This is a genomic window from Pseudonocardia kongjuensis (assembly GCF_039526905.1).
GTDB lineage: Bacteria > Actinomycetota > Actinomycetes > Mycobacteriales > Pseudonocardiaceae > Pseudonocardia > Pseudonocardia kongjuensis.
Genome location: NZ_BAAAJK010000006.1, coordinates 371,176 through 577,547, shown reverse-complemented (window position 1 = coordinate 577,547; position 206,372 = coordinate 371,176). Strand labels below are relative to the sequence as shown.

Here is a 206,372-nt window from a genome sequence, read left to right as displayed (position 1 = left end):
ACCCCGCGGGTGCTGCTCGCCGCGGCGGCCGCCACCGCCGCGGCGATCGGCGGGGACGGCGGGCCGGACCGGTCCGCGATCGCCGCGGTGGCCGCCGCGGACACCCTCCGGACCGGGGTCGATCTCGGGACGGCCGGATGCGTGCTGGTCGTCCTCGCGGTGGCCCCGGACGGCCGGGAGCACCCGGTCTGGGTGCAGAGCCATCCGTCCGGCGCGCTGGCCGACGGCGTCGTCGTGGACTTCGCCCGGGCCACCGCCACCGTGCGGCGGCTCCGCGAGCGGGCGGAGGCCGCACTCGGCGTCGAGCTGCGCAGCGCGGCCACCGCCTACCCGCCGTGCATCCCGGTCGCGGACGCCCGCGCCTGCACCTACGTCTGCGAGTCCGCCGGGTTCGACGAGGTCGTCCTGGTCGACGAGGTCGGTGCGGCACAGCGCACGCTGGAGGTGCGCGACGGCGTCGTCGTCGACGTCGGGGGCGGCTCGACCGGGGTCGGCGTCTACCGCGACGGCGAGCTGGTCCGGCTCGACGACCGCCCCGGCGGCGGCCACCACCTCGACCTGGTGCTGGCCGGTGCGCTCGGGATCGGCGTCGAGGAGGCCGAGGCCCGCAAGCGGTCGCAGCCCCGCGAGGCGCTCCCGATCCTGGTCCCCGGGCTGCAACGGATCGCGGAGAACGTCCGCGCACTGACCGCGGGCGCCGAGGACCTGCCGCTGCACCTGGCGGGCGGCGCCCTGATGATCCCCGGCGCGGACGACGTGCTGGCCGGCTACCTGGAGCGAACCGTCGTGACCTATCCGCACGCCCTGCTCATCACCCCGGTCGGGATCGCCAGGGCGGGGGCGCGGGCATGAGCGCGACCCCCACCCTGCGCACCTACGCCTTCGTCGACCGGATGCAGCCGCAGTGCGCGGCGCACATCGCCGCGACCAGCCCGGGCGACGTCCCGCTCGCCGGGATGGCGGAGCTCTACATCGAGATGGCGCCCGGCAACGAGGTGTTCCGGGCCGCCGACATCGCGCTCAAGGCCGCCGGGGTGCGGCCCGCGCTGCAGATCATCGAGCGCGAGTTCGGCCTGCTGGAGATCCACTCCGAGCAGCAGGCCGAGGTGCTGGCGTCCGGGCAGGCCATCCTCGACGAACTCGGGATGACCGAGGCCGACCGGATCCGCCCGACGATCGCCTCCACCCAGTTCATCACCAACGTGCACCCCTACCAGGCGCAGCTGCTCAACAAGTGGCGCAAGGGCTCGATGCTGATGCCCGGGCAGAGCCTGTTCGTGATGGAGGTGGCCCCGGCCGCCTACATCGCGGTCGCCGCCAACGAGGCGGAGAAGGCCGCCGACATCACCGTCATCGAGCTGCGCGCCGTGGGCCGGTTCGGCCGGATGTTCCTGTCCGGGACCGAGAGCGCGGTGCAGGCCGCCCGGGACGCCGCGGTCGCCGCGCTGGAGGGCATCCACGGGCGGGAGGACCGGCGATGACCGTGCACGGAGCCGCGTCGGTGGACGCCGCCGCGGGCGGGACGCTGTACGTGCGGCCCGGCGACATCGTCACCCCGCTGGCCCGGGAGCGGGCCCGGGAGCTGGCCGTGCAGATCGTGACCGGCCCGCCGCCCGCCGCGGCAGCGGTGGCCGGGGCACCCCCGGCCACCGTGGCCGGTCCCGCCCCGGGCACCGGGTCCGGTTCCGCTCCGGCGACCGGGTCCGGCGCCGCTCGGGCGACGAGGGCCGGCGCCGCCGGGACAACTCGGTCCGGCGCCGCCGGGGTGGTGCCGGCACCGACCGGCCCGGCATCCGGCGCCGCGCCCGCCGCCCCGCTGCCCGGCGGCCCGCCGCCACCGGTCCGGCCGCCGTCGGGTGCGCTGTTCCGGCGCGGCGCCCCGCTGCCGCGCAGCGTGCTGCCCGGCGCGGCCACCGCCCCCTCGGCCGGGCCGGGGAGCGGCGCGACAGGCCGGGTGGTCGTCGTCGGGGCCGGGAACGTCGGCATGATCGCCGCGATGCGGCTCGCCGACGCGGACGTGTTCGCCGAGGTCGTGCTGGTCGACATCGACGCGGGGCGGGCCGCGGGCATCGCGCTGGACCTGACCCACACCGCGGCGCTGTCCGGGTTCGGCACCCGGGTGCGCGGTGCGGCGACGGTGGCCGAGGCGGGCCCGGCCGACTACGTGATCATCACCGCCGGGAAGCCGCGCACACCGGGGATGAGCCGCTCCGACCTGATCAGCACGAACGCGGCGATCGTCGGGGACGTCGCCCGGCAGGTCGCGGCGACGTCCCCGCGGGCGGTGATCGTCGTCGTCACCAACCCGCTGGACGAGATGACCCAGCACGCCTGGGCCGCGTCCGGGCTGCCGTCCGGCCGGGTGCTCGGGATGGCCGGGGTGCTCGACACCGCCCGCTTCCAGGCGCTGGCCGCGCTGAGCGGCGTCGCCCGCGCCGACCGGATCGAGGCGTGGGCGCTGGGCAGCCACGGCGAGGAGATGGTCATCCCGCTCTCCCGGGCCACCGTCGACGGGAAACCGCTGGCCTCGGCGGTCCCGGCCGCCGAGCTCGACGCCGTGGTGTCCCGGGCCCGCGGGTCCGGCGGCGAGGTCGTCGGGCTGCTCCGGTCCGGCAGCGCGTTCATGGCGCCCGGGATGTCCGCGGCCCGGATGGTGCTGGCGATGGCCGCCGACACCGGCGAGGTGATGCCCGCCGCGGTGCTCGCCGACGGCAGCTACGGCATCTCCGACGTCTACGTCGGGCTGCCGGCCCGGCTCGGCCGGGACGGGCTGCGCGAGATCGTCACCCTGGACCTGCGGCCCGACGAGCTGACCGCGCTGCGGGCGGCGGCCGACCGCATCCGGGAACGGGTGGCCGAGCTCGCCGCGGCGGCGTGATGCGCGCGGTCACCTTCGCCGGCGACGGCACGGTCCGGGTGTCGGACGTGCCCGACCCGCGGCTGGAGCAGCCCGCGGACGCGATCGTGCGGGTCCGCCGGGCCGCCGTCTGCGGGACCGACCTGCACACCGTCGCGCACGGCGACGGGCTCGACGTCGGCGCCGTGCTCGGCCACGAGTTCGTCGGGGAGGTCGTGGAGACCGGCGCCGCCGTGGCGGCGCACCGGCCCGGCGACACCGTCGTCGGCGCCGACTTCACCGCCTGCGGTTCCTGCTGGTGGTGCCGGCGCGGCGACCACTGGGAGTGCCCGCAGCGCCGCTTCTTCGGCACCGGCACCGCGTTCGGGCCGCCGCTGCCGGGCGCCCAGGCCGAGCTGGTCCGGGTCCCGTTCGCCGACACCGTCCTGCGGGCGGTGCCCGACGGGATCTCCCCGGACGCCGCCGTCTTCCTCGGCGACACCCTGGCCACCGGCTACGCCGCCGTCCGGCGCGCCGATCCGCTGCCCGGCGACACCGTCGCCGTGCTCGGCGGCGGACCGGTCGGGCAGCTCGCCGCGCTGGCCGCGCAGGCCTGCGGCGCGGGCACCGTGCTGCTCGTCGAACCGGTCGCCGCCCGGCGCGATCTCGCCGGCCGGGAGGGCTCGGTCGCGGTGGACCCGGCCGACGCGCCGCGCACCGCGCGGCTGCTCACCGACGGCCGCGGCGCCGACGTGGTGATCGACGCGGTCGGCGGGCCGCACGGGCTGGACGCGGCGTTCGAGCTGGTCCGCCGGCGCGGCACGGTCGTGTCGGTCGGGGTGCACACCGGTGACTGGTCGCTGCCCGCCGGCCGGGCCTTCGCCGACGAGCTGTCGCTGCGGTTCGCCATCGGCGACCTGATGCGCGACGGCGACCAGCTGCTCGCGCTGGTCCGGTCCGGCGCCGTCGATCCGGCCGTGGTGGCCGAGGAGACGGTGCCGCTCGACGGCGCCCCGGACGCGTACCGGCGGATGGCGCAGCGACGTACCCTCAAGTCACTGATCGCGCTCTGACGGCGGGGGTGGGATGACGACACTCGACCCGGCCCGCGTCGGATCCCGGCCCGACGGGCTGTCCCGGCTGCTGGCCTCGGTGCCGGCGGACACCGAGCGCGCCGCCGACGACCTCGCGACCCAGGCGGCGATGCTCGCCGGCACCCCGGTGACCGTCGCGGCCTGGTGCGACGAGCGCTGGCAGGTGCTGGCCGGATCCGGTGTCGGGTCGGCCGGGCTGCCGCCGGGCGGACCGGCGTCGGTCCCCGCCCGGTCCGGCCTGATCGTCGGGGCGGACGGCCCGGCCGCGCTCTGCTGGGACCCGGACGCCGCGCTCGGCCCGGACGTCGTCGAACGGTTGCGGCAGGGCCGGGCCTGGCTGTCGCTGCAACTGATCCGCACCCGGTCCCGCAGCGACGTCGACGCGGCGGCCGCCGAGACCGACGCGGTGCGGGAGGTGTCCCGGCGGCTGCTCACCGTCCGCGACCTCGACGAGGTGCTGCTGACCGTCGCCGAGCAGACCCTGCGGCTGCTCGAGTCCGACATCTGCGGGGTGATGCTCCGCGACGGCGACGTCGTGCAGATGCGCGCCTGCGTCGGCAACCGCTCCACCGAGACGGCCCGGCTGCAGATGCGCCGCGGCCAGGGCGTCGCCGGGCTGGTGTTCCTCACCGGCGAACCGGCCAAGGTCGACTCCTACCTCGAGGACCGCACGATCAGCGACGACTTCATGTCGCTGGCCGAACGCGAGGAGACCCGGTCGGCGCTGGCCGTCCCGCTCCGGCTGCGCGGCGAGTTCCTCGGCGTGCTGGAGGTGTGGCGGCGGCGCCGCTCGGTGTTCACCGACCGGGACATGCGCCGGATGGTCACCCTCGCCGACTTCGCGACGATCGCGATCGACAACGCCCGGCTCTACGACGAGCAGGCCGCCGCCGCCGACCGGCTCGGCCGCGCCCGGGACGCGCTCCAGCAGCAGGTCTCGGTGCTCGACCGGACCTCCCGGCTGCAGCAGGACCTGCTGCAGATCGTGATCGGCGGCGGCGGGCTGCCGGCCATCGCCCGCACCGTCGCCACCGAGCTGAGCTGCGAGATCGGCGTGTACGGGCCGGACGGGGTGCGGATCGCCGGGCACCGCGCCCGCGATCTGGTGTCCCAGCTGCCGGACGCCCTGCCGGTCGGCACCGCCGGGCCGGCGCTCACCGACCGGCGGGCGCTGGCCCGGCCGGTCTACGCCGACGGCGACCAGGTCGGCCAGGTGCTGCTGGTGCGCACCGACCGGACCGGGGACCTGCTCGACGCGGTCGCGGTGCAGGTGGCGATGGCCTGCTCGCTGGCGCTGCTGCGCGAGCGGGCGGCGAGCCGGGCCCGCGCCGAGGCGTCCGAGCAGGTGCTCTGGGACCTGCTGCAGGGACCGGTCGAGCACCGGCTCGCCGCCCGGACGCGGGCGCAGCAGCTCAACGTGCACCTGGCCGGCGGGCTGCGGGTGCTGCACGGCCGGATCGAGGACATCGACGGCCTCGCCAGCCGGCTCGGCTGGGACACCTCGCAGACCGACCGGGTCCGCAGGCGGGTGCTGCGGACCGTGCGGACCCTGCAGGGCCGCGGGCTGGCGCTGGCCAGCCTGCGCGGCGACCTGCTCGTCGCGATCGCCGCCGATCTCGACCGCAGCGGCGCCAAGGACCTGGTCAACGCGTTCGCGGCGGCCATCCACGAGGAGGTGCCGGAGCTGCAGCTGACCTGGGGGATCAGCCGGGAGCACGCCGAGGTCGTGGACCTCCCCAGCGCGCTGAACGAGGCGCGGACCGCGCTCTCGGCGGCGAAGCGGTTCGGCGGGCGGAACGTGTTCCTCTACGAGGAGCTCGGCATCGTCCGGCTGCTGCTGGGCTCGGGCGACGACCCGGACCTGCAGACCTTCGTCGACGAGGTGACCGGCCCGCTGCTCGACTACGACCGGGACAACGACGGTTCGCTGGTGCGCACGCTGCGCGCGTTCTTCGACGCCGACTGCTCGCAGAAGCTGGCCGCCGACCGGTTGTTCGTGCACCACAAGACGCTGCGCTACCGGCTGGAGCGGATCCGCCAGCTCACCGGGCTGGACCTGGGCCGGCACGAGGACCGGATGCGGGCCGACTTCGCGCTCCGGCTGCTGCAGGTGACCCGGGCCGACGGTGAGGCCGACGGCGCCGGGTCCGAGCCGGAACGCTGACGCCGCGGCCCCGTCAGCGGGTCGGCTGGATCGCGTCGGTGACGATCTGCTCGGTGTCGCCGTGCGGGCGCGGGATGACGTGGCTGCTGTAGAGCTCGCCGACCCGGACCGCGGCGGCCCGACCGGCGGCGATCGCCGCGTTCACCGCGCCGACGTCGCCGCGCACCAGCACCGAGACCTGCCCGTTGCGCAGGGTCCGGTAGCCCTCGATCTCGACGTTGGCCGCCTTCACCATCGCGTCCGCGGCCTCGACCGCCCCGACCAGGCCCTTGGTCTCGATCATCCCGAGGGCGCCCCCGGTCCGTCGTGCCTCCGCCATGGAGCCGTCTCCTTCCCGACGCCGGCGTCGTCGCCGGACCGACCCCGACCCTAGGTCCGCCGGGCGGGCCGCACGCTGTCCCGGCCGGACAACCGCGGGCCCCCCGGTTGTCCGCCGCGGAGCGGGCCGAGGCGGGTTCGGGCGGTGCCGCTCAGGCGGACGCCCCCACCGGCACGCCGCCGAGCACCGCGTCGCGGCTGTCCTCGGCGAGCGCGCGTAGCCGGGCCAGGTCCATCCCGACCAGCCGGCCGTGCCGCTTGCGGACGGTCCCGCCGACCAGCACCGTGTCGACGTTCGCGGTGCCGGCCGAGGTGACGACGGTGGCGACCGGGTCGAGCAGCGGCACCGTGTTGACGGCGTCGGCGCGCACCAGCACCACGTCGGCCGCCTTGCCGGGGGTCAGCGTGCCGGTCCGGTCGCCGAGCCCGCTCGCGACGGCGCCGTGGCGGGTGGCCATCTCCAGCACCCCGGTGTGGGTCAGGTCCGGCGCGAACGGCACGTCGACGTCGTCGCCCAGCTGGGCGATCCGGCCGGCCGCCAGCGCGGTCCGCATCTGGGTGAACATGTCGCCGGGCACCGAGGTCGCCACGTCGACCGACAGCGACGGCGCGAGACCGCGGTCCCGGGCCCGGCCGATCGGCGGATGCCCGTGGCCCATCAGCATCTCCACGTAGGGGGCGATCGAGAGGGTGCCGCCGGTGGCGGCGATCCGGTCCAGCTCGGCGTCGGTGGTGGTGTTCGCGTGGATGTAGGTGGTGTCCGGGCCGAGCAGGCCGGCGGCGTCCAGCTCGGCGACGGCCGCGGTCCGCATGCCGGTGACCCGCATGCCGACGTGCACCGAGATCCGGGCGGCCAGGTCGCGGGCGAGCCGCCAGTCGGCGGCGACCACCTCGGGGGTGGTGAACCCGGGGCCGCGGACGGCGAGCGCGAAGGTGAGCAGCCCGTCGTCGGAGGCGAAGTAGCGCTCCCGGACGCGGCGGGCGTCCGCCGGATGCGGGTGCACGGAGCCGAGCCACCAGTCGCCGCGGGCCGGGGTGCCGTGTGCGTACACCGCGCGGATGCCCGCCTCGGTCAGCGCCCGCACGCCGGCGTCGGCGTGCTCGGGGGTGTTGTTGGCGTGCGCCCAGTCCAGCAGCGTCGTGATGCCGGCGTCGAGCGCCTCCAGCGCGCCGAGCAGGGTGCCCGCGTACACGTCCTGCGGGCGGAAGACCGGGCCGACCACCCCGGCGAGGTGGCCGAGATAGCCGTCCAGGGTGGTCGCGGGCAGGGCGCCGCGCAGCACGGTCTCCCAGGTGTGCCGGTGGGTGTCGACGAAGCCGGGGATCACGACGGTGCCGGTGGCGTCGATCCGTTCGGCGTCGACGTGGCCGAGATCGCGGCCGACGGCGGCGATCCGGCCGCCGTCGATCAGGACGTCGACGCCGGGGCCGCTCTCGACCTGCGGGTCGACGGGGACGACGACGCCCCCGGTGATCAGGGTTCGGGTACTCATGGGATCTCTCCTCGCTCGGGTCGTTGCCACCGCAAGCGTCCGCCGGACGGCGGCCCGTGCCGATCCCGCGCGACCGGGTCCGTTCCCGGGGCACCCCCCGCCGATGGGGGAGGGGACCGGCGTGCTTCCCGCCGGGCACGGGATGGGCCGGCCGGGGGACCGGCGCGACCCTGGGAGGACCACCGACCAGGGAGAACCACGCCATGTCACGGCTCGCCCCGGGGACCCGCCCCGCCCCGGCCGCACCGGCCGGCCCGCCCGATCCAGCCGTACTGCCGGTCCCGCCCGATCCAGCTGTGCTGTCCGTCCCGCCCGTGCTGCCGGTCCCGCCCGATCCACCCGGAGCCGTCGCCGGTGGCGCGTTGAGCGGGCCGGAGCGTGCCGCCTGGACCTCGCTGCGCGGCCTGGGCCGGCTGCTCGTCGAGCACGTCGAGCGGGACCTGCTCGACCACGCCGGGATCCCGCTGACCTACTTCGAGATCCTCGCGGTGCTCGCCGCGCGACCGGGGACCCCGCTGCGGATGGGCGCGCTGGCCGACGAGGCGGGCTGGTCGCGCAGCCGGCTCGCGCACGCCGTGGCCCGGCTCGAGGAGCGCGGCTGGGTCCGCCGCAGCCGCTCCCGCGGCGACCGGCGCGGCGTCGCCGTCGCGGTGACCCGCAGCGGCTGCGCGTTCGTCGAGCAGGTGCGCGGGCGGCACGACCGGGCGGTGCGCGCGGTGCTGGTCGACGCCCTCACCCCGGAGCAGCTGGACGCGCTCGGCGCGCTCGCCGGGGCCGTCGCCGCGCACGCCGGGGCACTGCAGCCGCGCGACCGGTGACGGCCGCCGACCACAGCTGAGCGACCCGCCGCCGCACCGGCTGCGGGCCGCCGCACGAACTCGGACCGGTGCGGCGGGGACCGGCCGGTCCTCAGCCCGCGGCGAGCACGCCGGCCGTGGTGTGCGCGGCCGGATCGACCAGCGCGGGCAGCGCCCGGTCGGCGAACAGCCGGGCGACGAGCTCGCCGCGCGAGCTCACGCCGAGCTTGCCGAAGATCGCCTTGAGGTGGTCGCGGACGGTGTGCGGCGACATGTGCAGCTCCCGGGCGGCGTCGGCGGTGGACAGTCCGCGGGCCACCGCCGCGGTGACCTCCTGCTCGCGCGGGCTCAGCCCGTAGGCACCGGCGAGCAGCGGCGCGACCTGGGTCGGCGCGGCCGGCCCGACGACGATCACCGCGGGGGCCGCGTCGTCCGGGGTGCGGGGGTCGCTGAGCGGCTGCTGGCGGGAGGCGTGCAGCGCGAGCCACCGCCCGGTCCGGGTGCGGACCCGGATCGTGGCCGGCCCGCCGTCCCGGCCGGCCGCCACCGCGTCGGCGCGCGAGATCAGTGCGGTCGCCGTCGTGCGGAACGTCCGGTCGTGCACCCAGTCGGTCCCGGCCAGCTCGGTGAGCCACCGGCGGGCCTGCGCGTCGACGGTCGGCGGCGCGTCCCAGCCGGTGTAGACGGCGACGCCCGGGCAGTCCGGGCCGCCGGCCGCGTCGTCCGGGTGCTGTGCGGTGTTCAGCGCCGCGAGCGCGGCCGCGACCGCCGGGCCCGCGGCGACCGCACGGTCGACGTCGCGCCGGGAGAACGCCGGCCGGTCGGCGGTCCGCATCAGCACGGCCACCCCCCAGGTGCGGTCGCCGACCCGCAGCGCGATCCGCAGCTCGTCGGCGAACCCGTTGGGCTCCAGGTAGTCGCGGTAGCGGGCGCTGCGCCGCGGATTGCCCCCGGTCGCCGACAGCAGGGTGGCCGCCGGTGTCGGATGGCGGGCCAGGTCGCGGAACAGCGTCACGTCCTCGACGGTGCCCTCGCGCAGCCAGTAGTCCTCGCACCGGCCGGGCTCGACGTTCTCGATCAGCACCGGGCAGGTCGGCAGCAACGTGCCGGGGTCCACCGCGAACCAGCCCGCGGCGTCGAACGGCACGGCCCGGCGCAGCCGCGACGATGCGGTGACGAGGATCCGGCGGCCGGGATCACCCGCCTCGGTCGGCTGTGGCCGGACGGCGGGAACGGGCTGGGGCACGGTGGCTCTCCCGGGGCGGTGGGGACGGGGACACGCGGATGCGTCCCGCCCAGGGTCACCCGGGCGGGACGCGTGCACATCCCGGTCGTCCGTAGTCCCTTCGGTACCCGACAGCCCGTTCAGGACCCGGCGGGACCGAACGGGGCGACCGGATGGTTCGCCCGGATCCGGTCGGCCGGGTCGTAGGTCGTCTTCACCGAGCGCAGCCTGCGCAGGGTCGCCGCCGGGAACGTCCGGGTCCCCGCCCGCTCGACGAAGTTGAGGTACGTCGACTCGGCGGCCCACGGGGCGAGCGCGGACGCGAGCGCGTCCAGTGTGGTGGTCGCCGCGGCGGCCGCGCCGTCGTCGGGCGCGATCGTCACCGCGAACACGACCACCGCCGCGTCCAGCCCGGAGACGGCGCCGACCGGGCGGGCCAGCGCCCCGCCCAGCTGCCGGATCTCCACCGACAGCAGCGGCGGCAGCGTCGAACCCGGGCCGACCGTGGCGAGCAGCGCGTCCAGCGACTCGACCGGGAACGCGGCCAGACCGGTGCCGTCACCGATCCCGGGGACCGGTGTCGGCGGGTCCATGTGCAGGTCGGCCAGGTCGACCGGGGACTGCGAGTGGACGGTGTCCATCTCCGGCCCGAGTGCGCGCAGCCTGCGCAGCAGCAGCTCGGTCGCGACCGGGCCCTCCAGCGAGGCCAGCTCGATCGCGACCAGCGACCGGCCGCGCACCGGCTCGGGGATCTCGGGCAGCGGCGGGAAGCGCAGCAGCCGCCCGACCGAGGTCACCGTGTCCGGGACCTCGTCCGCCCACTCGCGCCAGGCGTGCAGCACCTCGGCGGCGCGTTCGATCGGCCAGAACAGCGCGCCGGCCTGCACCTCGGTGATCGGGAACAGCCGGAACTCCAGCGCGGTGACGACGCCGAACGAGCCGCCGCCGCCGCGGATCGCCCAGAACAGGTCGGGATGGTGCTCGTCGTCGACCCGGAGCAGCTCGCCGTCCGCGGTGACGATCTCCGCGGCGGTGACCTGGCCGGCGGCCGGGCCGTGCGCCCGGCCCAGCCAGGACACGCCGCCGCCGAGGGTGTACCCGACGACGCCGACGTCGCGGGAGCTGCCGGCGAGCGCGGCGAGGCCGTGCTCGGCCGCGGCGACGGTCACGTCGCCCCACAGCGCGCCCGCCCCGACCCGGGCGATCCGCCGCTGCGGGTCGATGGTGACGTCGCGCAGGTCGCCGGTGCGCAGCAGGGCGGTGCCGTCGAGCGGGCCGAGCGGGCCCGCGTTGTGCCCGGTCGCCTGCGGGGCGACCCGCAGGCCGAGCTCGGCGGCCCGGCGGACGGTGGTGATCACGTCGCGGACCGAGCCGGCCCGGACGATCGCGGCGGGGTGCTGGTCGGCGCGCAGCTGCCAGGCGCGGCGGGCGTCGTCCCATCCGGGGTCGCCGGGGTGCAGCAGGGTGCCGTCGAACGACAGCGGTTCGGTGGTGGTGAGCTGGTCGGTCATCGCAGGTGTCCTCTGTGTCGTATCTCGTGGAGTCGCATGTCGCGGATACGACGAGCGTCCGCCGCGGGGCGGGCCGCTCCCATCCCGTGGACGGCGGGAGGTACGGGGTCGCCATCCCCCATCCGAGGGGGCAGGGTCCCGGGGATGGACGACAAGGAGACGCTGCGCGGATACCTGCAGACCGGACGCGAGGTGATGCTCTGGAAGCTGGACGGGCTCGGCGAGTACGACGTCCGCCGCCCGCTGGTCCCGTCTGGGACCAACCTGCTCGGCCTGGTCAAGCATCTCGCGCTGGTCGAGGCCGGGTACCTGGGCAGCACGTTCGGTCGCCCGTTCCCGGACGCCCCGGCCTGGATGGAGCAGGTGTGGACCGATCCGGTCGTCGACCTGTTCGCGGCGCCCGGCGAGTCCCGCGCCGACGTCGTCGACCTCTACCGGCGGGTGTGGGCGCACTCCGACGCGACCGTCGCCGCGCTCGCGCCGGACGCGGAGGGGACCGTCCCGCACTGGCCCGCCGAGCGCGCCACGGTCACCCTGCACCGGGTGCTGGTGCACCTGGTCGCGGAGACGCACCGGCACGCCGGGCACGCCGACATCCTGCGCGAGACGGTCGACGGCGCGATCGGGCACCGGGCGGAGGTCGGCAATCTCGCCGACGAGGCGACGTCGCCGGCGCTGTACGACCGGATCGACGCGGCCGCCCGGGCGCACCGGGGGTGAGCCCTGCGGTCACGTCGGGTCGGGGAACATCCGGGTCATCGTCTCGTCGTCACCGGCGGGCACCCGGTCGGTCCCGACCATCCGGTCGATGATCATGTTCTGGAAGCGGTGCAGCGGCTCCTCGAAGCGGAAGCACATCCGGCCGCCCCGGTAGGCGGGGTTCGCGATGCCGTCCTGGACCCGCTCGACGATCTCCAGGTCCTGGGTGTTGACCAGGTCCCAGAACCGTTCGAGCTGGTCGAGCCCGTCCTGGGCGTCCGGCGCGGCGGCCGCCTCGGGATGGGTGAGCAGCACCGCGGTCTCCACCGTCCGGTCGGCCGCGACCGGCCGGTTGAGCAGCACGAACGCGTGGTTCGGGAGCACGACGAGCGCGGTGTTCGGGAACAGCCAGACGAAGCGGCCGGCGTCGGCGTCGCGCGCGCCGAGCGTGCTCAGCGCCGGGAGGCCGTCCCAGCCGCCGGCTTCGGTGTTGCGCGACACCGGCGTCGTGCACATGCCGGTGTACATCCCGGGCCCCTGCCAGCGGTAGTGGTCGGAGAACCGGGACACCTTGTTGAGCTCGGGATGCACCCACGGCAGGTGGTAGTACTCCATGAAGTTCTCGGCGACGAGCTTGTAGTTCGCGGCGACGTCGTAGCTGCGGCGCCGCAGCGGTACCCAGCCGTCGAGGTGGTGGTCGGCGAACCGCCACGACAGGTCCCCGAGCTGCGCGGCGAGCGTCCCCGGCGCCGGATCGAGATTGACGAACAGCAGGAAACCCCAGGTGTCGACGGCGACCGGGAGCAGGCCCATGTCGGCCCGGTCGAACGCGGCCGCCGCCGACGTGTCGAACACCGCCTCCTCGCCCCGGGGCACGTCGGAGCCCTCGAACAGCGGGGTGCCCAGGCACGCACCGTCGGTGTCGTAGGTCCAGCTGTGGTACGGGCAGCGGATCCGGCCGCGCCGCCCGACCTCGCGGGCGTCGGCGTCGAGCAGCCGGGTGGCGCGGTGCCGGCAGACGTTGTGGAAGCCGCGCAGCTCGCCGTGCCGGTTGCGGGTGACGATCACCGACCGGCCCGCGACGTCGACGACGACGCAGGCGCCCGGCCGGTCGACGTCGGCGACGAACCCCACGGCGACCCAGCCGGAGGCGAACACCCGCTCCCGCTCCAGGGCGAAGAACGCGGGGGAGGTGTAGGCGTCCGGGAGCAGGGTGGACGCCCGGTCCACCGGCAGCCGGGTGTGCCGGTAGGTGAGCTCGTCGGTGAACAGCTCCGGGTTCATCGGCCGGGCGGGCAGCGCGTCGTGCGGGCTGCCGCCGGACGCGGTGGTGACGGCGTCGGTGGACATCGGTTCCCCCTCCCGGGGTGGTTCAGGTGTGGAAGCTGCGCGGGAAGGCCGGATCGGTGAGGGCCGGCCGGGTGATCGAGAAGGCGTCGAGCGGGTGCGCGGGTGCGCGACCGGCCGCCAGGTCGGCGAGCAGCCCGCCGATCAGCGCGGCGAACTTGAACGCGTGCCCGGCCCCGACGGCGACCACGATCTGCGGGTGCCCCGGCACGGTGTCGAGCACGAAGTCCTGGTCCGGCGGGACGGTGTAGAGGCAGGTCTTCGAGTACAGCTCCGGCCCGCCGAACCGGGGGATGTGCCGGTCGAGGAACCGCGCGTAGCGGTCGCGGCGCACCGGATCGGGCTCGAAGGTGCGGTCGTCGGCGGTGGTCTCGTGCCCGCCCATGTGCTGGCCGAGCTTGGTGGCCATCTCGCCGTGGACGCCGAAGCCGTAGAAGTTGTGCCGGCCGTGCCACATGAACACCGGGAACCGGGACGTCGCGAACTCCGCGAGGTGCGGGGTGGCGTAGTAGGTGACCTGCTCCTGCAGGACGGTCAGCGGCAGGGTCACGCCGGTGCCGGCGAGCACCTGGTTGGTCCAGGCGTCACTGGTGACGACGACGCGATCGGCGAGCAGCGTCCCGTCGTCGGTGACGACGGCGACGCCGTCGCCGTCCGGGCGGATCGCGCGGACCGGGGTGTGGGTGCGGACGGCGGCGCCGTGCGCCCGGGCGAGCGCGATGTGCACCGCGTTCGCCCGGGCGGCGTCGACGATGCCGGACTCGGACTGGTAGAGCGCCTGCTCACCGCCCGCGGGCCGGAACTGCGGCCAGCGGTGGGCGAGCTCGTCGGCGTCGAGCAGCTCGTAGCCGACACCGAAGCGGTCGAACATCGCGGTGTAGCCCTCGATGTTGCGGGTGCCGGTCGCGGTGCCGGCGCGGGCGATCCGGTCCTCGATCACCAGCCCGCCGGTGCGGGTGACGAGCTGCTGCCCGGACTCGGCCTCCACCTCGGCCCACGCCTTGTACGCCGGCGCGGCGAGCGCGGCGTAGTGCTCCTGGTGCTGGGCGAGCCGGATGATCCGGGAGTGGTCCTGGGAGGCGCCGCGGTGGTGTCCCAGCTCGAACTGCTCGACGCCCAGCACGCCCGGGCCGTGTTCGAGGGAGAGCCGGTGCAGCGCCGCCGACCCCAGTCCGCCGAGCCCGACGACGATCGCGTGGTAGGTGCTCACGGGGGCCAGTGTCGGAACGCGGAGCGTTCACGTCCATCGCAGAGTTGAACTAGGGATCTTGTACAGTTTCGAGATGATCGACCGGCGACTGCGGGTGCTCCAGGCGATCGCCCGGCACGGCACCGTGACCGCCGCCGCCGAGGTCTGCCGGATGACGACGTCGGCGGCGTCGCACCAGATGCAGGCGCTCGCCCGGGAGCTCGGCGTCACCCTGCTGGAGCCGGACGGGCGCGGGGTGCGGCTCACCCCGGCGGCGCGCACCCTGCTGGTGCACGGCGAGACCCTGGCCGCGCAGTGGGAGCGGGCCCGGGCCGAGCTGGACGCGCACCGGCACGGCGAGATGGGCGGCGCGCTGCGGTTCTGCGGGTTCTCCACGGCCGCCGCCGCGGTCGTCCCGCAGACGCTCGACCGGCTGCGCCGCAGCCACCCGGCGGTGCGGCTGCAGCTGCGCGAGACCGAGCCGGCCCGGGCGTTCGAGCTGCTCGCCGCCGACGAGACGGACGTCGTCGTGGTGGTGGCGACGGCGGGCATCCCGCCGGTGACCGATCCGGCGTTCGAGCAGTGGACGCTCTACGACGAGCCGCTGGACCTGCTGGTCGGGCCGGACCATCCGCTGGTCGGGCGGGACGACGTCGCGCTGAACGACGTCGCTGCCGACCGCTGGATCTGCAGCAACCCCGGCCGGGCCTACCACCGGCTCGTCACCCTGGCCTGCGCCGGCGCCGGGTTCGCGCCGGACATCGCGCACTTCGCCGACGAGTGGGACACCGGCGCCGCGCTGGTGTCGTACGGGTTCGGCGTGGCGCTGGTCCCGCGGCTGGCCGACCTGCCGGCCCGGCACGACACCCGGCGGCTGCGGATCGGGGCCCCGCCGGTGCCGATCCGCCGGGTGATCGCCGCGGTCCGCGCCGGGTCACAGCACCGGCCGGTGGTGAGCGCCGGCCTGGACGCGCTGCGCGAGTCCTGCGCGGCGCTGTCGGACCTGCTGCGACCGTCCGACGAGTGAACAGGGTCCGGTGAGGATCTTTCCGGGATGGTCGGAAGATCAGGTGTCGAAGACCTCGCAGGACAGCGGATCGCCGTCCAGGCCGACCGCCTCCAGCGCGCCGACGACGAGATGCACCAGCCCGTCCTGGCCGAGCTCGCCGGCCCGCAGCTCCCGCTCGTGGCCGTGCTCGCCCGGGACGAAGCCGAGCGCCTCCAGGCCGCGGACCTGGCGCTCGTCCAGGCCGGGCGGATCGGCGTCGGCCCGGCCGAGCAGCCGCCCGACCGAGCGCTGCACCCACCCCGGGCGGTGCTTGGCCGGATCGGGCACCTCGAACACGTAGCCCCGCGGCCCGAAGCAGATCCACTGCACGACGGCGCGGGCCCCGCTGTCGGAGCCGAGTACCGCCGTCCCGCCGTTGCGGGTCTCGTACAGCGCCCGGGCCGCGACCGTCCCGACGTCACTCATCCCGTGACGCTACCGCCCCGCGCACGGAAGATCGCCGTCGTGGTGCGCGGGGCCGCGGATTCCGCGGTGTCACGCACCGGGACGGTGATCATGCAGCTCGTCGGCCACCCGCAGGCCGGCCGCGACCGCACCCTCCAGGTAGCCGGGATGCTCGGCGGAGGTCTCGCTGCCCGCCCAGTGCACGTTCCCCACCGGTGCGGACGGGACCGGCGGGAACCCGTCGGTGGTGCCGGGCAGCGGGAGCGCGAGATAGCCGCCGCCCGCGTGCTCGTCGAGGTGCCAGGACCTCTCGTGCCAGCCGACCGGCTCGCGCACCTGCCCGCCGAGGTGCGCGGCGAGCGGCCCGAGCAGCCGCTCGCGGCGCTCGGCCGGGTCCAGGCCGTCGATCTCCCGTGCCGCCGGACCGGCGACGAGCACGCACAGGTGCCCCGGCCCGTCCGGCGGTCCGCTGTCGAACACCGCCCGGCCCGGGGGATCGAGAACCAGCAGCTCCGCGCTGGTGCGGTCCCGCCAGAACGGGCGCTCGTAGACCGCGATCGCCTTGTGCACCGAACCCATGTACAGGTCCGTCCCGAGCGCGGCGCGCTCCGGCGGGAGCGGCGGGTCGAACCGGATCCGGGCGGCCGTCGGCGGGGGTGCGGTGACCACCACCCGCCCGGCCCGCACGGTGCCGCTGCCCGGGCCGGTGGCGGTGTGCACGGTGACGCCCGTCCCGTCGTCGGTGACCGCGACGACCCGCTCCCCGAGCCGCAGCCGCTCCCCGAGTCCGGCGGCCAGACCGTCGACCAGCGCACCCATCCCCTCGACGAGCAGGGTGTCCTGGGCGCCGCCGCGGGTGCCCAGCGCGGCGCGCAGCCCACCCTGGCTGCGCACCATCCGGGTCATCGCCCGGAGCGAGAACCGGTCCGGATCGGCGGTCCAGGCTGCGGACAGCGCGACCTCCAGCAGCCGGCGCGCGGTGCGCCCGGGCACCCGGTCCAGCAGCGACCGCAGCGTGTGGTCGCCGGCCCGTCGCGGGACGCCGGTGCGGGAGAGCAGCTCGATCCCGGCGAGCGCGAGCCCGGCGACGAGCACCGGCGGCGCGGCCGCCGGGAGCGCCCGGCCGCCGTCGAGCACCGTGGGCAGTGTCCCGGTGTGCATCCGGAACGGGGTCGCGCCGAGCTCGGCCGCCAGCGCGGTGATCCGGTGGTGGCCGTGGCCGATCCACTGGCCGCCCAGATCGACCCGGGAGCCGAGCGCGGTGGTCTCGGTCAGCGCGCGCCCGCCCGGCCGGTCGGCCGACTCCAGGACCAGCACGTCGACGCCCCGCCGGTGCAGCTCCCGCGCGGCGACCAGGCCGGACAGCCCGGCGCCGATCACCACGACGTCCACCTGCTCCATCGCCACCCCCGACGTCGACTCGGTCAACCGACCGAGTCGACGGTAGTCCAGTGGATCGCGGCCCGGCAACCGGCGGTCAGGAGGGGATCGGCGCGCCGATCGGGCGCGGATCGGCGTAGCCGACCAGCATGGCCGTCGCACGGTCGAGATCGCGCCGGGCCCGCCCGGCGTCGGGATCGGCGACGTACTGGACCACCAGGCCGTCCAGCACGGCGAGCAGCAGCCGGCCCAGGGTGTCGGCGTCGACCGCGCAGCGCTCACCGGCCGCCCGCGCGGCCTGCTCGCACAGCTCGCCGACCAGGCCGGTGTAGCGCCGGACCTGGGACCGGCCGAGCGACCCGGAGTCCCCGGCGCCGGTCCGGCGGGCCGAGTACATCGCCAGCTCGTACTGCATGATCTGCAGCCCGACCCGGTCCTCGACCAGGGTCTCCCAGAACGTGCTGACGCCGTGCCGCAGGGCGTGCGCCACCCCGCGGCCGGGATCCATGCCACGGCGCACGGTGTCCAGCACCTCGTCCGCGACCGCATCGACCACGGCCATGAGCATCCGGTCCTTGGACGGGAACACGTAGTGCAGCGTGCCCAGCGGGATGCCGGCCTCGGCCGCGACCGCCCGGGTGGTGGCCCCGGCGACCCCGGCCCGGCTCAGCACCCGGATCGCGGCCGCGACGATCTCCTTCTCGCGGTCCACCGCGGGGACGTGTGCCATCCGGATCCCTCCAAACGACTCGGACGAGCGACCAGGTCCGAGAGTACGCCCGACCCGCGAGTGTCCTGCGTCACATCACCTTGAGTGTGCCGCGGCGGCCGGGTGTCCCGTCGAGCGTGACGACATGACGCGTGAACACCGTGACGCGTGACCACAGCGAGGGGGACACCCGACATGACCCGGCTCACCGAGTCCGACTACGCCCGCGCCGAGCAGATGCTGCTGCCCTACCGGTCGCGGAAGGTACCGGCGGTGCGGCCGCAGTGGCAGCGCGGCGGCGCCCGCTTCCGCTACCGGATCGCCGACCGCCACCTGCTGGTCGATCCGGCCGAGGGCGTCCGCCGGCCCGCGTTCGACCACGACCGGCTCGCCGCCGCGCTGTCCACCGCCTCCGGGCACCCGGTGCAGGCCGACGCGCTGCCGCTGCAGCAGGTCGAGTTCGATCTCCCCGGCCGCGCCGACGACGTCGTCCGGTTCACCGCGTTCGAGCAGCGCTGGGAGTGGTCCGACGGCGGCGGCGAGTGCGTCCGGGTCGACGACGACGCCGTCGCACCCGGCGAGATCGTCTCCCCGGACGGCAGGTGGGTCGCGTTCACCCGGGACGGCAACGTGCACGTCCGCAACCGCGACGACGGCGAGGAGATCGCGCTCACCGACGACGCCGAGCCCGGCCACGAGTACGGCAGCCTGCCCGACCCGATGAGCGGGCGGGCGCTGATGCGGGCGTTCGGGCTGGCCCCGTTCGGGCTGCTGACCTGGTCGCCGGACTCCACCCGGATCCTCGTGCACCGGCTCGACCAGCGCGGCCTGCCCGAGCAGGTGCTCGTCGAGTCGTCCCCGCCCGGCGGCGGGCGCCCGGTCGAGCACCGCTACCGCTACCCGATGCCCGGTGACGAGGCCCAGGCGACGATGACCTGGAACGTCATCGACGTCGCGGAGCGCACGATCGTCCGCCAGCAGGACGAGCCGGCGACCATCGTGCACCCGACCGCGCTGGTCTACGCCTGGTGGACCGGCGAGAAGGGCGAGGCCGTGCACTTCCTGCGCGCGCCGCGCGACGCCCGCGCGCTGGAGCTGCACCGGTTCGATCCCGGCACCGGCGAGACCACCGTCCTGGTCCGGGAGACCGGCGAGACCCGGGTCGACCCGACCCCGCAGCTCGGCGACCCGCCGATGGCGCGGGTGCTGGACTCGGGGGAGATCCTCTGGTGGTCCCAGCGCGACGGCTGGGGACACCTCTACCTGTACTCCGCCGACGGCTCGGAGGTCACCCGGGTGACCCGCGGCCAGTGGCCGGTCCGGTCGGTGCTGTGGGTCGACGAGGAGCGCAGGCAGCTGTGGTTCGTCGCCGCCGGGCTCGTCGGCGACGACCCCTACCTGCGGCAGATCTGCCGGATCGGGCTGGACGGCAGCGGGTTCACCCGGCTCACCGACGACGACCTCGATCACGACGCGACCAGCCCGCCGGAGGGCGGCTACCTGGTGGACCGGGCGTCGTCGGTGTCGGTGGCCCCGCGCTCGCGGGTGCTCGGCGGCGACGGGCAGGTGCTGGTCGAGCTGGAGGCGCCGGGCACCGAGGCACTGGCCGCGCTCGGCTGGTCGCCGCCGGAGCGGTTCACCGCGACCGCCGCCGACGGGCGCACCCCGGTGTACGGCCTGCTGTGGCGCCCGCACGGCTTCGACCCGGAGCGGCGCTACCCGATCGTCGAGCACATCTACGGTGCGCCGCAGGTGTACCGGGCCGGGCCGGGGTTCGACTCGCCGCACTCCGGTGAGCCGGAGGCGTTCGCCGCGCTCGGGTTCGCCGTCGTCGCCATCGACGGGCGCGGCACCGCCGGGCGCAGCAAGGCGTTCCACGACCACTCCTACGGCAACCTCGCCGACGGCGCGCTGGACGACCACATCGCCGCGATCCGCGAGCTCGGGCACCGGTACCCGTGGCTGGACACCGGCCGGGTCGGGATCACCGGGCACTCCGGCGGCGGGTACGCCACCGCGCGGGCGCTGCTGGCGCACCCGGAGTTCTTCTCGGTCGGGGTGTCCGTGGCCGGTAACCACGATCCGGGCTTCTACCTGCCGATGTGGGCCGAGCAGTACCACGGCGACGTCAGCGAGGAGGGCAGGCAGGCGATCTCCACGCCGGCCATCGCGGCCGGCCTGACCGGCAAGCTCCTGCTGATCCACGGCGAGCTCGACGACAACGTGCACCCGTACCACACGCTGCGCCTGGTGAACGCGCTGATCGACGCCGATCGCGACGTCGACCTGCTGATCGTCCCCGGTGGGGAGCACTCGCTGCTGCTCAAGATGCACCACGTGCAGCGCCGGACCTGGGACTACCTGGTGCGGCACCTGCACGGCACCGAGCCGCCCGTCTACCGGCTGGCGCCGATGCCGCTGCCGCCCGGCAGCGCGCTGGGGCCGGCGGCGCCGTGAGCGGCGAGCGGCTGCGCCCGCTGCGGCGCCACGAGATCCTGCACCGGTTCCTCTACGAGATCGGCCATCCCGGCCCGGACGGCCGCCCGGCGACCTGGACGGTCGAGATCGACATCGGCGCCGGCTGGGACGCCCGGCTGCACCTCGACGGACGCCGGGTGGCGACGGCCGAGATGCCGGCCCGGCTCCCGGTCCCGGGCGGCCGGATCGAGGTCGACGCCGGGCTCTACGGGATCACCCGGATCCACCTGGTCCCCGACTCCGGGCCCGAGCGCCGGCTGAGCCCGGTGCCCGGCACCCTGGAGCACCGGCGCGCCCGGCTGGCCCGGCGCCGGCCCGGGGTGAGCCGGGCGATCGCGGTGACCGCGGTGCTGATCCTGGCCGTCAACCTGGTGCTGGCGGTGCCGCAGGGGCTCGAGCTGATCACCGCGCAGCCCCGGGTCGCCGAGCTCGTCGGCACGTTCACCTCACCGGTGTCGCTGCCGGCCTGGCTGAACGCGACCCTGCTCGTCGCGGGGGCGCTGGCCGCGACCGAACGGCTGCTGACCCTGCGCCGCAACCGGGTGCTCGACGCCGAGACGCTGTGGACCGGGCTCTGACCCGATCGGTGCGCGCGGCTTGACCGTGCCGCAGCGGCATGGTGTCGACTGGGTCCAGGGCGCGAGGGACAGGCCCCACAGGAGGCGGAGGACATGCGGGACGACACGCTGATCGTCGAGGACACCCTGCTGCTGATGCTCGACGACAGGTCGGGCACCCCGGCCGGGGCGGGCACGCTGATCTACGTGCTCGGCGGCGGCATGCTGGTCGAGCTCGCGCTGCTGGGCCGGGTCGAGGCCGACGAGAGCCGGGCCGGGCTGGGCGGCCCGATGATCGTCGCCGTCGGTGACGGCCCGCTGCCCGATCCGCTGCTGCAGGACGCCTTCGACGTCGTCGCCCGGCGGCCGCGCCGCGTGCAGAGCCTGCTCGCCGAGCTCGGCGACCTGTGGACTCCGCTGTCCGAGCGGCTGCTGCAGCGGGGGTTCATCCGCCGCGAGCGCAAGCGCCTGCTCGGGCTGATCCCGACGACCCGGCTGCCCTCGACCGGCTCCGCGCACGAGACCGAGCTGCGGCAGCGCGTCGTCGACGTGCTGGAGGCGGGCGCCGAGCCCGACCCGCACACCGCCGCGGTCATCGCGCTGGTCTCGGCGAGCGGGACGCTGCCGTCGCTGCACCCCCGGCCGACGTGGTCGAGTGCGGTGATCCAGCGCGCCAAGGAGCTGGAGGACGGGAACTGGGGCGCCGGCGCGGTGGGTGACGCGGTGACCCGCACGGCCGTCGCGATCGCCGCCGCGAGCGCCGCCGTGGTGGTCACCACGGTGACCCGCTAGGCCGGCCCGGCCCGCAGCCCGCCGATGCCGAGCGACCCGGCACCGGCGTCCGGCCCGGCACCGGCGGCGGCCGCCGGCCCGGGCTCCGGGAGCGGCGGGGGATCGTCGAGCAGCTCGGCCGGCGGGACGAAGAACAGCCCGCCGGTGACGGCCGTCGACACCTCCAGCAGCCGGTCCGTCGTCCCGGCCGGCTCGCCGACGAACATCCGGGTCAGCATCCGCTCGGTGACCGACGGATCGGCGGCGTACCCGGCGAAGAAGGTGCCGTACTCGGCGCGCCCGATCGACCCGAACGGCATGTTGTCCCGGACGATGTCGCGCTCGGTGCCGTCCGGGTCGGTGATCGTGGTGAGCGCGACGTGCGAGTCGGGGGCCTTCTCGTCGTCCGGGATCTCGATGTTCTCCAGCATCTGCCTGCCGACCGACGCCTCCCGGTCCTGGACCGGCTTCGCGGTCCAGGCGGCGAGATCGTGCAGGTACTTCTGGACGGCCAGGTAGGAGCCCCCGGCGAACTCCGGGTCGTCGTCGCCGACCAGGGCGGAGCGGGCCGCGTCGTCGCCGGTCGGGTTCGCCGTGCCGTCGACGAAGCCGAGCAGGTCGCGCCGGTCGAAGTAGCGGAACCCGTGCACCGCGTCGACCACCTCCACCGCGGGCCCCAGCGCGGCGACGACCCGCCTGCCCAGCTCGAAGCACGGGTAGGGCCGGGTCGAGCGCAGGTGCAGGAACAGGTCGCCGGCGGTCGCCGGGGCGGTGTGCCGGTCCCCGGCGATCTCCCGGAACGGGTGCAGGTGGGCCGGGCGCGGTCCGGACAGCAGCCGGTCCCACGCGTCGGAGGAGATCCCGAGCACGCAGGTCAGGTCCTCCCGCGGGTGCGGGAACGCGACCGACCGCACCAGCCCGTCGAGATCGGGCAGGAAGTCGTGCACGGTCGCCTCGTGCCCGGGCCGGACGGTGAGGGTGAGGAACAGGGCGCTGTCGGTGAGCGGGGCGAGGACGTCCTGCGGGGTGCGCACGGTGCCTCCGGGCGGGTCGTGGTGGTGGGGCGCGCCAACCTACTCCCGCGCGGTCCCGCTCAGGGCGCCTCCGGGAGCAGCTCCATCGTGACCGACCGGTCGTCGTGCACCTGCGCCTGCAGCCCGGACACCCACGCCGGCTCCCCGGGATCGGTCCCGGTGAGCGCCAGCGCGCAGGCCCGCAGCACCGGCGAGTGGGTGACGGCCACGACCAGGCCCGCTCGGTCGGGCCGGTCGGCGAAGCTGCCGGCGAACGCCCGGATCCGGGTGGCGACGGCGGCGGCGGTGTCGCCGGGCGGGTCCTGGTGCGCCACCCACCAGCCGACCCGGTCGGGCACGGTCAGCCAGTCGTCGAAGAACCGGACCTTGCGCACGTCGGCCTCGTCGAACCCGGGGACCTGCACGGCGAACCGCTCCGCACTGCTCACCATGTCGACCCGGACGCCCGCCAGGTAGAGGTCGGGGTTGCGCAGCGCGAAGGCCACCCCGTCCTCGACGACGGCGGCACCGCAGCCGCGGGCACCCGCGGCGATCGCGGCCGCCGTCTCCCGCGCCCGGCGGGTCTCCCCGCTGACGATCCGGATCGGCCCGGCCTCCCGGGCGCCCAGCCGCGCCCCGGCCTCGGTGGCGATCCGGACGCCGTCGTCGGTGATCGGGACGTCGCCCCGGTGCGAGGCGACCTCGCTGTGGCGCAACAGGAGCAGACGGGTCATGGGCGGCGGCCTTCCTCGTTGACCGGCGGGAGGGGATCAGCCCGCGGCGGCGGCGGTGAGCTCGCTGCGGCGGGCCCACTGCTTCATGAACAGCTCGTGGACGGCGTCCGCGAACTCCGGGTCGTTGATGTTGGTGTGCCGCTCGACGACCTCGACCGACGGGTCCAGGCCGGCCCGCAGCGCGTCGAGCAGCGGGGTGACGTCGACGCCGTGCCACTGGCTGCCGGACCTGAAGTAGTTGTCCAGGCCGTCGGTCGGGATGCCGACGGCGACCGGCCCGGTCGCCCGGTTGACGTGATCGGCCACGTACTCGCCGAGCCGGCGCATCTCGTCGGCGGTCGCCAGCAGCGAGGTGACGTTCGGGTTGTGGATGATGATGTTGCGCTCGTCGGTGTCGAACTCGGCGGGCACCGTGTCGCGGGCGCCGAAGTTGAAGCACTCGGCGGCGCCGGGCACCACGACCTGCGGGATCCCGGCCCGGATCGCGGCGTCCATCCGCTCGCAGCCCGGGTCGAAGATCCCCCGGTTCCAGTGGTTGAGGATCTCGGGCAGCGTGTAGTCGATCAGCCCGTCGATGGCGCCGGAGTCGATCAGGTGCTCCATCCCGGCGCCCTCGCCGACGGCGTGGAAGGTGACCACCTCGAAGCCGCCGGCCTCCAGCTTCTCCCGGATCCGCATCACGCCGGGCGTGGTCACGCCGAACATCGACACCGCGATCAGCGGCTTGCTGGCCCGGGCGTGCGAGCGGGTCGTCTCGTAGCCCCGCGCCATCCCGGCGGCGGCGTGCGCGGCGTTGATCAGGACCTGCTTGGAGATCCGGTTCAGCCCGGCGATGTCGGTGACCGCGTTCATCATCATCATGTCCGAGTGGCCGACGTAGGGCCGGGTGTTGTTCGACGCCATGGTGGACACGATGAGCTTCGGTACGCCGATCTCGAGGTTCTTGAACGCGCCGCTGAGCAGGTCGGTGCCGCCGGTGCCGCCGAGCCCGAGCACGGTGTCGATCCGGCCCTCGGCGGCGAGCTCGGAGAGCAGCGAGCGGAGGCCCTCGCTCATCTTGCTGACCGCCAGGGTCCGGCCACCGGCGCCCTCGACGCTCTGCGCGAAGTCGGCCAGATCGATTCCGGCCCGCGAGGCGATCTCCGAGGCCGGGACGTCCGGCGTGATGTAGGGCTCGCCGAGGACACCACAGTCGACGACGAGCACGTCCACCCCGGCGGCGACGAGCGCGTCGCGGACGTAGGCGTACTCCGTTCCCTTGGTGTCCAGGGTTCCGGCGAGACAGACGACGGGGGTGCGGGACATCGTGAACTCCTTCGTTGACGACGTGCTGGGCTGGCCGTGGGACCGGGTCCGGTCAGTCGGCCGGTTCGGCGTGCAGGGCCGTCCACACCCGTTCCGGGGTGAGCGGCAGATCGCGGATGACGACCCCGGTCGCGTCGGCGACCGCGGCCCCGAGCGCGCCGGCGGTGCAGAGCAGGGCGCCCTCGCTGATGCCCTTGGAGCCGTACGGCCCGGGTCCGTCGTGGTTCTCGATCGCCGCCGAGACGAGATCGAGCGGCACGTCCTGGAAGGTGGGGATCCGGTAGTCGAGCGCGCCCAGGTTCCGGATCCGGCCGTGCTCGTCGAGCAGCAGCTGCTCCATCTGGCTGTGCCCGAGGCCCATGATCGCGGCGCCCTCGTCCTGCGCGACGACCTGCAGCGGGTTCAGCTCGGCGCCGACGTCGCCGACGGTGACGTGCCGGGTCAGCAGCAGCTCGCCGGTCTCCCGGTCCACCTCGACCTCGATCGCGGTGGCGTTGAACTCGTAGAACGCGGCGTCGCCGCCGAGCGGGTGCCCGGCCCGGCCGCGCAACCGCCGGGTGCCCTGGCCGATGAACTCGCCGTGCAGCGAGCCGAGCGCGGTGCGGGCGGCGTCGGCCAGCGGCAGCTCCCCGTCCGGGGTGAGCAGCACCCCGGGTGCGTGGTCGAGCAGCTCCTCCGGGGTGCCGGTGGTCTCGGCGAACAGCTCCAGCACCTGCCGGCGCACGTCCCGGCAGGCGCGCAGCACCGCCGTCCCCATGAACACCGTCGACCGGCTCGCCGAGGTCTGCAGGTCGAACGGGACGGTCGCGGTGTCGCCGCTGACCACGGTGACCCGGTCCAGCCCGACGCCCAGCTCGTCGGCGAGGATCTGCTGCCAGAGCGTGCGGGCGCCCTGGCCCATGTCGGAGGTGCCGGCGTAGGCGATGGCGCTGCCGTCGGACAGCAGCCGGACCAGGCTCTGCGACAGCCCGGACGTCGCACCCGGCTTGATGCCGACGGCGATGCCGCGGCCCCGGTTCGGCGCGGGCGGCTCGTGCCAGCCGACCAGCTCGGCGGCCTTGTCCAGGGCCTGGCGCCAGTCTCCGTCGGCGGCGGCGGGCGACCCGCCCCGGATGAACTCCTCGCCGCGGGCGGCCAGGTTGCGGCGCCGGATCTCCAGGCCGTCGATGCCGAGCCTGCGGGCGGCGGCGTCGAGCTGGTTCTCGGTGGCCCAGCAGACCTGCGGGCTGCCGAACCCGCGGAACGCGGTGCTCGGCGTGGTGTTGGTCAGCACCGCGCGGCCCTCGATGCGCACCGACGGGATCCGGTACGGGCCGGCCGCGACGTAGCTGCCCTTGGTCATCACCCGCGGCGCGACGTCGGCGTAGGCGCCGATCTGGTAGTCGGCCCGGACGTCGTGGAAGGTGATCGCGCCGTCGGCGGTGAAGCCGGTGCGGGCGTGCACCCGGCAGCCGGCCCGGCGCATCGACTGGAAGGTGTCCTCCAGCGACAGCACCAGCCGGCAGGTGCGTCCGGTGCGCAGTGCGAGATGGGCCAGCAGTGGCTCGAACCGCGGGTTCTGCTTGCCGCCGAAGCCGCCGCCGGGATCCGGCGCGACCACCCGGACCCGGCTCAGCGGGAGGTCGACGAGCGCGGCGATCGTGCGTTGCAGCAGGTAGGGGTGCTGGACGGGGGAGTAGACGTCGAGCCCGCCCTGGTCGGTCGGGACGACGACGGTGCCGCCCGGCTCGATCGGGAAGTGGGTGACCATCGGGAAGGTGTAGACGTCCTCGACGACCAGCGCTGTATCTGTATCTGTGTCCGGGTCGGCTGTCGTGCCGGGCCCGCCCCAGCCGTAGTGGACGTGTTCGAGGACGTTGCCCCCGGCGAGCGGGTCGCCGTCCGGGCGCACCGACGGGTCCTGGACCAGCGGTGCGTCCGGGGCCAGCGCGTCGTCCAGGGTGTAGACGCCGGGCAACTCGGTGTAGTCGATCCGGACCGCCCGGGCCGCCTCGCGGGCGGCGTCCAGGGTCTCGGCGGCGACCGCCGCGACCGGCTCGCCGTGGTAGGTGACCCGGCCGGTCGCCAGCACCGGGCGGTCCCGGTGCGAGATCCCGAACCGGGGCATCGGATCGGGCAGGTCGGCGGCGGTGAGCACGGCGACCACGCCGGGCACGGCGAGCGCCGCGGACGTGTCGACGGCGTCGATCCGGGCCGAGCCGACCGGCACCGACACCAGCGCGACCTGGGCGGCGCCGGGGAACGGCAGGTCGGCGAGGAAGCGCTGGGCGCCGGTGGTGCGGTCGGCGCCGCCGTAGCGCAGCACCGGTGCGCCGACCTCCCGGTGCGGGTCGGTGGCCGGGTGCCCGGTGGCGTGCTCGCGGACGTCAGTCATCGGCGGCCGCCCGCCGGTCGGCGGTCGCCCGGACCGCGCAGACGATCCGCTGGTAGCCGGCGCACCGGCAGAGGTTCCCGGCGAGCGCGTCGCGGATCTGCGGCTCGGTCGGGTCCGGGGTGGTGCGCAGCAGGTACTCGGCGGAGACGACCTGGCCGGGGATGCAGAAGCCGCACTGCACGGCGCCCGCGGCGAGGAACTCCTGCTGCAGGTCGGTCAGGCCGTCCCGGGACAGGCCCTCGATGGTGGTCACCTCGTGGCCCTCGACCTCCAGGCACAGCACCAGGCAGGCGTTGACGGCGCGGCCGTCGAGCAGCACGGTGCACGCGCCGCACTCGCCCTCGGCGCAGCAGCTCTTGGAACCGGGCAGGTCCAGCTCGTCGCGCAGCGCCTCCAGCAGGGTGCGGTGCGCCGGGACGGCGAGGGTGTGCTGCGTCCCGTTCACCGTGACGGTGACGCGCCGGCTGCCTGCCGGCCCTGCCGGCCCTGCTGTCGGTGAGGTCGGTGCGGTCACGGGGTCACCTCCTGGAGGTGGCGGCGGTCGGTGGCGGTGTCGATCGCGCGGCGGGCGAGGACCCGCAGCATCGCGGTGCGGTAGACCTGCCCGCCCCGGACGTCGGAGATCGGGGTGGCGGCGCCGAGTGCCGCGTCGACGGTCGCGGTGACGGGGACCCGCAGCGGGGTGGGCGCGACGGCGCTGAGCCCGAGGGTCACCGAACCGGACCGGTCGACCGCGGCGGCGACGCCGACGGTCGCGAGATCCACGCCGCGGCGCCGGGTGAGCCGCTGGAACGCCGAGCCGGAGCCGGGCGCGGGACGCCCGATCGTCAGCCCGGTGACCAGCTCGCCGGGGCCGCAGGCGGTGCGCCGCGGCCCGTGGAAGAACTCGGCCAGTGCGACGGTGCGGGAGCCGCCGGGCGAGGTGATGGTGACCGAGACGTCGTGCACCAGCAGGGCGGGTGCGGTGTCCGCGGCGGGGGAGGCGTTGCACAGGTTGCCGACCAGGCTGGCCCGGTTCCGGATGGCGACCGAGCCGACGGTGCGGGCGGCCTCGACGAGCGCCGGGAACCACTCCTGCACGGCCGGATCGGCGACCAGCTCGCCGAGGGTGAGGGTCGGCCCGACGGCGATCCCGTCGTCGGTGACCCGCAGTGGATCGGGCAGGTCGTCGAGCGCCTTCAGGTCGACGATCACGCTCGGCACGACGGTGCCGTGCCGCAGCCCGACCAGCAGGTCGGTGCCGCCGACCAGCGCCCGGGCACCCGGTTCGGCGAGCGCCGCGAGCGCGTCCGGCAGGCTTCGCGGGCGGTGGTACACGGACATCGGCGTCGATCCCGTCCCTTCGCGTGGTCGGCCCGGATCAGGGATTGACGATGATCTTGATCGCGCCGCTGGCCCGGTCGTTGAACGTGGCCAGTGCCTGTTCGTACTCGGCGAGCGGGAACCGGTGGGTGATCAGCTCGGCGGCCTGCATCCGGCCGTCGGCGACGAACGGGATGACCCGCCGCATCTCGCCGGCCGAGGCGCGCGAGCCGACCAGCTCCAGCTCGTCGAGGACGAGCGGCTTGCAGGCGAGCAGCACGTCCTCGGTGGGGATGCCGACCATCGCGCACCGGCCGCCGCGGCGCAGCATCGCCATCGCCCAGCCGAGGGTCTGCGGGACCCCGGCGCACTCCAGCACGACGTCCGCGCCGAGACCACCGGTGAGCTCGCGGACCGCGGCGACCGGATCGCCCGCCTCGGAGTCCACCGTCTCGGAGCCGAGCGCGGCGGCCTTGTCCAGCCGGTAGCCGCGGCCGACCACGATCACCCGGGCGGCCCCGCAGATCCGCGCGCCGTCCGCGGCGAGCATTCCGATCGCGCCCGCTCCGGTGACGACGACGGTGTCGCCCGGCTCGATGTTGCCGCGCCGGGCGACGTGCAGCGCGATACTGGCCGGGTCGATGACGGCGCCGAGATCGTAGGAGACGGTCTCGGGGAGCCGGAAGATGCACTTGACGTTGTGCACCGCGTAGGTGGCGTCGACGCCCTGGTGGTTGTGCCCGTACTGGGCGTGCAGGCCGGGCCTGCCGTAGTTCTCGCAGAGGTTGTAGCGGCCCTCCACGCACTTCTGGCAGACGCCGCAGGCGTTGTGGCTGGTGCCGGCGACCCGGTCGCCGACCGCCCAGCCCAGCTCGGCGACCCCCGGGCCCAGTGCGACGATGTCGCCCGCCCACTCGTGGCCGGGGGTGAACGGGAACGCCGGCGGCCAGAAGCCCGGGTAGTCACCGTTGATCAGGTGCGCGTCGGTGCCGCAGATCGAGGTCGAGCGCACCCGGGCGAGCACCTCGTTCGGGCCGGGCTCGGGAACCGGCTGCTCCTGGATCTCCAGAACGCCGGGTTCCAGGACCACCAGGGCCTGCATGGTGTCGGTCATCGTGGCTCCACGTCGTCGGGTGTGCCGCAGGCCGCGCTCCGCGAAGCGGGGCGGCGCCGGCCGACCGGGTGATGCGGTCATGGCGACCACCGCATCTATCGATAATCGAAAGCTACCAAGGTGTGCGACGGAGCGTCAACGTTCTATCGATAATCGATTGATCGTCGTGGGCCCCGTCGGCGGGACGACCGCCGGGCGGCCGGCCGCGACCCGTTCGGTCAGGAGGTGCGGGCGGCGGCGAGCTGGTCGCCGTCCTCGGTCGCCGCACGGCTCAGCATCAGGGACCGGACGTGCAGCTGGTGCCTGCGGGCGGCGTCGGCCGCGCCGTCCGGGTCCGGTGCGGTCAGCGCGGTGAGGATCTCCCGGTGCTCCAGGAGGATCTCGTGCACGTCGACGTCGGGCAGGGTCAGCGTGAGGAACGTCCTGGCGAACGGCGCGAGCTGCTCGAAGGTCTGCTCCAGGGCCCGGTTCCCGGACGCCTGCACGATCAGCTGGTGGAACCGCACGTCGGCCTCGGTGACGGCCGGGAAGTCGCCGTCGGCGAGCCGGTCGAGCATCCGGTCGACCAGCTCCTCCAGGGTGGCGACGGTCGCCGCGGACAGCCGGTCGGCGGCCAGCCGTGCGGCGAGCGCGTCGATCTCGGCGCGCACCTGGCTGACGTCGGCGAGCTCCTTGGCGCTCGGCATCCGCACCCGGGCGCCGCGGCGGGGGTGCATGGTGATGACGCCGATCGCGGCGAGCTCGCGCAGCGCGTCGCGCACCGGCGACTGGCTGAACCCGAGCTCCTTCGCGAGCTGGAACTCCACGACCCGTTCCCCCGGCTTGTAGTGCCCGTGGATGATGCGGTCGAGGACGAGGCGTTTGACCTTGTCCGACAGCAACTCTCCACCGAGGTCGGGGGACGGGCCGCTCGCGGTCATCGGATGGTCTCCTTCGTCGGTCAGCTGCCCGCCGAGTCTCGCAGGTCCAGCCGGGCCCGTGCCTGGGCCGGGGTCGCGACCTCGCGGTGCAGCAGCCGGGCGATCGCGGTGATCCGCTCGACCTGCGCGGCGTTGGACTCCGCGAGCGTGCCGGGGCCGTCCCACAGCGAGTCCTCGAGGCCGACCCGGGCGTTGCCGCCGAGGGTCAGCGCGATGGTGCCGAGCCGCATCTGGGCCGAGCCCGCCCCGAGCACCGACCACTCGACGTCGTCACCGAAGAGCCGGTGCGCGGTCCGGCGCATGTGCGCCAGGTCCTCCAGGTCCGCGCCGGTCCCGCCGAGCAGCCCGAACACCGTCTGCACGAACAGCGGCGGCCGGACCAGCCCGCGGTCCAGCATCGACGCCAGGTTGTACAGGTGCGCGGTGTCGTAGCACTCGAACTCGAAGCGGGTGCCCTGGTCGCCGCAGAGCTTGAGGATCCGCTCGATGTCGGCGTAGGTGTTCTTGAAGACGATGTCCTTGTTGCTCAGGTGCGCGTGCTCCCAGTCGTGCTTCAGCTCGGGGAACCGGTTGAGCATCGGGAACAGCCCGAAGTTCATCGAGCCCATGTTGAGCGAGGCGAGCTCCGGGGCGAGCTGCACGGCGGGCGCGATCCGCTCGTCGACGGTCATCTGCGGGCTGCCGCCGGTGGTCAGGTTGACGACCACGTCGGAGCGGTCCTTGATGATCGCCAGGACCTCCTTGAACAGGCCGGGATCCTGGACCGGGCGGCCGTCGTGCGGGTCGCGGACGTGCAGGTGCGCGATCGCCGCACCCGCCCCGGCCGCGGCCAGGCTCGCCTCGGCGATCTCCTCCGGGGTGACCGGGAGCGCCGGCGACATGGTCGGGGTGTGGATCGCGCCGGTCGGTGCACAGGTGATGATCGCGGGCTTCGTCGCCGTGCTGGCCATCGGTCCCTCCAGGAAGGGTCGTTGAACTATCGATAATCGATGGTAGCCTCCGATCATGCCGTTGCCAACGACCGGCGACCGCGAACGCGGGCCCGCCGCCTTCCGGACCCCGGAGGAGACCCTCGCCGCGCTGGCACTGCCCCGGCGCGGGATCACCTACTCGCTGTCGGTGCCGCGGTTCACCGGGATGCCGCTGTTCGGTGCGCACCCGCCGTTCCAGGTGAGCATGTCCCGCACCCCCGGCGGCCTGCGGGCCGAGGGGCGGCAGCCGTGGGGCCCGCGCAACGAGGTCAACCTCGGCTACATGGCCGAGCTCGTGAGCGCCACGTCGCACTGCGGGGCGCACGTCGATGCGCTGGCGCACATGACGATCGGCGAGGACGACCACTGGTACGGCGGGGGCAACGCGCGCGAGCACCTGGGCGACGGCGGGCCCCGGCTCGGCGACGCCTCGAAGCTGCCGCCGTTCATCACCCGCGGCGTCCTGCTGGACGTGGCCGCCCATCGCGGCGTCGACGCGCTCCCGAAGTCCGACCCGGTGACGGCCGACGAGCTCGCCGCCGTCGCCGACGCGCAGGGCGTCGAGGTGCGCTCCGGCGACGTCGTGCTGATCCGGACCGGCTACCTCGGCAAGTGGCCGGACACCGAGGCGCTCGCCCGGCACGCGACGGCGGGCCCGGACATCAGCGCCGCCCGCTGGCTGCTCGACCGCGGCGTCGTCGCGGCCGGCAGCGACACCGAGACCTTCGAGGTCCAGCCCGCGCCGGACCCCGGCGAGCCCGCCAACCCGCAGCCGGTGCACACGCTGCTGCTCATCGAGAGCGCGATCTACCTGTTCGAGTCCATCTACCTGGAGGAGCTCTCCCGGGACCGGGCGTACGAGTTCCTGTTCGTCGCGCTGCCGATCAAGATCGAGGGGGCGACCGGGTCGATGCTCGATCCGGTGGCGATCATCTGACCGCGTCCCGGGGCGCGCCGCCCCAGCCGAGCACCCGGGACAGGCCGAGCGCCGCGGTGCGGACGGCCGGGACGACCCGGGCCGGCGCGAACCGGGTCGACCAGCCGGTGATCGAGAGCGCGGCGACCGCGATCCCGTCCGGGCCGAGCACCGGCGCCGCGACGCAGGCGACGCCGGGTGCGGACTCCTCGTACTCCTCGGCGTGCCCGCGCGCCCGGATCTCGGCGAGCCGCTCGGCCAGCAGGCCGGGGGCGGTGACCGAGCGCGGGGTGCAGCGCACCAGGCCGCGCTCCAGGGCGGCGTCGAGCAGCTGCGGCGGGCCGAACGCCAGCAGCACCTTCCCGACGCCGGTGCAGTGCGCCGGCATCCGCCCGCCGAGCCGCGACGGCAGCCGCGGCCCGCCGGCGACCGACAGTTTCTGCAGGTAGATCACGTCCGCGCCGTCCGGCACGGCCAGGTGCACGGTCTCCCGGGTGGCCTCGTGCAGGTCGGTCAGGATCGGCATCGCCGACTCCTGCAGGTCGCGCTGGCGGGGCACCACCTGGCCCAGCTCGAACGCCCGCAGCCCCAGCCGGTAGCCGCCCGGCGTGCGCTCGACCATCGACCAGGTCTCCAGCTCGCCGAGCAGCCGGTGCGCCGTCGGCTTCGCCACGCCGCTGCGCCGGGCCAGCTCGGCCAGCGACACCTCGGGTTCCCCGGCCCGGAACCCGGCGAGCAGCCGCATCGCGCGGCCGAGCATCGACGGCCGGTCCGCCCCGGCTGCGTTTCGCACAGTGGAACGCACGGTGCCATCGTTGCGCACCGCGTACGGCACCGTCGAGCCATGACCACCTCGACACCCACCGACGCGGTGCGGACGGCGGCGGACCGGCTGCTCGACGCGGCCCGCAGCGGCACGCCGTGCGACCCGGTCCGCGCCCTGCTGCCCGACACCACCGTCGCCACCGGCTACGCCGTGCAGTCCGTGCTCACCGCCGCCCACCTGGAGGCCGGCCGCACCGTCGCCGGCCGCAAGATCGGCCTCACCTCGCCCGCCGTGCAGGCCCAGCTCGGGGTGGACCAGCCGGACTTCGGCGTGCTCTACGCCGACATGGCCTGCACGCAGGACGTCCCGATCGACATCGGCCGGCTGCTGCAGCCGCGGATCGAGGCCGAGATCGCGTTCGTGCTGGGCGCCGACCTCGACCACGACGACATCGACACCGCCACCGCCCGGGCCGCGGTCGCCCAGGTGGTGCCCGCCCTGGAGATCGTCGACAGCCGGGTCGCCGGCTGGGACATCACGATCGTCGACACGGTCGCCGACAACGCCTCCAGCGGCCTCTACGTGCTCGGCGACGACCGGCACGAGCTCGGCGACCGCGACCTGCGCGAGGTCGCGATGACGCTGACCGGCACCGACGGCGAGGTGCTGAGCTCCGGCACCGGCGCCGCCTGCCTCGGCGACCCGGTCGCCGCGCTGGTCTGGCTGGCCCGGGTGTCGCGCGAGTACGGCTCCCCGCTGCGCGCCGGCGAGGTCGTGCTCTCCGGCGCGCTCGGCCCGATGACGCCGGTCGCGCCCGGCAGCTCCTTCACCGCCACCCTGACCGGCCTCGGCGAGGTCCGGGCGAGCTTCACCGGAGGTGCCTCGTGACCGGCCGCGCGAAGGTGGCGATCGTCGGGTCCGGCAACATCGGCTCCGACCTGATGATGAAGATCGTCCGGCTCTCGGAGACCCTGGAGATGGCCGCGATGGTCGGCATCGACCCGGACTCCGACGGCCTCGCCCGGGCCCGGCGGCTCGGCTTCGCCACCACCGCCGAGGGCGTCGACGGGCTGCTGGAGATGTCGGTGTTCGACGACATCGACGTCGTGTTCGACGCGACGTCGGCCGGCTCGCACATCGCGAACGCCCGCGCGCTGGAACCGCACGACAAGATCCTGGTGGACCTGACCCCGGCCGCGATCGGGCCGTTCGTGGTGCCGCCGGTGAACCTGGCCGAGCACGCCGACGCCCGCAACGTCAACATGGTCACCTGCGGCGGCCAGGCCACCATCCCGATGGTCGCCGCCGTCGGCCGGGTCACCCCGGTCCGCTACGCCGAGATCGTCGCCTCCATCGCGTCGAAGTCGGCGGGCCCCGGCACCCGCGCCAACATCGACGAGTTCACCGAGACGACGTCGGCGGCCATCGAGCGGGTCGGTGGGGCGGAGCGCGGCAAGGCGATCATCGTGCTGAACCCCGCCGAGCCGCCGATGATCATGCGCGACACCGTGCTCTGCCTGGTCGACGACGCCGATCCGGCGGCGATCCGGGACAGCGTCGCCACGATGGTCGCCGAGGTCGCCCGGTACGTGCCCGGCTACCGGCTCAAGCAGGAGGTGCAGATCGAGCCGGTCGCCGACGACGAGCCGCTCGGCACCCTGCTCGCCCCCGGCAGCCCGCGCCCGGCGCTGCGCGTGTCGGTGTTCCTCGAGGTCGAGGGCGCCGCGCACTACCTGCCCGCCTACGCCGGGAACCTCGACATCATGACCTCGGCCGCGCTGCGGACCGCGGAGCAGCTCGTCGCCGCCCGGTCCGGCGCGACCCGGCCCACGGAGGCACTGGCATGACCGACCTGTACGTCCAGGACGTCACCCTGCGCGACGGCATGCACGCCATCCGGCACCGGCTCGACCCGGCCGACCTGCGCCGGATCGCCGCCGCGCTGGACGCCGCCGGGGTGGACGCCATCGAGGTCTCGCACGGCGACGGCCTGGCCGGCGCGAGCATCACCTACGGACCGGGCAGCAACACCGACTGGGACTGGATCGCGGCGGCCGCCGAGGTCGTCGAGAACGCGGTGCTCACCACCCTGCTGCTGCCCGGCATCGGCACCCTGGAGGACCTGCAGAAGGCCTACGACCTGGGGGTCCGGTCGGTGCGGGTGGCCACCCACGCCACCGAGGCCGACATCGCGGTGCAGCACATCGGCCGCGCCCGCGAGCTGGGCATGGACGTGTCCGGCTTCCTGATGATGTCGCACATGGCGTCGGCCGCGGACCTCGCGACGCAGGCCAAGATCATGGAGCGCGCCGGGGCGCACTGCGTGTACGTCACCGACTCCGGCGGCCGGCTCACCCCGGCCGGCGTCCGCGACCGGATGCGCGCCTACCGCGACGTGCTCGACCCGGCCACCCAGATCGGGATCCACGCGCACGAGAACCTGTCGCTGTCGGTGGCGAACTCGGTGGTCGCGGTGGAGGAGGGCGTCACCCGGGTCGACGCGTCGCTGGCCGGGCACGGTGCGGGGGCGGGCAACACCCCGATCGAGGCGTTCGTCGCGGTCGCCGACATCTACGGCTGGAAGCACGGCTGCGACCTGTTCGCGCTGCAGGACGCCGCCGACGATCTCGTCCGGCCGCTGCAGGACCGGCCGGTCCGGGTCGACCGGGAGACCCTCACGCTGGGCTTCGCCGGCGTCTACTCCAGCTTCCTGCGGCACGCCGAGCGCGCCGCCCGGGCGCACGGCCTGGACACCCGGGAGATCCTCGTCGAGGTCGGCCGCCGCGGGCTCGTCGGCGGGCAGGAGGACATGATCGTCGACATCGCGCTGGACCTGGCCGCGGCCCGCGGCTGAACGTCCGCTGGGGCGCTGGGGCGCTGGGGCGCTGGGGCGCTGGGGCGCGGTGGCGCTTGGGGCACGGGGGCACGGGGCACGGGGCGCGGGGCACGGGAGCGCTGGGGCACGGAGGCGCTGGGGCCCGGGGCGCTGGGGCACGGAGGCGCTGGGGCCTGGGGCGCTGGGCGCGGTGGCGCGGGGGCGCTGGGCGTCCGCAGCGCCGGTCGCCGTGCCCGCCCCGGGCCTCGCACCCCGTGCACGGCGTCGCACCCCTTGGATCGGGATTTCGCACCCCCAGCGCGGCGTCGCACCTGCTCCAGTCGGTGCGGGGTCGCGCTGGGGGTGCGGCAACCGCTCCGGCGGGGTGCGTGGTTGCGTCGCGGGCGCGGGCGTCGCACTTTTCAGCGGCGGCGCGGGCGTCACGCTTTCAGGGCAGGCGTCGCGTCGCGCCCCTGGCACGGCGTCGCACCCCTTGGATCGGGACCTCGCACCCCCAGCGCGGCGTCGCACCTGCTCCAGTCGGTGCAGGGTCGCGCTGGGGGTGCGGCAACCGCTCCGGCGGGGTGCGTCGTCGCGTCGACGGCGCGGGCGTCGCACTTTCAGTGCCGGCGCGGGTGTCGCACTGTCAGCGCAGGCGTCGCAGTCCCGTTCGGCGTCGCGCCGCGGCCGGCCGTCGCGACGCGTCGCGCCGTCGCACCGCCGGCCCGCCGTCGCACCCCTGGCGGCTCGTCGCACCTGCTCCAAGGGGTGCGAGGTCGCGCTGGGGGTGCGAGGTCCCGATCCAAGGGGTGCGAGGTCGCGCTGGGGGTGCGGCGTCCCGATCCAAGGGGTGCGATGGCGTGCTCTGGGTGCGCCGCCGCCGACCGTGCGGCCGGTCAACCGGGACGGACACCGGTCACGCTGGATCGGCCTCCACCGAGCCCGGGGCCGAGCCCGAGCTTGAGGCCGAGCCCGAGCTTGGGGCCGAGCCCGAGCCCGAGCCCGAGGCCGTGCCCGTGCCCGTGCCCGTGCCCGTGCCCGAGGCCGTGCCCGAGCCCGAGCCCGAGACACAGGCGGCACAGACCGGCCCCGGCGGCGTGCACAGCGCGACCGGGACGATCCGCGCGCCGCACCGGACGCGGAACCGGCCCGATGCCCCGGCGAGGTCCGCGACGTAGGTGTCGGCGTCCACCCGGTGGTCGAGACCGTCGTCCAGGGCGGTGATCCGGATCGAGAACCGCGCGCCCCGCTCCGGTCGCGGCCGGTCGGACCTCCACACACCCATAGCGCCCCCAATCTGTTTAAACAGGTTGCATGGTCCCGTCCTTCTCCGCCGGTGTCCAGCCACCCGGTGCCGGTGCGGCCACCGGACCGGCACCCGGATGGGCAGGTACGGTGCGCGACATGGCTGTACGACGGCGGCCGACGCACGAGATCGCGGCGGATCTGCGCGCTGCGATCGAGGCGGGGGAGCTGCCGCCCGGCTCCCGGCTTCCCAGCCGCGCCGCGCTCGCCGAGCGCTACGGCGTCGCCGAGCTGACGGTGACGCACGCGATGACCCAGCTGCGTCACGAAGGGCTGATCACCAGCCGCGCGGGCGCCGGCTCGTACGTCCGCGGCCCGCAGCAGCTGCTGCGGGCCAGCCGGTTGCGGCTCTCCCGCGCCGAACGCGTCGCCGGGCGCGGAACGTTCGCGACCGACGCGCACAGCGGTGGCTGGACCGCGCGCTCCGACGTCGAGGTGCGCACCGAACGGGCCGACGCGACGGTCGCCGGGTACCTCGGGATCGGTGAGGGCGACGAGGTGCTCGTCCGGGACCGGGTGATGTATGCCGACGACGAGCCGGTGCAGCTCGCCACCAGCTACCTCCCGGCGGAGCTCGCGACCGGCGCGATGGCCGAGCCGGACTCCGGCCCCGGCGGGATCTACGCCCGGCTCGAGGACGCCGGGCACGTCCTCACCCACTACGAGGAGACGGTGCGGGTCGGCCGGGCGACCGAGAGCGAGGCCGCGGCGCTGCGGACGACGCCCGGGACGCCGCTGCTGCGGCTCGTCCGGCGTGCGCACACCGCGACCCGGGTCGTCGAGGTCAACCTGATCACGATGCTCGGCGAGCGGTTCGAGCTCCACTACGAGGCGCCCGCGGAGTGACCGGCGCGGCCCGGCCACGGTGGGATGAACCCCCCGGCTTGCCAGCGTCTCCGCCGCGGCGCCATGCTGGTGGGGTGAGCGAGAAGTCTGTCGCACTGGACCTCGACGACGCCGGACTGGCCCGGGCCCTGCCCCGCCCGCCACACGGCCACGACGAGATCCAGGACGTACCGTTCCGCCCGGTGGGATTCCGGGACGACGACCTGCCCACGGCACTGGAGCGTTCCGCGCTCTGGCTGCGGGAGGTCCAGGAGTGGTTGGGGGAGCCGGTCGACGTGATCGGCGTCCATCTCGACTACGACGACAGTCCGGACGGCATCTACTACGAGGTCAAACTGCTCTGCAACGACGAGGACCTGGCCGGGGTCCCGATCGCGCTGCGCAGCCGTAACGGTGCAACCGGAGAGTCCGCCGGGACCACCACCTCCTGATACCCGACCGTCACTCCCGCCCGCCGGGTCGCGCTCAGCCGAGCGCGATCCGGCGGGCGGCCGCGTTCGCGGCGGCGGCCCAGCGGGTCACCGCCTCCGCGGTCGCCCGGCCGGCCGGTGCGGCGACGGCCAGCCCGGCGAGCGCCCCGGGGACCGCGACGCCGACGGCGGCGATCTCGATGTCGCTCTCGTTGTGCACCACGGCGTAGCCGCGCTCGCGCGCCTCGGCCACCGATCTCTCCAGCCCGGCCCGGCCGGCGACCCGTTCCGCGCGCTGCGCGTCGTCCATCGCGGCGATCACCGCCACCCCGGCCGAGGTGCGGTGCGCCGGTAGCTCCAGCCCGACCCGCCCGGCGACCCGCAGCGGCCGCCCGCTCTCCGCCGCGTCGACGAAGCGCGCCGTCGCCCCGTCGACGAGCACCAGCGAGACGGTCTCGTCCAGCTCGTCGCGCAGCGCCTCCAGGTGCGGACGGGCCCGGTCGCGGATCCCGAGCACGCCGACCGCCGCCATGCCCAGCCCGATCAGCGCCGGACCGGACCGGTAGCCGCGGCCGGACGGGTTGCGGGACAGGAACTCGTAGTGCTCCAGCATGGTCAGCAGCCGGTGTGCGGTGGAGCGCGCCACCCCGATCTCCCGCGCGCACTCCGAGATCCGCAGCTCGTCGCGGCTGCGCAGCATCAGCAGCAGGCGCAGCGCGTTGCCGACCGACTCGATCGGATAGGCCGGCCGGGCCGGCGGTGCGGAGTGTGTCACCGCGACATCCTCCCCCTCCTTGACGAGCGCTCGCCGTCTCGGGCACTGTCACGTAAAGCAGGACAGTGCAGGAAATCGTCCTGCTCCACAGAACAACCGTGACACATCTCGACGACGAGAGGGAGACCGTGGCAACGGAGGCGTTCCTCGCCCGCCGGGCGATCGACGTGCACGTCCACGTCACCGAGGGCGGTGGTGCGGCCGGTCGCGACGCCGCCAGCCGCGAGTTCCAGCAGGCGTCGGCGGCCGTGTTCGGCAGCGGCACCCAGACCACCGTCGACTCGGTGGCCGACCACTACCGCGAGCGCGACATCGGCGCCGTCGTGTTCGCCGTCGACAGCGAGACCGCGACCGGCCGCACCCCCGTCCCCAGCGAGGAGGTCGCCGATCTCGCCGCCGCACACGGCGACGTGCTGATCCCGTTCGGCAGCGTCGACCCCTGGCGCGGCCAGGTGTCGCTGCGCCGGATCCGCAGCCTGGTCGCCGAGCACGGGGTGCGGGGCTTCAAGTTCCACCCGTCCACCCAGGCGTTCTACCCGGACGACCACCGGTTCTTCCCGCTGTACGCGGCGATCGAGGAGGCCGGCGTCCCGGTCGTGTTCCACACCGGGCAGACCGGGATGGGGACCGGCCTGCGCGGCGGCGGCGGGATCCTGCTCAAGTACTCGAACCCGATGCACCTCGACGAGGTCGCCGCGACCTTCCCGGACCTGACGATCATCATGGCGCACCCGTCCGTCCCCTGGCAGGACGAGGGACTGGCGGTCGCCATGCACAAGCCGAACGTCTACATCGACCTGTCCGGCTGGTCGCCGAAGTACTTCGAGCCCAAGCTCGTGCGCTACATGAACCGGCTGCTCACCGACAAGGTCCTGTTCGGCAGCGACTACCCGCTGATCAGCCCGGACCGCTGGCTGCGCGACTTCGCCGGTCTCGACATCGACGACGACGTGCGGCCCCGGATCCTCAAGGACAACGCCGTCACCGCGCTGGGCCTGGTCCCCGCGGCACCGCAGACCACGACGGGAGCGACCACCCGATGAGCCGACTGCAGAACGTGTCCGTGCTGGTGAGCGGCGGTGGCCGGGGGATCGGCCGGGCCGGCGCGATCGCCATGGCCGCCGAGGGCGCCACCGTCGGCGTGCTCGATCTCGACGGCAGTGCCGCGGCCGCGGTCGCCGAGGAGATCGTGCAGGCCGGCGGGAACGCGCGCGCCTGGAAGGTCGACGTCGTCGATCCGGACCAGGTCGCGGCCGTCGTCGAGGAGACCGTGCAGTGGGCCGGCGGGGTCGACGTCTTCGTGCACTCGGCGGGGATCGTCGGCCCGGCGATGCTCAAGGACATGACGCTCGAGTCGTTCGAGAACGTCGTGCGGGTCAACCTGACCGGCACCTTCGTCTGCCTCACCGCACTGATCCCGCACTGGACCGGGCGCGGCCACGGGAAGTTCGTCGCGCTGGCGTCCCCGGCGGCGGTGCGCGGCCAGGTCGGCGGCGGCAACTACGCGGCCGCGAAGGCCGGCGTCGTCGCACTGGTCAAGACGGCGGCGGCCGAGCTGGCCCGGCACAACGTCACCGCGAACGCGCTGCTGCCGATCGCGGCGACCGAGATGTCGGCGACCGTCCGGGAGAACCCGAAGCTGGAGGAGAAGTTCCTCGGGATGATCCCGCTGCGCCGCTGGGCCACGCCGGAGGACATCGCGCCGAGCCTGGTCTACCTGGCCTCGTCCGACTCCGACTACATGACCGGCGCGGTGCTGTCCGTCGACGGCGGCCGGACGATCTGAGGAGGACCCCGGTGCATCCCTGGACGGTCGCCGAGCAGCTCCGCTGGGTCGCGGCCCGGCGGCCCACCGACGTCGCGCTGGTCGACGACCACGGGGAGTCGAGCTTCGCCGAGCTGCACCGGCGGGCGTCCGCGCTCGCCGGGCACCTCGCCCGGTACGCGGGCGGGCGGATCGGGCTCTACCTCGCGAACCGGCGGGAGTGGGCCGAGGCGTTCTTCGCCTGCCAGCTGGCCGGGGTGGCGGCCGTCCCGGTGAACGACCGCTACCAGGAGCGCGAGGTGCGCCATCTGGTCGCCGACGCCGACGTCCGGCTGGTCGTCACCGACGGTGCGGCGCACCGGGCCGAGGTGCTCGCCGGCCTGTCCGGCGACGTCGACGTGCTCACCACCGGCCCGGACTACGAGCGCGCCCTCGCCGACGCCGGACCGGTCGCCCCCACCGGGTCCGACGAGTCGGCCGTGCTCTACACCTCCGGCACGACCGCGCTGCCCAAGGGCGTCGCGCTGAGCCGCGCCAACCAGGCGTTCGGCACCTGGCTCGGGCCGGCGACCCTGCTCGGGCTCACCGCCGCCGACACCGTGCTGATCTCCACCCCGCTCGGGCACCGGGTCGGGCAGGTCCGGCTGCTCGGCGGGGTGCTGTCCGGCGGGCGCACCGTGCTCAGCGCCGACGCCCGGCCGGCCACCCTGGTCGACGCCGTGGCGCGGCACCGGGTGACCGTCACCGGGATGGTCCCGACGATCGCCCGCGACCTGGTCGGCTCCGGCGCGATCGGCGACCGGATGAACAGCCTGCGGGTGCTGAGCGTGACCGGCGAGGCGACCACGCCGGAGCTGCGCGAGGCGGTCGCGGCCGCGCTGCCGGGCACCGAGCTGTGGACGTTCTTCGCCTCCACCGAGACCGGGCTCGCCGCGGCGCTGCCACCGGCCGCGTTCACCACCCGGCCCGGCTCGTCCGGGCGGGCGCTGCCCGGGGTGGAGCTCGCCGTGCGCGATCCCGAGGGCGGCCCGCGGTCCGGCTCCGGGACGGGGGAGGTGCTGGTCCGGTCCGGGGCGCCGGGGAGCTACGCGGTCGGCGCCGGCTACGTCGGCGCCGCCGCCGGGAGACCGTTCACCGACCCGGACGGCTGGTTCGCCACCGGCGACCTGGGTGAGCTCGACGCCGACGGCTGGCTGTCGATCACCGGCCGGTCCAAGGACATGATCCTCTCCGGCGGCTTCAACATCGCCGCCGCCGAGGTCGAGGAGATCCTGCGCCGCCATCCCGGGGTGCGCGACGTCGCCGTCACCGGGGAGCCCGACGAGCGGTTCGGCGAGCAGGTGGTGGCCTGGGTGGTGCCCGGCGACGGCGATCGGGTCACCGTCGAGGAGCTGCGCGCCTTCACCGCCGAGCAGGCCGCCGCGTTCAAGCGGCCGCGGACGGTGCGCTTCGTCGACGCGCTCCCGCGGACCGCGACCGGCAAGGTCGCGAAGTGGCAGCTGGCCCGGTGAGCACCGCGGGCCCGCGCAGGCCGGTCGACGTACCGGACGCCTACCACCGGTTCGCCGACGACGCCGCGGCCTGGCTCGCCGATCACGTCGGGGAGCTGCCCGACGTCGACACCGACGAAGGCTTCGCCGCGCACCGGGACTGGGAAGCCACCCTGCACGACGCCGGCTGGACCGGTCTGTCCTGGCCGCGCGAGTACGGCGGCGCCGGCGGGGACGTGCTGCACGAGGCGATCTTCGCCGAGGCGTACGAGCGGGCCGGTGGCCCGGTCCGGATCACCCGTCCCGCGCTGCGCTTCCTCGGGCCCGCGCTGATGCACGCCGCCGACCCGGCGCAGCGGGCACGCTGGCTGCCGCCGATGCTGCGGGCCGAGGAGATCTGGTGCCAGGGCTTCTCCGAGCCCGGCGCGGGCAGCGATCTCGCCGCCGTCGGCACCCGGGCGGTCCGCCGCGGCGACGATTACGTCGTCGACGGGCAGAAGACCTGGACCACCTACGGCCGGCACGCCGACCGGATGTTCGCGCTGGTCCGCACCGGCCCGTCCGGCGGGCGGCACCGCGGGCTCAGCTGCCTCGCGATCGACCTCGCCGCACCCGGGGTCGACGTGCGCCCGATCCGCCAGGTGCACGGACGGGCCGGCTTCGCCGAGGTGTTCCTGACCGGCGTCCGGGTGCCGGTCGCCGACCGGATCGGCGACGAGGACGAGGGCTGGGCGGTCGCGATGCGGCTGCTGTCGTTCGAGCGCGGGCCGGACGCGGGCGGCCCGGCCCGCAGCCGCCGCCGGCTCGCGGCACTGGCCGCGGACGTCGCCGCCACCGGACCGCAGGACCGGGCCGGCGTCGAACGGGAGCTGGGCGCGCTGGTCGCCCGCACGCACGGCTACCGCTGCCACACCGACCGCCGGGTCACCGCCGCCTGGCGGGGCGAGCAGCCCGGCGCCGGATCGAGCGTGGTGAAGCTGTACTCCTCGGAGCTGGATCTCGACGTCGTCGAACTGGGGCTGGACCTGTTCGGTGACGAGCGCACCGCCGAGGGGACCCCCGAGTTCCTGGACCTGTGGCACAGCCGCGCCGGCCGGGTCTACGGCGGTGCCGCCGAGATCCAGCGGACCGTCGTCGCGGACCGGCTGCTCGGGCTGCCCCGGTGAGGTCGCAGGCGGCACGGCTGTTCGACCTCTCCGCGGAGCAGCTCGCGCTCGCCGAGGCGGCGCGGCCGGTGTTCGCCGCGGCGTCCCGGGCCGGGTCCGGCGCGGCCGCACCGGACGGCCCCGGCACGGGCCCGCCCGGTCCCGGCTGGCGGGTCCTCGGCGGATCGGGCCTGTTCGGCGCGCTGCTCCCGGAGGACCGCGGCGGCCTCGGGCTCGCCCCGTCCGAGCTGGTGCCGATCACCGAGGAGGCCGGCCGGGTGCCGGTGCCCGGCCCACTGGTCGAGACGCTCTGGATCGCCGTCCCCGCGCTGGCCGCCGGCGACCATCCGCTGCTGGACCGGGTGCTCGACGGCCGCGCCGTCGCCACCGCGGCCGATCCGGCCGGGCGGGCGCCGGACCTGGACGTCGCCGCCGCGGTGGTCGTGCCGGGCGCGCGCGGCGACCTGCTGGTCGACCGGCCCGCCGGGGCGACCGCCGAGCGGGTGTCCACATCGGATCGGCTGGAGCGCTCGTTCCGGCTGCCGTCGGCGCCGGGCCGGAGACCCGGCCCCGGCCGCGGCGTCCCGGCGTCCGGCGGCGATCCCGCGGGCCGTCCGGGCGGGCACCTGCTGCCGCCGCTGCTCGGGACCGGCGCGGTCACCCTCGGCCGGCTCGGCGGCGCCGCGCACCTGGTCGGCATCGCCGCGCGGCTGCTGGAGATCGCCGTCGGGCACGCGCGGAACCGGGTCCAGTTCGGCGTGCCGGTCGGCAGCTTCCAGGCCGTCCGGCACCGGCTCGCCGACACCCACGTCGAGATCGAGATCGCCCGCAGCGCGGTCGGCGGCGCGGCCACCGACGTCGACCGCGGCGACCCGGTCGCTGCGGATACGGTCGCCTGCGCCGCCGTGCTCGCCCGCCGCGCGTTCGCCGCCGCCGAGCGGCACTGCCTGCAGGCGCTCGGCGGCATCGGCTTCACCTGGGAGCACGAGCTGCACGTGCTGGTGAAACGCGGGCACACCTTCGCGCACCGGTTCGGCTCCCGGCGGGACCTGGAGCGGCTGCTCGGCGCCGGGCTGCTCGACGCCGCCGCGGCCGCCCCGCGGCCGGACCCGCCGCGCCCGCACATCTGACGACGACCGAAGGAGGAACTGGGATGGCCCCAGGCAGGATCGACAAGGGACGCATCGGCCACCGCTATCCGGTGTACCGCTACGAGGTGAGCCGCGCCAAGATCGAGGAGTACGCCGCGTCCGTCGGGTTCGCCGTGCCGGACGCACCGGTCGGCACCCCGGTGGAGGCGCCCGGGATGTTCGCCGCCTGCTTCACCGTGATGCGCGGTGCCGCCCTGCTCCGGGAGGACGACGGCCTCGGCGGCAGCGGCGCGATCGTGCACGCCGGCCAGGAGTACGAGTTCCACGGCCGGGTCCGCAGCGGCGACGTGCTGCGCTGCACCCCGACGATCACCGACATCCGCGACCGGGGCGCGCACACCTACCTGACGCTGGAGATCGAGTGCGTCGACGAGTCGTCCGAGCAGCCGGTGGCGACCAGCCGGCAGACGATCGCCTACCTGGGGGCCGCGGCATGACCATCGCGACGACACTGCAGGCCGGCACCGTGATGCCCGAGGTCCGGCACACCGTGGAGCAGGCCGACCTGATCCGCTACGCCGGTGCGTCCGGCGACTTCAACCGGCTGCACTGGGACGAGCCCTACGCCGCGCAGGCCGGCCCGACCGGTGGGGTGATCGTGCACGGCATGCTCACCCTCGGACTGCTGGTCCGGGCGGTCGGCGAGTGGATCGGCGGCGACGACCGGGTGCTGTCCACCTCGGTCAGCTTCCGGGCGCCCTGTCCGGTGGGGGCGACCGTCACCCTGCGGGCCGAGGTGCTGGAGAGCGACGACGCGGCCGGCACCGCCGTGCTCGCGGTGGGCGCCGAGCTCCCCGACGGCTCCCCGGTGCTCGACGCCAGGCGCTCCCGGATCGTGGTGCGCACCGGCTGAACGTCGGGACCGGCCGAGCGGGTGGCTCTCCGCCCGGCGGTGGCCGGTCCGCGCGGCGAGCCGTGATCGTGCGGTCGGGTGTTGCGGCCCGATCGACCGTCGATCAGAATTCGAACCACCGGTGGGTCATTTCGGCCTGTCGTCGTGTCCGATCGGAGTGCCCACGATGTCCGTGTCGATCGAGCCCAACTTCATCGACGGTGAGCGGGTCCCGAGCGGTGGTGAGCAGAGCATCGCCGTGGCCGACCCCACGACCGAGCAGGTCATCGGCGCGGTCGGCCGGAGTCCCGCCACGGACGTCGACGCGGCGGTCCGGGCCGCCGGTGCCGCCTTCCCCGGCTGGGCGGAGACCTCGCGCAGGCAACGGGCCGCGGTGCTGAAGCGACTGCTCGACGCGCTCACGGATCGCACCGACGACATCGCCCGGACCATCACCAGCGACGTCGGCACCCCGATCCGGGTGGCGACCCGGATCCAGGCCGCGCTCCCGCTGACCGACATCTCGGGTTACCTCGAGCTCCTGGAGGCCGGTTGGGACGACGAGCTGGTCGGCAACTCGCTGGTGGTGCGGGAGCCGGTCGGCGTGGTCGCGGCGGTGACGCCGTGGAACTACCCGCTGCACCAGATCACCGCGAAGCTGGCGCCGGCGTTGGCCGCCGGGGCGACCGTGGTCCTCAAGCCATCCGAGGTCGCGCCGCTGGTGGTCGGGCACCTGGTCGCGGCCCTCGAGGAGGCCGGCGTGCCGCCGGGTGTGGTGAACGTCGTCCACGGCACGGGTGACGGTGCCGGCGAGGCGCTGGTGGCCCATCCGGGGGTGGACATGGTCTCGTTCACCGGGTCGGTCCCGGCGGGTCGCCGGGTCGCCGGACTCGCCGCGCAGACGATCAAGAAGGTCACCCTGGAGCTCGGTGGGAAGTCGGCGAACGTGCTGCTCGACGACGCCGACCTGGAAACGGCGGTCAAGGTCGGTGTCGCCAACGCCTTTCTCAACGCCGGACAGACCTGCACGGCCTGGACCAGGATGCTGGTCCCGGTCGACCGTCAGGACGAGGTGGTCGACCTGGCCCGGAACGCGGCGGAGCGGTTCGTCCCCGGTGACCCGAGCGATCCGGGCACCCGCCTCGGCCCGCTCGTCTCCGCCGCGCAGCGGGACCGGGTGCGCGCCCACATCCGGACGGGCATCGCCGACGGGGCACGGCTGGTCACCGGTGGCGCCGAACCACCGCCCGGCTGTCCGACCGGCTACTTCGTGGCCCCCACGGTGTTCGCCGGGGTCGACCCGCGGTCGACGATCGCCCAGGAGGAGATCTTCGGACCAGTGCTCTCGATCATCCCGTGCCGGGACGAGGACGAGGCGCTGACCGTCGCCAACGACTCCGACTACGGGCTGCACGGGGCGGTGTGGTCGGCGGACCGGGACCGGGCGGTCGCCTTCGCCAGGCGGATCCGGACCGGGCAGGTCGACGTCAACGGCGCCGCCTACAACCCGCGGGCACCGTTCGGTGGCTACAAGCGCTCCGGGATCGGTCGTGAGCTGGGCCGGCAGGGACTCGAGGAGTTCCAGGAGACCAAGTCGATCCAGCTCTGAGCGGGTCCGTCCCGGCCCGCACGCCCACCTGGCGAGCGTCGTCCGGGGAATGTGCCAGGATGTCCACCCAGCGGTGGCTGGTGCGAGGAGGTGGGCCGTGGTTGCGCGAGGCGAGGTGGACGGCGCGCCGGACGCGCGGGGGCGGAAGCCCTCCCGCAAACGGCAGACCCGCCGGGCGCAGGTGCTCGAGGTCGCGGCGCGGATGTTCCACGAGCGCGGCTACCAGACGACCACCACGCAGGAGATCGGTGCCGAGCTGGGCCTGCTCAAGGGCAGCATCTACTACTACATCTCCAGCAAGGAAGATCTGCTGTTCGAGCTCATCGAGCAGTACCACGAGGAGACGCGCGGCTACTTCGAGGCGATCGTCGGGTCGGACCGGCCGCCGGTCGCGAAGATCCGCGAGCTGATCATCACCTCGACCGCGCACACGGCTCGCCACCTCAGCAGGTCGAGCCTGTTCTACACCGAGTGGCGGGCCCTGTCCGAGGAGCGCCAGCAGGTGATACTAGCGGAGCGGGAGCGCCACGAGAAGGCCCTGATCTCCTGGATCGCACAGGCTCAGGCGGACGGTGACGTCCGGGCGGACGTCGACCCGAAGCTGACCGCCCTGGCGATCTTCGGGATGGTCAACTCGGTCTACCGGTGGTTCCGCCCGGACGGGCGTCGTTCCGCCGAGGAGGTCGGCGAGGCGTTCTGCGCGCTCGCCGTGGACGGGCTGCTCGTCCACTGATCCGGCCGGACCTCCCGGCGCGCCCGAGCGCTCGGAGGTCCGGTCCTGCGGGTGTCCCGTCCTCGTCGGCGGCACTCTTCCTCGCCCGCCGGCCGCGCTGTCCCGGCCCGGCCGTCGTGTGCGGTCCGTCCTGAACCGGTCCGGCCGGAGGATCGTGGGCCGATCCCTTTCCACCTCGGTCCGGTTCTGCTAGAACTAGCCGCATTCCATCAAACACTGGGTGGAAAAAGTGGCGGGCGTCTCCCGCCCCGGGCCATCGCGTGGCCCACGCCTGCGGCTTCCGGACGAAGCCGCCCCGCTCAACGAGGAGGGCGCATGTCCTACGTCATCGGTGTCGACACCGGCGGCACGTTCACCGACGCGCTCGTGATGTCCGACGACGGGCGGCTGGTCACCGGCAAGTCCTCGACCACCCCGTCCGACCTGGTGCAGGGCCTGCTCGCCTCGGTCGAGGACGGCGCCCGCAACGCAGGACTGGAGCTGACCGAGCTGCTCGGGCGGACCTCGCTGTTCCGCTACAGCGGGACCACCGCGATCAACGCGCTGATCACCCGCTCGGGGGTGCCGACCGCGATGATCACCACCCGCGGGTTCGAGGACACCCTGCACATCGCCAGGGCCATGTCGGTGTGGGCGGGGAAGACCGAGGAGCAGGCCCGCAACGCCTACGCGCACCGCAAGCCGAGCCCGCTGATCCCCAAGCGCCGGGTCCGCGGGGTGTCCGGCCGGATCGACCGGAGCGGGCAGGAGGTCGTCGCCCTCGACCTGGCCGAGGTGCGACGCGCCGCCGACGAGCTGGTCGCGGACGGCGCGGAGTCGCTGGCGATCTGCTTCCTCTGGTCGGTCGCCGATCCTGCGCACGAGACGGCCGCCCGGGACGCGGTACTCGCCGACCATCCCGATCTCTTCGTGACGACGTCGCACGAGGTCGCACCGACCGTCGGGGAGTACGAGCGGTTCGTCACCGCCGCGATCAACGCCTACGTCGGGCCACGCCTGTCGCGCTTCCTCGCCGGGTTCGAGGCCGAGCTGCGCGCGCACGGCTTCAGCGGCCGGCTGCTGGTCTCGCAGAGCGACGGCGGTTCGGTGGCCTTCGACCGGACCCAGCCGGTCTACACGCTGCAGTCCGGCCCGGCGGCCGGGGTGCTGGCGAGCAAGTCCGAGGGTGCGTTGCTCGGCGAGCCGAACGTGGTCACCACCGACGTCGGCGGCACGAGCTTCGACGTCGGCCTGGTCGCCGACGGGGACTGGGTGAACGCCCGCGAGCCGGTGGTGGACTCCTTTCACGTCGGGTTCCCGATGGTGGAGGTCGAGTCGATCGGCGCGGGTGGCGGCTCGATCGCCTGGGTCGACGAGGGGGGAGCACTGAACGTCGGGCCGCGGAGCGCGGGCGCGCACCCGGGGCCGGCCTGCTACGGCAACGGCGGGACCGAGCCGACCGTCACCGACGCCGCGCTGCTGCTCGGGTACCTCAACCCGGACAACTTCCTCGGCGGCCGGATGCGGTTGGACCTCGCCCGTGCCGAGGCCGCGGTGGCATCGGTCGCCGACCGGATCGGTCTCGACCCGGTCCGCACCGCGGACGGGATCTTCACGATCGCGAACACCCACATGTCCTCGCTGGTGGGACGCCGGGTGCTGGCCCGTGGCTACGACCCGCGCGAGTTCGTGCTGTTCTCCTACGGCGGAGCGGGCCCGGTGCACAGCGGCTTCTACGCCGCCGAGCTCGGTGTGAAGAAGGTGGTGGTCCCGGCCCGGGCCGGGACGTTCTCCTCCAGCGGGGTCGCGACGTCGGCCCTGCACCGGTCGGCGCGGCTGACCGACTTCGCCCCGATGCCGATGCCGGCGGCCGAGGTCAACCGCCGGTTCGCCGAGCTCCGCGCCGAGGTCGAGTCCGCGCTGGCAAGCGACGGGATCCCGCCGGAGGCCCGCCGGATCGTGTTCGCGCTGGACATGCGCTACGGGGTCCAGGTCCACACGGTCACGCTGAAGCTGCCCGCGGCCACGTTCGACGACGCCGAGGTGGAGAAGGCATGCGTCGCGTTCGACGAGCTCTACGAGCGGCTCTACGGGCGCGGTTCCGGCTTCGTGCAGGCCGGTCGGGTGGTCACCGCGTTCATCGTCGAGGGGTACGGGGACCTGCCGATCCCCGAGCGTGCGCCGAGTCCCGCACGGACCGGGGGCTCCCCGGACGACGCCTGCACCGGTGAGCGGCCGGCGTGGTTCGACGGCGGGTTCGTCGACACCGCCGTCCACGACTTCGGACGGCTCTGCGCCGGCGACGTCCTGCGCGGGCCCACCATCGTCGAGGCCCCGACCACCACGGTCGTCGTCCCGCCCGCCATGACGGCGCGGGTGGACGAGCACCGCAACATCCACCTGGAGAGCGGCGCCGGTGCGCCGGAGGAGAGCTGATCAATGACGATCACCAGCGCATCGACCCCCGGACCGCAGAGCCCCGCGGCCGAGCTCGACCCGATCGAGTTCACCGTCCTGCGGCACAAGCTGGACGAGATCATCGCGGAGGCCTACCACACGATCGGACGGGTCTCCGGAAGCCCGGTGGTCTACGAGGCCGGTGACCACCAGGAGGCCATCTGCACGCCCACCGGCGAGCTGGCCACCTTCGGCGCCGGGGTGCTGCACTGGACCCAGGCCCTGGGCGCCGGGATCCGGCACGTGGTCTCCGCGTTCGCCGAGTCGCCCGGGTTCGAGCCGGACGACCAGTTCATGCTCAGCGACCACTACATCGGGCCGATCCACGGCCCGGACGTGCAGCTGCTGGCACCCGTCTTCCACCAGGGCGAGATCATCGCCTGGGTCGGCAGTGCCTCGCACCAGACCGACATCGGCGGGATCGACCCCGGGTCGCTGTGCGTCTCGGCCGACAACGTCTTCCAGGAGGGCTTCCTGACACCCGGCCTGAAACTGGTCGAGCGGGGTGTGGTGCGCAAGGACATCGAGGACACCTTCCGCAACATGGTGCGGACCCCCGATCTCGCGGTGCTCGACCTGCGCTCCAAGATCGCCGCGAACAACGTCATGAAGCAGCGGCTGCTGGAGATGGTCGAGCGGTACGGCCTGACCACCGTCCGCACGCTGTTCACCCAGCTCATGGACTACTCCGAGCAGCGGGTCCGGGCCCGGCTGCAGGAGCTCCCGGACGGCACGTGGACCTCGACGAACTACATCGAGGGCGTGCGCGACCCGGTGCTGCGCGGCGTCGCGACGATCACCAAGACCGGTGACCGGATGACCATCGACCTCAGCGGGAGCTCACCGCAGACCGGCGGGGCCGAGAACATCAGCCCGGTCGGCGCCCGCAGCTCGGCGGTGAACCCCTACATCGCCGCGCTCTGCCACGACCTGCCCTGGAACGAGGGCCTGATGCGGCCGCTGGACATCGTGCTGCCCGAGGCGTCGGTGGTGAACGCGACGCGGCCGGCCGCGGTGTCGCTGAACACCCCCGCCGGGGCGAACCTCCTGATCATGACCAGCACCCAGACCGCGCTCTCCGAGATGCTGATGGCCGCGGGCGAGACGTACCGGTCGCAGGCCGGCGGCAACAACGGCGGAGCGTTCAACAGCTTCGTGCTGGCCGGCGCGGACGGCTCCGGTGGGATGTTCACCACGCTGATCATGGACCTGCTGGCGGGCGGGCAGGGGGCGCACCCCGACCGGGACGGCGCCGACAGCTGCTCGAATCTGTGGACCGTGAAGAGCATGGTGGCCAACGTCGAGACCACCGAGCTGCTCTACCCGTTGCTGTTCCTGGCGCACGCCGAGCAGATCGACTCCGCAGGGCCCGGCCGGTTCCGCGGCGGAGCGGGCCTGGTGGACGCGCTGATCCCGTGGGGGACCGACGAGCTGATCAACGTCAATCTCGGGGTCGGGGCCGACCCGCGGTCGAGCCGGGGCATCGCGGGCGGCTATCCGGGCGGGAACACCCCGGCCTGGGTGATGCGCGGCGCCGACGTGGCCGACCGGTTGTTCGGTCGTGGCCTGCTGCCCGGCGGGCCCGGTGACCTCCCCGGCGAGACGGAGCGGGTACCGCCGAAGGGGATCGTCACGGTCGGCCCCGGTGACGTGCTCGTCGGCGTCATGTCCGGCGGGGGAGGTGGGTACGGCGACCCGATCGACCGGGACCCGGAGTCCGTGCTGCGGGACGTCGCCGAACGCTACGTCAGCCGCTCCGCCGCGCAGGAGGTCTACGGCGTCGTGCTGGACGAGGCGGGCGGCGCGGTGTGCGGCGAGCGGACCCGGACCCGGCGGGCGGAGATCCGGGCCGACCGGATCGCCGCCGGACGACCGGGCACCGGCGTGCCGGGCGGATCGGACAACCTCCTCGTCGAGCCGGACGGGACGCTGCGCTGCCGGAACTGCGCCGGAGCGCTCGGGCCGGGTGGGATCGGCACCTTCGATCTCCCGCTGAGCGTCGGGCAACCGGCGGGCATCGCGACGACCGGTTCGACCTACGTGCTCCGGCACCGGGCCTGCCCGGGATGCGGGTCGCTGTTCGACGTCGGGATGGTGGCCGCCGACGACACGGCCGGCGGCCCGCGGACGGCGTGAGGTCACCGTGCTGAACTACGTCGAGTTCTTCGACAAGGGCGTCGCGCTCTGCCCGGACCGGACCTTCCTGGTCGACGGCGACGTCCGGATGACCTTCGCCGAGACCGCCCGCCTGACCCACCGCATCGCGGCCGGCCTGCTGGCGGCGGGCGTCGGGCCGGACGACCCGGTCGCCACGATGGCGCCGAACACGGCGGCCGGCTACACGTGCCAGTGGGGGATCATCCGGTCCGGCGCGCCGTGGCTGCCGGTGAACGTTCGCAACGGGATCGAGGAGAACCTCGAGGTCCTGCAGCGGATGCGGGCCCGCTTCCTGTTCTTCGACTCGTCACTGACGGACGAGGCGTGCCGGATCCTGGCCGAGGTGCCGACGCTGCGGGCGGCGGTCTGCATCGACGCGGCCGCCGCCGGCTGCCCGGCGCTGGAGTCCTGGCTGCCGCCCGACGACGGCTCGACCGGCACCTACCACGAGCGCGGCCCCCGCGACGTGGTGTCGATCCCGACCACCAGCGGGACCTCCGGCCGTGTGAAGGGGGTGCAGCTCAGCAACGCCAGCTTCGCCGCGGGGATCGCCAACTACCTGGCCCTGATGCCCTACGACGTCGCGCCGGTCACGCTCGCCGTGGCGCCGCTGACCCACGGGGCCGGGTACTTCGCGGGTACCACCATCCCGCTCGGCGGCGCGATCGTCATGCACCGCGACACCGATCCCGGCTCCGTGCTGGCCGCCATCGGCGAGCACCGGATCACCACTCTGTTCGTCCCGCCGACGCTGCTCTACGGGATGCTCGCGCATCCTCGCGTCCGCGAGCACGACTACTCGTCCCTGCGGTACGTCATCAGCGGGGCGGCGCCGCTGTCCGAGACCAGGCTCCGCGAGGCGATCGAGGTCTTCGGCCCGGTGTTCTGCCAGAACTACTCGCAGACCGAGGCCCCGGTCACGGTCGCGTTCATGACCCCGCGCCAGCACGTCGAGGCGCTCGCCGACCCGGCGTCCGAGGGCCGCCTGCGCAGTGTCGGCACCGAGGCCCCGTTCGCCCGGTTCGCGATCATGGACGACGACGGCGCACTGCTCGGTCCGGGGGAGCGGGGCGAGATCGTGGTCCGCGGCGAGCTGGTGATGAACGGCTACTTCGAGGATCCGGAGCAGACCGCCGCGGTCTCGGCACACGGCTGGCACCACACCGGTGACGTCGGCGTCGTCGACGACGACGGCTACCTCTACGTGGTCGACCGCAAGAAGGACATGATCATCAGCGGCGGTTTCAACGTGTACCCCGGTGAGGTCGAGCAGGTCATCTGGAGCCATCCGGGCGTCCTGGACTGTGCGGTGGTGGGTGCCCCCGACGAGAAGTGGGGCGAGCGGGTGGTGGCGGTGGTCGAGGCCGAGGAGGGCGTCGAGATCGACGCCGCCGCACTGCGCCGCTCGTTGCGCGAGCGGCTCGGCGGGGTGAAGGCGCCGAAGGAGGTGCTGCTGTGGGAGCGGTTGCCCCGCAGCGGCAACGGCAAGGTCCTCAAGCGCGAGATCCGGCGCAGGTTCTGGCAGGGCCTGGACCGCTCGATCTGAGCAACCCGGGGACTTCCCTGACACCTATCCGATATCCGACGAAGGGCGAGGCGTGGACGAGACCGAGACCTCCCGCGGGGGCGAGACCGCGGTGCTGGAGACCGAACGGCGCGGTGCGGCCCAGTGGCTGTGGCTCAACCGGCCCGAGGTGCTGAACGCGCTGTCACCGGCGCTGCTCGACGAGCTGGACCGCGGTCTGGAGGCCGCGGCCGGCGACGACGGAGTGCGCTGCGTGGTGATCGCCGCTCGTGGGCGCGCCTTCTGCGCCGGTGCCGACCTGCAGCACGTGAGCGGGCTGCTCGCCGGGCGGAACGGCAGCGAGCCGGCTCCGGGACTGCGGGGCGACCAGCAGGAGCTCCTGCACCGGGTCGCGAGGACCTTCAACGCGATCGAGCAGTTCCCGAAACCCGTGCTCGGCGCGGTGCAGGGGATCGCGGTCGCCGGCGGGCTGGAGCTCGCCCTGTGCTGCGACATCGTCGTCGCCACCGAGTCCGCGTCGTTCGGCGACGGGCACGGCAACTTCGGGCTCGTCCCCGGGGGCGGCGGGTCGATCCGGCTGCCCCGCCGGGTCGGACACTCCATGGCCAAGCGGTTGCTGTTCACCGGCGACCGGCTGCCCGCCCGGGACTTCCTCGGCACCGACCTGGTCAGCGAGGTCACGGCCGACGACGCGCTCGTGGAGTCGGTGGATGCGCTGGCGCAGCGGATCGCGGACCGGTCGCCGCTGGTCCAGCGGCTGACGAAACGCCTGGTCAACGATGGTGTCCAGGTCCCGCTGGACGTGGCGCTGCGGATGGAGATGCACGAGTGCGAGCTGCACGAGCAGTCCGCCGACATCCAGGAGGGTGTGTCCGCCTTCGTCGAGAAACGCACGCCCCGGTTCGTCGGTCGCTGACCGGCTCCGGAGCCGGCCGCACCGTCCAGTACGCGGCCGGCTCCCCGGCCGCCGCTGCCGGTCCCCCCCCGTGACCGATCCGGATCCGTTCCGGACGCCGGTCCGGCCCCTTCCCCGTGCCGTCGGGCCCGTCCCGACCGACCATCCGGAGCGCCCCCATGTCCAGTTCCGACACCACGCTCGCCCCGCCCGGACCCGCCGACACCCGGCGGCGCCGGGCGATCACCGCCGCCTGTATCGGCAACTTCATCGAGTACTACGACTTCGTCATCTACGGCTACTTCGCCGCGGTGATCGCGAAGCTGTTCTTCCCGGCCGAGAACGAGACGGTGAGCCTGATGCTCACCTTCGCGGCGTTCGCCGTCAGTTACGTGGCCCGCCCGCTCGGCGCCGTGGTGTTCGGCTACCTGGGTGACCGGTTCGGACGCCGCCTCCCGCTGACGATCGCGATCCTGATGATCGCGACCTGCACCACCGTGATCGGGCTGACGCCGACCTATGCCGCCATCGGCATCGCCGCACCGATCATCATCACCGTGGCCCGGCTGTTGCAGGGGATCTCGGTGGGCGGCGAGTACGGCGGAGCCCTCGCGTTCGTCTCCGAGTACGCGCCCGACCGCCGGCGCAGCTTCTACACCGGCTGGATCACCTTCTCGATCGGCCTGGCCACGCTGGTCGGCGCCGGGGTGGCCAGCCTGCTCACCGCGGGTCTCTCGCAGGCGGACCTGGAGTCGTGGGGCTGGCGGCTGCCGTTCCTGGTGGGCATGCCGCTCGGCCTGGTCGGGCTGTACCTGCGGCTGCGGCTGGAGGAGACCCCGCACTTCGCGAAGGTGCAGCAGCATCTCGCGGTCGAGAAGGCACCGCTGCGCACCGGCATGCGGCGCGAGTGGCGTTCCCTGCTTCTGGGCATGGGGCTGTTCGCCGCACCGGTCTACACGATCTACATCTACTTCATCTACTCGCCGACCTATCTGACCCGCGAGCTGGGCTACACGGCCGCCGAGGGGCAGGTCGCGAATCTCATCGCGCTCGCGTTCTACTGCGTCCTGCTCCCGTTCGGTGCCCGGGCCGGTGACCGCTTCGGCCGGAGACCGATGCTGCTGATCGGGGCCGCTGCCGTCACGCTGGTGACATTCCCGGCCTTCACCGCGCTCGGTTCCGGGAACATCGTGTCGGCGACGCTGCTGCTCGTCCTGACCGCGATCTGCTTCGTGCCGCTCTCTTCGGTCAACCTGGCCGCGATCGCCGAGATCTTCCCCACGACGTTCCGCTACACCGGAGCGTCGCTCAGCCTCAACATCCCGGCCACCCTGCTCGGCGGGACCGCGCCGCTGCTGGCCACCCTGTTGATCGCGCAGACCGGGGTGCTCGCCGCGCCGGCCTGGCTGGTGCTGGCCGGCGGCGTGGTCACGTTCGCGGCCGCGGTCGTCTACCGGGAGACCGGGGGGCGGGCACTGCGCCAGTCGGCCGACGACCGGTCGTCGGCGCCCTGACCGATCCGCTCCGCAGCACCGGGCCCGCCCGGAGGAAGGAACAGCGAAGGTGAAGACCACGGCTGCCGTGATCCACGAGATCGGCCGACCGATCGAGCTGGTCGAGCTCGACGTCGCCGCCCCCGGCCCGGGGGAGGTCCTGATGCGCTACACCCATGCCGGGCTGTGCCACTCCGACCTGCACGTCGTGCAGGGTGACATGAGCGGCTGGCTGCCGATGGTCCTCGGGCACGAGGGCGCCGGAGTGGTGGAGGACGTCGGGCCCGGCGTGACCCGGGTGGCGCCCGGCGACCACGTCGTGTGCTCGTTCATCCCCAGCTGCGGGCACTGCCACTGGTGCGCCACCGGGCAGCAGGCGATCTGCGACATGGGCGCGCACATCATGCGCGGCTGCCTGCCGGGTGGCAGCTGGCCGCTGTCCGGTCCGGCGGGCCGGTACGGCGCGATGTGCATGCTCGGCACGTTCAGCCGGTACGGGGTGATCCACGAGACCTCCGCCGTCCGGATCGACCCGGACCTGCCGCTCGACAGGGCGGCGCTGGTCGGCTGCGGGGTGCCGACCGGCTGGGGCGCCGCGGTGAACGCCGCCGACGTCCGGCCGGGTGAGACCGTGCTCGTCTACGGAGCCGGCGGGATCGGGATGAACGCCGTGCAGGGCGCCCGGCACGCGGGTGCCACACGGGTGATCGCCGTCGACCCGATGGCGGGCAAGCGCGAGGCCGCACTGCAGTTCGGTGCCACCCACACCGCCGCGACCGGCGACGAGGCCCGGGAGCTGGCGCACACGCTGACCGCCGGGGTGGGGGCCGCGAAGGCGATCGTGACGGTCGGGACGGCGACCTCCGAGGTGGTGTCGGAGGCCTTCGACGCCGTCGGCAAGGGCGGGGTGGTCGTGCTCGTCGCGCTGGCCGGATTCGACGAGCGGACCGTCCAGGTGTCGGGGACCGTCGCGACGCTGTGGAAGAAGACGTTGCGGGGCAGCCTGTTCGGCGACTGCAACCCGACCACCGACATCCCCATGCTGCTCGGCCTCTACCGCACCGGCGATCTCCGGCTGGACGGGCTCGTCACCCGGACCTACTCGCTGGAACAGATCAACGAGGGGTACGACGACCTGGTCGCGGGGACCAACATCCGCGGCCTGATCGTGCACGGGACCGGGTAGCGCGGACGGGCACGGCGGTTGCCCGGAAGCGCCGCATGCTGCACACTATTCAAACCACCGGTGGCTAAATCATCGGCCGGTGGGGCACACCGAGTCGATGGGGACTGCGATGCGATACATCGATCTGTTCGACCGGGGAGCCGAGTTCCATCCGGACCGGGACGTCGTGCGCTTCCAGGGCAGGAGCTGGAGCTTCGCGCAGATGCAGGAGCTCACCCACCGCGTCGCGGGCGGGCTGGTCCGGGAGGGGCTGCAGGCCGCCGAGGCCGTCGCGGTACTATCCCCGAACCATCCGTACGGCGTCGCCTGCCAGTACGGCATCGTCCGCGCCGGCCTGCCCTACGTTCCGGTGAACGCGCGCAACAGCCGCTTCGACAACGCCGCGGTGCTCGAGCAGCTGCGGGTGCGCTTCCTGTTCTTCCACAGCTCGCTCGCCGAGCACGCCGAGCACCTGATCGCGACGGTGCCGACCCTGCGCGGGGGCGTCTGCCTGGACGCCCCGGCCGGCGAGCGCCCCGGCCTTGACGGGTGGATGCCGGAGGCGGGATCGCCGGACGACTCCGGCTACTTCCCGACCGGCCGCGACGACGTCGTCGCGCTGGCCTCCACCAGTGGCACGTCCGGCCGTCCCAAGGGGGTCATGCTCACCAACGGCAACTTCGAGTGCATGGCTGCGAGCTACCAGAGCCTGATGCATTACGACGTCCCGCCGGTCACCGTGATGGCGGCCCCGGCGACGCACGCGGCCGGTTACATGGCGGGCACCCTGCTGCCGCAGGGCGGGACGATGGTGCTGCTCGAGACGCCGGACCCGGTCGCGATCATGGAGGCGATCCAGGAGCACCGGGCGACCACGATCTTCATGCCGCCGACGCTGATCTACACCCTGCTGGCGCACCCGAAGGTGCGCGATTACGACTACTCGTCGCTGCGCTACCTGATCTACGGCGGCGCCCCGATCGCCACGGCGAAGCTGGTCGAGGCCCTCGACGTCTTCGGCCCGGTACTGGCCCACCACTACGCGCAGACCGAGGCCGCCGTCGTGATCGCGTTCATGTCCCCGGCCGAGCACGTCGAGGCGCGGGACGATCCCCGGCTCACCGATCGGCTGCGCAGTTCCGGGCGGCCGGGTCCGTTCACCCGGGTCGCCGTCATGGACGACGACGGCCGGCTGCTCGGCCCCGGCGAGTCCGGCGAGATCGTGTGCCGCAGCAGCATGGTGATGAAGGGTTACGTCGACGACCCGGAGGAGACCGCCCGGGTCGGCGAGTTCGGCTGGCACCACACCGGCGACATCGGAGTGCGCGACGAGCACGGCTACGTCCATGTGGTGGACCGCAAGAAGGACATGATCATTTCCGGCGGGTTCAACATCTACCCGGCCGAGGTCGAGCAGGTGGTGCTGCAGACCGCCACCGTCCAGGACTGCGCGGTGGTCGGGGTGCCCGACGACAAGTGGGGCGAGGCCGTCTGCGCGGTCCTGCAGCTGAAGCCGGGGATGATCCTCGACGAGCCCGCCGAGCTGCGGCGGTGGCGGGAGCTGCTCGGCGGTGTCAAGTGCCCCAAACGGATCGAGATCTGGCCGGAGCTGCCGCGCAACGGTGCGGGCAAGGTGCTGAAGCGATCGATCCGGGACCAGTTCTGGGAGGGGCGTGCGCGTGCCATCTGATCCGCGGTCCGGCGGGCCCGGAATCGGCGCGGACCCGGGACCGGTCCCGGCCGGCCACCTCGTCACCGAGCGCGAGATCGTCGGGTTCGCCCGGCAGTGGGACCCGCGGCCGTTCCACCTCGACCGTGCGGAGGCCGCGACCAGCGTGTTCGGCGAGCTGGTCGCCAGCGGTCTGCACATCCTCGCCGCGTCGTACCGGCAGTGGCTCGACGCCGAGGGTCTGCCCGGCGCCATGGCCGGTCTCGGCCTCGACCGGGTCCGCTGGCTGCGACCGGTGCGGCCGGGGGACACGCTGCGGGTGACCGGTTCCGCACCGACGACCCGGCCCACCGCGACCCCGGGGCGCGACGTCGCACGGGTCGACCTCACCACGTCCGACCAGCACGGGCGCCCGGTCATGACCGCCACCCTGGTCGTGCTGGTCGGGGCCGCCGCACCGGACGGCACAGCCGGGCCGCCCACCGACCAGCACACCGACCGATGACCGGACCGAGAGACCGAACCGAGCAGGGAGAGCTGATGGACGACATCTTCATCGTGGGGATCGGGATGACGCCGTTCCGCCGGCAGGCCGACCGGTCCGTCAAGGACCTGGTCGCCAGTGTGGTCGAGGAGGCGCTCAAGGACGCCGACACCGACGCCACGGCCGTCGACACGGTCGCCTTCGCGAACACCATGCAGGGTGCGCTCGAGGGACAGCACGCCGTCGCCGGCCAGATGGCGCTGCGCGGACTGGGCTTCGGCGGGAAGCCGGTCCTCAACGTGGAGAACGCCTGCGCGAGCGGCTCCTCGGCGCTGCACGTCGCGGTGAACCAGCTGCGGGCCGGCGTCGGCGACGTGGCGCTGGCCGTCGGCGTCGAGCGGATGAGCCACGACAAGGCGGGCGCCACCGAGTGGTTCAAGGGCGCGTGGGACGTCTACGAGTCCGACCGCAACGTCGAGTCGCTGCTGCGCATCGGGAGCGGAGTGCCGACACCGTCCGATGTGGAGGAGCCCGACCCGGGCCGCAAGAGCCAGTTCATGGACGTCTACGCGGCCCTGATGAAGCACCACATGGCGACCTACGGGGTGACCGAGCGGCAGCTCGCCGCCGTCGCGTCGAAGGACCACTGGCACAGCACCATGAACCCCTTGGCCCAGTACCAGCGGGCGTTCACCGTCGAGGAGGTGCTCGCCGCGCCGATGATCTCGTGGCCGATCACGCTGCCGATGTGCTCACCGCACACCGACGGTGCCGCTGCGGCGATCGTGTGCACCCGGGCCGGGCTGGCCCGGCTCGGCCGCTCGCGAGCCGTGCGGGTGGCGGCCTCGGTGGTCGGCACCGGGGTCCCCCGGGACAGCGCCGATCTCGACCAGCACGTCGCGCGGCTGGCGGCCCTGCGGGCCTACGAGATCGCCGGGGTCGGTCCGGAGGCGATGGACCTCGCCGAGGTGCACGACGCGACCAGCTTCGGCGAGATCCTGCAGGTCGAGAACCTCGGCCTGGTCGAGCGCGGTGACGGCGGCCCGGCCTCGGAGCGCGGCGAGACCACGCTCGGCGGCCGGCTGCCGGTGAACACGTCGGGCGGGCTGGTCTCCAAGGGACACCCGATCGCCGCGACCGGACTGGGACAGATCCACGAGATGGTCACCCAGCTGCGCGGCGAGGCCGGTGCGCGCCAGGTCCCCGGCGACCCGACGTGGGCCGTCAGCCAGAACGGCGGCGGTTTCACCGACATCGAGGACGCGGTCGAGGTCGTCACCGTCCTCACCCGCGACCGGTAGCCGGAGGCCGCCATGACCGCACTGGTCGGCGCCGCAGTGCAGCGGCGCGAGGACCCGGCCCTGATCACGGGCCGCGGCTCCTACACCGACGACGTCACGCTGCCGCGCACCGGTCATCTCGCCTGGGTGCGCAGCCGCACGCGCACGCCGAGATCCTGGGTGTCGACAGCACCGCCGCCCGGGAGCTGCCCGGGGTGCTCGGGATCTGGACGGCCGACGACCTCGACATCGCAGGCATGCGGTCGCTGCCCGGCGTCGACCGGCCGTGCCTCGCCGCCGGGCGGGTCCGGTTCGTTGGTGAGGGCGTGGCCGTCGTCGTGGCGGCCGACCGGCAGATCGCGGCGGACGCCGCCGCACTGGTCGAGGTCGGGTACCGGGAGCTCCCGGCCGCGGTCACGGTGCAGCAGGCGCTGCGGGACAGCGCGCCGGCCGTGCTGCCGGGCTTCGCGTCCAACGTGGTCGCGGAGCAGGAGCTGGCCGCCGATCCGGTCGTCGAGCAGCTTGCGGCCGCACCCCACCGGAGGCGTCTGGAGCTGCGCAACCAGCGGGTCGCCCCGCTGCCGATGGAGACGATCAGCTGCCTCGCGGACTGGACGGATTCGGGGCTGACGGTCTGGGCGACCACCCAGGCCGCGCATCGGCTGCGCAACGACCTCTGCGACATGCTCGGCCTGCGGCAGGACTTCGTGCGGGTGATCTCCCCGGACGTCGGGGGCGGGTTCGGGGCCAAGGCCTGCTTCTACCCCGAGTACCTGCTCTGCTGCGAGCTCTCCCGGCAGCTGGGGCGACCGGTCAAGGCGGTCGAGACCCGCAGCGAGAGCCTGCTGGCCATGGCCCACGGCCGGGCCCAGCACAGCGAGATCGAGATCGGGTTCGACGACGACGGCCTGCTGCTGGCGATGGACATCACGCTCACCCAGGACAGCGGCGCCTGGCCCGAGCCGGTCGGTGTCGGGCTGCCCACGCTGACCGCCTTCATGTCCGGTGGCTGCTACCGGATCGGCCGGATCGCCGCTCGGTACCGCTGCGTCACCACCCACACCACCCCGGTCTCGGCCTACCGGGGCGCCGGCCGGCCCGAGGCCACCTACCTGATCGAACGCGTCGTCGACGAGGTGGCCGTCGCGCTCGGCCGGCTGCCGGAGGACATCCGCCGGGTCAATCTGGTCCGGCCGGACCAGATGCCCTACGCCACGCAGTTCGCCGGGATCGTCTACGACGAGAGCGACTACCCGCGCCTGCTCGACGAACTGCTCGGCCACCTGAAGCCGGACGCCGTGCGCCGCCGGGCCCGCGAGCTGCGCGAGCAGCGGGCGGAGGTCGCCGTCGGGGTCGGCCTGTCCACCTGGGTGGAGATGGGCGGGTTCGGCCCGTCGGCGAGCCTGCAGGTGTTCGGCTACCTCGGGGGCTGGGAGAGCGCGCAGGTCCGGATGAACCCGGACGGCTCGGTCGTCGTGCTGGTCGGCACCACCCCGCACGGGCAGGGCCACGAGACCACCTTCGCCCAGATCGCGGCCGACGCCCTGGGCATCGGCATGGACGCGGTCACGGTCCTGCACAGCGACTCCCGGGTCGTGCAGGAGGGGATCGGCACCCTCGGGAGCCGGGGCATGGCGGTCTGCGGGCCGGCCGTGCACCGGGCCGCCGGTGAGGTGCGGGCGAAGCTGATGGACGTCGCCGCGGAGCTGCTGGAGTCCTCGGTCGAGGACGTCGAGCAGGACGGCGAGACCTTCGCCGTCCGCGGGGCGCCGGGATCGCGCGTCGACCTGCGGGCCGTCGCGACCGCCGCGTACGACCCGGCGACGGTCCCGGAGGGGCACGGGATCGGGCTGCAGGCGACGAACGTCTTCGAGCCCGCCAACCTCTCCTACCCCAGCGGGGCCCACGGGTGTGAGGTCGAGGTCGATCTCCGGACCGGGCTCGTCTCGGTGCTCCGCTACGTCGCGGTCGACGACTGCGGAGTGATCATCAATCCGCTGCTGGTCCGTGGCCAGATCGAGGGCGGGCTCGCCCAGGGGGTGGGCCAGGCGCTGATGGAGATCGTCGACCACGACAGCCGGGGCCACCCGCTGGCGCGCACCCTCGCGGACTACGCCGTGCCGAACGCTCCGGACCTGCCCGCCTGGGAGTGCCACCACATCGAGGTCCCCACGAGTTTCAACCCGCTCGGCGCGAAGGGGGTCGGGGAGGCCGGGACCACGGCCGCGCCGCCGGCCGTCGTGAACGCCGTGCTCGACGCGCTCCGCCCGCACGGGGTCACCGCCATCGACATGCCCCTCACCCCCGAGCGGGTCTGGGCGGCACTCGACGGCGCCCGGGGCCCGGCCGAGGCCATCACCGACACGGAGGTCGGCACGTGAACCACGAGATCAGCATCGTCGTCAACGGCGAACACCGGACCACACTCGTCGACTCGCGTCGCCTGCTGGTCCACCACCTGCGCGAGGATCTCGAGCTCACCGGGACCCACGTCGGCTGCGACTCGAGTACCTGCGGAGCGTGCACCGTGCTCGTCGACGACCGGCCGACCAAGTCCTGCACGGTGCTCGCCGCCTCGGTCGACGGATCCCGGGTGCTGACCGTCGAGGGCCTCGCCGATCCCGGCGGGCACTCGCCGGTCCAGCGCGGCTTCCGGGCCCGGCACGGCCTCCAGTGCGGGTTCTGCACATCGGGGATGCTCGTCGCCGCCACCGCGCTGCTGGCCGATCAGCCGGATCCGGACGATCGGGCGATCCGCGAGGGGCTCGAGGGCAACATCTGCCGCTGCACGGGCTACCAGACGATCGTGGAGTCGGTGCGCTGGGCGGCCGAGCACGGCGGCGCCGGGAACGCGGCGACCGCGCACATCGCGGCCGCCCGGGAGCCGTCGTGATCCCGGCGCAGGTCGACTACCTGCGGCCGACCTCGATCGCGGAGGCGCTGGCCCGCCGGGCCGACTCCGGCGGACGGTTCCTGGCCGGGGGCCACTCGCTGCTGCCGCTGCTCAAGCTCCGCCAGGTGACGACGCCGGCGCTCGTCGACGTCTCCCGGCTGGCGGAGCTGCGGCAGATCGTCGAGGACGACGACGGTGTGGTGATCGGGGCATCGGTCACCTACGCCGAGCTCGTGCGTTCCGCCGCCGTCGGCCGGGTGGCGCCGGTGCTGGCACACGCCGCGGGCACCGTCGGCGATCCGCAGGTCCGGGCGTACGGAACGATCGGTGGCAGCGCAGCCCAGGCGGAGCCCGGTGCCGACATGCCCGTCGTGCTGCTGTGCCTCGACGCCCGGTTCGTCATGGTCGGGCCCGACGGTGAGCGACGCGTTCACGCCGACGGGTTCTTCCGCGGCGCCGGTCGGACCGCGATCCGGGACGGGGAGCTGCTGGCCCGGATCGAGGTCCCGGACGCGGGTTCCGCCCGGTGGGCCTACCGGAAGTTCCGCCAGCGCAGCCACGAGTGGGCACTGGTCGGCGTGGCGGTGACGGAGACGGGGGACCGGACGTCGATCGCGGTGAACGCCGGGCCGGTCCCGGTGCGGGCAACGGCCGCCGAGCAGCTGCTGCGCGTGGGCGGCTCGATCGACGCGGCGGCCGCGGCGGCCGGCCGGCAGCTCGCCGATCCCGCCCTCGCCGACCACCGGGCGAGCGCGGCGTACCGGACACACCTGACGTCGGTGCTCACCGAGCGGGCCCTGCGGGACGTCCGAGCCGGTGTGCCGGAGCGGAGCGGCTGAACCGGGCGACCGGTGGATCTCCGGCCTCCTGCACGGTGCGTGCAGGAGGCCGGTCGCTCATGCGCCGCTGACCCGGCTGTCCTGCCCGGACCAGTACGGATCGCGCAGGGTGCGCCGCTGGAGCTTGCCCACCACCGACTTCGGCAGCGGTTCCCGGGTGAGCCGTACCGCGGTGGGCTTCTGGTAGCTGCCGAGCCGCTCGGCGACGTGCGTGCTGACCTGCTCCTCGGTGACCGTCGCCGACGGCGCGACACGGCACACCGCCATCGGCGTCTCGCCCCACTTCTCGTGCGGGATGCCGAACACGGCGACCTCCTCCACCCCGGGCAGGTCGGCGATCACGGTCTCGAGCTCGGCCGGCCAGATGTTGAAGCCACCCGAGACGATCATGTCGTCGACCCGGTCGAGCACGTAGAGATAGCCGTTGGCGTCGATCCTGCCGATGTCGCCGGTCCTCACCCAGCCGTCGACCAGCCGCTCCGCGGTGCGTTCCGGGTCGCCCCAGTAGCCGCGCATCTGCGCCTCGACCCGGGTCCAGATCTCCCCGATGCCGTCCGGGCCCAGGACGTCGCCCTCCGGGCCGCGGACCTCCAGCCGGCAGAACGGCAGGACCCGTCCGGCCGACCGCATCGGGGTCGAGCCCGCGAGCTCGGCCGACCACTCGTCCGGCGTCATGATCGTCAGCGGGGTGGCCTCGGTCTGCCCGAACACCTGGTGGAGCACGTCCCCGAAGACCCGCCGCCCGGCGAGGATCGTCGCGTCGGTGATCGGTGCCCCGCCGACCAGGATGCAGCGCAGCGCCGTGAGGTCCCGGTCTGCCGTGGAGGGATCGGCGGCCAGCGCGGCCAGCATCGACGGGGCGGCGAAGGTGTGCGTGACCCGGTGCCGCTCGGTCAGGTCGAGCACGGCGGGCACGTCGAAACGCCCGTAGAGCAGGTTCGCCGCCCCGGCAAGCCAGGCCGGGAGGAACAGGTACCCGGCGGCGTGCGAGATCGGGGCGGCGTGCCCGACCACGGAGTCCCAGTCCAGCCGGGGGAGCCGGTGGTACCAGTTGCGGCAGTTCACCAACCAATCGTGCTGGGTGTAACCGACCCCCTTCGGTCGGCCGGTGGTGCCCGAGGAGTGCCGCACGATGTACCAGGCGTCCGGCGCGACCTCGACCAGCGGGTCGACGTCGGACTGGCCGGCCAGCCAGTCCTCGTAGGTCCCGTCGCGGACCACGACGTGCTCGAGGCAGGGGATCTCCGCGTCGAGACCGAGCACCCCGTCGGCGTGCGCCGCCTCGGCGACCACCACCCGGACCCCGGTCTGGCGGATCATGACCTCGTGCGAGCGCCGCGCGTTGCCCGGGTACAGCGGGACCCGCACCGCCCCGGCGATCGCCGCACCGAGGAACAGGTCGGCGGCGCCGAGGGTGTTGTCCTCCACCGCCGCGACCCGGTCACCGGGCCGGACGCCCAGTGCCCGTAGCCCGTTTGCGACCCGGACGCCGCGATCCCACGCCTGCGCGAACGTGAGTGTCACGTCCCGCGTGATCAGTGCGGTGCGGTCGGTATGGAACCGCACCGACTGGCGCATCAGTCCTGGAACATCCATCGGTATCGCCCACTCACCTTTGACATGGACCCGGTGGGAACGGGCGGTCGTGTCCGCCGGCCCGATCCCGCCGGTGCCGCTTCCGGATTCCGTTCGACGGGCAGTTCTCGAGCTCCTGCGCCGCGTGGGTGCCCGGCATCCACGCGGGACCGGTGGACCGGTGGCCGGGGCGCGGCGTCGTCCGGCCCCGCGGTCCGCAGAGATCCGAGGCAGCACGCGCGTCTCCCATGACTTCGCCCACCGGTGGTTTGAAGTTTTACTGGAGCGGACCGGTCGACGCAAGGGAGGTTTGCGACGCCGGCCGGCCCGCCGGACTGGCAAATTCAACCCAGTGTTTGGTAGAACTAGGCACTGACGAGTGCCGACGGCGGCCTCGGAGGAGGGCATCATGACCGCGGAGCAGGTGCTGCTCGTCGCACACGACGGCCCCGTCACGACCGTGACGCTGAACCGGCCGGAGCGGCTGAACGCGATCGGGCCGGAGACGGTGGCGGCGCTCGACGCGGCGCTCGACGACCTGCCGCCGCAGAACCGGGTACTCGTGATCGCCGCCCGCGGCCGGGCGTTCTCGGCGGGCGGCGACCTCACGGCGATCTCGACGCTGGCCGGCGACGACGCGCTGGAGAGGTTCCACGCGTCGATCTCGGCCGTGCTGCGCCGGATCGAGCTGCTCCCGGTCCCGGTGGTCGCCGCGGTCAACGGGATCACGGTCGCCGGCGGTCTCGAGCTCGTGGCCGCATGCGACATCGCGGTCGCCGCGGAGTCGGCGACCTTCGGCGACGGGCATCCCCGGTTCGGGCTCCTCCCCGGCGGCGGTGGCTCGGTGCGGCTGCCCCGCCGGATCGGGGTGACCAGGGCGAAGTACCTGATGTTCACCGGGGAGTCCGTCCCCGCCGCGACGATGCAGGCGTGGGGCCTGGTCTCCCGGGTCGTTCCGGACGACGCACTCCGGCCGGCGGTCGAGGAGCTCAGCGGGCTGCTGGCTGCACGGAGCAGGGACGGGCTGGCCCGGATGAAGGACCTGATCGACACCGGGCTGGAGAGCACGCCGGACGACGCGCTGGCGCGCGAGCAGGTCGTCGTCGGCGAGCACACCGGGTCGGCGGACTACCACGAGGGGCTCGCCGCGTTCCGGGAGCGCAGGGCCCCGCGATGGTGAGCGGTGCCCTGCGCTCCCCGGGTGTCAGGACGGGCTGAACTCCGTCGGCTCGGTGATCACCTCGACCAGCGTCGGACGCTCGGCCCCGGCACAGTCGGCGAGCGCCTCGCGCAGCTCCGCCAGGGTGGTGACCCGGCGCCCGGGCACCCCGAACCCGGTGGCGATGTCGGCGATCCGCGGCCCGGAGATGTCGACGCCGGGATAGATCCCGGCGGCGAGCGCGTCCCCGCCGAAGCGTTGCAGCGCGGAGCCGACGGCCGCGTAACCGCCGTTGTTGAGCACGACGTAGGTGACCGGCAGGCCGCTGCGCGCGGCCGACCACAGCGCGGGCAGCCCGAACTGGAACACGCCGTCGCCGAGGACGGCGGCGACCCGGCGGCCGGGCATCCCCATCGCGATGCCGAGCGCCGCGCCCATGCCCCAGCCGAGCGAGCCGGACGTCGACACGAAGTAGTCGTCGCCGCCCGCCTGGTGCGCGCGCTGCTGCAGGATGCCGCCCGCGGTCGTGGCGTCACCGACCAGCGCGCTGCCGCGCAGCGCACCGGTGAGCACGTCGACGACCTCGCCGGGCCGCAGCACCGCGCCGCCGGACGGGGTGCGCGCCGGGACCGGCGGCGGAGCCGGGAGCGTCCGCGGCCGCTGGTCGGCGAGCGCGGCCGCCAGCGCGTCGACGACCAGGCCCTGGTCGCCGACCAGCCCGACGTCCACGCCGTGGATCATCGCGATGTGCCGGGCGTCGGCGTGGCCGTGCACCACCGGAACCCCGTCGGGCAGCGGCGGCACCCGGGCCGGCTCGAACTCGTTGAACAGCCGGGCACCGAGGAACACCAGCAGGTCGGCGTCGCGCACCAGCGGATGGTCCGGCGAGTACTGGCCGCGGAAGTGCGGGTGGTCGGTGGGGAAGCCGGGGCGTTCGAAGCCGCGCCGGTCCTCGTGCAGCACCGGCAGCCCGAGCTGCTCGCTGAGCGCGACCAGCTGCCCGACCGCGCGCACCCGGGCGATCTCGTTGCCCGCCACCAGCACCGGCCGGTCCGCGGTGACGAGCAGATCGGCCGCCGCGCGGACCGGGCCGGCCGCGGGCGCGGTGCGCGAGTCGAAGCGGAACCGGGCGGCCTCGGGGACCGGCACCGGCTCGTCGTCCTCCAGGAGGTCCTGCCCGATCCCGACCCAGACCGGCCCGGCCGGCTCGGTGAGGGCGGTCCGCACGGCCCGGTTGACGTCCTCGGGCACGGCCGCACTGCTCAGCGACTGCCAGTCCGACTTCACGTACTGGTGCACCAGGTCGCGCATCCGGCGCCCGGTGGTGAACCCCTCGCGGGCCTGGATCGAGGACGGCTTGAGCCCGTTGAGCAGCACGACCGGGGAGTAGCCGAGCTGGGCCGCGTAGAGGTGGCTCAGGCCGTTGGTGAGCCCGACGTTGGCGTGCAGGTAGGCGACGGCCGGTTCCCGGGTGACCCGGGCCAGGCCGTCGGCCATCGAGACGGCGACGCCCTCGTGGGTGGTGAGCACGGGCTCGACGTCCTTGCGGTGCACGAGCGCGTCCAGCACGGCCGCCTCGGTGCTCCCGGGGCAGGTGAACAGCCGATCGACACCCCAGTCGCGGAGCACGTCGAGCAGCGCCTGTGCGGCAGGCCGGGACATGGGTCCTCCGGAGGTCAGGGGTGGGTGACGAGTTCCATCAGGTGCCGGCGCAGGGTTCCGAACGCCTCGCCGGACCGGGTCGCGAGCTGCGAGCGCGGCTGCTCCAGCGGCACGTCGACGATCTCGGCGACCCGGCTCGGCGCCCCGCTGAGGACGACGACGCGATCGGCCAGGTACACGGCCTCGTCGATGTCGTGGGTGACCAGCACGACGGTGATGCCGAGCTCGGCGCGCACCCGCAGGATGAGGTCCTCCAGGTCGAACCGGGTCTGCGCGTCGACCGAGGCGAACGGCTCGTCCATCAGCAGCATGTCCGGCCGGTGCGCGAGCGCGCGGGCGATCGCGACCCGCTGCTGCATCCCGCCGGAGAGCTGCCACGGGTAGCTGCGGCCGACGTCGCCGAGTCCGACGGCGTGCAGCACCTCGGCGATCCGCTCGTCGCGCTGCTCGCGGCCGACCCCCGCCACCTTCAGCGGGACGGCGACGTTGCGGTTCACCGACAGCCACGGGAACAGCGAGCGGCTGTAGTCCTGGAACACCACGCTGAGTCGCTCCGGCACCGAGTCCAGCGGGGTGCCCTCGAACCGGACCTCGCCGGTGGTCGGCGGCAGCAGCCCGCTCAGGCAGCGCAGCAGGGTGGTCTTGCCCGCCCCGCTGGGACCGACGACGCAGACGAACTCGCCGAGGCCGACGTCGAACGTGACGTCGTCGATGGCGAGCCGCTCGGTGGGCCGGCCGGTGTTGTAGCTCTTGCGCAGCGACCGCACGGACAGCACCGGCTCGACCGCCGGGGTGTGGCCGGTCCCGGCCGGCGTCGTCAGGGGTTCGGTCATGGGGGTCAGCCCTTCTGCTCGACGGCGCGGGCGCCGATGTACCAGCCGAGAACGACACGTTCGACGGCGATGAACGCCACGGTCAGCACGCTCCCGACGACGGCCAGGACGACGATCCCGGTCCACATCTCGGTCATCGCGAACCGCTGCTGGGCGTCGAGGATGAAGAAGCCGATCCCGGCCCGGGAGGCGATGAGCTCGCTCACCACCATCATGATCACGGCGATCTGCAGGCTGTGCCGCAGCCCGGCCATGATCTGCGGCATCGCGCCCGGCAGCACGACGGTGGCGACCGTGCGGGCCGGCGACATGTGCAGCACCCGGGCGGTGTCGAGCTTGACCGGGTCGACGCCGCGCATGCCGTCCAGGGTGTTCAGCAGGGTCGGCCAGATCGCGGCGAGCACGATGATCGTGACCTTCATCGACGAGCCGATGCCCATCAGCGCGACGATCGCGGGCAGCAGCGCCGCGGTCGGCACCACGTAGACGAAGTACAGCACCGGGGAGACGGCGTGCCCGAGCCGGTGGAAGCGCCACAGCAGCGCCCCGATGCCGACGCCGAGCAGCCCGGCGAGCGGGTAGCCGATCGCGAAGTGGCCCAGGCTGGACCACAGCTCGCTGCGGGCGTCGCCGACGATCCACAGCTGGTACAGGCTGGTGACGATGTCGCGCAGCGGCGGGAAGAAGGTGGAGGTGCTGGTGTCGGACAGCACCCACCACAGCACCAGCAGGAGCGCGAAGAACCAGAGCCGCCAGATCTGGGTGAGCGGCCGCCGCCACGCGGGCGGCCGGGCCGGCCGGCCGGGGGCGGGGGCGGGTCGGGTCCCGGGTCGGGTGGTGGTCACGCTCGGGCCCCCTTCGCGGCGGCGTTGCGCTGGCTCTCGTGCCAGTGCAGGACGCGGCGTTCCAGCCAGCTGAACGCGCTGGTCACCAGCACCCCGAGCACCCCGGTGACGAGGATGAAGGCGTAGGTGGCGGGCAGCCGCTCGGGCCCGGCGTTGACCGAGCTGAGGATGCTCAGGCCGAGGCCCTCCGCGCCGCCGATCAGCTCGGCGATGATGGTGAGGATCAGGCCGACGGCGGCCGCGACCCGGATGCCGGTGGCGACGAACGGCGCGGCGCTCGGCAGGGTCACGGTGCTGAACCGGCGCAGCCCGCGCAGCCGCAGCACGGTCGCGGTGTCCCGGACCACCGGGTCGACCGCGCGCACCCCGTAGATGACCTGGATGACCAGCGGCCAGAACACGCCGAAGGCGACCAGGAAGACCTTCATCTCGGTGGTCGCGCCCCACACGACGATCGCCAGCGGCAGGATCGCGATGACCGGCACCGTCTTCACGAACTCGACGACCGGGATGACGCTGAGGTAGGCGAAGCGGTTCAGCCCGAGCAGGGTGCCGACCGAGACGGCCAGCGTGACCCCGATCAGCACGCCGGCCGACCAGCCCCGCAGGGTGTCGCCGATCGCCGTCCACAGCTCCGCCGAGACGAGCTGGCGGCCCAGCTCGGCCATCGTCGCCGTCATGCTCGGGAAGGCGCCGGCGTCGACCAGCCCGGACCGGCTGACCGCCTCCCACGCCCCGAGCAGGACGGCCACCACCAGCACCCGGGCACCGGCCCGGAAGACCGGTCCGTCGACGAACGGTTCGCGCCGTGGTGGTGCGGCACGGTCCGCGTCCGGCCCGCCGGCACCGGCGGAACCGGTGCCGTGCGGGGAGTCGAGCCAGAGGGTTGACATCCGCAAGTCCCTGTCGTCGGAGCTGTGGTGGGCGGGGTCGGGCCTATCCGGTCGCGCCCGGCTGCCAGACCAGGTCGCCGGGCTCGACGGTGCTGTCGATCGCGCCCTGCTCGGCCATGAGGTCCTGGATGGTGCCGATCGACTCGACGTTGATCTCGGGCACCCAGTTGCTCGGGATCACCTGGGCCCTGGCCTCCTCGGGGGACAGGTCCAGGTGCTCGACGAGGGTGTCCAGGGTCTCCGGCTCGTTGTCGCGGGCGTACTCGATCGCCTCGGTCATCGCGGCCTGGAAGTCGCGGGCCAGCTCGGGATCGCGCTCCAGTGCCTGCGCGGTCGCGGCGTAGCAGTAGATGGTGCTGTTGGGCAGCAGGTCCGAGCTGGGGTTGGCCAGGGTGACCGCGCCGGCGTCGACGGCCTGCTCGACGTACGGCGAGGTGATCACCGCGGCGTCCACCCGGCCGTCGGCGAGTGCCTGGGGCATCTGCGGGAACGGCATCGCGACGAACTCGGTGCCGGTCGCGCCGGCGTCCTCGATCATCTTCTTGGCGCCGATCAGGTTGATGCTGGCGAGCTGCACGACGGCGACCGTCCGGCCGGCCAGGTCGGCGAGGTCCTGCACGCCGCTGTCGGCGGAGGCGACCAGCGCGCTGGCGTCGCGGTCCGGGCTCACCTGGCCGTCGATCGGGCTGACGCACTGCACCGGGGTGCCCTCGCGGTTGGCGTTGATCAGGACCGGGGTGGTGACGAAGCCGAAGTCGGCCTGCCCGGCGACGAGCGAGGCCACGACCGGCACCGGCGACGCCGCGCGCTGGATGTTCACCTCGATCCCGCGTTCGGCGAACATCCCCTTCTCCATGCCGAGGAACAGCACGGCGTTCGGCGAGAACGGGACGATGTTGACGGTCACCTCGCGCAGGTCGCCGTCGGCACCGCCTGCCCCGCCGGTGCCGCAGGCGGTCGCCACGAACATCGTGGCCGCCAGGGCACCGGCCATCAGTCGCTTGCGCACAGTTCCTCCAGAACGCGTCGTTGCGGCCACTGCGGCAGGGGAGCGGACCGGCGCCGCAGTGCCGGAGGTCAGCTCGTCGGAGGGCGGTTCGCGCCTCCTGGATCGCCGGTCGAGATGCGAGTCACAGTAAGTCGGTACCGTGCAACTGTCTACGTATGTGGACTTATATTCGGTGTTATTCCGCAGTGTCGAATTGCACCGATTCAAGCGAGAGGCTAGTGCGGGCGCCGCAATCTCTCCCGCACCAGATCGGCGGCGCGCAGCACGACCGGCGCGAAGTCGGTGATGGCCTCCCGGGAGCCGGTCCGGCTGATCGGGGCGGCGACGCCGAGCCCGGCCAGCGGGTGCCCGAGGGTGTCGCGCAGCGCGACCGCGACCGCGCAGACGCCGTCCGAGCTCTCCTCCCAGTTGACCGCGAACCCGCGGGCGCGGATCTCGGTGAGCTCGGCGCGCAGGTCGGCCGCGGACGTCATCGCGGCCGGCGTGGTCGCCGCCGGGAGCTCGTCGCCGGGATAGCGCCGGTCGATCTCCTCGTCCGGCAGGCCGGCCAGGATGGCCTTGCCGACCGCGGAGGCGTGCGCCGGCCGCACCACCCCGGTCCGGTTGCCGACCCGCACCGAGCGCGGGCTCTCCACACAGTCGACGAACCGGATCGTCGCGCCCTCCAGCACGGCGAGGCTGGCCGTCTCCTGGGTCTCCTGCTGGATCTGCTCCAGGACCGGGCGGGCCACCCGCCGGATGTCGATCCGGCTGACCGCCGCGAGCCCGACCTCGTAGAGCGCGGGGCCCGGCCGGTAGGCGCCGTTGGGCCGGTCCTGGCTGACGAACCCGCGCCGCCGCAGCGTGGTGAGCAGCCGGTGCGCGGTGGACCGGGCGACGCCGAGCAGCTCGGCCGCCTCGGCGACGCGCAGCGCCTGGCGCTCGCCGATCAGCTGGAGCAGCAGCAGGACGTTGTCCGCGGACGTGGTCGGTGATCCGATGCCCGGTTCCGTCGGTTGCGGCAGTTCGTTCGACATAGCGGAACTGTAGCCGAGAGTGTGCTCAATACCGGAAAACTCTGGTTAACCTCGCCGCATGACCCGTGACCCAGCCCTCCCTCCGGTCCCGCCCGGCGAGCGGCCCGTCGCCGTCGTCGGGGGTGGCCCGGTCGGGATGACGGCCGCCGCGGCGCTGGTGTGCGCCGGTGTCCCCGTCGTGCTTCTCGAGCTCAACGACGAGCCGCGGCCGGACTGGCGGGCGAGCACCTTCCACGCGGCCACCCTGGAGCTGCTCGACACCATCGGCATCACCGCGCAGATGCACGACGAGGGTCTCGTCGTGCCGACCTACCAGTTCCGGGACCGGCGCGACGGGCTGGTCGCCGAGTTCGACTTCCGGCTGCTCTCCGACGCGACCCGCTACCCCTACCGGCTGCAGCTCAACCAGCAGCACCTGGTGCGGATGCTGCACGACCGGCTGCGCACCGAGCCCACCGCGCAGCTGCTGTTCGGCACCCGGCTGACCGGCCTGCGGCTCGACGACGGCGGCGCACTGCTCACCGTGCTGGGCCCGGACGGCGAGCGCGAGATCGCCGCGTCCTACGTGATCGGCGCCGACGGGCCGCGCAGCACCGTGCGCGGCGCGCTCGGCGTGGAGTTCGACGGCTTCACCTACCCCGAGCGGTTCGCCATCACCTCGACGTCGGTCGACCTGCAGGAGCTGCTGCCCGATCTCGGGCACGTCAACTACGTGGCGGACCCGGAGCAGTGGCTGTTCATCCTGCGCACCCCCGAGTCGTGGCGGGTGGTGTGGCCGGTCCCGCCCGGCCTGACCGACGACGAGGCCCGCGACCCGGAGCTGCTGCAGGGCCAGCTGCAGGCCGTCGCGCACCGCCCCGGCGGCTACCCGGTGATCGACCACCAGGTCTACGGCGTGCACCAGCGGGTCGCGTCGTCGTTCCGGTCCGGCCCGGTGCTGCTGGCCGGCGACGCCGCGCACATCAACTCGCCGATCGGCGGCGTCGGGCTCAACTCCGGCATCCACGACGCGATGGACGCCACCCGCCGGATCGCCCGGATCCTGCGCGAGGGCGCCGATCCGGAGTCCGAACTGGACACCTACGACCGGATCCGGCGCACCGTCGCCGTCGAGTACGTGCAGGCCGACACCCAGCGCAACACCGACCGGCTGCGCGAGCGCGACGAGTCGGTGCGCCGCCGCCACCAGGACGACATGCGGGCCATCGCCGCCGACCCGGAGCGCGCCCGCGCCTACATCCGCCGGGTCTCGCTGCTGGAGAGCGTGCAGCGCTTCGGCATCGGGACGCCGCCCGCCGAGCTGGAGCTGGAGGGACTGCGATGACCGCATCGGCCGACACCGAGCTGGACGAGCTCTACCGCGATCTCGACGCGGTCGACCTCCGTCCGCTGTGGACGATCACCGAGCAGCTGCTCACCCCGGCGCCGCGGCCGCGCGCGGTGCCCTGGCTGTGGTCCGCGGAGACGATGAAGCCGCTGGCCCGGCGCGCGATCCGGCTGGTGCCGGTCGAGCGCGGCGGCGAGCGGCGGGTGCTCAGCCTGCAGAATCCCGGCCTCGGCGGGCTGCCCTACGCCGCCGGGACGCTGTGGGGCGCGCTGCAGTGCCTGGGCCCGCGCGAGTCGGCGCCCGCGCACCGGCACTCGCCGGGCGCGATCCGGTTCGTGCTGGAGGGCTCCGGCGTCTGGACGACCGTCGACGGTGACGCCTGCGACATGCACCCCGGCGATCTCGTGCTGACCCCCGCCTACGCCTGGCACGACCACGTCAACGGCGGGGACTCCGAGATGTTCTGGTTCGACGGCCTGGACCTGCCGGTCGTCGAGGCGCTCGACGCGATCTTCTTCGAGGGCTATCCCGGGCCGGGGGAGCAGCAGCCCGAACCGGCCGAGCACAACCGCTCCGAGCGGGCGCACACCGGCGGCGGACTGCACGCCGGTCACGTCGACGGGCCGCTCGATCCGGCGCACTCGCCGCTGCTGGTCTACCGGTGGACCGACACCGACGCCCGGCTCACCGAGCTGGCCGCGCTCGACGACGATCCGCTGACCGTCGTCGAGTTCACCAACCCGGTCACCGGCGCGAGCGTGCTGCCGACGCTGTCCTGCGCGGTGCACCGGGTCCGCGGCGGTGCCCGCAGCGCGCCGGTGCGGCGGGCCGGGAACGCCGTCGTCGTCGTGTACCGGGGGCGCGGGTCCAGCGTGATCGACCAGAAGCGGTTCGACTGGGGCCCGGGGGACATGTTCGTCGTCCCGTCCTGGTCCGCCGTCGAGCACGCCGCCGACGAGCAGGCCGACCTGTTCGTGCTCAGCGACGCCCCGATCCTGCGTGCACTCGGGATCTACCGGGAGCAGACGCTCGCCGGACCGCAGGCCGTCACCGACCGCTTCACCCCCCGCTGAGGAGACCACCGTGAAGATCGCACTGTTCGACAGCGCCGACGGGGCGGCCCGGCTCGGCGTGGTCGACGACGCCGCCGGGACCCTCGTCGACGTCACCGCCGCCCTGCCCTGGCCGCACGATCCCGATCCGGTCACCGCGGGCTGGTGGCGCGGTCTGTGCCGGGACTTCCACACACTCGGCCCGGCGCTCGCCGACGCCGCCGCGGCCGGCACCCCGGTCCCGCTGTCCGGGACCGCAGTGCGGGCGCCGGTGCTCGGCCCGTCCAAGATCGTCGCCGCGGCGTCCAACTACGCCGACCACGTCGCCGAGATGCACGACGTCCAGGAGCGCACGCTGGGCCGGGTCGAGTCCTGGATGATGAACTTCGACATCTTCCTCAAGGCCCCGTCGTCGGTGGTCGGGCCGGGCGCGTCGATCGTGCTGCCGCCCGACGTCGTCGCCGCCGGGCACGAGGTGCACCACGAGTCCGAGCTGGTCGTGGTGATCGGCCGCGGCGGCCGGGACATCCCGGCGGAGTCCGCACTCGACGCCGTGCTCGGCTTCACCGCCGGGCTGGACATCACCGTGCGCAGCGCCGCCGACCGGTCGCGGCGCAAGAGCTACGACACCTTCACCCCGCTCGGGCCGTGGATCGCCACCGCCGACGAGATCGGCGACGGCTCCGACCTGGACATCGAGCTGGTGTGCGGCGGCGAGACCCGGCAGTCGGTGAACACCCGCGATCTCGTCGTCCCGGTCGCGCAGATCGTCGCCTACGCCTCGTCGATCATGACCCTGAACCCCGGTGACCTGCTGTTCACCGGCGCGCCGCCGGGCGTCGGGCCGATCTCGTCCGGCGAGAAGCTCGAGATGAGCATCAGCCGGATCGGCGCCATGGACGTCACCGTCACCTGATCCGCCCCGCCGACCCCCAGGAGAACCGTGAATTCCGGAGCCGTGACCGCCCTGCCCCTGCTGCCCACCTCGCTGGTCGGGAGCTACGCCCAGCCGGAGTGGCTGATCGACCGCGCCCGGCTCGCCGACCGGTTCCCACCGCGGGTCCGCGCCAAGGAGCTGTGGCGGGTCGCGCCGGACCTGCTGCCCGAGGCGCTCGACGACGCGACCCTGGTCGCGATCCGGGCCCAGGAGGAGGCCGGGCTGGACATCGTCACCGACGGCGAGGTCCGCCGGGAGAGCTACTCCAACCATCTCGCCACCGCGCTGGACGGCGTCGACGTCGATAATCCGGGCACCGCCCTGGACCGCAGCGGGCACCCGAACCCGGTCCCGCGGATCACCGGCCCGATCCGCCGCCGCGGCCCGGTCCAGGTCGACGATCTGCGCTTCCTGCGGGAGCACACCCGGGCGACCACGAAGATCACCATCCCGGGCCCGTTCACGATGAGCCAGCAGGCGCAGAACGACCACTACCCGGACGCCGAGGCGGCCGCGATGGACTATGCGGCGGCGGTGAACGCGGAGATCCGGGACCTGCACGCGGCGGGTGCGGACGTGGTGCAGATCGACGAGCCGTACATGCAGGCGCGGCCGGATGCGGCGCGGGCGTACGGGCTGGCGGCGTTGAACGCGGCGCTCGAGGGTGTGTCGGGGACGACGGCGGTGCACATCTGTTTCGGGTACGCGGCGATCATCCACGAGCGGCCGGAGGGGTACTCGTTCCTGCCGGAGCTGGCGGACTGTCCGGTGGATCAGGTGTCGATCGAGACGGCGCAGTCCGGGCTGGACCTGGGCGTGCTGGCCGACCTGTCCGGGAAGACGATCATCCTGGGGGTGATCGACCTGTCGGATCCGGAGGTGGAGACGGCCGACGTCGTCGCCGGACGGGTGCGCCGGGCGTTCGGCCACACCACCCCGGAGCGGATCGTCATCGCCACCGACTGCGGCATGAAGTACCTCCCGCGCGCCGTCGCCGACGGGAAGATGCGCGCGATGTCCGGTGCCGCGCGGATCCTGCGCGCCGAACTCGCCGCCTGACGCCCGGCGCGCCCGGCCCGGGACCGTGACACCCGGGCCGGACGCGCCCCGGCTCAGCGGCGGATGCCGTCGATCAGCGCGTCCAGGAACAGATCGGCCAGCTCCTCCGGGCTCAGGTCGCCGTCCGGGGTGAACCACAGGTAGGTGTAGTTCAGCATCCCGAGCAGCCCCTTCACCAGCAGCCGCGGCGTCGGCCGCAGGAGCCCGCTGCGCACGCCCTGGTCGAGGGCCTGGCGCCAGTAGCCCTCGTAGCGTTCCCGGGCGGCGACGACCGCGTCCCGCCGCTCCCCGGTCAGCGCCCGGTACTCGCGGAAGAACACCGCCCACTCGGACCGGTGGTCGGAGATGTTGCGCACCAGCACCCGGGCCATCTCGCGGAGCAGCTCGTCGGCGGGCAGCCCGCGGTCGAGGACCTCCTCGGCGGCCGCGTTCATCGAGTCGACCTGGTCCTTGCTGATCGCGTAGAGGACGGCCTCCTTGCTGCCGATGTAGTGGTAGAGCGCGCCCCGGCCGAGCCCGGCCGCGCGGCCGAGCTCGGCGATCCCGGTGCCGTGGTAGCCGTTGCGGGCGAACAGTTCCGCCGCGACCGCGATCACCCGTCGCCGGTTGACGTCGTACGACATCACCGTCATCGCCCGCCCCCGCTCCTGTCCCCGTCTCGCCGTACCCGGCCCGGCGACGAGGCTAGTGCCCCGCCCGGTGGCCTCACACCGGCAGCGGATCGAAGGCGTCGTCGAAGGTGTAGCCGTCGAGCAGCGCGCGGGCCGCGACCAGGTACTGCACGGTGGGCGGGCCCTCCTCCAGCCAGTTCAGCCGGGCGTCCCGGTAGAGGCGTTCGATCGGGTGCGCCCGGGTGTAGCCGATGCCGCCGTGCACCAGCAGCGCCCGGTCGGTGACCCGGCCGACGGCCTCCAGCCCGAACTGCTTGAGCAGGCTGGCCTCGGCCGGGATGCGGCGGCCGCGGTCCCACTTGGCGGCGACGTCGGCGAGCATCCCGCGCAGCGCGTAGATGTCGACGGCCATCTCGGCGAGGTAGCGCTGCACCGCCTGGCGCTCGGCGATCGGCCGGCCGAAGGTGACCCGCTGCTCAGCGTAGGACCGGGACAGGTCGAACGCCCGGGTCGCGGTCCCCAGCGACGACGCCGCGATGAACACCCGGCTGATCTCCAGCGCGCGTTCCAGGTGCGCGATCCCGTCGCCCTCGGTGCCGACCAGGCCGGTGGCCGGGACCCGGACGCCGGTGAAGGTCAGCTCGCCGTGCTCGGCGCCCTTGCAGCCCATCGTCTCGGGCAGCGCGGCGATGGTCAGGCCGGGGGTGTCCCGGCCGACGATGATCGCTGACACGTCCCGGGGCCCGGTCCTGGCGAGCACCAGGAAGTGCGACGCGATGTCGGAGTTGGTGATCAGCCACTTGCGGCCGTCGATCACGTAGTCCTCGCCGTCCCGCCGGGCGGTGGTGGACAGGTCCATCCCGGTGCCGTTGCCCGGCTCGGTGAGCGCGAAGGCGAGCGAGTGTTCACCGGTGGCGGCGCCGGGCAGGATCTCCGCGCGCTGCTGCTCGTCGCCGATCTCGGACAGCGCGTGCGCGAACGAGTTGTGCACGTGCACCAGGGTCCGGATGCCGCCCTGGATCTTCGCGAACTCGGCGAGGATCGGCAGGTACTGGGCGATCGAGAGGCCGGAGCCGCCGTAGCGGCGGGGGACGATCAGCCCGAGCGCGCCGCACGAGCGCAGCGCGGGCATGACGACGTCGAGCGGGATCCGCTCGGTGTCCTCGATCTCGCGCTCCAGCGGATCGAGCACGGACCAGATCGTGTCGAACACCCGCTCACGCAGCGCGGTGTACTCGTCGTCGGGCAGGCCGGTGGCCATGATCGGGGTACCTCCTGAAGGGTTCACAGGGACCAGCCGCCGTCGGCCGTGAGCACCGAGCCGGTGCAGAAGGTGGCGTCGTCGGCGAGGAAGACGGCGGCGCGGGCGATCTCGTCGACGGTGCCGAACCGGCCGAGCAGGGTCGCCGAGGCGATCCGCTGCCGCGACCGGTCGGGGACGGCCGAGGTCATGTCGGTCTCGACGAAGCCGGGGGCGAGCACGTTGACCCGCACCCCGTCCGGGGCGAGCTCCTTGGCCAGCGAGCGGGCGAACCCGACCAGCGCGGCCTTGCCGGCGGCGTAGGCGGTGTCCCCGGCGAAGCCGACCTCGCCGACCACCGACCCGACCAGCACGATGCTCGGCTCCGTCCCCCGGGTGAGCAGCCCGGTCGCGGCGCGGACCAGCGCCGCGGTCCCGCCGAGGTTGGTCCGCACGACCTCCCACCACAGGTCCGGGTCCATCGTGGACAACCGGCCGCCGTGCCAGACGCCGGCGTTGAGCACCAGCGAGTCGAGCCGGCCCCAGTGCTCCCGGACCCGTTCGACGGCGTGCTCCGGGCCGGCCGGATCGGTCAGGTCCAGCGCGATCGGGAGGGTCCGCCCGCCGGCCTGCTCGCTGACGGCGCTGTGCCCGGATCGCGAGGTGCAGGCGACCCGGCCGCCGCGGTCGAGCAGCAGCCGGGCGATCCCGGCGCCGATCCCGCGGGACGCCCCGGTGACCAGGGTGGTGCGCGGCTCACCCACGGCTGCCGTCCTGCATCCGCAACCGGGCCCGTTGCAGCTTGCCGACCTCGTTGCGCGGCAACGCCTCGACATAGCTGAACAGTCGCGGCCGGGCGTGCGCCCCGATCCGCTGCCGGACGGCGTCGCGCAGCTCGCCCTCCAGCACCTCGGCCGGCGGGTGATCGGCGTCGCGGACCAGGACGGCGCGGACGACGGTGGCCCCGCCCGGCCCCGTCCCGGCGACGGCGGCCGCCTCCCGGACCGCCGGGTGGTCGGCCAGCACCCGTTCCACCTCGACCGGGCCGATGTTGTAGCCGGAGGCGACGATCATGTCGTCGGCCCGGCCGAGGAAGCGCCACCGCCCGCCGGGTGCGGGCGCGGCCCGGTCGCCGGTGACGAACAGGTCGCCGCGCAGGCGCTCGGCCCACGCCTGCGGCCGGTTCTCGTAGCCGTCGCAGAGCTGGTGGCGGGGCCGCCGCACGGCGATCAGGCCGTCCGCGCCGGGCTCGACCGGGTCGCCGGCCGGATCGACCAGCAGCACGTCGAACCCCGGTACCGGGCCGCCGAGGGTGCCGGGTTCCGGCGGCGTCCCGTCCGCGAGGTCGGCGAGCACCATGCCGACCTCGGTCAGCCCGTAGCCGTCCCGCACGGCGGGCCCGCCGGCGCTCCGCCAGCCGGTCGCGGTCCCGGCGTCCAGCGGCTCGCCCGCCGCCGCGGCCACCTGCAGCGTCGCCGGGGCGCCGTGCTCGCGCAGCGGACCGAGCAGCCTGCGGTACGCGCTGGGGGCAGCGGCCAGGCAGGTCACCGACTCCTCGCGGACCACCCGCCACCACGCCTGCGGATCGAAGTCGCCGCTGTAGAGCACCCGGGGCGAGCCGAGCGCCATCGGCGCCGCGCCGGTCGAGTAGAGCCCGTAGGCCCAGCCCGGGTCGGCGGCGGTGAACACGGTGCTGCGCGGCCCGGCCCCGAGCGAGTACCGGGCGAACGGCAGCACCGACAGCAGCGCCGAGTGCGGCATCGTGCACGCCTTCGGTTCGCCGGTGGTCCCGCTGGTGAACAGCAGGGTCGCCAGGTCGGCGGCCGAGGTGTGCCGGTCCGGGCCGTCGTCGGCGGCGGCCAGCGCGGCCCGGAAGTCGGTGTCGCCCGGTGCGACCGGCGATCCGTCCCGGGCCGCGACGGTGAGGACGACGGCGTCGCTGTCGGCGGCGGCGAGTGCCGCCGCCGCGGCCGCCCGCCGGGCGTGGTCGACGACCAGCAACCGGGTGCCGGAGGTGCGCAGCCGGTAGGCCAGCGCGTCGGTGCCGAGCCCGCCGAACAGCGGGACGAGGACCAGCCCGCTGCGCCAGGCCGCCAGCGCCACGATCCAGCTCTCCACCTGGCGGCCGAGCAGCGCGGCGACCCGGTCCCCGCGGCGCAGCCCGGCCCCGGCGAACACCCCGGCCGCGCGGGCGGCGGCGCGGTACAGCTCGGCGTGCGTCCACCGCTCCCGCGACCCGTCCGGGTGCCGGACGACGAGTGCGAGCCGGCCCGGGTCGGCGGTCCACCGGCCGCACGCCTCCTGGGCGGTGTTCAGCCCGGTCGCCGGGTCCCGGGACAGGCCCCGCTCGACGTCGTCCCAGACGGTCACAGGTCCGCGTACCGGATCAGCCCGCGCACGTTGCGGCCGTCGAGCATGTCCCGGTAGCCCTGGTTGACCTCGTCGAGGGTGTAGGTGGCGGTGACCAGCTCGTCGAGCTTCAGCTCGCCCTCGGCGTAGAGGTCGAGCAGCCGCGGGATGTCGATCCGCGGGTTCGCCGACCCGAACAGCCCGCCCCGGATCTGCTTCTCGTAGCAGGTGAGGGTGAACAGGTCGAGATCCACCTTCAGCTGGTCGCCGGGTGCGATCGCGGTGATCACCAGCACCCCGCGCTTGCCGGCCAGCTGCAGGCACGGCTCGATCAGCGCGCCGTCGGCGGTGCTGGTGGTGAGCACGACCCGCTGCGCCATCGTGCCCCGGGTCAGCTCCCGGACCAGCTCGAACGCCTCGGCCACCGACGCGGCGGTGTGCGTCGCACCGAACACCTTGGCCCGGTCACGCTTGAACTCCACGGTGTCGACGGCGACGATGTCGCGGGCCCCGGCGTAGCGGGCGCCCTGCACGGCGTTCATCCCGATGCCGCCGGCGCCGACGACGACCACCGTGTCGCCCGGCTCGGTGCCCGCGGTGTGGAACGCCGAGCCCCAGCCGGTGGTGACGCCGCAGCCGACCAGCGCCGCCTTCTCCAGTGGCACGTCCTCGCGGATCTTGACGACGTTGGCCTCGTTCACCACGGCGTACGGCGCGAACGTCCCGAGCAGGCACATCGTGCCGACGCCGCGGCCGCGCGCGGTGACCCGGTGCGTCCGGTCGGACAGCGCGACCCCGCCGAACAGGTGCGCGCCCAGGTCGCAGAGGTGGGTGCGGCCGGAGACGCAGGAGAAGCACCGCCCGCAGGACGGGATGAAGGCGAGCACGACGTGGTCGCCAGGGGCGAGCCCGGTCACCGCGGAACCGACCTCCTCGACGACGCCCGCGCCCTCGTGGCCGCCGAGCATCGGATCGAGGCCGACGTAGACACCGGAGTCGATGTGGTCGTCGGAGTGACACAGCCCGGAGGCGGCCAGCTTCACCACCACCTCGTCCGGACGCGGGTCGCCGAGCTCGATGTCCTCCACGGCCCAGCCCTTGCCGGCTCCGGGCTCCCAGCAGATCGCGCCTCGTGTCGTCCTCATCGGATCCTCCTCCGGTGGCGGCACCGCTCCGTCGCGGTGGCCTGCCGGCTCAGGAGAACATCCGGGCCGTCCTGATCGCAATAGTCTTGGACCGATCGGTACGCAGATATTCCGACGGCCCGACGGATGGTTTCACCAGGCAGTACGGGTCACAGATGCATTGTCAGTTCGGATCGTGTACCGGTCGTGCCGGAAACGGACTCAGCCGGGCGCGGGAGATGGCAGACTGCCCCGGTGAGCGAAGCAGCCCCGACCGTCATCACCAGTCACCGCGTCGTCGCCGCACCCGCGGCGCAGCTGTTCGAGCTGATCGCCGACCCGGCCCGCCAGCCGGAGTGGGACGGCAACGACAACCTCGCCGAGGCCGCCCCCGGGCAACGGGTCCGCGGCGTGGGGGAGGTGTTCTCGACCCTGCTCACCCAGGGCAGCGTCCGGGAGAACCACGTCGTCGAGTTCACCGAGGGCCGGCTGATCGCCTGGCGGCCCTCGGAGCCGGGCCGCCGGCAGCCCGGCCACCTGTGGCGCTGGGAGCTGGAGCCGCTCGACGACGGCAGCACCCGGGTCGTGCACACCTACGACTGGACCGACCTGACCGACTCGAACCGTCTGGTCCGGGCCCGGGCCACCACGGCGGACATGCTCAGCGCCTCGCTGGACCGGCTGGCGGCCCTCGCCGAGTCCTGACCGGGGGCGCGCTCAGACGGCGTGCGCGCGGAAGCGGCGCAGCCGCAGGCTGTTCGCGACCACGCAGACCGAGCTGAACGCCATCGCCGCACCGGCGATCAGCGGGTTCAGCAGGCCCATCGCGGCCAGCGGGATCGCGGCGGTGTTGTAGGCGAACGCCCAGAACAGGTTGCCCTTGATCGTGCCCAGGGTCCGCCGGGACAGCCGCACCGCGTCCGCGGCGGCCCGCAGGTCGCCGCGGACCAGGGTGATGTCGGACGCCTCGATCGCCACGTCGGTGCCGGTGCCCATGGCCAGGCCCAGGTCGGCCCGGGCGAGCGCGGCGGCGTCGTTGACGCCGTCGCCGACCATCGCGACGACCTTGCCGCCGGCCTGCAGCCGCTCGATGACGGCCAGCTTCTCCTCCGGCAGCACGTCGGCGACCACCACCTGCGGGTCGATCCCCACCTCGGCCGCGACGGATGCGGCGACGGCGTGGTTGTCCCCGGTCAGCAGCACCGGGACCAGGCCCAGCCTGCGGAACTCGGCGATCGCCTCGGCGGAGGTCGGCTTGATCGTGTCGGCGACGACGAGGACCGCGCGGGCCTGCCCGTCCCAGGCGACCGCGACCGCGGTCCGGCCCTGCGCGGTCTCGGTCTCGACGGCGTCGGCGAGCGCGCCGGTCAGCGGCATCGACCACTGCTCCAGCAGCCGGGGCCTGCCCACGAGCACCGCGTGCCCGTCGACGACGCCCTGCACGCCGAGCCCCTCGTGGTTGGTGAAGGCGGTGACCTCGGGCAGCTCGCCGACGCGGTCCCGGGCGGCCGCGACGATCGCGGCGGCGATCGGGTGCTCGGAGGCCCGCTCCAGCGCCCCGGCGAGGCGCAGCGCCGTCGCCTCGGCCGCCTCCGCGGCGCCATCGGCACTGTCGGCACTGTCGGCACCGGCCGCCCTGTCGGCGCCGGCCGCGCTGTCGGCACGGGCCGCGCTGTCACCGGCCGCGCTGTCGGCACCGGCCGCGCTGTCACCGGCCGCGCTGTCGGTACCGGCGGCACCATCGGCACCGGCCGCAGTGGCTGCACTGCCGGCACCCGCCGCACCGTCGGCGCCGGACGCAGTGGCCGCACCGTCGGCGCCGGCCGCACCCTCGGCACCTGCGGCACCGTTCACCCCGGCCGCACCGGCTGCGCCGTCGGCGGTGTGCACCCCGACCAGCGACATCGCGCCGGTGGTGACGGTGCCGGTCTTGTCCAGCACCACGGTGTCCACCCGGCGGGTCGACTCCAGCACCTCCGGCCCCTTGATCAGGATGCCCAGCTGGGCGCCGCGGCCGGTGCCGACCAGCAGCGCGGTCGGCGTGGCGAGGCCGAGCGCGCAGGGGCAGGCGATGATCAGGACGGCGACGGCGGCGGTGAAGGCCGCCGCGGTGCCCGCCCCGGCACCGAGCCAGAACCCGAGGGTGACCGCGGCGACCACGATCACCACCGGGACGAACACCCCGGAGATCCGGTCGGCCAGCCGCTGCACCGCGGCCTTGCCGTTCTGCGCGTCCTCCACCAGCCGCGCCATCTGGGCGAGCTGGGTGTCCGACCCGACCCGGGTGGCCTCGACGACGAGCCGGCCGCCCGCGTTCACGGTCGCGCCGACCACGGCGTCGCCGACGGTCGCCTCGACCGGCACCGACTCGCCGGTGAGCATCGAGGCGTCCACCGCGGAGCGGCCCTCGACGACCCGGCCGTCGGTGGCGATCTTCTCGCCCGGCTTGACCACGAACCGGTCGCCGACCGCGAGCCGGGAGATCGGGATCTGCACCTCGGCGCCGTCCCGGAGCACCAGCACGTCCTTCGCGCCGAGATGCAGCAGCGCCCGCAGCGCGGCACCGGCCCGGCGCTTGGACCGCATCTCGAACCAGCGCCCGGCCAGCAGGAACGTGGTGACCCCGGCGACGACCTCCAGGTAGATGTTCCCGGCGCCGTCGGAGGGCGAGATCGACAGCTCGAACGGGTGCACCATCCCGGGGATCCCGGCGGTGCCGAGGAACAGCGCGTAGACCGACCAGGCCATCGCGGCCGTCGTGCCCAGCGACACCAGGGTGTCCATCGTGGCCGCGCCGTGCCGCAGGTTCGTCCAGGCGGCCCGGTGGAACGGCGCCCCGGCCCACGCCCACACCGGCGCGGCCAGCACCAGCGACAGCCACTGCCAGTTCACGAACTGCAGCGGCGGCGCCATCGCCAGCACCACGACCGGCAGCGAGAGCAGCGCGGACACCACCAGCCGGTGCCGCAGCTCGCGCAGCGCCGCGGTGTCCTCGCCCTCGCCCTCGCCCTCGCCCTCGCCCTCGCCGTCCCCGGCCCCGTCGCTCGCGGGATCGTCCTGCGGCGCGCGGACCGGGGTCGCGCTGTACCCGGCGGCCTGCACGGTCGAGACGAGCCGCTCGGTGGCGATCCCGTCCGGCGCGGTGACCTTGGCCTTCTCGGTGGCGTAGTTGACCGTGGCGGTCACGCCGTCGAGCTTGTTGAGCTTGCGCTCGATCCGGTTCGCGCAGGAGGCGCAGGTCATGCCGCCGATGGACAGCTCGATCTCGTGGACCGGGGTGTCGGTCTGCGGCAGAGCCATGGTCGTCGCCGTGGTCATCGGTGGCCTCCCTCGTCGTGTGCGTGCCCGTCGCCGTCGGGGGCGGGCGCCCCGCCGGCCGGGACGGTGAACTCGGCGGTGTGCACCGCGTCGTCGTGCCGGAAGTCGAGGAACAGCCGGTAGGTGCCCGCCGACGGGACCTCGGCGTGGAAGGTGATCTCCGGGCCGGTGCCGGGCGCGTCCTCGGGATGGACGTGCAGGTAGCCGAGGTCCCCGCCGCGCAGCACGACCAGGTGCCCGGCGGCGCCCAGGTGCGGCTGCAGGTCGGTGACCGGCCGCCCGTCCCGGGTGACGGTCAGAGTGAGGGGCGCGGTGGCGCCCGGCGCGAGCTCGCCGTCGAGCCGGACCTGGTAGCCGCCGGGCAGCTCGGCGACCCGGCTCGGCTGCGGGGTGACCGGCTCGAACGGGCCCGGCGCGGACAGGTCGACGCCGAGCGTCGTCGGTGCGCCGCCGGCCGGGACGAAGTCGGCGAAGGCCCGGTAGGTGCCGCCGCCGTCGAGCATCGCGGGCACCCGCCAGGTGCCGTCGCCGGACATCGTGGGGTGCAGGTGCTGGAAGCCCGCGGTGTCGCGGCGCAGCAGCACCAGGTGCATCCGCTTCTCGTGCGTGACGTCGAAGTCGGTGACGGCGGCGCCGTCGGCCCCGGTGATCCGGAACGCGATCTCGGCCCCGGTGCCGGCCGGCAGCACCGGCGTCAGCGGCTCCAGGGTGTAGCCGCCCGCGGTGCTCGCCAGCCCGCCGGGCTGCTGCGGGTCCGCCGCGGCGTCCGGAGCGGGGGCGTGCGCGGCGGGCGCCCGCAGGTGGTCGGTGGACGCACCGGCGGAGGTGCCCGCGGCGTAGGCGCCGACGGCGAGCAGGACGACTGCCGCCCCGTAGACGGTCAGCCGAACGGCTGTGTGCATCGTTCGGTCCCTCGGTAGGACCCGATGCGGGTGGACGGCGCCGTGCCGTGACCCGCACCGGGTGGTGGACGGGGCCCGGCTCAGGCCCCGGCGGTGACCTCGTAGCCCGCCTCGCGGACGGCCTCGCGGACCGCCTCGGCCGGGATCTCGCCCTCGCCGGTGACGGTGACGGCGCCGGTGGGCAGGTCGACGGCCACGCCGGTCACGCCGGAGATCTCCTCGATCTCCTCGGTGACCGAGCTGACGCAGTGCTGGCAGGTCATGCCGGTGACGGTGTAGGTGGCGGTGCTCATGGGCGTTTCCTCCTCGTGCGTGCCCGCGGGGAGCGGGGTGTTCAGGAGCGGACCAGGCGCGCGATGGCGGCGCTGGCCTCCTCGATCTTCTCGTCGGCGAGCTCGCCGCCCTCGGCGACGGCGTCGGCGACGCAGTGCTTGAGGTGCTCGTCGAGCAGGCCGAGCGCGACGGCCTCCAGGGCCTTGTTGACGGCCGAGACCTGGGTCAGGACGTCGATGCAGTACTTGTCCGACTCGATCATCTTGCTGATCCCCCGGACCTGGCCCTCGATCCGGCGCATGCGCTTGATGTGCGCGTCCTTGTTGTCGGTGTAACCGTGCATCGCGTACCTCCTCCGTCCGCACCACGACCATACCCCTGGGGGGTATCGGTGTCGAACCGGGGAGGCGCGTTGTGTGTGGGAACCGTCGAGGCGGGTAACCACCCGTCATACTGGTCGACGGGCCCGGGCGCGCCGACCGGTGCAGGCCCTACCGGTTCAGACGCCGCAGCCGGTGGGGCCGTCTACATCCGGGTGTCCTCGGCGAGCCAGTCGAGGACGGCCCGGGTGTGCTCACCCACCGCGGGGACGGGGCCCATCCTGGGCGTCCGCCCGGCGATGCCGATCGGAGGGAGCGTGGCACGCAGCGGCCCCACCGGGCTGCCGATCTCGGTCCACCGGTCCCGCGCGGTGAGCTGCGGGTGCTCCAGCACCTCGGGCAGCTCCCGCTGACGCGCGTGCGCGATCCGGGCCGCGGCCAGCCGCCGGAGCAGCTCCTCGCCGGTCAGCCCGCCGAACACGGCGGCGATCTCGGCGTGCAGCTCCTCGCGGTGCGCCACCCGGCGCCCGCCGCCGGCGAACCGCGGATCGGTCGCCACCTCGGGGCGGCCCAGCACGATCTCGCAGAACGTCGCCCACTCCCGCTCGTTCTGGATCGACAGCACGACGTCGGTCCCGTCGCCCGCGCTGAACGTGCCGTACGGGGCGATCGCGGCGTGGCTGGTCCCGGTGCGCTGCGGCGGGGTGCCGCCGTAGCCGGCGTAGTACAGCGGATAGCCCATCCACTCGACGAGCGAGTCGAACAGGCTCACCTCCAGGTCGGATCCCTCGCCGGTGCGTTCCCGCTCGTAGAGCGCGGCGAGGATCCCGGAGAACGCGTACATCCCGGCGCCGATGTCGGCCGCCGGGATCCCGCTCTTGGCCGGCGCGTCCGGTGACCCGGTGATCGACACCAGCCCGGCCTCGGACTGGATGAGCAGGTCGTAGGCCTTCGCGTCGCGGTACGGCCCGGACGAGCCGTAACCGGAGATCGAGCAGGTCACCAGCCTGGTGAAGCGCTCGCGCAGCGCGGGCGCGCCGAGCCCGAGCCGCTCCGCGGCGCCCGGCGCGAAGTTCTGCACGAACACGTCCGCCCGCTCCAGCAGGCGCAGCATCGTCGCCCGGTCGCCCGGGTCCTTCAGGTCCAGCGCGACCGACTCCTTGGAACGGTTCAGCCACACGAAGTGGCTGGACATGCCCTGCACCGTCTCGTCGTAGCCGCGGGCGAAGTCACCGCTCCCCGGGCGCTCGATCTTGATCACCCGGGCGCCCAGGTCGGCGAGCTGCCGGGTCGCCAGCGGCGCCGCCACGGCCTGCTCGCACGACACCACCACGATCCCGTCCAGCGGAAGACTCACGCGCCCCACCGCACACCCCTTCGCAGTCCTGCGCACCCGCTGCAGCAGGTGTGTCGCGCGGTCATCGGGTGTGCACCGAGCGGGCCGCCGCGACGAACTCGGCGATCCTGCTGTGGTCCTTGACGCCGCGGGTGCGCTCCACGCCGCTGGAGACGTCCACCCCCCAGGGGCGGATGCGGCGGATCGCGCCGGCGACGTTGTCCGGGTCCAGGCCCCCGGCCAGCAGCCAGTGCCCGGCCGGCGGCGGATCGAGCGCCTCGACGTCCCAGGTCTCGCCGGACCCGGCGCGCGGCGAGTCGAGCAGCAGCGCCTCCTCGCCGAACCGGCCCACCCGCGGCTGCGGGTCGTCGGCGAGCGAGGTGGCCCGCCACGAGCGGACGCCCCGGCCGGCCACCCGCGCGAAGTCCTCGGCGGTGTAGCCGCCGTGCAGCTGCAGCACGTCGGCGCCGATCTCCCGGGTGATCCGCGCGGCGTCGTCGGCGGCGTGCTCGGCGACGACGACCACCGACAGCACCGGCTCCGGGACGTGCGCCACCAGCTCGCGGGCGAGCTCCGGATCGACGTACCGCGGGCTGGCCGGGTGCAGCACGAACCCGACCGCGTCGGCACCGGCCGCCCCGGCCGCCCGGACGTCGTCGACGCTGCGCAGGCCGCACACCTTCACGAACACACGGCCGACCCTACGTGCGCCCCGTGTACCGGATCGGAACACCTCGGACGCTGCGATGCCGGTCACAGTCTGGATGTCGTGCCGATCGGAGAACGCCGACCCAGACGAAGGAGTGCCGCATGAGCGACGCGCCGTCCCCCGGGGCCGAGGCCCTGCGGAACCTCTACGCCGACTGGTCCGCCGTGATGGCGGGCCGGCCGGATCTCGACATCCGGTTGCTGCGCAGCCTGTTCGACGAGTGGCACCAGGCCACCGCCGAGCCCACCGACGTGACCTACGCCGACGACGTCGTCGGCGGGGTGCCCGGGATCTGGGCGCTGCCGGTGGGCGCCGACCTCGGCCGGGTCGTGCTGTTCACCCACGGCGGCGGGTTCGCCGTCGGGTCCGCCGCGAGCCACCGCAAGCTCGCCGGGCACCTCGCGAAGGCGCTCGGCACGACCGCGTTCGTGCTCGACTACCGCCGCGCGCCGGAGCACCCGCACCCGGCGCAGGTCGACGACGGGGTCGCCGCCTTCGACGGGCTGCTGGAGCGGGGGATCGCCGCCGCCGACGTCGTCACCGCGGGCGACTCCGCGGGCGGCAACCTGGCCATCGCGATCCCGCTCGCGCTGCGCGAGCGCGGCCGGCCGCTGCCCGGGGCGGTGGTGGCGTTCTCGCCGTGGCTGGACATGGCGAACACCGGCAAGACGCTGGAGTCGAACGCGGACACCGACGCGCTGGTCACGGTGCCGCTGCTGGCCGGGATGATCGCCGGGGTGCTGGGCGACACCGGCGACGGCCCGGCCGTGCACCCGGCCACCCCGCTGGCGAACCCGCTGCACGCCGACCTGACCGGGTTCCCGCCGGTGTTCGTGGACGCCGGCGGCGCCGAGGTGCTGCTGGACGACGCGGTCCGCTTCACCGAGCGGGCCCGGCTCGCCGGGGTGGACGCCACGCTGTCGGTCGTCGACGGCCTGCAGCACGTCTTCCCGTTCGCGGCCGGCCGCGGCGGGGAGGCCGACGCCGAGATCGCGGCGATCGCCGAGTGGTACCGGTCGCGGCGCGCCGGGGTGGCGGCATGAGCGCCGAGCTCGACGCGGTGGTGATCGGCGCCGGGTTCGGCGGCCTGTACATGCTCAAGAAGCTCCGCGACGATCTCGGGCTATCCGTGCTCTGCGTGGACCGGGCCGGCGGCGTCGGCGGGACCTGGTACTGGAACCGCTATCCCGGCGCGATGTCGGACACCGAGAGCTACGTCTACCGCTACTCGTTCGACGAGCAGCTGCTGCAGGAGTGGGACTTCACCAGCCGCTACCTCGACCAGCCCGACATCCTGCGCTACCTGCAGGCCGTCGTCGACCGGCACGACCTGGCCCGGGACATCCGGCTGGAGACCGGGATCGAGTCGATGCGGTTCGACGAGGCGAGCGGGCGGTGGACGCTGCTCACCGACGGCGGCGAGCGGATCGTGGCCCGCTACGTGGTCACCGCGCTCGGCCTGCTGTCCCGGATCAACGTCCCGGACCTGCCCGGGCTCGACTCGTTCGAGGGCGTGGTGGCGCACACCGGGGCCTGGCCGGCGGACCTGCGGATCGACGACCGCCGGGTCGGCGTGCTCGGCACCGGCTCCACCGGGACCCAGTTCATCTGCGCCGCCGCACCGCGCACCCGGCACCTCACCGTGTTCCAGCGCACCCCGCAGTACAGCGTGCCCTCCGGCAACGGCCCGGTCGACGAGCGCTACCTGGCCGACGTCCGGTCCCGCTACGACGAGATCTGGGAGCAGGTCCGCAACTCGGTCGTCGCGTTCGGGTTCGAGGAGAGCACCGTCCCGGCGATGAGCGTCTCCGGCGCCGAGCGGGAGCGGGTGTTCCAGGAGAACTGGGACATCGGCAACGGGTTCCGCTTCATGTTCGGCACCTTCTGCGACATCGCCACCGACGCGCAGGCGAACGAGGAGGCGGCCCGGTTCATCCGGCGCAAGATCGCCGAGATCGTCCGGGACCCGGAGACGGCCCGGCTGCTGACCCCGACCGACCTCTACGCGCGGCGGCCGCTGTGCAACAACGGCTACTACGAGACGTTCAACCGGGACGACGTGACGCTGGTCAGCGTCGCCGAGAACCCGGTCGCGGCGGTCGAGCCGACCGGCGTGCGGCTGGCCGACGGCACCTTCCACGAGCTGGACGTGCTCGTGCTGGCGACCGGGTTCGACGCCGTCGACGGCAACTACGTCCGGATGGACATCCGGGGCCGCGGCGGGCGCACCATCGCCGAGCACTGGGCCGAGGCACCGGGCAGCTACCTCGGCGTGACCACCGCCGGGTTCCCGAACATGTTCATGATCCTCGGCCCGAACGGGCCCTTCACCAACCTGCCGCCGAGCATCGAGTCCCAGGTGGAGTGGATCGCCGCGCTGATCGAGGAGGCCCGCGGGCGCGGCACGCCGATCATCGAGGCGACCGCCGAGGCCGAGCAGCGCTGGAACCGGACCTGCCGGGAGATCGCCGACGCGACGCTGTTCCCGAAGGCCGACTCGTGGATCTTCGGCGCGAACATCCCGGGGAAGCGGCAGGCGGTGATGTTCTACATGGCGGGCATCGGCGCCTACCGCGGCGAGCTGGCGGGGGAGCGGGACCGGGGCTACCCGGGCCTCGCCCTGACCGCGGGCTGACCGCGGGCCTGACCGAGGGCTGACGGGGGGCCGGCCGGCCGCGGACCGACAGTGCTGACAGTGCTGACAGGGCCGAGAGAGCAAGGACCGACCGGGCCGGCCGGCCCCTTCCCAGCCACGGTGCCGTGCGGCACCGTGGAGCACGACCCGACATCACGGCCGGACAGCCCCGACGGGCACGGACGACGGAGCGACGATGCTTCGACAGGACACCAGCGGGGAACCGTCGATGACCACGGCGGACCGCGAACGCACCCGGCGGACCCGGGAGGCGCTCGTCGACGGCGGGCTGCTGGTGCTGCCGCCCGGGGACAGCGGCGTGCCGCAACTGATCGAGCGCAGCTGGCGGCGCTGCGTCGGCGAGGCGGTCCCGGTCGCCCCGGACGTCACCCGCTACCGGGAGCCCGCCGATCTCGCGCCGATCCTGTGCCGGGCCGCCGAGCCGGTGCTGGCCCGGCTGCGCGACAGCCTGGCCGACGTGCCGGTGGCGATGGTGCTCGCCGACCCGGCCGGCCGGATCGTGGTGCGGCACGCCGACGTCCGCCGCCAGCGCTCGCTGATGGACCGGGCGAACGCCGCCGAGGGCTTCGACTTCTCCGAGCGGTCGATCGGCACCAACGGCCTGGGCACCGTCCTCGTCGAGCGCCGCCCGATGCTGGTCCGCGGGCCCGAGCACTACAACCCGCTGCTGGAGAACCTGACCTGCGCCGGGACCCCGATCGTCGAACCCGGGACCGGCCGGATGCTCGGCTCCTTCGCGCTGGCCTGCTCGGCCCGCGACGTGCACCCGCTGATGGCGGTGCTGGCCGGCGACATCGGCCGGCAGATCGAGATGCGGGTCGCCGAGGAGGGCGGCGAGCGGCGCCGCCTGCTCGTCGACGCCTACCTGCGGGTGGACCGGACCGGGGCCGGCGCGCTGGTCATCGACCAGGACACGGTGCTGGCGAACGGCGCCGGACTCGCGCACACCGGCCCGGAGCTGCACGCCGTGCTCTGGCAGTTCCTGCTCGAACACGGCGGGCCCGGGATCCGGCGGCTGCGGGTGCCGCTGGTGGACGGCCCGCACGACGCCGTCGTCGAACGGATCGGGGACGGCGCGCACACCGCCTACTGCGTGCGGCTGCTCCCGGCGCGGCGGCGCCGGGCCGTCCCGGCCGGGCCCGCGCCGGCGGGCCGTCCGCTGCACGTCGCGCCGGACGTCGATCGCGCGCTGGTCACCGCGCTCGGCCTCGGCGAACGGGTCGCGATCGCCGGCGGCCCCGGCAGCGGGAAGGCGCACACCGCCCGGCGGGTGCTCGACCGGCTCGGCGCCGGCGACCCGATGGTGCTCGACGCCGATCACGGCCCGCCGAACTGGGACGGCGCGCACGCCGCGCTGCGCAGCGGCCGGGGGGTGCTGCTCCGGCGGCTGCAACGGCTCCCGGACCCGGCGCTGTGGCAGGTCCGCCGGCTCGCCGAGACGCCCGGGCCGCTGGTGCTCACCCTCGACCCGGCTGCCGCCCCGGACCGGGTCACCGGGCTGGTCGGGCAGGTCGCGACGACGGTGCCGCTGCCGGTGCTGGCCCGCTGCCGCGAGCACGTCCCGGCACTGGTCCGGGAGGTGCTCGCCGGGCTCGACGGCCCCGCGGCCGCGACCACCTTCACACCGGCCGCCTGGGAAATGCTCATCGCCCGGCACTGGCCCGGCGACGTCGCCGAGCTCGCCGGCACCGTCGTCGCGCTCGCCCGCCGGGCCCGCGGCGGCCCGATCGGGCCCGCCGACCTGCCCGCCGAGCTGCGCGGGTCCCGGTCGCCCGCCGGGCTGCTCGCCGCCGCCGAGCGGGACGCGATCACCGACGCGCTGCGCGCCGCCGGCGGCAACCGCAGCCGCGCCGCACAGGCGCTCGGGATCGGCCGGACCACCCTCTACCGCAAGATCCGCGAGTTCGGCCTGGACTGAGCGCGCGGCGGCCGGTTCAGAGGTCCAGCACCAGGCGCGCCGACCGGGACCGCGACACGCAGATCATCATGGCGTCGTTCGCGGCCCGCTCGTCGTCGTCGAGCAGCGAGTCCCGGTGGTCCGGCACCCCGGCCAGGACGCCGGTCTCGCAGGTCCCGCAGGTCCCCTCCTGGCAGGACGACAGCACCTCGACGCCGGCGTCCTCCAGCACGTCGAGCACCGACCGGCCGGCCGGGACCGCGAACACCTCGCCGGTCCCGGCGAGCTCCACCTCGAACGCCTCCTGCGGGCCGTCCAGCGCGCCGTCCTTCGGTGCGAACCGCTCCACGTGCACCACGGCACCGCGCCGCGCGCACTCCTGCTCGACGGCGCCGAGCAGCGCCTCCGGCCCGCAGCAGTACACCGGCCGGTCCGGCGCCGCGTCGAGGATCCCGGCCAGGTCGAGCAGCCCGGTCTCGTCCTGCGGCCGGATCTCCACCCGGTCCGGGTGGCGCTCGGCGAGCTCGGTGAACGCCATCGACGCGCGGGTCCGGCCGCCGTAGACGAGCCGCCAGTCCGCACCGGCCGCCGCCGCGGCGGCGACCATCGGCACGATCGGGGTGATCCCGATGCCGCCGGCGACGAACACGTAGGACGCCGCCGGGACCAGCGGGAACCGGTTGCGCGGCCCGCGCGCGGTCACCGTGTCGCCGGTCGCGAGCACGTCGTGCACGTGCGCCGATCCGCCGCGTCCGCTCTGCTCACGCAGCACCGCGAGCCGCCAGCCGGTGCGGTCGGCCGGGTCCCCGCACAGCGAGTACTGCCGGACCAGGTCCGCGCCCAGCACCAGGTCGACGTGCGCGCCCGGCTCCCAGGCCGGCAGCTCGCCGCCGTCGGCGCGGCGCAGGGTGAGCAGTGCGACGCCGTCGGCGACGACCTGCTTGTCCGCCACCACCAGGTCCAGATCGGTCATGTCGGGCTCCCGGCGAGTGCGGGGGAGCGGTCGGCCGCTCCCGCGGTCGGCCGGTGGTCGTCGGGATGGCCGAGCAGCCACTCCCACAGCTCCACCGGATCGTCGAACAGGCGCTCGGCGCCGCAGTGGCAGACCGCGCGCAGCCGGTCGGTCCCGAGCACCCAGTGGATGCGGTGCACCCGCTCACCGGTCAGCACCGGCGGGAGGCCGCTCATCGGGCCGGGACCGCGCGCTCCGCGGGCACCGCACCGGCCATCCGGGCGAGCATCCGGCGCGCGGCCAGGCCACCGGTGTCGATGTTGACCGACAGCTCCTGGTAGCCCGGCGGCTCGGTGGCGATCACCTGCTCCAGCACGTCGAGCGCGGCCACGTCCTGGAGCACGACGGTGCGGTTCTGCTCGGCCAGGAACGCCGACACGTCCTCGTCGTCGAGTGCGAAGTCCCGGGCGACCAGCCAGAAGTCGTGCGTGGAGTGCTCGGTCTCCGGGGTGATCGCGTACACCACCTCGACGTGGAAGGCGTCCGGGTCGCTGCCGTCCGGGTCCGGGACCGAGCCGACCGGGGCGATCCGGGAGTGCAGCTTGTACAGGCACGGCGGGGTGTACTCGATGTCCTGCCAGCGCGAGATCCGGCCGGACAGTCCGGTGGACCGCTCGTAGAACGGCGGGCACTCGGCGTCGGCCATGTGCCGGGAGACGTAGACGATCCCGGCGTCGTCGTCGACCTCGGTGCTGATCGGTGTCGCCGCGACCTCGGGGGTGCCGATGTACCCACCGTGCAGGTAGGTCTCGTGCGAGAGATCGAGCAGGTTGTCCACCAGCAGCGAGTAGCGGGCGGCCAGCGGCTCCATCCCGCGCACCGTCGTCCAGCCCGGCGAGTCCAGGTAGGACGCGCGCGGGATCCGGCCCGGATCGGCCAGCGCCGGGTCACCGATCCAGACCCACACCAGCGAGTCCTGCTCGACGACCGGGTACTGCGCCAGCCGCGCGGTCCGCGGCACCCGGGTCTGGCCGGGGACGGCGACGCAGCGGCCGTCGGCGCCGTAGGTGAAGCCGTGGTAGCCGCAGACCACGGTGTCACCGACCAGCCGGCTGGGTGCCCGGGACAGCGGGAACCGGCGGTGCACGCACCGGTCGGCGTGCGCGGTGATCTCGCCGGCCTCGGTGCGCCAGAACAGGATCGGATCACCGCAGATGGTGCGGGAGAACAGCTCGCGGCCGATCTCGGCGGTGTAGGCGGCGACATACCACTGGTCGCGGGGAATGCTGCTCACGACGACGCTCCTTCGCGTGTGCCGGCTGTGCGACGTCCGTGCGTGGTGGGACGGCTCGGCAGCACCGAGGATGCGGTCCGGGCCCGGCGCGGGCGAAGCGCACTTCCGGGAAATGGAAGGCCGGTCAGTCGGTGAGGGCCCGGCCGATCCCGCGCGCGGTGGTCCGCACCAGCGGCGCGAGCGCCCGCGGGGCGGCGCTGCCGCGCCGGACGACCAGCGAGACGGCGGCGACCACCCGGCCCTGTGCGTCCTGCACGGGGGCGCCGACGGACAGCGCGTCGTCGGTGACCTGGCGGTCGCTGACCGAGAAGCCGTCCCGCCGCACGTCGGCGAGCATCCGCCGCAGCCGGGCCGGATCGGTCACGGTGAACGGGGTGTAGCGCTCGACGTGCCCGGCGAGCACCTCCTCCTGCAGCTCGGGCGGCGCGTGCGCGAGCAGCACCAGCCCGACCCCGGTCGCGGTCAGCCCGAACCGGCCGCCGACCCGGGTGTGCACCGGCACCGCACCGGACCCGGCGAGCCGCTCGACGAACACCAGCTCGGTGCCCTCCCGGACGGCCAGCTGCACGTTCTCCCGGGTGACGTGGGACAGGTCCTCCAGGAACGGCAGCGCCGTCTCGCGCAGCGCCTGCCCCCGCGGGGCGAGCGCGCCGAGCTCCCACATCCGCAGGCCGATCCGGTACCGGCCGGTCTCGTCCCGCTCCAGGGCGCCCCAGCCGCCGAGGTCGCCGACCAGCCGGTGCGCGGTGGACAGCGGGACACCGGCGTGCCGGGCCAGCTCGCTGAGGGTCAGCGCGGGCCGGTCGGGGCCGAACGCGTCGAGCATGCCGAGCGCCCGGGCGACGACCGAGCCGGTCGGTCCGGCCGGGCGGCCGCGGGTCGGTGTGACGGCCCGGTCCGGTGGGGTCACCGGGCCGGGTCCGGGTCCTCCGGGCCGGCCGATCCCACCGGGCCGGCCGGGTCCGGGTCCGCTGGGCCGCTCGGTGCCCGGTCCGCCGGGCCGCCCGGTGCCGGGCCGCCCGGTGCCGGGTCCGGGCCCGCCGGGCCGGCCGGGTCCGGGTCCTCGGCCAGCAACGCCGCGATCTCCTGGTCCAGGGCCCGGGTGGTCCGCCCGCCGGCCTGGTTCGCCCGGGCCTGCCACGCCGCCGCCCGCCGCCGCTCCGCCACACCTCGCACCCTGTCCCACGGGGCTGCCGGTGACAAGCCCGCGGTCGAGCGTTGCACGACGGCTGCCGGGACCGCCATCGTGCAACGCTCGGAATCGGATGGAACCGGTCGGGCCCGGCCGTCGTCCACGGTCTGTGGATCTGAACAGGCCGTTCCGGGGGCGGACGCGGTCCGGGCCGGGATCGTGACCCGGCCCGGTTGCGCGGTCCGGGGTTCCGGCAGGTGGCGTACGGCGTCCATCTCGCGTCGGACGTCGAGGTGACCTACCTGGTGCGCTGCGAGGCGGTCGCGCTGGAGGCCGGTGCGCCGGCCGGACCGGGAACGGCCGGTGTCGGGTCCGGCTCGCCCTGCACGACGGCGGCCTGCCGCGCCCGGTCCTGCAGCACCCGGTCGGCCGGTACCGGATCGATCTCGCCTGTCCGGCGGCCCGGCTCGGCATCGAGCACGACGGACGGCACCATCTCGACCCGTCCCGGGCCCGCGCGGACCTGGGCCGTCAGCAGTTCCTCACCGAGCGGGGCCGGCCGATCCACCGGCCCGACGCCCGGGACGTGCTCCGCCGCCCGGAGCTGGTGGCCGGCGGGATCCGCAGGCTGCTCGCCGAGCGGTGCCGGATCACGCCCGCTCGGCCGGCGCCGGGACGATCCCGGTGAAGGCGGCGTTCACGACGTCGTCGGGCAGGGTGGAGCTGCCGGGGCGGCCCGGGCGGTACCACTCGACGATCGAGTTGACCAGGCCGGACAGCAGCCGGGCGGCCAGCGCCGGATCGACGTCGGCGCGGACCTCGCCGGCCTCGACCGCCTCGCGGACCAGCCGGGTCACCGCCGCGTCGAAGGCGCGGCGCCGTTCCAGCGCCCACCGCTCGGTCTCGGTGTTGCCCCGCACCCGTAGCAGCAGCGTCACGTAGGGCAGCTCGCGCATCAGCACCCGGACCTGCTCGGCGACGATCGCGCGCAACCGCTGCGCGGGGCCGCCGGTCTGCGCGACGGGCAGCGACAGCACCCCGAACAGGCCGTCCACGGCGCGTTCCAGCGCGGCCCGCAGCAGCGCCTCCTTGCCGGTGAAGTGGTGGTAGAACGAGGACTTGGTGATCCCGGCGGCCCGGGACAGGTCCTCCATCGAGGTGGCGTCGTAGCCACGGGCGATGAACTCGCCGACCGCGGTCTCCAGCAGCTGGTCACGCCCGCCGCTGGGCCGGCGGGTCCGCCGCACCGCCGAGCTCATCGGCCCTCGAAGGTGGGGGCCTTCTTCGCCAGGAAGTCCGCGACCGCGCGCTGGTGGTCGGCGGTGCCGGCGAGCCGGGCCTGCGCGTCCGCCTCGTGCTCGAGCACCGCGGGCAGCTCGTTGACGGCGCCGAACCGGATCGCGCTCTTCACCTCCGCGTAGGCGCGGGTGGGTCCGGCGGCCAGCCGGCGGGCCAGCCCGAGCGCGGCGGGGAGCACGTCCTCGGCGGGCACGACGTCGCGCACCAGGCCCCAGTTGCGGGCGTCCTCGGCGGTGAACTTCTCGCCGAGCAGCAGCAGCTCGGTGGCCCGGGACACGCCGACGGCGTGCGCCAGGCTCGCCGAGAGCCCGGAGTCCGCGGTCAGCCCGATCCCGGTGAAGGCGGTGGCGAAGCTCAGTCCCTCGGCGGCGATCCGCAGGTCGGCGGCCAGCGCGAGGCCGAGCCCGGCGCCGACGCAGGCGCCGTTGATCGCGGCGATCACCGGCTTCGCGGTCCCGGTGACGGCGAGGATCAGCGGGTTGTAGTGCTCCCGCACGGTGTCGAACGACGTCGACGGGTCGCGCTCCAGCGCGGTGGCGTGCTCGCCGAGGTCCTGCCCGACGCAGAACGCCTTCCCGGTCCCGGTGATCACCACGGCGCGCACCGAGTCGTCACCGGTGACCTCGGCGAGCGCGGTGAGCAGCGCCTCCTTCAGCTCGACGGTGAGCGCGTTGTACTTCGCCGGCCGGTTCAGGGTGACCACCGCGACGGCGGGATCGGTGTCGTCGCGGGTGACGAGGACGGCGGGCTGCACGGGGTCGGCCATGCGAGCACCCTAGCCGCCGACCGAACGGTCGGTCCCGCTCCTGTGTCTCCCCAACCGGCTGCCGGAGTGCTAGCGTCCCGTGCCGAACGAACGGTCGGTCCAGCACCGGCCGCAGGACGGACACCACCGGAGGCGTCGCCGATGACCCTGCTCCGCAGCCACCTCTCGGGTTCGTGGCAGACCGGGACCGGCGACGGCCGGCCGCTGCACGACGCGGTGACCGGCGAGGAGGTCGCCCGGATCTCCGCCGACGGTCTCGATCTCGCCGGCGCACTGGAGTACGGCCGCCGGACCGGCGGCCCCGCCCTGCGCGAGCTGACCTTCCACCAGCGGGCGGCGCTGCTCAAGGCGCTCGGCGGGCACCTGCGCGAGCACCGCGACGAGCTGTACGCGGTCTCCGCCCGCACCGGCGCGACGCTCGCGGACTCGAAGTTCGACGTCGACGGCGGCATCGGCGTGCTGCTGGCCTACGCGTCGAAGGCGAAGCGGGAGCTGCCCAACGACACCGTGTACGTCGAGGGGCCGGTCGAGCCGCTGGGCCGCGGCGGGACGTTCCTCGGCCAGCACCTGCTCACCCCGCTGCACGGGGTCGCGGTGCAGGTCAACGCGTTCAACTTCCCGGTGTGGGGGCCGCTGGAGAAGCTGGCCCCGGCGTTCCTGGCCGGCGTGCCCACGCTGGTCAAGCCGGCCTCGCCGACCGCCTTCCTGACCGCGCGGCTGATCGAGCTGGTGGTGGAGTCCGGCCTGCTGCCCGACGGCGCGCTGCAGTTCGTCGCCGGCTCGCTCGGCGACTGCTTCGACCACCTCACCGGTCAGGACCTGGTGTCGTTCACCGGGTCCGCGTCGACCGCGCAGACCCTGCGCAGCCATCCGGTGATCGTGCGCAACGCCGTCCGCTTCACCGCCGAGGCCGACTCGCTGAACCTGGCCGCGCTCGGCCCGGACGCCGGCCCCGGCACCGAGGAGTTCGACCTGTTCGTGCGGGCGCTGACCACCGAGATGACGGTCAAGGCCGGCCAGAAGTGCACCGCGATCCGGCGCGCGTTCGTACCCCGCGAGCACGTCGACGCCGTCGTCGAGGCCGTCTCGGCGCGGCTGGCGTCGGTGGTCGTGGGGGCGCCCGGGACCGACGGCGTCCGGATGGGCGCGCTGGCGAGCCTGGACCAGCGCGAGGAGGTCCGGCGCAGCGTGAAGGCGCTGCGCGACGCCGGCCGGCTGGTGTCCGGCGATCCGGACCACGTCGAGGTGGCCGGCGCCGACGCCGACCGGGGCGCGTTCGTCTCGCCGATGCTGCTGGTCGGCGACCCGGACCGGGCCGAGCCGCACGAGATCGAGGCGTTCGGCCCGGTGTCCACGGTCCTGCCCTACGACTCGGCGGACCGGCTCGTCGAGTACGCGGCGCGCGGGCAGGGCTCGCTGGCCGGGTCGGTGGTGAGCGCCGATCCGGCGTTCGTCCGCGCGGTGGTGCTCGGCATCGCCCCGTTCCACGGCCGGGTGCACGTGCTCAACGCCCGGGACGCGCAGGAGTCCACCGGGCACGGCTCGCCGCTGCCGCAGCTGGTGCACGGCGGGCCCGGCCGGGCCGGTGGCGGCGAGGAGATGGGCGGCATCCGCGGGGTGCTGCACCACATGCAGCGCACCGCGGTCCAGGCCGATCCGGACTCGCTCGCCGCGATCACCGGCCGCTGGGTGACCGGCGCGCAGCGGCACGACGACGGCGTGCACCCGTTCCGCAAGCACCTCGAGGAGCTCCGCCCCGGCGACTGTCTGGTCGCCGGGCCGCGCCGGGTCACCCGGGCCGACGTCGAGCACTTCGCCGAGTTCACCGGCGACACCTTCTACGCGCACATGGACGAGGCGGCCGCCGCCGCGAACCCGCTGTTCGGGCAGCGGGTGGCGCACGGCTACCTGGTCGTCTCGCTGGCCGCCGGCCTGTTCGTCGATCCCGATCCGGGGCCGGTGCTGGCGAACTTCGGCGTCGACGGGCTGCGGTTCCTCACCCCCGTCCGGTTCGACGACGAGCTGACCGTGACGCTCACCTGCAAGCAGCTCACCCCGCGGGACTCCGCCGGCTACGGCGAGGTCCGCTGGGACGCCGACGTGACCCGCCAGGACGGCGAGTCCGTCGCCCGCTACGACGTGCTCACCCTCGTCGCGAAGAAGGACGCATGACCACCACCGCCCGCCGCCTCGGCGACGCCCCGCCACCGGACCTGCTCGATCCCGAGGAGCGCATCTCGGTCGACGAGCTGCGCGCCCTGCAGCTGCGCCGGCTGCAGTGGACGCTGCGGCACGCCTACGACAACGTGCCGCACTACCGGGCGGCGTTCGAGGCGCACGACGTGCACCCCGACGACTGCCGCGAGCTGTCCGATCTCGCCCGGTTCCCGACCACCAGCAAGGCCGACCTGCGCGAGACCTACCCGTTCGGCATGTTCGCGGTGCCGCGCGAGCGGATCGCCCGGATCCACGCGTCGTCGGGCACCACCGGCCGGCCGACCGTGGTCGGCTACACCGCCACCGACATCGACAACTGGGCGACCCTGATGGCCCGCTCGATCCGGGCCGCCGGCGGGCGCCCGGGGCACCGGGTGCACAACGCGTACGGCTACGGCCTGTTCACCGGCGGGCTCGGCGCGCACTACGGCATCGAGAAGCTCGGCGCGACCGCGATCCCGGTCTCCGGCGGGATGACGCCGCGCCAGGTACAGCTGATCGGCGACTTCGAGCCCGACGTCATCATGCTGACGCCGTCCTACATGCTCACCCTGCTCGACGAGTTCGCCCGCCAGGGCGTCGATCCCGCGTCCACCTCGCTGCAGGTCGGCATCTTCGGCGCCGAGCCGTGGACCGAGCGGATGCGGGTCGAGATCGAGGACCGCACCGACATGCACGCCGTCGACATCTACGGCCTGTCCGAGGTGATGGGTCCCGGCGTGTCCCAGGAGTGCGTCGAGACCAAGGACGGGCTGCACATCTGGGAGGACCACTTCCTGGCCGAGGTCGTCGATCCGCTCGGCGATCCCGGCCGCCCGCCGGCGCCGCTGCCCGACGGCGAGGAGGGCGAGCTGCTGTTCACCTCGCTGACCAAGGAGGGGCTGCCGATCATCCGGTACCGCACCCGGGACCTGACGACGCTGCTGCCGGGCACCGCGCGGCCCGCGATGCGCCGGATGGCCAAGATCACCGGCCGGTCCGACGACATGATCATCCTGCGCGGGGTGAACGTCTTCCCGACCCAGATCGAGGAGATCGTGCTGCGCACGCCCGGCCTGGCTCCGCACTTCCAGCTGGTGCTCACCACCGAGGGCCGGATGGACGCGCTCACCGTCCGGGTCGAGGCCCGGCACGACGCGCCGGCCGGCCGCCGCGGGAGCGCGGCCGGGGAGCTGGTCCGGACGGTCAAGGAGACCGTCGGCGTGACCGTCGCCTGCGAGGTGGTCGACCCGGACACCCTGGAGCGGTCGGTCGGCAAGCTGCAGCGGCTGCAGGACCGGCGCACCCGCTGAGCCCCGGCCGGGAATGGCCGGTCACACCGGCGGCGTTCACCCGTGCGTGAAGGTGGAGATCTGGTCCGACGTGGTGTGCCCGTGGTGCGCGATCGGCAAGCGGCGGTTCGAGACGGCACTGGCCGGTTTCGCGCACCGCGACGACGTCGAGATCCGCTGGCGCAGCTTCGAGCTCGACCCGCAGGCGCCGCGCGAGCGCGACGGCGGCCCCGGGCCGCTGGCCGCCAAGCTGGGCGTGAGCGTCGAGCAGGCCCGTGAGATGCAGGACTCGGTGACCGCGACCGCGGCGGCGGACGGACTGGAGTTCCGGTTCGACATCGCCCGGCACGGCAACACCGTCGACGCGCACCGGCTGCTGCACCTGGCGTGGGAGCTGGGCGGGGCGGCGCTGCAGGGTGCGCTGAAGGACCGGCTGCTGCGCGCGTCGTTCGCCGAGGGGGAGCCGATCGGCGACCCGGACACCCTGGTCCGGCTGGCCGCCTCGGCCGGCGTGCCCGAGGACGAGGCCCGCGCGGTGCTCGACTCGGACCGCCATCTCGACGCCGTCCGCGGCGACCAGGACCTGGCCCGCCGCTACGGCATCTCCGGCGTCCCGTTCTTCGTGATCGACGACAGGTACGGCATCTCCGGCGCGCAGCCGGCCGAGGCGTTCCGGCAGGCCCTCGACCAGGCATGGGCGGACGCGCACCCGCTCACCGCGGTCGGCGGCGAGGGCGCGGCCTGCACCGACGGCAGCTGCCAGGTCTGACGGGCTGCTACCCTCGTCGGCGTGCGCGGACTGATCATTATCCGGCGCGCCGGCTGAACCCAGGTCGCCGGCGCGCGTGCCTCCGTGCCGCTGTGCCGCCACCGGACCTGGCCGGATCCTCCGTACCCGCCGACCGGGAGATCCGTGATGACCGCGATGCCCAGCCCCAGCTCCGTCGACAGCACCCCGTCCGCCAGCCCGCCCGTGGCTCCGTCCGTCACCGACGGCCGGGCCGCCCACTCGTTCAGCCTGCTCGTCGCGGGCGGCGGTGACGGGCTGACCAAGGTGCTGGTGACCCTGCGCTCGCGCCGCTACGAGCTGCGCGAGCTGCACGTCGACCTGAGCGGTGACATCGGCCGGGTCGAGGGCAGCGTCGAGCCGGACGGCCGCGACCCGGAGCTGCTGCTCGAGCAGCTGCGCCGGGTGGTCGCGGTGGTGCGGGCCGAGCACGGCTGAGCGGCCCCGGGCCCGGCCGGTGTCAGCGGCGCAGCGCCGCCAGCGCCGCCGCGACGATCGCCTCGTAGCTGCGGTAGGTGCCCTCCGGCAGCGCCGCGAGCCGCAGCCGCAGGCCGGCCGGGGCGCCCCAGTCGGTCGCGTGGGTGAGGATCTGCCAGCGCTGGGCCGGCAGGGCCAGCCCGGCGAGCACGTGCCGCAGCGCGTACCGGAGGTGTTCGGCGTCGTCGGACCCGGGGTACAGCGGAGCAGCCGTCATCGGAACCTCCGGCAGGGTGGGGGGCGGGAGCGAGACACCGGCGTCGTCGGCGGTGAGCGACCACTGATGTGATCTGTACCACGATGACAGATGCACCCTTGGGCAGTCAAAGTGTTCGCCGGTCGAAACATCGACAACGGAAGGTTCCGCGACGATGCCGGAGGCGTCCGAACAGGCCCGCGCCGTGCTCGCGGGCGTGCACGCGTTCGCGCACGGCATCGACCGCTACCGGCTGGCCGTCGGGACCCGCCTCGGGCTCGGCGTCCCCGAGGTGGTCACGCTCGCGCACCTCGCGGTGACCGGGGCGGTCCGGGCCGGTGAGGTGGCCGAGCGCACCGGGCTCAGCCAGGGCAGCGTGACGGCGCTGGTCGACCGGCTGGAGCGGCGCGGGTTCGTCGCGCGGGTGCGCCCGCCGGAGAACCGGCGGCTCGTGCTGGTCGAGCTGACCGCCGCCGGGCACGAGGTGACCGACGGGCTGCTGGCCGCGATGCTGCCGACCATGGCGGCGACGGCGGCCGCGCCGGACCTGCCGGATCCGGCGGAGCTCGCGCACGGCCTGCACCGGGTCGCCGACATGCTGGTCGAGCTGGCGGACCGGGAACCGGCCCGGGTCACTCCCGCGGGGTGAGCCGGGCGTTCGGCAGCTCGGGGGCGGGCAGCGTCGAGTCCCAGGCGTCCGGGAACGCGCCGAACCGGCCGGCCGCGGATCCGCCGCTGCTGCGCTCCCGCTGCCACTGCTCGCGGAAGGCGGCGATCTCGTCGTGCGAGGACCCGATGAAGTTCCACCACATGACGATCTGCTCGCCGAGCGGCTCGCCGCCGAGCAGCAGCACCCGGGTGCCCGCGCCGCCGGTGGCCCGGATGTCGATGTCGGACGCCCCCGGCGGCAGGTAGACCAGCTCGCCCGGCGCGGCGGCGGTGCCGCACACGTCCGCCGAGCCGGTGTCGACGAGCACCCCGTGCTCGAACGACGGCGTCACCGGGACCGACAGCCGCCCGTCCGCCGGGAGCACCACCTCGGCGCCGAGCAGCGGGGAGAACGTCTCCACCGGTGAGGTCCGCCCGGCCAGCGAGCCCAGCAGCACCCGCAGCGTGGCGTCGCCGTGGGCGAACTGCGGCGGGACGTGGTGCCGGAACCCCGGGGCGGTCTCCCGGTGCGCGACCGGGAGGGCCAGCCAGAGCTGCACCCCGTGCAGCGTCCGGGTGTCCGGGGTGGAGTACTCGGAGTGCGCGATGCCCGATCCGGCCGTCATCAGGTTCAGCTCGCCGGGCCGCACGAGTGCGTGCGCGCCGGTGGTGTCGCGGTGCTCGATCTCGCCCTCGAACAGCCAGGACACCGTCTGCAGCCCGGTGTGCGGGTGCCCGGGCACGGCCATCCCGCCGGTCGAGGGCACCGGATCGGGCCCGTAGTGGTCGATGAAGCACCAGGCGCCGATCAGCGACCGGGCCCGGCGCGGGAGGGTGCGGCGCACGGTCATCGCCCGCGGCCCGCCGAGCGGCACCTCCCGCGGCGTCACCAGCTCTGCCCGGGCGGAGCCGCCGTCGCAGACGAGCTCCTGCGGTGCGGCCTCGACGTTGCTCATCGCTGTGCTCCCGCGGGGCGCTCGGGTACCGGATGGCGGGACAGTACCGAGACCCGGTTGAACGCGTTGATCGTGATCGCGGCCCAGATCAGCACCGAGGTCTCGTCGTCGTCGAGCCCGGCCCTGGCCTTGGCGTACGCCTCCTCGTCCAGGTGCGGGCCGGCGGTCAGGGTGACCGCCTCGGCGATCTCCAGCGCGGCGCGCTCGCGGTCGTCGAAGAGCCGGCTGTCCCGCCAGGCCGGCAGCAGCGCGATCCGCTGCGGGGTGACCCCGGCCGCCACCGCGGCCCGCCAGTGCACGTCCAGGCAGAACTCGCAGCCGTTGATCTGGGAGACCCGGACGTTGAGCAGCTCCAGCAGCGCCCGGCCGATTCCGGCGGCGTCGGCCGCCTCCCGGACGGTGCGCGAGACCTGCTTCATCGCGCTGAACACCTCGGGGGTCTGCTTGTCGACCAGCACCCGGCCGCTCATCGCAGGGCCTGCTCGACGGTCTGGATCGCGGCGGGGGTGACCGGGTCGAGGACGTCGGCGAACCCGTCGTGCGAGCCCACCCAGCGCCGCACGTAGGGGCACATCGGGACGATCCGCTTCCCGGCCGCGCGGGTGTCGGTGAGCGCCGCGCGGACCAGCGTCCCGGCGAGGCCGCGCCCGCCGAAGGCGTCGTCGATCTCGGTGTGGTGGAAGATCCGCCGGTCGCCGTCCTCGACGTAGGCCGCGAACCCGGCCCGGACGCCGTCCACGGTGATCACGTAGCGGTGCTGCTCCGGTTCGTTCGCGACGACCGGGTCCTGGTTCTCCGACATGCCCCCGACAACCACCGTGGTGGCCGCGATGTTCCGGGCGCGGCCGGTCAGGCGGTGGTGCGGCGCCGGTCCAGCGCGACCTGCACCCGGTAGCCGGTCCAGGCGAGCACGGCCAGCACGACGACCGCGGCGATGCTCTCCAGCGGCGTCGCCGGTGCCTGCAGGCCGGCCAGGAACGCCGGCCCGGCGGAGATCGCGCCGCGCACGATCAGCGCGGCGCCGCCGAGCGCGGTCGCGATCCGCAGCACCACGCCCCGGGCCCGGGCCATCGCGAGCCCGGCGACCAGCGCCGCCGCCGCGACCACGACGAGGGTGAGCGTGCGGGACAGCCCGCCGCCGGAGGGCAGCGCGGCCAGCAGCCCGAGCACGGCGGCGCCGCCGGCGAGCCCGCCGACGACGAACACCGCGGCGCCGGCCGCGAACCGGACGAGCGCGATCGCCCCGGCGGCGCCCGCGACGCCGACCAGCACGGTGACCGCGACCGGCCCGCCGAGCGCGGCGGCGAGCCCACCGGCCAGGCCGAACCCGGCGGCGCCCGCGGCCAGCAGGATCGAGCGGGCGCCGCCGAAGCACAGCACCAGCCCGGCGAGGATGAGCAGCAGGCCGCCGCCGGAGCCGCCGGGTGCGAGATCGGCCGGTGGGGCGGCGAGCGCGACGGACGTGAGGTGCACCGGGCTCACCCGCCCAGCAGGCGGGACTTCTGGACCGCGAACTCGTCGTCGGTCAGCAGGCCCGCGGTGCGCAGCTCGCCGAGCTTGAGGAGCTGGGCGTGCAGCTCGTCGACCGACGGCGCCGCGGCCTGCGGCGCCGCGGCCTGCGCTGCCGGGGCCTGCGGTGCGGCCTGCGGTGCCGGGGCCTGGTGCGTCGCCGCGGCCTGCTGGGCCGCGGCGGCGTGCCGGGCGGCCCGGCGGTCGTGCTGGGCCTCGGCGACCCGCCCGGACACCGCCGATGCCGTCCCGGCCACGACCGCGGTCCGGGCCATCGTGCCGAGCAGCCCCGGGCCGCGGCGGCCCCGCCCACGGGCGAACCTCATCGGGCCGCCTCCGCCGTCGCGGGGGCGTCCAGGGCGGCCAGCGCCCGCTGCACCTGCTCCACCGGGATCCGGTCGTGCGCGATCAGCCGGCCGGACGCGGCCCGGACGGCGCCGGCGAACCGGCTCGCCCACAGGCTCTCCCAGACCAGGACCAGCGTGGTGCTGCCCGGCGTGAGCTCGGCGGCGATGCCGTCCAGGTCGTCGTCGGACAGCAGCTCCAGGACGTCGCCGTCGACGGCGTCGAAGTCGACACCCGCCTCGGTCAGCTCCGCGCCGCGGACGGCGCCACCGGCGTCCTTGTGCACGACGGCCGCGTCCAGCAGCCGCACCGTTCCGGCGTCGACGAGCTCCGCCAGCGGCCCGACGACCGCGGGGGCCAGCCGGTCGCCGTCGAACTCGATGGCGACCCACTCGACGGGCCCGAGCGGGCCCACCACCGGATCGCCGGGACCTGCACCCGTCATGGACACGTTCCTCCTCCGGCGTGCGGATGATCCACCGCGGTCGCCGGGAGCGACGCTAGTGCGGCGGCGGAGCGCCCGGACAGGGCTGAACGGCCCTGACGCGCAGGGCGCCGGGGGCGCCGCAGTACCCTCCGTCGATGACGGTCCGGGACAGGGCACCGCGGCTGCTGCGGCGACGCGGGGACTCCGAGGTCGCGCCGATCGAGCTGTTCTTCGACCTGGTCTACGTGTTCGCGATCATCCAGGTCTCGCACACCCTGCTCTACCACCTCACCCCGCGCGGGGCGGTCGAGACGGCGCTGCTGTTCGCGGCGGTGTGGTGGCTGTGGAACTACTCGGCCTGGGCGATGAACTACCTCGATCCGGCGCGGACGTCGGTCCGGCTGCTGAACGCGCTGCTGATGCTGGCCGCGCTCGGGATGGCGCTGGCGCTGCCGACCGCCTTCGGTGACGGCGGTCTGCTCTTCGCCGCCTGCTACGCCACGGCGCAGATCGGGCGCCCGCTGTTCGTCTGGATCACCATGCGCGGCCACGTGCTCTCCCGCAACTACCGGAACCTGCTGGTGTGGAGCTCGGTCGCGGGGGCGCTGTTCCTGCTCGGCGCGCTGCTGCCGCCGACCGCCCGGCTGGTCGTCTGGGGGCTCGCGGTGGCGGTCGACCTGGTCGGGCCGCTGGTCGAGTTCCGGGTGCCCGGCCTCGGCTCGACGCCGATGCGGAGCTGGCCGGTCGACGTCGAGCACCTCGCCGAGCGCAACCGGCTGGTCTTCATCATCGCCCTCGGCGAGTCCATCCTGATCATGGGTTTCACGCTGTCGGAGCTGGAGCCGATCACCCCGTACACGGTGCTCATCGCGGTGCTCGGGTTCACCGGCCTGGTCGCGCTGTGGTGGTCCTACTTCGCGGTGGCCGGGCACGACGCGCCGGCCGGCCGCGGCGACGGCAGCACCCGCGCCGCCCGGTCGGCGTTCGCCTACGCGCACGGCCTGATGGTCGGCGGCGCGGTGCTCTTCGCGGTCGCGATCGACCTGCACCTCACGCACCCGCAGAGCGGTCCGGCGCTGGTGCTCGTCTCGGTCGGCGGGCCGCTGCTCTACCTGGCGGGCAACGCGATCTACCTGCACAGCCGGACGGGCACGGCCGGCCGCAGCCGCTTCGTCGCGGCCGGGGTCCTGGTCGTCGCGGCGGTGCCGGCGCTGCTGCTCGGCGAGGCGCTCCCGGCGATCGTGACCGGGCTGGTGGTGCTGGCCGTGCTGATCGGGCTGGCCGTCGTCACCCAGCTGGCGCGACGGACGCCCGCCTACTGAGCGTCCCGCAGCGCGTTCTCCACGACCTCCGACAACGCCGGGTGGATCCAGTACTGCACGTCCGCGGTCCGCTGCGCGGTGAGCCCGAGGGCCATCGCCTGGACCAGCTGCTGGATCAGGGTGGCCGCCTGCGGGCCGAGCACGTGCGCCCCGAGCAGCGACCCGTCCGGCGCGGTGATCACCTTGCAGAAGCCGCGGCGCTCCTCCAGCGCCCAGCCGTAGGCGACGTCGGCGTACTCGTGCAACCCGATCCGGTGCGCCAGGCCCTCGTCGCGGCACTGCTGCCCGGTCCGGCCGACCATCCCCACCTGCGGGTTCGCGAACACCGCCGCCGGCACCGGATCGTGGTCGACGGCGCGCAGGTCGTCGGGATGCGCGAGATTGTGCGCGACGACCTGCGCCTCGTGGTTGGCGACGTGCTTGAGCGGGTGCGGGGTGCTGATGTCGCCGAGCGCCCAGACACCCTCGGCGGTGGTGCGGCGGTGCCGGTCGACGCGGACCCGGCCGTCGTCGTGGGTGGCGACGCCGCCGGCCGGGAGATCCATCCGGTCGCCGTTCGGGGTGCGGCCGGCCGCCACCAGGAGCCGGTCGGCGTGCACCTGGGTGCTGTCGTCGAGATGCAGGGTGACCTCGCCCGGGCCGCCGGTCACCCGCTCCACCGACCGTCCGGTGTGGACGTCGAACCGCTCCCGGGCGGCCGCGGTGAACCGCTCCGCCACCGTCTCGTCCATCCCGCCGAGCAGGGTGTCGGCGACCTCGACGATCGTCACCTCGCAGCCGAGGCCACCGAAGACGTGCGCGAGCTCGGCCGCGATGTAGCCGCCGCCGAGCACGGCGAGCCGCCGGGGCAGCTCCTCGATCCGCATGATCGTGTCCGAGGTGTCGAACGGGACGCCGGACTCCGCGACCGGCGGTGGCACCGACGGCCGGCCACCGGCGGCGAGGACGATGCGGTCGGCGGTGAACGCGGTCCTGCCCCCGTCGGCGAGCTCGACGGTCATCGCCCGCGGCCCGGTGAACCGGGCGTGCCCGATGTGCACGGTGCCGTGCTCGCTGCGGTACGCGCGGCCGTCGTCGCCGATCGGGTCGAGACGGCCGTACACCCGGTCCACGATGTCGCGCCACCGCACGCCGTCGATCCGGGCATCCACCCCGAAACGGGACGCCGTGCGCACCGACTCGGCGACCTCGGCGGTGTGGGCGAGCATCTTCGTCGGGATGCAGCCGACGTTCAGGCAGGTGCCGCCGAACCGGGTCGCCTCGACGTGCACCACGTCGAGACCGGCGAACCGCTCGTCGACGATCGTGTTCCCGGAGCCGGTGCCGACGACGGCGAGATCGTGATGGGTCACGATCGGAGCCTAGGAAGTGCTGCCGGACCCCGCCCGTCGAACGCGGTTGACCTCGACCCGGGTTCAGCATCCAGGCTCGTGCCATGAGCACCGATGCGAGCGTCCGCTGGGCCTACCTCTTCGAGCACCCCGGGGCCGACCCGGAACGGGACCGGATGGTCCTCGACTCCGGCGGGGTGCGGTCGCTCCTCGTCGCCGTGCCCGGCACCGCCGCGGCGCCCGCGGTGGCCGCCCACTGGTCCGCGACGAGGGAGTCGGCCTGATCGAGCTGTGCGGCGGCTTCGGCAGCGCCGACGTCGCCGCCGTCACCGCCGCGGTGGGGGATGCCGCGGGCGGGGTCGCCGGTCAGGTCGCCGTCGGGCACGTCGTGTTCGGGGTCGATCAGGTCCTCGCCGCGGCCGCCTACGCCGCGGCCGCCTCCGCGACACCCTGAGCGCCCCGCCCCGCACCCGGGCGGAGCGGGAGCCGATCTCCGATCTGCGTCGATCCATGGGTGGCAATGACGCTGATGCGTCCTTATCATCCTCGCGGTACCGCAGCTCCGGTTTCGACGATCGGCACTGCGGACATGTCGCCGAGCACCGGGAGATCCCACGTGAAGAGCCGATCCGTTCCTCGCACCGTCGGTGCCGCACTGGCCGCGACCGCGCTGGCCGTGCTGGCCGGCTGCGGCGGGGGAGACACCGGCGGGGAGCAGCCCCCGGCGAGCGGGGAGGCCGCGGGCGGCACGCTGACGGTGTTCGCGGCCGCCTCGCTGACCGGCACCTTCGAGGAGCTGGAGCAGCAGTTCGAGGCGGCGAACCCGGGCACCGACGTGGTGTTCAACTTCGCCGGGTCCTCCGCGCTGGCCCAGCAGATCAACCAGGGTGCCCCGGCCGACGTGTTCGCCTCGGCGGACCAGAACAACATGACCAAGGTGACCGACGCGGACAACGCCGAGGGCGAGCCGGTGGTCTTCGCGACGAACACGCTGCAGATCGCCGTCGCCCCGCAGAACCCGAAGGCGGTGGCGTCGCTGGAGGACCTGGTGAACCCGGACCTGCGCACCGTGGTCTGCGCGCCGCAGGTGCCGTGCGGGTCGGCCACCGAGAAGGTGGAGCAGGCCGCCGGCGTCGACATCCCGGCGGTGTCCGAGGAGCAGGACGTGAAGTCGGTGCTGCAGAAGGTCACCACCGGCAACGCCGACGCCGGGCTGGTCTACCGGACCGACGTCACCGCCTCGAACGGGCAGGCCGAGGGCGTGGACATCGCGCAGGCGTCCGAGGCGGTGAACGAGTACCCGATCGTGGTGCTGCGGAACACCCAGAACCAGGCCCTCGCCCAGCAGTGGGTGGACTTCGTGAACGGCGACGAGGGCCGGCAGGTGCTGGAGGCCGCCGGCTTCGGCGCACCCTGAGCCGGGCTCAGGGCCGCCAGCGGCGCACCAGGTCGGCGGCGGTCACGATCCCGCGGATGCGGCCGCCGGTCTCGACCAGCACCGCGTCCCGCCCGCGGGCCGCCATCACCCGCGCGGCCTCGGAGAGCCGGGACGTGCCGGGCAGCAGCAGCGCGGGGCCGTGCACGTCGGCGACCCGCAGCACGGTCCAGCCGAGCGGGCTGCGCTGGGCGGCGATGCCGCGCAGCAGGTCCGCCTCGGTGGCCATGCCGCGGCAGCGGCCGCCGGCGAGCACCGGGAGGTGATGGACGTCCTGGGCGAGCATGGCCTCCAGCGCGGTCCGCACCGGGGTGTCCGGGGTGACCGCGACCAGCCGGGCCGACATGATCTGCCGGAGCTGCGGGTCCGGCCGCTCGTCGAGCGTCTCCGGTGGCGCGGCGAGCCGGACCGGCTCGTCGGCGGCGCTCACGACACACCCCCGGCGACCTCGGCGGGGGCGCCGTAGTCCTGGCGGGTCAACCGCCTGCGGAACACCCAGAACGTCCACGCCTGGTAGCCGATCACGATCGGGGTGAAGATCCCCGCGACCCAGGTCATGATCGTCAGCGTGTACGGGGTGGACGCCGCGTTCACCACGGTCAGCGAGTGGGCGGGATCGATGGTGGACGGCAGGACGTCCGGGTACAGCGACCCGAACAGGGTCACCGCGACGGCGACGATCGCCACCGTCGTCGCCGTGAACGACCAGCCCTCCCGGCCGCGGGCGACCAGCACGGTCGCCAGGACCAGGCCGAGCGCGGCGACCGCGACCGGGGCGAGCGCCCACAGCGGTGCGCCGTCGAGCAGCGTCCACACCAGGAACACCCCGCCGGCCGGGACGGCGAGCAGCCCGGCCGTCACCGCGACGGCGGCGGACCGCTCGCGCACCGGCCCGTCCGTCTTCAGCGCCAGGAACGCCGCGCCGTGCAGCGCGAACACCAGCACCAGGGTCACCCCGCCGAGCAGCGCGTAGGGGTTGAGCAGGGTGAGCAGGGTCCCGGTGAACTCGTGGTCGGCGTCCAGCGGGACACCGTGCACGATGTTCGACAGCGCGACGCCGACCAGCAGCGCCGCGACCAGCGACGACCCGGTCAGGATCCGGTCCAGCACCGGCGCCCAGCGCGGCTCCTTGGACCGGTACTCCAGGGCGATGCCGCGCAGGATCAGCGCCACGAGCAGCAGCAGGAACGCCAGGTAGAACCCGGAGAACAGGCTCGCGTACCACTCGGGGAACGCCGCGAACGTCGCGCCGCCCGCGACCAGCAGCCACACCTCGTTGCCGTCCCAGACCGGGCCGATGGTGCCGAGCGCGACCTGCCGGTCGTGCTCGTCGCGGGCCACCGCGGGCAGCAGCATCCCGACCCCGAAGTCGAAGCCCTCCAGGCACAGGTAGCCGGTCCACAGGACCGCGATCAGGACGAACCACACGTCGACGAGTTCCACGCCGTCCTCCTCAGTAGCTCGGTACGGGATCGGCGACGGACGCCGGTTCGCCGGCGGTGGCCCCGCCCGGTGGCGGCGGGCCCGCCTTCACCGCCCGGATCAGCAGCACCACCTCGACCACCGCGAGCACCCCGTAGAGCAGGGTGAACACGATCAGCGAGGTCAGCACCGACGCCCACCCGACCGACGGGGACACCCCGTCCGCGGTCTGCAGCACGCCGAACACCACCCACGGCTGGCGGCCCATCTCGGTGAAGATCCAGCCCGCCGAGTTCGCCGCGAACGGGGTGACCAGCCCGAGCAGCGCGACGGTGCCGAACCAGGCGGGGAAGCGGCCCGCCCGGCGCCGGGTCAGCCAGAGCCCGATCACCGACACCAGCGCGGCGAGCAGCCCGAACCCGATCATCAGCCGGAACATCCAGTACGTCATCGCGATGTCCGGGGTGTAGAGGCCGGGCCCGAAGGCGGCCACCGCCTGCGCCTGCAGCTGGTTGATGCCCTCGACCCGGCCGTCCCAGGTGCCGGTCGCCAGGAACGACAGCAGCCGCGGGACGCGCAGGCTCCACAGCTCCTGGGTGCCGTCCGGGGTGCCGATCGTGAAGATCGAGAACGACGCGGGCGCGACGGTGTCCCAGAGCGCCTCGGCGGCGGCCATCTTCATCGGCTGCTGCTGGGTCATCAGGCGGGCCTGGATGTCGCCGGTGAGCACGACGCCGAGGCTCGCGACCAGCACCGTCCACAGGCCCAGCCGGATCGAGGGCCGGAAGACCTCCGGGTACCGGCTCCGGGCCAGGTTCCAGGCGCTGATCGCGACCAGGAACATGCCGGCCGTGACGAAGCAGGCGGTGATCGTGTGGCCGAACGCGGCGACCGCCGTCGAGTTGGTGAGCAGAGCACCGAAGTCGTTCAGCTCGGCCCGCCCGGTGGCCCGGTTGACCGCGTACCCGACCGGGTGCTGCATCCAGGAGTTCGCGGCGAGGATGAAGTACGCCGACAGGATCGTGCCGATCGCGGCCAGCCAGATGCAGGCCAGGTGCACCCGCTTCGACAGCCGGTCCCACCCGAAGATCCACAGTCCGAGGAAGGTGGACTCCAGGAAGAAGGCCAGCAGCCCCTCGACCGCCAGCGGCGCCCCGAAGACGTCGCCGACGAACCGGCTGTAGTCGCTCCAGTTCATCCCGAACTGGAACTCCTGGACGATCCCGGTGACGACGCCCATCGCGAAGTTGATCAGGAACAGCTTGCCCCAGAACTTCGTCATCCGCAGCCAGCGGTCGTCACCGGTCGCGACCCACACCGTCTGCATGCTCGCGACGAGCACGGACAGGCCGATCGTGAGCGGCACGAACAGGAAGTGGTAGACGGTGGTGACGGCGAACTGCCACCGCGCCAGGTCGAGATTCATCCGATCTCAGCGCCCCTCCGAGCCGATGAGTGGCCCGGTCGTCCGGGCCGTCGGCTCCGAGCCTCGCCGCCGCGGGGGCGGGGCGGACCGGGCGGAGGACCGGCCGTGCGGCGCCGGTGGTCCGCCGGGACCGGGACGTTCGGCCCACCCCGGCCGGTCCCCGGCACCGCGCGGGACCGGTCCGGGCCCACCCCCACGTGGGCCCGGACCGGCGTTCAGAGGGCGTCGACGACCTTCTCGGGCGCCCGCCGCGGCGTCGCGGGCACCGGGACGCCGTGCCCCAGCCGCAGGACGACCTGCGGGGGACGGGTTCCGCCGAACAGCCGCCGGGCCTGTTCGCGGATGTCGGGGACCTCGACGAGCTGGGACAGGAACGACGCGGACAGGCCCGCGACGGTGGCCGTCAGCAGCACCCGCTGCAGCGCCTCCCCGGCGCGCAGCTCCTCGCGCGGCCCGTCGGTGTGCACGCTCAGCACCGCGATCAGCGGATCGGACTCGAAGGCGGCGGGGGCCGGGCGCGGATGCGCGTCGCCGCCGAAGTCGCGCACCACCCACGGCTGGTTCGGCGGCGGGCAGGGCCCGCCCGCGGAGGCGGGGACGCCGTCGTCGCGGGCCGGGGAGCGCCCGGTCCAGGCGGCCAGCTCGGCGGCGAAGGCGGCGTCCGCCTGCTGCAGCAGGTGCGCCTCGCGGGCCAGCTTGCCCAGCTCGGCCAGCTGCATCGGGTCGGTGACCAGCTGCAGCCACGCGCCCTCCTCGAAGGCGGCGAGGCGCAGCGCGGACCGGGCCGGATCGGGCACCGCGGTGTCCCGGAACGGCCGCCGGTTGGTGCGCCGCCGCGGCACCGCGTCCAGCAGGTTGCGCTGCTCGGGGGTGGCGCGCACGATGCCGCCGTGCCGGACGACCGCGACCAGGTCCGGTTCGCCGGGCTGCGGGTAGCGGCTGACCAGCGGCCGGATCCCGGAGCCGATCAGCGCGAGCCGCAGCGTGAACAGCGCCGCGCCGCAGCCGATCCGCAGCTCCCGGCCGGTCGGGTCGGCGACCGGCAGCAGCCGCTGCGGATCGGCGCGCAGCTCGATCCGGTCGGGCAGCAGCCGGAACCGCCACGGCTGGCTGTTGTGCAGCGACGGCGCGCGGGTGGCGAGCCGGACCACCGCTGCGGTGGTCTCCTCGTCCAGCCCGAGCGCGCCGGTGACCGCCCCGGAGTGACAGGTCGCGTCCATGCGGTCCCCCTCTGCGGGCGGTGCCTGGGTCCCGCCCGGTCGACGGACCGATGGTGGCCCGGCCCGGGCCGGCCGGTCAGGTGCGAAGGTCCCGCCGTGCCCGGGACCGCGGGCCCACCCGCCGGTGGGGTAACCGCCGGGAACGCTTGTGCGAGTACACCTGGGGTGCCAGGTTCGGCGCCGGGAGCGGAAACGAGGTGGGCGGTATGGGGGATCCGGAGGCGGATCCGGCGTCGGGCGAACTCGCCCGGATGCTGTCCGGTCTGCGGCTCGACCAGCTCATCGGCGAGGTGCAGGACCGGCTCGGCCAGATCGCGACCGCGCGGTGGCGGATGCAGAAGCTGCTCGACGCCGTGCTGGGCGTCGCGGCCGGGCTGGAGCTCGACGCGACCCTGGAGCGGATCGTGCAGTCCGCCGTCGACCTGGTCGACGCCCGCTACGGCGCGCTCGGCGTGCTCGCCCCGGACGGCTCGATCGCCCGCTTCATCGACGTCGGGCTGGACGCCGGTACCCGCGCCGCGCTGGGCCGCCCGCCGGAGGGCAAGGGCCTGCTCGGGCAGCTGATCGAGGACCCCCGGCCGCTGCGCCTGGCCGATCTGTCGGCGCACCCGTCGTCGGTCGGCTTCCCGCCGAACCACCCGCCGATGCGCAGCTTCCTCGGCGTCCCGATCCGGGTCCGGGAGGCCGTGTACGGCAACATCTACCTCACCGAGAAGGTCGGTGCGGCCGAGTTCACCGCCGACGACGAGCTGATCCTGCAGGCGCTCGCCGCCGCCGCCGGGATCGCCGTGCAGAACGCCGACCTGTTCGAGCAGGGGCTGCTCCGCCAGCAGTGGCTGGAGGCGTCCGCCGAGATCCGCGGCGAGGTGCTGGCCGGGACCGGCGAGGCCGACTCGTTGGCCCTGGTGGCCCGCCGCTGCCTGGAGCTGTCCCGGGCCAGCGGCACGCTGATCGCGCTCGGCCCGGACCAGGACGGCGAGTTCCGCGAGGGCGCCACCGCGGGCCGGCCGTGGCCGTCCGGCGGGCTCGGCGGGACCCTGCTGCGCGACGTCGTCGAGGGCCTGCAGCCGGTACTGGCGCAGAGCCCGCGGGCGTTCCTGAACGCCCCCGCGCACGACGACCGGGCCGGCGGCGGCCCCACCGTCGCGGTCCCGATGCGGGCGGTCGAGCGGGTGATCGGCGTCCTGATCGCGCAGCGCGAGCCGGGCGACCCGCCGTTCCGGCCGTCCGAGGTGCCGCTGCTGGTGTCGTTCGCCGACCAGGCGGCGCTGGCCCTGGAGCTGGGGGAGAAGAACCGGGCGCAGCAGCAGCTGGCGGTGCTCGCCGATCGCGACCGGATCGCCCGCGACCTGCACGACCACGTGATCCAGCGGCTGTTCGCGGTCGGCCTGAAGCTGCAGGGGACGCTGCGCCGCACCACCGACGCCGACGTGCGCGAGCGGGTCGAGCAGACCGTCGACGAGCTGGACCGGACCGTCCGCGAGATCCGGACGACGATCTTCGACCTGCACACCGCCGATCACGGCACCGGCGGGCTGCGCCGCGCGCTGCTCGACACCGTCGCCGAGGTCACCTCGGAGTCCGGCATCGCGACCTCGGTGCACACCACCGGTCCGGTCGACACGCTCGTCCCGCCGACCGTCGCGGCCCATCTGCTGGCGGTCGTCCGGGAGGCCGCGACGAACGCCGTGCGGCACTCCGGGGCGAACACGCTGTCGGTCACCGTCGCGGCCGGCCGGGACCTGAGCGCCGAGATCTCCGACGACGGCTGCGGCCTCGGCGACACCGAGCGGCGCAGCGGGCTGCGCAATCTCGCCGATCGCGCCGCCCAGCTCGGCGGGGAGTGCACGCTCGACTCCCCGGCCACCGGGACCCGGGTGCTCTGGACCGTCCCGCTGCCGTGACGCCCGCGGCTCAGCGCCGGGCGCGGCGCCGCTCGACGGCGTACACGGCGGCCTCGGTGCGCCGCGAGTAGCCGAGCTTGTGCAGCACCGAGGAGACGTAGTTCTTGACGGTCTTCTCGGCCAGGTGCAGCTCGTCGCCGATCCGGCGGTTGGTCAGGCCGTCCGCGATGAGCTCCAGGATCCGCTGCTCCTGCGGGCTCAGCGCGTCGTAGCGGGGATCGGCGTCGGCGTCGACGCCGCGGCGCAGCCGGTCCAGCACCGCCGCGGTCGCCTTCGGGTCGAGCAGCGAGCCGCCCGCGGCGACCGTGCGGACCGCACCGACCAGGTCCACCCCGGCGACCTGCTTGAGCAGGTAGCCAGAGGCGCCGGCCATGATCGCGCCGAACAGCGCCTCGTCGTCGGCGTAGGAGGTCAGCATCAGGCAGGCCGGCGGCGGGGTGACCGTGGACCGGATGTCCCGGCAGACGCTCACGCCGTCGCCGTCGGGCAGCCGGACGTCGAGGATCGCGACGTCCGGGCGCAGCGCCGGCAGCCGGGCCGCGGCCTGCGCCGCCGTCGCGGCCTCGCCGACGACCTCGATGTCGTCCTCCAGCTCGAGCAGCTGGGCCAGCCCACGCCGGACGATCTCGTGGTCGTCGAGCAGGAACACCGAGATCGTCACAGTCGCCTCCGGGTCGCGGGCTGGTCGAGAGCGACGGTAGTGGCAGGCGGCCGACTCCCGCAGCGACCGATCGGCCCCGGACGGGTGGGTCGATGGTCCGTGTCGGCCGTCACCCGCCGGGCTACTCGCCGCGCAGCAGCACGTCCCCCAGCCGGCGCCGCGGGGTGGCGGGCAGCTCCCGGCCGTCCGGGGCACGACCGACCCGGATGATCAGCTGCGGGTGCTCGGTGGTGCGCAGCACCCGGGTGGCCAGCCCGGACCGGGTGCGGACGGTCTCCAGGATCCGGGACAGCGGGCAGGTCGCCAGCCCGGCCCTGGTCGCGGCGAGCAGCACGATCCCGAGCGCCTCACCGGCGGCCAGCCGCGCCGGGTCGTCGTCGGCCGGGGTGCTCAGCGCGAGGATCGTCGCCCGGTCGGTGGCCAGCGGCGGCACCGGCAGCGATCCCGCGGGGAACCGGACACCGATCTCCGGCTCGCGCGGCCACGGCACCCCCGCCGGCACCGAGCCGGTGCGCACGCCGTCCCGGGAGTCCGCGTAGCGGTGCGTCCACACCAGCAGCTCGGCGGCGTGCCCGGGCCGCGCCCGCAGCTCCCGGGCGGCCTCCTGCTCCAGCTCGACGAGATGGTTGCGGGCCACCGGATCGGTGACCGTGTGCAGGGTGACGCCGTAGCGGGCGGCGCGGGCGCCGAGCGCGGCCCGGGTGTGGTCGGCGAGCCCGCCGTCGCGGAACGGCCTGCGGTCGGTCCGGCGGCGCCGGATCGCCGGGGCGAGCTGCGCGTCGTTGCGGTCCGCCGCGGTCGGCGGCCGGCCGGTGAACCGGACGGTCGCCAGATGGTCGCGGTCGTCGTCCGGGAACCGCTCGGTCCGGTGCCCGATCCCGGACGCGGCCAGCGCGACGTGCAGGGTGGCCAGCGCCGCCCCGCAGCTGACGAGATGGTCGCGCCGGTCCGGGTCGGTGAACGGCAGCCGCCGGTCCGGATCGGCGTACAGCTCGACCCGGTCGGCCGCGATCCGCCACCGCCACGGCTGCGCGTTGTGCACCGACGGCGCGGTCAGCGCGGTCGCGACGGCGTGCCGGACGGTGTCCGGGCGGGGCAGCGCCGGGGCCTCGGCGGCGCTCACCGGGCCACCGCCGTCCCGGCCGCAGCGCCCTGCCCGCCGTCCGGCGCGGGACCGGCCGCCGCCAGCTCGGCGGCGACGGTGGCGGCCCAGGCGCCCCAGCCGTCCGCGCCGGGCGCCTGCACCGGCGCCCGCAGCTCCAGCTCCGGGGCCGGCGCGGGATGCGGGTGCGCCCCGCCCGCGGGTGCGGCGTCGAACATCCACAGCGGCCGGACCCGCAGCACGACGCGGTGCCTGCGCAGGAACCGCCGGGCCACCGACCGGGCCCACGGCCGGTCCCAGGCACCACCCAGCACGACGGCCCGGACCCCGGCCAGCGACGGCACGTCGGCGGCGGTGGTGATCAGCGGGCGCAACCCGCGCAGGGACAGCTCGTGCCCGATCTCCGCGGCCGCCCGCAGCGTGCGGTGGTCGGCGGAGGTGAGCGCGATCAGGACGGTGCCGTCCTGCGGAATCCGGTCGGTCATGGGGTCCTCCCCTCGGTGGCCCCCCGAGCGTGCCCCCGGCCGGACCGGCCGGGCAGGGCCGTCGGTCACCCGGCTCCCGGACGGAGGACCCGACCCGCCCGCCCGGCGCACCGGCCGTAGGCTTCCGCGGTGGCCCACGAGGACGAACGCATCGCACTGCTGCTCGACTACGAGAACCTGGCGATCGGCGCGCGCGACGGTCTCGGAGTCGTCCCGTTCGACTTCGGGCCGGTCGCCGACGCACTCGCCGAGCGCGGCCGGGTCGTGGTGCGGCGCGCCTACGCCGACTGGTCGTCGTTCGACGAGGACCGGCGCCTGATGGCGCGCGCCCAGGTCGAGCTGATCGAGATCCCGCAGCGGATCGGCGGTTCCCGCAAGAACGCCGCCGACATCAAGCTCGCGGTCGACGCGATCGAGCTCGCCTACGAGCGCGAGTTCGTGACGACCTTCGCGATCGCCACCGGCGACTCCGACTTCACGCCGCTGATGCACAAGCTGCGCGAGCTGGACAAGCGGGTGATCGGGATCGGCGTGCAGTCGTCCACCTCGGCGCTGCTGCCCCCGGCCTGCGACGAGTTCCTGTTCTACGACCGGCTGCCGGGCCTGGAGCCGAGCCGGGAGCCGGCCCCGCCGCGCCGCCGCCGCGGCACCCGCCCGCCCGCCGCGAGCACGACGGCACCGGCGCCCGCCCCGGCCGCGCCCGCCGAGCCGCAGCCCGAGCCCGCCCCGTTCGACCTGACCTTCCGGGCCGCGCCCGGCTCACCCGACGCGGAGGAGACCGCGACCACCGGCGCCGAGGAGCGCGACGTCGCCGGGCTCGTCGTGAGCACCCTGGCCGGGCTGTCCCGGCAGGCCGACGGCCCGGTGCTGGCGTCCCGGCTGAAGCGGGCGGTGTTGCGCAAGGACCCCACGTTCGACGAGTCCGACCACGGCTTCCGCGGGTTCGGCGAGCTGCTGCGGCACCTGGAGGGGCAGGGCGCGGTCGCGCTCACCCCCGGTTCCGCGCAGGGCGATCCGGAGGTCGCCGTCCCGGACGACCCGGACGCCGACCAGGACGCGTTCACCCTGCTCGTCGACGTGGTGCGGGACCTGACCGCGGCCGGCGGCCCGCCGCAGCTGTCCGGGCTGAAGGACCAGCTGCGCAAGCGGGTGCCGGACTTCTCCGAGAAGCGCTACGGCTTCGGCAGTTTCCTGTCCTTCGCGAAGGCGGCCCGGGCCCGGGAGCTGATCGGGATGGCCTGGCAGGACGAGACCGGCGACTACGTGCTCAGCCCGCGCTCCTGACACGGGACGAGGGCCCCGCCGTGGCGGGGCCCTCGTCGGGAGCGGGACCGGTCAGCGGCCGGTGGCCCGGCGGGTGCCGCGCTGGAACAGCGTGCCGGCCCGGGAGACCACGGCGCCGGAGACACCGAACGCGGTGGCGACCGCGCCGGCGGCGACCCGGCTGCCGAACCGGATCGGGTTGAGCGGCCGGTAGACCCGCGCGGCGAACTCGTCGAGCTGGGTCGCGGCCCGCTCGCCGCCCTCGTAGAGCCTGCGGGCGAGCTTCGCGCCGGTGTCGTCGATGTCGTCGGAGATCGTCTCGCCGACCCGGGCGGCCCGGTCCGCGGTGCGCACCGCGGTGTCCGCGCCGCGATCGGCGGCGGCCTGCACGGTCGCCGCGGAGCGCTCGGCGGAGGCGCTGACCTCCCCGGCGACCTGACGGCCGGTGCGCGAGGCGTTGCCGGCCAGCTGCCGGCCGGTGGTCCGGGCGGCGTCGGCGGCCGCCTTGCCCGCGTTGCCGGGCGCCTTGCCGTTGCGGGAGACCTTGCGGGCCTCCTTCGCGACGTCCTCGGCGCCCGACCGCGCGGTGTCCGCCGCCTTCGACGCGGCGCTGCGGGTCTCGCCGGCGACCTTCTTCCCGGTCGTCCGGGTGTCGGAGGCGACCTCGTCGGCGGTCCGCGCGGTCGCGGACGCGGCCTTCGACGCGGTGTCGCGCGCGGCGGTGGCCGTCGCACCCGCGACGGCGCCCGCCGCGGTGCTGCCGGTGCCGTCGGACCCGGACTCCACGGACCGGCGCTCGCGGACCGCGCCGTCGGTGCCGTACACGACGAGGGTGCCGCCGCCGTCGTTGGCGATGATCTCCACCGCCCGGGTGATCGCCTCGGCCTGGGTACCGGCCTTGGCGCTGGGGCGCTGCGCGCCCTGCTTCTCGACGGTCCAGCCGTCGTCGGCCGGCTTCACATGGCGGTCGGCCATGGCGGTGTCCTCCTGTACGTGGAAATCACGGGTGGCGCCGGGTCCCGGCGCTCGTGCTCCCGGTGGATTCCCGGGCCGTCGCGGAGGTAAACGCTGGTCAGCGCCCTGTGCGCAAGGTCTCCCGGCGCCCGTACGCGATCGCGGCGGCGAGCAGGCCCAGCACGACCGGGGTGAGCACCAGCAGCCCGCCGTGCAGCACGAACGCCTGGGTGAGGCCGGCGCCGACCATCAGCAGCACCAGCCCGACCGCGGCGGGGCCGGCGAACCGCCTGGTCATCAGCCCGATCCCGCCGGCCAGCTCGAGCGCCCCGACGACGTAGCGCAGCCACTGGCCGGCGCCGATCTCCTCGAAGATCAGCACCGCGTACGGGTCGCCGTAGAACTTCGGCACCGCCGAGGCGAACACGAAGAACAGCCCGAGCAGGATCTGCAGCACCCACAGGGCGCGGTGCGCGACGGGGGAGAGGACGGGACGGGCGCTCGGCTGGGTGGACACGGTGGACCTCCGGGATGCGGTCGCCGCGGACCTCCCGCAGCGCTCACCGGAGTGGACCGCCCGGGGCGCCGGGACTCATCGGCCGCGCCGATCACGGCGGCCGGGGCGTCCGGAGGGGATACACCACCGGGAACCGGGATCGCGACCGGAGTCGCGATGCCCGGTGTCCCGATGGTGCCCGGCACCGACAGGGGCTCCCGGTTCTGCAGGTGCCGGTCGCCCGGTTCAACGCACGAGAGCGCCGCGAGTTGTGGGGGGAGTGGCGTCAGTCTCGGATCCGACCGCGAGCGGCGCCGTGCCCGCGGCGGGCGGTGAATCGGTTCCGTTCACGACGGTGCGCGGCGCAACGCCGCGATCGTCGGTAGCGGACGGGCGACGGACGGGGTGACCTGGGCCATAATCGAATCCATGCGAGATGAACGTTGGCGGGTCGAGGTCGGTCCGGAGAACGCTGCCTGGCTGGCGACCGAGTGCCGCACCGCGCGGCTGGCCCGCGAGTACCGCCCGGTCGACGCGGGCGAGGGGATCGTCGAGTTCAACCGGCTCGCGATGGGCGCGATCCGGGAGCTCGGCGAGGAGGAGGACGGCTACGTCACCGACGACGGCGACGGCCTGCGCATCTGGATCGGCGACGACGCGTTCGAGCTGGAGCGGGTGGACTGAACGCGACGGGGCCCGGCCGTGCGGCCGGGCCCCGTCGAACGTCCGTCCGGTCAGCCGATCTGCCGGTCGGTCGGGTTGATCGGCCGGGGGAGCACGCTCCGCCCGGTGAGGTAGGCGTCCACCCCGGCGGCCGCCGCGCGGCCCTCGGCGATCGCCCACACGATCAGCGACTGCCCGCGGCCGATGTCGCCGGCCACGAACACGCCGTCCGCCGAGGACATGTAGCTGTCGTCGCGGGCGACGTTGCCGCGCTCGTCGAGCTCGACCGCCAGGTCCTCGAGCAGCTTGCCCTTCTCCGGGCCGACGAAGCCCATCGCCAGCAGGACCAGCTGGGCGGGCAGCTCGCGCTCGGTGCCCTCGACCGGCTCGAAGCCGTTGTCGCCGCGCTTGACCTCGCAGATCCGGATGCCGGCGAGCTTGCCGTCGGCGTCCTTCACGAACTCGGTCGTGTTGCACGAGAACAGCCGCTCGCCGCCCTCCTCGTGCGCCGAGGACACCCGGTAGACCGTCGGGTAGGTCGGCCACGGCATGTTCTCGGTGCGGTGCTCCGGCGGGGTCGGCATGATCTCCAGCTGGGTCACCGAGCGCGCGCCCTGGCGGTGCGAGGTGCCCAGGCAGTCGGCGCCGGTGTCGCCGCCGCCGATGATCACGACGTCCTTGCCCTCGGCCGAGATCGGCGGCGCGTCGATGTCGCCCTGCTGCACGTGGTTGGCCCACGGCAGGAACTCCATCGCCTGGTAGACGCCCTCGGCGTCGCGGCCGTCGGCGGGCAGGTCGCGCCACGCGGTGGCCCCGCCGGCGAGCACGACCGCGTCGTACTCGGAGCGCAGCTGCTCGACGGTGATGTCGGTGCCGACGTCGACCGAGGCCCGGAAGTGGGTGCCCTCGGCGACCATCTGCTCCAGCCGCCGGTCCAGGCGGGCCTTCTCCATCTTGAACTCGGGGATGCCGTAGCGCAGCAGCCCGCCGATCCGGTCGGCCCGCTCGAACACGACGACGTCGTGCCCGACCCGGGTGAGCTGCTGGGCGGCGGCCAGCCCGGCCGGCCCGGACCCGACGACGGCGACCTTCTTCCCGGTCTTCGCCGACGGCGCCTGCGGGCTGACCCAGCCCTCGTCCCAGGCCCGGTCGATGATCTCGATCTCGACCTGCTTGATGGTGACGGCGTCGTCGTTGATGGCCAGCACGCAGGCCGCCTCACAGGGCGCGGGGCACAGCGTCCCGGTGAACTCCGGGAAGTTGTTGGTGGCGTGCAGCCGCTCGATCGCCTCCCGCCAGTCCTTGCGGTACACCAGGTCGTTCCACTCGGGGATGAGGTTCCCGAGCGGACAGCCCTGGTGACAGAACGGGATGCCGCAGTTCATGCAGCGGCCCGCCTGCGACTCCAGGCTCTTGCGCGGGAAGTCCTCGTAGACCTCGCGCCAGTCCATCAGCCGCAGGTCCACCGGCCGCCGGGCGGGCGTCCGGCGGGGGGTGGTCATGAAGCCCTTCGGGTCACCCATGAGCAGCCTCCATGATCGCCTCGTTCACGTCGCGCCCCTCGCGCTCGGCGTTCTCCGTCGCGAGCAGCACGCGCTTGTAGTCCTTGGGCATGACCTTGCCGAACCGCTCGACCGCGACGTCCCAGTCGGCGAGCAGCGCCCGCGCGACCTCGGAGCCGGTCTCGGCGTGGTGGCGCTCCACCCGGTCCCGCAGGATCGCCCGGTCGTCGTCACCGAGCGGGTCCAGGTCCACCATCTCCGGGTTGACCCGGTTGCGGTCGACGTCGAGCAGGTAGGCGACGCCGCCGGACATGCCGGCGGCGAAGTTCCGCCCGGTCCGCCCGAGGACGACGACCTGCCCACCGGTCATGTACTCGCAGCCGTGGTCGCCGACGCCCTCGACGACGGCCACCGCGCCCGAGTTCCGGACGCAGAACCGCTCGCCGACGACGCCGCGGACGTACATCTCGCCCGAGGTGGCGCCGTACCCGATCACGTTGCCGGCGATCACGTTCTCCTCGGCGGCGAACGGCGCCGACGGGTCCGGCCGCAGGGTCAGCCGGCCACCGGACAGGCCCTTGCCGAAGTAGTCGTTGGTGTCGCCGACCAGCCGCAGCGTGATCCCCTTCGGCACGAACGCGCCGAAGCTCTGCCCGGCCGAGCCGGTGAACGTGATGTCGATCGTGTCGTCGGGCAGGCCCTTGCCGCCGTGGATCCGGGTCAGCTCGGAGCCGAGCATGGTCCCGACGGTGCGGTTCACGTTGCGGACCGGCAGGTCGAGCCGGACCTGGTCGCCGTTGCGCAGCGCGCCCTCGGCGAGCTGGATCAGCGTGTTGTCCAGCGCCTTGTCCAGGCCGTGGTCCTGCTCGCGGGTGCGCTTGCGCGGCACGTCCTCGCCGTACTCACCGACCTTGAAGATCGGCGACAGGTCCAGGTGCCGGGACTTCCAGTGCTGCGCGGCGGCGTCGACGTCGAGCACGTCGGCCCGGCCGATCGCCTCGTCGATCGAGCGGAAGCCCAGCCGGGCCAGGTACTCCCGCACCTCCTCGGCCACGAACTTCATGAAGTTGACGACGTACTCGGCCTTGCCGTCGAACTTCTTGCGCAGCTCCGGGTTCTGGGTCGCGACGCCGACCGGACAGGTGTCCAGGTGACAGACCCGCATCATGATGCAGCCCGAGACGACCAGCGGGGCGGTGGCGAAACCGAACTCCTCGGCGCCGAGCAGCGCGGCGATCACCACGTCCCGGCCGGTCTTGAGCTGGCCGTCGGCCTGCACGACGATCCGGTCGCGCAGGTTGTTCGCGACCAGCGTCTGCTGGGTCTCGGCCAGGCCGAGCTCCCAGGGGCCGCCGGCGTGCTTGATCGAGGACAGCGGCGAGGCGCCGGTGCCGCCGTCGTGCCCGGAGATCAGCACGACGTCGGAGTGCGCCTTGGACACCCCGGCCGCCACGGTCCCGACGCCGACCTGGGACACCAGCTTCACGTGGATGCGGGCCCGCGGGTTGGCGTTCTTCAGGTCGTGGATGAGCTGCTTGATGTCCTCGATCGAGTAGATGTCGTGGTGCGGCGGCGGCGAGATGAGGCCGACCCCGGGCGTGGAGTACCGGGTGGTCGCGATCCACGGGTAGACCTTGCCGCCGGGCAGCTGGCCGCCTTCGCCGGGCTTGGCGCCCTGCGCGATCTTGATCTGGATGTCGTCCGCGTTGACCAGGTACTCGCTGGTGACACCGAACCGGCCGGACGCGGCCTGCTTGACCGCGCTGCGCCGGGAGTCGCCGTTCGGGTCCGGGGTGAAGCGGTCCGGGTCCTCGCCGCCCTCGCCGGTGTTCGAGCGACCGCCGATCCGGTTCATCGCGATCGCCAGGGTCTCGTGCATCTCCTGGGAGATGGAGCCGTAGGAGATCGCGCCGGTGGCGAAGCGGGTGAGGATGGACTCCACCGGCTCCACCTCCTCGATCGGCACCGGCGGGCGCAGGCCCTCCTTGAAGGTGAACAGGCCGCGCAGCGTCATCAGCCGCTTCGCCTGGTCGTCGACGGCCCGGGTGTACTCCTTGAAGACGTCGTAGCGCCCGGACCGGGTGGAGTGCTGCAGCTTGAACACCGTCTGCGGGTTGAACAGGTGCAGCTCGCCCTCGCGGCGCCACTGGTACTCGCCGCCGACCGGCAGCGCCCGGTGCGAGGCGCGGACGTCGTCGGCCGGGAAGGCGCGGCGGTGGTGGGCCAGCACCTCCTCGGCGAGCACGTCGAAGCCGACGCCACCGAGCCGGGAGGTGGTCCCGGTGAAGGCCGAGTCCACGACGTCCTGGCCGAGCCCGACGGCCTCGAAGATCTGCGCGCCGGTGTAGGACGCGACGGTCGAGACGCCCATCTTCGACATGGTCTTGCGGACGCCCTTGCCGAGCGCCTTGACCAGGTTCTTGGCCGCGGTGCGCCCGTCCACGCCGGGGATGTCGCCGCGCTCGGCGAGGTCCTCGACGGTGGCCATCGCCAGGTACGGGTTCACCGCGGAGGCGCCGTAGCCGAGCAGCAGCGCGATGTGGTGCACCTCGCGGGCGTCCGCCGACTCGACGATCAGCCCGACCCGGGTGCGCGAGCGCTCCCGGACCAGGTGGTGGTGCACCGCGCCGGTGAGCAGCAGCGACGGGATGGCGGCGTGCTCGGCGTCGACGCCGCGCTGGGAGAGCACGATCAGCCGGGCGCCGCCGTCGATCGCGCGGGAGACCTCCTGCTTGATCTCGGCGAGCCGGGACAGCATGCCCTTGCCGCCGTCGCGGGCCAGGAAGATCCCGGGGACGACGTGCGAGGCGAACCCGGGGAACTCCTTGTCGTCGTTGATGTGCACGACCTTGGCGAGGTCGTCGTTGGTGAGCACCGGGAACGGCACGACGATCGTCCGGCAGTGCGCCGGCGTGGCGTCGAGCAGGTTCTGCTCCGGGCCCAGCTGGCTGAACAGCGAGGTGACGAGCTCCTCGCGGATCGCGTCCAGCGGCGGGTTGGTGACCTGCGCGAACAGCTGGATGAAGTAGTCGTAGAGCTGGCGCGGGCGCTCGGAGATGGCGGCCAGCGGCGCGTCGTTGCCCATCGAGCCGATCGGCTCGGCGCCGGACACGGCCATCGGGCGGAGCAGCAGGTTCAGCTCCTCCTCGGTGTACCCGGCGGCCTGCTGGCGCAGCGTCAGCGCCTCGTGCGACGGGATCTCCCGCTTGCGGACGGGGAGCTCGTCGAGCCGGATCAGGCCGGCGTGCAGCCACTCCGCGTACGGGTGCTCGGCGGCGAGCTCGCCCTTGATCTCGTCGTCGTCGACGATCGTGCCGCGCTCGGTGTCGATGAGGAACATCCGGCCCGGCTCCAGGCGGCCCTTGCGGACCACCTTGTCCGGCTCGACGTCCAGCACGCCGACCTCGGAGGCGAGCACGACCAGCCCGTCCTCGGTGACCCAGTAGCGGGCCGGGCGCAGGCCGTTGCGGTCGAGCACGGCGCCGATCTGGGTGCCGTCGGTGAAGGCGACCAGCGCCGGGCCGTCCCACGGCTCCATCAGGGTGGAGTGGTACTCGTAGAACGCCCGCCGCTCGGGCGACATCTCGGTGTTGTGCTCCCAGGCCTCCGGGATCATCATCAGCACCGCGTGCGGCAGGCTGCGCCCGCCCAGGTGGAGCAGCTCCAGGACCTCGTCGAAGGTGGCCGAGTCCGACGCGTCCGGGGTGACGATCGGGGTCAGCCGGGAGAGGTCCCCGGGCAGCTTCGCGGACTCCAGCAGCGCCTCGCGGGCGGCCATCCAGTTCCGGTTGCCGCGCAGCGTGTTGATCTCACCGTTGTGCGCGACGTAGCGGAACGGGTGCGCCAGCGGCCAGGCCGGGAACGTGTTCGTGGAGAACCGCGAGTGCACGATCGCCAGCGCCGAGGTCACCCGCTCGTCGGTCAGGTCCGGGTAGAACGCGGCGACCTGCGGCTCGGCGAGCATGCCCTTGTAGATGATGGTGCGCGGGGACAGCGACGCGAAGTAGGTGTCGTGCGCGTGCTCCACCCGCTTGCGCAGGCAGAACGCGCGCCGCTCCAGGTCGATCCCGGTCGGCGCGCTCTCCGGGGAGTCGCCGGTCAGCTCGGCGCCGCCGACGAACAGCTGCTTGAACGTGGGCATCGCGGCGAGCGCGGTCGGGCCCAGGTCGGCGGCGTCGGGGTCGGTCGGCAGCTCGCGCCAGCCCAGGACCGTGAGGTTCTCCTCGGCGGCCAGCGCGTCCACCGCGGCGACCGCGGCGTCGGCCCGCTCCGGATCCTGCGGGAGCATCGCGATGCCGACCGCGTAGGCGCCCTCGGGGGGCAGCTCGAAGTCGGTGACCTCGCGGTAGAACCCGTCGGGGACCTGGATCAGGATCCCTGCGCCGTCACCGGTGTTGTGCTCGGAACCGCGCGCACCACGATGCTCCAGGCGCAGAAGTGCCTCGATGGCCTTCTGCACGATGGCGTGGTCGCGCTTGCCGGTGACGTCGGCCAACATGGCCACACCGCAGGCGTCGTGCTCGTGATCGGCGGCATACAGACCACCGGGCGAGGGGCGACGCGTCTGGTCACTGATCGCGGCCAACTGCTCCTCCTGTCGTCTCGGTGCACCTCTGCCACCCGCATCGGACGACCCGGGAACCGGCAGCTCGCTGCGGTCCGAAAAGGGTTTCCAGAATACAGCGAGCACCCGGGATGGGGCGTACGATGCGGACCGTTCGGGTGCACCGTGCCATCGGGCGGGGTGACCGGCGGAGATTCCTCCTCCGGGCACGCCTAGCGGCCGGGCGCTGACTTCCAGTACCCGGCCAACTCCCTGCGGCACGGTTCGACCGCACACCCCGGCGAGTGCGGTCTGGCGAGTGCACAGAGTCGCACGCCGCTACCCGAGCGCGCTACTGATGATCGGCCGTCGGCCCCGTGATGTGGATCGCTGGCCATTCGAGCAGGCAGACGTTGCCGTCCCGTGTCCGGACGGTGAGCGAGGCGTGACCAGCGGCCGGGAGCAGCCTCTCGCCCGTTGAGATCGCCGACCGTGGTCGAACCGTTACAGGACCGCCGCTGCGCGGCGCGGGCGGGGACACTGGAGCCCGATGCGCCCGCCCGACATTCCCGCCGATGTGCCCGCCCCGCCGGTCCCCCCGGAGGAGGCCGCCGCCGTGCTGGCCGACGTCGCCCGGATCGGCCCCTGGTTCGCCGTGACCGTCCCGGCCGGGCCGGGCTGGCAGCGGTGGGACGAGCTCCACCGCCCGCCGGGGGCCGGCGGCGATCCGCTGTCGGCCCGGATCGACCAGGTGGCCGCGGCGCTCGGGACCGGCCGGCGGATCGCCGCGTCGATCGCGGTGCAGGGGATGGCGGCCCGGCTGGTGTCGGCGCCGTTCGCGGCCGTCGCGCTGCACGCGACGCTGCCCCGGCTCGCCGGGCTGCGCCGGGACCCCGGCGGCGCGGACCCCTGGGCCCCGGGACTGCCCGACGGCGATCCCGGCCCGGCCGCCGTCCGGACGCCGGACCCGCTCCGGGACCCCGCCGGCGCCGCCGACCTGCTGGCCCGCGAGCTCGCGCGGACCCACCTGGAGCCGCTGTACGCCGCGGTCACCGCCCGGGTGCGGGTGTCCGGGCGGGTGCTGCGCGGCAACGTGGTGTCCGCCGTCGCCGGGGCGGCCCGGGTGCTGGACCCGGCCCGCCCGGCCGCCCGGCCCGCGTTCCTCGCCCTGCTCGGCGCGCTCGCCGACCATCCGGCGCTGCGCGGGCCGCTGCCGTCCGGGGCGACCGGTGCGCTGCTGCGGCACCCGGCGGGCGACCGGGGGCCGTCCGGCGGCTGGGCCTTCCGGCGCCGCTCCTGCTGCCTCTACGTGCACGTCCCCGGCGGCGGGGCGTGCGGGGACTGCGTGCTCCGCTGACCCGGGGGAGGGCGGCGCCGGTGCGCTAGTCGGGCAGGGCGATCTCGGCGATCGTGACCCGGACCCGGGGGACCAGCCCGGTCGTCGCGGCGATCTCCTCGGACACCTCGGCCCGCACCCGGGCGGCGAGGGCGGCGCACTCGGTGCCGAACCGGACCGCCACGGTCACCCGGACCTCGGCCTCCGAGCCGTGCACCGTCGCGACGACGCCCTGGCTGCGCAGCTCCGCGGGCACCGGCTCGCGGGGGAGCCACTCCGCGGCCAGCCCGAGCAGCGTCTGCGCCACGTCGCCGACCAGCATCTCCACCCCGGGCACCGAGCGGGCCCGGTACGCGGCGACCCGGGCCAGCGCCAGATCGGAGACCCGCAGCCTGGTCGTCATCGCCGGGCCTCCGCCGTGTCGTCCCACAGGTCCTCCACATGGATGTCGACGCCGGCGATCGGGACGCCGAGGGTGCGCTCCCCGGCCGAGATGACCATCTGCCGGACCCGGGCGGTGACCGACGCCAGGTCGACCCCGAACCGGGCGGTCACCGTCATCCGGACCCACACCGGTGCGGCGCCGGGCTCGGCGGGCCTGCGCTGCTCGATCCGGCAGTGCCGGGCGCGCAGCCCGCCCATCGAGTCGACGACGTGCCGCAGCGCGGCCTCCGCGGTCGGCCTGCCCAGCCAGGCGTCCGGGCCGAGGGCCAGCAGCTCGTGCGGGCGCAGGTCGGCGACGACCGCACCGAGCACCTGTTCCAGCACCGACGGCGGCGGCCGCAGCGGCTCCGCCGCCATCCGGGTCACCAGCCCGCCGAGCCGGTCGTGGTCGGCCCGCGCCGACCGGCAGTGCGGGCAGCCCAGCTCGTGCTCGTCGAGCGTGCCCGCGTCCGCGTGGTCCCAGACGTCGGCGGCGTCGCGGCCGCAGGCCAACGGCTCCACCTGCTCTACCGCCATGCCCGCATCCTCTCCGCCAGCGCCGTCCGTGCCCGGTGCAGACGACCGCGCACGGCCGTCTCGGAGGCCCCGGTGATGTGCGAGATCTCCGCGTAGCCCAGTCCCTCCAGCTCGCGGAGGACCCAGCAGGTGCGCTGGTCGCCGGGCAGGTCGGCGAGTGCGCGGGACAGCGCGGCCAGCTCGGCGTCCACCTCGGCGGCCCGCTCCGGCGAGCCGGACCCGGCGACGAGCATGGCACCGGCGGCGTCGTCGTCCGGGAGCGGCACGGTGGGCCGCTTCCGCCGCATCAGCGCGGTGCACCGGTTGGTCACGATCCGGTACATCCAGGTGGAGAAGGCGGCGTCGCCGCGGAAGGTCCCGATCTTGCGCCAGGCGTCGATGAGCGCCTCCTGCAGCGCGTCCTCGGCGTCCGCGCGGTGCCCGAGCACCCGGACCGCGACCCGGAACAGGGCGTCCTGGTGCCGGCGGGCGAGCTCGGCGAAGGAGTGGACGTCGCCGTCCTGGGCCCTCGCGACCAGCGTCAGGTCGTCGAGCGCCGGGCGGGCCGCGGCCGGCGCGGCGGCCTCCGGGACCGCGGACGCCCCGGATGCCGGGTCGGTGGCCTGCACGGCGGCGCCTCGCTCCTCGATGTGTGGGAACGGGGCTGTCGGGTACCCGTTCCGGGACAGCGACGGTAGCGAGGGCATCGTCCTCGCGCCCGTCGGACACGCACTCCGGAGGGGGAACGCGCATGGGACTCGGCGACAAGGTCAGCAACAAGACCGAGGAGCTCGGCGGCAAGGCCAAGGAGGCCGCCGGCGAGGCCACCGACGACAAGGACCTTCAGGCCGAGGGGAAGGCCGACCAGGCCACCGGCAACCTGAAGCAGGCCGGCGAGAAGATCAAGGACGCCTTCACCAAGGACTGATCCCGCCGTCGCACGCCACCGCGCCCCCGGACCCGGTCCGGGGGCGCGGTCGTGTTCCGGTGCCGCGGGGCCGGTTCCGGTCGCTAGGCTGCCCGGGTGACCGAGCGGACGGGCCCGGGGCCCGAGGACGTGGCGGCGGCGGTGCTGGCGCATCCCGCCGTGCTGCGGCTCGACGGCGGCCCGTTCGGCACCGTCGCCTCCTACCTGCCGGGCCTGCGGGTGTACGGGGTCCGGTTGGGCGACCCGGTGGAGATCGCCGTGGTCGTCGCGCTGGGCAGGCCGTTCGGCGAGATCGCCGACGAGGTCGCCGCGCGGGTCCGCGCCGTGCTCGGCGACGAGACCCTCGAGGTGGAGGTCACCGTCGCCGACGTCGGGGCCGTGGCGAGCTGAGGCCGGGGGCGTTGCGACGCGACGCGACGCCCGGCCCGACGCACCGTGACCGGCCTCGCCTAGACTCGCGCGGGCGCCCCGCCGCCAGCCGAGCACGTCCGACGTGCCCGCACCCGGCCAGGAGCGACCCCCCGGGTCGTCCGCCGTACCGGCAGGTGGGTCACAGCACAGACCGGGGGCCGCTGCACGCGGCCCGTTCGCACAGCCGTACCGCCCAAGGAGTTCCACCGTGAAGAGCACCGTCGAGCACCTCAGCCCGACGCGCGTCCGGATCAACGTCGAGGTGCCGTTCGACGAGCTCAAGCCCGACTTCGACCGCGCGTACAAGAAGATCGCCGAGCAGGTCCGCATCCCCGGGTTCCGCCCGGGCAAGGCGCCGGCCCGCATCCTGGAGGCCCGCATCGGCCGCGGCCCGGTCCTCGACGAGGTCGTGAACAACGCGATCCCGACGAAGTACCAGGAGGCCGTGGTGTCGTCCGAGGACGTCACCCCGATCGGCCGCCCGGAGATCGAGGTCACCGAGATCGCCGACGGCGAGCGCCTCGCGTTCACCGCCGAGGTCGACGTGCGCCCGGAGATCGAGCTCCCCGACCTCGCCGGCCTGACCGTCGAGGTCGACGAGACCGAGGTCTCCGAGGACGACGTGACCGAGCAGCTCGACCAGCTGCGCGCCCGGTTCGGCACCCTCGCCGGCGTCGAGCGTCCCGCCCAGGACGGCGACTACGTCCAGATCGACCTCTCCGCGGCCGTCGACGGCACGGAGATCGAGGAGGCCACCACCACCGGCTTCTCCTACGAGGTCGGCCAGGGCGGCCTGATCGAGGGCATCGACGAGGCCCTGCAGGGCATGTCGGCCGGCGACGAGAAGACCTTCACCTCCACGCTGGTCGCCGGCGAGTACGCCGACCGCGAGGCCGAGATCACCGTGAAGGTGACGACGGTGAAGGAGCGGCACCTGCCCGACGCCGACGACGAGTTCGCCCAGCTCGCGTCGGAGTTCGACACCCTCGACGAGCTGACCGAGAACCTGCGCGAGCGGCTCGGCCAGTCGAAGCGGATGGAGCAGGCCGCGCAGGCCCGCGACCGGCTGCTCGACAAGCTGGTCGAGGGCGCCCGGGTCGGCGAGGACCCGGTCCCGCTGCCGGAGAGCGTCGTGCAGGCCGAGGTCGACACCCGCGCGCACGACGCGGTGCACGCCTTCGACCACGACGAGGACAAGTTCGCCGAGTTCCTGTCCTCGCAGGACAAGACCCGCGAGCAGTTCGACGCCGAGACCCGCGAGGAGGCCGAGAAGGCCGTCCGGTACCGCCTGGTGCTCGACGCCCTGGCCGACTCCGAGCAGATCTCGGTCGGCGACCAGGAGCTCACCGAGCGGATCGTCTACCAGGCCCAGCAGTACGGGATGCCGCCCGAGCAGTTCGTCCAGCAGATCCAGCAGGCCGGCCAGCTCGGCGTGATCTACCAGGACGTCCGCCGCTCGAAGGCGCTCATCACGGCCGTCCGGTCGGCGTCGGTGACGCTGCCCGGCGGCGAGGCGGTCGACCTGTCCGACCTGCTCGGCTCGGACGACGACACCGAGGACGGCACCGTCGAGGAGGTCCCCGGCGAGGTCGTCGCGACCGACGACGCGACCGACGGCGGGACCGACACGGGGACCGCCGGGTCCACCGAGGACGGCGCGGCCGAGCAGGCCGACGAGAAGGCCGACGCCAAGGCCTGATCCGGTCCACCGACGGCGCCGGAGCGCCGACCGGCCGGGGTCCGGCCGGCGCTCCGGCGGACCGGTCGGTGCGCTCTCGGCGAACATCGGGCGTCGCTCCCCACGTGGCCCTCCCGGTCCGCGTAGGGTCGGCCCCGAACCGGTCCCCACGAGGGCCGGAGCGGGTTCGCAAGACCCGACACCGGAGAACGAGAGCGATCCAGAGGAAGACTTTCTCCGATCCGGCGGGCGCCTCGCGCCGGCCGGGCGAGACTTCGGAAAGCAGGGTGAAGTGAGCCAGCAGGACACCGGCCCGCTCCAGGGCCGCGGAACCGGGGCGCAGATGCGGTCCGGACTCAGCGCTATGTCGCTGTCCGACTCGGTCTACGAGCGGCTGCTGCAGCAGCGGATCATCGTGCTCGGCCAGCAGGTCGACGCCGAGATCTCGAACCGGATCGCGGCGCAGATGCTGCTGCTCGCGGCCGAGGACCCCGAGAAGGACATCGAGCTCTACATCAACTCGCCGGGCGGCTCGGTCACCGACGGCATGGCCGTCTTCGACACCATGAACCTGGTGCCGTGCGACGTGTCGACCACGGTGATGGGGATGGCCGCGTCGATGGGGCAGTTCCTGCTCTCCGCCGGGGCCCGGGGCAAGCGCTTCGCGCTGCCGCACGCGCGGATCATGATGCACCAGCCGTCCGCGGGCGTCGGCGGCACCGAGGCCGACATCACGATCCAGGCCGAGCAGTTCCGCCGCACCAAGCGGGAGATGGCGGAGCTGATCGCCGAGCACACCGGCCAGACCGTCGAGACCATCGAGCGGGACTCCGACCGGGACCGCTGGTTCTCGGCGCAGGAGGCCCTCGAGTACGGCTTCGTCGATCATGTCGTGACCCACGCCGGCCGGGCGCCGGGCGCGGGATCGCAGAACGGGAGCGCCTGATGAGCACCTTCGATCCGCGCCACCCGGAGTCGATGGCCGACCTGCGCGGCCCCGGCGGCTACGCCCCGGACCCGGCCCGCGCCCGGTACGTGCTGCCGTCCTACGTGGAGCGCACCAGCTACGGGGTCAAGGAGTCGAACCCGTACAACAAGCTCTTCGAGGAGCGCATCATCTTCCTCGGTGAGCAGATCAACGACACCTCGGCGAACGACACCATGGCCCAGCTGCTGGTGCTCGAGTCGCTGGACCCGGACCGCGAGATCTCGCTGTACATCAACTCGCCCGGCGGGTCCTTCACGTCGCTGATGGCCATCTACGACACGATGCAGTTCATCCGGCCCGACATCCAGACCGTCTGCCTGGGGCAGGCGGCGTCGGCCGCGGCGGTGCTGCTCTGCGCCGGCACCCCCGGCCGCCGGATGGCGGTCGAGAACGCCCGCATCCTGATCCACCAGCCGGCCACCCAGGGCGTCTACGGCCAGGTGTCGGACCTGGAGATCCAGGCGACCGAGATCTCCCGCATCCGCAAGCGGATGGAGGAGGTCATCGCGCGGCACTCGAACCGCACCGCCGAGCAGGTGCGCGAGGACATCGACCGGGACAAGATCCTGACGGCCGAGGAGGCCAAGGACTACGGCCTGGTCGACGAGATCGTGCAGAGCAGGAAGCTGTCCGCCACCAGCGGCAGGTAAGCGACATCCGGTCACCGGTGGCCGCCGTGCCACCGGTGACCGCCCGCCGACCCGCCGCCGAATCGGACTCCCCGAGAGTCCCCGGCGGCGGGTCCGGGCAGGTACCGTCTCCTCCGGAGACCTCGACGTGGCTTCGGGGGCCTGCGGTGAGAGTCGGAGCCACGCCGCGTCGGTCGAGCTCGGGCTCGTCGGACGGGTAGACGCGAGAACGCCGGACCAGGACTGGGGATCGACACCTATGGCACGCATCGGCGACGGCGGGGACCTGCTGAAGTGCTCGTTCTGCGGGAAGAGCCAGAAGCAGGTCAAGAAGCTCATCGCCGGCCCCGGCGTCTACATCTGCGACGAGTGCATCGATCTCTGCAACGAGATCATCGAGGAGGAGCTGGCCGAGGCCGGTGAGGTGAAGCTCGACGAGCTGCCCAAGCCCGCCGAGATCCACGAGTTCCTCGACCAGTACGTCGTCGGGCAGTCCGGCACCAAGCGCACGCTGTCGGTGGCGGTCTACAACCACTACAAGCGCATCCAGGCCGGCGAGCGGAACCGCGCCGCCGGTGGCGACGGCGGCGACCACATCGAGATCGCCAAGTCGAACATCCTGATGCTCGGCCCGACCGGCTGCGGCAAGACCTACCTCGCGCAGACCCTCGCCAAGCTGCTCAACGTCCCGTTCGCGATCGCCGACGCGACGGCGCTGACCGAGGCGGGCTACGTCGGCGAGGACGTCGAGAACATCCTGCTGAAGCTGATCCAGGCCGCCGACTACGACGTGAAGCGCGCCGAGACCGGGATCATCTACATCGACGAGGTCGACAAGATCGCCCGCAAGTCGGAGAACCCGTCGATCACCCGGGACGTCTCCGGCGAGGGCGTCCAGCAGGCGCTGCTCAAGATCCTGGAGGGCACCACGGCGAGCGTCCCGCCGCAGGGCGGCCGCAAGCACCCGCACCAGGAGTTCATCCAGATCGACACGACGAACGTGCTGTTCATCGTGGCGGGCGCGTTCGCGGGGCTGGAGCGGATCATCGGCGAGCGGGTCGGGAAGTCCGGTATCGGCTTCGGCGCCGACATCCGCTCGAAGAAGGACATGGACCCGGCGGAGAGCTTCGCCGAGACGCTGCCCGAGGACCTGATCAAGTTCGGCCTGATCCCGGAGTTCATCGGCCGGCTGCCGATCGTCGCGTCGGTGACCTCGCTGGACAAGGACGCGCTGGTCAAGATCCTCACCGAGCCGCGCAACGCGCTGGTGAAGCAGTACCGCAAGCTCTTCGAGATGGACGGCGTGGAGCTGGACTTCGCCGAGGAGGCCCTGGACGCCGTCGCCGACCAGGCGATCCTGCGCGGCACCGGGGCCCGCGGCCTGCGCGCCATCATGGAGGAGGTCCTGCTCCCGGTGATGTACGACATCCCGAGCCGCGACGACGTCGCCAAGGTCGTGGTCACCGCGGAGACCGTCAAGGAGAACGTGAACCCGACGATCGTCCCGCGGACGCAGTCCCCGCGCCGGGAGCGTCGCGACCGTTCCGCCTGAGTACCCTCGTACCCGGCCGACGCCGGTCCCGCCATCTGGCGGGACCGGCGTCGTCGTGTGTGCGGCGGGGTGAGCCGATCGATCGGCTACTCCGGTTGCTGTACTCCGAACGGTTACTTAGCGTTGCGCTATCAACGAGCTTGAAGGAGGGCCATGACGGCCGGGTTTCTGACGAGGGAGCGCATCGTCGCACCGCCGGGATGGAGCCGCTGGCTCGTTCCGCCGGCCGCGCTGTCCATCCATCTGGCGATCGGCCAGGCGTACGCGTGGAGCGCGTTCAAGGCGCCGCTGGAGAGCGGGCTGGACATCTCCGGCGTCGCGAGCGCGCTGCCGTTCACCCTCGCGATCATCATGCTGGGGCTGTCGTCCGCGCTGTTCGGCACCAAGGTCGACGCCAACGGGCCGCGCTGGGCGATGGTGGTCGCGACGGCCTGCTTCGTGTCCGGCTTCATGATCTCCGGGATCGGGTTGCACCTGGGCTGGTTCTGGCTGGTGGTGCTGGGCTACGGCTTCGTCGGCGGGATCGGTCTCGGGGTCGGCTACATCTCCCCGGTGTCGACGCTCATCAAGTGGTTCCCGGACCGGCCGGGACTGGCGACCGGGCTGGCCATCATGGGTTTCGGTGGCGGTGCGCTGATCGCATCGCCGCTGACCGCGTCGCTGCTGTCGACGTTCGGCGCGAGCGGTGACTCGCCGTCGGTGCCGGGGATCGGGAACACGTTCCTCGCGATGGGCGCCATCTACCTGGTGTTCATGTCGGTGGGCTGGCTGCTCATCCGGGTGCCCGCCGAGGGCTGGGCGCCCGCCGGATGGACGCCGGGCCAGGCGAAGAAGTCCGGGATGATCTCGACCGGCCAGGTGTCGGCCCGCAACGCGCTGCGGACGCCGCAGTTCTGGCTGCTCTGGGTGGTGCTCTGCTTCAACGTCACGGCCGGCATCGGCATCCTGGAGCGGGCGAACCCGATCTTCCAGGACTTCTTCGCCGAGACCGGCACGGCGGAGACGCTGGCCGCCGCCGCGGTCGGGTTCGTCTCGATCCTGTCGCTGGCGAACTCGCTGGGCCGGATCGCCTGGTCGTCGTTGTCCGACGTGCTGGGCCGGAAGAACATGTACCGCATCTACCTCGGCGTCGGTGCGCTGCTGTACCTGCTGATCACGCTGGTCCCGAACCAGAGCCGGGCGTTGTTCCTGGTCGCGTCGGTGCTGATCCTGTCGTTCTACGGCGCCGGGTTCGCCACCGTGCCCGCCTACCTGCGCGACCTGTTCGGGACGTACCAGGTCGGCGCGATCCACGGCAGGCTGCTGACCGCCTGGTCCACCGCCGGCGTGCTCGGGCCGCTGATCGTCAACGCGATCGCCGACGCCCGGATCGACGCCGGGGTCGAGGGCCCCGGCCGCTACACCGCGGCGTTCGCGATCATGATCGTGCTGCTCGTGATCGCCTTCGTCTGCAACGAGCTGATCAAGCCGGTGGACCCGAAGCACCACGAGCCGGAGCCGGACGCACCGGCCGACCGCGAGGCCGTCGAGTCGAAGGGAGCGCAGTCGTGAGCACACCGGAGGCCGCCGCCACGTGGGGGCCGTTGCAGTGGGTCGGCGCCGTGCTGGCCTGGATCTGGGTCGGGGTGCCGTTCGCCTACGGCCTGTACCAGCTGGTGCTGAAGATCCCGGCGCTGTTCGGCTGACCGGCCGGGCACCCGACGTTCATCCGGACGTCGGCCGGACGGGGGCACCGGGTCACCCCGACGGGTGAGCATCGGTCGTCGTGGTCTCCGAACGACACGTCCTGAACCGACGCGCCCTGCTGCGCACCGCGGTCGCCGGCGGCATCGCCGGCGCCGCCGCGCTCGGGCTGCCCGCCGCCGCCTCCGCCGGACCGGCCCTGCTCCGGAGCGGCCGTCCCGTCCTCACCCACGGGGTGCAGGCCGGCGACGTCCGGCCCGGCTCGGGCCTGGTGTGGACCCGGGCCGACCGGCCGTCCCGGATGGTGGTCGAGGTCGCCGACGATCCGGGGTTCCGGCGCGCCCGCCGGATCCCCGGCCCGGTGCTGACCCCGGACACCGACCTGGCCGGGAAGCTGCGGGTGCCCGCGGGCACCGGCCGGGTGCACTACCGGGTCCGCGCCGAACCACTCGACGGCGGGCCGGCGAGCGAGCCGCTGACCGGGTCGTTCCGCGCCCCGCCCGGGCCGGGCGAGCCGGTCCGGATCCAGTGGTCCGGCGACGTCGCCGGGCAGGGCTGGGGGATTGACCGCGGCCACGGCGGCATGCGGATCTTCTCCGCGATGGCCGACCGCCGGCCCGACCTGTTCCTGCACTGCGGCGACACGGTGTACGCCGACGGGCCGCTGACCGAGTCCGTCACGCTGCCCGACGGCCGGATCTGGCGCAACGAGCTGACCCCGGAGAAGGCGAAGGTCGCCGAGTCGCTCGCCGAGTTCCGCGGCCAGTACGCCTACAACCTGCTCGACGAGCACCTGCGCCGGTACGCCGCCTCGGTCGCCCAGATCGTGCAGTGGGACGACCACGAGGTCACCAACAACTGGTACCCGGGGGAGGTCCTCACCGGCGGGCCCGCCGAGGGCTACACCGAGCGGCGGGTCGACGTGCTCGCCGCCCGCGGGTTCCGGGCGTTCCACGAGTGGCAGCCGCTCGATCCGCGCGCCGCCGTCGACGGGCGGGTGTACCGGCGGCTGCCGTTCGGCCCGCACGTCGAGGTGTTCGTGATCGACATGCGCTCCTACCGCGGCCCGAACACCGCCAACACCGGGCCGGACGAGCGGATCCTGGGGGAGCGGCAGGCGCGCTGGCTGGTCGACGCGCTGGCGTCGTCCCGGGCGACCTGGAAGATCGTCCAGTCGGACATGCCGCTGGGCGTGCTGGTGCCCGACGGCGACACCGCCTGGGAGGCCGTCGCGAACGGCCGCCCCGGGCCGCCGTCCGGGCGCGAGTCGGAGATCGCCGGGGTGCTCGCGGCGCAGCACCGCAGGCAGGTCCGCGACGTCGTCTGGGTGACGGCGGACGTGCACTACACCGCCGCCCACCACTACTCGCCGGACCGGGCCGCGTTCGACGACTTCGACCCGTTCTGGGAGTTCGTGTCCGGGCCGCTGCACGCCGGGGCGTTCGGGCCGAACGAGCTGGACCCGACGTTCGGCCCGCGCGCCGAGTTCGTCCGCGGCCCGGACCGCCCGGGCGCGTCCCCGCTGGAGGGCTTCCAGCACTTCGGCGAGCTGGACGTGGCCGGCGACGGCTCCACCCTGACCGTGCACCTGCGCGACCAGACCGGCGCCTCCCTCTGGAGCCGGACGCTCACCGCGTCCTGACCGCACACCCCTGCGCGCCGCCGCACACCCGCCGCAGCAGGTGTGCGGCGGGCTCAGCGGGTGTGCGGGCTCCGGGGCGGGAGGGTGGCCGCGGCCAGCGCGGCGGCGGCCAGGGCCACACCGGCGACGGTGAGCAGCGCGAACCGGTAGCCGTCCAGGCCGGGGGCCGCGCCGGGGACGGACCCGCCGGCCCCGGCCAGCAGGACCGCGATCCCGATCGCGAGCGCGCTGCCGACCGCCTGGGTGCTGTTCAGCGCCCCGGCGCCGACCCCGTGCCGCTCGGGCGGGATGCCGGACATCGCGGTCACCGTGCAGGCGACGCCCGCCGCGCCGGTGCCCAGGCCGAGCAGCAGGAACGCCGGCAGCAGCCCGCCGAGGTAGGTCGCGTCCGGCCGCATCGCCGTCGCGAGCACCGCACCGCCCGCGGCCACGGCCAGCAGCGCGGGCGGGATGACCAGCCGCGGCCCGGTCCGCTGCAGGACCCGGGACACCACCTGCGCGACGACCGCGATCAGCACCGCCCACGGGACGAACGCCGCCCCGGCCTGCAGCGCGGTCCAGCCCAGCGTCTGCTGCATGAACAGCGAGCTGACGTAGTACGGCCCGATCGACGTCCCGGCGGTGACCAGCATGAACAGGTAGGCGATCGCGGTGCGGGAGCGGAACAGCGACAGCGGCAGCAGCGGATCCGGGTGCCGGGCCTGGATCAGCAGGAACAGCCCGGCCACCGGCACGGTCCCGGCGAGCAGCGCGATCGCGACCGGGTCCACGCCGCGGGTCTGGACCAGCGTCAGCCCGAGGATCAGCATGCCGACCGCGACCGTGCCGAGCAGCCCGTCGACGATCGCCAGCCGCTGGCCGCGGACCCCGGGCAGCGCCGGTACCAGCAGGAACGCCCCGACGACGGCGAGCGCGCAGATCGGGACGTTCACCAGGAAGATCCAGCGCCAGCCCCCGGCGGTGGTCAGCAGCCCGCCCACCACGTTGCCCAGCGTCGCCCCCGCGGCCCCGACCGCCGCCCAGGCGCCCAGCGCCCGGCTGCGTTCGCCGGGTGCGACGAACACCGTGGTGAGCAGCGACATCGCGGCCGGTGATGCGAGGGCCGCGCCGGCTCCGGCGGCGGCCCGGGCCGCGATGAACAGGCCGGGGGTGGTGGTGAGCGCGCAGAGCAGCGATCCGGCGGCGAACAGCACCAGGCCGGCCAGGAACACCCGGCGCCTGCCCAGCACGTCGGCGGTGCGCCCGCCGAGCAGGAGCAGGCAGCCGAAGGTCAGCATGAACGCGGTGAGCACCCACTGCAGGCCCGCGGGGGACAGCGCCAGCTCGGCGCCGATGGCGGGCAGCGACACGGTGACGACGGTCCCGCCGACCAGCAGCACGAACTGGGTGCTGCAGACGAGCGCGAGGAACAGGCCGCGGCGGGTGACCGCGGGTGCGGTCCCGGCCGGGCGGGTGGTCGGGGGACCGTCCGGAAGGGGAGGGTGCACGGCTCAGGCGACCGCCGTTCCGCCGAGCGCCGTTCCGCCGATGAGGACCCCGCGGCCGGCGCCGAGGTCGCCGAGCACCCGGGCGATCTCCGCCCGCCGGTGGGAGAGCACCTCGGAGACGCGGACCAGCGGCATCGGGTGCCGCGCGGCGACCGACTCCAGCACCGCCGCGGAGCCGGCGCCACCCGCGTCGTCGACGGCGGTGGCGAGCGCCGCGACCGGTTCCCGGCCCGCGGCCCGGCACAGGTCCATCGCGGCCTCGGCCGGCCGCGCCCTGGCGAGCACCCCGCCGTCGCGGGACCGCACCGGGAGCACGTGACCGGGCCGGGTGAACGCCTCGGCCGAGCTCGACGGATCGGCCAGCGCCCGGACGGTGGCCGAGCGGTCCCGGGCGGAGATGCCGGTGGTGATGCCGGTGGCCAGGTCGACGGCGACCGCGAACCCGGGCCGGCCGGGATCGCCGTGCCCGCCCGGCATCGGCGGGATCCGCAGTGCGTCGAGCCGCTCGGCGGGTGCGGCGACGGCGACGACGCCGCTGGTGACCCGGACCAGCAGGGCCATCGTGGCGGTGTCGATCCGGTCCCCGGCGACGACGATCGCGCCGGCGGCCGCGGGGGCCGGGACGAGATCGTCGAGCAGCCCGACCGGCCGGCCGGCGTGCAGCGCGTCGAGCGCCGCGGACAGGCCGGACCCGGCGGTACCGGCCGGCCGGGTCACGGGGCGTCCCGCCGGGCGGTCCGGCCGCGGTCCCGGGCCGGGCGGCTCACGCCGGCACCCCGGCCGGGGCGGCGAGGAACGCGGTGATCGCGGCCAGCGTCGGCTCGGGGTACTCGACGATCATGCCGTGCCCGCCGCGGGGCAGTACCTGCAGCGTCGCGTCCGGCAGCAGCGCGGCCATCTCCACCGACTGCGCGACCGGGGTGAGCACGTCCTCGGCGCCGGTCAGCACCAGCGTCGGGGTCCGGGCCGAGCCGAGACCGGCGCGCGAGTCGTAGACCCGCAGGCCGGCGGCCTGCGCCTCGAAGCCGGCCCGCGACGTCGGGTACGGGTCCTGTGCGACGAGCCCGGCCTGGGCGGCGGCGAGATCGTGGTCGGCGAGCGCGGCGCCGGTGAAGCCCCACGGCAGGCCGTGCAGCGCGATCGCCACCGGATCGACGCCGGCCCGCCGCAGCGCGAGCCCGCAGTCCAGCCAGGCGTGCTGGACCGGGGTGTAGGACGGGAACGCGTTGAGCAGCACGGCCCGGGAGAGCAGCTCGGGCCGCCGGACCAGCAGCGACTGCAGGATCGAGCCGCCCATCGACCAGCCGACGGCCGCGACCGGGCCGGGACCGAGGTGCTCGAGCAGCGCGGCGACGTCGTCGGCCATCGTGTCGACCGGGTACGGGCCGGGCGGGACGGCGCTGCGCCCGGTCCCGCGGTTGTCCAGGGTGATCACCCGGTGCGTCGCGGCCAGCCGGGGCAGCACGCCCGCCCAGGCCGCGGAGTTCGCCCCCAGCCCGGAGATCAGCAGCAGCGGCGGTCCCTCGCCGTGGATCTCGTGGTGGATCCCGACACCGTTCACGGTGACCGTGGGCATGGTCAGCTCCCTCCGGCGAGCGCCGCGTCGCCGATCGCCGGTGCCGGGCGCAGCCCGGCCGGGGTCCAGTGGTCGGGCCGGTCGGCCCACAGGTCACGCAGCTTCGGCATGACCCGGGTGGCGAACAGGTGGGTGTTCTCGGCCGCGGTCTCCTCGGGCAGGTCACCCATGTGCAGCGACGCGATCAGCTGCCCGACCCGCAGCTCGGTCGCCAGCTCGCGGACCCGCTGCTCGACCCGGTCCGGGGTGCCGGCGATGATGTAGCCCTTCTCGTCGTACTCCCAGAAGCTCATCTCGCCGGCCACCGCGCGCCGCTTGTCCTCCATCGCCTGCGGGTCGGTGGTCCGGGCGAGCATCCCGCGCAGCGCGGCCGGGCTGGTGTAGCCGGGTGGCGTCGCGAACCGCAGTGCGGGATCGCGCACCCGCTGGAAATAGCGCACGGCATCCGCGTACTTCCGTTCCGCCTCGGCATCGGAATCCGCGACACAGATCAGCTGGGTGAATGCCATGCGATGCGGGTTCAGGTCGCCGTCGTGGTCGGCCACGTAATCCCAGTACCGATTCACGATCGGTTTCGCCGCGCGCAGGCCGGAGAACGAGAGGTGCCCGTAGCAGTAGTTCTCCCGGGTGACCAGCTCCCAGGTCTCCGGGCTGCCGGAGCCGGGGACCCAGATCGGCGGCGGCTGCTGGATCGGGCGCGGCCACAGGTTGACGTAGCGCAGCTGGGTGTAGCTGCCGTTGAACGCGAACGGCTCCGGCTCGCGCCAGGCGCGCAGCACGAGCTCGCGCGCCTCGTGGAAGCGTTCGCGCAGCTCCACCGGCGGTCGCGCATAGGCGTAGGAGGAGTCCATCGGGGTGCCGAACACGAAGCCGGCGATCACCCGCCCGCCGGACAGGCAGTCCAGGTAGGCGAGCTCCTCGGCGACCCGGACCGGCGGGTTGTACAGCGCCAGCGAGTCCCCGATGACCAGGATGGCGGCGTGCTCGGTGGAGCTCGCGAGGCTGGCGGCCAGCAGGTTCGGCGACGGCGTCATCGCGAACGGCGTCTGGTGGTGCTCGTTGACGGCGAGGCCGTCGAACCCCTCCCGGTCGGCCTGCTGCATGAGCCGCACGAAGCTCCGGTAGTTCGCCCCGATCCGGTGCGGGTCGGCCATCGCGACCGGGCTGTCCACCCAGGCGCCCTGCCCGGGGGCGGGGAACGAGTCCGGCAGGCCGTCGTAGGTGACCTCCGCGAACCAGTGGAACTTCATCGCTGTCCCCTCCACACGAGCGGGTGCTCTCGGCGTCCACGGTGTGGACCGCGCTATCGTGTGGGCCGCCGAGAATGCCGAACAATGGGACGGTGTCCACTTTCGGCTCGTCCCCGGTGGGCATCCACACACAACCGGGCCGGGATTCCGGAAAATCCGACGAGCCCATTGCGGCTCGCGCGGCGCTGCGCTTAGCGTCCGTGTCCGGCGTCACCCCGCCGTTCTGACTCCGCCGGAAACGGCGATTCCCCATTCCTGCCGACCGGGCCGCTGCGCGGGCGCCCGGCCGCACCGCCGCATGCCGACGTCAACGAGGAGGTCGACCAACGGTGCTGAAGTTCTTCGCCCTGCGCGTGCTGGCCACGGTGCCGGTGCTGGTCCTGGTCACGTTCGTGGCCTTCGGCCTCGTGCTGCTCATCCCCGGCGACCCGGCCGTGACCATCGCGGGCCCGGACGCCACGGTCGAGCAGGTCGCCGCCGTGCGTGACCGGCTCGGGCTGGACCGGCCGACCGTGGTCCAGTACTGGGACTGGGTCACCGCCGCCGTCGCCGGCGATCTCGGGACCTCGCTGTTCACCAGCCGCCCGGTCGCCACCTCGATCGGCGACGGCCTGCCGGTCACGATCGCGCTGGCCGCGACGGCACTGGTGTTCTCCCTGCTCATCGCCGTCCCCACGGCGATCGTCTCGGCGCTGCGCCGCGGCACCTGGATCGACCGGATCGCCGGGATCGGCTCGTCGCTCGGGATCGCGATGCCGTCGTTCTGGCTCGGCCTGGTGTTCGTGCTGATCTTCAGCCTCGCCCTCGGCTGGCTGCCCGCCACCGGCTACGTGCCGCTGACCGAGGACCCGGCCGGCTGGCTCTCGCACCTGCTGCTGCCCGCGCTGACGCTGGGCATCGCCGGTGCCGCGGAGAGCGCCCGGCAGCTGCGCGGCTCCATCATCGGTGTGCTGCAACAGGACTACGTGCGCACGGCGTGGGCGAAGGGCCTGCGCGGCCGCATGGTGATCGGGAAACACGTCCTCAAGAACGCGAGCGTCCCGCTGGTGACGGTGCTCGGCCTGCAGATCACCGCGCTGCTCGGCGGCGCGGTGCTGGTCGAGCAGGTGTTCGGCGTGCCGGGGCTCGGCCAGGTCGCGATCAACGCCGTCACCACCCGGGACATCCCGGTGATCCAGGGCATCGTGCTGGTCGCGGTGCTGGTGGCGGTCGTGTCGAACCTGCTGGTCGATCTCGCGTACGGCTACCTCAACCCGAAGGTGCGACCCCGATGACGAACGACGAACCGGCGCCGGTGCCCGCGGCCGTCACCCACGGCGGTGGCGGGGCGTTCGCCGACTTCCGCAGGCGGGTGCGCCGCAACCGGTCCGCGATGATCGCCCTCGGTGTGCTGTCGGTGCTGGTGCTGGTGGCCCTGTTCGGCCCGCTGATCACCCCGGCCGACCCGAACGCGCAGAACCTGCGTGGCGTGCTGCTCGACCCGTTCTCGCCCGGGCACCTGCTCGGCACCGACCAGCTCGGCCGGGACACGCTGAGCCGGCTGATCGTCGGCACCCGGGTCTCGCTGCTCGCGATCTGCCTGGCGCTGGCCGTCGCGATGGTGATCGGGGTGCCGCTGGGCTTCCTCACCGGCTTCGTCGGCGGCCGGCTGGACGCGGTGGTGATGCGGCTCAACGACGCGGCGATGAGCTTCCCGCCGCTGCTGCTGGCGATCGCCCTGGTCGCGGTGCTCGGCCCGAGCCTGCGCAACGCGATGCTGGCGGTCGGGCTGCTGCTCGCCCCGCGCTTCCTGCGGCTGGTCCGCGGTGTGGTCATGGGGCTGAAGGAGGAGACCTTCGTCGAGGCGTCCCGCAGCATCGGCACGCCCACCTGGATGATCATCGTCCGGCACGTGCTGCCGAACACGCTCTCCCCGCTGACCGTGGCGATCGCGGTCACCGCCGGCTACGCGATGCTCGCCGAGGCCGGGCTGAGCTTCCTCGGGCTGGGCGTCCAGCCGCCCGACGCGAGCTGGGGATCGATGATCCGCGAGGGCTTCCTGTACTACGGCCGCTCGCCCTGGCTGGGGATCTTCCCCGGTGCGCTGATCGCACTGACCGTCTTCACCTTCGTGACCCTCGGCGACGGCCTGCGCGACGCGCTGGGCCGCGAGGAACGGACCGAGAGCCGATGACCCCCGTATCCCGGACGGAGATTCCCGTGCCGCACAGCGGACCCGCCCCGGCGCCCGGAACCGGCGCACCCGACACCCGGTACACGTTGCAGGTCGAGGACCTCGTCGTCGAGGTGCTCACCGAGGACGGCTGGGCGAGCGTCGTGGACGGCGTCAGCTTCGCCGTCGCCCGCGGCGAGACTCTCGGCATCGTCGGCGAGTCCGGCTCCGGCAAGAGCGTGACCTGCCTGTCGATCGCCGGGCTGATGCCGGCCCGCCAGACCCGGGTGCGGGCCGAGGTGCTGCGGGTGCTCGATCACGACCTGACCAGGCTGACCCCCCGGGAGATGTCCGACATCCGCGGCCCCAACATCGCGATGATCTTCCAGGAGCCGATGACCAGCCTGAACCCGGCGTTCACGGTCGGCGACCAGATCGCCGAGGTGCTCCGCAGGCACGAGGGCCTGTCCCGGCGGGCGTCCCGGGACCGCGCGGTCGGCCTGCTCGAACGGGTCGGGGTGCCCGATCCGCGACGGCGGGCCGCGCAGTACCCGTTCGAGTTCTCCGGCGGGATGCGCCAGCGCGTGATGATCGCGATCGCGCTCGCCTGCAACCCGGACGTGATCATCGCCGACGAGCCCACCACCGCGCTGGACGTCACCGTGCAGGCCCAGATCCTGGAGCTGCTGCGCGAGATCCAGCGCGAGCACGGCATGTCGGTCATCGTCATCACGCACGATCTCGGCGTCGTCGCCGATGTCTGCGACCGGGTGCTGGTGATGTACGCCGGGCAGATCGTGGAGAGCGCGGCGATCGACGACCTGTTCGACGCGCCGCACCACCCGTACATGGAGGGCCTGCTGGCGGCGATGCCCCGGATGGACCGGCCCGCCGCCGAGCTCTCGGTGGTCGAGGGCCAGCCGCCACGCGTCGGCGGGATGCCCGCGGGCTGCCGGTTCCATCCGCGCTGCCCCTACACCACCGACGGGTGCACCACCGGTTCCGCGCCCGAGCTGCGGGCCGCCCGGCCCGCCGACGGCGCCCACCGGGCGGGCAGCGCGCACAGCACACGCTGCCTGCGGCACACCGAGCTGACCCTGCGAGGTGCGTCGTGACCCCGCTGCTGGAGGTGCAGGACCTCGTCGTGTCGTTCGCGGCCCGGCGTTCGCTGCTGCGCAGGCGCCCGGCGCCGGTCCGGGCGGTCGACGGCGTGTCCTTCGAGCTGCACCAGGGCGAGACGCTCGGGCTGGTCGGCGAGAGCGGATGCGGCAAGTCCACCACCGCGCGCGGCCTGATGCGGCTGGTCGAGCCGGAGTCCGGCTCGGTCCGGCTGGACGGCCGGGAGCTGCTGGACCTGCCGGCCCGCCCGCTGCGGTCGGCGCGCCGGGACATCCAGATGGTGTTCCAGGACCCGTACTCCTCATTGGACCCGTCGATGCTGGTCCGGGACTCGGTCGCCGAGCCGCTCGACGTGCACCTGCGGCTGGACCGCCGGGAGCGGGCGGAGCGGGTGGCCGAGCTGCTGCGGCGGGTCGGGCTCCCGCCGGAGTACATGATGCGCTACCCGCACGAGTTCTCCGGCGGCCAGCGCCAGCGCATCACGATCGCCAGGGCGATCGCCGCCGAGCCGCGGATCCTGGTCCTCGACGAGGCCGTCAGCGCGCTCGACGTGTCCACCCAGAACCAGGTCATCGCGCTGCTGGAGGAGCTCTCCGCGGCGATCGGGCTGACCTACCTGTTCATCGCGCACGACCTGTCGGTGGTCCGGCACATCTCCGACCGGGTCGCCGTGATGTACCTCGGGCAGATCGTCGAGCACGGCCCGGCCGCCCGGGTGTTCGACGCCCCGGCGCACCCCTACACCGAGGCGCTGCTGTCGGCGGTGCCGGTGCCCGCGCCGCGGGTGCAGCGCCGGCGCGAACGGATCGTGCTGGCCGGGGACCCGCCGGACCCGTCCCGGGTCCCGCCGGGGTGCCGGTTCCACACCCGCTGCCCGTACGTGATGGACCTGTGCCGCACCGAGGTCCCGCTGCCGACCCGGGTGCCCGGCGCCGGCGAGGTCGCCTGTCACCTGCACACCACCGGCCCGCGCCTGTCGGGGGCGTCGGTGCGGACGCTGGACCGGCCGGCCGCCGGGGCGCGGCCGCCGCGCGCGCCGTCCGGGGCGGAGGTGTCGGCATGAGGGCCACCCGCTGGCACGGTGTCGGCGACGTCCGGCTCGTCGACGAGCCCGCACCGGAGCCCGGCCCCGGCGCCGTCGTGCTGGACGTGCGGGCCTGCGGCATCTGCGGCTCCGACGTGCACGCCTACGCCGAGGGCGCCTGGATCACCGCGGGCGCCCGGATGGGCCACGAGTACGCAGGCACCGTCGCGTCGGTCGGGGAGGGGATCACCACGCTCGCCCCCGGCGACCGGGTCGCCGTCATCCCGATGGGGCCCTGCGGCTCCTGCACGCGCTGCCGGGAGGGCAGCACCAACCTGTGCGCCGGCCCGCGCAGCAGCGCGGGCGGCGGGCTCGCCGAGCAGGTGCTGGTGCCCGACGCCGAGGACGGCAAGCTCTACCGGCTGCCCGATCCGGTCACCTTCGAGGAGGGCGCGTTCCTGGAGCCGCTGTCGGTCGCGGTCCGCGCGGTGCGGCAGTCCGGCGCCACCGCGGGCGGCGGCCCGGTCGTGGTCGCCGGCCTCGGGTCGATCGGCCAGTGCGTGCTGCGGGTGCTCGCCGCCCACGGCGTCACCGACGTGCTCGGCATCGACGTCTCGCCGCCCCGGCTGGAACGGGCCGCGGAGACCGGCGCCGCCGTGATCGACGCCCGGCGCACCGATCCGGTCGCCCACGTCCGGGAGCGCTGGGGGACCTCGGACTCGCCCTACCAGCCGGGCAGCGGGAACGTCGCCGCGTTCGTCGAGTGCTCCGGGGCCGGGCCGATGCTCGCCGCGGCGACCGCGCTCACCCGGGCCGGCGGCACCGTCGTGCTCGCCGGGCTGGCCGGGCACGTCCCGCCGGTCGACGTCGACACCGTGGTCCAGAAGGAGCTCCGGCTGCGCGGCAGCTTCGCCTACACCGCCGACGACGGGGCGGAGGCGTTCCGGCTGCTGACCGGCGGAGCGGTCGACGTGACGTCGCTGGTGTCGCACCGGGTGCCGCTGTCCCGGGTGGGCGAGGCGTTCGCCGCGCAGCACGCCGTCGACGGCTCGGTGAAGGTCGTCGTCGTCCCGGACCGCTGAACCACCCCCGAACGATCACACGCAGGAGAGGAGCACCCCATGGGCAGGGCGTTGGAGGGCCGGGTCGCGGTCGTGACCGGCGGGGCCAGCGGGATCGGCCGGGCCACCGCGGAGCGGTTCGCGCAGGAGGGCGCCGACGTCGTCGTCGGCGACATCGCCCCGGCCGACGAGACCGTCGCGCTCGTCGAGAAGGCCGGCCGCAGCGCGCTGTACGTGCGCACCGACACCACCGACGAGCAGCAGTGCGACGCGCTCGTCGCGGCCGCCGTCGAGCGCTTCGGCAGGGTCGACGTCGGGGTCGCCTCGGCCGGTGTCGCCAGCGCCGCCGGGCGCAGCAACGTGCAGAACCGGGCGGCCGGTGAGCAGAGCACCCACCTGGTCAACCTGGACGCCGAGGCGTTCGGGCGGGTGCTCGACATCAACGTCACCGGCGTCATGCTCACCGACCGGGCGCTGGCCCGGCAGATGCTCGCGCAGGGCACCGGCGGGTCGATCGTCAACATCGCCTCCAGCGCGGCGAAGATCCCGCTCGCCGGGGCGGCGCCGTACTGCGTGTCCAAGGCGGGCGTGTTCATGCTGACCAAGGTGCTGGCGCTGGAGCTGGCCGCCACCGGCGTCCGGGTCAACGCCGTCGGCCCCGGCTACACCGCCACCCCGATGATCGCCGGCATCGAGGACGACGCCACCGCGCTCGGGATGGCCATGAGCATCACCCCGATGAACCGGCTGGGCCGCCCCGAGGAGATCGCGGCGAGCTGCCTGTTCCTCGCCTCCGACGAATCGTCGTTCACCACCGGCCAGCTCCTGCTGCCCGCCGGTGGGCAGTTCACCGGCTGACCCGCTCCCCGGAGGTAACCCCGATGACCACCCCCACCCGACGTGGGCGCCTGCTCGGCGCCCTCGTCGCCGCACTCGCGCTGGTGCTGACCGCCTGCGGCGGCGGCGGCCAGGCCGCCGCGTCCGGCGAACCCGATCCGGACGCCGTGTTCCGCTACGCGTTCGTGCAGTCGGCGTCGACGTTCGACCCGCACCGCTCCGGCAACGCCTGGGACATGGTGAACCTGCGCCTGGTCTACGACCAGCTGCTGCAGGAGAACTCCGACGGCGAGATCCTGCCGATGCTCGCCACCGGCTACGAGTTCCTCGACGACGGCCGGGTGCTGGAGCTGACGCTGCGCGACGACGTCACCTTCCACGACGGGACCCCGTTCGACTCCTCGACGGTGGCCGCCAACCTGGAGCGCGCCCGCGAGCTGGAGGGCAGCACCGTCGCCGGGGCGCTGCGGGCGATCGGGTCGATCGAGACGCCCGACCCGAGCACCGTGCGGATCCTGCTCGACGGCCCCGGCGGGAACCTGCCCGCCCTGTTCACCGAGCGGCACGGCTCCATGATCAACCCGGGCGCGTTCGACAATCCGGACCTGGACCAGAACCCGGTCGGCTCGGGCATGTTCACCCTCACCGAGCACGTGCCGGGCCAGGTCTCCCGGTACGCCCGCGCCGAGGGGTACTGGGATCCGGACGCCGTGCGGGTGGCCGGTGTCGAGATCTACGTGCAGCCCTCGTCGCCGACCCGGCTGAACATGGTGCTGACCGGCCAGATCGACATGACCTACCTCGACCCGTCCACCCAGGACCAGGCGGTCGCCGCCGGTCTGCAGGTGCAGCCGTCGGTCAGCACGACGATCTTCCGGATGACGATGAACACCGGCTCCCCGCCGTTCGACGACCTGCGGGTCCGGCAGGCGATGGAGCACGCGGTGGACCGCAGGGCGATCGTCGACGGGGTGTTCTTCGGGATCGGCGAACCGGTCGCGCAGCTGGTGCCGCCGGACCACTGGGCCCACCACCCGGGAATCGGCGCCGAGGATCCGCAGTACGGCTACGACCCCGAGCGCGCCCGGGCGCTGCTCGCCGAGGCGGGCCATCCGGACGGCCTCGAGTTCGACATGCTCATCCCGGCGCTGGACGACCACCGCACCGTCGCGGAGGCGGTCATCCCGATGCTCGCCGAGGTCGGGATCCGGGCCCGGCCGCAGGTGGTCGAGCCGGCCACCACGCCGGCCACCTTCTTCGGCCGCCAGGAGGGCGACGCCTACATCGGCGCCCAGGCCCCGTTCGTCGACCCGTCCAACCAGTACGAGTCGAACCTGCCCGGCCAGTTCATGAACCCGTGGGGCACCACCTCCCCGGAGTTCGAGCAGGCCTGGGACGACTCGCTGCGCGGGGAGACCCGCGAGGACCGGCTGGACGCGGTGCACCGCATGATCGAGGAGGAGAAGGGCCTGCTGCGCCAGTTCGGCATCTTCGCCGCGCAGCCGCCCAGCGTGTGGAGCGACGACGTCCTGTTCCCCGAGGGCTACCGCCCCGCCTATGCAGCACATTTCCGGGGCGTGGCGATCAGCCGCTGACCCCTTCCATCCCGTCAGGAGATCCGAGTGAACACAGCAATGGTGCTGCGTCCGCGCTCCCGCTGGCCGATCGCCGTGATAGCGGTGCTCGCACTGGCCCTGTCCGCGTGCGGTGGGGCGTCGCGGGCCGCGGGCAACGGCGAGATCGACCCCGAGGGCACGTTCCGCTACGTGTTCGTGCAGAACCCGTCGACGTTCGACCCGCACCGGTCCGCCAACCCGTGGGACATGATCTTCTTCCGGCTCGTCTACGACCAGCTCGTCATGGAGGACGAGGACGGTGAGCTCGTCCCGCAGCTCGCCACGTCCTGGGAGTTCGTCGACGACGACACCGCGATCGTGCTGACCCTGCGCGAGGACGTGACGTTCGTCGACGGCACCCCGTTCAACGCCGAGGCGGTGCGCGCCAACCTGGAGCGCGCCCGCACGATGGAGGAGAGCACCCAGCGCGGGGCGCTGGCCCGGGTGTCCGGCGTCGAGGTCGTCGACGAGTTCACCGCCCGCGTCGAGCTGTCCGGCCCGGGCGGCAACCTGCCCGCGCTGTTCAGCGGCTCGGCCGGGTCGATGATCAGCCCGGCGGCGTTCGACAATCCCGATCTCGACCAGAACCCGGTCGGTTCGGGCATGGCGACCCTCGCCGAGTACATCCCCGGCCAGATCACCCGCTACGACCGCAACCCGGAGTACTGGGACCCGGAGGCCGCCCGCGCGGCGCACTACGAGATCTACGTCCAGACCTCGGCGCCGACCCGGCTGAACATGCTGCAGACCGGGCAGGCCGAGCTGACCTACCTGGACCCGTCGCAGGCCGACCAGGCGGCCGCCGCCGGGCTGCAGACCGCCCCGTCCAAGAGCCTGTCGATCATGTCGATGTACATGAACACCGGCCGGCCGCCGTTCGACGACATCCGGGTGCGCCAGGCGATGGAACACGCGATCGACCGGCAGGCGATCGTCGACGGCGTCTTCTTCGGGATCGGCACCCCGGTCGCCCAGTACATGCCGCCGGACTACTGGGCGTTCGATCCCACCGTCACCCCGGAGAACCCGGACTACGCCTACGACCCGGAGCGGGCCCGCGCGCTGCTCGCCGAGGCGGGCCATCCCGACGGCGTGGACTTCGAGATGATCGTCCCCGGGCTGGACGACCACCGGGCCGTCGCGGAGGCGCTGGTGCCGATGCTGGCCGAGTCCGGGCTCCGGGCGAGCACCCGGGTCGTCGAGTCGCCGACCACCGCGGTCACCTTCTACGGCCGCCAGGAGGGCGACGCCTTCCCCGGCATGGGTGCCCCGTTCCAGGACCCGACGACGGTCTACCAGGCCAGCCTGCCGGGCCAGTTCGCCAACCCGTGGAACACCTCGACACCGGAGTTCCAGGACGCCTGGCTGCAGGCGCTGGCCGGCGCCGACCGGGAGGCGCGGACACCCGCGATGCACCGGATGATCCAGGAGGAGAAGAACGTCCGGAAGGTGTTCCCGCTGCACGCGCACTACCCGCCGAGCGCGTGGACCGACCGGGCCGTGTTCCCCGAGGGCTACCGGCCGGCGTACGCGCCCACCTTCCGCGGGGTCGGCGTCACCTCGTGACGCCCTGACCCGCCCGCGGTGTGGGAGGCCGTCCACGACAACGGCGTCAGCCGTGGACGGCCTCCCATTGTCCGGGCGGCCCGATCTGCACAGACTCGATGTGCGACACCGTCCCGCGCCGGGCGTGACCATCCCGCCGGCCCCGGTCGTCCCTGCTGTGACCCCATCTGGAAGGACCCCCATGCGTCTCGACGGCAAGGTCGCCGTGATCACCGGCGGCGGTTCCGGCATCGGCGCCGCGACCGCCCGCGCGTTCACCCGGGAGGGGGCCCGGGTGGTGCTCGCCGACATCGACGCCGACGCCGGCGGGCGGGTGGCCGCCGAGCTGCGCGCGGGCGGCGCCACGATCGACTTCCTGCACGCCGACGCCGCCGACCCGGCCGAGATCGACCGGGTCGTCGGGTTCGCCGTCGGCGAGCACGGCGGGCTGGACATCCTGCACAACAACCACGTCGGCTTCGAGGCGGGGCGGATCGGCGACCTGACCCTCGACGGCTTCCGCCGCTCGCTGGACATCGGCCTCGTCTCGTACTGGTACGCGACCAAGGTCGCGCTGGGGCCGATGCTGGCCGCCGGCCGCGGCTCGATCGTCAACACGGCGTCGGTGTCCGGGCTGGCGGGCGACTTCGGGCTCGGCGCCTACAACGTGCTCAAGGCCGGGGTGGTGAACCTGTCCCGGGTCACCGGGATCGAGTACGCGCGCAAGGGCATCCGGTGCAACGCCGTCTGCCCCGGCCCGATCGGCACCCCGCCGATCGACCGGCTCCGCGAGCGCGCACCGCAGACCTGGGAGGACATCCGCGACGCCATTCCGATGGGCCGCTACGGGCGCCCGGAGGAGATCGCCGCCGTGGTGCTGTTCCTCGCCTCCGACGAGGCCGCGTTCGTCACCGGCACCCACGTCGTCGCCGACGGGGGCCTGTGGGCGCACTCCGGGATGCCGCCGCTCGGCGGGCTCGGCCCCGACTTCTGATCCCCGATCCGGCAATCCGAGAGAGGACCACATGACCACCCTGGAGATTCCGAACGTCGGCACGTTCGACGTCGAGCTGTGGGACCAGGGCAGTGGGAAGCCGCTGCTGTACCTGCACGGATACGAGCGGCACCCGGGCGGCGCCGGCTTCCTGCGCCGCCTGGCCGAGGACCGGCGGGTGCTCGCGCCCGAGCAGCCCGGGTACGGCGGGTCGACCGGCTTCGAGTCGTTCGTCGACGTGCACGACGTCGCGCTCTACCACCGCGAGCTCGTGCGGTCCTGGGGCATCGACTCGATCGACGTCGTCGGGCACTCGCTCGGCGGCATGTTCGCCGCGGAGCTGGCGGTGCTCGCCCCGCAGCTGGTCCGCAGGCTGGTCCTGGTCAACGCCTACGGCCTGTGGCTCGACGAGCAGCCGACGCTGGACCCGTTCGGTGCGGCCGCCGAGGTGAAGGCCGCGAAGTGGCACGGCGAACCGCCCGCCCGGGAGCCGTCGAACTTCACCCCGGACCCGGACGACCCGCACGCCGCGATCCTGTTCGACGCGCAGAACCTCGGTTCGGCCACGAAGTTCATGTGGCCGATCGCCGAGCGCGGCCTGCGCAGGCGGCTGCCGCTGGTGGCCGCCCCCACGCTCGTCGTGCACGGCACCTCCGACGGACTGCTCCCGCTGTCCTACGCCGAGGAGTTCGTCCGGCTCGTCCCGGACGCCCGGCTCGCCCCGGTCGAGTCCGCCGGGCACTACCCGATGGTCGAGCAGGAGGACACCTTCGTCTCGCTCGTCACCGACTTCCTCAACCAGTGAACCGCGTCGAACAGCGAGGAGACCGCAGCATGGGACGAGTCGAGGGCAAGGTCGCCCTGGTCACCGGCGGTGCCGCCGGGATCGGCCGGGAGACGGCGCGGACGCTGGCCCGCGAGGGCGCCCGCGTCGTGGTCGCCGACATCAACGTCGACGGGGCGAAGGAGACCGCCGCCGGGATCGGCGACGCCGCCACCGCCGTCCGGTTCGACGCCACCGACCAGGGCTCCATCGAGGACCTGGTCGCCGGGGTGGTCGCCGAGCACGGCCGGATCGACGTCATCCACAACAACGCCGCGCTGGTCGGCCCGGACGCCTGGTTCACCGACGGCACCGTGGTCGGCACCAGCGTCGAGATGTGGGACCGCGCGTTCGCCACCAACGTCCGCAGCATCTTCCTGATCTGCAAGAACGCCCTCCCGCACATGATCGGGACCGGCGGCGGGTCGATCGTCAACATGGCGTCGGTCGGCGGCATGCGCGGCAGCGCGGCGCTCACCGCCTACGGCACCACGAAGGCCGCCGTGATCGGCTTCACCCGCTTCGTCGCCGCCCAGCACGGCAAGCAGGGGATCCGCTGCAACGCCGTCGCGCCGGGCGTGATCCGGACCCGCCAGCTGCTCGACGCGGTGCCCGACCTGCCCGCCCAGGCGCTGCCCGGGGTGGCGTCGCCGCGGGTCGGCGAGCCCTCCGACATCGCGAACATGGTGCTGTTCCTGGCCTCCGACGAGTCGGCCTTCGTCAACGGCGAGGTCTACCGGGTCGACGGCGGCGCGATGGCCGCAGGCCCCCGATGACCCTGCGACCGACCCTGCACCGCCGGACCCGGGAGACCCCGTGATCAAGCTGACCGTGCTGTACGGCACCCCGTCCGACGTCGACGCCTTCGACGCCCACTACCTGGGCACCCACGTCCCGCTGGCGCAGCGGGTGCCCGGGATCGAGAAGGTCGAGGTCACCCGCTTCCAGCCGGGTGCCGACGGCGCCGCACCCGAGTTCCACCTGATGGCGGAGCTCTACTTCGCCGACGCCGACGCGATGGGCGCCGCCCTCGCCACCCCGGAGGGCCGGGCACTGGGCGCCGATGTCGCCAACCTCGGCGGCACCCCGGCGACCAGGCTGCTCGGCTCCGTCGCCTGACCACCCGAAGGAGCACCGTGAAGTTCCACTGGTTCGCCCAGCAGTACTACACCAAGCTGCCCGCCGACTACGGCGACACCGTCCACAGCTCGTGGGTGACGCCGCCGGCCTCGGTGGCCGATCCGGTGCAGGTCGGCGAGGACTACCACACCTACCTGCGCCTGATGCAGCAGGCGGACGGCCTCGGCTGGGACTCGTTGCTGCTCAACGAGCACCACCAGACCTCGCTGGCGATGACGCCGTCGCCGAACCTGATCGCCTCGATCCTGGCCGCGACCACCGAGAACGCGGCGATCGCGCTGTGCGGCAACTCGCTGGCGCTGTACAACCCGCCGATCCGGGTGGCCGAGGAGATCGCGATGCTGGACTGCCTGTCCGGCGGCCGGATCATCGCCGGCATCGTGTTCGGCACGCCGATGGACACCGCGTTCGCCTACGGCGTGCCGCCGATCGAGCTCCGCGAACGGTTCCACGAGGCCCGGGAGCTGATCACCCGGGCCTGGGCCGCCCGGGAGCCGTTCGCCTTCAACGGCCGCTACACCAAGCTGCGCTACGTCAACCCGTGGCCGCGGCCGGTGCAGGACGAGATCCCGGTCTGGATCCCCGGCTCCGGCAGCCCGGAGACCTGGGACGTCGTCAACGCCCTCGACTACTGCTACGGCTACCTGTCGTTCTCCGGTAAGCAGAGCGCCGCCCCGATCGTCGGCGGCTTCTGGGACTACACCGAGAGCCAGGGCGCCAACATGAACCCGAACCGGATGGCGTTCACCCAGATCATCTGCACCGCCGACTCCGACGCCGAGGCCGAGCGGCTCTACGGCGACGCGGTGCGCTACTTCTACCGGCAGAACCCGACCGGCATCGAGTTCGCGACGCCGCCCGGCTACAACACGCCGGCGTCGATCCGGGCGAACCTGACCCGGGCCCGCACCCAGTCCGCCGAGGAGCGGCTCAGGGCGACCCGCGGCGAGCTGTCCTTCTGGGAGTACGACGAGCTCGGCTACATCATCGCCGGCACCCCGGAGCGGGTGGAGCAGCGGGTCCGCGAGCTCGCGACCGACCTGCGCATCGGTCAGCTCATCACCTGCATGCACGTGGGCGACCTGCCGGAGGAGGTGGCGGCCCGGAACAACGAGCTGTTCGGCACCCGGGTCATCCCGAAGCTGCGCGACCTGTGGGCCGACGAGGAGGACCGCTGGACGCCGCGGATCAGCCAGGACCGGGTCGCGGCGAAGTTCGGCGGGATCGCGGCGTGAGCCCCCCGCCCGCTCCCGGCCGGGCCGCCGCCGCGGGTGCCGCCCGGACCGGGGGCGGGCGATGCGGCCGCGACTGATCTGTCCGGAACGCCCGGTCGTGACCTAGCGTGGGTGCACCGACGGCGTGGTGCGCGGAGAGGGCGGTGGAGCCTGTGGTGATCGCGGAGGGGGACGAGCGGCCCGCCGCCGCCGGGATCATCGCCCGGCTGCTGCACCTGCTGGCCGCCGAGGCACCCGGCGCCGAGTTCGACCGGCTGACCGGCTCGCTGGAGGACGCCGCCGCCGGCCCGCCGGAGCACGACCGCGACGAGCTCCTGGTCGCGATCGGCCGGGCCGGCCGGGTCCGGGAGCTGCTCGCGCACCGCAAGCGCCGGGAGAAGGAGACGCTCGCGCTGATCGAGATCGCGCGGGACCTGGCGTCGCTGCGCGACGTCGACGAGGTGCTGGAGGCGATCGTGCACCGGGCCCGGCAGCTGCTCGGCACCGACACCACCTACCTGGCGCTGCGCGACGACGAGATCGGCGACGTCTACATGCGGATCACCCTGGGCACCGTGACCCGGGCGATCGAGTCGATCCGCCAGCCGCTCGGCACCGGCGCCGGTGGCCGGATCATCGCCACCGGCGAGCTGTTCGCGACCTCGGACTACCTCAACGACCCGCGGCTGCAGCGGGACCCGAGCGTCACCGACGCGGTCATCGAGGACGGCATCGTCAGCATGATCGGGGTGCCGGTGCGGGTCGGCAGCGACGTGATCGGGGCGCTGTTCGTCGCCAACCGGCACGAGCGCACGTTCGACCCGTCCGAGGTGGACCTGCTCACCTCGCTGGCCGACTACGCCTCGGTGGTGATCGGGAACGCCCGGCTGTTCGAGCAGGCCGAGGCCACCGCCCGCCGGCTCCGCGCGGCCAACGAGGAGCTGGCCCACCAGGGCGAGCTGCTGGAGCGGGCGGGCACCGCGCACGAGCAGCTGATGCCGCTGGCGCTGCGCCGGGCCGACATCGGGGAGCTGGCGGAGACCGTCGCCGGGATGCTGGACGGGACGGTGGTCGCCGTCGGCTCGGACGGCGCCGTGCTGGCCGTCGCCGGTGCGGCCCCGGTCCCGGATCCGCTGCCGGCCCCCCGGCCCGGGGCGCTCGGCGCCCAGCGGGCCGCCCCCGGCGTCTGGACGGTCCCGGTGCGGGCCGGTGCGGAGGACTACGGCCACCTGGTGCTGCTCACGCCCGCGAGCGACCCGCCGGACCGGCCGGACCTGCCGGAGCCCGACGTGCGCACCCTGGAGCGCGCCGCCCAGACGGCCGCGCTGCTGCTGCTGATGGAACGCCAGGTGTGGCGGGCCGAGCAGCAGGTCCGCGGGGAGCTGATCGACGACCTGCTGGCCGAGCGCGAACCGGACTGGACGGCGTTCGAGCGGCGGGCCCGCCGCTCCGGCGGGATCGACTTCGCGGTGCCGCACACCGTGGTCGTGCTCGCCTCGGCGGAGGCGGGCCGCCGCTCGCTGGTGCTCGCGGCCGCGGAGCACGCCGCCCGGCACGGCGGGCTCGCCCTGGAACACGCCTCCCGGGTGGTGCTGCTGCTCCCGCAGGCCGATCCGGCCGAGGTGGCCCGGCGGCTCCCCGCCGAGTTGGCCCGGGCCACCGGCGGCCCGGTCACCGCGGGGGTCGCCGGACCGGCGACCTCGGCCCGGGCGGTGCGCACCGGCCACCACGAGGCCCGCCGCTGCCTGCGGCTGCTCCTCGCGCTCGGCCGGGACGGCGAGGGCACCACCCGCGACGGGCTCGGCGCGCTCGGCCTGGTGCTCGACGGGTCGTCGCAGCGCCAGCTCCGCTCGCTGCTGGAGGAGACGATCCGGCCGCTCGAACGCTACGACGAGGAGCACAACGCGATGCTCGTCGCCACCCTGGAGTCCTACTACGACAACGGGGAGAACCCGCGGTCCGCCGCCCGCGCGCTGCAGGTCCATCCGAACACCGTCTACCAGCGCCTGGACCGGATCGACCGGGTGCTCGGCGGCAGCCACTGGCGGGACCCGGACGGCGCGCTCGCCATGCAGGTCGCGCTGCAGCTGCGCCGGGTCCTCGACCGGATCCCGGTGGAGGAGCTGCTCCCCGCACCGGGCTGAGGGCAGCGACCGCCATCCGTCCCGTCCCCCCGATGAAGGGCCATCGATGTCCCTGACCATCCACGACCCCGCCCACCACACGCCCGCCCCCGGTGCGGTGACCAGGCTGCTCTCCACGCTGCTGCACCTGCTCGCCGACGACGCCCCCGCCGAGGAGCTCTCCGCCGCGGTGCGCGAGCTGTCCCGGCTCGACGTCGCACCGTTCGTGCGGGAGGCGCTGGAGGACGTCGTCCGGGTCAGGTCGCTGCTGGACCTGCGGGCGCACCGGGAGCGGGAGATGCACGGGCTCTACGAGACCGCGCGCGACCTGACGTCGCTGCGCGGCACCGACGAGGTGCTCGGCGCGATCGTCGAGCGGGTGCGCCGGCTGCTCGGCTGCGACTGCAGCTATCTCGCGCTGGTCGACCCGGACACCGGGATCGCCGCGGTCCGGGTGACCTCCGGGACGCGGACGCCGGCGATCGCGACGGTCCGGCAGCGGCCCGGTTCCGGGGTCGGCGGTCGGGTGCTGCAGACCGGCCAGCCGGCCGCGACCGCGAACTACCGCCGCGATCCGCGGCTGCTGCGCGAGCCCGCGGTGGTCTCGGCGGTCGACGAGGAGGGGCTGGTCGCGATCGCCGGCGTGCCGATCAAGCGCGGCGCCCGGGTGATCGGCGCGCTGTTCGCCGCCGAGCGCCGGGAGCGGGCGTTCGAGCAGCGCGAGATCGCGCTGCTGACCTCGCTCGCGGTGCACGCCACCGTCGTCATCGAGAACGCCCGGCTCTACGAGCGGGTGCAGCAGGACTCGGTGGAGCTGCGGGACGCGAACGGGCGGCTGCAGGCGCAGCGGCAGGCCCTGGAGCGGGCGGCCCGGGTGCACGAGCAGCTGATCCCGATGGCGCTGACCCGGGTCGACCTGCCGCACCTGGTGGGCACCCTGGCCGGTCTGCTGGAGGGCACCGTGCTGCTGCTCGGCCCGAGCGGGGAGGTGCTGGCCAGGGGAGCGGCGCCCGGTCGCCCGTCGCTGCCGGCGCAGCGGAACGGCCCGGACGGGCCGAGCGTGCGCACGGTGCCGGTCCGGGCCGGCCAGGAGTCGTTCGGCAGGCTGGTGCTGTCCCGGGCCGGGGCGATCACCGACGTCGACGTGCGCACCCTGGAACGGTCCGCGCAGACCGCGGCGCTGCTGCTGCTCATGGAGCGGCAGGCCACCCTGGTGACCGAGGAGATGCAGGCGGAGCTGGTCGACGACCTGCTCGCCGATCCCGCCCCGGATCCGGAGGACTTCCGCAGACGGGCGCACCGGCTGGGGGTGCTGGACACCGACCGTCCGCACACGGTCCTGGTGTTCACCGCGACGGCGGTGCCCCGCAGGCGGCTGCTGCGGGCGGTGGCGGCGCTGGCCGCGCCGGTCGGTGGTGCCGCCGGTGAACGCGACGGCCGGGTCGTCCTGCTGCTGCCCGCCGACCGCGCGGACGGGGAGCCGGCGGGCGCGGTGGCCCGGACCGTGGCGGCCCGGCTCGGCCGGGTGACCGGCGGGCGGGTCACCGTCGGGGCCGCGGGCCCCGGCCGGGGCCCGGAGGCGCTGCGCCGGCTGCACGGTGCCGCCACCCGCTGCCACCGGCTGCTGCTGGCGCTGGACCGGGCCGGGTCCGGCGCGGGCATCGACGAGCTGGGGGTGGTGGGCTCGGTGCTCGACGACGTCACCCCGGCCCAGGTGGGCCGGCTGCTGGAGGGAACGCTCGGCCCGCTGCTGCGCTACGACGCCGAGCACGGCACCGAGCTGGTCGGCACGCTGGACGGCTACTTCGGGGCCGGGCGCAACGCCCCGGACGCCGCCCGGGCGCTCGGGGTGCACGTGAACACGGTGTACCAGCGGCTGGACCGGGTCGACCGGGTGCTCGGCGACGCGGGCTGGCGGGAGCCCCGCGGCGCCCTGGAGATGCAGCTGGCGCTGCGGCTGCACCGCCTCCGGGGTGACCCGGCGGCCTGACGGGCGGGTTCAGGCGGTCGCGTCGAGCGAGGCGATGACCTTCGTCGGCCGGATCCGGACGACCAGCTCGCCGGGCACCCCGTTGCGCCTGCCGAACTCCTCGGCCCGGTCCGCGCCCATGTACCGGCCGCCGAGCGCGGTCGCGGTGCGCAGCAGCTCGGCGGGATCGTCGCTGGTCTCGGCGACGCCCTGGACCTGCACGAACGCGTACGGCGGGGCGGAGAGGTCGGCGCTGAGCACCACCCGGGGATCGCGGGCGATGGCCCGGCCCTTCGCGGTGCCGGCGCCGGTGTTGAACACGATCCGGCCGTCCTCGACCAGGAACCAGACCGGGGCGACGAGCGGCCTGCCGTCCCGCGCGGTCCAGCCGAGCATGCCGGTCCGGGTGCCCGCGTTGAGGAACTCGACGATCTCGGGGGTCAGCGTGCTGTCACTCATCGCGTGAGGTTAACCCCGCCGGTCCGGCCGCCCGGCTGACCAGCTGCTCGTAGACGGCCGGGCGGTCGGCGTCGATCACCGGGTGGCCGCGGCCGAAGCCGCCGTTGCACCAGCGCACGTCGATGCCGGGATTGGCGATGTTGGTCCCGTCGTGCAGGAACAGGTGCGGGCTGCACAGCACCCGGCCGTCGCGGGCGGTGTCGAACTGGTCCGTCACCGCGGCCCGCGCCGTGCCGGCGTCGAGCGCCAGCGCCAGCGCGGGCACGTCGACCGCGCCGGTCTCCGCGGCGACGTCGAGCACCACGTGCCGCATCGAGATGCACCGGCCGTAGCGCCAGAACGCCCGGCGCAGCGCCCGGTCGAGCTGCTCGCTGGCCGCCCAGCCCTGGGCCTTGGCCGCGTGCACCGCCTCCAGCGGCAGCAGGGTGGTCACCGGGTAGGTCCAGTCCGGGCCCTGCCAGAGCTGCCAGCCGGCGCCCGGTTCGACGGCGCCGAGCACCGAGATCTCCGAGTCCACCCCGGGGCGCGGGTTGACCTCCCGGTTGAACAGCTCCAGCGGGAACGCCCGGATGTCGAACCGGACCACGCCGTCCAGCCGGAGCCGGGTCCGGGTGGTGTGCAGCCGGTGCACCGCGACGTGCGCGAACGAGCAGTTCAGGTCGGCGTAGACGACGATCGTGCCGGGCCGGGCGGGCAGCCGGGGATCGCCGGGCGGGGGAGCGGGTACCGATCCGGTCACCGGCGCCCCGCGGCCCGGTGGACGGGACGGGTGCCGTGCGCGAACGTCGCGACGGTCCGGCCGCGCGAGGCGACCGTGCCCTGCCAGCTGTAGCTCTGCCCGGTGCCGTCGCGGCCGGTCAGCGCGGTGCGGCCGAACCGGAGCGAGATCCGGTCGCCGGCCCGCACCGGCACCGGATCGGCGATCGGCAGGAAGCAGTGTTTCCAGCTGTCCGAGGTGGTGCGCCGGGCGATGTCGTCGCCGGAGATGTCCAGCCCGACGGCGGGGGACAGCTGGGCGGCGAACCAGCCCTTGAACCCGGTCAGCGTGCCGTCCCGGGTCGCCCGGAAGCAGAGCGCCACCGAGTACTCGGCCGCCGTGGCCGCGTTCTCCAGGTCGTGCTCGCGGGCGGTCTGCGGGACGGCGAGATGGCAGCTCCACGGCACGATCGCGTCGTAGTAGAGGTCGAACGGGCCGAGCGCGCCGGTGCCGGCGAGGATCTCGGCGAACCGGCTCCGGGAGATCGCGTCGGCCGGCGCCCCGCGGCCGATCTGGTGGTGCGCGTACCCGGCGTCCACCGGCACCAGGTGGGTGCCCGAGCGGATCGGCATCATCCGGCCGCCGGGCGCGAGGAACCGGCGCCGGGCGTCGGCGAGGATCGCGACGCAGTTCTCGTTGTCGGTGAGGTTCCCGAGGATCTCCGAGACGACGACGTCGACCCGCCGGGGCAGCTCGACGTCGAACGAGGTCCCGGGTACCGGCACGAAGCGGTCCGCGCCGAACCCGGCGGCGGCGAGCCGCCGGGTCGCCTCGGCCAGCACGCGCTCGTCGCGTTCCAGGCCGTGCACGGTGGCGGCGCCCGCCTCCAGCGCCCAGCGGGCCAGGACCCCGGTCCCGGTGCCCAGGTCGAGCACGGTGTCACCGGGCCGGACGGTGTCCAGGACGGCGGCCCGGAACGCGGTCATCCGCAGGACGTCGCCGAGCAGCAGCTCGTGGAAGCCGGCGTCCCACTCCAGCAGGCGTTCCGACGCGGGCAGCCACACCTGTTCGGGCCGGTACTCCCGGCCGGGCACCCCGCTCCGGTGGATGGTCAGCGGCCTGGTGGCCGGCCCGGTCACCGGGCGGCCGGTGGTGAGGTCGAACGTCGTGCGGTGCAGCGGGCAGGTCAGCCGCAGGTTCCGGGCGTCGAGATGGCCGTGCGAGAGCCGGCCGAGCCGGTGCGGGCACAGCGCGTCGACGATGATCTCCCGGCCGTCCACCCGGATCCGCAGCCGGTCGCCGGGCAGCTCCTCGATCGAGGGTTCCGGGATCACGACAGCGTCCGGGCCCGGTCGACGGCGGCCTCGAACGCGTCGTCGAGCAGCCCGGAGAGCAGCCGGGCGCCCACCCACAGCCGGGTGGCGTCGAGCCCACCGGCCTTCTCGACCTCGCGGATCGCGACCTGCAGCTCCTCGGTGTGGAAGGTGTCGATGTGCAGGTGCTCGGTGTAGTAGCGGCCGCCGGCGATGCGCAGCCGCGCGCACGCCCTGGCCTGGACCCGGAAGGCGTTCGGGATGCTCGACTCCAGGTAGGCCAGCGCGCCGAGGAAGTACTCGATCCGGGGGGCCCGCTGGCTGAGCCAGTAGAAGGCGTTCAGGAACCGGTAGGTCTCGTCGGCGGTGCCCGCCAGGTAGTGCTCCGGCTCGGTGGGGAGCCCGAGCTCGGCGAGCAGGTCGGCGTAGAGCATCGAGTGCGCCTGCATGATGTTGCCGCAGCCGAACTCGTCGATCAGCACCCGCATGAGGGCCATCTGGGCCCGGATCGGCAGCCGCGGGACGGCCGGGAAGAAGTTCTGCGCCTCGGTCAGCCCGTCCAGCGCGAACTCGCGCACGACGTGCGTGAACTGCGCCCGGGTCGCCTGCTCGGCGAGGTACCGGCCGGCGTCGCTGCCCGAGCGCTCCTCGTCGAGCAGGCCGTGCAGCAGGTCGATCCAGTCGCGCCGGGACCGGACCGGGCTGGTGGCCCTGGTCAGCCGCTCGACGTGCGGGACGATCCACCGCTGTTCGAGACGTTCGACGGCCGCGCAGTTCGCCGCCGTCGGGAGCGAGCGGTTCAGCCGGAACAGCTGCTCCTGCGGGCGTTGCGGCGGGGCGGCGGTGGCGGCCGCCGGTTCGGACAGTGCACTCATGGACGTTTCTCCTCCGCCCGGGTCGGGATGGGGGCCCCGCCGGGGGAGGAGAGCACTCCCCGCCGGTGGAGCTCGATCTTGAGATGACGGACGAAGTCGGGGCCGTCGAGCCCGTACCGCCCGCGTGCCGCCCGCAGCCGCTCGGTGAGCGGTGGCGAGGCCGGGTCCCTGGCCAGTGCCGCGCACAGCTCGGGTTCGACGCCGGCCAGCGCGAGCGCGTAGCCGTCCACGCCGGTGTCCTCGCCGACCAGGTGTTCCAGGCCCTGGAGCACCGGCACCCCGGGGCGGGAGCCGACCAGCCGACGGGTGAACCCGGGATCGCCGGTGGAGTCCTTGATCCCGACGACGGTCGGGATCCGGGCGATCCGCCGCAGACACTCCAGGTCGGGCGTGGCGGGGGTGGCCCCCTGGCCGAGGTAGACCACGACCGGCATCTGCGCCCTGGCGAGCTGCGCGAAGTGCAGGTACGTGGCCTGCGGGGTGAGCCGGGCCCCGATCGGCGCGGCGACCGCGACCGCCCTGGCCCCGGCCCGGCGGGCGGTGCGGGCCCGGCTCAGCGCCTCGTCGGTGCTGGTCGCGAGCACGCCCGCGACCACCGGGAGGTCCCCGGCGTAGCGGACCGTGGCGGCCACCATGTCCCGCCACTGCCGCCGCCCCAGCAGTGCACCCTCGCCGGTGCTGAGGGTGGGCAGGACGGCGTTGACGTGCGGCCGGACGGTCGCCAGCAGCCGGGCGACGGAGTCGCCGCAGACGGCACCGCGCTCGGTGAACGGGGTGACGAGCGCGGCGACGACGCCGGTCAGCCAGCATTCCGGACGGAGGCAGCTCACAGGACCTCCCGGGGCAGGCGGACGGCGAGGGACTTCTGGTAGAGCTGCTCGAGCGGTTCCGGGAAGCACGGTTCCGGGCCGGTCACCGGCTCCGGCGGGTGCACCGGCAGGCAGGCCGGGCGGCGCCGCACCAGCCGGGGGCTCGCCGAGGTCAACCGGCCCTCCCGGCGCATGACCATCCCGAGCAGCAGCCGCTCGTGGGTCGGGAACCGCCGGCACAGCGGATTGGACAGGCCGCGCTGCACGTCGGCCTCGTCGTAGGCGGGCCGGTGGATGTCGACCACGGTGTGCAGGGTGTCCATGAACGGGTAGTAGGCGTCCTGCAGGTCACGGTCGAGCCGCCAGATCGTGTCGTCGCAGCGGCCGATCTGCTCCATGCTCATGATCAGCCGGTCGTCCACCCTGGCGGTGAAGAACGACTTGCAGGCGACGCGGAGCCGTTCGTCGGTGCTGTGCATCCCGAGGAACAGGGCGGCGTCGACGTAGTCGGGAATCGTCACGGCCGCAGGTCGTCCCGGTCGATGAGGTCGCGCAGCCGGGTCATCGCGGCGGCGAACGTCCGGGGGTCCCTGGCGAGTGCGATCCGGATGTGCGACTCGCCGCGGCCCGGATCGCTCCAGTGGAAGTGCCGCCCGGGCAGGACGTGCACGCCCCCGCGGGCGAGACGCCGTTGCAGCTCGCTCGCGGTCAGCACCGGATGCCGGACCCTGGTCCAGGCGACGCTGATGTCGGCGACCGGTTCGGACGGTTCGAGGAACGAGCCGTCGAGCGCCTTGCGGGCCTCGTCCCGGTTCGTGCCCACGACGCGGCGCACCGAATGCAGCCGTTCCGCCGTGGCGTCCTCGATGTAACGGGTGAGTATCCGCAGGGCGAATGGTGAGACATTCAGCAGGACGCTCGTGTTCATGGCGTGCAGCTCGGCCTGGATGTCGCGGCTCGCGGTGATCAGCGCCGCTTTCACGTCCTGCGCGGGCCAGATCTTCCCGGTGTCCTCGATGGCTATGTAGCGGATACCGGAGCGTTCCAGCATCTCGTAGACGTCGAACCGGTGCAGAATGGGATCGAACAGCGTGAACGCGGCGAAGCAGAAGTCCAGCACGAGCAGCGTGTCGTGGTCCCGGCAGAACCGGATGACCTCCTCGAACCCGCGCGTGCCGTGGGCGAGCAGGCTGGAGCCGGTGGGATTGTTCGGGTCGACCAGGAAGAGCGCGTCGGTGTGCACCCGGCGGCGCAGCGAGTCGTAGACGTGGTCGGCGTCGTGCAGCGCGGACTCCGCCAGCGGCCGCAGCGGCACGCCCTGGCCGGCCAGCACGTCGTGCAGGTTGTCGAAGCACGGTTCGATCAGGGTCGCGCTGAGCCGGTGCCTGCGCAGGTAGGAACCGACGACCATGGTGCCGACCGACGCCGCGTAGGTCAGCATCGACCGGTGCATCTCCCGCGCGGTGTGCTGGCCGTGCAGCCGGAAGAAGGCGTCGGTGAAGTCGCTCTCGCAGGTGGCCTGGAAGGCCGACTCGGCCTCGTACCAGATCTGCGGGAGATCGGAGACGATGAGCTCCTGGGACGTGGACTGGTACTGGTGGGTGTGCGCGTCGGCCAGGTTGAACCGGGTGCGCAGGGCGGCGATCTCGTGCTGGGTCAGGTCGACCGGAGGTGCGTCCGGTGCGGTGATCCGCAGCGGATCGGGAGGCGACGTCCGGTTCGCGTGCATGGCTGCTCCGTCGATGTCGGTGACCGGGCGCACCGGTTCGCGGCCCGGGTCCGGACACGGGCCGTTCGGTGTGCGGTGGTGAAGGGGGGTGAGGGCGTCGACGGGACGCGTCGTGCCGGACAGGTGGCCGGCCGGTCGGTGAGTCCGGCGTGCCGTCGGTCGGGAGTCGTCGCGTACTGCCCCGTCGAGATCGGTGTCCCGTCGGGCAGTGAACCGTCGAGGCACTGAGTCGCCGAGGGCTGAACCGTCGAGCGCTGGATCGTCGAGCGCTGGATCGTCGAGCACTGGATCGTCGAGCACTGAGTCGTCGAGCACTGCGAGTCGTCAAGCGCTGAATCGTCGTGCGCCGAGTTGTCGAGCACTGAGTCGTCGAACGCTGTGCGTCATCGAGCGCTGTGTGGCTCGTCGCGAATCCGACCGGTGAATGGGTGCCGGCTGAATGGTTGCCGACCGCCCGTGGTGCATTCCCTCCCCCCGAACGGACCGGAGTCCGCACGGTCGAGCGTGCCATAGGGTGCGTGAGCAGGCAAGTGATCAATTCAGTGGTCATGTCATCGGCAACGGAACGGAGGTATACCGGACGCCCGAATGCCGGAACGGATATCCGGGAACTTGTGAAACCGTGAGGTGAAATCCGTGGGTCGGATCGTGTGGCCCGCGATTCCGGCGGGCCGGGCGGGGGGTCGGGTGTGCCGGATGGGTGGTGTCCCGGCCGGGCTGCCCGGCAGCTGTGCCGGCCGGGCTGCCCGGCAGCTGTGCCGGGCGGGCCTGTCCGGGAGGCGTGCCCGGTGGGCATGCCCGGGGCGGTGCCCTCTGTGGGACCTGCTCGAGGTGTGCCCGGTGTGCCTGCCCGGGGAGGTGCCCCGGTGGGACCCGCTCCAGGTGTGCCCGGTGGGCCCGCCCGGCACACCGCTCGAGGCGTGGCCGGTGGGCCCTGCTTCGGGAGGTGTGGCGGGCGGATCGGGCCGGGAGGTGTGCCGGGTGGCCCGTCCGGGGCCGGTACGGGCGGGCCACCCGGGCCCGCCGGCCGGAGCGGGTCCGGGTCGCGGCGGGCCCGTTGCGGCGGAGCGGTCGTGCGGTGTGGGGTGTGCCGGGGACCCGGCTGCGGCACCGCCGCGGGGGCCGGTGGGTGGTGCCGGCGCGGTCGCGCGGGCCGGGCCGGTGGTGGCGTCGCACCGGGCCGGGGTGGCGCCGTAGCGCGGTGCCGGGCCCGCGCAGGTGGCGTCGCGCGGTGCGGAGCCGTCGGGACGGCGCTGCGTGGTGCCGGGCCCGTGACGTCCGCCGCGGCGCGCGGCCGGGCCGGGCCGTGGTGTGGGCGGTGGCGGCATCGCGTGGCCGCGCTCCCTGCACCTCGGCCGGCTAGTCCCCGGACTCGGTCGGCAGTCCCGCGTCCATCCAGTCGTCCTTGCCCTCGTCGTAGTCGAGGACGTTGGTGTAGCCCATGCCGCTGAGCCGGCGCGCGACCGTCGCGGAGTTGCGGCAGCCGGAGTTCGCGCAGTAGACGACGATCTCGGCGGCCCGGTTCGGCAGGAGCCGCGGTGCGAGGGTCTCGACCTCGTCCACCGGCAGGTTCAGCGCCCCCGGCAGGTGCGCCTTCCGGAAGTACTCCGGGGGGAGTGCCTCCACCAGGATCGCCCGCCCCGCGTCGATCCTGCTCCTGACCTCGTCCCGACGGACCAGACGGATCATCTGTTCCCCTCCCCGGTTGTATGTGCGGCCGCACGCACTCTATGGACGCGTGCGCACGCACGCAAGGGGCTAGTCTCGCCGGCATGGCCGAGGAGGTGGGGATCGCGGCGTGGCGGGCGGTGCTGCTGGCGCACAGCGCCGCGGTGCGGGCGATCGAGCGCGACGTGCAGCGGCACGGGCAGGTGTCACTCAGCTGGTACGACGTGCTGCTGGAGCTGCGCCACTCCGACGGCGGCCTGCGGATGCAGGACCTGTCCGAGCGGGTGGTGCTCAGCCGGACCCGGGTGAGCCGGTTGGTCGAGGAGATGGTCCGGGCGGGCCTGGTCCGGCGCAGGCCGGATCCCGACGACGGGCGGGTGAGCTGGGCGGTGATCACCGAAACGGGCCGCTCGGCCCTGCGCGCGACGGCGCCGGTGTACCTGGACAGCATCCGCACCCACTTCGTCGCGCGGCTCGAGGACGGTGAGGCCGAGGTGCTCCGCCGGGCCCTGATGCGGGTGGCCGGGCGCCCGGCCGACGAGCCGCTGCCGGGCGCGGCGCCGCGATGAGCACCCGGGACGGCGCGCCGGCGCTGCGGGCGGGGACGGTGCTGGGGCGGCAGGTGGACGGCGTGTCCTGCGGCCCGTCGGTGCTGGTGGTGACGGCCGCGCTGACCGGCGCCGGCTGGCCCGGTGCGGTCGGCGCCCGGTTCGGGGCGGCCCAGCGGCTGGCGCACCGGCAGGCCAACCGGCTGTGGCCGCGGGCGCTGGGCACCACGCCCTGGGGCATGCGGGCGTGGCTGCACCGGCACGCGCCCGCCGCGGGCCGGTTCCGGGTCCGCCCGGCCACCCGGGCGGTGCTGGGCCGGGTCGCCGCCGCCGGTCACCCGGTGCCGGTGCTGGTCGGATCCCGGTGGCTGCCGCGGCACTGGGTGCTGGTGGTCGGTGCCGGTGCGGACGGCCGGTGGCGGACCTACGAGCCGTCCTCCGGGCAGGTGCGCACGGTCGATCCGGAGTCGTTCCGGGACGGCTCGGCGGCGCGCTCGACCGGGTGGCCGCGGGCCTGGGCGGTACTCCTGCCGGCCTAGCGTCGTAACGCGGCGTGCTCCGGCGGTGATCCGGACGTAACGGGAACGGGTGAGGGTTCGGGGCATGTCGGACCCCCGCTCCCTGTTCTCCGCACTCGGCCGTCGTGACCTGTTCCGGGCGGCCGCCGCCGTCACCGCCACCGGGGGGCTGCTCGGCTGCTCGGGCGCCGGGGCGGTGCTGCCCGCGGCGGCGCAGGGGGTGCTGCCGGACGGTCCGCTGCAGCCGGGCCAGGGCGACATCCCCGGCGACCACTACCTGGGCTCCGAGCCGGACGCCGTCCGCTGGGGCTACGTGCCCGCGATCGGTGCCGAGCCGGTGCTGACCGTCCGCTCGGGCCAGACGGTCACCATCGACACGGTCTCGCACGAGGGGATCCTGGAGGACCAGGGGCGCGACCCGGTCGCCTGGTTCGCCCGGCACGGCGTCGCCGCCGACGGGGTGCTGACCGACGCGGTCGCGATCGCCCGGGACTACCGCCGCACCCCGCGCGACTTCGACGCCGACGGGCCGCACGTCATCACCGGGCCGATCTTCGTCGAGGGTGCCCGGCCGGGCGACGTGCTGAAGATCGAGACGCTGTCCGCGGTGCCGCGGGTGCCCTACGGCGTGATCTCCAGCCGGCACGGCAAGGGGGCGCTGGCCCGCACCCGCGACGGCGGCGCCCCGGACGGCATCACGGTCGACGAGATCATGCCGCCGGTCGGCACCGACGGCAGGCCCACCGGCGACCCGCAGCAGCAGGGGAACGTCTCGCTGTTCACCGCCGTCCGGCCGGGCGCCGACGGCCTGCCGCAGGGCGTCCTGCCCTACGGCGACGGGCAGGAGGTGGCGTTCGGGCTGCGCCCGTTCATGGGCACGATGGGCGTCGCGCACGCGGCGGCGGGCAGCGAGAACGCCCCGGAGCTCAACTCGATCCCGCCGACGCTGGGCGGTGGCAACATCGACATCCGGCTGCTCGGCCCGGACTCGGCGTTCTACCTGCCGGTCCGGTCCGAGGGTGCGCTGTTCTACGTGGGCGACCCGCACCTGGCGATGGGCGACGGCGAGGTGGCGCTGACCGCGCTGGAGGGCTCGTTGCGCGCCACCTTCCGGCTGACCGTGTGCCGGCCGGGGGAGGGGACCGCGCCGTCGCCCGCGTTCGGCTACCCGTTCGGCGAGACGCCCGACGCCTGGGTGCCGATCGGGCTGTCCGACCCGGACGGGGTGATCGGCGGCCAGGAGACCGACCTGGGCGTGGCGATGCGCCGGGCCGTGGTGAACGCGCTGGACTTCCTGGAGGCCGACCGGGGGATGGACCGGGCGACCGCCTACGCCTACCTGTCGGCGGCCGCGGACTTCTCGGTGTCCCAGGTGGTCGACCGGACCGTCGGCATCCACGGCGTCATCCCGAAGGCGCACTTCCCGACCTGAACCGCCGAACCCGGGCCGGAATCCTGTCGGTGCCGACTCGTAGACTTGACATGTGACCGAGACCCTGCCAGCGCGTACTGCCGAACTGCCCGCCAAGTGGACCCCCGGCGAGGTAGAGGGCGACATGTACCGCCGCTGGGTCGAGCGCGGTTATTTCCGGGCCGATCCGGCGTCGGGCAAGCCGGCGTTCAGCATCGTCATCCCGCCGCCGAACGTCACCGGCAGCCTGCACCTGGGCCACGCGATGGACCACACGCTGATCGACGTGCTGACCCGGCGCCGCCGGATGCAGGGCTACGACGCGCTGTGGCTGCCCGGCATGGACCACGCGGGCATCGCGACCCAGTCGGTCGTCGAGCGGCGGATGGCCGCCGCGGGCGAGCCGGACCGGCACGCGATCGGCCGGGAGGCGTTCGTCGAGAAGGTCTGGGAGTGGAAGGCCGAGTCCGGCGGCTCGATCCTGGGCCAGATGGAGCGCCTGGGCGACGGCGTCGACTGGTCCCGCGAGCGCTTCACGCTCGACGAGGGTCTGTCCCGCGCGGTCGCCACCGTGTTCAAGAAGATGTTCGACGACGGCCTGATCTACCGGGCGGAGCGGCTGGTCAACTGGTCCCCGGCGCTGCGCTCGGCGATCTCCGACATCGAGGTCGACCACGCCGAGGTCGAGGGCGAGCTGGTCTCGATGCGCTACGGCGACGGCGACGCCTCGGTCGTCGTCGCGACCACCCGGATCGAGACGATGCTGGGTGACACCGCGGTCGCCGTGCACCCCGGCGACGAGCGCTACCGGCACCTGGTCGGCACCGAGATCGAGATGCCGATCACCGGCCGGCGGATCCCGGTGGTCGCCGACGACTACGTCGATCCCGGGTTCGGCTCCGGCGCCGTCAAGATCACCCCGGCGCACGACCCGAACGACTTCGAGGTCGGCCGCCGGCACGACCTGCCGATGCCGACGATCATGGACGAGACCGGCACGATCGCCGGGACCGGCACCCGGTTCGACGGGATGGACCGGTTCGAGGCGCGCGCCGCGATCCGCGAGGAGCTGCGCGCGCAGGGGCGCATCGTCGCCGAGAAGCGCCCCTACCTGCACTCGGTCGGGCACTGCTCGCGCACCGGCGTGCCGATCGAGCCGCGGCTGAGCCTGCAGTGGTTCGTGAAGGTCGAGCCACTGGCCCGCGCCGCGGGCGACGCCGTCCGCTCCGGGGCGACCACGCTGCACCCGAAGGAGCAGGAGCGCCGCTTCTTCGACTGGGTCGACAACATGCACGACTGGACGATCAGCCGTCAGCTGTGGTGGGGGCACCGGATCCCGGTCTGGTACGGCCCGGCCGGCGAGGTCGTGTGCGTCGGGCCGGATGAGCAGCCGCCCTCCGGCGAGGGCTGGCGGCAGGACTCCGACGTCCTGGACACCTGGTTCTCCTCCGGGCTGTGGCCGTTCTCGACGCTCGGCTGGCCGGACGAGACGCCCGACCTGGCCGCGTACTACCCGAACTCGGTGCTGGTCACCGGCTACGACATCCTGTTCTTCTGGGTCGTCCGGATGATGATGTTCGGGACGTACGCGATGGGGGAGACCCCGTTCCGGGACGTCTACCTGCACGGCCTGATCCGCGACGAGCACGGCAAGAAGATGTCGAAGTCCAAGGGCAACGTCATCGACCCGCTCGCGCTGATCGACGGCTACGGCGCCGACGCGCTGCGCTTCACCATCGCCCGCGGCTCCAACCCGGGCACCGACATGTCGCTGTCGGAGGAGTGGGTCGCCGGGTCCCGGAACTTCACCACGAAGCTGTGGAACATCACCCGGTTCGCGCTCGCGAAGGGGGTCACGGCCGCCGACGCCGCGGACCTGCCCGCGGAGGCCGACCGGACCGACGCCGACCGCTGGATCCTCGGCCGGCTCGCCGAGGTGCGGGAGCAGACCGACGAGCTGCTCGACGCCTACCAGTTCGCGAAGGCGACCGAGGGGCTCTACCACTTCGCGTGGGACGAGCTGGCCGACTGGTACGTCGAGCTGTGCAAGACCCAGCTCGACGACCCGGCGACCGAGCGCGGCACCCGGGCCGTCCTGCGGCACGTGCTCGACGCGCTGCTGCGCATGCTGCACCCGATCGCGCCGTTCGTCACCGAGGCGCTGTGGACCGCACTGACCGGGCGGGAGACCGTCGTGACGGCGGCCTGGCCGACCGCCGCGGACACCGGCGCGCCGGTGGACCGGGCCGCCCACGCCCGGATCGCCGACGTGCAGAAGGTGATCACCGAGATCCGCCGCTTCCGGACCGAGCAGGGCCTGCCGGACCGTCGTTCGGTCGCGGCGCGGCTGGTCGGGCTGTCCGGCGCGGGGCTGGCCGCGCACGAGCGGGCGGTCCGGTTCCTGAACCGGCTCGACGCCGCCGGCCCGGAGTTCTCCGCGACCGCGACGTTCGAGGTCGCCACCTCCGGGGGCCCAGTCACCGTGGAGCTGGACACCTCGGGCGCGATCGACGTCGCCGCCGAGCGGTCCCGGCTCGGGAAGGACCTGGCCGTCGCCGAGAAGGAGCGCGACCAGGCGGAGAAGAAGCTGAACAACCCGAAGTTCACCGAGAAGGCCCCGGCCGAGGTGGTCGACGGGATCCGCGAGCGGCACGCGACGGCGCTGGCGGACATCGAGCGGATCGCGGCGCGGCTGGCCGCGCTGCCGGAGGTCTGAGCGGCGTGGCACCCCGGGACGACCGGTACACCTACGACCAGTTCGACGAGGAGGACTCGCCGACCTACGGCGGGGACCGCTGGGCCGAGGGCGGCTTCGGCCGCGACGACGAGGACCCCGACGGCGGATCGGCCGACGGCGCCGAGGGCGCTGACGGCCCCGGCAGCGACGGCGGCGCCGGCGGTACGGCCACCGCCGAGTCCGATGACGAGGCAGATGACGGGGACGGGGACCGGGCCGACGCGGCCACCCGCGCCGACGCCGCGGAGGCACCGGAGAAGGACGCCCAGGAGGCCGTGATCGCGGCCGTCCTGGAGCGGATCCGCGGCGGCGAGGACCCGGACGTGGTGCCCGCCCAGTCCACCGTCACCGGTTTCGCCGAGTTCCTCGCGGTCGACGCCGCGCTGGACCGGCGCTGGCCGGAGTCGGTCATGGAGCCGTCGCTGGACCGGATGCAGGCGCTCTGCGACGCGCTCGGCGAGCCGCAGCGCGGCTACCCGGTGGTGCACCTGACCGGCACGAACGGCAAGACCTCGACGTCGCGGATGATCGACGCGCTGCTCACCGAGGTCGGCCTGCGGACCGGCCGCTACACCAGCCCGCACCTGCAGCGGGCCACCGAGCGGATCAACCTGGACAACCGGCCGATCAGCCCGGAGCGCTACGTCGCGGCCTACCGCGAGGTGGAGCCGGTGGTCGAACTGCTCGACGCGAAGCGCGGCGACGGGCCGCAGCTGAGCAAGTTCGAGGTGCTCACCGCGATGGCGTTCGCGACGTTCTCCGACGCCCCGGTCGAGGCCGCCGTGATCGAGGTCGGGCTCGGCGGCCGCTGGGACGCCACCAACGTCGCCGACGCGCACGTCGCCGTCGTCCTGCCGGTCGGCGTCGACCACGCCGAGTACCTCGGCGACGACGTCGTCGCGATCGCCCGGGAGAAGTCCGGGATCATCAAGCCGGGCTCGGTCGCGGTGCTCGCGGCGCAGGACAAGCAGGTCGCCGAGGTGCTGATCGAGCGCTGCGCCGAGGTCGGCGCGCAGGTCGCCCGGGAGGGCGCCGAGTTCGGCGTCCGCGAGCGCGAGATCGCCGTCGGCGGGCAGCGCCTCGAGCTGCAGGGCCTGTCCGGCCGCTACGACGACGTGTTCCTCCCGCTGCACGGCGAGCACCAGGCGTCGAACGCGGCGATCGCGCTCGCCGCCGCCGAGGCGCTCGTCGGGGCGGGCACCGCGCAGCCGCTGGACCCGGACGCGGTCCGCGCCGCGTTCGCGTCGGTGCGCTCCCCGGGCCGGCTGGAGCCGGTGCAGGGCGGGCCGGACGTGCCGACCGTGCTGCTCGACGCCGCGCACAACCCGGCCGGCGCCGCCGCCCTGGCCACCGCGCTGACCTCGGAGTTCCGGTTCACCCGGCTGGTCGGGGTGATCGGCGTGCTGGAGGGCAAGGACGCGCGGGGCATCCTCGCCGGCCTCGAACCGGTGCTGCACGAGGTCGTGGTCACCGCGAACTCCTCGCCGCGCGCGATGGACCCGGACGAGCTGGGCGCGCTCGCCGCGGAGGTGTTCGGCGCCGACCGGGTCAGCGTGGAGCCGTCCCTGCAGCTGGCGATCGAGCAGGCGGGCGAGCTCGCCGAGGAGGCGGGCGGCTCGGGCGTCGGCGTCGTCGTCACCGGGTCGGTGGTGACGGCCGGCGAGGCCCGCGCCCTGTTCGGCAGGGAGCCGGAATGAGCGACATCCCGGGCGTCCCCGAGGGCGTGCGACCGCCGCCGACCGACCCGATGAAGGGCGCCCGCGGCGTGTTCGCGGCGACCCTGATCCTCGAGGCGATCGTGGTGCTGCTGGCGCTGCTGGTGCTGCCGCAGTTCGGCAGCGGCTCCACCGGGCTCGGCGTCGGCGTGATCATCGGCCTGGCCGCGGCGATGATCGTCACCAGCGGGCTGCAACGCCGCCCGTGGGGGCTGAACGCGGCGCTGGTGCTGCAGGTCCTGCTGGTGGTCGCGGCGTTCGTGTTCCTGCCGTCGCTGGCGATCGTCGCGTTCGCGTTCGTGATCGTCTGGGCGATCCTGGTGTGGATGCGGCGCGAGGTGGCCCGGCGGATGGCGGCCGGGATGCTCCCGTCGCAGCAGGAGGAGTAGCCCGCGATACCACTTCCGGCATCTTTGCCTGATGGCCATGACGCTGCGGCTGAGTGAGTCGGGGACCGAGGCACTGCGCGGCCGTGCGGCGGCCGAGGGCAGGTCGATGCAGGAGGTCGCCCGTGACGCCGTCCGCCAGTACGTGCAGCGGTACGAGCACACCGACGAGGTCGACCGCGCCGCCGCCTGGGTGACGACGAACTTCCGGGAGGCGCTCGACCGGCTCGGCAGGGCGTGACCCGCTACCTCGACCTGGCCGACGTCCTGAGGTTCGCGGAGGCGGCACTCGCCGAGCAACCGGTGGTCCGCGACGTCGGGCTCCCGCACCGACCAGGACGCCGTGTTCGATCTGGTGATCGCGGTGTCCGGGGGCCGGCTGCGGGAGCTCGACCTGATCGCGGCGGCGCTGCGTGACCTGACCGACGGTGCGTGACACCGGGTCCGGGGCCGGCACCGGCCGTCGTTACCCTGGCGGGCGTGACTGAACGCACTCTCGTCCTGGTCAAGCCCGACGGGGTCCAGCGCAAGCTCGTCGGTGAGGTCGTCTCCCGGATCGAGCGCAAGGGCCTCGATCTCGTCGCGCTCGATCTGCGCACCGTCGACCGCGAGCTGGCCACCCAGCACTACGCCGAGCACGACGGCAAGCCCTTCTTCGAGGAGCTGATCTCCTTCATCACCTCCGGCCCGGTGCTCGCCGCGGTCGTCGAGGGCCCGCGGGCGATCGCCGCCTGGCGGCAGGTCGCCGGCGGCACCGACCCGGTCGAGAAGGCGGCCCCGGGCAGCATCCGGGGCGATCTGGCGCTGGAGACCGGATCGAACCTGGTGCACGGCTCGGACTCGCCGTCCTCGGCCGACCGGGAGATCAAGCTCTGGTTCCCGAACCTGTGACGGCGCAGGTCGGCGTCCCGCGCAGGGTCGTCGACCCGCACCCGGACGCGGCCCGCGCGCTCGGGGAGCTCTGGATCGCCGTCACCGAGGCCGGTGGCGCGGTCGACTTCGTGCCCGGCTGGGATCCCGCCGAGATCCGGGACCTGGCCGCGGCCACGATCGACGACGTCCGGTCGGGGGCGCTGCGGATGATCGTCCTCGGCGACCCGGCCGCCCCCGACGGCACCGTCTTCCTCGCCCGGGGCAGCGGCATCGCCGCACACCGGGCGGACGTGCAGCGGCTGATGGTCCGGCCGGAGCTGCAGGGCCGAGGGCTCGGCACCGTCCTGCTGGACGCGGCCGTCGCGCTCGGCCGGGAGATGGGCGTCGAGATGCTGACGCTCGGCGCCCGCGGCGGGACGGCGCTGCCCGGCTTCTACGCCGCCCGCGGTTTCGTCGAGTACGGGCGGCTCCCGCGCGGCGTCCGGCTCGCCCCGGACGACGCCCGCGACGTCCATCTCTTCGTGCTGCCGCTGACCTCCTGACGACCTGATGATCGTGTGACGCCCGTTGGCCGGATGGCAGACAGGCCGGTTGAGGTTCACCATGTGCGGATGACGGTGCTCACCCCCCGCCCGACCACCGCGGACCTGGTCCGCGGCGTGGTCGTGGCGGCACTGGCGATCGTGCAGGTGCTGGTCTCCGCGTTCGGCGGTACCGGCGTCGGGGAGGTCGCCCGTGCCTACGACACGCCCCTGCTCGCGGCCGGCTGGGCGTTCTCCATCTGGGGCCTGATCTACCTGGGGTTCCTCTGTTACGCGGGGTACGCGCTGCTGCCCGGCCAGCGCGGGCGGGCGGTGCACCGGCGGGTCGGCTGGTGGCTCGCCGCGTCGGCGGTGCTGAACCCGCTGTGGATCCTGGCGTTCTCGAACGGCTGGGTGATCACCGCGCAGCTGGTGCTGATCGTGCTGGTCGTCGTGCTGGCGGTGACCTACGGGCGGCTGTCCCGGGAGACCGCGCAGGGCTGGGCGGAGCGGCTGGCGTTCCGGCTGCCGGTGGCGCTCTACCTGGGCTGGACGTCCGGGGCGCTGCTGCTCGGGCTGATGGCGGCCGGGGTCGCGGTCGGCCTGCCGGGCGAGGGCGCCCTCCCGCAGACGGCGGCGGTGCTGCTGCTGGTGATGCTGACCGCGGTGGTGCTGTCGGTGATCGGCACGACGGCCGGGTTCGCCGGGTTCGCCGCGGCCGTGGTGTGGGCGCTCGCCGGGATCGCGGCGAACGACCGGCCGATCGCGGTGGTGCTGGTCGCGGTGGTGGCGGCGGTGCTGGTCGCGGTGCAGGCCGCGCGCCGCATCCGGCGGTCGGTCGAGCCGGCCCGGCTCGCGTTCGGCTGAGCCCGGCCGGAGCCGCCGTTACCCGCTGGAACTCTCCCGGCCACTTGCTACGGTCGGCCGCGACGACAGAGGTACCAGGAGGTTCGGCATGATCACCGGAAGCATCGTCGCGATCGTGACCCCCATGCACGAGGACGGCGAGGTCGACCACTCCGCGCTCGGTGAGCTCGTCGAACGGCAGATCGACGCCGGCACGTCCGCCATCGTGTCGGTCGGCACCACCGGCGAGTCGTCGACGCTGTCGGTGCTCGAGCACACCGAGGTGATGCGCCGCACGATCGAGGTGGCGAACGGCCGGGTCCCGGTGATCGCCGGGACCGGCGCGAACTCGACCGACGAGGCGATCCACCTGACCCGGGCCGCGCGCGCCGCGGGCGCCGACGGCGCCCTGCTGGTCACGCCGTACTACAACAAGCCCCCGCAGGAGGGCCTCTACCAGCACTTCAAGCGGATCGCGGAGACCGTCGCGATCCCGCAGTACCTGTACAACGTGCCCGGCCGGACCGCCTGCGACATGCTGCCGTCGACGGTCGCGCGGCTGGCCGAGATCCCGAACATCGTCGGGCTCAAGGAGGCCAAGGGCGATCTGGACCGGGTGCGTGAGCTGGTCGCGCTCGGCCTGGACGACTTCGCCCTCTACTCCGGCGACGACGGCACCGCGCGCGCGTCGATGCTGGCCGGTTTCCACGGCGACATCTCGGTGACCGCGAACGTCGCGCCCGAGCCGATGGCCCGGATGTGCAAGGCCGCCGTCGCCGGGGACGCCGAGACCTCGGCCGCGCTGGACGCCGACCTGGCGGGCCTGCACTCGGCGCTGTTCTCCGAGCCGAACCCGATCCCGGTCAAGTGGGCGCTCGCCGAGCTGGGCCTGATGCCGGGCGGCATCCGGCTGCCGCTGGTGCCGCTGGACGAGTGGCACCACGAGGACGTCCGGGCGGCGCTGCGGGCCGCCGGCCTGCTGAACTGATCCCCGGTCAGGCCGGGTCGGGCACGCCCGGCCCGGCCGCCGGGTCCGCGGCGTCCGGCCCGCTGGTCGGCCCGGCGCTGCTGGTGCGGACGTTGCGCACGATGTCCCGCCCGAACGTCACGTCGACCCGCTCGGCGACGGCCAGCTCCAGCACCGCGATCATGACCTCGCCGGAGATCCGGCGCAGCCGCTCGATCGTCTCGTAGACCCGCGGCCACTGGTCGTCCGGGCGGCCGGACGCGTCGAACGGCTGCCAGATCTCGCCGAGGAACAGATCGACGTAGAGCTTCGCGACGGCGTCGGCGTGCTTGCGGACCTGCTCGACGACGTCGAGCGAGCGGTTGATCGGGATGCCCAGGCCGGTGAGCTCGGCGGCGGCGGTCATCAGCCGCGGGCTGATCTCCTCGTAGGTGTCCTCGCCGACCTCGCGCAGCAGGCCCATCTTCACCCCGCGCTTGGCGAGGCCGGTGTCGGTCGACTCGTACCGCTGGGCGAGCTCGGCGAGGTGCACCATCTGCCGGGTCTCGGGCGCGAACAGCTCGCGGACGGTCCGGATGAACTGCACGACCTGCTCGGTGGAGCCGCCGGTGGTGTCGAGCAGCTTCTTGATGGTGTCGAGCTTGACGCCCTCGTCCTGCAGGTCCTTGATCAGTTCGAGCCGGGCGGCGTGCCCCGGCCCGTAGTAGCCGGTCCGGGCCCGCACCTCGGGCGGCGGGAGCAGCCCGCGGGACTGGTAGGCACGGATGTTGCGCACCGTGACTCCGCTGGCGTGGGCCAGCTCGTCGATGGTGCGCCAGCCCTCCAGGTCGGCGTGCTCGTCCACCATGACATGGACCATAGCAGCACATCATGTGACACAGGCGATCGACCGTTGCGACTTGCTATGTGACATCAAGTTGTGCAGAGTTGATGTCATGTTCCGTTCCGCTGCTCCGGCTCCCGGCCGGCCCGGGCGTCTGCTGGTCGCTGCGAGCGCACTCACGACGCCGCTGCTGCCCGAGGACTTCCTGACCCTGTTCGACCCGCTGTGGTCGACGACGTCGCTGCGCGGCCGGGTCGTGGCCCGGCGCAGGGAGACCGGCCGGGCCGTGTCGGTCACGATCGAGCCCGGGCGGGCCTGGGCCGGGCACCGGGCAGGCCAGTACGTCGGCGTCGGGATCGACGTCGACGGGGTGCGGCACCGCCGCAGCTACTCGCTGTCCTCCCCGGAGGGGGCCCGCTACCTCACCGTCACCGTGCAGGAGGTGCCGGGCGGGGTGGTCTCCACGAAGCTCGTCCGCGATCTCCCGATCGGCACCGTGGTCGACCTGGAGCAGGCCGACGGCGGGTTCACCCTGCCCGATCCGCTGCCGGCCGGGCTGCTGTTCGTGACCGCGGGCAGCGGGATCACCCCGGTGATGAGCATGCTCCGCACGCTCGACGCGGGCGCCGCGCCGATGCCCGACACGGTGCTGGTGCACAGTGCCCGCACCCCCGAGGACACGATCTTCGCCGCCGAGCTGGCCGGGCTCGCCGCCCGGCACCCCGGACTGCGCGTGGTGCAGCGGCACAGCGGGGTCACCGGCCGGCTCGATCCGGCGAGCCTGGACGCGGCGGTCCCGGACCGGGCCGATCGCACGGTGTACGCCTGCGGCCCGGACGGGCTGCTCGACGCCCTCACCGACGCCTGGGACGACGTCGTCGTCGAGCGGTTCACCCCGCCCGCACGGGCGAGCGAGGGGACCGGCGGCACCGTCGAGCTCGGTACCGGCACCGTCGAGGTGCAGCCGGGCCAGAGCCTGCTGGAGGCGGGCGAGTCCGCCGGGCGGATCATGCCCAGCGGCTGCCGGATGGGGATCTGCTTCGGCTGCGTGCTGCCGCTGCGCGAGGGCCGGGTCCGCGACCTGCGGACCGGGCAGACGCACGGCGAGCCCGGCGATCTCGTCCAGACCTGCGTCAACTCCGCCTGCGGGCCGGCCAGCATCGACCTGCCCTGACCGCGGGGCCCGTCCCGGCCCGCAGCACCGTCACCGGGGTCCGGATCGTCCGGCCCGGCGCCACATCGACCCGAGGAGGTCCGCCATGACCGCCACGCTCGACACGTCCGTCACCGGCCGGGAGCCCGGCCACGAGCCCGGCCCGGAGGAGACGACCGCCGTCCGGCAGCCGCAGCGCCCGGTGCTGGAGCTCGTGCCCTCCAGCCGGCGCGAGGACGTGCAGGCCACCACCCGGCTGACCGCCGAGCAGATCGAGGAGCTGGGCCGCCGGCTGGACGCGATCCGGGACCGCATCCTCGACGAGCGCGGCGCGTCCGACGCCGCCTACATCCGGGACGTCATCCGCAAGCAGCGGGCGCTGGAGATCGGCGGCCGGGCGCTGCTGTTCGCCGGTGTCCTGCCCCCGGCCTGGATCGCCGGCACGGCCATGCTCTCGATCGCCAAGATCCTGGAGAACATGGAGATCGGGCACAACGTCATGCACGGCCAGTGGGACTGGATGCGCGACCCCAAGATCCACTCGTCGAGCTGGGAGTGGGACAACGTCTCGTCGTCGACGGAGTGGAAGCACTCGCACAACTACCTGCACCACACCTACACCAACGTGGTCGGCAAGGACCGCGACGTCGGCTACGGGATCCTGCGGCTCTCGGAGGAGCAGCGCTGGACGCCCTACCACCTGGGCAATCCGCTCTACAACTTCCTGCTGAGCCTGTTCTTCGAGTACGGCGTCGCGCTGCACGACCTGGAGGTCGAGAAGGTCCTCGCGGGGCAGAAGCCCTGGTCGCGGGTGTGGCAGCAGGTGAAGTCGATCGGCCGCAAGACCGGCAGGCAGGTGTTCAAGGACTACCTGGCGTTCCCGGCGCTGGCCGGCCCGTTCTTCCTGCCGGTGCTGGCCGGGAACCTGACCGCGAACGTGGTGCGCAACATCTGGTCGCACGCGGTGATCTTCTGCGGGCACTTCCCGGCGGGTGCGGTGCAGTTCTCCGAGGAGCAGCTGGCGGACGAGAGCCGTGGCGAGTGGTACGTCCGTCAGCTGCTCGGCTCGGCGAACCTCGACGGCGGCCGGTTCTTCCACCTGATGACCGGCCAGCTCAGCTTCCAGATCGAGCACCACCTGTTCCCGGACCTGCCGAGCAACCGCTACGCCGAGATCGCGCCCGAGGTGCGGGCGCTCTGCGAGGAGTACGGCCTGGAGTACACCTCCGGCCCGCTCTGGACGCAGTACCTGCAGGTGCTCGGCACCATCAACCGGCTGGCGCTGCCCAACGGGAAGCGCTGAGCACGGCTCCGGTGTGCCGGCCCGGTGCGCGGGCCCGGTGCCCAGGCTCGGTGCCCAGGCTCAGTGCGCGGGCACCCGGTCGAGGAACCCGTGCACCTGGCCGATCCGGCCGTCGGCGTCCACCACGACCACGTCGAACCCGATCACCGGTGGTTCGGCGCCGGTCGCGTACACCTCCGGCGGTGCGGCCTGCCAGCGGAACCGGGCCCGGTCGTGGTGCGCGTCGACGGCGTCGAGCAGCCGGAACTCGAATCCCGGCAGCCGGTCCTGGGCGACGCCGAGGAAGCCGTCGACGCCGTCGTGCCCGGTGACGTCGGCGAGCGGATCGACGTAGCGGCAGTCCGCGGTGAACAGGCCGGCGACCAGCCGCCTGCGGGCGGCCGGGTCGGTCTCGTTGAAGGCGTCGACGTAGCGCTGGGCGAGTGCGGCGAAGTCGGTCGTCGGGTCGGTCGTCCGGTCGGTCACGGTGCGCTCCCTGCTGGTCGGTGTCGTGCCGGTCGCTGCCCAGCGTGCGGTGCACCGGCGGGCGTGGCGATGACCCGCGAGGTAGTCGTCGCCGGGCCGGGGCGCGGCTAGCGTGATCCCGGTGACCAGCGCGAACGTCCGGCCGTCCCGGAACGCCGGGCCGGGGGAGATGCTCCGGTTCTGGCGGGCCCGGCGGCGCCGCAGCCAGCTGGACCTGGCGCTCGCCGCCGGCGTCTCCACCCGGCACCTGAGCTTCGTCGAGACCGGCCGCTCCGGTGCGAGCCGGGAGCTGCTGGGCGCGCTGGCCGCGGAGCTGGAGATCCCGCTGCGTGAGCGCAACGCGCTGCTGCTGGCCGCCGGGTTCGCGCCCGCCTACGCCGAGCGCCCGCTCGACGACCCGGATCTCGCACCGGTCCGGGAGGCGCTGGACCGGCTGGTCGCCGCGCACGACCCGTATCCGGCGCTGGTCGTCGACCGCTGGGGTGACGTGCAGCTGGCCGGCCGGTCGGTCGCCGCGCTGCTCGACGGGCTGGATCCGGCCGCGCTCGGGCCGCCGGTGAACGTCTACCGGGCCTGCCTGCACCCGGGCGGCCTCGCGCCGCGGATCCGGAACCTCGCGCAGTGGCGCGAGCACCTGCTGCACCGCCTGGAACGGCAGGTCCGGGTCACCGCGGACCCGCGACTGGGCGCCCTGCTCGACGAGTGCCGCGGCTATCCGGCCCCGCCGGCGACGGCGCTGCCCTCGCCCGGGTCGGACGTGCTGCTCCCGATGCTGCTCGACTCACCGGCCGGGCCGCTGGCCTTCCACTCGACGATGACGACCTTCGGTGCGCCGCACGACGTCACCCTCGCCGAGCTGGCACTGGAGACCTTCCTGCCCGCCGACGACGCCACCCGCGCGGCACTGCACGCGATATCAGGGGAGTTGTCCTGAACGCGTCCGGAGCGGGGTACCGGTTGGTTAGTGTCCGTTCCGTCCTGGGGGAACGCCGGTGGGGGAGTCGCGATGCGGACGGTCAACGGGGTGGTCGGCGGGCTCGTCGGGGTGGGGATCGGGGTCGCACTGCTCGGCCACGGCCTGGAGTCGACCCGCCGGGCGATGATGATGATGCGCCTGGAAGACCTGCCGGTCGGCGCGCTGACCGTGCTGCTCGGCGGTGCGGTGCTCGGGGTGCTCGCCGGGGCCGCGCACCGGCTGCCCGCCGCGCCGGTGACCGCGGGCGCCGCCCTGCTGGCCCTCGGCGCGCTGTCGATGCTGGACCCGAGCACGGCGTACGGCCTGCTCGGTTCCGGTGGGATCGCCGATCTCGTGCTGATGCAGGTGGGGACGGCGATCGGGGCGGTGCTGCTGGTCGCGGCGCTGGTGGCCCGGCCGGGTGCGGCCGCCGCCCGGCCCGCACCCCGCAGCGGTGCCGGCGGGCCCGGCCCGGCGCCGGGCAGCGGGCCGATCGTGCACTGAGCCGGCGACCGCGCCGACCCGCCGGGTCGTCCGGTTCGGACGGGGCTACCCTGGTTCAGCGTGGCACCCACCTCCGTCTTCCCCGCCCTCGAGTCGATCCTGCCCCGAGTCTCGAAGCCGGTGCAGTACGTCGGCGGTGAGGGGAACTCGCAGGTCAAGCCGTGGGACTCGGTGCAGGTCCGGTGGGCGCTGCTCTACCCGGACGCCTACGAGGTCGGCCTGCCCAACCAGGGCGTGCAGATCCTCTACGAGGTGCTCAACGAGCGGGACGACGCGCTCGCCGAGCGCTGCTACGCGGTCTGGCCCGATCTCGAGGCGCTGATGCGCGAGCACGGGGTCCCGGCGTTCACCGTCGACGCGCACCACGCGATCGGCGACTTCGACCTGCTGGGCGTCTCGTTCTCCACCGAGCTCGGGTACACGAACCTGCTCACCACGCTGGATCTCGCCGGGACCCCGCTGCACGCGGCGGACCGGGACGAGACCCATCCGGTCGTCGTCGCGGGCGGGCACGCCGCGTTCAACCCGGAGCCGGTGGCGGACTTCGTCGACGTGGCCGCGATCGGCGACGGCGAGGAGGTCGTCGGGGACATCACCGACGTCGTCCGGGACTGGAAGGCCCAGGGCCGCCCCGGCGGGCGCCGCGAGCTGCTGGTCCGGCTGGCCGGGACGCCCGGCTGCTACGTGCCGTCGCTCTACGACGTCGGCTACCGCGCCGACGGCGCCATCGCCTCGGTCACCCCGGCCGACGAGCGGGTCCCGGCGTCGGTGCAGAAGCGCACCACGGTCGAGCTGGACGACTGGCCGTACCCGAAGAAGCCGCTGGTCCCGCTGGCCGAGACGGTGCACGAGCGGGCGTCGGTGGAGATCTTCCGCGGCTGCACCCGCGGCTGCCGGTTCTGCCAGGCCGGGATGATCACCCGGCCGGTCCGGGAGCGCTCGCTGCAGGGCATCGGCGAGATGGTCGACAACGCCGTGCGCGCGTCCGGGTTCGACGAGGTCGGCCTGCTCTCGCTGTCCTCGGCCGACCACTCCGAGATCGCCGAGGTCACCAAGGGCCTGGCCGACCGCTACGAGGGCACCAACACCTCGCTGTCGCTGCCGAGCACCCGGGTGGACGCGTTCAACATCGACCTGGCCAACGAGATCTCCCGCAACGGCCGCCGCTCCGGGCTCACCTTCGCCCCCGAGGGCGGTTCCGAGCGGATCCGCCGGGTGATCAACAAGATGGTGTCCGAGGACGATCTGATCCGCACCTGTGCCGAGGCGTTCTCGCAGGGCTGGCGGCAGGTCAAGCTGTACTTCATGTGCGGCCTGCCGACCGAGACCGACGAGGACGTGCTGGAGATCGCCGGCATGGCGCACCGCGTCATCAAGGCGGGCCGGGAGGGGTCCGGCCGCAACGACGTCCGCTGCACCATCTCGATCGGCGGGTTCGTGCCGAAGCCGCACACCCCGTTCCAGTGGGCGTCGCAGTGCCATCCCGAGGTCGTCGACGCCCGGCTGCGCAAGCTGCGCGAGGCGGTCAACGCCGACCGGAAGATCGGCCGCAACATCGGCATGCGCTACCACGACGGCGAGCCCTCGCTGATCGAGGGACTGCTCGCCCGCGGCGACCGCCGGGTCGGCGCGGTGATCGAGCGCGTCTGGCGCGACGGCGGCCGGTTCGACGGCTGGTCCGAGCACTTCTCCTACCGGCGCTGGGTGGACTCGGCGGCCGAGGCGCTGGAGCCGATGGGCGTCGACCTGGACTGGTACACCACCCGCGAGCGGGAGGCCGACGAGATCCTGCCGTGGGACCACCTCGACTCCGGCCTGGAGCGGGACTGGCTCTGGGAGGACTGGCAGGACGCGCTGGCCGGCCGCGAGCAGGACGACTGCCGCTGGACGCCGTGCTTCGACTGCGGCGTGTGCCCGTCCACCGGCACCGACATCGAGGTGGGCCCGAGCGGCACCACGCTGCTGCCGCTGACCGTGGTGAACCCGACGGCGTCGGCGGGCGCGATGGCGCCGGGGTCTCGGCAGGGATCGGGTGACTGAGACGACCGGAGCGGCGAACGGCCTGTCCTCCATCCCCGATCCGGGCTCGGGCGCCCGCGGTTCCGAGTGGGAGCACGGCGGCAGGCGCCTGCGGGTGCGGGTCGCCGACGAGCGCGACGTCGCCGGGCTGGCCCGGCTGCGCAGGCAGTGGCTGGAGGAGCGGGCCGGCCGGCCGGTGGCCGATCCCGGGTTCGAGGAGGCGTTCGCCGCCTGGTGGCGGGTCGAGCAGCCGCGCCGGGCGTTCTGGATCGCCGAGGCGGGCAGCGAGCGCGCCGGGTACACCCCGATCGGCTCGATCAACGTGCTGGAGACCGTGCAGATGCCGCGCCCGGGCGGCCGGGGCACGCGGACCGGTCAGGTCGGCAACGCGTTCGTGCTCGGCTCGTTCGCCGAGGCGGGGGTGCCGCGCGCGCTGCTCGCGGCGGTCGTCGCGCACGCCCGCGACCGCGGCTACCGGCGGCTGATGCTGGCCCCGACGGCGGGCAGCACGGCGTTCTACCGGCGGGCCGGGTTCCGGCCCGCCGGCGACACGCTGCTCGTGCTCGAGCAGTAGCGCTCAGGCCGGTGCGGTGGTGCTGACCGGCGTCGGGTTGCGGAACAGGTCGAGCACCGGGCAGTGCGCGTCCACCGTCTCGCGCAGCCGCCGGTAGTCCTCGTCGGAGGCGGGGCCGCGCAGGTCGACGACCAGGCGGACCTCGCCGAAGCCGGGCCGGACGCCGTCGTCGAGGCCGAAGAAGCCGCGGACGTCGAGATCGCCCTCGACGTCGACCTGCACGTCGTCGAGCGGGATGCCCAGCTTCGCCGCCCAGAACCGGTAGGTCACGACCTGGCAGGACAGCAGCCCGGCGAGCGCGAACTCGACCGGGTTCGGGGCGGCGTCGTCGCCGCCGAGCGCGGGCGGCTCGTCGACGACCACGTCGTGGCGGCCGATCCGGATCTCGGATCGGACCCCGTCGCCGCCGGAGCCGGTGGCCCGGAACAGCGCGTGCGCGTTGTCCGGGTCGGCGTCGACGGCGCGGGTGGTGGCGGTGACGATCTCGCTCAGCGCGGCGTCACGCGGGGTCTGGGTGCTGGTCACGGGAGGTCCTCTCGGAAGGGTGCGACGGGTCGGGGCTGCGGCGGGCGCGACAGGTCGCGCTCGCGGTGCGGAGCAGGTCCACGTGGCGCCGTCGCACGCCGACGAACATCGCGTCTCCTCGAGAGGGGGATCGTTGCGTCGGTGACCGTACGACGTCCCGGGAGCGGGTGCGACGCGATGTCCGCCGGCCGGGACACCCGTCCGGACAGCGATGTGATCGCCGTGCCGGTGCGCAGGGCCGCGATCCGCGTGGCCGGACGCACCACGACGGCGATCATGGACGTGGTCGCGAGGACCCGGACCGCCACCGCGCGGCGCCCGCGGCAGGCGGGGGCTCCTAGACTCCCGGGCATGGCACGCGTGAAGGCGGGAGCGGCGGCGAACCCGGCACCACCGACGGTGCAGCGGGTGCGGCTGCGCTTCGCCAAGCGGGGCCGGCTGCGCTTCCTGTCGCACCGCGACATCGCCCGCAGCTTCGAGCGGGCGGTGCGCCGGGCCGGCGTCCCGGTGTCGCATTCGCACGGGTTCAGCCCGCATCCGCGGCTGTCCTGGGTGGGGGCGGCGCCGACCGGTGCGGCCAGCGAGGCCGAGTATGTCGAGATGGGCCTGACCCGCGAGGTCGATCCCGAGCTGGTCCGGGCGGCGCTGGACCGGGCGCTGCCGGACGGGCTGGACGTGCTGGCGGTCGCGGTCGCCGAGCCGCCGGCGCTGGCCGACCGGATCGACGCGGCCCGGTGGCGGCTGGAGATCCGCGGCGTGCCGCACGAGGAGGTCGCCTCCGCGGCGGCCGCGCTCCTGGAGCGGGACTCGGTCGTCGTGACCCGGGTCACACCGTCCGGGCGCAAGGAGATCGACGTCCGGGCGGCGCTCGTGGCGCTGGCGGTCGAACCGCAGGTGAACGGCGAGCCGGCCGATCATGCCGCGGCCGAGGCGGCGGGTTCCCCGGAGGCGGCCACCGGCTGTGCGATACTGACGGCGGTCGTTCGGCAGACCACACCGACCGTTCGACCCGATGACGTGCTGGGTGCGCTCAGCGTTGTCGCAGACCTGACGCCACCGGTTCCGGTGACGGCCACCCGGTTGGCGCAGGGCCTGCTCGACGACGGGGGCGACCTGGTGGATCCGCTCGGATCGGCACCGGCGACCCGGGGCCGGCCCGGAACGTCCTGACACGGGCGGCGAGGAGCTGCCGGCGCGTCGTCGAGCAACCACCCCGGAGATCCGGGGCAGCGACACCAGATGTGCCGCACCGCGCACCCGCGCGAGCTGCGGAACGAGTACGCGCAAGGTCCCTGCGTGGCCGCCTCCGACGTGAGGCGCCCGGGGGCGAAGGAGCTGAATGTCCGTGAACGACGCGCCCGCCGGTGGCACCGGCGGGCCCTCCGGTGTGTCGGAGCCCGCGCCCATCCAGGACCTGCCGGACAAGATGCGGGTCCACGCACTGGCCAAGCTGCTCGGCCGGGCCAGCCGGGACGTCCTGGGCGCCCTGAGCGGACTGGGCCACGAGATCCGCAGCGCCCAGTCCAGCATCACCCGGGCGACGGCCGAGCAGGTCGCCGCCGCGCTGGCCCCGGCGGTGGACCCGGCACCGGAGGCCGTGCAGCCTGCGGAGCCGGAGGCCCCGTCGGCTGCGGCCGCGCCGGAGCCGGTTGCCGAGGAGGACCTCGGGACGCCCGAGCCGTCCGGGCGGTCCGGCGACCGGCCGGAGCCGGCCGCGGCGCCGCTCGCCCCGGTGTTCGCGATGCCGATGTTCCAGGCGCCCACCACGCCGGCGCCTGCTCCCGCGGCTCCCGCCGAGCCGGAGGCCCCCGCCGCCGAGGAGGAGACCGGCGGCAGGAAGCGCCGGGGCCGCAAGAGCAAGCGGGACGACGACCGGGCCGGCGCGCCGTCCGCCGACGAGCAGGACGCCCCGGCCGCAGGCGACACGACCACCGGTGAGCCCGACCCGGGTCCCGACGCGGGCACCGATGACGACGACGACGAGGGCGCCCGCCGCAGGCGCCGGCGCGGCCGCCGCGGCCGTGGCCGCGGCAAGGGCGGCGACGACCTGGGCGAGAACGACGGCGACGGCGAGTCCGGCGACGACGACGGCGCAGCCGACGAGGCCGAGCGGTCCGCCGGCGACGACGACACCGACGACGGCTCCGACCGCGGGAGCGACGGCTCCGACGGCTCCGACGGCGGGGGCGACGATCAGTCGTCCGGCTCGCGGCGCCGCCGCCGGCGCCGCCGGCGTGGCGGTTCCGAGGTCGAGGACCGCTCCGAGGACGACCCGCCGAACACCGTCACGAAGGTCCGCGAGGCGCGGCAGGAGCAGTCCGGCGGCGGTTCGGCCGCCGACGACGGCGTGCAGAGCGTCCGCGGCTCCACCCGGCTCGAGGCCAAGCGCCAGCGCCGCCGGGACGGCCGCGACGCCGGCCGGCGCCGCCCGCCGATCCTGTCCGAGGCGGAGTTCCTGGCCCGCCGCGAGTCGGTCGACCGGCAGATGGTCATCCGGCAGCTCGCCGACCGCACCGAGATCGGCGTGCTGGAGGACGACGTCCTCGTCGAGCACTTCATCACCGGCGGCGGTTCGACCGGCGCCGGCATGGTCGGCAACATCTACCTCGGCCGCGTGCAGAACGTGCTGCCCTCGATGGAGGCGGCGTTCGTCGACATCGGCCGCGGCCGCAACGCGGTGCTCTACGCCGGCGAGGTGAACTGGGACGCGGCCGGCCTGAACGGCAAGGCCCGCAAGATCGAGCAGGCGCTGTCCTCCGGCGACCAGGTGCTCGTCCAGGTCACCAAGGACCCGGTCGGCCACAAGGGCGCCCGGCTGACCACCCAGATCTCGCTGGCCGGCCGCTTCCTGGTCTACGTGCCCTCCGGCGGTGCCGCGGGCATCTCCCGCAAGCTGCCCGACACCGAGCGCAAGCGGCTCAAGGACATGCTGAAGGAGATCGTCCCGGCCGAGGCCGGCGTGATCATCCGGACGGCGTCCGAGGGCGTCTCGCACGAGGCCCTGGAGCGCGACGTGCGCCGGCTGCAGGCGCAGTGGGAGATCGTCAAGGAGAAGTCCGAGCGGACCGGCAAGGGTGCGCCGAAGGCGCCGACGCTCCTCTACGAGGAGCCGGACATGCTGGTCAAGGTCGTCCGCGACCAGTTCAACGAGGACTTCTCGAAGCTGATCATCTCCGGTGACGACGCCTGGGAGACCGTCTCCGGCTACGTCCGGCACGTCGCACCGGAACTGGCGGAACGCATGCACCGGCACACCGGCCCGTCCGACGTGTTCACCGAGCACCGGATCGACGAGCAGCTGCTCAAGGCGCTGGACCGCAAGGTCTGGCTGCCCTCCGGCGGCACCCTGGTGATCGACCGGACCGAGGCGATGACCGTCGTCGACGTCAACACCGGCAAGTTCACCGGCTCCGGCGGCAATCTCGAGGAGACCGTCACCCGGAACAACCTGGAGGCGGCCGAGGAGATCGTCCGCCAGCTGCGGCTGCGCGACATCGGCGGGATCATCGTCGTCGACTTCATCGACATGGTGCTCGAGGCCAACCGGGACCTGGTGCTGCGCCGGCTCACCGAGTGCCTGGCCCGCGACCGCACCCGCCACCAGGTGGCGGAGGTGACCTCGCTCGGGCTCGTCCAGATGACCCGCAAGCGGGTCGGCGGGGGCCTGCTGGAGCACTTCTCCACCCCGTGCGAGCACTGCCGCGGGCGCGGCGTGATCGTCTCCACCGACCCGGTCGAGCACGGCAACGGAAACGGCAACGGCAACGGCCGCGGGTCCGGCGGTGGCGGCAACGGCTCCCAGGGCAACGGAAGCAGCAACGGCAACGGCCGCGACAGTGCCAACGGCCGCGACAGTGGCAGTGGCAGTGGCCGGGACAGCGGCAGCGGTGAGGACGGCGGCGGTCGCCGCCGGCGCCGCCGGGGCGGCAGCGGGAACGGCGAGCCCGGGAACGGGCAGCCGGACGAGTCGCAGGAGACCACCGCGGACCGCAACGGCTCCGACCGCAACGGCTCCGACCGGAACGGCAACGGTGACCGGGCCGTCGACACCAGCTCGGCCGTCGCCGGGGTGGCCGCGGTCGCCGCCGGTCTCGGTGTGCGCGGCGACGACGAGCCCGGCACCGACGGCCCGGGGGCCGATGACGTCCCGGCCGGCCCGGGTGCCGGTGGTGCCTCGGCCGGTCCGGGTGCCGGTGGTGCCCCGGCCGGTCCGGGGGCCGGGGGAGTCTCCGCCGGACCGGCTGCCGGGGGTGGCGCCGCGACGGTGACCGACCCGGCGCCGGCGCCCGCGCCTGCCACCGATCCGGACGACGCCGCCGTGGCCGAGCCGGTCGGCGAGCTGACCGGCTCGGCGCCGAGGACCGGGCGGGCCGGTGGGCGCCGCCGCGCCGCGACCCGATCCGCGGGTGCGCCCGCTGCCGCGGGTACGGCCGCCGACGGAACCACGGCCGGTGCGACCGGCACCGCCGGTTCCGGTGCGGCTGGGTCCGGCACTGCCGGGTCCGGTGCGGCTGACGCTCCCGTCGGCGCTGTCGGCGCGCCCGGCTCCGCCGCGGCCGACGCCGGTACCGCCGGCCCCGCAGCGGCGGTGACCGGCACCGCGGCCGCGGCCGCCCCGGCCGATCCCGCTGCGCCCCCCGCGGCTCCCGCTGCGCCCCCCGCGGAGCAGGCGACCGCCGCCCCGCCTGCGGGGCCCACGACCGGCGACACCGGCGGGAGCGCGGCCGAGCCCGCCCCGCGCCGTCGCCGGGTCAGCCGGACGGCGGGCGCCCCGGCGGCGACCGTCGAACCGGTCGTCATCACGACCCCCACCCCGGGCCCGGACCCCTCGGAGCGACAGGACGGCCCCGCCGCACCTGCCGTCCCCGATCAGCCGGAGCCGCCGGCGGTGGTGTCCCGTCCGCGTCGTGCACGCAGGGCGGCCTCCCGTCCCGCGGGTCCGCCCCAGGACGGGGGGTGAGTGTGGCCCCGGCGACGGGGTCGCGTACCCTTGACCGACAGAAGCCACGCCTCTGTGTCCCGGCCTGCCTGGCCGGGATCGACACAGTCCAGTGGCGTGCGCGCCGGGTTCGGCGCGAGCTGTGAAGACCGAGCGCAAGCAAGCGCCCCCGAATTTCAGGAGTCGTGCGTCAGCGATGTACGCGATCGTCAAGACCGGCGGAAAGCAGTACAAGGTGGCCGTCGACGACGTGGTCACCGTCGAGAAGCTCGACGGTGAGCCCGGTGCGGAGATCAGCCTGCCCGCCGTGCTGCTCGTCGACGGCGACCAGGTGACCACGGACGTGTCGGGCCTCACCTCTGCGGTGACCGCCACGGTCGTCGAGCACACCAAGGGTCCCAAGATCCGGATCCACAAGTTCAAGAACAAGACCGGGTACCACAAGCGTCAGGGACACCGTCAGCCCCTGACGAAGGTCCAGGTCACCGCGATCGGCAAGTAAGGAGCCTGCGTCATGGCACACAAGAAGGGTGCGTCCAGCTCCCGCAACGGTCGCGACTCGAACCCGCAGTTCCTGGGTGTGAAGCGCTTCGGCGGCCAGACCGTCAAGGCCGGCGAGATCCTGATCCGCCAGCGCGGCACCAGCACCCACCCGGGTGTGAACGTGGGTCGCGGCAAGGACGACACGCTGTTCGCCCTCGCGGCCGGCACCGTGGAGTTCGGTTCCAAGCGCGGCCGCAAGACCGTCAACATCGTGCCGGCCGAGGTCTGAGCGACCCGCCCAGCACGTCCACGACGCCGACGGCGGGTCACCCCGGTTACCGGGGGACCCGCCGTTCGTCGTGTCATCACCGTAACGAGGAGGCACCAATGTCCCGCTTCGTGGACCGCGTCGTGCTGCACGCGACCGCGGGCGCCGGGGGCAACGGCTGCGCCTCGGTGCACCGCGAGAAGTTCAAGCCGCTCGGCGGGCCGGACGGCGGCAACGGCGGCCGCGGCGGCTCGGTCGTGCTGGTCGTCGATCCCGGCGTGCACACGCTGCTCGACTACCACCACCGCCCGCACGCCACCGCCCGCAGCGGCACCCAGGGGCAGGGCTCGTTCAAGAACGGCGCCAACGCCCCCGATCTGGAGCTGCGCGTCCCGGACGGCACGGTGATCCTCGATCCCGACGGCGAGATCGTCGCCGACCTGGTCGGCCCGGGCACCCGGTTCGTCGCCGCAGAGGGCGGCCGCGGCGGGCTCGGCAACGCCGCGCTGGCCTCCACCGCGCGCAAGGCGCCCGGGTTCGCACTGCTCGGCGAGCCCGGCGAGGAGGTCAGCTTCACCCTGGAGCTGCGCTCGCTTGCCGACGTCGGGCTGGTCGGGTTCCCCAGCGCCGGCAAGTCCTCGCTGGTCGCCGCGCTGTCCGCGGCCCGGCCGAAGATCGCCGACTACCCGTTCACCACGCTCGTCCCGCAGCTCGGCGTGGTCAGCGCCGGCGACGCGACGTTCACCGTCGCCGACGTCCCCGGGCTGATCCCGGGCGCCGCCGACGGGCGCGGGCTCGGCCTGGAGTTCCTCCGGCACATCGAGCGCTGCTCGGTGCTGGTGCACGTCGTCGACTGCGCGACGTTCGAGACCGAGCGCGATCCGGTCTCCGACATCGAGGCCCTGGAGGCCGAGCTCGCGCACTACGCCGACCAGCTCGGCACCAGCGCGCTCGGCGAGCGGCTCGACCAGCGGCCCCGGATGATCGCGCTGAACAAGATCGACGTGCCGGACGCCGCCGATCTCGTCGAGATGGTCCGCGCCGATCTCGCCGAGCGGTTCGGCTGGCCGATCTTCGCGATCTCCACCGCGTCCCGGACCGGGCTGCGCGAGCTCAGCTTCGCCATGGCGGAGCGGGTCGCGGCGGCCCGCGCCGCGCAGCCCGACGCCGAGCCCACCCGCACCGTGATCCGGCCGAGGGCGGTCGACGACTCCGGATTCACGATCGAGCCGGACACCGGGCTCGACGGCGGGTTCGTGGTGCGCGGCGAGCGGCCCGAGCGCTGGATCCGGCAGACCAACTTCGAGAACGACGAGGCCGTCGGCTACCTCGCGGACCGGCTCGCCCGGCTCGGTGTCGAGGAGGCACTGGCGAAGGCGGGCGCGGTGCCCGGCTGCCCGGTCACCATCGGCGACATGACCTTCGACTGGGAGCCCTCGACGCCGGCCGGGGTCGCGGCGCTGCTCACCGGGCGGGGCACCGACGTGCGGCTGGAGAACACCGAACGGGTCGGCGCCTCCGAGCGCAAGCAGGCCCGCGCGGCGCGGCGCGCGCACCTGTCCGACGCCGAGCTCGCGGCCGGTGCCCGCTACGCATCGGACCACGAGATCGAACGGTGAACGTGGCATGAGCACGACCAGGTCCGCGATCGGCGCGGCCCGCCGGATCGTCGTCAAGGTCGGGTCGTCGTCGCTCACCAGCCTCACCGGCGGTCTCGACCCGGCCCGGCTGGACGCCCTGGTCGACGCCTTGATGACCCGTCGCGACGCCGGCAGCCAGGTGGTGCTGGTGTCGTCCGGGGCGATCGCGGCCGGGCTCGCACCGCTGCAGCTGCGCCGCAGGCCCCGCGATCTCGCCACCCAGCAGGCCGCCGCCTCGGTCGGGCAGCTGCTGCTGGCGCACGCCTACTCGGCGTCGTTCGCCCGGCACGGCCAGGGCATCGGGCAGGTGCTGCTCACCGCCGACGACATGATCCGCCGGGCCAGCTACCGCAACGCCCAGCGCACCCTGGAGCGCCTGCTCCAGCTCGGTTCGCTGCCGGTCGTCAACGAGAACGACACCGTCGCGACCGCCGAGATCCGGGTCGGCGACAACGACCGGCTCGCGGCGCTGGTCGCGCACATCGTCGGCGCCGACGCGCTGGTGCTGCTCTCCGACGTCGACGGGCTCTACGACGGCGACCCGCGGGCCGCCGGATCGTCGCTGGTCAGCGAGGTCGAGGAGCCGGCCGAGCTGGCCGGGATCAGCGTGACCCGGCCCGGTTCCGGCCTGGGCACCGGCGGGATGGCGACCAAGGTGACCGCCGCGGCGACCGCCTCCGCCGCCGGGATCCCGGTGCTGCTGACCTCGGCCGAGGAGGCCGCCGCCGCCGTCGACACCGGCCCGGACGGCCCGAAGGTCGGCACCGCGTTCCGCGCCTCCGGCCGCCGGATGAGTGCGCGGCGGTTCTGGCTGCGGCACGCCGCCGACGTCCGGGGCGCCCTCGATCTCGACGACGGCGCCGTCGAGGCCGTCCGGACCCGGCGCCGCTCGCTGCTGGCCGCCGGGGTGCACGGCGTCTCCGGGGACTTCGTCGCCGGTGACGTCGTCGAGCTGCTCGCGCCGCACGGCCGGCCGATCGCCCGCGGCGTCGTCTCCTACGACGCCGCCGAGCTGCCGTCGATGATCGGCCGCCGGACCCGGGAGCTGCCGCCCGAGCAGCGCCGCGAGCTGGTGCACGCCGACGATCTCGTGCTGATCCAGTAGCGGCCGCTCAGTCGCCGCCGAACAGCAGCGCCTCGGCCCGGTCGACGATCTCCCCGCGGGTGTTCCCGGGATGCCGGGCCAGGATCAGGTCCGAGGCGATGGCGGTGCAGAACGCGAGCAGGCAGCGCGCCTCCAGCTCGACCGGATCGGGGAACCGGTCGGCGAACTGGGTCCGCAGGAAGCCCAGCCGCTGGTCGTCGACCCGGCGCAGCCGCTCGGCCACCGCCGCGTCCCGGCGGGCCCAGTCGCGCACCGCCAGATCGAGGGTCAGCAGCTCGGGGGAGAAGGTCAGCTCACCGGCCCGGCGGGCGCGGGTCCGCGTGTCGCCGCCCTCCCGCTCGACCCGGTCGAGGACGTCGCCGATGCTCCGCCGCTCCCAGGTGTCGAGCATCTCGGCCAGCAGCGCCGGGCGGTCGTCGAAGTAGCCGTAGAAGCCGCCCTTCGTGACGCCCAGCTGCTGGGCCAGTGCCTCGACCCGCACCGCGTCCGGCCCGCGCGCCGCCAGCACGGCCAGGCCGGCGTCGATCCACGCCGTCCGCGGGGTCCGGGCCCTCGCCATCGCACTCTCCTCGCCGTCGGATCTGTACGGCAGCGTATATCGGCGCTACGGTGCGAAATATACGCAGCCGTATAGATGGGAGTGGTCATGGGCAGGCGACTGACGACGACGGCGGGATGGATCGCGGTGGGGCTCGGCGCGGTCCACATGGTCGTCGCCCCGCTGGAGGACCGGAGGACGCTGGCCGGGGCGTGGGCGGACGGCTGGTGGGACACCGTCCGCCTCGCGGAACCGGTGACACCGCTGGAGGCCGAGCGGACCGTCGTGCTGTGGCGGACGCTGGGCAGCTTCGGCGGCCCGATGGTGGCCCTCGGAGTGGCCCTGCTCCGGTCCGCCCGCCGCCGGGAGCGGGTCCCGGCCGTGGTCGGCTGGACCATGCTGGCCTGGGGGATCCCGTTCGCGGCGATGCTGCCGCGCTCGCCGGCCTGGCTGGTCCCGGTGACCGGCGCCCTGCTCGTCGCGGGGGACCGGGAGCCGCGGCCGTGAGCGAACGCATCGAGCGGGTGAACGGCGTGGACCTGTGCATCGAGACGTTCGGCGACCCGGCCGACCCGGCGGTGCTGCTGGTGATGGGGGCGGCGGCGTCGATGCTGTACTGGGACGCGGAGTTCTGCGCCCGGCTGGCCGCGGCCGGGCGGTGCGTGCTCCGCTACGACCACCGCGACACCGGCCGGTCCACCAGCACGCCCACCGGGGCGCCGGACTACGTGCTGCGCGACCTGGTCGCCGATGCGGCCGGGCTGGTCGAGCGGCTCGGGCCGGGTCCCGCGCACGTCGTCGGGATGTCGATGGGCAGCGCGATCGGCCAGCTGCTGGCACTCGACCACCCCGACCGGGTGCGGACGCTGACCCTGATGTCCGGCACCCCCGGCGGGCCCGGGCACGACGCGCCGGACCTGCCGCCGATGTCGGCGGCGCTCGCGGCGATGTTCACCGGGGAGCAGGCCGAGCCGGACTGGTCCGACCGCGACGCCGTCGTCGAGTACCACCTCGCGGGCGAACGTGCCTACACCGGCAGCCTGCCGTTCGACGAGCAGGGATGGCGCGCGCTCGCCGGGCGGACCTTCGACCGGACCGCGGACAGCGCGGCGAGCTTCACCAACCACTTCGTGCTCGACGCCGGCGAGCCCTGGCGGCACCGGCTCGCCCGCATCACCGCACCGACGCTGGTGCTGCACGGCACCGACGACCCGTTCCTGCCGCCGGGCCACGGCGAGGCCCTCGCCGCGGAGATACCCGGGGCACGGCTGGTCCCGGTGCCGGGGGCGGGCCACGAGCCGCCCCCGCGGTCGCGGTGGGACGTGGTGCTCCCGGCGATCGTGGAGCACACGCGGCCGTGACCGGCCGGGTTCGCACCCCGTCGCCGCGGTCCACACCTGCTGCAACGGGTGCGAACCGCGGCGACGGGGTGCGAACCGGTCAGGCCCGGCCAGCCCGGTCGCTGCCCCGGGTGAGCGTGGTGATCAGTCCAGGTCGAGAGCTGCCTCGAGGGCCGATCCGACGGCCGTGAGCTCGTCGGGCGTTGCCTCTCCCAGCTGTTCCCCGAGCCGGCTCACGAGCACACGCTCGAGCGTGAGGCGGGCGCCCAGTAGTCGCCCACCGCCGGTGCGAGCAGCGTGCCGGGGTCCGAGTCCACGAGGTGGATGCCGAGGACCACCGGCACACCGTCGACATGCAGGGCATCCGAGCTGATGATGAGGCGACGAACGCTCTGGCCAGGTCTCGGGACCACCGGGTTGTACGAGTAGATCTCGCCACGGCGCACGGCCGGGACAGTGCGGAGCCGCGGCTAGTGGGCCTCTGCCAGGGCAGTCCCGGCTCCGAGCACCGCGGTGATCCGATAGACGACACGGGGACCGGTGACATCGGTGTTCAGGGTCGCGGGCGGGGTGGTGCTCCGCAGGCGCCGGCCGGTGAGCCGGGACGCTCCACCGGCCCGATCCGACGGCGCGACCCGTGCGCCGTTCCCGCGCCGGGCCGTCACCGGTCAGCCGCCCGCCGGTACCGCCCCGGCCAGCTCCCGGGCCCTGGCGAGCTCGATCTTGCCGGTCGGGGTCCGCGGCAGCTCGTCGACCACGACCACGACGCGGGGCACCTTGTAGCCGGCCAGCACCGCGCGGACCCGCTCGCGCAGCCGTCCGGGCAGCTCGGGGCCGGCGCCGGGGGAGGCGACGACCGCGGTCACCCGCTCGCCCCACAGCGGGTCCGGGACCCCGACGACCACGCAGTCGGCCACCGCCGGATCGGCGAGCAGCACGTCCTCGACCTCCTGCGGGTGCACCTTCTCGCCACCGGTGTTGATCACCCCGGCACCGCGGCCGAGGAACCGGAGCACACCGTCGGCGCCCAGCTCGGCCAGGTCGCCGGGCACCGCGTAGCGCACGCCGTCGAGGAACCGGAAGGTGGCGGCGGTGCGCTCGGCGTCGCGGTGGTAGCCCAGCGGCAGTGGGCCGCGGTAGGCGAGCATCCCGGTCCCGGGCTCGCCCGGGTCGAGCACCCGGCCGTCGTCGGTGATCAGCCGGGTGGCGGGCACCGGCCGGAACCGGGCCGGCAGGTCGTGCACCGAGCGGGTCACGGCGAAGGCGAACGGGCCGCCCTCGCTGGCCGCGATCGCGTCGGTGATCGTCAGGTCGGCGCGTTCGTGCAGCGCCTGCTTGGTCCGGTCGCCGAGCGCGGTCCCCGAGCTCAGCAGCACCCGCAGCGACGACAGGTCGTGCGGGGTGCCCGCACGTTCGGCGCGGACCAGTTCGTCGACCAGCGGGACGGCGATCGCGTTGCCCGCCACCACGATCGTTCCGGCCCGCTGCGCGGCGACCGTCTCCCAGACGTGCCGCGGATCGAGCCGGCCCGGCCGGGTGAGCACCGCCCGGCCGCCGACGAGCAGCGCGCCGAGGGTGTTGAACAGGCCGGTGCCGTGCATCAGCGGCACCACCGGCAGGGTGACCGGCGACCGGCCGCCGGTGCGGGCGGCCACCGCGAGGTCCACGGCGTCGTCGAGATCGGCGGGCGGGGCGTCGCGGCCCAGCGGCCCGAACACCGCGACCGCGATGCTGTGCAGCAGATCGGCCTGCTGCCACACGACGCCCTTCGGCCGTCCGGTGGTGCCGCCGGTGTACATGAACAGCCGGTCCGAACCGGGGCGCGGGGCGTGCGGGCGGGGCGGGGTCGCGCGGCGGATCTCCGCCAGGTCGGCCGCGTCCGGGCCGGGACCGCCCTCGGGGGCGGCGCCGTCGCGGACCAGCAGCCGCAGCGAGCGCAGGTGCGTCGCGGCGTGCGCGACGTTCGGGGCCAGCGCACCGCTGAACACGATCGCGGCGGCGCCCGCGTCGTCGAGCAGCGAGGTCAGCTCGGCGGCGGTGTAGCGGTAGTTCGCGTTCACCGGGACCGCGCCGAGCTTGAACGCGGCGAACACCGTCTCCAGGTACGCCGAGCCGTTGTACAGGTAGCACGCGACCGTGTCGCCGGCCCGCACCCCGGCCGACTCCAGCGCGGTCGCCAGCCGGGACGCGCGGTCGTCGAACTCGGCCCAGGTCCACCGGGCGGCGGGCTCGCAGACGGCGACGGCGTCCGGGAGGCGGGCGGCGACCGCCTCCCACACGGTGCCGAACGCGACGTCCATGCGGTCACCGTAGAGACCGGCCGGTGCGGGCCGCGATCGGCCGATGACCGTCGGCGGGCCGGTCGTCCGGCCGCGGCGGACCGCGACGGATGACGTAGATCCGGTGACGGGCCCGCTCCGGATGTGCATCCTGGACCCCCGGGCACCGGAGCCCGGGACGGCCGAGCGGAGGCGCTGCGCGTGAAGGCACCGACCGAGTCCCCGACGACCACCACCCCGGTGCGGGTGCTCGTCGCCGACGACCACGCCGTCGTCCGGCGCGGGATCCGGGCCTACCTGGAAGCGCTGGACGACGTGGAGGTCGTGGCCGAGGCCGGGGACGGCCAGGAGGCGCTGGACCGGCTCGCCGCGATGGCGGTGCACCGGGAGCTGCCCGACGTCGTGCTGATCGACCTGCTGATGCCGCGCCTGGACGGTGCCGCGACGACGGCGCGGATCGCCGAGCGCTTCCCCGGCGTGCGGGTCGTGGTGCTGACCAGTTTCGGCGAGATGGAGCGGGTGCACACCGCGCTCGGCAACGGCGCCTCGGGCTACCTGCTGAAGAACGCCGATCCCGGTGAGGTCGTCGCCGCGATCCGGGCGGCCGCGCGCGGCGACGTGTTCCTCGACCCGAGCGTCGCCCGGCGGCTGACCAGGGAGATGATCTCGCCGGCGAGCGGGATCGGTGCGCTCACCCACCGCGAGCGGGACGTGCTGATCCTGGTCGCCCAGGGCCGGTCCAACCAGGAGATCGCCGACCATCTGGTGATCAGCGAGCGGACCGCGCGCACGCACGTCAGCAACGTGCTGCGCAAGCTGCAGCTCACCTCCCGCACCCAGGCGGCGCTGGTCGCCGTCCGGCAGGGGCTGGTCCCGCCGCCCGGCTGACCGGGACGGATGACGTAGCGCGGCCGGGACGGCCGACCGCCGCCGCGGCCGCCGCGCGGTCCCTAGCGTCGGACGCCGGGGGCGGACCACGCCCACGGTCGGAGACGCGCCCGCCGGGGCTGGTGCCTGCCACGGCGGCGCCGGTGAGGAGATACCGATGCTCGACGGCAGGGTCGCCGTGGTGACCGGAGCGGGCCGGGGACTGGGCCGGGCGTACGCGCACGCGCTGGCCGCGTCCGGTGCGGCGGTGGTGGTGAACGACCTCGACGCGGACGTCGCGCAGGAGACCGCCGACCTGATCACCGACGCCGGCGGCCGCGCCGTCGCCGAGCCCGGCGCCGTCGGCCCGGCCGAGGTCGCCGACGCGTTGGTCGACCGGGCCGTGCGCGAGTACGGCCGGCTGGACGCGATGGTCACCAACGCCGGCGCACTGCGCGACCGGACGCTGCGCAGGACCACCGACGAGGACTTCGATCTCGTCGTCGGCAGCCACCTGCGGGGCACCTTCACCTGCGGCCGGGCCGCGGCCGCCCGGTTCCGCGAGCAGGGCGACGGCGGCCGGCTGATCCTCGTCGGGTCACCGGCCGGGCAGCGGGCCAGCTTCGGCCAGAGCGCGTACTCGGCGTCCAAGGGCGCGATCGTCGCGATGATGCGGACCTGGGCGGTGGAGCACGCGAAGATCGGGGTCACGGTCAACGCGATCCTGCCGACCGCGCTGACCAGGATGGTCGCGACGATCCCCGGGCTCGGCGAGCTGGTCGAGGCCGTCGACCGGGGCGAACCGGTGCCGCCGGAGGTCCGGCGCACCGGACTGGGCACCCCGGACGACGCGGCGCCGGTCGTGGTGTGGCTGGCGTCGGCGGCGTCCGCGCACGTCACCGGGCAGGCGATCGCCGCGGGCGGCGACCGGATCGCGCTGTGGACGCACCCGCAGGAGGTCGCCGAGCGGTTCCGCGACGGCGGCTGGAGCCCGGAGGCGGTGGCCGCGGAGCTCGCCGACGCACCGCTGCAGGACTTCACCCAGGCGCTGCCCGCGGCGGCCACCGGCGGCACCCGGTGAGCGCGCCGACGGTCGCGACCGGCACCGACGGCGTCCGCGCGCTGCCGCTCGGCGAGGTGCTCGGGGAGAGCGGCCCGGTGACGGTGACCCAGCGCGACGTCGACCTGTTCGCCGAGGCCACCGGCGACCACCAGTGGATCCACGTCGATCCGGAGCGGGCCGCCGGGACACCGTTCGGCGGCACGATCGCGCACGGCTACCTGACGCTGTCGCTGGTGCCGCGGCTGCTGCCGGAGATCCTGCGGCTGGACGGCTTCTCGATGGTCGTGAACTACGGCTGCGAGAAGGTGCGGTTCCCGTCGCCGGTCCCGACCGGCTCCACGCTGCGGGCGACCGCGGTGCTCGACGACGTCGCCGAGGTGACCGGCGGGCTGCAGGTCACGATCACGATGACGATCACGGTCGAGGGCGCCACCAAGCCTGCCTGCGTGGTCACCTTCCTGACCCGGCACCTGGTGTGAACACAGG

At 74.2% G+C, this 206,372-nt stretch carries 200 protein-coding genes; 113 read left to right on the top strand and 87 right to left on the bottom strand.

Translation table 11 applies throughout. The features are described 5' to 3' along the window. The 5 genes from eutJ to ABD160_RS10345 form a co-directional block, all read left to right on the top strand. Positions 1-852, top strand: an 852-nt coding sequence (gene eutJ / locus ABD160_RS10365) for an ethanolamine utilization protein EutJ (protein ID WP_344020885.1), incomplete at its 5' end; no start/stop codon positions are given. Then, positions 849-1,481: a BMC domain-containing protein gene (locus ABD160_RS10360; RefSeq protein WP_344020884.1), complete on the top strand. Its 633-nt coding sequence runs from the start codon at positions 849-851 to the stop codon at positions 1,479-1,481. The genes eutJ and ABD160_RS10360, both read left to right, overlap by 4 nt. Further along, on the top strand, positions 1,478-2,878 hold the full coding sequence (locus tag ABD160_RS10355; RefSeq protein WP_344020883.1) for a malate dehydrogenase: 1,401 nt from the start codon (positions 1,478-1,480) through the stop codon (positions 2,876-2,878). Before ABD160_RS10360 ends, ABD160_RS10355 begins: the two co-directional genes overlap by 4 nt. Then, the gene (locus tag ABD160_RS10350) at positions 2,878-3,909 is read left to right on the top strand and encodes an alcohol dehydrogenase catalytic domain-containing protein (protein ID WP_344020882.1); all 1,032 of its coding nucleotides are present in this window, start codon (positions 2,878-2,880) and stop codon (positions 3,907-3,909) included. The genes ABD160_RS10355 and ABD160_RS10350 overlap by 1 nt, the downstream gene beginning before the upstream one ends. Before the next feature lie 13 nt (positions 3,910-3,922). Next, positions 3,923-6,094, top strand: a complete 2,172-nt coding sequence (locus ABD160_RS10345) for a helix-turn-helix domain-containing protein (protein WP_344020881.1) — start codon at positions 3,923-3,925, stop codon at positions 6,092-6,094. Between the two features lie 13 nt (positions 6,095-6,107). Here ABD160_RS10345 and ABD160_RS10340 read toward each other — a convergent pair whose 3' ends face one another. Together ABD160_RS10340 and ABD160_RS10335 are read right to left on the bottom strand one after the other, a co-directional pair. Continuing rightward, positions 6,108-6,413 (bottom strand): BMC domain-containing protein, encoded by a 306-nt coding sequence (locus tag ABD160_RS10340; protein WP_344020879.1) that lies wholly within the window; start codon positions 6,411-6,413, stop codon positions 6,108-6,110. Positions 6,414-6,564: 151 nt separating this feature from the next. Continuing rightward, a complete protein-coding gene (locus ABD160_RS10335) occupies positions 6,565-7,905 on the bottom strand; it encodes an amidohydrolase family protein (RefSeq protein ID WP_344020877.1) in 1,341 nt (446 codons plus the stop codon). A gap of 203 nt (positions 7,906-8,108) precedes the next feature. Between ABD160_RS10335 and ABD160_RS10330 the strand changes: the two genes are divergently transcribed. Further along, positions 8,109-8,723, top strand: coding sequence for a MarR family winged helix-turn-helix transcriptional regulator (locus ABD160_RS10330; RefSeq protein WP_344020875.1), 615 nt, complete (start codon positions 8,109-8,111; stop codon positions 8,721-8,723). Positions 8,724-8,814: 91 nt separating this feature from the next. Here ABD160_RS10330 and ABD160_RS10325 read toward each other — a convergent pair whose 3' ends face one another. Both ABD160_RS10325 and ABD160_RS10320 read right to left on the bottom strand, forming a co-directional pair. Then, on the bottom strand, positions 8,815-9,948 hold the full coding sequence (locus ABD160_RS10325; protein WP_344020873.1) for a helix-turn-helix transcriptional regulator: 1,134 nt from the start codon (positions 9,946-9,948) through the stop codon (positions 8,815-8,817). Between the two features lie 119 nt (positions 9,949-10,067). After that, positions 10,068-11,438 (bottom strand): FAD-binding oxidoreductase, encoded by a 1,371-nt coding sequence (locus tag ABD160_RS10320; protein WP_344020871.1) that lies wholly within the window; start codon positions 11,436-11,438, stop codon positions 10,068-10,070. Between the two features lie 144 nt (positions 11,439-11,582). Between ABD160_RS10320 and ABD160_RS10315 the strand changes: the two genes are divergently transcribed. After that, a complete protein-coding gene (locus tag ABD160_RS10315) occupies positions 11,583-12,158 on the top strand; it encodes a DinB family protein (RefSeq protein ID WP_344020869.1) in 576 nt (191 codons plus the stop codon). Between the two features lie 9 nt (positions 12,159-12,167). Here ABD160_RS10315 and ABD160_RS10310 read toward each other — a convergent pair whose 3' ends face one another. Continuing rightward, positions 12,168-13,487 carry an aromatic ring-hydroxylating oxygenase subunit alpha gene (locus ABD160_RS10310; RefSeq protein ID WP_344020867.1) on the bottom strand — a complete coding sequence of 440 codons (1,320 nt, stop codon included), beginning with the start codon at positions 13,485-13,487 and terminating at the stop codon, positions 12,168-12,170. A gap of 22 nt (positions 13,488-13,509) precedes the next feature. Further along, on the bottom strand, positions 13,510-14,694 hold the full coding sequence (solA, locus tag ABD160_RS10305; protein ID WP_344020865.1) for an N-methyl-L-tryptophan oxidase: 1,185 nt from the start codon (positions 14,692-14,694) through the stop codon (positions 13,510-13,512). 73 nt (positions 14,695-14,767) lie between these two features. Here solA and ABD160_RS10300 point away from each other — a divergent pair, with 73 nt between their 5' ends. Beyond that, positions 14,768-15,700 carry a LysR family transcriptional regulator gene (locus ABD160_RS10300; RefSeq protein ID WP_344020863.1) on the top strand — a complete coding sequence of 311 codons (933 nt, stop codon included), beginning with the start codon at positions 14,768-14,770 and terminating at the stop codon, positions 15,698-15,700. A gap of 39 nt (positions 15,701-15,739) precedes the next feature. On the opposite strand, the gene ABD160_RS10295 is transcribed toward ABD160_RS10300, so the two are convergent. The 3 genes from ABD160_RS10295 to ABD160_RS10285 form a co-directional block, all read right to left on the bottom strand. Further along, a complete protein-coding gene (locus ABD160_RS10295) occupies positions 15,740-16,147 on the bottom strand; it encodes a hypothetical protein (RefSeq protein WP_344020861.1) in 408 nt (135 codons plus the stop codon). A 69-nt stretch (positions 16,148-16,216) separates the two neighbouring features. After that, a complete protein-coding gene (locus tag ABD160_RS10290) occupies positions 16,217-17,554 on the bottom strand; it encodes a flavin monoamine oxidase family protein (RefSeq protein ID WP_344020859.1) in 1,338 nt (445 codons plus the stop codon). A 49-nt stretch (positions 17,555-17,603) separates the two neighbouring features. Next, positions 17,604-18,236 (bottom strand): TetR/AcrR family transcriptional regulator, encoded by a 633-nt coding sequence (locus ABD160_RS10285; protein ID WP_344020857.1) that lies wholly within the window; start codon positions 18,234-18,236, stop codon positions 17,604-17,606. Positions 18,237-18,410: 174 nt separating this feature from the next. Here ABD160_RS10285 and ABD160_RS10280 point away from each other — a divergent pair, with 174 nt between their 5' ends. The 3 genes from ABD160_RS10280 to ABD160_RS10270 all read left to right on the top strand — a co-directional run bounded on the left by ABD160_RS10280 (position 18,411) and on the right by ABD160_RS10270 (position 22,042). Further along, a complete protein-coding gene (locus ABD160_RS10280; RefSeq protein WP_344020855.1) occupies positions 18,411-20,672 on the top strand; it encodes a S9 family peptidase in 2,262 nt (753 codons plus the stop codon). Further along, entirely contained in the window at positions 20,669-21,271 is a 603-nt protein-coding gene (locus ABD160_RS10275; protein ID WP_344020853.1) for a hypothetical protein, read from the top strand. Before ABD160_RS10280 ends, ABD160_RS10275 begins: the two co-directional genes overlap by 4 nt. Positions 21,272-21,364: 93 nt before the next feature. Further along, entirely contained in the window at positions 21,365-22,042 is a 678-nt protein-coding gene (locus ABD160_RS10270; protein WP_344020852.1) for a GOLPH3/VPS74 family protein, read from the top strand. On the opposite strand, the gene ABD160_RS10265 is transcribed toward ABD160_RS10270, so the two are convergent. The 9 genes from ABD160_RS10265 to kce all read right to left on the bottom strand — a co-directional run bounded on the left by ABD160_RS10265 (position 22,039) and on the right by kce (position 31,733). Further along, positions 22,039-23,055 carry a Dyp-type peroxidase gene (locus ABD160_RS10265; protein WP_344020851.1) on the bottom strand — a complete coding sequence of 339 codons (1,017 nt, stop codon included), beginning with the start codon at positions 23,053-23,055 and terminating at the stop codon, positions 22,039-22,041. The two genes, ABD160_RS10270 and ABD160_RS10265, sit on opposite strands and share 4 nt — an antisense overlap. Before the next feature lie 59 nt (positions 23,056-23,114). Beyond that, entirely contained in the window at positions 23,115-23,768 is a 654-nt protein-coding gene (locus tag ABD160_RS10260) for a histidine phosphatase family protein (protein ID WP_344020849.1), read from the bottom strand. A 36-nt stretch (positions 23,769-23,804) separates the two neighbouring features. Then, on the bottom strand, positions 23,805-25,073 hold the full coding sequence (locus ABD160_RS10255) for a Tm-1-like ATP-binding domain-containing protein (protein ID WP_344020847.1): 1,269 nt from the start codon (positions 25,071-25,073) through the stop codon (positions 23,805-23,807). A 52-nt stretch (positions 25,074-25,125) separates the two neighbouring features. Then, positions 25,126-27,447 (bottom strand): xanthine dehydrogenase family protein molybdopterin-binding subunit, encoded by a 2,322-nt coding sequence (locus tag ABD160_RS10250; protein ID WP_344020844.1) that lies wholly within the window; start codon positions 27,445-27,447, stop codon positions 25,126-25,128. Next, complete coding sequence (locus ABD160_RS10245; RefSeq protein WP_344020842.1) at positions 27,440-27,892, bottom strand: (2Fe-2S)-binding protein; 453 nt, start codon at positions 27,890-27,892, stop codon at positions 27,440-27,442. The genes ABD160_RS10250 and ABD160_RS10245 overlap by 8 nt, the downstream gene beginning before the upstream one ends. 65 nt (positions 27,893-27,957) lie before the next feature. Continuing rightward, positions 27,958-28,770 carry an FAD binding domain-containing protein gene (locus ABD160_RS10240; protein ID WP_344020840.1) on the bottom strand — a complete coding sequence of 271 codons (813 nt, stop codon included), beginning with the start codon at positions 28,768-28,770 and terminating at the stop codon, positions 27,958-27,960. Between the two features lie 37 nt (positions 28,771-28,807). Further along, positions 28,808-29,863, bottom strand: coding sequence for a zinc-dependent alcohol dehydrogenase (locus ABD160_RS10235; RefSeq protein ID WP_344020837.1), 1,056 nt, complete (start codon positions 29,861-29,863; stop codon positions 28,808-28,810). A gap of 218 nt (positions 29,864-30,081) precedes the next feature. After that, positions 30,082-30,783 carry a GntR family transcriptional regulator gene (locus ABD160_RS10230; protein WP_344020835.1) on the bottom strand — a complete coding sequence of 234 codons (702 nt, stop codon included), beginning with the start codon at positions 30,781-30,783 and terminating at the stop codon, positions 30,082-30,084. Between the two features lie 20 nt (positions 30,784-30,803). Next, the gene (kce, locus tag ABD160_RS10225) at positions 30,804-31,733 is read right to left on the bottom strand and encodes a 3,5-dioxohexanoate:acetyl-CoA acetone transferase (protein ID WP_344020832.1); all 930 of its coding nucleotides are present in this window, start codon (positions 31,731-31,733) and stop codon (positions 30,804-30,806) included. Positions 31,734-31,788: 55 nt separating this feature from the next. Between kce and ABD160_RS10220 the strand changes: the two genes are divergently transcribed. Then, positions 31,789-32,691 (top strand): cyclase family protein, encoded by a 903-nt coding sequence (locus ABD160_RS10220; RefSeq protein ID WP_344020830.1) that lies wholly within the window; start codon positions 31,789-31,791, stop codon positions 32,689-32,691. Here ABD160_RS10220 and ABD160_RS10215 read toward each other — a convergent pair. Next, on the bottom strand, positions 32,684-33,463 hold the full coding sequence (locus ABD160_RS10215) for an IclR family transcriptional regulator (RefSeq protein WP_344020828.1): 780 nt from the start codon (positions 33,461-33,463) through the stop codon (positions 32,684-32,686). The genes ABD160_RS10220 and ABD160_RS10215 overlap by 8 nt on opposite strands. A 51-nt stretch (positions 33,464-33,514) precedes the next feature. On the opposite strand from ABD160_RS10215, the gene ABD160_RS10210 reads away from it, so the two are divergent. The 5 genes from ABD160_RS10210 to ABD160_RS10190 all read left to right on the top strand — a co-directional run bounded on the left by ABD160_RS10210 (position 33,515) and on the right by ABD160_RS10190 (position 38,833). Next, positions 33,515-34,324, top strand: coding sequence for a 2-keto-4-pentenoate hydratase (locus ABD160_RS10210; RefSeq protein ID WP_344020826.1), 810 nt, complete (start codon positions 33,515-33,517; stop codon positions 34,322-34,324). Next, on the top strand, positions 34,321-35,283 hold the full coding sequence (locus ABD160_RS10205) for an acetaldehyde dehydrogenase (acetylating) (RefSeq protein ID WP_344020824.1): 963 nt from the start codon (positions 34,321-34,323) through the stop codon (positions 35,281-35,283). The genes ABD160_RS10210 and ABD160_RS10205 overlap by 4 nt, the downstream gene beginning before the upstream one ends. Next, on the top strand, positions 35,280-36,290 hold the full coding sequence (dmpG, locus tag ABD160_RS10200) for a 4-hydroxy-2-oxovalerate aldolase (RefSeq protein WP_344020822.1): 1,011 nt from the start codon (positions 35,280-35,282) through the stop codon (positions 36,288-36,290). The genes ABD160_RS10205 and dmpG overlap by 4 nt, the downstream gene beginning before the upstream one ends. Positions 36,291-37,655: 1,365 nt before the next feature. Beyond that, positions 37,656-38,402, top strand: a complete 747-nt coding sequence (locus tag ABD160_RS10195) for a GntR family transcriptional regulator (protein WP_344020820.1) — start codon at positions 37,656-37,658, stop codon at positions 38,400-38,402. 74 nt (positions 38,403-38,476) lie between these two features. Further along, positions 38,477-38,833: a hypothetical protein gene (locus ABD160_RS10190; protein ID WP_344020819.1), complete on the top strand. Its 357-nt coding sequence runs from the start codon at positions 38,477-38,479 to the stop codon at positions 38,831-38,833. A gap of 34 nt (positions 38,834-38,867) precedes the next feature. On the opposite strand, the gene ABD160_RS10185 is transcribed toward ABD160_RS10190, so the two are convergent. Continuing rightward, positions 38,868-39,587, bottom strand: coding sequence for an IclR family transcriptional regulator (locus ABD160_RS10185; RefSeq protein ID WP_344020817.1), 720 nt, complete (start codon positions 39,585-39,587; stop codon positions 38,868-38,870). Between the two features lie 98 nt (positions 39,588-39,685). Between ABD160_RS10185 and ABD160_RS10180 the strand changes: the two genes are divergently transcribed. The 21 genes from ABD160_RS10180 to ABD160_RS10080 all read left to right on the top strand — a co-directional run bounded on the left by ABD160_RS10180 (position 39,686) and on the right by ABD160_RS10080 (position 65,148). After that, positions 39,686-40,630 (top strand): amidohydrolase family protein, encoded by a 945-nt coding sequence (locus ABD160_RS10180; protein ID WP_344020815.1) that lies wholly within the window; start codon positions 39,686-39,688, stop codon positions 40,628-40,630. Beyond that, positions 40,627-41,373, top strand: coding sequence for an SDR family NAD(P)-dependent oxidoreductase (locus tag ABD160_RS10175; protein ID WP_344020813.1), 747 nt, complete (start codon positions 40,627-40,629; stop codon positions 41,371-41,373). The genes ABD160_RS10180 and ABD160_RS10175 overlap by 4 nt, the downstream gene beginning before the upstream one ends. An 11-nt stretch (positions 41,374-41,384) precedes the next feature. Continuing rightward, positions 41,385-42,863: a class I adenylate-forming enzyme family protein gene (locus ABD160_RS10170; protein WP_344020811.1), complete on the top strand. Its 1,479-nt coding sequence runs from the start codon at positions 41,385-41,387 to the stop codon at positions 42,861-42,863. After that, a complete protein-coding gene (locus tag ABD160_RS10165) occupies positions 42,860-44,008 on the top strand; it encodes an acyl-CoA dehydrogenase family protein (RefSeq protein WP_344020809.1) in 1,149 nt (382 codons plus the stop codon). The genes ABD160_RS10170 and ABD160_RS10165 overlap by 4 nt, the downstream gene beginning before the upstream one ends. After that, positions 44,005-45,117, top strand: coding sequence for an acyl-CoA dehydrogenase family protein (locus ABD160_RS10160; RefSeq protein ID WP_344020807.1), 1,113 nt, complete (start codon positions 44,005-44,007; stop codon positions 45,115-45,117). Before ABD160_RS10165 ends, ABD160_RS10160 begins: the two co-directional genes overlap by 4 nt. A gap of 23 nt (positions 45,118-45,140) precedes the next feature. After that, positions 45,141-45,575, top strand: coding sequence for an FAS1-like dehydratase domain-containing protein (locus ABD160_RS10155; RefSeq protein ID WP_344020805.1), 435 nt, complete (start codon positions 45,141-45,143; stop codon positions 45,573-45,575). Continuing rightward, on the top strand, positions 45,572-45,991 hold the full coding sequence (locus tag ABD160_RS10150) for a MaoC family dehydratase (RefSeq protein ID WP_344020803.1): 420 nt from the start codon (positions 45,572-45,574) through the stop codon (positions 45,989-45,991). Before ABD160_RS10155 ends, ABD160_RS10150 begins: the two co-directional genes overlap by 4 nt. A 166-nt stretch (positions 45,992-46,157) precedes the next feature. Then, a complete protein-coding gene (locus ABD160_RS10145) occupies positions 46,158-47,579 on the top strand; it encodes an aldehyde dehydrogenase family protein (RefSeq protein ID WP_344020801.1) in 1,422 nt (473 codons plus the stop codon). Between the two features lie 97 nt (positions 47,580-47,676). Further along, positions 47,677-48,312, top strand: coding sequence for a TetR/AcrR family transcriptional regulator (locus ABD160_RS10140; RefSeq protein WP_344020799.1), 636 nt, complete (start codon positions 47,677-47,679; stop codon positions 48,310-48,312). 315 nt (positions 48,313-48,627) lie between these two features. Further along, positions 48,628-50,727 carry a hydantoinase/oxoprolinase family protein gene (locus tag ABD160_RS10135; protein ID WP_344020797.1) on the top strand — a complete coding sequence of 700 codons (2,100 nt, stop codon included), beginning with the start codon at positions 48,628-48,630 and terminating at the stop codon, positions 50,725-50,727. Positions 50,728-50,730: 3 nt separating this feature from the next. Then, positions 50,731-52,884, top strand: coding sequence for a hydantoinase B/oxoprolinase family protein (locus ABD160_RS10130; protein WP_344020795.1), 2,154 nt, complete (start codon positions 50,731-50,733; stop codon positions 52,882-52,884). 7 nt (positions 52,885-52,891) lie between these two features. Continuing rightward, entirely contained in the window at positions 52,892-54,451 is a 1,560-nt protein-coding gene (locus tag ABD160_RS10125) for a class I adenylate-forming enzyme family protein (RefSeq protein WP_344020793.1), read from the top strand. A gap of 52 nt (positions 54,452-54,503) precedes the next feature. Beyond that, complete coding sequence (locus ABD160_RS10120; RefSeq protein WP_344020791.1) at positions 54,504-55,346, top strand: enoyl-CoA hydratase/isomerase family protein; 843 nt, start codon at positions 54,504-54,506, stop codon at positions 55,344-55,346. A 158-nt stretch (positions 55,347-55,504) separates the two neighbouring features. Beyond that, positions 55,505-56,839, top strand: a complete 1,335-nt coding sequence (locus ABD160_RS10115) for an MFS transporter (protein ID WP_344020789.1) — start codon at positions 55,505-55,507, stop codon at positions 56,837-56,839. 49 nt (positions 56,840-56,888) lie between these two features. After that, entirely contained in the window at positions 56,889-58,004 is a 1,116-nt protein-coding gene (locus tag ABD160_RS10110; protein ID WP_344020787.1) for a Zn-dependent alcohol dehydrogenase, read from the top strand. Positions 58,005-58,113: 109 nt separating this feature from the next. Further along, positions 58,114-59,673 carry a class I adenylate-forming enzyme family protein gene (locus tag ABD160_RS10105; protein WP_344020785.1) on the top strand — a complete coding sequence of 520 codons (1,560 nt, stop codon included), beginning with the start codon at positions 58,114-58,116 and terminating at the stop codon, positions 59,671-59,673. Beyond that, on the top strand, positions 59,663-60,157 hold the full coding sequence (locus ABD160_RS10100; RefSeq protein ID WP_344020783.1) for a MaoC/PaaZ C-terminal domain-containing protein: 495 nt from the start codon (positions 59,663-59,665) through the stop codon (positions 60,155-60,157). Before ABD160_RS10105 ends, ABD160_RS10100 begins: the two co-directional genes overlap by 11 nt. 35 nt (positions 60,158-60,192) lie before the next feature. Beyond that, positions 60,193-61,437 (top strand): thiolase family protein, encoded by a 1,245-nt coding sequence (locus ABD160_RS10095; protein WP_344020781.1) that lies wholly within the window; start codon positions 60,193-60,195, stop codon positions 61,435-61,437. 194 nt (positions 61,438-61,631) lie between these two features. Beyond that, a complete protein-coding gene (locus tag ABD160_RS10090) occupies positions 61,632-63,797 on the top strand; it encodes a xanthine dehydrogenase family protein molybdopterin-binding subunit (protein WP_344020779.1) in 2,166 nt (721 codons plus the stop codon). Next, complete coding sequence (locus ABD160_RS10085; protein ID WP_344020777.1) at positions 63,794-64,309, top strand: (2Fe-2S)-binding protein; 516 nt, start codon at positions 63,794-63,796, stop codon at positions 64,307-64,309. The genes ABD160_RS10090 and ABD160_RS10085 overlap by 4 nt, the downstream gene beginning before the upstream one ends. Beyond that, positions 64,306-65,148 (top strand): FAD binding domain-containing protein, encoded by an 843-nt coding sequence (locus tag ABD160_RS10080; protein ID WP_344020775.1) that lies wholly within the window; start codon positions 64,306-64,308, stop codon positions 65,146-65,148. The genes ABD160_RS10085 and ABD160_RS10080 overlap by 4 nt, the downstream gene beginning before the upstream one ends. A 57-nt stretch (positions 65,149-65,205) precedes the next feature. On the opposite strand, the gene ABD160_RS10075 is transcribed toward ABD160_RS10080, so the two are convergent. Continuing rightward, complete coding sequence (locus tag ABD160_RS10075) at positions 65,206-66,726, bottom strand: class I adenylate-forming enzyme family protein (protein WP_344020917.1); 1,521 nt, start codon at positions 66,724-66,726, stop codon at positions 65,206-65,208. Positions 66,727-67,132: 406 nt separating this feature from the next. Between ABD160_RS10075 and ABD160_RS10070 the strand changes: the two genes are divergently transcribed. Continuing rightward, a complete protein-coding gene (locus ABD160_RS10070; protein ID WP_344020773.1) occupies positions 67,133-67,903 on the top strand; it encodes an enoyl-CoA hydratase/isomerase family protein in 771 nt (256 codons plus the stop codon). 24 nt (positions 67,904-67,927) lie between these two features. On the opposite strand, the gene ABD160_RS10065 is transcribed toward ABD160_RS10070, so the two are convergent. From ABD160_RS10065 to ABD160_RS10040, 6 genes are all read right to left on the bottom strand, one after another. Next, the gene (locus ABD160_RS10065) at positions 67,928-69,544 is read right to left on the bottom strand and encodes a thiamine pyrophosphate-binding protein (protein WP_344020771.1); all 1,617 of its coding nucleotides are present in this window, start codon (positions 69,542-69,544) and stop codon (positions 67,928-67,930) included. 14 nt (positions 69,545-69,558) lie between these two features. Continuing rightward, positions 69,559-70,377, bottom strand: coding sequence for an ABC transporter ATP-binding protein (locus ABD160_RS10060; protein WP_344020769.1), 819 nt, complete (start codon positions 70,375-70,377; stop codon positions 69,559-69,561). A 5-nt stretch (positions 70,378-70,382) separates the two neighbouring features. Beyond that, positions 70,383-71,222, bottom strand: a complete 840-nt coding sequence (locus tag ABD160_RS10055; RefSeq protein WP_344020767.1) for an ABC transporter permease — start codon at positions 71,220-71,222, stop codon at positions 70,383-70,385. Then, positions 71,219-72,115 (bottom strand): ABC transporter permease, encoded by an 897-nt coding sequence (locus ABD160_RS10050; protein ID WP_344020765.1) that lies wholly within the window; start codon positions 72,113-72,115, stop codon positions 71,219-71,221. Before ABD160_RS10050 ends, ABD160_RS10055 begins: the two co-directional genes overlap by 4 nt. Positions 72,116-72,158: 43 nt before the next feature. Beyond that, on the bottom strand, positions 72,159-73,124 hold the full coding sequence (locus ABD160_RS10045) for an ABC transporter substrate-binding protein (RefSeq protein WP_344020763.1): 966 nt from the start codon (positions 73,122-73,124) through the stop codon (positions 72,159-72,161). 215 nt (positions 73,125-73,339) lie between these two features. Further along, on the bottom strand, positions 73,340-74,140 hold the full coding sequence (locus tag ABD160_RS10040; RefSeq protein ID WP_344020761.1) for an IclR family transcriptional regulator: 801 nt from the start codon (positions 74,138-74,140) through the stop codon (positions 73,340-73,342). Between the two features lie 58 nt (positions 74,141-74,198). On the opposite strand from ABD160_RS10040, the gene ABD160_RS10035 reads away from it, so the two are divergent. From ABD160_RS10035 to ABD160_RS10020, 4 genes are read left to right on the top strand one after another with little or no spacing between them, the layout of a single operon-like run. Beyond that, positions 74,199-75,464 (top strand): FAD-dependent oxidoreductase, encoded by a 1,266-nt coding sequence (locus tag ABD160_RS10035; RefSeq protein ID WP_344020759.1) that lies wholly within the window; start codon positions 74,199-74,201, stop codon positions 75,462-75,464. Next, on the top strand, positions 75,461-76,540 hold the full coding sequence (locus ABD160_RS10030; RefSeq protein WP_344020757.1) for a cupin domain-containing protein: 1,080 nt from the start codon (positions 75,461-75,463) through the stop codon (positions 76,538-76,540). Before ABD160_RS10035 ends, ABD160_RS10030 begins: the two co-directional genes overlap by 4 nt. Positions 76,541-76,550: 10 nt before the next feature. Beyond that, positions 76,551-77,435, top strand: a complete 885-nt coding sequence (locus ABD160_RS10025) for a fumarylacetoacetate hydrolase family protein (RefSeq protein ID WP_344020755.1) — start codon at positions 76,551-76,553, stop codon at positions 77,433-77,435. Positions 77,436-77,477: 42 nt separating this feature from the next. After that, the gene (locus tag ABD160_RS10020; protein WP_344020753.1) at positions 77,478-78,515 is read left to right on the top strand and encodes a 5-methyltetrahydropteroyltriglutamate--homocysteine methyltransferase; all 1,038 of its coding nucleotides are present in this window, start codon (positions 77,478-77,480) and stop codon (positions 78,513-78,515) included. A gap of 53 nt (positions 78,516-78,568) precedes the next feature. Here ABD160_RS10020 and ABD160_RS10015 read toward each other — a convergent pair whose 3' ends face one another. The 5 genes from ABD160_RS10015 to ABD160_RS09995 form a co-directional block, all read right to left on the bottom strand. Next, the gene (locus tag ABD160_RS10015; protein ID WP_344020751.1) at positions 78,569-79,147 is read right to left on the bottom strand and encodes a TetR/AcrR family transcriptional regulator; all 579 of its coding nucleotides are present in this window, start codon (positions 79,145-79,147) and stop codon (positions 78,569-78,571) included. 73 nt (positions 79,148-79,220) lie between these two features. Further along, a complete protein-coding gene (locus ABD160_RS10010) occupies positions 79,221-80,387 on the bottom strand; it encodes an acyl-CoA dehydrogenase family protein (protein ID WP_344020749.1) in 1,167 nt (388 codons plus the stop codon). A gap of 23 nt (positions 80,388-80,410) precedes the next feature. Further along, on the bottom strand, positions 80,411-81,130 hold the full coding sequence (locus tag ABD160_RS10005) for an SDR family NAD(P)-dependent oxidoreductase (protein WP_344020746.1): 720 nt from the start codon (positions 81,128-81,130) through the stop codon (positions 80,411-80,413). Beyond that, positions 81,123-82,736 carry an AMP-binding protein gene (locus tag ABD160_RS10000; RefSeq protein WP_344020744.1) on the bottom strand — a complete coding sequence of 538 codons (1,614 nt, stop codon included), beginning with the start codon at positions 82,734-82,736 and terminating at the stop codon, positions 81,123-81,125. Before ABD160_RS10000 ends, ABD160_RS10005 begins: the two co-directional genes overlap by 8 nt. Next, positions 82,733-83,860, bottom strand: coding sequence for an NDMA-dependent alcohol dehydrogenase (locus ABD160_RS09995; RefSeq protein WP_344020742.1), 1,128 nt, complete (start codon positions 83,858-83,860; stop codon positions 82,733-82,735). The genes ABD160_RS10000 and ABD160_RS09995 overlap by 4 nt, the downstream gene beginning before the upstream one ends. A 234-nt stretch (positions 83,861-84,094) precedes the next feature. Between ABD160_RS09995 and ABD160_RS09990 the strand changes: the two genes are divergently transcribed. Continuing rightward, positions 84,095-84,544, top strand: coding sequence for an SRPBCC family protein (locus ABD160_RS09990; protein WP_344020740.1), 450 nt, complete (start codon positions 84,095-84,097; stop codon positions 84,542-84,544). 12 nt (positions 84,545-84,556) lie between these two features. On the opposite strand, the gene ABD160_RS09985 is transcribed toward ABD160_RS09990, so the two are convergent. The 6 genes from ABD160_RS09985 to ABD160_RS09960 all read right to left on the bottom strand — a co-directional run bounded on the left by ABD160_RS09985 (position 84,557) and on the right by ABD160_RS09960 (position 90,679). Further along, entirely contained in the window at positions 84,557-87,157 is a 2,601-nt protein-coding gene (locus ABD160_RS09985; protein WP_344020738.1) for a heavy metal translocating P-type ATPase, read from the bottom strand. Next, a complete protein-coding gene (locus ABD160_RS09980) occupies positions 87,154-88,059 on the bottom strand; it encodes a COG1361 family protein (RefSeq protein WP_344020736.1) in 906 nt (301 codons plus the stop codon). The genes ABD160_RS09985 and ABD160_RS09980 overlap by 4 nt, the downstream gene beginning before the upstream one ends. An 80-nt stretch (positions 88,060-88,139) precedes the next feature. Then, the gene (locus tag ABD160_RS09975; RefSeq protein ID WP_344020734.1) at positions 88,140-88,352 is read right to left on the bottom strand and encodes a heavy-metal-associated domain-containing protein; all 213 of its coding nucleotides are present in this window, start codon (positions 88,350-88,352) and stop codon (positions 88,140-88,142) included. A 41-nt stretch (positions 88,353-88,393) separates the two neighbouring features. Continuing rightward, the gene (locus tag ABD160_RS09970) at positions 88,394-88,675 is read right to left on the bottom strand and encodes a metal-sensitive transcriptional regulator (protein WP_344020732.1); all 282 of its coding nucleotides are present in this window, start codon (positions 88,673-88,675) and stop codon (positions 88,394-88,396) included. Positions 88,676-88,857: 182 nt separating this feature from the next. Then, positions 88,858-90,009 carry a CaiB/BaiF CoA transferase family protein gene (locus ABD160_RS09965; protein WP_344020730.1) on the bottom strand — a complete coding sequence of 384 codons (1,152 nt, stop codon included), beginning with the start codon at positions 90,007-90,009 and terminating at the stop codon, positions 88,858-88,860. A gap of 61 nt (positions 90,010-90,070) precedes the next feature. Continuing rightward, complete coding sequence (locus ABD160_RS09960) at positions 90,071-90,679, bottom strand: phosphoribosylanthranilate isomerase (RefSeq protein WP_344020728.1); 609 nt, start codon at positions 90,677-90,679, stop codon at positions 90,071-90,073. 119 nt (positions 90,680-90,798) lie between these two features. Here ABD160_RS09960 and ABD160_RS09955 point away from each other — a divergent pair, with 119 nt between their 5' ends. The 3 genes from ABD160_RS09955 (at position 90,799) to ABD160_RS09945 (ending at position 95,271) form a co-directional block, all read left to right on the top strand. Continuing rightward, entirely contained in the window at positions 90,799-91,740 is a 942-nt protein-coding gene (locus ABD160_RS09955; protein ID WP_344020726.1) for an alpha/beta hydrolase, read from the top strand. Next, on the top strand, positions 91,737-93,332 hold the full coding sequence (locus ABD160_RS09950) for a flavin-containing monooxygenase (RefSeq protein ID WP_344020725.1): 1,596 nt from the start codon (positions 91,737-91,739) through the stop codon (positions 93,330-93,332). The genes ABD160_RS09955 and ABD160_RS09950 overlap by 4 nt, the downstream gene beginning before the upstream one ends. A 229-nt stretch (positions 93,333-93,561) precedes the next feature. Beyond that, on the top strand, positions 93,562-95,271 hold the full coding sequence (locus ABD160_RS09945; RefSeq protein WP_344020723.1) for a sigma-54-dependent Fis family transcriptional regulator: 1,710 nt from the start codon (positions 93,562-93,564) through the stop codon (positions 95,269-95,271). 16 nt (positions 95,272-95,287) lie between these two features. Here the strand turns inward: ABD160_RS09945 and ABD160_RS09940 are convergent, their stop codons facing one another. From ABD160_RS09940 to ABD160_RS09915, 6 genes are all read right to left on the bottom strand, one after another. Next, complete coding sequence (locus tag ABD160_RS09940; protein ID WP_344020721.1) at positions 95,288-96,223, bottom strand: PDR/VanB family oxidoreductase; 936 nt, start codon at positions 96,221-96,223, stop codon at positions 95,288-95,290. Next, positions 96,220-96,438, bottom strand: a complete 219-nt coding sequence (locus tag ABD160_RS09935; protein ID WP_344020719.1) for a hypothetical protein — start codon at positions 96,436-96,438, stop codon at positions 96,220-96,222. Before ABD160_RS09935 ends, ABD160_RS09940 begins: the two co-directional genes overlap by 4 nt. Then, positions 96,435-97,496 carry a Rieske 2Fe-2S domain-containing protein gene (locus ABD160_RS09930; RefSeq protein ID WP_344020717.1) on the bottom strand — a complete coding sequence of 354 codons (1,062 nt, stop codon included), beginning with the start codon at positions 97,494-97,496 and terminating at the stop codon, positions 96,435-96,437. Before ABD160_RS09930 ends, ABD160_RS09935 begins: the two co-directional genes overlap by 4 nt. Before the next feature lie 124 nt (positions 97,497-97,620). Next, on the bottom strand, positions 97,621-98,406 hold the full coding sequence (locus tag ABD160_RS09925) for an IclR family transcriptional regulator (protein ID WP_344020715.1): 786 nt from the start codon (positions 98,404-98,406) through the stop codon (positions 97,621-97,623). Beyond that, positions 98,403-98,663 carry a hypothetical protein gene (locus tag ABD160_RS09920; protein WP_344020713.1) on the bottom strand — a complete coding sequence of 87 codons (261 nt, stop codon included), beginning with the start codon at positions 98,661-98,663 and terminating at the stop codon, positions 98,403-98,405. Before ABD160_RS09920 ends, ABD160_RS09925 begins: the two co-directional genes overlap by 4 nt. Before the next feature lie 263 nt (positions 98,664-98,926). Further along, a complete protein-coding gene (locus ABD160_RS09915; RefSeq protein ID WP_344020711.1) occupies positions 98,927-99,196 on the bottom strand; it encodes a hypothetical protein in 270 nt (89 codons plus the stop codon). Here ABD160_RS09915 and ABD160_RS33320 point away from each other — a divergent pair. Beyond that, on the top strand, positions 99,101-99,316 hold the full coding sequence (locus ABD160_RS33320) for a hypothetical protein (protein WP_425563598.1): 216 nt from the start codon (positions 99,101-99,103) through the stop codon (positions 99,314-99,316). The genes ABD160_RS09915 and ABD160_RS33320 overlap by 96 nt on opposite strands. Here ABD160_RS33320 and ABD160_RS09910 read toward each other — a convergent pair. Both ABD160_RS09910 and ABD160_RS09905 read right to left on the bottom strand, forming a co-directional pair. Further along, positions 99,279-99,887 carry a TetR/AcrR family transcriptional regulator gene (locus ABD160_RS09910; RefSeq protein ID WP_344020709.1) on the bottom strand — a complete coding sequence of 203 codons (609 nt, stop codon included), beginning with the start codon at positions 99,885-99,887 and terminating at the stop codon, positions 99,279-99,281. The two genes, ABD160_RS33320 and ABD160_RS09910, sit on opposite strands and share 38 nt — an antisense overlap. Then, entirely contained in the window at positions 99,884-100,693 is an 810-nt protein-coding gene (locus ABD160_RS09905) for an enoyl-CoA hydratase/isomerase family protein (protein WP_344020707.1), read from the bottom strand. The genes ABD160_RS09910 and ABD160_RS09905 overlap by 4 nt, the downstream gene beginning before the upstream one ends. 141 nt (positions 100,694-100,834) lie before the next feature. Between ABD160_RS09905 and paaZ the strand changes: the two genes are divergently transcribed. The 4 genes from paaZ (at position 100,835) to ABD160_RS09885 (ending at position 105,406) form a co-directional block, all read left to right on the top strand. Continuing rightward, positions 100,835-102,865, top strand: coding sequence for a phenylacetic acid degradation bifunctional protein PaaZ (gene paaZ / locus ABD160_RS09900; RefSeq protein WP_344020705.1), 2,031 nt, complete (start codon positions 100,835-100,837; stop codon positions 102,863-102,865). Continuing rightward, complete coding sequence (paaK, locus tag ABD160_RS09895) at positions 102,862-104,202, top strand: phenylacetate--CoA ligase PaaK (protein ID WP_344020703.1); 1,341 nt, start codon at positions 102,862-102,864, stop codon at positions 104,200-104,202. Before paaZ ends, paaK begins: the two co-directional genes overlap by 4 nt. Positions 104,203-104,248: 46 nt before the next feature. Further along, positions 104,249-104,950, top strand: coding sequence for a DsbA family oxidoreductase (locus ABD160_RS09890; RefSeq protein ID WP_344020701.1), 702 nt, complete (start codon positions 104,249-104,251; stop codon positions 104,948-104,950). A gap of 204 nt (positions 104,951-105,154) precedes the next feature. Beyond that, positions 105,155-105,406, top strand: coding sequence for a hypothetical protein (locus ABD160_RS09885; RefSeq protein ID WP_344020699.1), 252 nt, complete (start codon positions 105,155-105,157; stop codon positions 105,404-105,406). Positions 105,407-105,428: 22 nt separating this feature from the next. On the opposite strand, the gene ABD160_RS09880 is transcribed toward ABD160_RS09885, so the two are convergent. Further along, on the bottom strand, positions 105,429-105,662 hold the full coding sequence (locus ABD160_RS09880) for a DUF2795 domain-containing protein (protein ID WP_344020697.1): 234 nt from the start codon (positions 105,660-105,662) through the stop codon (positions 105,429-105,431). A gap of 154 nt (positions 105,663-105,816) precedes the next feature. Here ABD160_RS09880 and ABD160_RS09875 point away from each other — a divergent pair, with 154 nt between their 5' ends. Then, positions 105,817-106,290: a MarR family winged helix-turn-helix transcriptional regulator gene (locus ABD160_RS09875; RefSeq protein WP_344020695.1), complete on the top strand. Its 474-nt coding sequence runs from the start codon at positions 105,817-105,819 to the stop codon at positions 106,288-106,290. Here the strand turns inward: ABD160_RS09875 and ABD160_RS09870 are convergent. The 6 genes from ABD160_RS09870 to ABD160_RS09845 are packed head-to-tail and all read right to left on the bottom strand — an operon-like array spanning position 106,274 to position 109,544. Further along, a complete protein-coding gene (locus ABD160_RS09870) occupies positions 106,274-107,245 on the bottom strand; it encodes a pirin family protein (protein WP_344020693.1) in 972 nt (323 codons plus the stop codon). The two genes, ABD160_RS09875 and ABD160_RS09870, sit on opposite strands and share 17 nt — an antisense overlap. After that, positions 107,242-107,715, bottom strand: a complete 474-nt coding sequence (locus tag ABD160_RS09865) for a carboxymuconolactone decarboxylase family protein (protein ID WP_344020690.1) — start codon at positions 107,713-107,715, stop codon at positions 107,242-107,244. The genes ABD160_RS09870 and ABD160_RS09865 overlap by 4 nt, the downstream gene beginning before the upstream one ends. Then, positions 107,712-108,047 carry a GNAT family N-acetyltransferase gene (locus ABD160_RS09860; RefSeq protein ID WP_344020688.1) on the bottom strand — a complete coding sequence of 112 codons (336 nt, stop codon included), beginning with the start codon at positions 108,045-108,047 and terminating at the stop codon, positions 107,712-107,714. The genes ABD160_RS09865 and ABD160_RS09860 overlap by 4 nt, the downstream gene beginning before the upstream one ends. 47 nt (positions 108,048-108,094) lie before the next feature. Continuing rightward, the gene (locus tag ABD160_RS09855) at positions 108,095-108,718 is read right to left on the bottom strand and encodes a hypothetical protein (RefSeq protein WP_344020686.1); all 624 of its coding nucleotides are present in this window, start codon (positions 108,716-108,718) and stop codon (positions 108,095-108,097) included. 5 nt (positions 108,719-108,723) lie between these two features. Continuing rightward, positions 108,724-109,080, bottom strand: coding sequence for an SHOCT domain-containing protein (locus ABD160_RS09850; RefSeq protein WP_344020684.1), 357 nt, complete (start codon positions 109,078-109,080; stop codon positions 108,724-108,726). Next, positions 109,077-109,544 carry a DUF6325 family protein gene (locus tag ABD160_RS09845; RefSeq protein ID WP_344020682.1) on the bottom strand — a complete coding sequence of 156 codons (468 nt, stop codon included), beginning with the start codon at positions 109,542-109,544 and terminating at the stop codon, positions 109,077-109,079. The genes ABD160_RS09850 and ABD160_RS09845 overlap by 4 nt, the downstream gene beginning before the upstream one ends. A 137-nt stretch (positions 109,545-109,681) precedes the next feature. Between ABD160_RS09845 and ABD160_RS09840 the strand changes: the two genes are divergently transcribed. Further along, entirely contained in the window at positions 109,682-110,848 is a 1,167-nt protein-coding gene (locus ABD160_RS09840; RefSeq protein ID WP_344020680.1) for a low temperature requirement protein A, read from the top strand. Here ABD160_RS09840 and ABD160_RS09835 read toward each other — a convergent pair. Continuing rightward, positions 110,842-112,200: a mycothione reductase gene (locus tag ABD160_RS09835; protein WP_344020678.1), complete on the bottom strand. Its 1,359-nt coding sequence runs from the start codon at positions 112,198-112,200 to the stop codon at positions 110,842-110,844. The two genes, ABD160_RS09840 and ABD160_RS09835, sit on opposite strands and share 7 nt — an antisense overlap. 83 nt (positions 112,201-112,283) lie before the next feature. Here ABD160_RS09835 and ABD160_RS09830 point away from each other — a divergent pair, with 83 nt between their 5' ends. The 3 genes from ABD160_RS09830 (at position 112,284) to modA (ending at position 113,596) form a co-directional block, all read left to right on the top strand. Continuing rightward, positions 112,284-112,463, top strand: a complete 180-nt coding sequence (locus tag ABD160_RS09830; protein ID WP_344020676.1) for a DUF6506 family protein — start codon at positions 112,284-112,286, stop codon at positions 112,461-112,463. Continuing rightward, positions 112,436-112,633, top strand: coding sequence for a DUF6506 family protein (locus ABD160_RS09825; RefSeq protein WP_344020915.1), 198 nt, complete (start codon positions 112,436-112,438; stop codon positions 112,631-112,633). Before ABD160_RS09830 ends, ABD160_RS09825 begins: the two co-directional genes overlap by 28 nt. A 162-nt stretch (positions 112,634-112,795) precedes the next feature. Continuing rightward, positions 112,796-113,596 (top strand): molybdate ABC transporter substrate-binding protein, encoded by an 801-nt coding sequence (modA, locus tag ABD160_RS09820; RefSeq protein ID WP_344020674.1) that lies wholly within the window; start codon positions 112,796-112,798, stop codon positions 113,594-113,596. Positions 113,597-113,603: 7 nt separating this feature from the next. Here modA and ABD160_RS09815 read toward each other — a convergent pair whose 3' ends face one another. The 4 genes from ABD160_RS09815 to ABD160_RS09800 form a co-directional block, all read right to left on the bottom strand. Continuing rightward, positions 113,604-114,044: a CBS domain-containing protein gene (locus ABD160_RS09815; protein WP_344020672.1), complete on the bottom strand. Its 441-nt coding sequence runs from the start codon at positions 114,042-114,044 to the stop codon at positions 113,604-113,606. Then, positions 114,041-115,057 (bottom strand): cytochrome d ubiquinol oxidase subunit II, encoded by a 1,017-nt coding sequence (cydB, locus tag ABD160_RS09810; RefSeq protein ID WP_344020670.1) that lies wholly within the window; start codon positions 115,055-115,057, stop codon positions 114,041-114,043. The genes ABD160_RS09815 and cydB overlap by 4 nt, the downstream gene beginning before the upstream one ends. Positions 115,058-115,067: 10 nt before the next feature. Beyond that, complete coding sequence (locus tag ABD160_RS09805; RefSeq protein WP_344020668.1) at positions 115,068-116,462, bottom strand: cytochrome ubiquinol oxidase subunit I; 1,395 nt, start codon at positions 116,460-116,462, stop codon at positions 115,068-115,070. Positions 116,463-116,677: 215 nt separating this feature from the next. Further along, complete coding sequence (locus ABD160_RS09800; protein WP_344020666.1) at positions 116,678-117,682, bottom strand: Acg family FMN-binding oxidoreductase; 1,005 nt, start codon at positions 117,680-117,682, stop codon at positions 116,678-116,680. Positions 117,683-117,888: 206 nt separating this feature from the next. On the opposite strand from ABD160_RS09800, the gene ABD160_RS09795 reads away from it, so the two are divergent. Continuing rightward, positions 117,889-119,586, top strand: coding sequence for a sensor histidine kinase (locus tag ABD160_RS09795; protein WP_344020664.1), 1,698 nt, complete (start codon positions 117,889-117,891; stop codon positions 119,584-119,586). Between the two features lie 10 nt (positions 119,587-119,596). Here the strand turns inward: ABD160_RS09795 and ABD160_RS09790 are convergent, their stop codons facing one another. The 3 genes from ABD160_RS09790 to ABD160_RS09780 all read right to left on the bottom strand — a co-directional run bounded on the left by ABD160_RS09790 (position 119,597) and on the right by ABD160_RS09780 (position 121,834). Then, complete coding sequence (locus ABD160_RS09790; protein ID WP_344020662.1) at positions 119,597-120,247, bottom strand: response regulator; 651 nt, start codon at positions 120,245-120,247, stop codon at positions 119,597-119,599. Between the two features lie 121 nt (positions 120,248-120,368). Next, on the bottom strand, positions 120,369-121,370 hold the full coding sequence (locus ABD160_RS09785; protein ID WP_344020660.1) for an Acg family FMN-binding oxidoreductase: 1,002 nt from the start codon (positions 121,368-121,370) through the stop codon (positions 120,369-120,371). Then, positions 121,367-121,834: a hypothetical protein gene (locus ABD160_RS09780; protein WP_344020658.1), complete on the bottom strand. Its 468-nt coding sequence runs from the start codon at positions 121,832-121,834 to the stop codon at positions 121,367-121,369. The genes ABD160_RS09785 and ABD160_RS09780 overlap by 4 nt, the downstream gene beginning before the upstream one ends. Positions 121,835-121,963: 129 nt before the next feature. Here ABD160_RS09780 and ABD160_RS09775 point away from each other — a divergent pair, with 129 nt between their 5' ends. After that, positions 121,964-123,118, top strand: a complete 1,155-nt coding sequence (locus ABD160_RS09775) for a PIN domain-containing protein (RefSeq protein WP_344020656.1) — start codon at positions 121,964-121,966, stop codon at positions 123,116-123,118. A 51-nt stretch (positions 123,119-123,169) separates the two neighbouring features. Here the strand turns inward: ABD160_RS09775 and ABD160_RS09770 are convergent, their stop codons facing one another. Next, the gene (locus ABD160_RS09770) at positions 123,170-124,072 is read right to left on the bottom strand and encodes a DUF2188 domain-containing protein (RefSeq protein WP_344020654.1); all 903 of its coding nucleotides are present in this window, start codon (positions 124,070-124,072) and stop codon (positions 123,170-123,172) included. Positions 124,073-124,169: 97 nt separating this feature from the next. After that, positions 124,170-124,568 carry a DoxX family protein gene (locus ABD160_RS09765; RefSeq protein ID WP_344020652.1) on the bottom strand — a complete coding sequence of 133 codons (399 nt, stop codon included), beginning with the start codon at positions 124,566-124,568 and terminating at the stop codon, positions 124,170-124,172. Between the two features lie 408 nt (positions 124,569-124,976). Here ABD160_RS09765 and ABD160_RS09760 point away from each other — a divergent pair, with 408 nt between their 5' ends. Continuing rightward, positions 124,977-125,231 carry a hypothetical protein gene (locus ABD160_RS09760; RefSeq protein ID WP_344020650.1) on the top strand — a complete coding sequence of 85 codons (255 nt, stop codon included), beginning with the start codon at positions 124,977-124,979 and terminating at the stop codon, positions 125,229-125,231. A gap of 50 nt (positions 125,232-125,281) precedes the next feature. Here the strand turns inward: ABD160_RS09760 and ABD160_RS09755 are convergent, their stop codons facing one another. After that, on the bottom strand, positions 125,282-126,733 hold the full coding sequence (locus ABD160_RS09755; RefSeq protein WP_344020648.1) for a glutamate synthase subunit beta: 1,452 nt from the start codon (positions 126,731-126,733) through the stop codon (positions 125,282-125,284). Then, a complete protein-coding gene (gene gltB / locus ABD160_RS09750; RefSeq protein ID WP_425563595.1) occupies positions 126,726-131,210 on the bottom strand; it encodes a glutamate synthase large subunit in 4,485 nt (1,494 codons plus the stop codon). The genes ABD160_RS09755 and gltB overlap by 8 nt, the downstream gene beginning before the upstream one ends. A gap of 595 nt (positions 131,211-131,805) precedes the next feature. On the opposite strand from gltB, the gene ABD160_RS09745 reads away from it, so the two are divergent. Further along, on the top strand, positions 131,806-132,612 hold the full coding sequence (locus ABD160_RS09745) for a (2Fe-2S)-binding protein (RefSeq protein WP_344020644.1): 807 nt from the start codon (positions 131,806-131,808) through the stop codon (positions 132,610-132,612). A gap of 25 nt (positions 132,613-132,637) precedes the next feature. Here the strand turns inward: ABD160_RS09745 and ABD160_RS09740 are convergent, their stop codons facing one another. The 3 genes from ABD160_RS09740 to ABD160_RS09730 are packed head-to-tail and all read right to left on the bottom strand — an operon-like array spanning position 132,638 to position 134,159. Then, a complete protein-coding gene (locus ABD160_RS09740; protein ID WP_344020642.1) occupies positions 132,638-132,994 on the bottom strand; it encodes an Asp23/Gls24 family envelope stress response protein in 357 nt (118 codons plus the stop codon). Then, positions 132,991-133,551 (bottom strand): Asp23/Gls24 family envelope stress response protein, encoded by a 561-nt coding sequence (locus ABD160_RS09735; RefSeq protein ID WP_344020640.1) that lies wholly within the window; start codon positions 133,549-133,551, stop codon positions 132,991-132,993. The genes ABD160_RS09740 and ABD160_RS09735 overlap by 4 nt, the downstream gene beginning before the upstream one ends. Further along, positions 133,542-134,159 (bottom strand): RNA polymerase sigma factor, encoded by a 618-nt coding sequence (locus ABD160_RS09730; protein WP_344020638.1) that lies wholly within the window; start codon positions 134,157-134,159, stop codon positions 133,542-133,544. Before ABD160_RS09730 ends, ABD160_RS09735 begins: the two co-directional genes overlap by 10 nt. Positions 134,160-134,281: 122 nt before the next feature. On the opposite strand from ABD160_RS09730, the gene ABD160_RS09725 reads away from it, so the two are divergent. The 9 genes from ABD160_RS09725 to ABD160_RS09685 all read left to right on the top strand — a co-directional run bounded on the left by ABD160_RS09725 (position 134,282) and on the right by ABD160_RS09685 (position 143,041). Next, positions 134,282-134,458: a CsbD family protein gene (locus ABD160_RS09725; protein WP_344020636.1), complete on the top strand. Its 177-nt coding sequence runs from the start codon at positions 134,282-134,284 to the stop codon at positions 134,456-134,458. A 96-nt stretch (positions 134,459-134,554) separates the two neighbouring features. Then, positions 134,555-134,848 (top strand): hypothetical protein, encoded by a 294-nt coding sequence (locus ABD160_RS09720; RefSeq protein WP_344020635.1) that lies wholly within the window; start codon positions 134,555-134,557, stop codon positions 134,846-134,848. Between the two features lie 229 nt (positions 134,849-135,077). Continuing rightward, entirely contained in the window at positions 135,078-136,568 is a 1,491-nt protein-coding gene (gene tig, locus ABD160_RS09715) for a trigger factor (protein WP_344020633.1), read from the top strand. Between the two features lie 322 nt (positions 136,569-136,890). Next, on the top strand, positions 136,891-137,493 hold the full coding sequence (locus ABD160_RS09710; protein WP_344020913.1) for an ATP-dependent Clp protease proteolytic subunit: 603 nt from the start codon (positions 136,891-136,893) through the stop codon (positions 137,491-137,493). A gap of 32 nt (positions 137,494-137,525) precedes the next feature. Next, positions 137,526-138,185, top strand: a complete 660-nt coding sequence (locus ABD160_RS09705) for an ATP-dependent Clp protease proteolytic subunit (RefSeq protein ID WP_085913253.1) — start codon at positions 137,526-137,528, stop codon at positions 138,183-138,185. A gap of 238 nt (positions 138,186-138,423) precedes the next feature. Further along, a complete protein-coding gene (gene clpX, locus ABD160_RS09700; protein WP_344020631.1) occupies positions 138,424-139,716 on the top strand; it encodes an ATP-dependent Clp protease ATP-binding subunit ClpX in 1,293 nt (430 codons plus the stop codon). 153 nt (positions 139,717-139,869) lie between these two features. After that, complete coding sequence (locus ABD160_RS09695; protein WP_344020629.1) at positions 139,870-141,267, top strand: L-lactate MFS transporter; 1,398 nt, start codon at positions 139,870-139,872, stop codon at positions 141,265-141,267. Continuing rightward, entirely contained in the window at positions 141,264-141,401 is a 138-nt protein-coding gene (locus tag ABD160_RS09690) for an MFS transporter small subunit (protein ID WP_344020919.1), read from the top strand. Before ABD160_RS09695 ends, ABD160_RS09690 begins: the two co-directional genes overlap by 4 nt. An 80-nt stretch (positions 141,402-141,481) precedes the next feature. Further along, positions 141,482-143,041 (top strand): alkaline phosphatase D family protein, encoded by a 1,560-nt coding sequence (locus tag ABD160_RS09685; protein WP_344020627.1) that lies wholly within the window; start codon positions 141,482-141,484, stop codon positions 143,039-143,041. A 53-nt stretch (positions 143,042-143,094) separates the two neighbouring features. On the opposite strand, the gene ABD160_RS09680 is transcribed toward ABD160_RS09685, so the two are convergent. From ABD160_RS09680 to ABD160_RS09665, 4 genes are read right to left on the bottom strand one after another with little or no spacing between them, the layout of a single operon-like run. Beyond that, positions 143,095-144,528 carry an MFS transporter gene (locus ABD160_RS09680; protein ID WP_344020625.1) on the bottom strand — a complete coding sequence of 478 codons (1,434 nt, stop codon included), beginning with the start codon at positions 144,526-144,528 and terminating at the stop codon, positions 143,095-143,097. 3 nt (positions 144,529-144,531) lie between these two features. After that, positions 144,532-145,245, bottom strand: coding sequence for a 3,4-dihydroxy-2-butanone-4-phosphate synthase (locus ABD160_RS09675; protein WP_344020623.1), 714 nt, complete (start codon positions 145,243-145,245; stop codon positions 144,532-144,534). Between the two features lie 46 nt (positions 145,246-145,291). Further along, the gene (locus tag ABD160_RS09670; RefSeq protein ID WP_344020621.1) at positions 145,292-146,104 is read right to left on the bottom strand and encodes an alpha/beta fold hydrolase; all 813 of its coding nucleotides are present in this window, start codon (positions 146,102-146,104) and stop codon (positions 145,292-145,294) included. Between the two features lie 2 nt (positions 146,105-146,106). Beyond that, the gene (locus tag ABD160_RS09665) at positions 146,107-147,354 is read right to left on the bottom strand and encodes an LLM class flavin-dependent oxidoreductase (protein ID WP_344020619.1); all 1,248 of its coding nucleotides are present in this window, start codon (positions 147,352-147,354) and stop codon (positions 146,107-146,109) included. A gap of 329 nt (positions 147,355-147,683) precedes the next feature. On the opposite strand from ABD160_RS09665, the gene ABD160_RS09660 reads away from it, so the two are divergent. From ABD160_RS09660 to ABD160_RS09590, 15 genes are all read left to right on the top strand, one after another. Next, complete coding sequence (locus tag ABD160_RS09660; protein ID WP_344020617.1) at positions 147,684-148,628, top strand: ABC transporter permease; 945 nt, start codon at positions 147,684-147,686, stop codon at positions 148,626-148,628. Further along, positions 148,625-149,527 (top strand): ABC transporter permease, encoded by a 903-nt coding sequence (locus tag ABD160_RS09655; RefSeq protein ID WP_344020615.1) that lies wholly within the window; start codon positions 148,625-148,627, stop codon positions 149,525-149,527. The genes ABD160_RS09660 and ABD160_RS09655 overlap by 4 nt, the downstream gene beginning before the upstream one ends. 26 nt (positions 149,528-149,553) lie before the next feature. Further along, positions 149,554-150,621, top strand: a complete 1,068-nt coding sequence (locus ABD160_RS09650; RefSeq protein WP_344020613.1) for an ABC transporter ATP-binding protein — start codon at positions 149,554-149,556, stop codon at positions 150,619-150,621. Continuing rightward, complete coding sequence (locus ABD160_RS09645) at positions 150,618-151,688, top strand: ABC transporter ATP-binding protein (protein ID WP_344020611.1); 1,071 nt, start codon at positions 150,618-150,620, stop codon at positions 151,686-151,688. Before ABD160_RS09650 ends, ABD160_RS09645 begins: the two co-directional genes overlap by 4 nt. Continuing rightward, a complete protein-coding gene (locus ABD160_RS09640) occupies positions 151,685-152,731 on the top strand; it encodes a zinc-dependent alcohol dehydrogenase (RefSeq protein WP_344020609.1) in 1,047 nt (348 codons plus the stop codon). Before ABD160_RS09645 ends, ABD160_RS09640 begins: the two co-directional genes overlap by 4 nt. A 39-nt stretch (positions 152,732-152,770) precedes the next feature. Beyond that, on the top strand, positions 152,771-153,568 hold the full coding sequence (locus ABD160_RS09635) for an SDR family NAD(P)-dependent oxidoreductase (RefSeq protein ID WP_344020607.1): 798 nt from the start codon (positions 152,771-152,773) through the stop codon (positions 153,566-153,568). Positions 153,569-153,591: 23 nt separating this feature from the next. Next, on the top strand, positions 153,592-155,142 hold the full coding sequence (locus ABD160_RS09630; RefSeq protein WP_344020605.1) for an ABC transporter substrate-binding protein: 1,551 nt from the start codon (positions 153,592-153,594) through the stop codon (positions 155,140-155,142). 27 nt (positions 155,143-155,169) lie between these two features. Then, entirely contained in the window at positions 155,170-156,729 is a 1,560-nt protein-coding gene (locus ABD160_RS09625; protein WP_344020603.1) for an ABC transporter substrate-binding protein, read from the top strand. Positions 156,730-156,910: 181 nt separating this feature from the next. Continuing rightward, positions 156,911-157,702 carry an SDR family NAD(P)-dependent oxidoreductase gene (locus tag ABD160_RS09620; protein ID WP_344020601.1) on the top strand — a complete coding sequence of 264 codons (792 nt, stop codon included), beginning with the start codon at positions 156,911-156,913 and terminating at the stop codon, positions 157,700-157,702. Positions 157,703-157,733: 31 nt separating this feature from the next. Continuing rightward, a complete protein-coding gene (locus tag ABD160_RS09615; RefSeq protein WP_344020599.1) occupies positions 157,734-158,507 on the top strand; it encodes an alpha/beta fold hydrolase in 774 nt (257 codons plus the stop codon). A 29-nt stretch (positions 158,508-158,536) separates the two neighbouring features. Continuing rightward, positions 158,537-159,301, top strand: a complete 765-nt coding sequence (locus ABD160_RS09610) for an SDR family NAD(P)-dependent oxidoreductase (RefSeq protein ID WP_344020597.1) — start codon at positions 158,537-158,539, stop codon at positions 159,299-159,301. 40 nt (positions 159,302-159,341) lie between these two features. Then, positions 159,342-159,644, top strand: a complete 303-nt coding sequence (locus ABD160_RS09605) for an EthD family reductase (RefSeq protein ID WP_344020595.1) — start codon at positions 159,342-159,344, stop codon at positions 159,642-159,644. 17 nt (positions 159,645-159,661) lie between these two features. Further along, positions 159,662-160,900 (top strand): LLM class flavin-dependent oxidoreductase, encoded by a 1,239-nt coding sequence (locus ABD160_RS09600; protein WP_344020593.1) that lies wholly within the window; start codon positions 159,662-159,664, stop codon positions 160,898-160,900. A 143-nt stretch (positions 160,901-161,043) separates the two neighbouring features. Further along, positions 161,044-163,023 carry a helix-turn-helix domain-containing protein gene (locus ABD160_RS09595; RefSeq protein WP_344020591.1) on the top strand — a complete coding sequence of 660 codons (1,980 nt, stop codon included), beginning with the start codon at positions 161,044-161,046 and terminating at the stop codon, positions 163,021-163,023. A gap of 46 nt (positions 163,024-163,069) precedes the next feature. Continuing rightward, the gene (locus tag ABD160_RS09590) at positions 163,070-164,992 is read left to right on the top strand and encodes a helix-turn-helix domain-containing protein (RefSeq protein WP_344020589.1); all 1,923 of its coding nucleotides are present in this window, start codon (positions 163,070-163,072) and stop codon (positions 164,990-164,992) included. Between the two features lie 9 nt (positions 164,993-165,001). On the opposite strand, the gene ABD160_RS09585 is transcribed toward ABD160_RS09590, so the two are convergent. The 8 genes from ABD160_RS09585 to ABD160_RS09550 form a co-directional block, all read right to left on the bottom strand. Next, the gene (locus ABD160_RS09585; RefSeq protein ID WP_344020587.1) at positions 165,002-165,430 is read right to left on the bottom strand and encodes a PPOX class F420-dependent oxidoreductase; all 429 of its coding nucleotides are present in this window, start codon (positions 165,428-165,430) and stop codon (positions 165,002-165,004) included. Then, positions 165,423-166,169, bottom strand: a complete 747-nt coding sequence (locus ABD160_RS09580) for a DsbA family oxidoreductase (protein WP_344020585.1) — start codon at positions 166,167-166,169, stop codon at positions 165,423-165,425. Before ABD160_RS09580 ends, ABD160_RS09585 begins: the two co-directional genes overlap by 8 nt. Beyond that, complete coding sequence (locus ABD160_RS09575) at positions 166,166-167,461, bottom strand: methyltransferase domain-containing protein (protein ID WP_344020583.1); 1,296 nt, start codon at positions 167,459-167,461, stop codon at positions 166,166-166,168. The genes ABD160_RS09580 and ABD160_RS09575 overlap by 4 nt, the downstream gene beginning before the upstream one ends. Then, positions 167,458-168,315, bottom strand: a complete 858-nt coding sequence (locus ABD160_RS09570) for an iron-containing redox enzyme family protein (protein ID WP_344020581.1) — start codon at positions 168,313-168,315, stop codon at positions 167,458-167,460. The genes ABD160_RS09575 and ABD160_RS09570 overlap by 4 nt, the downstream gene beginning before the upstream one ends. Then, positions 168,312-169,145: a dihydrodipicolinate synthase family protein gene (locus ABD160_RS09565; protein ID WP_344020579.1), complete on the bottom strand. Its 834-nt coding sequence runs from the start codon at positions 169,143-169,145 to the stop codon at positions 168,312-168,314. Before ABD160_RS09565 ends, ABD160_RS09570 begins: the two co-directional genes overlap by 4 nt. Then, the gene (locus ABD160_RS09560; protein ID WP_344020577.1) at positions 169,142-169,645 is read right to left on the bottom strand and encodes a DUF6190 family protein; all 504 of its coding nucleotides are present in this window, start codon (positions 169,643-169,645) and stop codon (positions 169,142-169,144) included. Before ABD160_RS09560 ends, ABD160_RS09565 begins: the two co-directional genes overlap by 4 nt. Further along, positions 169,642-170,853, bottom strand: coding sequence for an aminotransferase class I/II-fold pyridoxal phosphate-dependent enzyme (locus tag ABD160_RS09555; protein WP_344020575.1), 1,212 nt, complete (start codon positions 170,851-170,853; stop codon positions 169,642-169,644). Before ABD160_RS09555 ends, ABD160_RS09560 begins: the two co-directional genes overlap by 4 nt. A gap of 1,359 nt (positions 170,854-172,212) precedes the next feature. Beyond that, entirely contained in the window at positions 172,213-172,542 is a 330-nt protein-coding gene (locus ABD160_RS09550; protein WP_344020573.1) for a rhodanese-like domain-containing protein, read from the bottom strand. 83 nt (positions 172,543-172,625) lie between these two features. Here ABD160_RS09550 and ABD160_RS09545 point away from each other — a divergent pair, with 83 nt between their 5' ends. From ABD160_RS09545 to dapA, 11 genes are all read left to right on the top strand, one after another. Continuing rightward, on the top strand, positions 172,626-173,090 hold the full coding sequence (locus ABD160_RS09545; protein WP_344020571.1) for a MarR family winged helix-turn-helix transcriptional regulator: 465 nt from the start codon (positions 172,626-172,628) through the stop codon (positions 173,088-173,090). Next, positions 173,087-173,608 carry a hypothetical protein gene (locus tag ABD160_RS09540; RefSeq protein WP_344020569.1) on the top strand — a complete coding sequence of 174 codons (522 nt, stop codon included), beginning with the start codon at positions 173,087-173,089 and terminating at the stop codon, positions 173,606-173,608. The genes ABD160_RS09545 and ABD160_RS09540 overlap by 4 nt, the downstream gene beginning before the upstream one ends. 64 nt (positions 173,609-173,672) lie before the next feature. After that, positions 173,673-175,019, top strand: a complete 1,347-nt coding sequence (locus ABD160_RS09535; RefSeq protein WP_344020567.1) for an acetamidase/formamidase family protein — start codon at positions 173,673-173,675, stop codon at positions 175,017-175,019. Between the two features lie 52 nt (positions 175,020-175,071). Next, entirely contained in the window at positions 175,072-177,714 is a 2,643-nt protein-coding gene (locus ABD160_RS09530; protein WP_344020565.1) for a valine--tRNA ligase, read from the top strand. 5 nt (positions 177,715-177,719) lie between these two features. After that, positions 177,720-179,432 (top strand): bifunctional folylpolyglutamate synthase/dihydrofolate synthase, encoded by a 1,713-nt coding sequence (locus ABD160_RS09525; RefSeq protein ID WP_425563594.1) that lies wholly within the window; start codon positions 177,720-177,722, stop codon positions 179,430-179,432. Further along, complete coding sequence (locus ABD160_RS09520) at positions 179,429-179,839, top strand: DUF4233 domain-containing protein (protein ID WP_344020563.1); 411 nt, start codon at positions 179,429-179,431, stop codon at positions 179,837-179,839. The genes ABD160_RS09525 and ABD160_RS09520 overlap by 4 nt, the downstream gene beginning before the upstream one ends. 31 nt (positions 179,840-179,870) lie before the next feature. Then, positions 179,871-180,077 (top strand): FitA-like ribbon-helix-helix domain-containing protein, encoded by a 207-nt coding sequence (locus tag ABD160_RS09515; protein WP_344020562.1) that lies wholly within the window; start codon positions 179,871-179,873, stop codon positions 180,075-180,077. A 239-nt stretch (positions 180,078-180,316) separates the two neighbouring features. Further along, positions 180,317-180,727, top strand: a complete 411-nt coding sequence (ndk, locus tag ABD160_RS09510; RefSeq protein WP_344020561.1) for a nucleoside-diphosphate kinase — start codon at positions 180,317-180,319, stop codon at positions 180,725-180,727. Further along, entirely contained in the window at positions 180,724-181,251 is a 528-nt protein-coding gene (locus ABD160_RS09505; RefSeq protein WP_344020559.1) for a GNAT family N-acetyltransferase, read from the top strand. Before ndk ends, ABD160_RS09505 begins: the two co-directional genes overlap by 4 nt. A 69-nt stretch (positions 181,252-181,320) precedes the next feature. Continuing rightward, on the top strand, positions 181,321-182,097 hold the full coding sequence (locus tag ABD160_RS09500; protein ID WP_344020557.1) for a hypothetical protein: 777 nt from the start codon (positions 181,321-181,323) through the stop codon (positions 182,095-182,097). A gap of 88 nt (positions 182,098-182,185) precedes the next feature. Then, the gene (dapA, locus tag ABD160_RS09495; protein WP_344020555.1) at positions 182,186-183,064 is read left to right on the top strand and encodes a 4-hydroxy-tetrahydrodipicolinate synthase; all 879 of its coding nucleotides are present in this window, start codon (positions 182,186-182,188) and stop codon (positions 183,062-183,064) included. A gap of 7 nt (positions 183,065-183,071) precedes the next feature. Here dapA and ABD160_RS09490 read toward each other — a convergent pair whose 3' ends face one another. After that, on the bottom strand, positions 183,072-183,890 hold the full coding sequence (locus tag ABD160_RS09490) for a MerR family transcriptional regulator (RefSeq protein ID WP_344020553.1): 819 nt from the start codon (positions 183,888-183,890) through the stop codon (positions 183,072-183,074). Positions 183,891-183,978: 88 nt separating this feature from the next. Between ABD160_RS09490 and ABD160_RS09485 the strand changes: the two genes are divergently transcribed. Continuing rightward, on the top strand, positions 183,979-185,040 hold the full coding sequence (locus ABD160_RS09485) for a ferredoxin reductase (protein ID WP_344020551.1): 1,062 nt from the start codon (positions 183,979-183,981) through the stop codon (positions 185,038-185,040). An 85-nt stretch (positions 185,041-185,125) separates the two neighbouring features. Beyond that, positions 185,126-186,322 (top strand): fatty acid desaturase family protein, encoded by a 1,197-nt coding sequence (locus ABD160_RS09480; RefSeq protein ID WP_344020549.1) that lies wholly within the window; start codon positions 185,126-185,128, stop codon positions 186,320-186,322. 60 nt (positions 186,323-186,382) lie between these two features. Here the strand turns inward: ABD160_RS09480 and ABD160_RS09475 are convergent, their stop codons facing one another. Next, positions 186,383-186,787: a nuclear transport factor 2 family protein gene (locus tag ABD160_RS09475; protein ID WP_344020547.1), complete on the bottom strand. Its 405-nt coding sequence runs from the start codon at positions 186,785-186,787 to the stop codon at positions 186,383-186,385. 121 nt (positions 186,788-186,908) lie between these two features. Between ABD160_RS09475 and ABD160_RS09470 the strand changes: the two genes are divergently transcribed. The 4 genes from ABD160_RS09470 (at position 186,909) to ABD160_RS09455 (ending at position 190,839) form a co-directional block, all read left to right on the top strand. Beyond that, positions 186,909-187,721: a helix-turn-helix domain-containing protein gene (locus ABD160_RS09470; RefSeq protein WP_344020546.1), complete on the top strand. Its 813-nt coding sequence runs from the start codon at positions 186,909-186,911 to the stop codon at positions 187,719-187,721. A 72-nt stretch (positions 187,722-187,793) separates the two neighbouring features. Next, the gene (locus tag ABD160_RS09465; protein ID WP_344020545.1) at positions 187,794-188,246 is read left to right on the top strand and encodes a hypothetical protein; all 453 of its coding nucleotides are present in this window, start codon (positions 187,794-187,796) and stop codon (positions 188,244-188,246) included. Between the two features lie 60 nt (positions 188,247-188,306). After that, complete coding sequence (locus ABD160_RS09460; RefSeq protein ID WP_344020544.1) at positions 188,307-190,286, top strand: TIGR03960 family B12-binding radical SAM protein; 1,980 nt, start codon at positions 188,307-188,309, stop codon at positions 190,284-190,286. Further along, entirely contained in the window at positions 190,279-190,839 is a 561-nt protein-coding gene (locus ABD160_RS09455) for a GNAT family N-acetyltransferase (protein ID WP_344020541.1), read from the top strand. The genes ABD160_RS09460 and ABD160_RS09455 overlap by 8 nt, the downstream gene beginning before the upstream one ends. 3 nt (positions 190,840-190,842) lie before the next feature. Here the strand turns inward: ABD160_RS09455 and ABD160_RS09450 are convergent, their stop codons facing one another. Continuing rightward, positions 190,843-191,364 carry an OsmC family protein gene (locus ABD160_RS09450; protein ID WP_344020538.1) on the bottom strand — a complete coding sequence of 174 codons (522 nt, stop codon included), beginning with the start codon at positions 191,362-191,364 and terminating at the stop codon, positions 190,843-190,845. Next, the gene (locus ABD160_RS33315; RefSeq protein ID WP_358488964.1) at positions 191,339-191,473 is read right to left on the bottom strand and encodes a putative leader peptide; all 135 of its coding nucleotides are present in this window, start codon (positions 191,471-191,473) and stop codon (positions 191,339-191,341) included. The genes ABD160_RS09450 and ABD160_RS33315 overlap by 26 nt, the downstream gene beginning before the upstream one ends. 242 nt (positions 191,474-191,715) lie before the next feature. On the opposite strand from ABD160_RS33315, the gene ABD160_RS09445 reads away from it, so the two are divergent. The 6 genes from ABD160_RS09445 to proB all read left to right on the top strand — a co-directional run bounded on the left by ABD160_RS09445 (position 191,716) and on the right by proB (position 199,799). After that, a complete protein-coding gene (locus tag ABD160_RS09445) occupies positions 191,716-192,534 on the top strand; it encodes a TIGR03936 family radical SAM-associated protein (RefSeq protein ID WP_344020536.1) in 819 nt (272 codons plus the stop codon). A gap of 169 nt (positions 192,535-192,703) precedes the next feature. Then, positions 192,704-196,324, top strand: coding sequence for a translation initiation factor IF-2 N-terminal domain-containing protein (locus ABD160_RS09440; RefSeq protein ID WP_344020534.1), 3,621 nt, complete (start codon positions 192,704-192,706; stop codon positions 196,322-196,324). Positions 196,325-196,499: 175 nt separating this feature from the next. Next, complete coding sequence (gene rplU, locus ABD160_RS09435) at positions 196,500-196,805, top strand: 50S ribosomal protein L21 (protein WP_344020532.1); 306 nt, start codon at positions 196,500-196,502, stop codon at positions 196,803-196,805. A gap of 12 nt (positions 196,806-196,817) precedes the next feature. Next, the gene (gene rpmA, locus ABD160_RS09430; protein ID WP_344020530.1) at positions 196,818-197,075 is read left to right on the top strand and encodes a 50S ribosomal protein L27; all 258 of its coding nucleotides are present in this window, start codon (positions 196,818-196,820) and stop codon (positions 197,073-197,075) included. Between the two features lie 98 nt (positions 197,076-197,173). Continuing rightward, positions 197,174-198,673: a GTPase ObgE gene (gene obgE / locus ABD160_RS09425; protein WP_344020528.1), complete on the top strand. Its 1,500-nt coding sequence runs from the start codon at positions 197,174-197,176 to the stop codon at positions 198,671-198,673. Between the two features lie 7 nt (positions 198,674-198,680). Beyond that, on the top strand, positions 198,681-199,799 hold the full coding sequence (gene proB, locus ABD160_RS09420; protein ID WP_344020526.1) for a glutamate 5-kinase: 1,119 nt from the start codon (positions 198,681-198,683) through the stop codon (positions 199,797-199,799). A 7-nt stretch (positions 199,800-199,806) separates the two neighbouring features. Here the strand turns inward: proB and ABD160_RS09415 are convergent, their stop codons facing one another. Next, positions 199,807-200,358: a TetR/AcrR family transcriptional regulator gene (locus ABD160_RS09415; protein WP_344020524.1), complete on the bottom strand. Its 552-nt coding sequence runs from the start codon at positions 200,356-200,358 to the stop codon at positions 199,807-199,809. Positions 200,359-200,445: 87 nt separating this feature from the next. On the opposite strand from ABD160_RS09415, the gene ABD160_RS09410 reads away from it, so the two are divergent. Beyond that, entirely contained in the window at positions 200,446-200,844 is a 399-nt protein-coding gene (locus ABD160_RS09410; protein ID WP_344020522.1) for a DUF6463 family protein, read from the top strand. Further along, positions 200,841-201,698 carry an alpha/beta fold hydrolase gene (locus ABD160_RS09405; RefSeq protein ID WP_344020520.1) on the top strand — a complete coding sequence of 286 codons (858 nt, stop codon included), beginning with the start codon at positions 200,841-200,843 and terminating at the stop codon, positions 201,696-201,698. Before ABD160_RS09410 ends, ABD160_RS09405 begins: the two co-directional genes overlap by 4 nt. Before the next feature lie 212 nt (positions 201,699-201,910). On the opposite strand, the gene ABD160_RS09400 is transcribed toward ABD160_RS09405, so the two are convergent. After that, positions 201,911-202,123 (bottom strand): hypothetical protein, encoded by a 213-nt coding sequence (locus ABD160_RS09400; RefSeq protein WP_344020518.1) that lies wholly within the window; start codon positions 202,121-202,123, stop codon positions 201,911-201,913. A 222-nt stretch (positions 202,124-202,345) separates the two neighbouring features. After that, positions 202,346-203,977: an AMP-binding protein gene (locus tag ABD160_RS09395; RefSeq protein WP_344020515.1), complete on the bottom strand. Its 1,632-nt coding sequence runs from the start codon at positions 203,975-203,977 to the stop codon at positions 202,346-202,348. A gap of 180 nt (positions 203,978-204,157) precedes the next feature. Here ABD160_RS09395 and ABD160_RS09390 point away from each other — a divergent pair, with 180 nt between their 5' ends. The 3 genes from ABD160_RS09390 (at position 204,158) to ABD160_RS09380 (ending at position 206,365) form a co-directional block, all read left to right on the top strand. Continuing rightward, positions 204,158-204,844, top strand: a complete 687-nt coding sequence (locus ABD160_RS09390; protein WP_344020513.1) for a response regulator — start codon at positions 204,158-204,160, stop codon at positions 204,842-204,844. A gap of 157 nt (positions 204,845-205,001) precedes the next feature. Continuing rightward, positions 205,002-205,904 carry an SDR family NAD(P)-dependent oxidoreductase gene (locus tag ABD160_RS09385; RefSeq protein ID WP_344020511.1) on the top strand — a complete coding sequence of 301 codons (903 nt, stop codon included), beginning with the start codon at positions 205,002-205,004 and terminating at the stop codon, positions 205,902-205,904. Further along, on the top strand, positions 205,901-206,365 hold the full coding sequence (locus ABD160_RS09380; RefSeq protein ID WP_344020509.1) for a MaoC family dehydratase: 465 nt from the start codon (positions 205,901-205,903) through the stop codon (positions 206,363-206,365). The genes ABD160_RS09385 and ABD160_RS09380 overlap by 4 nt, the downstream gene beginning before the upstream one ends. Positions 206,366-206,372: the final 7 nt, after the last annotated feature.

Excerpts from the sequence above, each read along its gene's own strand:
- ABD160_RS10360 (WP_344020884.1), top strand. The coding sequence starts at position 849 with ATGAGCGCGACCCCCACCCTGCGCACCTACGCCTTCGTCGACCGGATG.
- ABD160_RS10355 (WP_344020883.1), top strand. The coding sequence starts at position 1,478 with ATGACCGTGCACGGAGCCGCGTCGGTGGACGCCGCCGCGGGCGGGACG.
- ABD160_RS10350 (WP_344020882.1), top strand. The coding sequence starts at position 2,878 with ATGCGCGCGGTCACCTTCGCCGGCGACGGCACGGTCCGGGTGTCGGAC.
- ABD160_RS10345 (WP_344020881.1), top strand. The coding sequence starts at position 3,923 with ATGACGACACTCGACCCGGCCCGCGTCGGATCCCGGCCCGACGGGCTG.
- ABD160_RS10340 (WP_344020879.1), bottom strand. The coding sequence starts at position 6,413 with ATGGCGGAGGCACGACGGACCGGGGGCGCCCTCGGGATGATCGAGACC.
- ABD160_RS10335 (WP_344020877.1), bottom strand. The coding sequence starts at position 7,905 with ATGAGTACCCGAACCCTGATCACCGGGGGCGTCGTCGTCCCCGTCGAC.
- ABD160_RS10330 (WP_344020875.1), top strand. The coding sequence starts at position 8,109 with ATGTCACGGCTCGCCCCGGGGACCCGCCCCGCCCCGGCCGCACCGGCC.
- ABD160_RS10320 (WP_344020871.1), bottom strand. The coding sequence starts at position 11,438 with ATGACCGACCAGCTCACCACCACCGAACCGCTGTCGTTCGACGGCACC.
- ABD160_RS10315 (WP_344020869.1), top strand. The coding sequence starts at position 11,583 with ATGGACGACAAGGAGACGCTGCGCGGATACCTGCAGACCGGACGCGAG.
- ABD160_RS10310 (WP_344020867.1), bottom strand. The coding sequence starts at position 13,487 with ATGTCCACCGACGCCGTCACCACCGCGTCCGGCGGCAGCCCGCACGAC.
- ABD160_RS10300 (WP_344020863.1), top strand. The coding sequence starts at position 14,768 with ATGATCGACCGGCGACTGCGGGTGCTCCAGGCGATCGCCCGGCACGGC.
- ABD160_RS10295 (WP_344020861.1), bottom strand. The coding sequence starts at position 16,147 with ATGAGTGACGTCGGGACGGTCGCGGCCCGGGCGCTGTACGAGACCCGC.
- ABD160_RS10285 (WP_344020857.1), bottom strand. The coding sequence starts at position 18,236 with ATGGCACACGTCCCCGCGGTGGACCGCGAGAAGGAGATCGTCGCGGCC.
- ABD160_RS10280 (WP_344020855.1), top strand. The coding sequence starts at position 18,411 with ATGACCCGGCTCACCGAGTCCGACTACGCCCGCGCCGAGCAGATGCTG.
- ABD160_RS10270 (WP_344020852.1), top strand. The coding sequence starts at position 21,365 with ATGCGGGACGACACGCTGATCGTCGAGGACACCCTGCTGCTGATGCTC.
- ABD160_RS10260 (WP_344020849.1), bottom strand. The coding sequence starts at position 23,768 with ATGACCCGTCTGCTCCTGTTGCGCCACAGCGAGGTCGCCTCGCACCGG.
- ABD160_RS10255 (WP_344020847.1), bottom strand. The coding sequence starts at position 25,073 with ATGTCCCGCACCCCCGTCGTCTGTCTCGCCGGAACCCTGGACACCAAG.
- ABD160_RS10250 (WP_344020844.1), bottom strand. The coding sequence starts at position 27,447 with ATGACTGACGTCCGCGAGCACGCCACCGGGCACCCGGCCACCGACCCG.
- ABD160_RS10240 (WP_344020840.1), bottom strand. The coding sequence starts at position 28,770 with ATGTCCGTGTACCACCGCCCGCGAAGCCTGCCGGACGCGCTCGCGGCG.
- ABD160_RS10235 (WP_344020837.1), bottom strand. The coding sequence starts at position 29,863 with ATGACCGACACCATGCAGGCCCTGGTGGTCCTGGAACCCGGCGTTCTG.
- ABD160_RS10230 (WP_344020835.1), bottom strand. The coding sequence starts at position 30,783 with ATGACCGCGAGCGGCCCGTCCCCCGACCTCGGTGGAGAGTTGCTGTCG.
- kce (WP_344020832.1), bottom strand. The coding sequence starts at position 31,733 with ATGGCCAGCACGGCGACGAAGCCCGCGATCATCACCTGTGCACCGACC.
- ABD160_RS10220 (WP_344020830.1), top strand. The coding sequence starts at position 31,789 with ATGCCGTTGCCAACGACCGGCGACCGCGAACGCGGGCCCGCCGCCTTC.
- ABD160_RS10210 (WP_344020826.1), top strand. The coding sequence starts at position 33,515 with ATGACCACCTCGACACCCACCGACGCGGTGCGGACGGCGGCGGACCGG.
- dmpG (WP_344020822.1), top strand. The coding sequence starts at position 35,280 with ATGACCGACCTGTACGTCCAGGACGTCACCCTGCGCGACGGCATGCAC.
- ABD160_RS10195 (WP_344020820.1), top strand. The coding sequence starts at position 37,656 with ATGGCTGTACGACGGCGGCCGACGCACGAGATCGCGGCGGATCTGCGC.
- ABD160_RS10175 (WP_344020813.1), top strand. The coding sequence starts at position 40,627 with ATGAGCCGACTGCAGAACGTGTCCGTGCTGGTGAGCGGCGGTGGCCGG.
- ABD160_RS10155 (WP_344020805.1), top strand. The coding sequence starts at position 45,141 with ATGGCCCCAGGCAGGATCGACAAGGGACGCATCGGCCACCGCTATCCG.
- ABD160_RS10150 (WP_344020803.1), top strand. The coding sequence starts at position 45,572 with ATGACCATCGCGACGACACTGCAGGCCGGCACCGTGATGCCCGAGGTC.
- ABD160_RS10145 (WP_344020801.1), top strand. The coding sequence starts at position 46,158 with ATGTCCGTGTCGATCGAGCCCAACTTCATCGACGGTGAGCGGGTCCCG.
- ABD160_RS10135 (WP_344020797.1), top strand. The coding sequence starts at position 48,628 with ATGTCCTACGTCATCGGTGTCGACACCGGCGGCACGTTCACCGACGCG.
- ABD160_RS10130 (WP_344020795.1), top strand. The coding sequence starts at position 50,731 with ATGACGATCACCAGCGCATCGACCCCCGGACCGCAGAGCCCCGCGGCC.
- ABD160_RS10115 (WP_344020789.1), top strand. The coding sequence starts at position 55,505 with ATGTCCAGTTCCGACACCACGCTCGCCCCGCCCGGACCCGCCGACACC.
- ABD160_RS10105 (WP_344020785.1), top strand. The coding sequence starts at position 58,114 with ATGCGATACATCGATCTGTTCGACCGGGGAGCCGAGTTCCATCCGGAC.
- ABD160_RS10095 (WP_344020781.1), top strand. The coding sequence starts at position 60,193 with ATGGACGACATCTTCATCGTGGGGATCGGGATGACGCCGTTCCGCCGG.
- ABD160_RS10075 (WP_344020917.1), bottom strand. The coding sequence starts at position 66,726 with ATGCGCCAGTCGGTGCGGTTCCATACCGACCGCACCGCACTGATCACG.
- ABD160_RS10070 (WP_344020773.1), top strand. The coding sequence starts at position 67,133 with ATGACCGCGGAGCAGGTGCTGCTCGTCGCACACGACGGCCCCGTCACG.
- ABD160_RS10065 (WP_344020771.1), bottom strand. The coding sequence starts at position 69,544 with ATGTCCCGGCCTGCCGCACAGGCGCTGCTCGACGTGCTCCGCGACTGG.
- ABD160_RS10060 (WP_344020769.1), bottom strand. The coding sequence starts at position 70,377 with ATGACCGAACCCCTGACGACGCCGGCCGGGACCGGCCACACCCCGGCG.
- ABD160_RS10050 (WP_344020765.1), bottom strand. The coding sequence starts at position 72,115 with ATGTCAACCCTCTGGCTCGACTCCCCGCACGGCACCGGTTCCGCCGGT.
- ABD160_RS10040 (WP_344020761.1), bottom strand. The coding sequence starts at position 74,140 with ATGTCGAACGAACTGCCGCAACCGACGGAACCGGGCATCGGATCACCG.
- ABD160_RS10035 (WP_344020759.1), top strand. The coding sequence starts at position 74,199 with ATGACCCGTGACCCAGCCCTCCCTCCGGTCCCGCCCGGCGAGCGGCCC.
- ABD160_RS10030 (WP_344020757.1), top strand. The coding sequence starts at position 75,461 with ATGACCGCATCGGCCGACACCGAGCTGGACGAGCTCTACCGCGATCTC.
- ABD160_RS10015 (WP_344020751.1), bottom strand. The coding sequence starts at position 79,147 with ATGACGGTGATGTCGTACGACGTCAACCGGCGACGGGTGATCGCGGTC.
- ABD160_RS10010 (WP_344020749.1), bottom strand. The coding sequence starts at position 80,387 with ATGGCCACCGGCCTGCCCGACGACGAGTACACCGCGCTGCGTGAGCGG.
- ABD160_RS09995 (WP_344020742.1), bottom strand. The coding sequence starts at position 83,860 with ATGAGGACGACACGAGGCGCGATCTGCTGGGAGCCCGGAGCCGGCAAG.
- ABD160_RS09985 (WP_344020738.1), bottom strand. The coding sequence starts at position 87,157 with ATGACCACGGCGACGACCATGGCTCTGCCGCAGACCGACACCCCGGTC.
- ABD160_RS09980 (WP_344020736.1), bottom strand. The coding sequence starts at position 88,059 with ATGCACACAGCCGTTCGGCTGACCGTCTACGGGGCGGCAGTCGTCCTG.
- ABD160_RS09975 (WP_344020734.1), bottom strand. The coding sequence starts at position 88,352 with ATGAGCACCGCCACCTACACCGTCACCGGCATGACCTGCCAGCACTGC.
- ABD160_RS09970 (WP_344020732.1), bottom strand. The coding sequence starts at position 88,675 with ATGCACGGTTACACCGACAACAAGGACGCGCACATCAAGCGCATGCGC.
- ABD160_RS09955 (WP_344020726.1), top strand. The coding sequence starts at position 90,799 with ATGAGCGACGCGCCGTCCCCCGGGGCCGAGGCCCTGCGGAACCTCTAC.
- ABD160_RS09950 (WP_344020725.1), top strand. The coding sequence starts at position 91,737 with ATGAGCGCCGAGCTCGACGCGGTGGTGATCGGCGCCGGGTTCGGCGGC.
- ABD160_RS09945 (WP_344020723.1), top strand. The coding sequence starts at position 93,562 with ATGACCACGGCGGACCGCGAACGCACCCGGCGGACCCGGGAGGCGCTC.
- ABD160_RS09940 (WP_344020721.1), bottom strand. The coding sequence starts at position 96,223 with ATGACCGATCTGGACCTGGTGGTGGCGGACAAGCAGGTCGTCGCCGAC.
- ABD160_RS09935 (WP_344020719.1), bottom strand. The coding sequence starts at position 96,438 with ATGAGCGGCCTCCCGCCGGTGCTGACCGGTGAGCGGGTGCACCGCATC.
- ABD160_RS09910 (WP_344020709.1), bottom strand. The coding sequence starts at position 99,887 with ATGAGCTCGGCGGTGCGGCGGACCCGCCGGCCCAGCGGCGGGCGTGAC.
- ABD160_RS09905 (WP_344020707.1), bottom strand. The coding sequence starts at position 100,693 with ATGGCCGACCCCGTGCAGCCCGCCGTCCTCGTCACCCGCGACGACACC.
- paaZ (WP_344020705.1), top strand. The coding sequence starts at position 100,835 with ATGACCCTGCTCCGCAGCCACCTCTCGGGTTCGTGGCAGACCGGGACC.
- paaK (WP_344020703.1), top strand. The coding sequence starts at position 102,862 with ATGACCACCACCGCCCGCCGCCTCGGCGACGCCCCGCCACCGGACCTG.
- ABD160_RS09880 (WP_344020697.1), bottom strand. The coding sequence starts at position 105,662 with ATGACGGCTGCTCCGCTGTACCCCGGGTCCGACGACGCCGAACACCTC.
- ABD160_RS09875 (WP_344020695.1), top strand. The coding sequence starts at position 105,817 with ATGCCGGAGGCGTCCGAACAGGCCCGCGCCGTGCTCGCGGGCGTGCAC.
- ABD160_RS09870 (WP_344020693.1), bottom strand. The coding sequence starts at position 107,245 with ATGAGCAACGTCGAGGCCGCACCGCAGGAGCTCGTCTGCGACGGCGGC.
- ABD160_RS09865 (WP_344020690.1), bottom strand. The coding sequence starts at position 107,715 with ATGAGCGGCCGGGTGCTGGTCGACAAGCAGACCCCCGAGGTGTTCAGC.
- ABD160_RS09860 (WP_344020688.1), bottom strand. The coding sequence starts at position 108,047 with ATGTCGGAGAACCAGGACCCGGTCGTCGCGAACGAACCGGAGCAGCAC.
- ABD160_RS09850 (WP_344020684.1), bottom strand. The coding sequence starts at position 109,080 with ATGAGGTTCGCCCGTGGGCGGGGCCGCCGCGGCCCGGGGCTGCTCGGC.
- ABD160_RS09845 (WP_344020682.1), bottom strand. The coding sequence starts at position 109,544 with ATGACGGGTGCAGGTCCCGGCGATCCGGTGGTGGGCCCGCTCGGGCCC.
- ABD160_RS09840 (WP_344020680.1), top strand. The coding sequence starts at position 109,682 with ATGACGGTCCGGGACAGGGCACCGCGGCTGCTGCGGCGACGCGGGGAC.
- ABD160_RS09830 (WP_344020676.1), top strand. The coding sequence starts at position 112,284 with ATGAGCACCGATGCGAGCGTCCGCTGGGCCTACCTCTTCGAGCACCCC.
- ABD160_RS09805 (WP_344020668.1), bottom strand. The coding sequence starts at position 116,462 with ATGAATCTCGACCTGGCGCGGTGGCAGTTCGCCGTCACCACCGTCTAC.
- ABD160_RS09800 (WP_344020666.1), bottom strand. The coding sequence starts at position 117,682 with ATGGACGCGACCTGTCACTCCGGGGCGGTCACCGGCGCGCTCGGGCTG.
- ABD160_RS09795 (WP_344020664.1), top strand. The coding sequence starts at position 117,889 with ATGGGGGATCCGGAGGCGGATCCGGCGTCGGGCGAACTCGCCCGGATG.
- ABD160_RS09780 (WP_344020658.1), bottom strand. The coding sequence starts at position 121,834 with ATGACCGACCGGATTCCGCAGGACGGCACCGTCCTGATCGCGCTCACC.
- ABD160_RS09770 (WP_344020654.1), bottom strand. The coding sequence starts at position 124,072 with ATGGCCGACCGCCATGTGAAGCCGGCCGACGACGGCTGGACCGTCGAG.
- ABD160_RS09760 (WP_344020650.1), top strand. The coding sequence starts at position 124,977 with ATGCGAGATGAACGTTGGCGGGTCGAGGTCGGTCCGGAGAACGCTGCC.
- ABD160_RS09755 (WP_344020648.1), bottom strand. The coding sequence starts at position 126,733 with ATGGGTGACCCGAAGGGCTTCATGACCACCCCCCGCCGGACGCCCGCC.
- gltB (WP_425563595.1), bottom strand. The coding sequence starts at position 131,210 with ATGTTGGCCGACGTCACCGGCAAGCGCGACCACGCCATCGTGCAGAAG.
- ABD160_RS09745 (WP_344020644.1), top strand. The coding sequence starts at position 131,806 with ATGCGCCCGCCCGACATTCCCGCCGATGTGCCCGCCCCGCCGGTCCCC.
- ABD160_RS09740 (WP_344020642.1), bottom strand. The coding sequence starts at position 132,994 with ATGACGACCAGGCTGCGGGTCTCCGATCTGGCGCTGGCCCGGGTCGCC.
- ABD160_RS09735 (WP_344020640.1), bottom strand. The coding sequence starts at position 133,551 with ATGGCGGTAGAGCAGGTGGAGCCGTTGGCCTGCGGCCGCGACGCCGCC.
- ABD160_RS09725 (WP_344020636.1), top strand. The coding sequence starts at position 134,282 with ATGGGACTCGGCGACAAGGTCAGCAACAAGACCGAGGAGCTCGGCGGC.
- ABD160_RS09710 (WP_344020913.1), top strand. The coding sequence starts at position 136,891 with ATGCGGTCCGGACTCAGCGCTATGTCGCTGTCCGACTCGGTCTACGAG.
- ABD160_RS09705 (WP_085913253.1), top strand. The coding sequence starts at position 137,526 with ATGGCCGACCTGCGCGGCCCCGGCGGCTACGCCCCGGACCCGGCCCGC.
- clpX (WP_344020631.1), top strand. The coding sequence starts at position 138,424 with ATGGCACGCATCGGCGACGGCGGGGACCTGCTGAAGTGCTCGTTCTGC.
- ABD160_RS09695 (WP_344020629.1), top strand. The coding sequence starts at position 139,870 with ATGACGGCCGGGTTTCTGACGAGGGAGCGCATCGTCGCACCGCCGGGA.
- ABD160_RS09670 (WP_344020621.1), bottom strand. The coding sequence starts at position 146,104 with ATGCCCACGGTCACCGTGAACGGTGTCGGGATCCACCACGAGATCCAC.
- ABD160_RS09665 (WP_344020619.1), bottom strand. The coding sequence starts at position 147,354 with ATGAAGTTCCACTGGTTCGCGGAGGTCACCTACGACGGCCTGCCGGAC.
- ABD160_RS09655 (WP_344020615.1), top strand. The coding sequence starts at position 148,625 with ATGACGAACGACGAACCGGCGCCGGTGCCCGCGGCCGTCACCCACGGC.
- ABD160_RS09640 (WP_344020609.1), top strand. The coding sequence starts at position 151,685 with ATGAGGGCCACCCGCTGGCACGGTGTCGGCGACGTCCGGCTCGTCGAC.
- ABD160_RS09635 (WP_344020607.1), top strand. The coding sequence starts at position 152,771 with ATGGGCAGGGCGTTGGAGGGCCGGGTCGCGGTCGTGACCGGCGGGGCC.
- ABD160_RS09630 (WP_344020605.1), top strand. The coding sequence starts at position 153,592 with ATGACCACCCCCACCCGACGTGGGCGCCTGCTCGGCGCCCTCGTCGCC.
- ABD160_RS09620 (WP_344020601.1), top strand. The coding sequence starts at position 156,911 with ATGCGTCTCGACGGCAAGGTCGCCGTGATCACCGGCGGCGGTTCCGGC.
- ABD160_RS09615 (WP_344020599.1), top strand. The coding sequence starts at position 157,734 with ATGACCACCCTGGAGATTCCGAACGTCGGCACGTTCGACGTCGAGCTG.
- ABD160_RS09610 (WP_344020597.1), top strand. The coding sequence starts at position 158,537 with ATGGGACGAGTCGAGGGCAAGGTCGCCCTGGTCACCGGCGGTGCCGCC.
- ABD160_RS09590 (WP_344020589.1), top strand. The coding sequence starts at position 163,070 with ATGTCCCTGACCATCCACGACCCCGCCCACCACACGCCCGCCCCCGGT.
- ABD160_RS09585 (WP_344020587.1), bottom strand. The coding sequence starts at position 165,430 with ATGAGTGACAGCACGCTGACCCCCGAGATCGTCGAGTTCCTCAACGCG.
- ABD160_RS09570 (WP_344020581.1), bottom strand. The coding sequence starts at position 168,315 with ATGAGTGCACTGTCCGAACCGGCGGCCGCCACCGCCGCCCCGCCGCAA.
- ABD160_RS09555 (WP_344020575.1), bottom strand. The coding sequence starts at position 170,853 with ATGCACGCGAACCGGACGTCGCCTCCCGATCCGCTGCGGATCACCGCA.
- ABD160_RS09550 (WP_344020573.1), bottom strand. The coding sequence starts at position 172,542 with ATGATCCGTCTGGTCCGTCGGGACGAGGTCAGGAGCAGGATCGACGCG.
- ABD160_RS09545 (WP_344020571.1), top strand. The coding sequence starts at position 172,626 with ATGGCCGAGGAGGTGGGGATCGCGGCGTGGCGGGCGGTGCTGCTGGCG.
- ABD160_RS09540 (WP_344020569.1), top strand. The coding sequence starts at position 173,087 with ATGAGCACCCGGGACGGCGCGCCGGCGCTGCGGGCGGGGACGGTGCTG.
- ABD160_RS09535 (WP_344020567.1), top strand. The coding sequence starts at position 173,673 with ATGTCGGACCCCCGCTCCCTGTTCTCCGCACTCGGCCGTCGTGACCTG.
- ABD160_RS09520 (WP_344020563.1), top strand. The coding sequence starts at position 179,429 with ATGAGCGACATCCCGGGCGTCCCCGAGGGCGTGCGACCGCCGCCGACC.
- ABD160_RS09515 (WP_344020562.1), top strand. The coding sequence starts at position 179,871 with ATGGCCATGACGCTGCGGCTGAGTGAGTCGGGGACCGAGGCACTGCGC.
- ABD160_RS09500 (WP_344020557.1), top strand. The coding sequence starts at position 181,321 with ATGACGGTGCTCACCCCCCGCCCGACCACCGCGGACCTGGTCCGCGGC.
- dapA (WP_344020555.1), top strand. The coding sequence starts at position 182,186 with ATGATCACCGGAAGCATCGTCGCGATCGTGACCCCCATGCACGAGGAC.
- ABD160_RS09490 (WP_344020553.1), bottom strand. The coding sequence starts at position 183,890 with ATGGTGGACGAGCACGCCGACCTGGAGGGCTGGCGCACCATCGACGAG.
- ABD160_RS09485 (WP_344020551.1), top strand. The coding sequence starts at position 183,979 with ATGTTCCGTTCCGCTGCTCCGGCTCCCGGCCGGCCCGGGCGTCTGCTG.
- ABD160_RS09480 (WP_344020549.1), top strand. The coding sequence starts at position 185,126 with ATGACCGCCACGCTCGACACGTCCGTCACCGGCCGGGAGCCCGGCCAC.
- ABD160_RS09465 (WP_344020545.1), top strand. The coding sequence starts at position 187,794 with ATGCGGACGGTCAACGGGGTGGTCGGCGGGCTCGTCGGGGTGGGGATC.
- ABD160_RS33315 (WP_358488964.1), bottom strand. The coding sequence starts at position 191,473 with ATGTTCGTCGGCGTGCGACGGCGCCACGTGGACCTGCTCCGCACCGCG.
- ABD160_RS09445 (WP_344020536.1), top strand. The coding sequence starts at position 191,716 with ATGGCACGCGTGAAGGCGGGAGCGGCGGCGAACCCGGCACCACCGACG.
- ABD160_RS09440 (WP_344020534.1), top strand. The coding sequence starts at position 192,704 with ATGTCCGTGAACGACGCGCCCGCCGGTGGCACCGGCGGGCCCTCCGGT.
- rplU (WP_344020532.1), top strand. The coding sequence starts at position 196,500 with ATGTACGCGATCGTCAAGACCGGCGGAAAGCAGTACAAGGTGGCCGTC.
- rpmA (WP_344020530.1), top strand. The coding sequence starts at position 196,818 with ATGGCACACAAGAAGGGTGCGTCCAGCTCCCGCAACGGTCGCGACTCG.
- obgE (WP_344020528.1), top strand. The coding sequence starts at position 197,174 with ATGTCCCGCTTCGTGGACCGCGTCGTGCTGCACGCGACCGCGGGCGCC.
- proB (WP_344020526.1), top strand. The coding sequence starts at position 198,681 with ATGAGCACGACCAGGTCCGCGATCGGCGCGGCCCGCCGGATCGTCGTC.
- ABD160_RS09415 (WP_344020524.1), bottom strand. The coding sequence starts at position 200,358 with ATGGCGAGGGCCCGGACCCCGCGGACGGCGTGGATCGACGCCGGCCTG.
- ABD160_RS09410 (WP_344020522.1), top strand. The coding sequence starts at position 200,446 with ATGGGCAGGCGACTGACGACGACGGCGGGATGGATCGCGGTGGGGCTC.
- ABD160_RS09395 (WP_344020515.1), bottom strand. The coding sequence starts at position 203,977 with ATGGACGTCGCGTTCGGCACCGTGTGGGAGGCGGTCGCCGCCCGCCTC.
- ABD160_RS09385 (WP_344020511.1), top strand. The coding sequence starts at position 205,002 with ATGCTCGACGGCAGGGTCGCCGTGGTGACCGGAGCGGGCCGGGGACTG.